Annotated in this window: 188 protein-coding genes, 7 tRNA genes, 1 other RNA gene and 3 pseudogenes (1 of these 199 cut by a window edge); 156 read left to right on the forward strand and 43 right to left on the reverse strand. The window is 52.0% G+C overall.

All coding sequences use genetic code 11. The features are described 5' to 3' along the window. Positions 1-304: 304 nt before the first annotated feature. The 29 genes from AC0YNV_RS28775 to AC0YNV_RS28915 all read left to right on the forward strand — a co-directional run bounded on the left by AC0YNV_RS28775 (position 305) and on the right by AC0YNV_RS28915 (position 24,219). Positions 305-381: transfer RNA gene (locus AC0YNV_RS28775), tRNA-Met, on the forward strand. Positions 382-391: 10 nt separating this feature from the next. Beyond that, positions 392-467: transfer RNA gene (locus AC0YNV_RS28780), tRNA-Val, on the forward strand. A gap of 14 nt (positions 468-481) precedes the next feature. Next, positions 482-558, forward strand: a tRNA-Asp gene (locus tag AC0YNV_RS28785). 57 nt (positions 559-615) lie between these two features. Continuing rightward, positions 616-691 (forward strand) — tRNA-Phe (locus AC0YNV_RS28790). Positions 692-725: 34 nt separating this feature from the next. Further along, a tRNA-Tyr gene (locus tag AC0YNV_RS28795) sits at positions 726-811 on the forward strand. Positions 812-826: 15 nt separating this feature from the next. Beyond that, positions 827-902, forward strand: a tRNA-Lys gene (locus tag AC0YNV_RS28800). 343 nt (positions 903-1,245) lie between these two features. Continuing rightward, complete coding sequence (locus AC0YNV_RS28805) at positions 1,246-2,388, forward strand: PucR family transcriptional regulator (protein WP_475771111.1); 1,143 nt, start codon at positions 1,246-1,248, stop codon at positions 2,386-2,388. Between the two features lie 94 nt (positions 2,389-2,482). Beyond that, positions 2,483-3,604 carry an ABC transporter ATP-binding protein gene (locus AC0YNV_RS28810; protein ID WP_210045100.1) on the forward strand — a complete coding sequence of 374 codons (1,122 nt, stop codon included), beginning with the start codon at positions 2,483-2,485 and terminating at the stop codon, positions 3,602-3,604. Positions 3,605-3,903: 299 nt separating this feature from the next. Beyond that, the gene (gene hprK, locus AC0YNV_RS28815) at positions 3,904-4,842 is read left to right on the forward strand and encodes an HPr(Ser) kinase/phosphatase (protein ID WP_475771112.1); all 939 of its coding nucleotides are present in this window, start codon (positions 3,904-3,906) and stop codon (positions 4,840-4,842) included. 18 nt (positions 4,843-4,860) lie between these two features. Continuing rightward, positions 4,861-5,919: a prolipoprotein diacylglyceryl transferase gene (gene lgt, locus AC0YNV_RS28820; protein ID WP_475771113.1), complete on the forward strand. Its 1,059-nt coding sequence runs from the start codon at positions 4,861-4,863 to the stop codon at positions 5,917-5,919. Between the two features lie 9 nt (positions 5,920-5,928). Beyond that, entirely contained in the window at positions 5,929-6,588 is a 660-nt protein-coding gene (gene ppaX, locus AC0YNV_RS28825; protein WP_475771114.1) for a pyrophosphatase PpaX, read from the forward strand. Between the two features lie 56 nt (positions 6,589-6,644). Next, positions 6,645-7,079 (forward strand): acyltransferase, encoded by a 435-nt coding sequence (locus AC0YNV_RS28830; protein WP_475771273.1) that lies wholly within the window; start codon positions 6,645-6,647, stop codon positions 7,077-7,079. A gap of 186 nt (positions 7,080-7,265) precedes the next feature. Beyond that, positions 7,266-8,495, forward strand: coding sequence for an ATP phosphoribosyltransferase regulatory subunit (locus AC0YNV_RS28835; protein WP_475771115.1), 1,230 nt, complete (start codon positions 7,266-7,268; stop codon positions 8,493-8,495). An 83-nt stretch (positions 8,496-8,578) separates the two neighbouring features. Next, on the forward strand, positions 8,579-9,193 hold the full coding sequence (gene hisG, locus AC0YNV_RS28840; protein ID WP_475771274.1) for an ATP phosphoribosyltransferase: 615 nt from the start codon (positions 8,579-8,581) through the stop codon (positions 9,191-9,193). A gap of 152 nt (positions 9,194-9,345) precedes the next feature. Next, positions 9,346-10,632, forward strand: a complete 1,287-nt coding sequence (gene hisD / locus AC0YNV_RS28845) for a histidinol dehydrogenase (protein ID WP_475771116.1) — start codon at positions 9,346-9,348, stop codon at positions 10,630-10,632. 80 nt (positions 10,633-10,712) lie between these two features. Further along, positions 10,713-11,312 carry an imidazoleglycerol-phosphate dehydratase HisB gene (gene hisB / locus AC0YNV_RS28850; RefSeq protein WP_475771117.1) on the forward strand — a complete coding sequence of 200 codons (600 nt, stop codon included), beginning with the start codon at positions 10,713-10,715 and terminating at the stop codon, positions 11,310-11,312. Beyond that, on the forward strand, positions 11,313-11,936 hold the full coding sequence (gene hisH, locus AC0YNV_RS28855) for an imidazole glycerol phosphate synthase subunit HisH (protein WP_475771118.1): 624 nt from the start codon (positions 11,313-11,315) through the stop codon (positions 11,934-11,936). Between the two features lie 188 nt (positions 11,937-12,124). Next, complete coding sequence (hisF, locus tag AC0YNV_RS28860) at positions 12,125-12,883, forward strand: imidazole glycerol phosphate synthase subunit HisF (protein ID WP_210045091.1); 759 nt, start codon at positions 12,125-12,127, stop codon at positions 12,881-12,883. Further along, a complete protein-coding gene (hisIE, locus tag AC0YNV_RS28865) occupies positions 12,880-13,566 on the forward strand; it encodes a bifunctional phosphoribosyl-AMP cyclohydrolase/phosphoribosyl-ATP diphosphatase HisIE (protein WP_475771119.1) in 687 nt (228 codons plus the stop codon). Before hisF ends, hisIE begins: the two co-directional genes overlap by 4 nt. Positions 13,567-13,623: 57 nt before the next feature. Then, positions 13,624-14,430 carry a histidinol-phosphatase HisJ gene (gene hisJ / locus AC0YNV_RS28870; protein WP_475771275.1) on the forward strand — a complete coding sequence of 269 codons (807 nt, stop codon included), beginning with the start codon at positions 13,624-13,626 and terminating at the stop codon, positions 14,428-14,430. A 189-nt stretch (positions 14,431-14,619) separates the two neighbouring features. Then, positions 14,620-15,570, forward strand: a complete 951-nt coding sequence (locus AC0YNV_RS28875) for a ribose-phosphate diphosphokinase (RefSeq protein ID WP_210045088.1) — start codon at positions 14,620-14,622, stop codon at positions 15,568-15,570. 269 nt (positions 15,571-15,839) lie between these two features. Further along, positions 15,840-17,585, forward strand: coding sequence for a tetratricopeptide repeat protein (locus tag AC0YNV_RS28880; RefSeq protein ID WP_475771120.1), 1,746 nt, complete (start codon positions 15,840-15,842; stop codon positions 17,583-17,585). A gap of 30 nt (positions 17,586-17,615) precedes the next feature. After that, the gene (gene trxB / locus AC0YNV_RS28885) at positions 17,616-18,572 is read left to right on the forward strand and encodes a thioredoxin-disulfide reductase (protein ID WP_210045086.1); all 957 of its coding nucleotides are present in this window, start codon (positions 17,616-17,618) and stop codon (positions 18,570-18,572) included. A gap of 239 nt (positions 18,573-18,811) precedes the next feature. After that, on the forward strand, positions 18,812-19,762 hold the full coding sequence (locus AC0YNV_RS28890) for an ROK family glucokinase (RefSeq protein ID WP_475771121.1): 951 nt from the start codon (positions 18,812-18,814) through the stop codon (positions 19,760-19,762). Positions 19,763-20,019: 257 nt separating this feature from the next. Then, positions 20,020-20,907, forward strand: a complete 888-nt coding sequence (rapZ, locus tag AC0YNV_RS28895; protein ID WP_210045084.1) for an RNase adapter RapZ — start codon at positions 20,020-20,022, stop codon at positions 20,905-20,907. Positions 20,908-20,915: 8 nt separating this feature from the next. Further along, complete coding sequence (locus AC0YNV_RS28900) at positions 20,916-21,902, forward strand: gluconeogenesis factor YvcK family protein (RefSeq protein ID WP_210045083.1); 987 nt, start codon at positions 20,916-20,918, stop codon at positions 21,900-21,902. A gap of 7 nt (positions 21,903-21,909) precedes the next feature. Then, a complete protein-coding gene (gene whiA, locus AC0YNV_RS28905; RefSeq protein WP_210045082.1) occupies positions 21,910-22,839 on the forward strand; it encodes a DNA-binding protein WhiA in 930 nt (309 codons plus the stop codon). Positions 22,840-22,942: 103 nt separating this feature from the next. Then, positions 22,943-23,212, forward strand: coding sequence for an HPr family phosphocarrier protein (locus AC0YNV_RS28910; RefSeq protein ID WP_188999798.1), 270 nt, complete (start codon positions 22,943-22,945; stop codon positions 23,210-23,212). A gap of 182 nt (positions 23,213-23,394) precedes the next feature. After that, the gene (locus AC0YNV_RS28915) at positions 23,395-24,219 is read left to right on the forward strand and encodes an SIMPL domain-containing protein (protein WP_475771122.1); all 825 of its coding nucleotides are present in this window, start codon (positions 23,395-23,397) and stop codon (positions 24,217-24,219) included. 161 nt (positions 24,220-24,380) lie between these two features. Here the strand turns inward: AC0YNV_RS28915 and sda are convergent, their stop codons facing one another. The 3 genes from sda to AC0YNV_RS28930 form a co-directional block, all read right to left on the reverse strand. After that, entirely contained in the window at positions 24,381-24,677 is a 297-nt protein-coding gene (gene sda / locus AC0YNV_RS28920) for a sporulation histidine kinase inhibitor Sda (protein WP_210045080.1), read from the reverse strand. Positions 24,678-24,941: 264 nt separating this feature from the next. Further along, the gene (gene clpP / locus AC0YNV_RS28925) at positions 24,942-25,523 is read right to left on the reverse strand and encodes an ATP-dependent Clp endopeptidase proteolytic subunit ClpP (RefSeq protein WP_210045110.1); all 582 of its coding nucleotides are present in this window, start codon (positions 25,521-25,523) and stop codon (positions 24,942-24,944) included. Positions 25,524-25,727: 204 nt separating this feature from the next. Next, positions 25,728-25,802 (reverse strand) — tRNA-Arg (locus tag AC0YNV_RS28930). A 232-nt stretch (positions 25,803-26,034) separates the two neighbouring features. Here AC0YNV_RS28930 and AC0YNV_RS28935 point away from each other — a divergent pair. From AC0YNV_RS28935 to AC0YNV_RS29005, 15 genes and pseudogenes are all read left to right on the forward strand, one after another. Continuing rightward, positions 26,035-27,072 (forward strand): sugar-binding transcriptional regulator, encoded by a 1,038-nt coding sequence (locus AC0YNV_RS28935; RefSeq protein ID WP_475771123.1) that lies wholly within the window; start codon positions 26,035-26,037, stop codon positions 27,070-27,072. A 104-nt stretch (positions 27,073-27,176) separates the two neighbouring features. Then, positions 27,177-28,181: a type I glyceraldehyde-3-phosphate dehydrogenase gene (gene gap, locus AC0YNV_RS28940; RefSeq protein ID WP_210045078.1), complete on the forward strand. Its 1,005-nt coding sequence runs from the start codon at positions 27,177-27,179 to the stop codon at positions 28,179-28,181. A gap of 465 nt (positions 28,182-28,646) precedes the next feature. Then, a complete protein-coding gene (locus AC0YNV_RS28945; RefSeq protein ID WP_475771124.1) occupies positions 28,647-29,828 on the forward strand; it encodes a phosphoglycerate kinase in 1,182 nt (393 codons plus the stop codon). A gap of 153 nt (positions 29,829-29,981) precedes the next feature. Beyond that, positions 29,982-30,734, forward strand: a complete 753-nt coding sequence (gene tpiA, locus AC0YNV_RS28950; RefSeq protein WP_210045076.1) for a triose-phosphate isomerase — start codon at positions 29,982-29,984, stop codon at positions 30,732-30,734. A 1-nt stretch (position 30,735) separates the two neighbouring features. Next, positions 30,736-32,274, forward strand: a complete 1,539-nt coding sequence (gene gpmI, locus AC0YNV_RS28955) for a 2,3-bisphosphoglycerate-independent phosphoglycerate mutase (RefSeq protein WP_210045075.1) — start codon at positions 30,736-30,738, stop codon at positions 32,272-32,274. A 198-nt stretch (positions 32,275-32,472) separates the two neighbouring features. After that, positions 32,473-33,768 (forward strand): phosphopyruvate hydratase, encoded by a 1,296-nt coding sequence (gene eno, locus AC0YNV_RS28960; protein ID WP_210045074.1) that lies wholly within the window; start codon positions 32,473-32,475, stop codon positions 33,766-33,768. A 257-nt stretch (positions 33,769-34,025) separates the two neighbouring features. Next, positions 34,026-34,790, forward strand: a complete 765-nt coding sequence (locus AC0YNV_RS28965) for a sugar phosphate isomerase/epimerase family protein (RefSeq protein WP_475771125.1) — start codon at positions 34,026-34,028, stop codon at positions 34,788-34,790. A gap of 136 nt (positions 34,791-34,926) precedes the next feature. After that, positions 34,927-35,160: a preprotein translocase subunit SecG gene (gene secG / locus AC0YNV_RS28970; RefSeq protein WP_210045072.1), complete on the forward strand. Its 234-nt coding sequence runs from the start codon at positions 34,927-34,929 to the stop codon at positions 35,158-35,160. Between the two features lie 170 nt (positions 35,161-35,330). Further along, a complete protein-coding gene (gene rnr, locus AC0YNV_RS28975) occupies positions 35,331-38,393 on the forward strand; it encodes a ribonuclease R (RefSeq protein WP_475771126.1) in 3,063 nt (1,020 codons plus the stop codon). Between the two features lie 143 nt (positions 38,394-38,536). Then, positions 38,537-39,016 carry an SsrA-binding protein SmpB gene (gene smpB, locus AC0YNV_RS28980; RefSeq protein ID WP_210045070.1) on the forward strand — a complete coding sequence of 160 codons (480 nt, stop codon included), beginning with the start codon at positions 38,537-38,539 and terminating at the stop codon, positions 39,014-39,016. Positions 39,017-39,221: 205 nt separating this feature from the next. Continuing rightward, positions 39,222-39,587: a transfer-messenger RNA gene (gene ssrA, locus AC0YNV_RS28985) on the forward strand. 140 nt (positions 39,588-39,727) lie between these two features. Continuing rightward, positions 39,728-40,021 carry an AbrB/MazE/SpoVT family DNA-binding domain-containing protein gene (locus AC0YNV_RS28990; protein ID WP_210045069.1) on the forward strand — a complete coding sequence of 98 codons (294 nt, stop codon included), beginning with the start codon at positions 39,728-39,730 and terminating at the stop codon, positions 40,019-40,021. Between the two features lies 1 nt (position 40,022). Continuing rightward, entirely contained in the window at positions 40,023-40,415 is a 393-nt protein-coding gene (locus AC0YNV_RS28995) for a type II toxin-antitoxin system death-on-curing family toxin (protein WP_475771127.1), read from the forward strand. A gap of 332 nt (positions 40,416-40,747) precedes the next feature. Beyond that, positions 40,748-41,395 (forward strand): 2OG-Fe(II) oxygenase, encoded by a 648-nt coding sequence (locus AC0YNV_RS29000; protein ID WP_475771128.1) that lies wholly within the window; start codon positions 40,748-40,750, stop codon positions 41,393-41,395. 62 nt (positions 41,396-41,457) lie between these two features. Continuing rightward, positions 41,458-42,084, forward strand: a pseudogene (locus tag AC0YNV_RS29005) (aldo/keto reductase); the annotation flags it as partial. Positions 42,085-42,200: 116 nt separating this feature from the next. Here AC0YNV_RS29005 and AC0YNV_RS29010 read toward each other — a convergent pair. Further along, a complete protein-coding gene (locus AC0YNV_RS29010; protein ID WP_475771129.1) occupies positions 42,201-42,992 on the reverse strand; it encodes a nucleotidyltransferase domain-containing protein in 792 nt (263 codons plus the stop codon). Between the two features lie 510 nt (positions 42,993-43,502). Between AC0YNV_RS29010 and AC0YNV_RS29015 the strand changes: the two genes are divergently transcribed. Then, positions 43,503-44,075: a DNA-3-methyladenine glycosylase I gene (locus AC0YNV_RS29015; protein ID WP_475771130.1), complete on the forward strand. Its 573-nt coding sequence runs from the start codon at positions 43,503-43,505 to the stop codon at positions 44,073-44,075. Between the two features lie 425 nt (positions 44,076-44,500). Here AC0YNV_RS29015 and AC0YNV_RS29020 read toward each other — a convergent pair whose 3' ends face one another. Beyond that, complete coding sequence (locus AC0YNV_RS29020) at positions 44,501-46,276, reverse strand: flotillin family protein (RefSeq protein ID WP_475771131.1); 1,776 nt, start codon at positions 46,274-46,276, stop codon at positions 44,501-44,503. Positions 46,277-46,946: 670 nt separating this feature from the next. Between AC0YNV_RS29020 and AC0YNV_RS29025 the strand changes: the two genes are divergently transcribed. Further along, positions 46,947-47,108, forward strand: a complete 162-nt coding sequence (locus tag AC0YNV_RS29025) for a hypothetical protein (RefSeq protein WP_475771132.1) — start codon at positions 46,947-46,949, stop codon at positions 47,106-47,108. 154 nt (positions 47,109-47,262) lie between these two features. On the opposite strand, the gene AC0YNV_RS29030 is transcribed toward AC0YNV_RS29025, so the two are convergent. Both AC0YNV_RS29030 and AC0YNV_RS29035 read right to left on the reverse strand, forming a co-directional pair. After that, complete coding sequence (locus AC0YNV_RS29030) at positions 47,263-51,951, reverse strand: endo-1,4-beta-xylanase (RefSeq protein ID WP_475771133.1); 4,689 nt, start codon at positions 51,949-51,951, stop codon at positions 47,263-47,265. A 413-nt stretch (positions 51,952-52,364) separates the two neighbouring features. After that, positions 52,365-53,282 carry an aldo/keto reductase gene (locus AC0YNV_RS29035; RefSeq protein ID WP_475771134.1) on the reverse strand — a complete coding sequence of 306 codons (918 nt, stop codon included), beginning with the start codon at positions 53,280-53,282 and terminating at the stop codon, positions 52,365-52,367. Positions 53,283-53,690: 408 nt separating this feature from the next. Between AC0YNV_RS29035 and AC0YNV_RS29040 the strand changes: the two genes are divergently transcribed. From AC0YNV_RS29040 to speE, 13 genes are all read left to right on the forward strand, one after another. Further along, complete coding sequence (locus tag AC0YNV_RS29040) at positions 53,691-54,563, forward strand: MurR/RpiR family transcriptional regulator (protein ID WP_475771135.1); 873 nt, start codon at positions 53,691-53,693, stop codon at positions 54,561-54,563. Beyond that, positions 54,547-55,542 (forward strand): serine hydrolase domain-containing protein, encoded by a 996-nt coding sequence (locus tag AC0YNV_RS29045; protein ID WP_475771136.1) that lies wholly within the window; start codon positions 54,547-54,549, stop codon positions 55,540-55,542. Before AC0YNV_RS29040 ends, AC0YNV_RS29045 begins: the two co-directional genes overlap by 17 nt. A 23-nt stretch (positions 55,543-55,565) precedes the next feature. Next, on the forward strand, positions 55,566-56,864 hold the full coding sequence (locus AC0YNV_RS29050) for an ABC transporter substrate-binding protein (protein ID WP_475771137.1): 1,299 nt from the start codon (positions 55,566-55,568) through the stop codon (positions 56,862-56,864). 138 nt (positions 56,865-57,002) lie between these two features. Continuing rightward, entirely contained in the window at positions 57,003-57,926 is a 924-nt protein-coding gene (locus AC0YNV_RS29055) for a carbohydrate ABC transporter permease (RefSeq protein WP_475771138.1), read from the forward strand. After that, the gene (locus AC0YNV_RS29060) at positions 57,923-58,747 is read left to right on the forward strand and encodes a carbohydrate ABC transporter permease (RefSeq protein ID WP_475771139.1); all 825 of its coding nucleotides are present in this window, start codon (positions 57,923-57,925) and stop codon (positions 58,745-58,747) included. The genes AC0YNV_RS29055 and AC0YNV_RS29060 overlap by 4 nt, the downstream gene beginning before the upstream one ends. A 37-nt stretch (positions 58,748-58,784) precedes the next feature. Further along, on the forward strand, positions 58,785-59,702 hold the full coding sequence (gene murQ / locus AC0YNV_RS29065) for an N-acetylmuramic acid 6-phosphate etherase (protein WP_475771140.1): 918 nt from the start codon (positions 58,785-58,787) through the stop codon (positions 59,700-59,702). Between the two features lie 12 nt (positions 59,703-59,714). Then, positions 59,715-60,638, forward strand: a complete 924-nt coding sequence (locus AC0YNV_RS29070) for a BadF/BadG/BcrA/BcrD ATPase family protein (protein ID WP_475771141.1) — start codon at positions 59,715-59,717, stop codon at positions 60,636-60,638. A gap of 397 nt (positions 60,639-61,035) precedes the next feature. After that, positions 61,036-62,427 (forward strand): MATE family efflux transporter, encoded by a 1,392-nt coding sequence (locus tag AC0YNV_RS29075; protein WP_475771142.1) that lies wholly within the window; start codon positions 61,036-61,038, stop codon positions 62,425-62,427. A 366-nt stretch (positions 62,428-62,793) separates the two neighbouring features. Continuing rightward, positions 62,794-63,987: an ornithine--oxo-acid transaminase gene (locus tag AC0YNV_RS29080; protein ID WP_475771143.1), complete on the forward strand. Its 1,194-nt coding sequence runs from the start codon at positions 62,794-62,796 to the stop codon at positions 63,985-63,987. Between the two features lie 106 nt (positions 63,988-64,093). Beyond that, the gene (locus tag AC0YNV_RS29085) at positions 64,094-65,794 is read left to right on the forward strand and encodes a sigma-54 interaction domain-containing protein (RefSeq protein WP_475771144.1); all 1,701 of its coding nucleotides are present in this window, start codon (positions 64,094-64,096) and stop codon (positions 65,792-65,794) included. Positions 65,795-66,109: 315 nt separating this feature from the next. Further along, the gene (pruA, locus tag AC0YNV_RS29090) at positions 66,110-67,681 is read left to right on the forward strand and encodes an L-glutamate gamma-semialdehyde dehydrogenase (RefSeq protein WP_475771145.1); all 1,572 of its coding nucleotides are present in this window, start codon (positions 66,110-66,112) and stop codon (positions 67,679-67,681) included. A 243-nt stretch (positions 67,682-67,924) separates the two neighbouring features. After that, positions 67,925-69,181, forward strand: a complete 1,257-nt coding sequence (locus tag AC0YNV_RS29095; protein ID WP_475771276.1) for a Rossmann-fold NAD(P)-binding domain-containing protein — start codon at positions 67,925-67,927, stop codon at positions 69,179-69,181. Between the two features lie 18 nt (positions 69,182-69,199). Further along, positions 69,200-70,081 carry a polyamine aminopropyltransferase gene (gene speE, locus AC0YNV_RS29100; RefSeq protein ID WP_475771146.1) on the forward strand — a complete coding sequence of 294 codons (882 nt, stop codon included), beginning with the start codon at positions 69,200-69,202 and terminating at the stop codon, positions 70,079-70,081. A gap of 85 nt (positions 70,082-70,166) precedes the next feature. On the opposite strand, the gene AC0YNV_RS29105 is transcribed toward speE, so the two are convergent. Both AC0YNV_RS29105 and AC0YNV_RS29110 read right to left on the reverse strand, forming a co-directional pair. After that, complete coding sequence (locus AC0YNV_RS29105) at positions 70,167-73,121, reverse strand: DEAD/DEAH box helicase (protein WP_475771147.1); 2,955 nt, start codon at positions 73,119-73,121, stop codon at positions 70,167-70,169. Continuing rightward, a complete protein-coding gene (locus AC0YNV_RS29110) occupies positions 73,118-74,758 on the reverse strand; it encodes an SWIM zinc finger family protein (protein WP_475771148.1) in 1,641 nt (546 codons plus the stop codon). The genes AC0YNV_RS29105 and AC0YNV_RS29110 overlap by 4 nt, the downstream gene beginning before the upstream one ends. Before the next feature lie 174 nt (positions 74,759-74,932). Here AC0YNV_RS29110 and AC0YNV_RS29115 point away from each other — a divergent pair, with 174 nt between their 5' ends. Then, positions 74,933-75,619 carry a peptide-methionine (S)-S-oxide reductase MsrA gene (locus AC0YNV_RS29115; RefSeq protein WP_475771149.1) on the forward strand — a complete coding sequence of 229 codons (687 nt, stop codon included), beginning with the start codon at positions 74,933-74,935 and terminating at the stop codon, positions 75,617-75,619. Between the two features lie 421 nt (positions 75,620-76,040). On the opposite strand, the gene AC0YNV_RS29120 is transcribed toward AC0YNV_RS29115, so the two are convergent. The 3 genes and pseudogenes from AC0YNV_RS29120 to AC0YNV_RS29130 form a co-directional block, all read right to left on the reverse strand. Further along, positions 76,041-76,493: a VOC family protein gene (locus AC0YNV_RS29120; RefSeq protein WP_475771150.1), complete on the reverse strand. Its 453-nt coding sequence runs from the start codon at positions 76,491-76,493 to the stop codon at positions 76,041-76,043. A gap of 96 nt (positions 76,494-76,589) precedes the next feature. Continuing rightward, a pseudogene (locus AC0YNV_RS29125) lies at positions 76,590-77,044 on the reverse strand (IS1595 family transposase); the annotation flags it as partial. Beyond that, positions 77,010-77,204, reverse strand: a complete 195-nt coding sequence (locus AC0YNV_RS29130) for a hypothetical protein (protein ID WP_475771280.1) — start codon at positions 77,202-77,204, stop codon at positions 77,010-77,012. The pseudogene AC0YNV_RS29125 and the gene AC0YNV_RS29130, both read right to left, overlap by 35 nt. Positions 77,205-77,421: 217 nt before the next feature. Here AC0YNV_RS29130 and AC0YNV_RS29135 point away from each other — a divergent pair, with 217 nt between their 5' ends. The 6 genes from AC0YNV_RS29135 to AC0YNV_RS29160 all read left to right on the forward strand — a co-directional run bounded on the left by AC0YNV_RS29135 (position 77,422) and on the right by AC0YNV_RS29160 (position 86,077). Beyond that, positions 77,422-78,669 (forward strand): hypothetical protein, encoded by a 1,248-nt coding sequence (locus AC0YNV_RS29135; RefSeq protein ID WP_475771151.1) that lies wholly within the window; start codon positions 77,422-77,424, stop codon positions 78,667-78,669. Beyond that, the gene (locus AC0YNV_RS29140; RefSeq protein ID WP_475771152.1) at positions 78,666-79,448 is read left to right on the forward strand and encodes a glucosamine-6-phosphate deaminase; all 783 of its coding nucleotides are present in this window, start codon (positions 78,666-78,668) and stop codon (positions 79,446-79,448) included. The genes AC0YNV_RS29135 and AC0YNV_RS29140 overlap by 4 nt, the downstream gene beginning before the upstream one ends. A 681-nt stretch (positions 79,449-80,129) precedes the next feature. Next, a complete protein-coding gene (locus tag AC0YNV_RS29145) occupies positions 80,130-81,290 on the forward strand; it encodes an MFS transporter (protein WP_475771153.1) in 1,161 nt (386 codons plus the stop codon). Positions 81,291-81,902: 612 nt separating this feature from the next. Beyond that, positions 81,903-83,642 carry an ABC transporter ATP-binding protein gene (locus AC0YNV_RS29150; protein ID WP_475771154.1) on the forward strand — a complete coding sequence of 580 codons (1,740 nt, stop codon included), beginning with the start codon at positions 81,903-81,905 and terminating at the stop codon, positions 83,640-83,642. Then, positions 83,623-85,455 (forward strand): ABC transporter ATP-binding protein, encoded by a 1,833-nt coding sequence (locus AC0YNV_RS29155; protein WP_475771155.1) that lies wholly within the window; start codon positions 83,623-83,625, stop codon positions 85,453-85,455. The genes AC0YNV_RS29150 and AC0YNV_RS29155 overlap by 20 nt, the downstream gene beginning before the upstream one ends. 226 nt (positions 85,456-85,681) lie before the next feature. Beyond that, positions 85,682-86,077: a GNAT family N-acetyltransferase gene (locus AC0YNV_RS29160; RefSeq protein WP_475771156.1), complete on the forward strand. Its 396-nt coding sequence runs from the start codon at positions 85,682-85,684 to the stop codon at positions 86,075-86,077. A 170-nt stretch (positions 86,078-86,247) separates the two neighbouring features. On the opposite strand, the gene AC0YNV_RS29165 is transcribed toward AC0YNV_RS29160, so the two are convergent. The 5 genes from AC0YNV_RS29165 to AC0YNV_RS29185 form a co-directional block, all read right to left on the reverse strand. Next, positions 86,248-89,325 (reverse strand): alpha-mannosidase, encoded by a 3,078-nt coding sequence (locus AC0YNV_RS29165; RefSeq protein WP_475771157.1) that lies wholly within the window; start codon positions 89,323-89,325, stop codon positions 86,248-86,250. A 147-nt stretch (positions 89,326-89,472) separates the two neighbouring features. After that, positions 89,473-90,297 carry a carbohydrate ABC transporter permease gene (locus tag AC0YNV_RS29170; protein WP_210045025.1) on the reverse strand — a complete coding sequence of 275 codons (825 nt, stop codon included), beginning with the start codon at positions 90,295-90,297 and terminating at the stop codon, positions 89,473-89,475. 7 nt (positions 90,298-90,304) lie between these two features. Then, the gene (locus AC0YNV_RS29175; RefSeq protein ID WP_475771158.1) at positions 90,305-91,189 is read right to left on the reverse strand and encodes a carbohydrate ABC transporter permease; all 885 of its coding nucleotides are present in this window, start codon (positions 91,187-91,189) and stop codon (positions 90,305-90,307) included. Positions 91,190-91,261: 72 nt separating this feature from the next. Further along, positions 91,262-92,590: an ABC transporter substrate-binding protein gene (locus tag AC0YNV_RS29180; RefSeq protein WP_475771159.1), complete on the reverse strand. Its 1,329-nt coding sequence runs from the start codon at positions 92,588-92,590 to the stop codon at positions 91,262-91,264. A 384-nt stretch (positions 92,591-92,974) separates the two neighbouring features. Further along, the gene (locus AC0YNV_RS29185; protein ID WP_475771160.1) at positions 92,975-94,099 is read right to left on the reverse strand and encodes a GntR family transcriptional regulator; all 1,125 of its coding nucleotides are present in this window, start codon (positions 94,097-94,099) and stop codon (positions 92,975-92,977) included. 177 nt (positions 94,100-94,276) lie between these two features. Here AC0YNV_RS29185 and AC0YNV_RS29190 point away from each other — a divergent pair, with 177 nt between their 5' ends. After that, positions 94,277-95,212 carry a C40 family peptidase gene (locus AC0YNV_RS29190; protein WP_475771161.1) on the forward strand — a complete coding sequence of 312 codons (936 nt, stop codon included), beginning with the start codon at positions 94,277-94,279 and terminating at the stop codon, positions 95,210-95,212. A 293-nt stretch (positions 95,213-95,505) separates the two neighbouring features. On the opposite strand, the gene AC0YNV_RS29195 is transcribed toward AC0YNV_RS29190, so the two are convergent. Genes AC0YNV_RS29195 through AC0YNV_RS29205 form a run of 3 tightly spaced genes read right to left on the reverse strand, consistent with a single transcriptional unit; the run spans position 95,506 to position 99,527 of the window. Further along, positions 95,506-97,014: a rhamnulokinase gene (locus AC0YNV_RS29195; protein ID WP_475771162.1), complete on the reverse strand. Its 1,509-nt coding sequence runs from the start codon at positions 97,012-97,014 to the stop codon at positions 95,506-95,508. 43 nt (positions 97,015-97,057) lie between these two features. After that, positions 97,058-97,717 (reverse strand): class II aldolase/adducin family protein, encoded by a 660-nt coding sequence (locus tag AC0YNV_RS29200; protein ID WP_210045018.1) that lies wholly within the window; start codon positions 97,715-97,717, stop codon positions 97,058-97,060. A gap of 22 nt (positions 97,718-97,739) precedes the next feature. Further along, positions 97,740-99,527 (reverse strand): L-fucose isomerase, encoded by a 1,788-nt coding sequence (locus AC0YNV_RS29205; RefSeq protein ID WP_475771163.1) that lies wholly within the window; start codon positions 99,525-99,527, stop codon positions 97,740-97,742. A gap of 315 nt (positions 99,528-99,842) precedes the next feature. On the opposite strand from AC0YNV_RS29205, the gene AC0YNV_RS29210 reads away from it, so the two are divergent. Beyond that, positions 99,843-100,865 (forward strand): LacI family DNA-binding transcriptional regulator, encoded by a 1,023-nt coding sequence (locus tag AC0YNV_RS29210; protein ID WP_475771164.1) that lies wholly within the window; start codon positions 99,843-99,845, stop codon positions 100,863-100,865. 337 nt (positions 100,866-101,202) lie between these two features. Here the strand turns inward: AC0YNV_RS29210 and AC0YNV_RS29215 are convergent, their stop codons facing one another. From AC0YNV_RS29215 to hflX, 3 genes are all read right to left on the reverse strand, one after another. Further along, the gene (locus tag AC0YNV_RS29215) at positions 101,203-102,123 is read right to left on the reverse strand and encodes an aldo/keto reductase (RefSeq protein WP_475771165.1); all 921 of its coding nucleotides are present in this window, start codon (positions 102,121-102,123) and stop codon (positions 101,203-101,205) included. 121 nt (positions 102,124-102,244) lie between these two features. Then, entirely contained in the window at positions 102,245-103,096 is an 852-nt protein-coding gene (erm, locus tag AC0YNV_RS29220; protein WP_475771166.1) for a 23S ribosomal RNA methyltransferase Erm, read from the reverse strand. 663 nt (positions 103,097-103,759) lie between these two features. Continuing rightward, positions 103,760-105,028 carry a GTPase HflX gene (gene hflX, locus AC0YNV_RS29225; RefSeq protein ID WP_475771167.1) on the reverse strand — a complete coding sequence of 423 codons (1,269 nt, stop codon included), beginning with the start codon at positions 105,026-105,028 and terminating at the stop codon, positions 103,760-103,762. A gap of 162 nt (positions 105,029-105,190) precedes the next feature. Here hflX and AC0YNV_RS29230 point away from each other — a divergent pair, with 162 nt between their 5' ends. Further along, positions 105,191-105,367, forward strand: coding sequence for a hypothetical protein (locus AC0YNV_RS29230; protein ID WP_475771168.1), 177 nt, complete (start codon positions 105,191-105,193; stop codon positions 105,365-105,367). Positions 105,368-105,767: 400 nt separating this feature from the next. After that, complete coding sequence (locus AC0YNV_RS29235; protein ID WP_475771169.1) at positions 105,768-106,553, forward strand: SDR family oxidoreductase; 786 nt, start codon at positions 105,768-105,770, stop codon at positions 106,551-106,553. Positions 106,554-106,765: 212 nt separating this feature from the next. Here the strand turns inward: AC0YNV_RS29235 and AC0YNV_RS29240 are convergent, their stop codons facing one another. From AC0YNV_RS29240 to nirB, 3 genes are all read right to left on the reverse strand, one after another. After that, the gene (locus AC0YNV_RS29240) at positions 106,766-107,629 is read right to left on the reverse strand and encodes a formate/nitrite transporter family protein (protein ID WP_475771170.1); all 864 of its coding nucleotides are present in this window, start codon (positions 107,627-107,629) and stop codon (positions 106,766-106,768) included. A gap of 13 nt (positions 107,630-107,642) precedes the next feature. Then, positions 107,643-107,954 carry a nitrite reductase small subunit NirD gene (nirD, locus tag AC0YNV_RS29245; RefSeq protein WP_475771171.1) on the reverse strand — a complete coding sequence of 104 codons (312 nt, stop codon included), beginning with the start codon at positions 107,952-107,954 and terminating at the stop codon, positions 107,643-107,645. A gap of 114 nt (positions 107,955-108,068) precedes the next feature. Then, complete coding sequence (gene nirB / locus AC0YNV_RS29250) at positions 108,069-110,507, reverse strand: nitrite reductase large subunit NirB (RefSeq protein ID WP_475771172.1); 2,439 nt, start codon at positions 110,505-110,507, stop codon at positions 108,069-108,071. A gap of 329 nt (positions 110,508-110,836) precedes the next feature. On the opposite strand from nirB, the gene AC0YNV_RS29255 reads away from it, so the two are divergent. From AC0YNV_RS29255 to AC0YNV_RS29310, 12 genes are all read left to right on the forward strand, one after another. Next, on the forward strand, positions 110,837-111,445 hold the full coding sequence (locus AC0YNV_RS29255) for an ANTAR domain-containing response regulator (RefSeq protein ID WP_475771173.1): 609 nt from the start codon (positions 110,837-110,839) through the stop codon (positions 111,443-111,445). 13 nt (positions 111,446-111,458) lie between these two features. Beyond that, positions 111,459-112,520, forward strand: a complete 1,062-nt coding sequence (locus AC0YNV_RS29260; protein ID WP_475771174.1) for an anthranilate phosphoribosyltransferase — start codon at positions 111,459-111,461, stop codon at positions 112,518-112,520. Positions 112,521-112,715: 195 nt separating this feature from the next. Beyond that, a complete protein-coding gene (locus tag AC0YNV_RS29265) occupies positions 112,716-112,928 on the forward strand; it encodes a hypothetical protein (protein ID WP_210045007.1) in 213 nt (70 codons plus the stop codon). Positions 112,929-113,118: 190 nt separating this feature from the next. Next, positions 113,119-113,490: a MerR family transcriptional regulator gene (locus tag AC0YNV_RS29270; RefSeq protein ID WP_475771175.1), complete on the forward strand. Its 372-nt coding sequence runs from the start codon at positions 113,119-113,121 to the stop codon at positions 113,488-113,490. Further along, the gene (locus AC0YNV_RS29275; protein WP_475771176.1) at positions 113,487-113,819 is read left to right on the forward strand and encodes a thioredoxin family protein; all 333 of its coding nucleotides are present in this window, start codon (positions 113,487-113,489) and stop codon (positions 113,817-113,819) included. The genes AC0YNV_RS29270 and AC0YNV_RS29275 overlap by 4 nt, the downstream gene beginning before the upstream one ends. 77 nt (positions 113,820-113,896) lie before the next feature. Then, complete coding sequence (locus AC0YNV_RS29280; protein ID WP_210045004.1) at positions 113,897-114,271, forward strand: DUF1304 domain-containing protein; 375 nt, start codon at positions 113,897-113,899, stop codon at positions 114,269-114,271. 298 nt (positions 114,272-114,569) lie between these two features. Then, positions 114,570-114,908: a thioredoxin family protein gene (locus AC0YNV_RS29285; protein WP_475771177.1), complete on the forward strand. Its 339-nt coding sequence runs from the start codon at positions 114,570-114,572 to the stop codon at positions 114,906-114,908. 166 nt (positions 114,909-115,074) lie between these two features. Beyond that, positions 115,075-115,347, forward strand: coding sequence for a GNAT family N-acetyltransferase (locus AC0YNV_RS29290; protein ID WP_475771178.1), 273 nt, complete (start codon positions 115,075-115,077; stop codon positions 115,345-115,347). A 146-nt stretch (positions 115,348-115,493) separates the two neighbouring features. Next, entirely contained in the window at positions 115,494-115,730 is a 237-nt protein-coding gene (locus AC0YNV_RS29295; RefSeq protein WP_475771179.1) for a DUF6953 family protein, read from the forward strand. 140 nt (positions 115,731-115,870) lie between these two features. Then, positions 115,871-116,518 carry a ribonuclease H gene (gene rnhA / locus AC0YNV_RS29300; protein ID WP_475771180.1) on the forward strand — a complete coding sequence of 216 codons (648 nt, stop codon included), beginning with the start codon at positions 115,871-115,873 and terminating at the stop codon, positions 116,516-116,518. A gap of 37 nt (positions 116,519-116,555) precedes the next feature. Beyond that, entirely contained in the window at positions 116,556-117,458 is a 903-nt protein-coding gene (locus tag AC0YNV_RS29305; protein ID WP_475771181.1) for an aldo/keto reductase, read from the forward strand. Between the two features lie 101 nt (positions 117,459-117,559). Continuing rightward, positions 117,560-117,787 (forward strand): DNA-binding protein, encoded by a 228-nt coding sequence (locus AC0YNV_RS29310; RefSeq protein ID WP_210044998.1) that lies wholly within the window; start codon positions 117,560-117,562, stop codon positions 117,785-117,787. Positions 117,788-117,992: 205 nt separating this feature from the next. On the opposite strand, the gene AC0YNV_RS29315 is transcribed toward AC0YNV_RS29310, so the two are convergent. After that, positions 117,993-118,727: a class I SAM-dependent methyltransferase gene (locus AC0YNV_RS29315; RefSeq protein WP_475771182.1), complete on the reverse strand. Its 735-nt coding sequence runs from the start codon at positions 118,725-118,727 to the stop codon at positions 117,993-117,995. A 218-nt stretch (positions 118,728-118,945) separates the two neighbouring features. Here AC0YNV_RS29315 and AC0YNV_RS29320 point away from each other — a divergent pair, with 218 nt between their 5' ends. After that, positions 118,946-119,212 (forward strand): Fur family transcriptional regulator, encoded by a 267-nt coding sequence (locus AC0YNV_RS29320; protein WP_475771183.1) that lies wholly within the window; start codon positions 118,946-118,948, stop codon positions 119,210-119,212. A gap of 165 nt (positions 119,213-119,377) precedes the next feature. On the opposite strand, the gene AC0YNV_RS29325 is transcribed toward AC0YNV_RS29320, so the two are convergent. Continuing rightward, positions 119,378-120,043: a sulfite oxidase-like oxidoreductase gene (locus AC0YNV_RS29325; protein ID WP_475771184.1), complete on the reverse strand. Its 666-nt coding sequence runs from the start codon at positions 120,041-120,043 to the stop codon at positions 119,378-119,380. A 170-nt stretch (positions 120,044-120,213) separates the two neighbouring features. Further along, the gene (locus tag AC0YNV_RS29330; RefSeq protein WP_210044994.1) at positions 120,214-120,633 is read right to left on the reverse strand and encodes a hypothetical protein; all 420 of its coding nucleotides are present in this window, start codon (positions 120,631-120,633) and stop codon (positions 120,214-120,216) included. Positions 120,634-120,969: 336 nt separating this feature from the next. Here AC0YNV_RS29330 and AC0YNV_RS29335 point away from each other — a divergent pair, with 336 nt between their 5' ends. Further along, positions 120,970-122,598: a copper amine oxidase N-terminal domain-containing protein gene (locus AC0YNV_RS29335; protein WP_475771277.1), complete on the forward strand. Its 1,629-nt coding sequence runs from the start codon at positions 120,970-120,972 to the stop codon at positions 122,596-122,598. An 82-nt stretch (positions 122,599-122,680) separates the two neighbouring features. Here the strand turns inward: AC0YNV_RS29335 and AC0YNV_RS29340 are convergent, their stop codons facing one another. Continuing rightward, entirely contained in the window at positions 122,681-123,208 is a 528-nt protein-coding gene (locus tag AC0YNV_RS29340; protein WP_210044992.1) for a MerR family transcriptional regulator, read from the reverse strand. Between the two features lie 132 nt (positions 123,209-123,340). Continuing rightward, positions 123,341-124,150, reverse strand: coding sequence for a hypothetical protein (locus tag AC0YNV_RS29345; protein WP_475771185.1), 810 nt, complete (start codon positions 124,148-124,150; stop codon positions 123,341-123,343). 672 nt (positions 124,151-124,822) lie between these two features. Here AC0YNV_RS29345 and AC0YNV_RS29350 point away from each other — a divergent pair. Continuing rightward, positions 124,823-125,242, forward strand: a complete 420-nt coding sequence (locus AC0YNV_RS29350; protein ID WP_475771186.1) for a hypothetical protein — start codon at positions 124,823-124,825, stop codon at positions 125,240-125,242. On the opposite strand, the gene AC0YNV_RS29355 is transcribed toward AC0YNV_RS29350, so the two are convergent. Then, a complete protein-coding gene (locus AC0YNV_RS29355; protein WP_475771187.1) occupies positions 125,226-125,459 on the reverse strand; it encodes a hypothetical protein in 234 nt (77 codons plus the stop codon). The genes AC0YNV_RS29350 and AC0YNV_RS29355 overlap by 17 nt on opposite strands. Positions 125,460-125,699: 240 nt before the next feature. Between AC0YNV_RS29355 and AC0YNV_RS29360 the strand changes: the two genes are divergently transcribed. The 6 genes from AC0YNV_RS29360 (at position 125,700) to AC0YNV_RS29385 (ending at position 134,332) form a co-directional block, all read left to right on the forward strand. After that, on the forward strand, positions 125,700-126,698 hold the full coding sequence (locus AC0YNV_RS29360) for an ABC transporter permease (RefSeq protein ID WP_475771188.1): 999 nt from the start codon (positions 125,700-125,702) through the stop codon (positions 126,696-126,698). Positions 126,699-126,797: 99 nt separating this feature from the next. Further along, positions 126,798-127,670 carry a carbohydrate ABC transporter permease gene (locus AC0YNV_RS29365; protein ID WP_475771189.1) on the forward strand — a complete coding sequence of 291 codons (873 nt, stop codon included), beginning with the start codon at positions 126,798-126,800 and terminating at the stop codon, positions 127,668-127,670. Between the two features lie 102 nt (positions 127,671-127,772). Continuing rightward, positions 127,773-129,506, forward strand: coding sequence for an extracellular solute-binding protein (locus tag AC0YNV_RS29370; protein WP_475771190.1), 1,734 nt, complete (start codon positions 127,773-127,775; stop codon positions 129,504-129,506). A 259-nt stretch (positions 129,507-129,765) separates the two neighbouring features. Beyond that, positions 129,766-131,550 carry a sensor histidine kinase gene (locus tag AC0YNV_RS29375; protein ID WP_475771191.1) on the forward strand — a complete coding sequence of 595 codons (1,785 nt, stop codon included), beginning with the start codon at positions 129,766-129,768 and terminating at the stop codon, positions 131,548-131,550. Continuing rightward, positions 131,519-133,078 (forward strand): response regulator transcription factor, encoded by a 1,560-nt coding sequence (locus AC0YNV_RS29380; protein WP_475771192.1) that lies wholly within the window; start codon positions 131,519-131,521, stop codon positions 133,076-133,078. Before AC0YNV_RS29375 ends, AC0YNV_RS29380 begins: the two co-directional genes overlap by 32 nt. A gap of 660 nt (positions 133,079-133,738) precedes the next feature. Beyond that, a complete protein-coding gene (locus AC0YNV_RS29385; protein ID WP_475771193.1) occupies positions 133,739-134,332 on the forward strand; it encodes a TetR/AcrR family transcriptional regulator in 594 nt (197 codons plus the stop codon). 141 nt (positions 134,333-134,473) lie between these two features. On the opposite strand, the gene AC0YNV_RS29390 is transcribed toward AC0YNV_RS29385, so the two are convergent. Next, the gene (locus tag AC0YNV_RS29390; protein WP_210044982.1) at positions 134,474-135,118 is read right to left on the reverse strand and encodes a GntR family transcriptional regulator; all 645 of its coding nucleotides are present in this window, start codon (positions 135,116-135,118) and stop codon (positions 134,474-134,476) included. Between the two features lie 483 nt (positions 135,119-135,601). Between AC0YNV_RS29390 and AC0YNV_RS29395 the strand changes: the two genes are divergently transcribed. The 12 genes and pseudogenes from AC0YNV_RS29395 to AC0YNV_RS29450 all read left to right on the forward strand — a co-directional run bounded on the left by AC0YNV_RS29395 (position 135,602) and on the right by AC0YNV_RS29450 (position 153,077). Then, entirely contained in the window at positions 135,602-136,465 is an 864-nt protein-coding gene (locus tag AC0YNV_RS29395; protein WP_475771194.1) for a transporter substrate-binding domain-containing protein, read from the forward strand. 23 nt (positions 136,466-136,488) lie between these two features. Next, on the forward strand, positions 136,489-137,142 hold the full coding sequence (locus AC0YNV_RS29400; RefSeq protein ID WP_475771195.1) for an amino acid ABC transporter permease: 654 nt from the start codon (positions 136,489-136,491) through the stop codon (positions 137,140-137,142). Continuing rightward, on the forward strand, positions 137,139-137,861 hold the full coding sequence (locus AC0YNV_RS29405) for an amino acid ABC transporter ATP-binding protein (protein ID WP_475771196.1): 723 nt from the start codon (positions 137,139-137,141) through the stop codon (positions 137,859-137,861). The genes AC0YNV_RS29400 and AC0YNV_RS29405 overlap by 4 nt, the downstream gene beginning before the upstream one ends. A gap of 119 nt (positions 137,862-137,980) precedes the next feature. Beyond that, positions 137,981-139,177, forward strand: coding sequence for an ornithine--oxo-acid transaminase (locus AC0YNV_RS29410; RefSeq protein WP_475771197.1), 1,197 nt, complete (start codon positions 137,981-137,983; stop codon positions 139,175-139,177). A gap of 52 nt (positions 139,178-139,229) precedes the next feature. Then, positions 139,230-140,186, forward strand: a complete 957-nt coding sequence (rocF, locus tag AC0YNV_RS29415; RefSeq protein ID WP_475771198.1) for an arginase — start codon at positions 139,230-139,232, stop codon at positions 140,184-140,186. A 21-nt stretch (positions 140,187-140,207) separates the two neighbouring features. Then, a pseudogene (locus tag AC0YNV_RS29420) lies at positions 140,208-141,121 on the forward strand (proline dehydrogenase family protein). An 11-nt stretch (positions 141,122-141,132) separates the two neighbouring features. Further along, positions 141,133-142,701 (forward strand): L-glutamate gamma-semialdehyde dehydrogenase, encoded by a 1,569-nt coding sequence (gene pruA, locus AC0YNV_RS29425; RefSeq protein ID WP_475771199.1) that lies wholly within the window; start codon positions 141,133-141,135, stop codon positions 142,699-142,701. Positions 142,702-143,150: 449 nt separating this feature from the next. Continuing rightward, positions 143,151-147,932: a M20/M25/M40 family metallo-hydrolase gene (locus tag AC0YNV_RS29430; RefSeq protein WP_475771200.1), complete on the forward strand. Its 4,782-nt coding sequence runs from the start codon at positions 143,151-143,153 to the stop codon at positions 147,930-147,932. A 203-nt stretch (positions 147,933-148,135) separates the two neighbouring features. Beyond that, positions 148,136-148,927, forward strand: a complete 792-nt coding sequence (gene pdaA, locus AC0YNV_RS29435; protein ID WP_475771201.1) for a delta-lactam-biosynthetic de-N-acetylase — start codon at positions 148,136-148,138, stop codon at positions 148,925-148,927. A gap of 525 nt (positions 148,928-149,452) precedes the next feature. After that, positions 149,453-150,442 carry an ABC transporter permease gene (locus AC0YNV_RS29440; protein WP_475771202.1) on the forward strand — a complete coding sequence of 330 codons (990 nt, stop codon included), beginning with the start codon at positions 149,453-149,455 and terminating at the stop codon, positions 150,440-150,442. A gap of 17 nt (positions 150,443-150,459) precedes the next feature. Continuing rightward, the gene (locus AC0YNV_RS29445; RefSeq protein ID WP_475771203.1) at positions 150,460-151,371 is read left to right on the forward strand and encodes a carbohydrate ABC transporter permease; all 912 of its coding nucleotides are present in this window, start codon (positions 150,460-150,462) and stop codon (positions 151,369-151,371) included. Between the two features lie 113 nt (positions 151,372-151,484). Continuing rightward, the gene (locus tag AC0YNV_RS29450) at positions 151,485-153,077 is read left to right on the forward strand and encodes a type 2 periplasmic-binding domain-containing protein (protein ID WP_475771204.1); all 1,593 of its coding nucleotides are present in this window, start codon (positions 151,485-151,487) and stop codon (positions 153,075-153,077) included. Between the two features lie 230 nt (positions 153,078-153,307). Here AC0YNV_RS29450 and AC0YNV_RS29455 read toward each other — a convergent pair whose 3' ends face one another. Further along, positions 153,308-155,626, reverse strand: coding sequence for a helix-turn-helix domain-containing protein (locus tag AC0YNV_RS29455; protein ID WP_475771205.1), 2,319 nt, complete (start codon positions 155,624-155,626; stop codon positions 153,308-153,310). A gap of 248 nt (positions 155,627-155,874) precedes the next feature. Between AC0YNV_RS29455 and AC0YNV_RS29460 the strand changes: the two genes are divergently transcribed. The 24 genes from AC0YNV_RS29460 (at position 155,875) to infC (ending at position 185,535) form a co-directional block, all read left to right on the forward strand. Then, on the forward strand, positions 155,875-156,720 hold the full coding sequence (locus AC0YNV_RS29460; protein WP_475771206.1) for an SDR family oxidoreductase: 846 nt from the start codon (positions 155,875-155,877) through the stop codon (positions 156,718-156,720). Positions 156,721-156,880: 160 nt separating this feature from the next. Beyond that, the gene (locus AC0YNV_RS29465; RefSeq protein ID WP_475771207.1) at positions 156,881-157,783 is read left to right on the forward strand and encodes a LysR family transcriptional regulator; all 903 of its coding nucleotides are present in this window, start codon (positions 156,881-156,883) and stop codon (positions 157,781-157,783) included. A 108-nt stretch (positions 157,784-157,891) separates the two neighbouring features. Beyond that, positions 157,892-160,177, forward strand: coding sequence for a 5-methyltetrahydropteroyltriglutamate--homocysteine S-methyltransferase (gene metE / locus AC0YNV_RS29470; RefSeq protein WP_475771208.1), 2,286 nt, complete (start codon positions 157,892-157,894; stop codon positions 160,175-160,177). 690 nt (positions 160,178-160,867) lie between these two features. Beyond that, on the forward strand, positions 160,868-162,679 hold the full coding sequence (locus AC0YNV_RS29475; protein WP_475771209.1) for a sensor histidine kinase: 1,812 nt from the start codon (positions 160,868-160,870) through the stop codon (positions 162,677-162,679). Further along, a complete protein-coding gene (locus AC0YNV_RS29480; RefSeq protein WP_475771210.1) occupies positions 162,672-164,297 on the forward strand; it encodes a response regulator in 1,626 nt (541 codons plus the stop codon). The genes AC0YNV_RS29475 and AC0YNV_RS29480 overlap by 8 nt, the downstream gene beginning before the upstream one ends. Before the next feature lie 167 nt (positions 164,298-164,464). Then, entirely contained in the window at positions 164,465-165,811 is a 1,347-nt protein-coding gene (locus AC0YNV_RS29485) for an ABC transporter substrate-binding protein (RefSeq protein ID WP_475771211.1), read from the forward strand. 35 nt (positions 165,812-165,846) lie between these two features. Further along, positions 165,847-166,728, forward strand: a complete 882-nt coding sequence (locus AC0YNV_RS29490) for a carbohydrate ABC transporter permease (protein WP_210044964.1) — start codon at positions 165,847-165,849, stop codon at positions 166,726-166,728. A gap of 29 nt (positions 166,729-166,757) precedes the next feature. Then, a complete protein-coding gene (locus AC0YNV_RS29495; protein ID WP_210044963.1) occupies positions 166,758-167,594 on the forward strand; it encodes a carbohydrate ABC transporter permease in 837 nt (278 codons plus the stop codon). Positions 167,595-167,669: 75 nt separating this feature from the next. Next, complete coding sequence (locus AC0YNV_RS29500; RefSeq protein WP_475771212.1) at positions 167,670-168,773, forward strand: Gfo/Idh/MocA family protein; 1,104 nt, start codon at positions 167,670-167,672, stop codon at positions 168,771-168,773. A gap of 112 nt (positions 168,774-168,885) precedes the next feature. Next, positions 168,886-169,728 carry a phytanoyl-CoA dioxygenase family protein gene (locus tag AC0YNV_RS29505; protein ID WP_475771213.1) on the forward strand — a complete coding sequence of 281 codons (843 nt, stop codon included), beginning with the start codon at positions 168,886-168,888 and terminating at the stop codon, positions 169,726-169,728. Positions 169,729-170,299: 571 nt separating this feature from the next. Beyond that, a complete protein-coding gene (locus tag AC0YNV_RS29510; RefSeq protein WP_475771214.1) occupies positions 170,300-171,658 on the forward strand; it encodes an MATE family efflux transporter in 1,359 nt (452 codons plus the stop codon). 372 nt (positions 171,659-172,030) lie between these two features. Continuing rightward, complete coding sequence (locus tag AC0YNV_RS29515) at positions 172,031-173,200, forward strand: ROK family protein (RefSeq protein ID WP_475771215.1); 1,170 nt, start codon at positions 172,031-172,033, stop codon at positions 173,198-173,200. Positions 173,201-173,216: 16 nt separating this feature from the next. Next, positions 173,217-174,215: an asparaginase gene (locus AC0YNV_RS29520; RefSeq protein ID WP_475771216.1), complete on the forward strand. Its 999-nt coding sequence runs from the start codon at positions 173,217-173,219 to the stop codon at positions 174,213-174,215. Between the two features lie 24 nt (positions 174,216-174,239). Further along, on the forward strand, positions 174,240-175,898 hold the full coding sequence (locus AC0YNV_RS29525) for a peptide ABC transporter substrate-binding protein (protein WP_475771217.1): 1,659 nt from the start codon (positions 174,240-174,242) through the stop codon (positions 175,896-175,898). Between the two features lie 76 nt (positions 175,899-175,974). After that, entirely contained in the window at positions 175,975-176,910 is a 936-nt protein-coding gene (locus AC0YNV_RS29530; protein ID WP_210044957.1) for an ABC transporter permease, read from the forward strand. A gap of 7 nt (positions 176,911-176,917) precedes the next feature. After that, on the forward strand, positions 176,918-177,835 hold the full coding sequence (locus tag AC0YNV_RS29535) for an ABC transporter permease (RefSeq protein WP_210044956.1): 918 nt from the start codon (positions 176,918-176,920) through the stop codon (positions 177,833-177,835). 20 nt (positions 177,836-177,855) lie between these two features. After that, entirely contained in the window at positions 177,856-178,866 is a 1,011-nt protein-coding gene (locus tag AC0YNV_RS29540; protein ID WP_475771218.1) for an ABC transporter ATP-binding protein, read from the forward strand. Continuing rightward, positions 178,866-179,891 (forward strand): ABC transporter ATP-binding protein, encoded by a 1,026-nt coding sequence (locus AC0YNV_RS29545; RefSeq protein ID WP_475771219.1) that lies wholly within the window; start codon positions 178,866-178,868, stop codon positions 179,889-179,891. The genes AC0YNV_RS29540 and AC0YNV_RS29545 overlap by 1 nt, the downstream gene beginning before the upstream one ends. Further along, entirely contained in the window at positions 179,881-181,362 is a 1,482-nt protein-coding gene (gene pepV / locus AC0YNV_RS29550; RefSeq protein WP_475771220.1) for a dipeptidase PepV, read from the forward strand. Before AC0YNV_RS29545 ends, pepV begins: the two co-directional genes overlap by 11 nt. A gap of 387 nt (positions 181,363-181,749) precedes the next feature. Further along, entirely contained in the window at positions 181,750-182,118 is a 369-nt protein-coding gene (locus AC0YNV_RS29555) for a GntR family transcriptional regulator (RefSeq protein ID WP_210043703.1), read from the forward strand. Beyond that, on the forward strand, positions 182,118-183,011 hold the full coding sequence (locus AC0YNV_RS29560) for an ABC transporter ATP-binding protein (protein WP_475771278.1): 894 nt from the start codon (positions 182,118-182,120) through the stop codon (positions 183,009-183,011). Before AC0YNV_RS29555 ends, AC0YNV_RS29560 begins: the two co-directional genes overlap by 1 nt. Next, a complete protein-coding gene (locus AC0YNV_RS29565) occupies positions 183,011-183,691 on the forward strand; it encodes a hypothetical protein (RefSeq protein WP_475771221.1) in 681 nt (226 codons plus the stop codon). The genes AC0YNV_RS29560 and AC0YNV_RS29565 overlap by 1 nt, the downstream gene beginning before the upstream one ends. Before the next feature lie 197 nt (positions 183,692-183,888). Further along, positions 183,889-184,953 (forward strand): metallophosphoesterase, encoded by a 1,065-nt coding sequence (locus tag AC0YNV_RS29570; RefSeq protein WP_475771222.1) that lies wholly within the window; start codon positions 183,889-183,891, stop codon positions 184,951-184,953. 96 nt (positions 184,954-185,049) lie between these two features. Continuing rightward, positions 185,050-185,535, forward strand: coding sequence for a translation initiation factor IF-3 (gene infC, locus AC0YNV_RS29575; RefSeq protein WP_475771223.1), 486 nt, complete (start codon positions 185,050-185,052; stop codon positions 185,533-185,535). 283 nt (positions 185,536-185,818) lie between these two features. Here the strand turns inward: infC and AC0YNV_RS29580 are convergent, their stop codons facing one another. Together AC0YNV_RS29580 and AC0YNV_RS29585 are read right to left on the reverse strand one after the other, a co-directional pair. After that, positions 185,819-186,034, reverse strand: a complete 216-nt coding sequence (locus tag AC0YNV_RS29580) for a hypothetical protein (RefSeq protein WP_475771224.1) — start codon at positions 186,032-186,034, stop codon at positions 185,819-185,821. A gap of 78 nt (positions 186,035-186,112) precedes the next feature. Further along, a complete protein-coding gene (locus tag AC0YNV_RS29585) occupies positions 186,113-186,826 on the reverse strand; it encodes a FadR/GntR family transcriptional regulator (protein ID WP_475771225.1) in 714 nt (237 codons plus the stop codon). A gap of 238 nt (positions 186,827-187,064) precedes the next feature. On the opposite strand from AC0YNV_RS29585, the gene AC0YNV_RS29590 reads away from it, so the two are divergent. Continuing rightward, positions 187,065-188,480, forward strand: coding sequence for an FAD-binding oxidoreductase (locus tag AC0YNV_RS29590; protein WP_475771226.1), 1,416 nt, complete (start codon positions 187,065-187,067; stop codon positions 188,478-188,480). After that, on the forward strand, positions 188,473-189,825 hold the full coding sequence (locus AC0YNV_RS29595) for a (Fe-S)-binding protein (protein WP_475771227.1): 1,353 nt from the start codon (positions 188,473-188,475) through the stop codon (positions 189,823-189,825). The genes AC0YNV_RS29590 and AC0YNV_RS29595 overlap by 8 nt, the downstream gene beginning before the upstream one ends. 606 nt (positions 189,826-190,431) lie before the next feature. On the opposite strand, the gene AC0YNV_RS29600 is transcribed toward AC0YNV_RS29595, so the two are convergent. Further along, positions 190,432-191,091 carry a GntR family transcriptional regulator gene (locus AC0YNV_RS29600; RefSeq protein WP_210043633.1) on the reverse strand — a complete coding sequence of 220 codons (660 nt, stop codon included), beginning with the start codon at positions 191,089-191,091 and terminating at the stop codon, positions 190,432-190,434. Between the two features lie 327 nt (positions 191,092-191,418). Between AC0YNV_RS29600 and AC0YNV_RS29605 the strand changes: the two genes are divergently transcribed. The 5 genes from AC0YNV_RS29605 to AC0YNV_RS29625 all read left to right on the forward strand — a co-directional run bounded on the left by AC0YNV_RS29605 (position 191,419) and on the right by AC0YNV_RS29625 (position 195,616). Beyond that, positions 191,419-192,537 carry a mandelate racemase/muconate lactonizing enzyme family protein gene (locus tag AC0YNV_RS29605; RefSeq protein WP_475771228.1) on the forward strand — a complete coding sequence of 373 codons (1,119 nt, stop codon included), beginning with the start codon at positions 191,419-191,421 and terminating at the stop codon, positions 192,535-192,537. Between the two features lie 17 nt (positions 192,538-192,554). Then, complete coding sequence (locus tag AC0YNV_RS29610; RefSeq protein ID WP_475771229.1) at positions 192,555-193,340, forward strand: SDR family NAD(P)-dependent oxidoreductase; 786 nt, start codon at positions 192,555-192,557, stop codon at positions 193,338-193,340. A 114-nt stretch (positions 193,341-193,454) separates the two neighbouring features. Further along, on the forward strand, positions 193,455-194,495 hold the full coding sequence (locus tag AC0YNV_RS29615; RefSeq protein ID WP_475771230.1) for a zinc-dependent alcohol dehydrogenase: 1,041 nt from the start codon (positions 193,455-193,457) through the stop codon (positions 194,493-194,495). A gap of 339 nt (positions 194,496-194,834) precedes the next feature. After that, positions 194,835-195,335 (forward strand): hypothetical protein, encoded by a 501-nt coding sequence (locus AC0YNV_RS29620; protein WP_475771231.1) that lies wholly within the window; start codon positions 194,835-194,837, stop codon positions 195,333-195,335. A 50-nt stretch (positions 195,336-195,385) separates the two neighbouring features. Beyond that, positions 195,386-195,616 carry a hypothetical protein gene (locus AC0YNV_RS29625; RefSeq protein WP_475771232.1) on the forward strand — a complete coding sequence of 77 codons (231 nt, stop codon included), beginning with the start codon at positions 195,386-195,388 and terminating at the stop codon, positions 195,614-195,616. On the opposite strand, the gene AC0YNV_RS29630 is transcribed toward AC0YNV_RS29625, so the two are convergent. The 3 genes from AC0YNV_RS29630 to AC0YNV_RS29640 all read right to left on the reverse strand — a co-directional run bounded on the left by AC0YNV_RS29630 (position 195,597) and on the right by AC0YNV_RS29640 (position 197,702). Continuing rightward, positions 195,597-196,409, reverse strand: coding sequence for an MBL fold metallo-hydrolase (locus AC0YNV_RS29630; RefSeq protein WP_210043608.1), 813 nt, complete (start codon positions 196,407-196,409; stop codon positions 195,597-195,599). The genes AC0YNV_RS29625 and AC0YNV_RS29630 overlap by 20 nt on opposite strands. A 303-nt stretch (positions 196,410-196,712) precedes the next feature. After that, entirely contained in the window at positions 196,713-197,405 is a 693-nt protein-coding gene (locus AC0YNV_RS29635; protein ID WP_475771233.1) for a PspA/IM30 family protein, read from the reverse strand. 63 nt (positions 197,406-197,468) lie between these two features. After that, positions 197,469-197,702, reverse strand: a complete 234-nt coding sequence (locus tag AC0YNV_RS29640) for a PspC domain-containing protein (RefSeq protein WP_210043595.1) — start codon at positions 197,700-197,702, stop codon at positions 197,469-197,471. Positions 197,703-197,948: 246 nt separating this feature from the next. Between AC0YNV_RS29640 and AC0YNV_RS29645 the strand changes: the two genes are divergently transcribed. The 6 genes from AC0YNV_RS29645 (at position 197,949) to AC0YNV_RS29670 (ending at position 205,915) form a co-directional block, all read left to right on the forward strand. Beyond that, complete coding sequence (locus AC0YNV_RS29645) at positions 197,949-198,551, forward strand: carbohydrate-binding family 9-like protein (RefSeq protein WP_210043586.1); 603 nt, start codon at positions 197,949-197,951, stop codon at positions 198,549-198,551. A gap of 296 nt (positions 198,552-198,847) precedes the next feature. Beyond that, positions 198,848-199,810, forward strand: a complete 963-nt coding sequence (locus tag AC0YNV_RS29650) for a sugar-binding transcriptional regulator (RefSeq protein ID WP_475771234.1) — start codon at positions 198,848-198,850, stop codon at positions 199,808-199,810. A 32-nt stretch (positions 199,811-199,842) separates the two neighbouring features. Further along, positions 199,843-201,129 carry a tryptophan synthase subunit beta gene (gene trpB / locus AC0YNV_RS29655; RefSeq protein ID WP_475771235.1) on the forward strand — a complete coding sequence of 429 codons (1,287 nt, stop codon included), beginning with the start codon at positions 199,843-199,845 and terminating at the stop codon, positions 201,127-201,129. Continuing rightward, positions 201,068-201,883, forward strand: a complete 816-nt coding sequence (gene trpA / locus AC0YNV_RS29660) for a tryptophan synthase subunit alpha (RefSeq protein WP_475771236.1) — start codon at positions 201,068-201,070, stop codon at positions 201,881-201,883. The genes trpB and trpA overlap by 62 nt, the downstream gene beginning before the upstream one ends. A gap of 367 nt (positions 201,884-202,250) precedes the next feature. After that, on the forward strand, positions 202,251-205,118 hold the full coding sequence (locus AC0YNV_RS29665) for an S-layer homology domain-containing protein (RefSeq protein WP_475771237.1): 2,868 nt from the start codon (positions 202,251-202,253) through the stop codon (positions 205,116-205,118). Positions 205,119-205,327: 209 nt separating this feature from the next. Beyond that, positions 205,328-205,915, forward strand: coding sequence for a guanylate kinase (locus AC0YNV_RS29670; protein WP_475771238.1), 588 nt, complete (start codon positions 205,328-205,330; stop codon positions 205,913-205,915). Positions 205,916-205,924: 9 nt separating this feature from the next. On the opposite strand, the gene AC0YNV_RS29675 is transcribed toward AC0YNV_RS29670, so the two are convergent. Further along, complete coding sequence (locus AC0YNV_RS29675; protein WP_475771239.1) at positions 205,925-206,782, reverse strand: helix-turn-helix domain-containing protein; 858 nt, start codon at positions 206,780-206,782, stop codon at positions 205,925-205,927. Positions 206,783-206,926: 144 nt separating this feature from the next. On the opposite strand from AC0YNV_RS29675, the gene AC0YNV_RS29680 reads away from it, so the two are divergent. The 4 genes from AC0YNV_RS29680 (at position 206,927) to AC0YNV_RS29695 (ending at position 211,349) form a co-directional block, all read left to right on the forward strand. Continuing rightward, a complete protein-coding gene (locus AC0YNV_RS29680; RefSeq protein WP_475771240.1) occupies positions 206,927-208,006 on the forward strand; it encodes a Gfo/Idh/MocA family protein in 1,080 nt (359 codons plus the stop codon). A gap of 27 nt (positions 208,007-208,033) precedes the next feature. After that, positions 208,034-208,909, forward strand: a complete 876-nt coding sequence (locus AC0YNV_RS29685) for a sugar phosphate isomerase/epimerase family protein (RefSeq protein ID WP_475771279.1) — start codon at positions 208,034-208,036, stop codon at positions 208,907-208,909. Positions 208,910-208,953: 44 nt separating this feature from the next. Further along, positions 208,954-209,793, forward strand: coding sequence for a sugar phosphate isomerase/epimerase family protein (locus tag AC0YNV_RS29690; protein ID WP_475771241.1), 840 nt, complete (start codon positions 208,954-208,956; stop codon positions 209,791-209,793). Between the two features lie 230 nt (positions 209,794-210,023). Continuing rightward, the gene (locus AC0YNV_RS29695; protein ID WP_475771242.1) at positions 210,024-211,349 is read left to right on the forward strand and encodes an outer membrane protein assembly factor BamB family protein; all 1,326 of its coding nucleotides are present in this window, start codon (positions 210,024-210,026) and stop codon (positions 211,347-211,349) included. Between the two features lie 257 nt (positions 211,350-211,606). On the opposite strand, the gene AC0YNV_RS29700 is transcribed toward AC0YNV_RS29695, so the two are convergent. Both AC0YNV_RS29700 and AC0YNV_RS29705 read right to left on the reverse strand, forming a co-directional pair. Then, entirely contained in the window at positions 211,607-212,548 is a 942-nt protein-coding gene (locus AC0YNV_RS29700; RefSeq protein ID WP_475771243.1) for an alpha/beta hydrolase, read from the reverse strand. 23 nt (positions 212,549-212,571) lie between these two features. Beyond that, positions 212,572-212,925, reverse strand: a complete 354-nt coding sequence (locus tag AC0YNV_RS29705; protein ID WP_475771244.1) for a nuclear transport factor 2 family protein — start codon at positions 212,923-212,925, stop codon at positions 212,572-212,574. 452 nt (positions 212,926-213,377) lie between these two features. On the opposite strand from AC0YNV_RS29705, the gene AC0YNV_RS29710 reads away from it, so the two are divergent. From AC0YNV_RS29710 to iolG, 12 genes are all read left to right on the forward strand, one after another. Continuing rightward, positions 213,378-215,171 (forward strand): sensor histidine kinase, encoded by a 1,794-nt coding sequence (locus AC0YNV_RS29710; protein WP_475771245.1) that lies wholly within the window; start codon positions 213,378-213,380, stop codon positions 215,169-215,171. Continuing rightward, positions 215,164-216,579, forward strand: a complete 1,416-nt coding sequence (locus AC0YNV_RS29715; RefSeq protein WP_475771246.1) for a helix-turn-helix domain-containing protein — start codon at positions 215,164-215,166, stop codon at positions 216,577-216,579. The genes AC0YNV_RS29710 and AC0YNV_RS29715 overlap by 8 nt, the downstream gene beginning before the upstream one ends. Before the next feature lie 190 nt (positions 216,580-216,769). Further along, positions 216,770-217,678, forward strand: coding sequence for an ABC transporter permease (locus AC0YNV_RS29720; protein WP_475771247.1), 909 nt, complete (start codon positions 216,770-216,772; stop codon positions 217,676-217,678). Then, entirely contained in the window at positions 217,678-218,616 is a 939-nt protein-coding gene (locus AC0YNV_RS29725; protein WP_475771248.1) for a carbohydrate ABC transporter permease, read from the forward strand. Before AC0YNV_RS29720 ends, AC0YNV_RS29725 begins: the two co-directional genes overlap by 1 nt. Before the next feature lie 54 nt (positions 218,617-218,670). Beyond that, positions 218,671-220,335, forward strand: a complete 1,665-nt coding sequence (locus tag AC0YNV_RS29730; RefSeq protein WP_475771249.1) for a type 2 periplasmic-binding domain-containing protein — start codon at positions 218,671-218,673, stop codon at positions 220,333-220,335. A gap of 273 nt (positions 220,336-220,608) precedes the next feature. Continuing rightward, positions 220,609-222,396, forward strand: coding sequence for a right-handed parallel beta-helix repeat-containing protein (locus tag AC0YNV_RS29735; protein ID WP_475771250.1), 1,788 nt, complete (start codon positions 220,609-220,611; stop codon positions 222,394-222,396). A gap of 249 nt (positions 222,397-222,645) precedes the next feature. Continuing rightward, complete coding sequence (locus AC0YNV_RS29740; protein ID WP_475771251.1) at positions 222,646-223,662, forward strand: iron-hydroxamate ABC transporter substrate-binding protein; 1,017 nt, start codon at positions 222,646-222,648, stop codon at positions 223,660-223,662. Between the two features lie 465 nt (positions 223,663-224,127). Next, complete coding sequence (gene iolD / locus AC0YNV_RS29745; protein ID WP_475771252.1) at positions 224,128-225,990, forward strand: 3D-(3,5/4)-trihydroxycyclohexane-1,2-dione acylhydrolase (decyclizing); 1,863 nt, start codon at positions 224,128-224,130, stop codon at positions 225,988-225,990. A gap of 50 nt (positions 225,991-226,040) precedes the next feature. Then, positions 226,041-226,970 (forward strand): myo-inosose-2 dehydratase, encoded by a 930-nt coding sequence (gene iolE / locus AC0YNV_RS29750; RefSeq protein WP_475771253.1) that lies wholly within the window; start codon positions 226,041-226,043, stop codon positions 226,968-226,970. Then, positions 226,967-227,977 (forward strand): 5-dehydro-2-deoxygluconokinase, encoded by a 1,011-nt coding sequence (gene iolC, locus AC0YNV_RS29755; RefSeq protein WP_475771254.1) that lies wholly within the window; start codon positions 226,967-226,969, stop codon positions 227,975-227,977. Before iolE ends, iolC begins: the two co-directional genes overlap by 4 nt. Before the next feature lie 223 nt (positions 227,978-228,200). Next, the gene (locus tag AC0YNV_RS29760; RefSeq protein WP_475771255.1) at positions 228,201-229,646 is read left to right on the forward strand and encodes a CoA-acylating methylmalonate-semialdehyde dehydrogenase; all 1,446 of its coding nucleotides are present in this window, start codon (positions 228,201-228,203) and stop codon (positions 229,644-229,646) included. A gap of 54 nt (positions 229,647-229,700) precedes the next feature. After that, positions 229,701-230,686, forward strand: partial view of an inositol 2-dehydrogenase gene (gene iolG / locus AC0YNV_RS29765; RefSeq protein WP_475771256.1) — the 5' portion only. The gene runs 37 nt beyond the window's last position; the window shows 986 of its 1,023 coding nt (coding positions 1-986); the start codon lies at positions 229,701-229,703; its stop codon lies off the right edge, out of view.

The raw sequence follows: 230,686 nt of genomic DNA on the forward strand, positions 1-230,686 counted from the left end.
GTTCGAGGTGGAAGCATCGCAAGATGTGCAGCTGACGAATACTAATCGGTCGAGGGCTTATCCTACACCGGAACAAGAGAAGTCTTGTTCCACCCGTCAGCCGAAGGGCTGGAGGAAATCGACCGCTAAACGTTTCGCAAACGTTCGTATCCAGTTTTCAGGGTGTAATGATGGATAATCAGCCGACAAGTGCGGCTCATTCCCATTTTTTACGCACACGACGATTATTCATTTGTCGAGTTCCTGACTTTGCAGGCTGGCCCCAGTCGTTGTAAAGGACAAGCAGTTTTGGGGCATTTTGTGTGGCGGTGTAGCTCAGCTGGCTAGAGCGTACGGTTCATACCCGTGAGGTCGTGGGTTCGACTCCCTCCGCCGCTACCACACCTATTATGGAGGCTTAGCTCAGCTGGGAGAGCATCTGCCTTACAAGCAGAGGGTCGGCGGTTCGATCCCGTCAGCCTCCACCATGAATGTTACATACGGAGCTGTGGTGTAGTGGCCCAACATGCCTGCCTGTCACGCAGGAGACCGCGGGTTCGAATCCCGTCAGCTCCGCCATTCATCCCAATAATGTAAAGAGCTTGTTTTTACTTTTAGGGAACCCAAAATAAACGTGGCTCGGTAGCTCAGTCGGTAGAGCAGAGGACTGAAAATCCTCGTGTCGGCGGTTCGATTCCGTCCCGAGCCACCATTTTTCAGTTCGGCTTGCTTTTGTTTTATGACCTGGAGGGCTAGCGAAGTGGCTAAACGCGGCAGACTGTAAATCTGCTCTCTTACGAGTTCGGTGGTTCGAACCCATCGCCCTCCACCATTCCTTATTCTGCAAGAGCCATTAGCTCAGTTGGTAGAGCACCTGACTTTTAATCAGGGTGTCGAAGGTTCGAGTCCTTCATGGCTCACCATTTCTACACTTTTGATGATGACCAGTATATATCAGAATCCATGGACTAGATGTCCATGGATTTTTTTGTTAGGCGCCACCAGCTATGCATGAAGCTGAAATCCTTTGGGATGTATGATACAATGACGCAGAAGCAAGCTGTCTTATGTTTTGTCGTCCGTAGTTGTTTGTAGCTTTGATGCAACTATATTCTGGATTTTCAAGAAGAAACGGCTGTCGCCGTCTTTTGGCTGCACAGCAGGTTTCTTCCTGCAAAAATATAAGCAACGTATAGGCTGAAATCTATACTTTCTTATATTCTAAAAAAAGGACGCAGTGAGCGTTCTACGGATAGGGGCCAGCCGATGAGTGAAGCAAAATGGATCGAGCAGTTGCAAACGATACTCGATTGCCCGGTGCGCCAACTCCAGCTGCCTGTGCAGCAATGGAAAGCGCATGTCGATGAAAGTGAAAGCGCTCTGAGTTTTTTTTGTTCGGCCGGTGCGGTTACTCCTGGAGATTATATGGTTGTTTCCAAAGGGTCTTTATGGTTTGCCCTTGGCAGTGATTCCGAGTATGTCGATTATATTGAAGTAGAACGCGCAAAGCTCTCGGATAAGGAAATGAAGCTGATTGGATGGACATTAACGCAGATTCGTTCCTCAAACGTGAAAAATTTCGAAGGCGTGACGGAGTCGGAGCGTTATGCGCGTGAGTTGGGTGCCTGGATTGTGGAGCAGCTGGAAACCAGCGAATCCCAGGTATCGATACCCGACAGACTAATGGCAAGAGGCCGGTTGTTCTCTAATATGATACCTTTCCTTCTCGTGTCGGAACAGGTAGATGTCGGCAGAACAAGCTATATTGATCTGGAGAAGCTGCTGCGTACGTTTTTGGCCGAGGATATGATGTTGATACCTTTAAAGGAACAGGAATGGCTGGTACTGGGACCTATCTCGCTGATTCGCGATGCGCAGTCAGAGGAGCGTGACGAGGAGGCGGAGGAATCGGTCGAAGAAAGCCTGGAACCGATTGCATCCGGGCTGCATGAGATGCTGGCCAGCGAATGGCTGGGGGAATGTCACCTGGCGGTTGCACCGCCAATATCTCCGGCTAATTCGATAGTGGCCACGACCGCACTGCTGCGTGAGACTGTTCATTTGGGACGAGCTTTCCATGTGGGCTCGAATATTCATCTGCCATGGCTTCTGCATTTGGAAAGACTGCTGAATACAATTCCTGAGGCTCAACGGGCCAAGTTTGTGGAACAGGCGCTGAAGCGGACCGATTTTTTTCTGGAGACGGAGATTTTGACAACGTTGGAAACGTTCTTCTCCCTGGACTGCAATGTCAGCGAAACGGCAAAAAAACTATATATCCATCGAAACACACTGCTTTACCGGTTGGACAAGCTGAAACAGGAAACAGAACTGGATGTGCGTTTGTTCCGGGATGCGGTATTGGTGAAAATCATATTACTATTGTACAAAGTGACGAAAAGAAAGTGAGTTTTTTGTAAAGTATGTGCATAGTCATATAGCCTGTGCTGATATAAGATGTATATAGTAGTGATGAACAATATCCGTTTAGGGGGAAATACAAATGGCAGGTGTACGCTTAGAACATATTTACAAAAAATACGCTGGTACTGATCTTGCTTCGGTTAAGGACTTTAACCTTGACATTAAAGACAAGGAGTTTCTTGTTCTTGTAGGTCCGTCCGGTTGCGGTAAATCGACCACGCTTCGTATGATCGCTGGCCTGGAAGAGATTTCCGAAGGTAAATTGTTTATTGGCGAACGTCTTGTAAACGATGTCGCTCCTAAAGACCGCGATATCGCGATGGTATTCCAATCTTACGCTTTGTACCCACATATGAACGTATATCAAAACATGGCCTTCGGCCTTAAACTTCGTAAATTTAAAAAAGCGGATATTGAGAAACGTGTTCGTGAAGCCGCTAAAATTCTTGATATCGAGCATCTGCTTGAGCGTAAACCAAAAGCATTGTCCGGTGGACAACGTCAACGTGTCGCGCTCGGCCGTGCAATCGTTCGTGAACCGCAGGTCTTCTTGATGGATGAGCCGCTTTCCAACTTGGATGCTAAACTTCGTGGGCAAATGCGCGCGGAAATCAGCAAACTGGTTAAACGTCTTGAAACCACTTGCATCTATGTAACACATGACCAAATCGAAGCCATGACGATGGGTGACCGTATCGTTGTTATGAAAGACGGTATCATTCAGCAAGCGGATTCGCCAGAAGGCTTGTACAACAACCCTGTAAACCTGTTTGTGGCCGGTTTCATGGGAGCTCCTTCGATGAACTTCATCACAGGCGCGCTGACAGAGCAAAACGGAGCCGTTCTCTTCAAAACAACGGGTGTTGATGTTATCATTCCGGAAGGCAAAGCCAAATTGCTGCGCGACAAAAACTTCATTGGCAAAGATATCATTCTTGGTATTCGTCCGGAAGATATCCATGAAGAGCCGGTATTCCTGGAAGCATCGCCAAATTCAATCGTAAACGCTCATATCGAGGTTTCCGAGAACTTGGGTCATGAAATGTACCTGTACCTGAACGGTATTGGTAAAGACACCATTATCGCTCGTGTTGATGGCCGCTCAGGCTTGAAAGAAGGCATGAACGTGAAGCTTGCGCTTGATATGAACAAAGTTCATGTATTTGATAAAGAAACTGAATTGAACCTGTTTGAAGTATAAGACAAGGCGTTTAGCCTTTCGAACAACCGTCCTGTGAGGGGCGGTTGTTTTTTGTTTGTCTTCGGCTGGGCAGCAGCGCATGATGGGAGCTGTGATTGAACCATGCCAGATGCGGAAATAGCCTGTTTGATCAAGGCCGATAATGACCGAAGCGCTGGTTTGAAATTGACGAAACAGACTAAAATGTCTTGAAGATCATGGGAGACGTTGATTTCAGCGCTTATTTCCTATACGATGATTACATTGGAAATGTACATAGCAATTGCAGATGCAAGGGAAGCGATTAGGGAGGCCGGACAATGGCTAAAAAAGTTAAGGTGTCGGAGCTTGTCCAACAATTTCAACTTGAAATTGTAAGTGGGGAAGATGGTCTGCGCCGCAGCATAACGGTCGATGATTTGTCGAGACCAGGCTTGGAGATGGCTGGTTATTTTCATTATTACCCTAAGGAACGGGTGCAAATTCTGGGTAAAACGGAGCTTGCGTTCATGGACACGCTTAGCAATGAAGAGCGGTTGGACCGGATAGAGCGGCTTTGTGATGATGAGACGCCTTGTTTTATCATAACTCGTGGTCTTGAAGCGCCGCTTGAACTCATTCAACAGTCAAATGCAAAACAAATTCCTGTACTGAGAAGTCATGTCGCGACCACCATTCTGATCGGCCGAATTACAAACTTCCTGGAACGCAAGCTTGCGCCATCAGCTACGATTCATGGTGTTCTGGTTGACGTATATGGAGTTGGCATACTGATCACCGGGGGCAGCGGCATTGGCAAAAGCGAAACAGCGCTGGAACTGGTCAAACGCAGCCATCGCCTTGTTGCGGATGATGCTGTGGAGATCAGACAGACATCAGATGGACAGCTCCACGGAAGTGCTCCAGAGCTGATCCGGTATTTGCTGGAGATTAGAGGACTGGGGATTATTAATGTAATGACCCTGTTCGGTGCCGGGGCGATTCGTACAATGAAGCGGATCAGTGTGGTCATTAAGCTGGAGAACTGGCAGCCGGACAAACAGTATGACCGTCTGGGCCTGGATGAAGAGACGACGCGCATTATCGATACCGATGTTCCGCTTGTGACCGTTCCGGTGAGGCCGGGGCGCAACTTGGCGGTTATTATCGAAGTGGCCGCGATGAACTTCAGGCTCAAGCGTATGGGCTATAACGCGGCGCTTCAGTTTACGAACAAGCTGACCGAAACCATTGCTGACGATTCGGATGATTTTGATTGATAAAAGGAGCCGTTGTGGATGTATGAATTGCTTTTAAATCCAATCGCTTTTTCATTGGGGCCGATTAGTGTTCATTGGTACGGTATTATTCTGGGCACGGCGGCGCTTGTTGGACTGCTGCTGGCTGTTCAGGAAGGAAAGAGATACGGGTTGTCGCCGGATTTCTTTATGGATCTGCTTTTACTCGGTGTTCCCTCTGCGATTATTGGGGCGCGGATTTATTTTGTCGCCTTCAAGTGGGATGAGTACAAGGACAATTTCCTGGACGTGTTTAAAATATGGAATGGCGGTATTGCCATCTATGGTGCCTTAATTGGCGCCATGATATGCGGTATCCTCTACTTCCGCTACAAGGGCTACAACCCTTGGCGGATTATGGATATTTGCGCCCCCTCTCTGATTGCCGGACAAATTATTGGCCGCTGGGGCAATTTTGTCAATCAGGAAGCCTACGGCGGACCTGTTGACGAGAGTACACTCCGCAACACCCTTCATCTTCCCGATTGGATCGTCAATCAAATGAATGTAGGCGGTGTTTTCCATCATCCGACCTTCCTGTACGAATCCTTATGGAACCTGATTGGGATTATTTTGCTGTTCGTGCTGCGCCGCCGCGCATTCATGCGGGCAGGGGAGATGCTCATGACGTATTTCATCTGGTATTCCATCGGTCGCTTCTTTATTGAAGGACTGAGAACGGATAGCTTGGCTTTTGACGGGCCGGCTTGGCTGGTCTCAATTATGAATGGTTTGTGGTCACCGATGACCGTTGCGTTTGAGCCTGGCAATCTTGACGCCGCCTATGGTGATGTCCGTATCTCCCAGCTGCTGGCTGTTTTGTTGATTATCGCTGCGATCGCGATCATTATCATCCGTCGTGTTACGGGAGCCGCATCCGAGCGGTATGCCGATCCTATTATCAACCGTCGTACGGGTCTGCCAGCGGGGGTAAAACCCGGCGTTGATCCCGATGCAGAATCAGCTGCTCCGGATATTGCTGAGCAAACGATAATCGAACCGCGTGAAGCCGACTGCAAAGATACACCGGAGCACAAGGATGAAGGCATAAAGGGGTAACCGCTGATCATGACTTTAAAAATACGAACCATTTTGTTTGACCTTGACGGAACCATTTTGGATACGAATGAATTGATTATTCATTCTTTTCTGCACGCGCTGCGTGATATCGTACCGCCGCAATTCGGAAGAGAGCATATCATTCCGAGTATGGGGCAGCCACTGCAGGACCAGATGCAGTTATTCTCAGGGCTGGAAGAGGTATCTCATCTTATTGCAGCTTACCGTGAGATCAATTTGAGGATGCATGACGAATATGTGAAATCATTTCCAGGGGTAAACGAGGTATTGGCCAGGCTGCATGGAGCAGGTGTTCAGATCGGAATCGTCACAACCAAAATGAGGCTGACGACAGAGCGGGGCCTTCGTTACACAGGCCTGTATGATTACATTCAGCCCTATGCGATTGTTACGATTGATGACGTGACGTATCCCAAGCCTCATCCAGAGCCTGTTCTCATGGCAATGGAAGCTTTGGGCGCGCAGCCGGAAACAACGATGATGGTCGGTGACAGTATTGTGGATATTCAATCTGCCGAAGCTGCCGGAGTCATCTCTGTTGGGGTTGCCTGGTCGCTCAAAGGCGAGGCCATGCTGACGGAAAGCGGGGCGCGTCACATCATTCATGATATGCGCGATCTCTACGCGCTCGTCGGATTGGAGCTGTAGTCGAATTGAGGAACGTGGAGCGCTATCCGGTTGAAGGGCCGAATGCCTTATGGCAAATGTATCATACAGTCAGCCGGTTCAAGGCTGTGCGTAATTTCATATGTATACAGATAACGCGATATTGTCCGTCTCTGCCCATGAAGAATTGGATCTACAGGCACATACTGGGTATGAAGGTCGGGCGCGATACGGCCTTTGCGCTTATGGTGATGGTTGATGTTTTTTTTCCGGAACGGATTAAAGTCGGAGATAATACGATTATCGGGTACAACACTACGATTTTGACACATGAGTATTTGATCCGGGAATATCGACTGGGTGATGTGGTTATCGGCTCAGATGTCCTGATTGGCGCAAACACCACGATACTGCCAGGGGTGACCATCGGAGATGGCGCTGTGGTGGCTGCAGGCTCGGTGGTGCATAAGAATGTAGCTGCCGGGGCTTTTGTAGGCGGCAATCCTTTAAGGGAAATTAAACCGTCGGAGTAAGGGTTATGGCATTCGAAAAGAACGGCCTTTCCAGTCTGAAGGTCGTTTTTTTGTTGGAGGAGGCGCCCATTCGAGTTCTTGACGAATGGAAATGAGCGTGATATCATTACGTCTAATCACTTTATTTTGGCAGTATGGTAACTTGGTAGCACGTTAATAAACTAAAGCGTATGTGGGTGAATATACATGTCCAAACCAAAAGGTTTTGAGAAGCCGATCGGGGTTAAAGATTACCTGCCGCATGCTGTATCCAGACTGCGGCAAATTGAAAACCAGGTGCTCGCCTGTATGAGCGCATGGGGCTATGAGCAGATCATGACGCCAACCATGGAATACTACGATACGGTGGGCGTGGCAAGCTCCACCTCGGATCAGAAGCTGTTCAAGCTGCTGAATAACCGGGGAACGACGCTTGTCCTGCGTTCGGATATGACGGCGCCGATTGCCAGGGTCGTTGCTTCCCTGCTTAAGGAATCCGAGTTTCCTCTTCGTTTATCCTATCACTCGAATGTGTTCCGGGCAATCGAGGAAGAAGCGGGGCGCGAAGCGGAATTTTTCCAAACTGGAGTGGAACTCGTAGGTGACGCATCGGCGGATGCCGATGCGGAAGTTGTGGCGCTTGCCATCGCTTCTCTAAAAGCGGCGGGAGTTGACCGGTTCAAGATCGCGATTGGTCATGTAGGCTTCCTGAATGGCTTGTTCGAGGAAACGCTCCAAGGACGGGAAGAAGCCCAGGAAGAGCTGAAGGCCTGCCTGCTGGGGCGCGATTATGTCGGTTACCGTGAACGGCTGCACGCACTGTCGATGGCTGAGCCGGTGCAGAAGGAGCTTGAAGGCATTCTGAGGCTGCGCGGCGGTCAGGAGATATGCGAACAGGCACTGCAGCTTGGCGCCAACGAGACAGCCCGGGCAGCGATTCATCATCTGCGTGAGATATGGGATGTGCTCGAGGCTTACGGTGTTTGCGAGCATGTGCTCATTGATTTAACGATGATCGGGGATTTTAAATATTATACCGGAATGACCTTCGAGGGCTATGCTGCTGATCTGGGTTCACCGGTAGCAAGCGGAGGTCGTTATGACAATCTGCTGCAGCAGTTCGGCAGACCTGCTCCGGCAACGGGATTTGCGCTAAAGACGACGCGCATTCTGGAGTTAATCGGTGACGGTACAGCGACAGGACCTGCAGAGCGGATATTAATCGGTTATGATGCGGCAGGAAGGAAGCAGGCACTTCTGGAAGCCCAGCGTCTGCGTGAGGAAGGCTCGGCAGTGATTGTCACAGAGAAGATGGATCAGGACGCTCAGAAGGCTGCTGCTGCGGCCGCTGATGCTGGGAGCAAACAGGAGATCGTGTATAAGGGTATAACGTTCTCAAGGCTGCTGACATTTTTCGGAAGAGGGGGTCGCGCGTGATGAGCTTGCAGGATGGATTGTGGAATGGAGCATCGAGCCTGACCGAAGGGACCTCCTCTGGTGGTGAGCTGTTGAAGGTAGCCATGCCAAAGGGACGTATATACAAGCAGGCGTCAAAGCTTTTCCGTGAGGCCGGTCTTCCCATTCCCAGCGATTTTGACGATACGAGGCGGCTGATTATCGAGATGCCGGAGGTGGGCATGTCGTTTATTATGGCCAAACCGGTTGATGTGCCGACTTATGTGGAATACGGTGTGGCGGACATCGGCATTGTCGGCAAGGATGTGCTGATGGAGGAAAACAAGGATGTTTATGAGCTGCTCGATCTGGGCATTGCCAAATGCCGCATGTCGGTTATCGGATTGCCGGATTGGAAGCCGGTTATTCATCCGCGTGTAGCCACGAAATATCCAAGTGTAGCCTCGCAGTATTTCCGCGAGCGTGGGCAGCAGGTCGAAGTGATCAAGCTGAACGGCTCCATCGAGCTGGCGCCGCTGATTGGTCTTGCCGACCGGATTGTCGATATGGTTGAGACCGGTCAGACACTGGTTGAGAACGGTCTTATCGAGATGGAAACGATCTTCGGCATTACAAGCCGGCTGATTGCCAATCGCGTCAGCTACCGCATGAAGAATGATGCGATTCAGAGCTTGTGCGACAAACTGCAGCAGACGATTGCGGCCAAAGCGGAAACTTGATTTAATCCTAACGATTGCCGGCTCCACAGAGCCGTTGGCTGGAGAATCGAGGTATCCCCAATGAGTTTGGAATTGGAGTCAGCCTGCGGCAATCGGGACTGAAGAGACGCTGCACAGTTTAGGTGACAGTATGATGAAGGGAGCGATGCGTCATGCGTATGCTGCGTGCGGAGCAATATGGTTTAACCCGCGAGGTGGAATACGGGACACCGGAGCAGAACGAGACTGTCCGGCAAATCGTGGAGGATGTCCGGACTGAGGGAGATGCGGCATTGCTGCGCTATACGGAGGAGCATGACCGTGTCAGGCTGGACGCGCAGTCGCTTCGTGTGACAGAAGCAGAAATTCATGCGGCGTACGACCTTGTGGACGAGGCATTCTTGACGGCCATTCGGCAAGCGGCCGTGAATATCCGTTCCTTCCATGAGAAGCAGGTGCGCCAATCGTGGATGGATGTGCAGCCCGATGGGACGATGCTGGGACAGCTCCTGCGTCCGCTGCGGCGGGTAGGGGTTTATGTCCCTGGCGGGAAGGCTGCATATCCTTCCTCCGTGCTTATGAATGTCATACCCGCTCAGGTGGCTGGCGTACCGGAGATTGTGATGGTAACGCCCCCGGCAACCGGCGGCAAATCGGGCATCGATCCTTATATTCTGGTTGCGGCTGCAGAGGCTGGCGTAAAGGAAATGTACCGCGTCGGAGGGGCGCAGGCCATAGCCGCGCTTGCTTACGGAACGGCAAGTATTCAGCCGGTAGACAAAATATGCGGGCCAGGCAACATCTATGTGGCACTGGCGAAGCGGGCCGTCTTCGGCGCTGTAGATATCGACAGCATCGCCGGACCCAGCGAGATCGTCGTATTGGCCGATGATACCGCCAATCCGGCTTATGTGGCAGCCGACCTGCTCTCGCAGGCCGAGCATGATGAGATGGCATCCGCCATTCTGGTCACGACCTCCCGGACGCTGGCAGAGGCTGTTTCCGCAGAGGTTGAACGCCAACTGGCAAGCCTGCCTCGGCAAAGCATTGCCCGCCAATCAATCGACAGCCACGGAGCGGTGCTGCTGGCGGACTCTATCGCAGAAGCGATTGCGGTAATCAACCGGATGGCGCCGGAGCATTTGGAGATTATGGTGGCGGAGCCGATGGCGCTGCTTGGCCGCATCGAGAATGCCGGGGCGATTTTCCTTGGCCCCTACAGCTCGGAGCCGGTCGGGGATTATTTTGCGGGACCGAATCATATTCTGCCCACCAACGGGACGGCAAGATTCTCATCGCCTGTGAACGTCGACGATTTTGTCAAGAAGTCGAGCCTGATTTATTACAGTAAGGACGCGCTGCTGGCCAATGCGGATAACATTATGACGCTTGCGCGGCATGAAGGTCTGGAAGCGCATGCCAGAGCCATTGAGATCCGTCTGGAGCAGGAACGGGAATAAGTAGCTGTGGTATTAGGTATACAGGCAAGTAAAGCATCTATGTAATTATTATCCTCGAGAGCGAAAGAAGGGCATCTCTTATGGCGGATCATGTCATTCGCGCAGCCGATGTGGCGCGGAAAACGAACGAAACGGATATTAAGCTGGCGTTTGCTGTTGATGGCAGCGGACAGGCAAAGATCGAAACGGATGTGCCGTTTCTGAATCATATGCTGGATTTGTTTACGAAGCATGGCCACTTTGATTTGAATGTCGAGGCGCGCGGCGATGTCGATATTGATGATCATCATACGGTGGAGGACATCGGCATATGTCTTGGCCAAACCATTCAGGAAGCATTGGGCGATAAACGCGGCATCAAGCGTTACGCCTCTGTTTTCGTTCCTATGGACGAAGCGTTGGCGCAGGTGGTCATTGATCTGAGCAACCGTCCGCATTTTGAATATCGGGCTCAGTATCCTTCCGCCCAGGTCGGGAGTTTTCAGGTGGAGCTGGTCCATGAGTTTCTGTGGAAGCTGGCCCTTGAAGCGAGGATGACCCTGCATGTTATTGTTCATTACGGCGTGAATACCCACCATATGATTGAAGCTGTTTTCAAGGCGCTCGGCCGTGCGCTTGATGAAGCAACAAGCATTGATCCACGGGTGCAAGGAGTCCCTTCAACGAAAGGAGTGCTGTAGATGATTGCTGTCATCGATTACGGCATGGGCAATTTGCACAGTGTCAGCAAAGCGGTGGAGCGTCTTGGCTATGAGGCGCTGGTCACGGCGGACGTGAAAGAGATAATGGAAGCGGATGGTGCGATTTTGCCGGGCGTCGGGGCTTTTGGCGATGCCATGCAGAATTTGCAGAATACGAAGCTTGAGGATGTCGTCAAGTTCTATGCCGCTTCAGGCAAGCCACTGCTAGGTATTTGCCTGGGCATGCAGCTCTTGTTCACCGAAAGCGAAGAGTACGGCCAGCACCAAGGGCTCGGCTTGCTGCCGGGGAAGGTCGTTCGTTTTCAGGGAGACTATAAGGTTCCGCATATGGGCTGGAACAAGCTGACGTTTCATCGGGAGAGTCCGCTGCTCGGCGGGTTGGAGGAGGGACATGTTTACTTCGTGCATTCCTTTCATGTCAGACCAGTGCAGGCGGAGGATCTGCTTGCCACGACTGATTATCATCAGCCGGTGACCGCCATTGTGGGACGCGACAATGTGTACGGAATGCAGTTCCACCCGGAGAAGAGCGGCGATCTGGGCATGCAGCTGCTGGGTAATTTTCTTGCGTTGACTGCGTCCCGTCAGGTGGTCCGCCAATAACGATTATAGCGGATGGATTCATGGAGCCGGCAGGCTTTATAGGAGCGGAAGTGCGGGTTCTGAACTTTCTTGCCGGAGTGAAAAAATACAAAAGCTTGCTGTCAAGAAGTGTAATTATAATGAATGCGAGCTTAATGATGGCTTAATCGGCGATAGTTCAAATCGGTACACATAAAGGGGGATGGCGTATGTTGGCTAAACGGATTATCCCCTGCTTGGACGTGAAGGATGGCAGGGTAGTTAAGGGGGTCAATTTCGTCAATTTGCGCGATGCTGGGGATCCTGTAGAGCTTGCGGCGACCTACGATAAAGAGGGGGCCGACGAGCTGATATTTCTCGATATTTCGGCCTCTTATGAAGGAAGGGCCACGATGGTGGAAGTGGTCAAGCGAACAGCCGGTGAAATTACCATTCCATTCACGGTTGGCGGCGGAATTGCCCATGTCGACGATATGAAACGTCTGCTTCGCGCAGGAGCTGATAAAATTGGCATTAATACTGCGGCTGTCAAAAACCCCGCCCTCGTCAAGGATGGTGCGCGTAAATTCGGTTCTCAATGCATTGTTGTAGCAATAGATGCCAAATTCAATCCGGAATGGGGAGAATGGGAAGTCTATACGCATGGCGGACGAAATGCAACCGGGATGAAGGCTTTGGCCTGGGCGAAGGAGGTTGAGCTGCTCGGCGCGGGAGAAATTCTTCTGACGAGTATGGATGCGGACGGCACGAAGGATGGATTTGACCTTAAGCTGACGCAGGCCGTGTCAGATACGCTGGGCATTCCGATCATCGCCTCCGGGGGCGCAGGCCGGGTGGAGCATTTCTATGATGTGTTTGAGCAGGGACACGCCGATGCTGGGCTAGCGGCAACGATTTTTCATTACAAAGAGATGACGATCCGCGATGTGAAGGATGATTTGCGGCAAAAAGGAGTCGAAGTTCGATGAGCAGCAGCAATAAGGGAATAGAGGCGGCAGCGGAACAAATCAAGTGGAATGATGACGGCCTGGTGCCGGCAATCATACAGGATGCCAACAGCAAGGAAGTGCTGATGATGGCCTACATGAACCGGGAATCGCTGGAAAAATCAGCGGAGTCGGGAGAAACCTGGTTCTGGAGCCGCTCACGCGGTGAGCTCTGGCACAAAGGGGCAACGAGCGGGCATACCCAGCGCATTGTCTCGATGCATTACGATTGTGACGGCGATACGCTTCTTGTCCGAGTGGAACAAAAAGGCGTGGCTTGCCATACCGGCCGTTACAGCTGCTTCTATAATGAAGTGGAGGGAATTTCTGGGGCTGCCGCAAGTGAAGTCGAACCGACCAGTGACCGTTTTGCCATGCTGAACCAGCTGGAGGCCGTTATTGCTCAGCGTTACGCGGAGCGTCCGGAAGGAGCCTATACGACTTATCTCTTCGAGAAGGGCGTGGACAAGATTCTGAAGAAGGTCGGCGAGGAAACGGCGGAAGTGATCATCGCGGCCAAAAATAAAGATAATGACGAGCTGCGCTGTGAGACCAGCGATCTTATATTTCACTTGATGGTGCTGCTGCGCGAACGCGGCATGCCGCTGGATGATGTTATGAGAGAGCTGGGGCACCGTCACCATAAATCGAAGCAATCCTCGTAATATTTTTTTAGGCGGGCGGCTGCAGCATTCAAGACTGAGAAGGCGGTGAACCTCTTTATACGGATTGACTACCATACCCACCATGAAAGATGCGGACATGCCGTCGGTACGCTGGAGGAATACGTGCGCAAGGGGATCGAGATCGGGCTGGACCAGCTTGGGCTTTCCGACCACATGCCGTTAATTCACGTCGACCCGGCGACCTATTTGCCGGAGATGGCGATGCCGATGGATGAGCTGCCGCGTTATGTGGAGGAATGCTTCGAGCTGAAATCCAAATATAAAGGTCAAATTGATCTTCGCATTGGCCTCGAAGGCGACTATATCGAAGGCTGGGAAGAACAGATTGAAGCCATAACGACTGCCTATCCATGGGATTATGTGATTGGCTCGGTCCACTTTCTGGGCACTTGGGATATTACCGATTTCCGCCAGACACAAGGCTGGGAAGGCCGTGACCGCCTTGCCGTATACGAGCAGTATTATGACGCAATCGGCAAAGCCGCGGCCTCCAAGTTGTATGACTATATCGGGCATATCGATGTTATCAAGCGCTTCGGCTATCAGCCGGATAGCAGTGTCACTCATCTTGAGGATGCTGCGTTGGAGGCCGTTAAGCGCTATGATGGCGCGCTTGAGCTGAATGCTTCTGGTCTTCGGACACCTGCTCAAGAGATGTTTCCGAGCCGCCGGATGCTTGAGCGGGCTCGCGATTTGGGGATCCCCATTACGCTTGGCTCCGATGCCCATCAACCGGAGCGGCTTGGCCAATATTTGGACGATGCGCGGGCGTTGTTGAAAGAGTGCGGGATTACGCAATTAGCGACCTTTGATGGCCGAACACGGCATATGATCCAAATATAAGAAATTAATATCTATAAGATCTGAGGGAAGAAACTAATCCGCCGCAACAAAACGGCGGGAAGTTTCTTCTTGTTTTTGAATTATTGCCGTTTCCATGTATAATGAAACTTGTCGAACTACAGAAACGTATGAATGAATGATGCATCAGGCAGATGCAAATTCAGTAGTTTAATCGCTCAGGAGGGTATCATGTTTAGCGACAAGCTGCGTATTTTCTCGGGTTCCTCGAACCCGAAGCTTACCGAACGGATCAGCGAGGAGCTCGGTCTGCACCTCGGTAAAGTCAAATTGTCCCGTTTCAAAAGCGGCGAGATCTATGTCCATTATGAAGAAACGATCCGCAATTGCGACGTCTTCATCGTGCAGTCTTTTTCTCATCCTATCAATGATCATTTTGTCGAATTGCTTGTCATGATCGATGCTGCCAAACGCGCTTCCGCGCGAACCGTCAATATCATCGTGCCTTATTACGGTTATGCGCGCCAGGAGCGGAAAGCCGCACCGCGTGAACCGATTTCGGCCAAAATGCTTGCGGATGTTTTGACGACCGTCGGGGCCAATCGCGTTATCACCATCGATCTGCATGCGCCGGCGATCCAGGGCTTCTTCAATATCCCGGTTGACCATCTGACTGCGCTTGACCTGATCAGTGACTATCTGAAGGGCAAGGATATCAAGAATCCGGTTGTCGTATCGCCTGATGCCGGACGGGCCTCCACCGCTGAGAAGCTGGCCAATTATCTGGATTCGCCTTTTGCGATTATGATCAAGAAACGTCCCACGCATAATGAATCCATCATTACCCATGTTATCGGGGATGTTGAAGGTCAGACGCCGATTATTATTGAGGATTTGATTGATACCGGAACGACGATCGTCAATGTTGTGGAAAGCCTCAAGGAACGCGGTGCAGAAGATGTGTACGTATGCGCTACGCATCCGTTGTTCTCGGGGCCAGCCCTCCAGAGATTGGATCATCCCAATATTAAAGAAGTCATCGTGACGGATTCCATCGCTCTGCCTGACAATCGCTCCGACCGGTTCACATTGCTGTCGGTTGCGCCAATGCTTGCAGAAGCAACCCGTATCATTACGCAGGGCGGCTCGATCAGCACCTTGTTCAAAAACGCGGGCGTGTAGCTTTTGGCAAACAGCGCTTTTTGCGGGATATATAGAAGAGCTCTTTCTTCTGGCTGATCGCGAATTGCTCTATATATGACTGCCTTATTCCGGCAGCACCTACCCCTGAATCGCGTGTGCTCCCCACTCCTATTAATCGCCTTTTTATTGGAAGCGGTTAGTCGTCAGTGCGGGCAGTCCGCGATTTTGCCACATTTCTTTCGTGTATGGATAGGCCGCGCTATGGTATAATCGTAGAAACTTTGAAGTACCGGGGAGGTGCCTTGCGGATGAAAGAAAAGAAACGTGCGGCCGTGAATAACAAAACGAAAGTTATACCGATTCAATGGGATGCTACGTTCTTCTTCGAGCGAGCTGTACGCTCGCTGGATCGATATCATTATGACAAGGCACTGAAGTATTTCCGGCGTGCGGTCGAATACGAACCGGATAATCCGGTTAACCATTGCAATATGGCTGGCATTTTGTCTGAAATGGGCAATTATGAAGGGTCTAACGATATCCTCCGTATGATCGTGGAGGAGATGGATCCCGAAATGACGGAATGCCATTTTTATATGGCGAATAATTTTGCCAATATGGAGATGTATGAAGCGGCAGAGGAAGCGCTGGTCCGTTATCTGGAAGAGGACGAGGAAGGACAGTTCCTCGAAGAATCCGAAGAGATGATGGAGCTGCTCCATTATGAGCTGGAGCGGCCCACCAAGCTTGCCTTTATCAAGGCGCGAGAGGGTGTCTATGAGCATGATCAGGCGCGCTCGCTGCTGGAGGAAGGCAAGTTTGTAGAAGCGGTAAGGCTGCTAGAGAGCATCGTGGAGAAGAACGCGAACTTTTTGGCCGCACGCAACAATCTGGCGTTGGCTTACTATTATATGGGGTTGTTCGACAAGGCGCTTGCGACGATCGGAGACGTTCTGGAAATTGAGCCGGGCAATCTGCATGCGCTGTGCAATCTGGCGATTTTTTATCAGCATTCCAACGATCAGGTTCAATTGAAGCCTCTCGTCGAGCTGCTGGGCAAGACGGTACCTTTTCATGAAGAGCATGTGTTTAAACTGGCGACAACGATGGGCATACTTGGCGAGCATGGGGAAGCCTATCGGCATTTCACGAGGCTGCTCAAGGACAGCTCGCTGCAATCGGATGCCTGCTTGTATCATTACACGGCTGTTGCCTCAAGCAATATAGGCAGATTCTCTGAGGCAGAGCGTTTGTGGCTGCAGGCTGGCAAGATGGATCCGACATCCAATGTTCCCGGCTATTATCTGGAGCAGCTTGCCAGTGTGCGTGCAGGGAAGCATCCTGCCCCCATCAGCTACCATTATCACCTGCCTTTCGAGGAGCAGTTCAAGCTCTGGGAGAAGTCAACCGACGCAATTCCTGATCATCTGAAGCGGGATCCGCTCGTACGGTCCTCATTCTTCTGGGCGCTGCGCCACGGTGATCGGCATACGAAGCTTCAAGTCATTCAGGCGCTTGGTTTAATTGCAGACAATGAGGTTAAAGATGCGCTGCGTGAATTTATAATAGAGCCGCAGGAAGAGGATTATCTGAAAAGAATCGCGATCTTTGTACTTCGGTCCATTGGCGTTCATGATTCCCTCCATGCGATACTGGAAGGGGAAGATACGGTTATTGAACACAGCCGCATGCCTTCCCGTCTTCCGGTCTGGGAGGATAAGTGGCAGGCTGTGCTTGAAGCTGCGCTTGTCCGTATGAAAAAGCACTATGATCTGGTGCAGCAGCATGATCTGCTGACACTCTGGATTGAATTTCTGTCACGCGTTTATCCGGACGTGCCCAAGCTCGGCAAGGTCGAGGGCTGGGCAGCCGCATTGGAATATTTAACTGCCAAAATGCACCGGCGGGCGATTTCGTACCATGAGGTTTCCCAGCGTTATGGAACGTCCATTGCGACCGTAAGCAAATGCGCCAAACGCATTGATGAAATATGCGGTATCAAGGAAAAAATGAAAATGATTTTTCCCGCTTTAACTGCAGATCACCAAGAATAAGAACATGCGAATGTGAAGGAGGAATTTTGTATGTATAAATCAATCATTATCGGAACAGGACCTGCCGGACTGACGGCAGCCATCTATCTGGCCCGCGCCAACATGAACCCTCTTGTCATTGAAGGGCCGGAGCCTGGCGGACAGCTGACAACCACCACAGATGTGGAGAACTTCCCCGGTTTCCCTGACGGAATCATGGGTCCGGACTTAATGGCCAATATGCGCAAGCAGGCAGAGCGATTCGGAGCGGAGTTCCGCACAGGCTGGGTAAACTCGGTTGATATGTCCAAACGTCCGTTCACGATCCAGGTTGAAGGTCAAGGCGAGCTGCAGGCTGAATCGCTTATTATCTCGACTGGAGCATCGGCCAAATATCTGGGTATTCCCAATGAACGGGAAAATGTCGGACGCGGTGTCAGCACCTGTGCCACCTGCGACGGATTTTTCTTCCGCGGCAAAAAAATAATCGTGGTCGGCGGCGGCGACTCCGCAATGGAGGAAGCGAGCTTCCTGACCAAATTCGCTTCCGAGGTCGTACTCGTTCACCGCCGTGAGGAAATGCGCGCATCCAAAATCATGCAGGACCGCGCTCGCGAGAACAGCAAAATCAAGTGGTCTCTGAACCGTACTCCTCTTGAGGTAGTGGCTGGCGAGCACAGCGTAACCGGCTTGAAAGTGCGCAACAACGAAACGGGCGCCGAAGAAATTATTGAAACGGATGGTATTTTTGTCGCTATCGGCCATACGCCGAACACCAAGTTTCTTGGGGGGCAATTGGAAACCGACGAAACCGGCTATCTGATTGTGAAGCCGGGAACCTCAGAGACCAATATACCGGGTATATTCGCTTGCGGTGATGTGCAGGATCATAAGTACCGCCAGGCGATTACAGCAGCAGGGAGCGGTTGTATGGCTGCTCTGGATTGCGAGAAATTCGTTGAGGGTCACGCTGTTCATGACTGGAGCGAAATCCTTAATCAGGATTAATCGACTCTGCAAAAAAAGTTCATCAGACAGATCCTGATGCAATATGATGATAAAAAGACGCTGTCCACCCAGCATGGACGGCGTCGCTTCATGTAAGGCTTCCGAGGTGCGTACCTCCGGCAAGCAGGGGGCTATCTTTAGGCTTTTCAACGTTTTCCAGATGCTTGACCAGTTGGTAACGTTCGCTTATAGTTGAACACAGAAGCCCCCCATCCCTATATTATTGAGGTGTCCTATTCATGTCTGAGAAGATTGTTATTGGCGTTGATATCGGCGGAACTACGATTAAATTAGGAATATGCAGTAGTGAAGGCGAGCTTCTCCATACGTATGAAGGGCCGACAGGTGTTGAGAACGGCTCGGATGTTGTATGTCAAAATATTGCGGATTACGCCCGTTTAATCGTAGAGCAATCCCCATTCAGCTGGGATCAGGTTGAAGGCGTTGGCGTTGGTATCGCCGGCTTCCTGGATATACCCAAAGGAATCGTGAAATTATCGGTAAATCTTTATTTTAATAATGTTCCACTGAAGGAAATCCTGGAAGAAAAGCTGCAAACCAAGGTTCTCGTTAATAATGATGCGAATGTTGCAGCGCTTGGCGAAGCTTGGGCCGGCGCAGGACGCGGGATATCCGATTGCGTATGTTACACGCTGGGAACCGGTGTTGGCGGCGGGGTCATCATTAACGGTAAAATCGTCGAAGGCTTCCGCGGAATGGCCGGGGAGCTTGGTCATATGTCCGTGGTGCCCGATCTGGAAGCCATTCAATGCAACTGCGGCAAAATGGGATGTCTGGAGACCGTATCCTCAGCAACTGGCATTATTCGAATGGCCAAGGATGCTGTAGAACGCGGAGATCGTACATCGTTATCCTTTGTACCGGACATTATGGCGAAGGATGTGCTGGATGCTGCGAAAGCAGGCGATGAAGTGGCGATCCGGATCGTTAATCGTGCCGCATTCTATTTAGGTAAATCCATGGCTGCCGTTGCAGTCATTCTGAATCCTCAGCGTTTCATTATAGGCGGCGGAGTGTCTAAAGCGGGCGAATTCCTGTTCGAACAGATTCGGGAAGTGTTCAGCAAATTGACACCGGAGATGGCCCAGGAGGGTGTCGAAATCCTGCCGGCTATCCTTGGCAACAATGCCGGAGTCGTAGGGGCTGCCGGTTTGATCATTCGTTCTTAAAAGCTTCCAAACTGACCGAATAAATATCGTGCCTGTTGTGTAATATGGGATTGAGTAGACGCACGTTAATATACCTGAACTTGGAGTTAAAGGTTGGCAGGGTTACTGACAACCGAATCGCAAAAAACTGCGATTAACGGTTGCAGTGGTACTGACAACCGAATCGCAAAAAACTGCGATTAGCGGTTGCAGTGATACTGACAACCGAATCGCAAAAAACTGCGATTAGCGGTTGCAGTGATTGGGAGGAATAAGCGATGGATGCGGGAACAGCGATGGCAAAGCTGGTCATCATCACGGGCATGTCCGGGGCCGGAAAGACGATTGCAGTGCAGAGCCTGGAGGATCTCGGCTATTTCTGTGTCGATAATTTGCCGCCGGTTCTGATTCCGAAGTTTGCTGAGTTAATTGAGCAATCTAATGGCAAAATAGGTAAAGTGGCGCTTGTTATCGACCTGCGGGGACGCGAGTTCTTTACGGCATTATCGGAATCACTCAGCTATGTGAAGGACCATTTTACAATCGGTTATGAAATTTTGTTCCTGGATGCTACCGATAGTGTGCTTGTACAGCGATATAAGGAAAGCCGGCGGCGCCATCCTCTCGCTCCGGAAGGCCTCCCGCTGGAAGGCATCAAGCTGGAGCGCAGAATGCTGGAGGATTTAAAGGGCTGGGCGACACAGGTCATTGATACGAGTAATCTGAAGCCGGCCCAGCTCAAGGAAAGAATCATGTCCCGGTTTGCTAATGCCGATCTGAGCATAATATCCATTAATATTACTTCATTCGGCTTCAAATACGGCATTCCGATTGATGCGGATTTGATCTTCGATGTCCGTTTCCTGCCGAATCCGCATTACGTGGAGCATCTGCGGCCCAACACGGGGCAGGATCCCGAGGTTTATGAATATGTCATGAAATGGCCGGAGACGCAGACCTTTCTTGCCAAGCTGCTGGATATGCTGCAGTTTCTGATTCCGCTTTACCGCAAAGAGGGCAAAAGTCAGGTTGTCATTGGGATCGGCTGTACAGGCGGCAAGCATCGTTCCGTGGCTCTTGCTGAATATTTGGGCCGTACGCTGGGCAGCAGCGATACAGAGCTCATTCGGGTCAGCCATCGGGATGCTGATCGTGATCGGCACTGAGGTGGGCCATGACTGAACAAGCCAACAAAAAACGACTGCCCCGTATCGTTGTTATCGGCGGCGGCACGGGACTATCTGTAATGCTGCGGGGACTCAAAGAGAAGCCGCTCGATATTACAGCTATCGTAACGGTTGCCGACGATGGCGGGAGTTCGGGCATTCTGCGCAGCGAGCTGCAAATGCCCCCGCCCGGCGATATCCGGAGTGTGCTTATTGCCTTGGCTGATGTGGAGCCGCTGCTGTCTGATTTGCTCAAATACCGCTTCAGCAATGGTACTGGCCTTGCCGGCCATAGTCTTGGCAATCTGATGCTGGCCGCGATGACCGACATCGCAGGTGACTTTGTATCCGCTGTTCGAGAACTGAGCCGGGTACTTGCGGTTCGCGGACGCGTTCTGCCGGCGGCCGGGCAGGCGATCGTGCTGCACGCGGAATTGGCGGACGGCACGATCGTGACCGGGGAGTCGAATATCCCTAAGGCGGGACAGCCAATCAAACGGGTGTTCATCGAGCCTGCTGATGTGGAGCCCCTGAAGGAAGCGGTTGAAGCGATTCAGGACGCCGATGCCATCCTGATCGGTCCGGGAAGCTTGTACACCAGCATTATCCCGAATCTGCTGGTTCCCAAGCTGGCACAGAGCATTATGGACTCGGACGCGATCAAAATGTTTGTATGCAATGTCATGACTCAGCCTGGAGAGACGGACGGTTACTCGGTCAGCGATCATTTGGCGGCCGTTCATGCCCATGTCGGGCATCATCTGTTTGACTATGTTATCGTGAATAATGGTGAAATCCCACCTCAGGTGCAGCTGAAATATGCGGAGCTTGGGGCCAAGGCCGTTCATTTGGATCTGGATGAAGTGAAACGCCGCGGGTATAAAGTCATCGCCGACCGGCTTGTGCTGTTTCGCACCTATTTGCGTCACGATGCAGTACAGTTAAGCCATCATATTTATCAGCTGGTGGAAAACTGGATGGAACGAAAGAGGTGAGAGAACGATGTCATTTGCGGCCCAAACGAAAAAAGAACTAACCCTTATAGAGTCGGAGCCCTGCTGTGAGCGAGCGGAATTGTCTGCCCTCATTCGGATGAACGGATCTGTGTCGGTATCCAGCCGCAAAGTCATTCTCGATATCTCTACCGAAAATGCAGCCATTGCCAGACGGATATATACCCTTATCAAAAAGCAGTTCGATGTCCATACAGAGCTGCTTGTCCGCAAGAAAATGAGGCTCAAGAAGAACAATGTGTATATTGTCCGCATACCGGCCAAGGTTCAGGAGATCCTGAGCGATTTGCGTATTGTTTCCGAAGGGTTTATGTTTAATCAGGGGATTGACAAGGAAATGCTCCGCAAGTCCTGCTGCAAGCGTTCCTACCTGCGAGGGGCTTTTCTGGCCGGAGGTTCTGTCAATAACCCGGAAGGTTCTTCATATCACCTGGAAATTGCCGTCATGTACGAGGAACACTGCAAGGCGCTGGTGGATCTGGCGAACAAGTTCGACTTGAACGCCCGCTGCATCGAGCGTAAAAAAGGGTTCATTTTCTACATGAAGGAAGGCGAGAAGATCATCGAGCTTCTGAACATCATTGGTGCCCATCAGGCGCTGTTCAAGTTCGAGGATGTCCGGATTATGCGCGATATGCGCAATTCGGTGAACCGTATTGTTAATTGCGAAACAGCGAATCTTAATAAAACGATCGGTGCTGCTGTCAGGCAAATTGACAATATTAAACTGCTCCAAAGGGAAATGGGCCTCGAGAATCTGCCCGAGAAGCTGCGGGAAGTGGCAGAGGTGCGCCTCATGCATCCGGATATCAATTTAAAGGAAGTCGGCGAGATCCTCAAAGGGAAGGTCAGCAAGTCAGGCGTGAACCATAGATTGAGAAAACTCGACGAACTTGCGGAAAAATTAAGGAACGGGTAGCATAAGGCTAGTTAAGTTGCAGCAAAAGTGGTATAATGGAGAATAAAATGACGTTTGCAATCTCAATCGCACGATTGAATTAAGTTTAGGGGGTAAGGTTTCCATGACAAGGCATCCGGTTGTCGTTCGACTGAAGACAGGTCTTCATGCAAGACCGGCCGCACTTTTTGTTCAGGAAGCGAACAAGTTTTCTTCCGAGGTGTTCGTCGAGAAAGACGAAAAAAAAGTGAACGCGAAATCGATTATGGGGATTATGAGTCTTGCGATCAGCTCGGGGACGGAAGTAACCATTAGCGCGGAAGGTTCGGATGCCGACCAAGCTGTAACCGCTTTAGTCAATTTGGTCAGCAAAGAAGAGCTGGAGAACCAATAAACAATAAGAAATGAACTGGTGCCTCCAGTTGAGGCAATAGAAGTTCTTTCGAAGCAGAGAAGTCCCAGGATGGGGCTTTTTTCTGTGTCAAAAAAGCTGTGGATACAGATAACTGCAACATCCCGGCCGACTATGACGTTATAGAAAATGTAACCAATTTTTATGCAAAGGGGATGATTGTAATGGTTGAGAAGAAGACCGAACAAACTCAGACCGGGACAGAAACGAATCAGATGGCAAAACCAAGAGGCCGCTCGAAGTGGGTATTAACGGCTGCGCTCGCTGTCGCTGTAGGAATTGGAGCTATCATCGGGGCAAACGGAGGCAAAGGCGACGTATATGCTGCCGGGGAGGCTGGAGAGGTGCAGAAGGGGATTATCACCGTTAGCGGGCAAGGCGAGCTGCAAGCGGCGCCAGATGTGGCTTACGTCAATGTAGGCGTGGAAACACGGGCAGCTACTGCCAAGGAAGCGCAGGCAAGCAATGCGACGAAGTTTGCCGCTCTTCAGAACGTTCTATTCGAAAAAAGCAAGTTGGCCGAGAAGGATGTAAAGACGACGAACTTTAATGTCCAGCCGCAGTATACGTATAACGAAAAAGACGGCACGAACAAAGTTACCGGTTATGTGGCTACCCACAGCATCCAAATCACTACAAGAGACTTGATTAATATCGGTCAACTGCTGGACAACCTTTCGGCTGCAGGCGCGAACCGGATGGATGGCGTGCAATTTGATACGGAGAAGCAGGATCAATACGAGCTTCAGGCATTGGAGAAGGCGATGGCCAACGCAAAGGCCAAAGCCGAGACATTAGCCAAAGCAGCAGGCAAACAATTGAAGGCGGCCGTTAATATATCACAATCCAGCTCAGGCAGCATTCCCGTGTACAACAAAGGCTTGATGTCCGCTGTTCCTCAGGCCGCGGCGGATAGTGCTTCCACATCGATACAGACCGGCGAAATTACGCTGTCTGCTAATGTACAGGTCTCTTACGAAATGGAATAACAATCGCACCATGGGCAGGGAGAAAAAGAAGCGGAGTGCTTGGATTTTCCAAGCGGCTCCGCTTTTTCTTTGTGGAACGGATAGAAAGCGTCGTGCCGCCATCCTAAAGGATAGCGGCACGACGCTGGGTTGAGAGCGTTATTCAGGCAGGACGAGCGAGCCTAATCAGACTCGGATAAACCACGCTGCTCGATGGCTTGCTCGATTAAAGAAATAAACTCTTCCGAGAGCCGCATCGCTTTGGCTTCTTGATAGACTTCGATCAAATGTACGTCGCTGAGCGGCCGTAAAAGAAGGGATTTATCCTGCATCGGCAAATAAGATTTGCGATTTTCATGTAGGGTAACAGATTGATCAAAGGAACGATCAAATGCTGGCGTGAAATGGTTGTAAATGTAACCAGGTTCACTGGGACGGATGAAATTTCGCACGCTTGCGAAAGGATTTGATAGTTTCATGCGTGTGCAACTCCGTTTGTTAGATTTCAATAACAGCCTAAGTGTCGGTGAATCTGGAATCATTTAGTACATATTAACATGAAAAATTAATGGAGTCGTTACCAATTCAACGCGCCGAATTTTTCTTGACATTGGTCAAATACTGTGATAATAACGCTATGCCTAAGGATAAAGAAAGAGTGCAGGTCCATTTTCTGGATCGGCACTCTTCTCTTTCGTTATATAAGGGAATAACCGGAATGGCGGTATCGGATTTAGGAAACCTTACAGCTTCTCAATAACTTTATCGACCAGACCGTAAGCCTGTGCATCTGCAGCAGACATGAAATAATCGCGATCGGTGTCGCGCTCGATTTTCTCAAGCGGCTGACCTGTACGCTCGGCCAGGATTTTGTTCAAGGTATCGCGCGTTTTCAAGATATGCTTGGCGCGGATCTCAATATCGCTCGCTTGTCCTTGCGCTCCGCCCAGCGGCTGGTGAATCATGACTTCACTGTTTGGCAGTGCATGTCTTTTGCCTTTTTCGCCGGCAGCAAGCAGGAAAGCGCCCATGGAAGCAGCCATACCAACACATATGGTGGATACGCTTGGTTTGATGAACTGCATGGTATCAAAGATAGCCAGACCTGCAGAGACCGAGCCGCCAGGACTATTGATGTAAAGCGAGATATCCTTCTCAGGATCATCCGCAGCCAGGAACAGCAGCTGTGCGATGATGGAATTAGCGACAATGTCATTCACAGGAGTGCCAAGGAAAATAATGCGGTCTTTCAGCAAGCGGGAGTATATATCGTAAGCGCGCTCGCCGCGGTTGCTCTGCTCAATAACCATAGGTACAAAGTTCATTTCCAAAGTAATTCCCTCCTAATAAGTGTTATGCGCTGCTCTTCTGCTGTATTAGCTTTTTCGCGGACACACGGCCCGTATCCAAAACATCGGCTTGTTAGATCAGCTTTATATCCACATCATAAACCATTGTTTTTTAAAAGTCAAAGATGGTCAAATTAGTGGTATTAAAAAACCGGCAGATGCCGGCAGATGTGTTTTTTATGGCGCGCCCGCGAGGAATCGAACCTCGATCTCAGGCTCCGGAGGCCTACGTCATATCCATTGGACCACGGGCGCAAATGTGATAGCGAAAATAAGTATATGTGATTGCTGGAAGAAAAGCAAGGGCTTATGCAAAGATAAATTTGTGTAAATCGTGACGGAAAGCGGTTTCTTCCGTTAAACCTGACTTGCCCCTCATAAATTTTTGGAGTACAATAACGGTGGGACTTAAAATGATCATGCGGGACGAAAAATGTCCACGAGAACCGGATAACGAATTCGGCGCAACTGGAGTTGATGTTGAAAGATGCAATCTCTCATCGAAATTCAGCAGCAGCTGCTGCCGGATCTGCTTGCCGTCATGAAAAAAAGATATCTGATTCTCAGGCAGGTGATGTTATCCGACATGATTGGGCGGCGGACGCTTGCCGCATCGCTGGATTTGTCGGAACGTGTGCTGAGGGCCGAGACGGACTTTCTGAAGGAGCAGGGACTGCTTCACGTCGAAACGGCAGGCATGCGCATCAGCGACTCCGGAAGACGGCTTCTGGAGGATATGGAGCCCTTCTATAAGGAGATGTTCGGCCTCACGGAGCTGGAGCAGCGGCTTCGCAAGTATTTTGGACTCAAGCATGTGTGGATTGTCCCGGGTGACTCGGATTCCTCTGTGCATACCAAGCGCGAGCTTGGGAAGGCCGGATGTGCCGCACTCCGCAAGATGATGAACAAGGACGATGTCGTCGCTGTAACCGGCGGTTCGACGCTCGCTTCGGTGGCCAATCAATTAACCACTCAGACACCTTTGAAGGGAAACTGGTTCGTACCAGCGCGCGGAGGATTGGGCGAGAGTCTGGATTATCAGGCGAACACGATTGCTTCCACAATGGCCAAGCGTACAGGAGCCCAGTACAGGCTGCTGCATGTACCCGATCATTTGGGCGAGGAAGCCTATCTGACACTCATGCAGGAACCGAATATTCGCGAGATTGTCGATGTGATCCGCAGCGCCCGCATTGTCATCCACGGCATCGGAGACGCTATGGTCATGGCACGGCGAAGACGGGTTAATGAGGAAGTTATTGCAGCCATGACTGCTGAAGGCGCGCTTGCCGAATCCTTTGGGTATTATTTTGACCGTGATGGCGCGGTTGTTCATAAGATGCCGACGGCGGGACTGCGCCTGGAGGATATTATGGAGACGGAAGTGGTAATAGCCATTGCAGGCGGAAGCAGCAAGGGCGAGGCTATCGCCGCTGTGATGCGATTCGGGCATGATGATATTCTCGTGACGGATGAAGCTGCAGCCCTGGTTATTGTAGCAATGCTTGATGAAGAACAGCAGTAAGCAAACACATATAAGCGAGATCTTGACGGTTGCAGGCGGCTGACCGGCTGCTGAAGCAGACGTCTTAAGATATAAATTAAAATCAAACCTAGGAGGAAACAACAATGGTAAATGTAGGTATTAACGGATTTGGTCGTATTGGTCGTAACGTTTTCCGCGCTGCTCTGAACAACCCGGAAATTCAAGTGGTGGCTGTGAACGATTTGACAGACACGAATACACTGGCTCATCTGCTTAAATATGACACGACTCATGGTACGCTTGACGCAAAAGTTGAAGCAAAAGAAGGCGCCCTGATCGTTAACGGACGCGAAATCAAAGTATTTGCAGAGCGCAACCCCGAGAACCTGCCGTGGGCTTCTGTAGGCGCTGAAATCGTTGTAGAATCCACAGGTATCTTCACAGCTAAGGAAAAAGCCGAGCTTCACCTTAAAGGCGGAGCGAAAAAGGTTATCATCTCGGCACCTGCTACGAACGAAGATATCACGATCGTTATGGGTGTTAACGAAGATAAATATGATCCTTCCGCACACACTGTTATCTCCAACGCTTCTTGTACAACGAACTGCCTGGCACCTTTTGCCAAGGTTATCAACGAAAAATTCGGAATCGTCAAAGGTATGATGACGACCGTTCACTCCTACACCAACGACCAATCCGTTCTGGATGTGCCGCATAAAGACCTGCGTCGCGCCCGCGCAGCCGCTGAGAACATCATTCCTTCATCCACCGGCGCTGCAAAAGCAATCTCCCTGGTTCTGCCTGAACTGAAAGGCAAACTGAACGGTATGTCTATGCGCGTTCCAACGCCAAACGTTTCCCTTACCGATCTGGTTGTTGAAGTAAAAAGCAATGTCACTGTTGAAGAAGTAAACAGTGCTCTTAAAGAAGCTTCCGAAGGACAACTGAAAGGCATCCTTAACTATTCCGAAGAGCCGCTTGTATCGAGCGACTACAACGGCGACCCTGCTTCTTCTACAATTGATGCATTGTCAACGATGGTTGTTGAAGGCAACATGGTCAAAATCATTTCCTGGTACGATAACGAGTGGGGCTACTCGAACCGTGTAGTTGACCTCGCTGCTTATATTGCGTCCAAAGGACTGTAATACAGGGCATCCCCCTAAATCCCCCTTGGAAAGGGGGACCCCAAGGGTTCCCCTCTGGACACCCCATATTCGCGAAGGAGTTGCCTGTGGCAGCTCCTTCGCGGCGGTTTACGGCTGGCCCGCTTTACGTCCATGGAACAACCCTGAACGGGTTGTTCCGGGACCCAGCTCTGCTGCGGCGCTCCTATGCGACTAGACTAAACCGAAAGATAGAGCTGCTTAACGCGAGTGCGCAGCAGCGTGAAAGATGTAAAATAAGTACGAAACATATTTGAGATAGATGTTCTTGCTCCCCCATTTTGGGGGAATAATAGAGATAGATAACCTGCGCTACTGTGTAAGTGAGGCATTTTTTGCGGGATGGATAGGGATTTGGAGAGCTTTGCATAGATTTAAGAACCTTTATCATGTTCTCTGAGCCTTGAAGACGGGGAAGATTTAAAGGTTACTTAGGAGGGTTACAGGATGAACAAAAAAAGTGTACGTGATGTTGAGGTAGCCGGCAAGCGCGTGTTTGTGCGCGTGGATTTCAATGTGCCCCTGGAAAACGGTGTAATCACGGACGACAAGCGCATTCGCGAAACGCTGCCGACAATCAACTATCTGATTGAAAATGGCGCAAAAATCATTCTGGCCAGTCATTTGGGCCGTCCGCAAGGACAAGTTGTGGAAGATCTGCGTTTGACGCCTGCGGCTGCTCGTCTCTCCGAGCTGCTTGGCAAGAAGGTACTTAAAGCCGATGAGGTTGTCGGCGATGCCGTGAAGGCTCAAATCAGCGGGCTGCAGGCCGGCGATGTGCTGCTGCTTGAGAATGTCCGCTTTGAAGCGGGCGAAGAGAAGAATGATCCGGCTCTTGCGAAAGCTCTTGCCGAATTGGCTGACCTGTTCGTCAACGACGCATTCGGCGCCGCTCACCGCGCCCATGCATCGACCGAAGGCATTGCTCATTTCCTGCCGGCCGTATCCGGTCTGCTGATGGAGAGAGAGCTTGATGTGCTCGGCAAGGCATTGCTGAACCCTGAGCGTCCGTTCACGGCAATTGTCGGCGGCTCGAAGGTTAAGGACAAAATCGACGTTATCAACAAAATGATCGAAATCGCAGATAATATCATTATCGGCGGCGGCTTGTCCTATACATTCTTCAAGGCGCAGGGCCATGAGATTGGTCAATCGCTGTGCGATGACTCCAAGCTTGAGCTTACGAAGGAATTTGTCGAGAAAGCGAAGAAGCTCGGCAAGCAGTTCCTGCTGCCGGTGGACATCGTGATCTCTGATGACTTCAGCGCAAGCGCAAATACCAATATCGTGGATATTGATGGCATTCCGGCAGATTGGGAAGGCATTGATATCGGACCGAAAACCCGCGAAATCTACGCGGATGTCATAAAAAACTCAAAGCTGGTCGTATGGAACGGACCGATGGGCGTATTTGAAATCGAGCCTTTCTCCCACGGTACCCAAGCCGTTGCCCTCGCTTGTGCGGAAACGTCTGCTTATACGGTCATTGGCGGCGGCGATTCCGCAGCTGCAGCAGAGAAATTCGGCCTCGCCGACAAAATGAACTTCATCTCCACCGGCGGCGGAGCATCGCTTGAATTCATGGAAGGCAAAGCGCTCCCGGGCGTTGTTGCATTGAACGATAAGTAGGTCTGGAAGGTTCTTTGGTTAAGATGCTTTGCGGATCAAGCATGGCTTGGCGCAGAGCCCGAATGTAACGCTTTGCGGAGCAAGCTTTGCTTCGCAAAGCCCAAGTAACGCTTTCGAAGCAGCTTTGCTTCGCAAAGCCTGAGGAGCTGACGTATGCGTAAACCGATTATTGCGGGCAACTGGAAAATGTTCAAAACGATTTCCGAAGCGGAATCCTTCTTCGCCGATGTGAAGGGCAAAGCCGAGATTGACGGCGTCGAAGCTGTTATCTGCGCGCCTTACCTGGCGCTTCCTGCACTTGTGGAAGCAGCGAAAGGGACAACGATTGCAATTGGCGCCCAAAATCTTCATTTTGAAGACAGCGGCGCGTTCACGGGTGAAATCAGCGGTGTGATGCTTAAGGATCTTGGCGTGCAATACGTCATTATCGGCCACTCCGAGCGCCGTGCTTATTTCCTGGAGACGGACGAGATCGTGAACAAGAAGGTACATGCCGCATTCAAGCACAGCCTCACTCCGATTGTATGTGTAGGCGAGAAGCTGGAAGAGCGCGAAGCGGGTCAAACCAAGGATGTTTGCAACCTGCAGACCGTTGCAGCTTTCCAGGGCCTTTCCGCAGAGCAGGCGGCTGAAGTCGTCATTGCCTACGAGCCGATCTGGGCTATCGGAACAGGCAAATCCTCCACTTCCGCAGACGCCGAAGACGTCATTGCCTTCATCCGCGGCGTGGTTGCCGGATTGTATGATGCTTCCGTCGCGGATGCTGTCCGCATCCAGTATGGCGGCAGTGTAAAACCAAACAATATCAGCGAGTATATGGCTGAACCGAACATAGACGGCGCGCTGGTAGGCGGTGCAAGCTTGGAGGCCGCTTCTTACATTCAACTCGTGGAAGGGGCGAAGTAAGATGGCTGCTCCAAAACCGGTCGCTCTTATTATTCTGGACGGCTTCGGCCTTCGCAATGATGTGACGGGCAACGCCGTCGCACAGGCGAATAAGCCGAATTACGACCGTTACTGGTCAAGCTTTCCGCATACAACGCTGACGGCCTGCGGTGAAGCAGTCGGTCTGCCCGAAGGTCAAATGGGCAATTCCGAGGTCGGCCACCTGAACATCGGCTCTGGCCGGATTGTGTATCAGGAGCTGACCCGTATTAGCAAATCGATCCGCGACGGCGACTTTTTCGACAATGAAACGCTGGTCGGAGCGGTTCGTTACGCCAAAGCGCATGGCAAGAAGCTTCATCTGTTCGGTCTTCTCTCCGACGGTGGCGTACACAGCCATATCCAGCACTTATTCGCGCTGCTTGATCTGGCTAAGAAGGAAGAATTCTTCGAGGTGTATATCCATGCGTTCCTGGACGGCCGGGATGTTGCGCCTGACAGCGCGTTTGGCTTCATGGAGCAGTTGATTGCCAAGATCGAACAGGTTGGCGTCGGCAAGATTGCAACGGTGCAAGGCCGCTACTATGCCATGGACCGCGACAAACGCTGGGAGCGTACAGAGAAGTCCTATCGTGCGATGGTATATGGCGAAGGGCCGCAGAGTACGGATCCCCTTCAGGCGATCAAGGGATCCTACGAGCAATCCGTAATGGACGAGTTCGTGCTTCCAACCGTAATTACAGAGGAGAATGGCGCTCCTGTCGGTCTTGTAGAAGATGAGGATGCAGTTGTGTTCTTCAACTTCCGTTCCGATCGTGCAATTCAATTATCGCAGGTTTTCACCAATAAAGAGTTCCATGGCTTCAAACGAGGCTCCAGGGAGCCACAAAAACTGCATTTCGTCTGTCTGACCAAGTTCAGCGACACGGTCGAAGGCTATATTGCCTTCACGACGAAGAATCTGGACAACACGCTTGGCGAGGTTTTGGTGCAGAACGGCAAGAAGCAGCTTCGTATTGCCGAGACAGAGAAGTACCCGCATGTGACTTTCTTCTTCAGCGGCGGACGCGATGTGGAGCTTCCCGGCGAAACGCGGATCCTGATCGGTTCGCCGAAGGTGGCGACCTACGATCTGAAGCCGGAAATGAGCGCATACGAGGTTGCGGAAGCGGCAGTTAAGGAAATTGAGGCAGGCAATCAGGATGCCATTATTCTTAATTTTGCAAATCCGGATATGGTCGGTCATTCCGGCATGCTGGAGCCGACGATCAAAGCCATTGAAGCGACCGACGAATGTCTGGGCAAGGTTGTAGAAGCGGTTCTGGCCCAGGGCGGCGTCTGCCTGATTACGGCGGATCACGGCAATGCTGATATGGTTATCGACGAGGATGGGCTTCCCTTTACCGCACACACGACCAATCCGGTTCCTTTTATCGTGACCAAACCGGGTGTTACGCTTCGCGGAGACGGTATTCTGGCGGATATCGCTCCAACCATTTTAAGCTTGATGGAGCTTTCCCAGCCTATCGAAATGACCGGGAAATCCATGATTCAGGAATAACGGATATGGTATAGTAAGAGAAGCTTTTTTTAAAATATAAGGAAAGTATAAAATTTCTCGATACTTTGCTTATATTTCTAAGGGAAGAAACTTGGCTAAGCCGCCAAAAGGACGGCGAAGCCGTTTCTTCTTGGCAGCAGCATGTGTTATAAATGAATGCGTTCGACCTATCCTAACTATTAAAGGAGTGTTTGGTACATGTCTATTATCACTGACGTATATGCTCGCGAAGTGCTTGATTCAAGGGGTAACCCGACTGTAGAAGTAGAAGTATCCCTGGAATCCGGCGGCAAAGGCAGCGCAATCGTTCCTTCCGGCGCTTCCACTGGCGCATACGAAGCGGTTGAGCTTCGTGACGGCGACAAAGGCCGTTACCTCGGTAAAGGCGTTCTGAAAGCCGTTGAGAACGTCAACACCATCATTGCACCGGAAATTATCGGACTGGACGCACTGGATCAAGTGCTGATCGACCGTAAAATGATCTCCCTGGACGGTACGCACAACAAGGGCAAACTCGGCGCTAACGCAATTCTCGCGGTTTCCATGGCCGTTGCCCGCGCAGCTGCTGACGCTCTGAACGTATCTCTGTACACGTACCTGGGCGGCTTCAACGCCAAGACGCTTCCGGTTCCGATGATGAACATCGTCAATGGCGGCGAGCATGCCGACAACAACATTGATGTTCAGGAATTTATGGTTCTGCCGGTTGGCGCAGAAAGCTTCAAAGAAGCGCTTCGCATTGGCGCTGAAATCTTCCACAACCTGAAATCGGTTCTGAAGGACAAAGGCCTGAACACCGCTGTCGGCGACGAAGGCGGCTTCGCTCCCAACCTCGGCTCCAATGAAGAAGCGATCACAACCATCATCTCGGCGATCGAGCGTGCCGGCTACAAGCCAGGCGTCGATGTATTCCTGGGTATGGACGTGGCTTCCACGGAATTCTTCAAAGACGGCAAATACCACCTCGAGGGCGAAGGAAGATCGTTTACGCCTGCTGAGTTTGTAGACCTGCTTGCTTCCTGGGCGGACAAGTATCCGATCCTTACGATCGAAGACGGCTGCTCCGAGGACGATTGGGAAGGCTGGCAGCTGCTTACCGAGAAATTGGGCGGCAAAGTACAGCTGGTCGGCGACGATCTGTTCGTAACGAACACCGAGCGTCTGTCCACGGGTATTGAGAAAGGCATCGGCAACTCGATCCTTGTGAAAGTGAACCAGATTGGTTCGCTTACCGAAACCTTCGACGCGATTGAAATGGCGAAACGCGCGGGTTACACGGCTGTTATCTCCCACCGTTCCGGCGAGTCCGAGGACAGCACGATCGCTGATATCGCGGTTGCCACAAATGCCGGTCAAATCAAAACAGGCGCTCCGTCCCGTACGGACCGCGTAGCGAAATACAACCAATTGCTTCGCATCGAGGACCAATTGGGTTCAACTGCGATCTATGCAGGCAAAAGCGCATTCTACAACTTGAAAAACTTCAAGAAGTAATCATCAATAAAGCCAAAATGGCAAAAGAATGTCCCAAAAGGCGCAGTAGTAACCTTCGGGAGGTTCGTTATAATAAGAGGAGAGATGGCGGGGCTTTGGACCGCCTGATCTCCTCTTTTTTGCTGGCAGGTGAAATTGGAGCAAAGCAAAAACGCATAACCTTCGATGGTATGTTGTTTGCGCTGCCAAAAGAAGCGTATGCTTTCCAGTGTTATATGTTATTTTGCTTCACAAAAAAATTGAACGAGGTGGATGATATGGCAAATCCGGTTGTTGGCTTACAGTTATATACGCTGCGTGATTTGACGGAAAAGGATTTTTTGGGAACGATCCGTAAGGTGGCCGATATGGGCTATAAGGCGGTTGAGTTTGCAGGTTATTTCAATACGCCGGCGAAAGAGCTGAAATCAGTCCTTGACGGCACAGGATTGGAAGCGCCTTCTGCACATGTGGGGCTGAACTTCTCCTCCCCGGACAAGATTCAGGAAGATCTGGCGAAGCAAATTGAATATGCTCAGGAAATCGGCCTCAAGTACATTGTAACGCCTTGGGCGCCGCTGCCGGAGAATCCGGCGGAGGAAGACGTGAACAGCCTCGCGGCGATTCTGGAGGCCGCAGGCAGACAGGTGAATGAGGCAGGTCTGAGATACGGTTATCACAACCATGCTTTTGAATTCAAGCTGGTGAATGGCCGGCCCCTGATTGACCTGCTGCTGGAGCGTGTGCCGGCTGAGTATTTGTTTGCCGAATTTGACCTGGGCTGGGTGCATATGGGCGGACAGAAGCCTATCGACTATGTGAACCGGTACGCCGGACGTGTTCCGCTCGCCCACTTCAAGGATTTCGGCGAGGGAACCCGCGATACGGAGGTCGGCAAAGGTGTGGTCGATCTGAAAAGCGTTCTTGGTGTAGCTGAGCAGGCCGGAATTGAATACTTTATTGTGGAGCAGGAAGAGTTCAATTCCTCGTCGCTTGAAAGCGCGAAGATCTGTCTGGAATTTTTCCGCGAGAACGGGTTTTAAATAAGGGCCATGCCCGTTGTCCGTCTTGTATTAAAATTTTTGCCGTGATATAATAAAAATGCTGTTTTACTGGTCTTGTCCTCGTGTAACGACAAGGCAGCGGCAAAATGATGCTCCTTGTCTGGGAGGTGGAACCATGGAAATTACATTTAGAATTTTGCTTGTTATTTTCGCAGTGGGCTTGATCTCTGTAGTTCTTCTGCAAAAAGGTAAAAGCGCAGGATTATCGGGTGCGATCTCTGGCGGTGCCGAGCATTTGTTCGGCAAGCAAAAGGCTCGCGGTCTGGATTTATTTTTGCAGCGCTTGACAATCGGCATTGCTGTCGGATTCTTTGTGCTTGCATTGGTTGTTGCTTACTTAGTCAAATAAGTTAAAGCTATGCAGCGAAAAGCGGGATGACCCCCGCTTTTTTTATTTGCCCTAAACGACTGCGGATGGTAGCGGCCACTTTCGTGTATACTATATAGTATATGGAAATCTATCAACCGACTGCTGCATACTCATATAGACGGCAAAGCGGTACACGAGGTGAGAGGAATATGGCGACGGAGCAGCAGCTTTTGGATTTTATGCACGAGCCCGCGTATAAGCCGATGACATATAAAGAACTCGAAGAGCATATGGGCGGCGGCGATGCCGAATCCTTCAAAGCTTTTTTGATTCTGCTCAATCGGCTGGAGGATGAAGGAAAAATCATCCGCACCCCCAAGGACCGCTATGGCGTTCCCGAGCGGATGAACCTGCTCCGCGGCCGAATCCAGGCGCATGCGAAGGGGTTTGCTTTTCTGATCCCGGAGGACAAGGAACACCCGGATGTCTACATCGGGGCCAATGATTTGAAAAGCGCCATGAATGGCGATACGGTGCTGGTCAAAATCACCTCCAGGAGCGAGAACGGCGGGCGTATGGAGGGTGAAGTCAACCGGGTTGTGGAGCGCGCTGTAACCCAGGTGGTGGGTACATTCGACAGTCACGAGGCTTACGGCTTCGTGGTGCCGGACGACAAGCGGATCAACCGCGATATTTTTATCGCCAAAGGGGAGTTCAAGGGGGCGGTCTCGGGCCAAAAGGTTGTCGTCCGCATCATCTCTTATCCGGAGGGCCGCTCGGCTGCAGAAGGCGAGATTGTCGAGGTGCTCGGTCATAAAGACGACCCCGGCGTGGATATTCTATCCATCATCCGCAAGCATCAGCTGCCCGAAGGCTTTCCCGAGGATGTGCTCGCTGAAGCGGAGGCCGCGCCTGAATCCATCAGCGATGAAGAAATCGCGCAGCAGGGACGCCGGGATTTAAGGAATAAAGTGATTGTCACGATCGACGGCGAGGATGCCAAAGATCTGGATGACGCGGTTAATATCGAGCGTCTGGAGAACGGCAATTATTTGCTGGGCGTGCATATCGCTGATGTCAGCTATTATGTGCGCGAGAAGTCGGCGCTGGATCAGGAAGCGTACCGCCGCGGATGCAGCGTCTATCTCGTGGACAGGGTGATTCCGATGCTTCCGCACCGGCTTTCCAACGGCATCTGCTCGCTGAATCCGCAGGTGGACCGTCTAACGATGTCCTGCGAGATGGAGTTCGATGCCACTACGCTGAAGCGGGTCAGGCATGATGTGTTCACCAGCGTCATCCGGACCAAAGAGCGTATGACGTACACCAATGTGCGCAAAATCGTGGCGGATAAGGATCCGGAAATGATGGAGCGCTACGCCGAGCTGGTGGATACGTTCACATTGATGGAGGAGCTTGCCATGCGCCTGCGTTCCACGCGGATGAAGCGGGGAGCGATCGACTTTGATTTTGTGGAAGCCAAGGTCATTGTGGATCCGGAAGGCAAGCCTGTCGACATTGTGAAGCGCGAACGCTCGGTCGCCGAGCAGATCATTGAAGAATTCATGCTCGCCGCCAATGAGACCGTTGCGGAGCATTTCTACTGGCTCAAGGTTCCTTTCCTTTACCGGATTCATGAAAATCCGGACTCCGAGAAGCTGCTGCATTTTGTGCAGTTCGCGGCGAATTTCGGTTACACGGTGAAAGGCAAAGGCGGAAGTGAAATTCATCCGCGCGCGCTGCAGACGCTGCTGGAGGATATCCGCGGCACGAAAGAGCAGACGGTTATTTCCACCGTTATGCTGCGCTCCATGAAGCAGGCCAAATATGATGCCCAGAGTCTAGGCCATTTTGGGCTTGCCGCCGAATTCTATTCCCATTTCACATCGCCTATCCGGCGTTATCCCGATCTGGTCATCCACCGTGTCATGCGCGAGGTGCTGGAGAATGGCGGTACGCTGCCGGAATCACGGATTGAGGCGCTTGCGGCCCGTATGCCGGATATTGCCCAGCAGTCCTCCGAGCGGGAGCGTGTCGCGGTCGATGCGGAGCGCGATACGGAGAAGCTGAAGAAATGTGAATATATGCTCGACAAAATCGGCGAGGAATTCGAGGGCATCATCAGCGGCGTGACAAGCTTCGGGATATTCGTGGAGCTCGACAATACCGTTGAAGGACTTATTCGTCTCAGCAACCTGAACGATGATTATTACCATTTTCATGAGCAGCATATGCTGCTTATCGGCGAGCGGACATCGAAGATGTACCGGATCGGCGACGAGCTTCGCGTCCGTGTTGATGCCGTAAGCATGATCGAGCACACGATCGATTTCGCTATTGTGGAGAGCAAAGCGGAAAGCGTGGAGCGCGGCGGCCGCGGACGCGAGTTCACAGACGCGCTGCCGGGCGGCGGCCGCGGCAAACGCAGTCAAGGCACGGCTGCCGGTGGTCTGCGCAGCGGGCGGGGCGGCAAGAGCGGCGGAGCGGATGCCCGCGGCGGCGAGCGTGGGCGCAAGCCGGGCGCGGCGGCACTAGGCGCCGGGCGCAAAGGCGGCGTGAAAGCGAAACGCGGGCGCAAGCCCGGTGAAGCGGGCGCTGACCGCGGACCGCGCGGCGCGGAAGCGGCAGGCCGTGATTCGGCCGCATCCGGGGGCGGGCGTGGACGCGGAGCAGCAGGCGGAACGGCCAGTGTAGGTCCGCGTGGGAGAGGTCAAGCGGAGCCAGCCGCTCAGCCGCGTAAGGCAAGACGTGCCGGCGGAGCTGGAGAAGGCAGTGAGATAAAGAGAAGCAAAGGCGACAAACGCGCCTGGAAACCGGAGGATGATTATAACTTGGACCGAATATTGGGGAATGAAGATAACAGCAAGGGAACAATAGCCGCAGCGGCGGAGCAGATTGATTCGAATGCCGCGCCTGCGCGCCCGGTGCGCAATGATATGTGGGGCCTACCGATTCGCGGGACGGGCGGCATTATTGATGATGGTGAAGATCCGGATGACCGTAGCGGCAAGAGAGGCCGCGGAGGCGCTTCAGGCCGGAATGGCCGTTCGGGCGGCGGGCGGGGCATGGGCCCTACCACGACTCGCGTTGGACGGAACCAGTCTTCAGCAGGCAGATCCGGAGGACCCCGGGCTAAGAAACCGGCTGGGAGTGCAGGCGGCGCGAGCGCAGCAAGCCCAAGCGGCAGCCCGCAAGGCAATGCCGGCAGACCGGCCAAGAAGAAGAACGAAGGCGGCGGCCCGGCAGCCGTTGCCAAGAATAACGAAAATTAAAGCCGAAACCGGTTAAAGCAGCTGCTAGCAGTTCTTGATTTCAGCCGGTAAAGTTGCTACAATGGACTCCTGACTAAAGGCTGTCGGGAGTTCATTTTGCAGCTGAAGGACATGATTGTATCTTGAGTAAAGAGGTGATTGGCATGGGCAAGAAGAGTGACGGGAAACAACTGGCCCAGAACAAGAAGGCTTCCCATGACTATTTCATCGAGGATACGTTTGAAGCGGGCATTGTGCTCATGGGAACCGAGATCAAGGCGCTGCGCCTGGGAAAAGCAAACATAAGCGATGCGTTTGCGACCATCCGCAACGGCGAAATTTTCATTCATAACATGCATATCAGCGCTTTCGAGCAGGGCAACCGGTATAATCCGACCGATCCGACGCGTGCGCGCAAGCTGCTGCTGCATAAAGCGCAGATTCACAAGCTGCTGGGCCTGTCGAAGCAGGATGGATATTCGATTGTGCCGCTCAAGATTTATGTGCGCAATGGTTATGCCAAGCTGCTGATTGGACTGGGTAAAGGTAAGAAGCAGTATGACAAACGCGAGACGTCAGCCAAACGGGATGCTCAGCGGGATATTCAACGGGCGTTGCGCGAGAAGCAGAAGGTGGCAAGGTAGCGGCTGCTGGTTAATATGGCGGCGGAAGCCAAGCTTTCCAGAAAGACATCTGATCTTTCCTGATCAAATGTGTTATACTATAGAAGTATTAACGAATGATTAACTTTTGCTCGAAGCGTTGAAGCTGATGTAATGATTGATCGGCGACATGTCATTGAGCGTCTCACCTGCTAGACGGTGGCAACGATGCCGTTTATGCAACATTGGGGGCGTTTATGGATTCGACGGGGATAGTTCGAGCACGGGTTGCGGGTAGTGGGGACGCGTCCGCTTTATCAACGCTAAAGCCTATTAAATGGCAAAACTCAAAACAACTACGCTTTAGCAGCCTAAGAAACTGTTGGCGTGCTTCTACCCAGCATCGTCCATGTGACTGGGATAGGGGCTAACATATAGTGGAATACGCTGTCTCATCTCCGCCTGCGGTGAGCTGAAGAAGACAATCAGGCTGACCTTGGCGATAGCCTGTTGCGGGGCGCTTGCTAAGGTGACATCAAAACCGTGACTATACCCGTAGATGCCTGTGTGGCGTTATTTTCGGACAGGGGTTCAAATCCCCTCGCCTCCACCATCATGAACACCATCCGCAAGAGGATGGTGTTTTTGCTTTATATTTGAGCAGAAATTTGTTAGTATGTACATACCGTTATAAAGGTTATTACAGTTATAACCGATTGAGTGCAGGGTATACTTATAGAGAGGGGAAAATCAATGAATGGTGTGGTCAAAGTGACAAATGATAAACCGAATGTGATGCGTTATTCCCGCAAAATAGGGCGAATGGGCAACAGCCTGGGAGTAAGCTTGCCGAAAAGGCTTGCTGAAAAGTTAAATGTCTCACAAGGCGATGAGATCGAATTTATTGAGAATGATCGTGGTGAAGTGGTATTGAAAAAGGCGAGGCAAGGTCAACTTCCCGATAATGTAAGACCAGAGGTTCTTGAAGCTTTCTTTGACGTATTTGAAGAGGACGAAGGTATCCTAGAGGATTTAAGAGACCGATGAAATGACAACATTCCTGACCAAAGAAGAGATTATTTCAGCCCACTACTTCATGATGAAAAAAATGAACGACGCAGACCAAGCGGGTGTGAAGGATCACGGCTTGCTGGAATCTGCGGTACATAGACCTCAGCAAAGTGTTTTTGGGGAAGATGCTTATCGAAATTTATATGACAAAGCTGCGGCCTTACTAGAGTCTCTGGTGAAGAATCATTGCTTCCACAATGGCAATAAACGGACAGCCTATCTGGTTACAAAATCATTCCTTATGTTAAATGGAAAACATCTAAGAATGGAACGTGAATATGCAGTGGAGTTTATTGTAGATATTGCAAAAGGAATGTGTTCGTTGGAGAATGCTGCATATATTTTGAAAGAACATTCTGTAGACAGATGATTCATAGGGCGCTTGCTAAGGTGACATCAAAACCGTGACTATACCCGTAGATGCCTGTGTGGCGTTATTTTCGGACAGGGGTTCAAATCCCCTCGCCTCCACCAAATGTAGAACCCGACCGCAAGAGGTCGGGTTTTTCTATTGCTTTAAATGGTGTCGCCCACTTAATACAAGATAATTTTTTAAAAAGATTGCTGGGTTCTCTTGTTTTCTCATCCTATTTTAGGTTATCAGGCAGCTTGATTATTTTGATTTTTCTGAATTTAGTTGAGCAAATAGTTCCATTTTATGGTATCGTTTAGGGTGGATGTCTTAATTAGGGGCTGTAAAAGATGACTGGGAATACGAAAGAGAACGAACGGACGATATTTGATCATACTGGAAATACGATCAAGACAGAAGATCGAGAGATTCGAATCCTTGCCAAGTATGAGGAACCTCTGGTTGTCGTACTAGGAAATGTGCTTAGCAATGAGGAATGCGATGAGCTGATTAAACATTCCAGAGGACAATTGCAACGTTCAAAAATAGGCGGGGATCATGTAGTCAATCAAATTAGAACGAGCAGCGGGGTGTTCTGTGAGGAGAATGAGACGATTACAAGAATCGAGAAGCGTTTCTCTCAAATTATGAATATTCCTATCGAGCATGGTGATGGCTTGCAAGTTCTGCTGTATACCCCAGGCGAAGAGTATCGTCCTCATTATGATTTTTTCGCAGAAACAAGTCGGGCAAGTGCCAATAATCGGATTAGTACGCTCGTGATATATTTGAATGATGTGGAGGAAGGCGGAGAAACGGCATTCCCTTTGCTTAATATTTCTGTTATTCCTAACAAAGGCATGGCGGTCTACTTCGAATATTTCTACAGTAGTCATGAATTAAACGATTTCACCTTGCATGCAGGTACACCAGTGATCAAAGGGGAAAAGTGGGTTGCAACGATGTGGATGAGAAGACAAGCCTTGCGCTTCTCCTAGATGAATAATCATGTATTGAGAGATTTGGAAGCAATGGAAAGTCAGGTCGTTATTAATTCCAGTTACTCTGCTCGAAGCTGCCTGGGCGTCGACAAGCTTATCAGGAAGCCATTGTAACGATTGAGGAGTCATTATATAGAGGAGGGCTGGATTATTACGATCTATATTTGATCCATTGGCCTAATCCCAAAATTGATTTATATGTGGAAGCTTGGCAGGCGATGATTGAAGCTAAGAAGCGGGGCTATATCCGTTCCATCGGGGTCTGCAATTTCCTGCCGGAGTACAACGAACGTTTGATTCGGGAGACCGGGGTTGCACCAAGTATAAATCAAGTTGAACTCCATCCCTATTTCAATCAAGAGCATCAGCGTGCGAAAGATGCTGAATTAGGTATCGTAACGGAATCGTGGAGCCCTCTGGGCCGCGGTCATAGCATGCTGAAGGATGAAAAGATTGGAGCAATTTCTGCGGCTCATGGGAAGACAAACGCACAAACGATTTTGCGTTGGCATATCCAACTTGGAGCGCTTCCGATCCCGAAGGCTAGTTCTTTAAAGCACCAGACTGAGAATTTGGATATTTTTGATTTCGAATTGTCGGAAGAGGAAATGAAAGCAATCTCAGCGTTCAGCAGTGAGGACGGACGCTTATGGGGGCAGGATCCAAAAACGCATGAAGAGTTATAATACGCAAGCGTGACTACACCCGTAGAAACCCATGTGGCGTTCCATCGGACAGGGATTCGACTCCCCTCCACCAATACCATGAGAAAGAGCAGCGTTCCAGGTGCTCTTTTTGCGTTCTAATTAATCAACGAAGCATACACTTTCTCAAGGTAAGCAATAGATGCATGTTCCGCCTCTTCTTTTAATACGAGTCCATCAGGATGCTGACGCAAGCGTTTATAGATGTGGATAGTACTCTTTAACGCATGGTAGCAACTCTCGGAACTGTGTAAAGGGATCGTCTTTTTTAGTTCTGCTATTTCACTGACGCCATACTGTTCCAGCTTTCTAACTCCTCTGGGAAGTTGGCCATTACGCATCAACACCAAAGGACCTAATACAGTACCGCGAATAAATGTAATATGATCGATTAATTCAAACCATTCTCCTCTTCCTAACTTTGTTGCGCCATAATGGATCCAGACCCAGAAACGGTCCTCTATCCATTGTGCACTTGGATATGGATGTGAGGGGGAGGTTTCTTCAAAAATTCTACTGATTTCCTGATCCCTCTCCCATAAAATAAGAGGGTTTTCAATCCGTATATTAAGCTCTTCCAATGTAACGAATTTAAGATCGACATGCAGAGGTTCTGGTCCATATAAGCAAATAACCACACGAGGTTCACCAACGTGTTCACCTGTGAAACCAGAAAGCAGCTTGCCCATTCCTTCTGCAATATCAAGCCGTTGATTCATGACTTGCTCCTGATAGGCAGAGTCGTATACGATGATAAGGTCTAAATCGCTATACTCATCCATGGTCTTCGTCATCATGGAACCGCCTGCAAGGAGGCCCCGAACTCGTTGATCTTGACTGAGCTTTTCCTTTGTTTGAGTTATGAATCGTTCGTGCACAGGTAAAAACATATAAAACACCCCTTATAATATGACCCATAAAAATGGGTATTACGCCAATGTATCATCTCAAATAAACTTTGTCAATAATAAATGGGGCGATACTCGGGTGACATCAAAATTGTGGCTACACCCGTAGAAGTACATGTTGCGTTATTTTCGGACAGGGGTTCAAATCCCCTCGCCTCCACCAAATGTAGAACCCGACTGCAAGAGGTCGGGTTTTTGCTTAATCATAACTTTGCCCATGGCGAACAACAACTTGCAACGAAGGTTCAAGAGTGAATGTCAGAGCTAAGGTATTAACTGGTCCTCATACATATATAAAATTGCAATATAACAGCAATGAATTTCAGAATTTCTTAGGAGATACAGAATGCCTTGTTATATGCCCATAAGGTTTCTCGACTTTAACAAGAATGCCCTAGAGTGTTTAATTCTAAAGCAAATTTTATTTTATATGATTTCACTCGCTCGTAGCCCGTATCTTATAGTTGGTTTTAGGAAAGGAAGGTGGAATGGATGCCTGTACGTTGCGCTTGGGTCAATGAAGATCCGTTGTATATGGATTATCATGATCATGAATGGGGAGTACCGGTCCATGATGATCAAAAACTCTTTGAGTTACTTCTGTTAGAAGGAGCGCAGGCTGGTTTAAGCTGGTATACAGTACTGAAGAAACGCGAGGGCTATCGGCGAGCCTTCGACGGATTTGATCCGGACAAAGTGGCAGAATATGATCAGGACAAGGTGGAGGAGTTGATGGAAGATGGGGGGATCATCCGCAATCGCTTGAAGATTCAGTCGGCAATCACAAATGCTCAAAACTTTTTGAAGGTGCGCGAGGAATTCGGCAGCTTTGATGCGTACATTTGGCAGTTCGTCGGTGGCATACCGATTCGTAATCATTGGCGCAACAAAAGCGAGGTTCCGGCGACTACAACGCAATCGGATGCGATGAGTAAGGATTTGAGAAGGCGAGGTTTCAAATTTGTCGGGTCGACGATTTGTTACGCTTTTATGCAAGCCTCTGGAATGGTAAATGATCATACACTGGACTGTGAATTTATGATTAGAGAAAATTTCCGTAAATAGAGATTCATCCATCGGGGTAACTGGCTTCACTGAAGCACTGATTCACAAACCCGATATCAGATGCTTCAGGAGATTTGGAGCGTCACAATGGTATCGAAGCAGTTCGCAGATATGTATCTTACACCGATGATATAAGCGCCGCTAGCATTGAGCCGCAGCAAAGGTGGGAGGTCAAGTTTCGCAATATTTTGCGGTTTGCCATTTGAACCCTGGACTAGAACATGTAGCATTAGCTCTGCAGCGCCCGGTTTCCTGATGCATACATGTTCTCGTTCTCCTGCATTAACAAGATATAGACGGGTTAGCAAAGAACTTATTACGCGTCACTATATAATATTTATTTTTATCAGCGTAGAAATGTCCGTCCGCGTACAAATCAAAAGCGGTGACGAAGTCAGCCTTTGTTTTTATAAATTCCTCTATGCCTACTCAACTTCAGGCCCTTCAGCTTTATTTGGATTGAAATTTTTCAGAACAGCTTCTAATGCCTTCGAATCTACCCCTTCGAGACTTTTCAAGAGATTAGGAAAACTGACCGGATCGAAGGCTTCCCCACTAAGACGGCCTTTTGTTAATCCTGAGAGTACATCGGACAATTTTATGCCAGTCATATCCTCAACAACTTCAGGTAGGAATTTCATGAGGTTTGTTACTTGACCTGTGATTTTCCCCATACCACCTCCACCTTCACTATTGGTGTCGATAATCGTGATTTTATCGATGTTGCCCATTGGTTCGGCAATCTTACCAGCGATTTCTGGGAGAACGGCAGTAATAAGTTCGACGAAGCGAAGTTGGCCAAGTTTCAAAGCTGCTTCAGCAAGACCCATTTCTTTCTCTACCTCGGCTTTAGCCTTAGCCTCGAAAACCCTCGCTTCTGCAATACCTTTAGCTTCGATAGCGAATGCTGTTGCTTGACCCTCAGCACTCAAGTTATCAATACGGGCTTTTTCAGCTGCGGCTTCCATCTCGCCCTGTGCTTTGAGGATTTCCGTTTTGGAGATCTCAGCATCAGCGGTAGCTTTACCTTTCGCGCGTTCTACATCAGCGGCTGCGGTTCCTTTAGCCCGTTCTGCTTCTGCTTCAGCAGTCGCCCGGGCTTTTTTGGCATTGGCGTCTGCTTCAGCCTGCAAACGCAGTGATTCGGCATCAGCAGCGGCTTTTGTTTCTTGCTCAATACGAGCGGCTTCGGCATCCTTAGTACGCCGGTAAAGGTCAGCATCGGCTTGTTTCATTACCGTTCCTTCCAGCTCTTTCTGCCTGCGGAGGGACTCCTTTTCCGCTAATTCGATATCTTTCTCTTTCTGGATTTGCTGCGCCTTCATCTTCGCTTCAATGACGGACTGTTCCGAAGTAGCTTGCTGAATACCATAAGCTGCATCTGCTACAGCTTTTGCCGTATCCTGCTCTTTTTTAAACGCTGCCTTTTTCAGTTCCATATCCTTTTCAGCTTCAGCAATGGCCGTTTCTTTTGTGATCTCTGCACGACGCGCATGTTCATCATTTTGCGCTCTTTTTACAGCAGCTTCTTTATTGGCCTCCGCTTCGGCGATCTGTGCATCACGTTTGACAGCTGCAATACGGGGTTTACCAAGGGCATCAAGATAGCCGTTTTTATCCCGTACATCCTTGATTGTGAAAGAGACAATGGTAAGACCCATTTTTTTCAAGTCGATGTGGGCTACCTCTTGCACCTCAGAAGCAAACTTCTTGCGGTCTTTGTAGATCTCCTCGACAGTCATTGATCCAAGAATCGAGCGAAGATGGCCCTCTAGAACTTCCTGCGCTTCAAGTCTGAGTGACTCAACGGGTTTACCAAGATACTGCTCGGCCGCCGAGAAGATATCTTCCATTGTCCCGCCGACTTTAATGATAGCGGTTGCATCCGCCATGATCGGTACCCCTTCCTCCGTGTAGACTTCAGGAGTCGAAACATCGATTTTATGCGAAAGCAGACTTATCGCCTGTGCCCGCTGGAAAATCGGTAAGACGAAGGTTCCGCCGCCACTTATGATCTTCACCCTACGAGGATTTATAGAATCGGGATCAGATGAAATAACATTTCTATTGCCGAGATAGCTGCCTGTTACGATCAGAGCCTGGTCTGGAGAGACTGTTTTGTATTTTGAAATAAAAGTCAAAAACCCCACAACAAGAATTAGAACCACTAACCCGCCACCAATAAGAATGGGCATCGACATTAAAAAACCTCCTCATAATCAATTTAATTTACTTACTTGATAAACACCTTCACTAGTGATAGTTACAACCACTACTCTCGTATTTACGGGTAAGTCTTCACCGTCGAAACTCGATGCTATCTGGTTGGATCGGGCAAGCTTCGCATTCATAAGAATCTCACCAAAACCTTTGGCAGGTACAAGCGAAACTACTGTAGCAATACTACCCACATGACTTGTACGAGAGATTGATGTGGAACTTTGTACCTTTCTCAATGGGACTATAACCAGAAAATGGATTATAATAGTGAAGCCTAACGATATTGTAGAAGTTAATATCCAATTTTCTATTATCAATCCCAGCCCTCCGAAGGTGACAAAGAGACAAGCGAGAGAGAATGTTTCCACCCCGATGTGATTGCCTAATTCAAATCCGAATAAGCCTAATGCCACCAGAAGCACACCTATGACGAGGCAAATAACATATAAGTCAATGATGACCACCCACCCCTCAACCAAATTTTTAATTAATCTATAATGTAAAATTAGAACATTCTTTTAACTTTCTTATAAAGTTGAGGTAAATGTAAGTTAGATTTTGAAAAGAGGGAGTTTTCCAGAATGCCCCTCAGTTCCTTTACAGAAAACCTTATCATTAAAGATCTATTCTGGCATTAGGGGAGGTATGTATTTGTCCGTGTGGGAATCCATGATTAATAAATCCAGGCAACGATCAAATTCCATCGCTGTTTCGCCTAACAAGATCATCGAGCAGTTGAAGGATGAACGTACTCATCAGTCGATTAATCGCAAAAGCGTAAGTAAGATCACGGTGAAGCTTATTTGGCATTAAAGCGAAAAACCAAAATGAGCCCAGCCATTTGTAAGACGGCTGGGCTCATTTGTTATTTACACTTGCGGGCTAAAACTTTATTTACACGCGTGTTTTCATGGGTGAGAGGAAGGGGCTGCGCCCCCTCCTGCTTGATCGGCTTTCTTGGCTGCGATTACAGATTCCAGATGCGGTACAGGATAACCGCCGCTTCAGCGCGGGTGAGCGATTCGTTTGGCGCAATCATGCCGTTCCTGCCGTTCACAACTCCGGATTTTACCAGACCTGCAGCGCTGTCTTTGGCGTAATCGGAAATGCTTGCCGCGTCAGGATAAGCGTCTGAAGCTCCGTTGGCATCGAGCTGTTTGCCGGCTGCCGCCAGCGCGCGTGTTATCAGCACCATCATATCTTGACGGGAGATATTGCGGTTTGGTTTAAACGAATTGTCTTCAAAGCCAGTGGCGATTTCCAGCTCCTTCGCAATGACCAGCTCTTTATAATAATAGGCGGTTTTCTGGACATCGCTGAACATCGCTTCGTTCTTGCCTGTACCTTGCAATTCAAGCGCTCTTACAAGGAGGGCGATGAAGTCCGCTCTCTTGATGGAAGCTGCAGGAGAGAAGCTGTCCGCGGATGTTCCTTTGATGACCTCGCGGGCTGCCATGGCGTCAATCGCTTGCTTCGCCCACGGGATATTCTTCAGGTCTCCGAAGGTTTTGATGACGGAGGTCACAGCATAGGTGCTGAAGTGGGTCGTTTGGAATACAACTGTTCCGGTTGCTGCCTCATATCGGCCGTTCGGGACCGATGTCACTTCGCCATTGTCAGCGATGTACCAAACGACAATCGAATCTGGATTGATGAGCTCTTCTGCTGTCGGCGTGTAAGGAACAGAGATCGTTACAGGCGCATTCGGGTTGTTCCAAGCGATGACTTTGTCACCGGCTACCACGCTCAGATCCAGTACCGGACGGTCACCGATCCGTTCTCGGACAGCTGCATCCAGATTGACTGTCGAAGCCTTGGCTACGCGGATGGATACTTGCTCCGGATTCTCTGTCACATTGGACAGCATGTCGCCTGGAATTTCAATCGTTGCATGTTCTGTCTTCATCAACAGCACGAAGTTTTCTTGACCCTTCAAGCTTTGAGATGGCAATTGCACTTCATATGAATTTGCGTCCGCTTGCTTCGGCACTTCGATTACGATATGTTTCCTGCCGTTTGCTGCTGGAGCAGCCTGTTCAAGCGCGCTTTTCAGATTTTCGGCGGAAACGACGCCTGTTACTCGGCCGCCCACGTTCTTCACTTCAGGGTGGATCGTAACATTGCCGTTTTTGACCTCAACGTTTCCTGTCGACGGGATAGATCCGTAGCCAATGGTGTCGCCCGGATCAACGGGATCAACGGGATCAACGGGATTAACCGGATCAACGGGATCAACGGGATCAACCGGGTCAGCCGGATCAACGGGATCAACCGGGTCAGCCGGATCAACGGGATCAACGGGATTACCGGTGAGGGTCAGTATGCCGTACACGGAAGTGTCCATGTAACCATTGCCTGTCGTATCGTTCCATGCGGCAACGCTTTGACGGGTGCCATCCTTAGCGTCATTGATCTGTAAGTCAAAACCCAGTTTCTTGTCGGTTCCTGGCGTTACCTTTTTGAACGGGATCTTCACTTCAACCGTGTAATTTGTGCCGGAAACCTTGGTTGCCGATACGAAACCGTCTGCGATGCCCGTCGGATTGAATGAAGTCTCGTTGTCGAAGTTAACTCTGTACTGTCCATCGTCATCTTGATAGAACGATGTCTTTGCATTGTTTTCGTCCAGGAAGATTTCGATGGAATCCTGTTCGTAGGCAGCTGCGTTAGTTTTGTCAAGCTGCGCGTCGCTGACCTGGATCAAAACATACAGGTTTTGATTATCCCAGAGAGCTTTTGCTGCTCCGCTCGCACCTTGCCACGCCATCTGATAGTTATTAACCGGTATTTCAGCCGCTTCGCTCCAAACAGCGTCAACAACACCGTCGATTGAAGGCGTAGCAAAATTAGCGGTGGATTGCTTGGCTTCTGCCAATACAGGCGGATGCTCCTCCATAAATTTAACCGGATCGATTACACCGTAATAAGCCGGTTTGGCCTGCAGGTCCTTATTAAACAGCAACGGATTGTTAGCGGCTCTCCAGCTTGAACTGTCATCCAATCCCCAGAAGGTTACCCGCTTGATACTTGCCGCGTGGGCCTTGAAGATGTCAAACAGCTGAGCGTACAAGTAGCCCTGGGCATTCGCAAGCTGCTCTGGGAGCTGGCTGCTGCCTGCCTGAATGTCAAGCTCGGTTATGCTTACTTCTACACCCAAGGAAATAAACTTCTCCAGGGACAATTTAACATTGTCCGGATTCGTGTTTACATTGTAGTGCCCCTGCATGCCGACGCCGTCGATGAGGAGTTTGCCAGGGTGAGACAGCGCATACTTATCATTGATTTCTTTGACCATGCTGTAAATGGCCTGAGATTTACTTTGATTATCTTCGTTATAATCATTGTAATAAAGCTTGATATCCCATTCCGGATGCGCGTCCAGCACCTCTCTTGCCGCCAGGAACGCCTGCTCCACATAATCCGGTCCGATGGCAGTATACCAAGGGGATTGACGCAGCGAGGCTTTCCAATCCGATGGGTTGGGAGGGTTATCGTTCATCGCTTCGTTGACGACGTCCCAAGAGATCATCTTATTGCCGAAATGCTCCATGACCGTTTTGATATGGGTCCTCAAATTGACGAGAGCTTCATCCCTTCCCAAGGGGGAACCGTTGGACGTATTCATCCAAGCAGGCGTCTGCTGATGCCATACCAGCACATGCCCATGCATCTGCAATCCCTCGGCCAGAGCTGTGCTCACAAGCGCATCCGCTGAGGTAAAGGTAAAATTGTCCTTCACAGACTGCAGCTGATCCGGTTTCATCGCATTTTCTGCTGTGGCGGCATTGTGATGCATCTTGAGAAGCTCAAGTCTGACGCCTTCCAGATCATCCGACGATATCGCGTTTCCGATCAGGAACTCGTTTTGATAAGCATTCTTGATCGGAGTTATATCTTTCTGTATGGCAATCGGGTCCGAGCCTGTACGTTCAAAGCTGATATCGTCGATATAGAAGGATGCTGTTCTATTATTGGAGCTTTCCACATAGATGGTCAAAAATTCGTTGCCTGCATCTGTATAACGGTATGTTCCTTCGAACTGAACCCAGCCGTCGCTGGTGCTGATTGTTTTTGGTGTAAGGTTAATATAACTGGGGCTGCTCTGACCAACCTGCGTGGATAGCTGGAGCTGCGAGCTGGCGGGGGAGATCAGCTTGACCCAGAATGAAATTTTATATTCGGAACCCTCATCAACATATTTCTCCACATGCAGTGTCGGCCCATGCCAGGCATCGGATCTGTTCTCTACTTTCAAAGCGTATGAACCGCCGTCGGTATGGTTGGCTTCATTGGTAACGGTAAGCGTTTCGGTGCCTGCACGGCCTTCAAAGCCGCTTGCTGTTTGATCCTCGAAATTTATTGTGGTGAAGTCTAAAGCCGGCGGTCTGGGAGGTTCTTCTTCACCACCGCCTGAAGATGCCTTCTCGGTGATTAATACATCTCCAATGTAGAATGGAACAGCGGCCCCGGCAGAGTTGGATTGAACGCGCAGGCTCGTATCTTTGCCAGTATCAACCGTAAACTCTTTAGTTAAGGTAAAAGCTTCTCCGGCTGCAAAATCTGCGCCCGCCAACCAGCCGTAGCTGCTTACCGTTTGAAGATAAGCTTGCGCGCCGTCAGGCACAACCGCATCAGCGTCAACATAGCCGGTAACGGTTACCGTGTAGGTTTTGCCGTTGTCCAGACCGATGTCGGTGAATTTGAAATCAGCCGCATCGTAGTCATTGAGTCTATTGCTTACAGATAAAGCAGCTCCGTCCGCATTGCCGGCAAATACTTTACCGGTGGCCTGCGTCAGGCTGGCGCTGCCTGATTGTGCAGCAGCTCCCGTACCGCTTGCAAAGGTTTCGTGATAAACCGTATCTGATTGTTCTGCCGGTGCAGGTCCGCCAACCATTGCAGCGAATTGGCCCAGGGTCGTACTTCTCATCATATAGTGGCGGCCCATAGCGTAGTTCCCTTGATTCGGATAACCTACTTTAAAGGCGTATTTGATGCTGTTCTCCTGTGCTGCTGCCTCTGCGTTCGCATTGAAGGCACCGTAGGGGTAAGCCAAGAGAACAGGGTCCTTGCCCGTGATATTTTTCAGATATGCATTCGCTGCGGCAATCTCGTCTGCAGCCTGCTCCTTGGTGAGATTGCCCGTCCATATCTCTCCGGCTGCGCTATCCTCGCTGCCGTTATGCGTCTGGGAATGGTTCTGGAGGCTCACGCCGGGCTCTGCCGCAAGCTCATGCAATTGCGCCGTCGTCATGCTGTAATTGCCGTTGATCCAATCACTGACAATGAACTGAACGGATTTCATTCCATATTCCCTCAACACCGGGAGTGCATGGGTAATGAAGTCAGGAGTCGCGTCGTCGAATGTCAGCAGGATCGGCTTATCCGGGGTCGTTTCGGTTCCTTCGAGGATATTGACATACTGTTCTGCAGACAAAGTGTCATAACCATTGTCGCTCAGGTATTTCATCTGTTTCGTAAAATGTTCCACACTTGTATGAGTCCAGTCGTCCGTCGCATTATCGACAATCCGATGATACAATATTACGGGTATTTCCGGCGCTGCGGCTTCCGCGACCGGCGCGAGCCAGCCTGAAGGGACGAGCAAGGTTGCAGCGAGTAAGATCGAGAAGAACTGTTTGAGCTTTCTACTCATTGGATTACATTCCCCCTACAATAATTATTTAAGTATGTTAAGCGCTTACATTTCTTGGTCTGGTTCTCCTTTCCAGAGCTTTATTATATCGTGTATGCTTAAAACGTTTTACCAGAAGAACTATAGAATATACTGTACTTTTTAAATATTGAGTTGAAATGCGTTATAAAATAAGGTGAATTTGCTGATCCACGGCTCGTTGCCGCAGAGTATCTTCTGTGATGGCTGCTTTTTCTTTTTGGGGAGACCTTGAGCAGCTTACACCGATACCTTCCTGTCAGACGATTATCAAGAGCTCAGTTATCAATCCAAATTAAATCGAGGAACCCCTCTGCAAACTGAAAGATAGAAAAAAGCAGCCTCTGTCCAAAAGGACATGAGGCTGCTGGGCTACAAGGCTTACGCCTGTATGTTTAAGGAAGCACATTGCCTGCCGCACGATAGATTTCGTACCATTCTTCGCGCGTCAGATAAATCTCGCTTGCTCTGCAGCAATCAATCAGCCGCTCTATGTTCATCGTACCGGTGACCGGCTGCATGTGTGCCGGATGGCGCAGAAGCCATGCGATGGCGATGGTTGTATTGCTGACATCATATTTCCCTGCGATTTCATCGATCTTCTTATTCAATTCCGGGAACTTCTCGCTTCCGAGGAAAACGCCCTCAAAGAATCCGTATTGGAAAGGCGACCAAGGCTGGATGGTGATATCGTTCAGCCGGCAGAAATCAAGTATGCTGCCATCGCGGTTTATAGCTGAATCATTTTCCATGTTCACATTCACGCCATTTGAGATCATGTTGGCGTTGGTGATGCTAAGCTGCAGCTGGTTGGCCACAAGCGGCTGCTTCACAAACTTCTTCAGCAGCTGGATCTGTGTCGGGTTTTGATTGGAAACGCCGAAATGACGGACTTTACCCGAGCTTTCCAGAATATCGAAGGCCTTTGCCACCTCTTCCGGTTCTACCAGCGCATCGGGACGGTGAAGAAGCAGAATGTCCAGGTAGTCGGTTTTGAGCCGCTTCAAGGCACCGTCCACCGATTCCAAAATATGCTCAAGGGAGAAGTCGAACGACCCCTTGCGAATGCCGCACTTGGACTGCAGGATGATTTTCTCGCGAATATCATCGTTCATATGGATGGCATCCGCGAATATTTCCTCGCATGCTCCACCGCCGTAAATATCCGCATGGTCGAAGAAATTCGCACCCTCTTCCAATGCTTTTTGGACAAAGCGTTCCGCCTCGGGCTTGTCCAGTGAATTAATACGCATGCAGCCGACTGCTACGACCGGCACCTCCAGAGTGCTGGTTCCCAGTTTCATTGTTTTCATGAATGAATTTCCTCCTCATTTTGCATGGTGACTCGCGTCCGGGATCTATGTAAGCTTCACGCGGATATTCTGCGTATCCTATATTGATTGTGACACATTAGAACGCTAGTTATCAAGGGTGTGGGTATATTTTTAATGTAATCCGCTATACACCTGAACCAGACCTGCTCTTCTGATTGCCACATATTAGTTGGAGGCCTTTGCAGCCCAAGTAACATTAAGGTTACTATTGTGTCAGATTAAATGTCAAAAAGGATAAACCTCACATGAAACGTGAAATAATATTTTATAAATCGATTGATATTTATGAAATAATCATTTATCATGTGATCAAGAGTTGTTACCGGTAAACAACGATTGTCATTTTTATCAATATTTAACACGCAGTTACTGAAAGTGGGGGTTTATATGCATGGTGGACTTGTAAGCATTAAGGAGGCTCTTCATTTGTTAAAGCCTCAGGAGCAGATAGTGGCCGATTTCATACTGGAGCATCCGGAACAAATCGTGAATCTCTCTGTTCAGAAGCTTGCAGAGCTTACGGGTGTCAGCGAGGCTACCATTGTCAGATTGTCACGTTCATTGCAATTCAAGGGGTTTCAGGATTTGAAAATGCGGATTGTGGCGGACCTGGCTCAAACCGCGCAGGCTTCAAAGGAAACAGATACTTATCAGGAAATTCAACCTAATAGCTCTGTATCCGCTTTAATTGACTCTATTTCACACAACAATGCCCAGTCCATTCAGGACACGCTGTCGGTACTGTCAGTCCAGGAAGTGGAGAAAGCTATAGAGTCCATCGGCAAGACGAGAAAAATTTGCATCTTCGGCGTTGGCGCGTCAGCTGTAATTGCGCAGGATTTTATGCAAAAACTGACTCGTATCGACCGATGGTGCGAGGCTGCGTATGATTTTAACTCGCAGGCGACTTTGGCGGCGAATTTGAAGGCGGGGGACGTGGCGTTCGGTATCTCGTATTCGGGGCAGACGGAAGATATTATCGGCTCGCTCTCGATTGCACGGCAGAACGAAGCTACGATTATTACGCTAACCAAGTTCGGCAGCAATCCCGTATCTGATCTGGCGGATGTCCGGCTGTTTACCAGTTCATTAGAGAAGAGCATACGAAGCGGAGCGATGGCGTCTCGAATTACGCAATTAAATGTCATCGATATCCTGTTTGTGGGGATCGCTCAGCTGCAGTATGACGAAACGGTAGAATTGCTGGAGAGAACGAGAAAAGCGGTGAGCCGCTCTAAGCGCAATGGAAACAATAAATAAATTAATCAACCGGTGGGTTCAGGACAACCGGATTCCAGGCGCTGTACTGGATATCCGGTTCAAGGGCAGGCAGCGGGTTCAGGCTTCTTATGGAAGCGCTGAATTAACGACACTGTATGATGTGGCTTCGCTAACGAAAGTAGTCGTTACCCTGCCGGCTGTTATGAACCTGCTCCAAGCATCAAAGCTGTCGCTGAGTGATCCGGTACAGCAGTATATTCCGGAGTTCCGGCATGACAAGGTTACAATCGGCCACTGTCTGCAGCATACTTCAGGGCTGCCTTCATCGCTGCCGGGTTACCGGGAGCGGTATGCCGCAAGAGATGTCAGGCAGGAAATTTTGTCTCAAGCACTTGATTTTGAACCAGGCGAACGTGTGCAATACAGCGATCTCGGTATGATACTCGCCGGATGGATGATCTCTCGCATATCCGGAAAAAGCCTGGATGTATTTGCAAAAGACGAAATATTCAAAAAATTAGGCATGGTTGATAGCTGCTTTAATCCGCCAGCGGCCTGGAAGGATCGGATTGCTCCAACGGAATGGGACGGCAGCAAGTACATCGCAGGTGAAGTGCATGATGAAACTTGTTATCGTCTCGGGGGAGTATCCGGAAGCGCAGGGTTATTCTCGTCAGCCGGGGATTTATCGCTTTATGCCCAGTGCTGGCTTTACCCTGAACGCTATTCGTTATTGACCAAGGGTTGGGTAGAATCTTGTACGAAATCTCCATTTGAGGGGCGGGGCATTGGCTGGCAGGTCCAGGACGGCCGGGATTCGACGCTCGCTTGCGGACCGGGCTGGCCGATCGGGAGCTTCGGGCACACGGGTTTTACCGGAACCAGCCTTTGGATTGATCCTGTTCGGGAGATTACCGTCATATTTCTTACAAATGCGGTTCATTACGGCAGGGATAATCCAATTAAGCAGCTGAGACCCATCCTTCATGAAGCAGTAATGGCCTCATTAATAGACTAGGTATCGGGAGAGGAAGCATGAAGATGAAACGTTTATTTAGCCTGGTAACCCTATTATTCATTACCACGTCTGTTATTCTATCCGGTTGCGGCAGCAGCAATAACGCAAATAGCCCATCGTCCGAGAACGCTGCGGCATCTTCGGGATCATCCAATGGCGAAAAAGTGAAGCTGACCATGGGAAGCTGGCGAACAGAAGACAAGGCTGTTTATGAGAAAGTATTTGCGGAATTCAACAAACAGAATCCGAATATTGAAATTGAATTCGCTCCAACGAAAAGCACGGAATACAATACGGTGCTGAGTACTGCCTTGCAAACCGGCGAAGGTCCGGACATCATTCATCTGCGTCCATATGCGGCCGGGACATCGCTCGGCGATTCCGGATTCATTGAGCCGATAAACGGCCTTCCTGGCCTGGATGCGTTCCCGGCTGACGTACTGGCGGCATCTACGGGGAAAGACGGCAATATCTATGGTGTGCCTATGGCGCTAAACACAGTCGCAATTATGTACAACAAAAAGATCTTTACAGACAATAGCATTGAAGTGCCGACAACTTGGGATGATCTGATTAAGGTTTCCCAAACCCTGAAGGACAAGAAAGTGATTCCATTCGGCTTCGGCGGGAAGGATGGCTGGATTCTCTCGATTACACAAGGTGTAATGGGTCCTGCAGGATATGGCGGTAACGACTTTACAAGCAAGCTGCTCAAAGGCGAGAAGAAATTTACGGATCCGGAATATGTGCAATCCCTGCAGCTAATGAAGGACTTGACCCCGTTTTTCCCTGATAAATTCATGGGTATAAGCTACGAGGATATGAGAACCCTGTTCGTAACGGAGCAGGCGGCGATGTATATTATGGGTGATTTTGACGTAGCGGTAATCCAATCGATGAATCCTGATCTGGAATTAGGAGTGTTTCCGGTTCCTCCCAAAGGGGCAGGCGGTAAACCAACCGTATCGACTTATGTAGATGGCTCCTATGCGGTCAATGCGAAATCAGAGCATAAAGAGGAAGCGAAAAAATTCCTCGAATTTGCAACAAGCAGCGAATTTGGCAATTTGTTCGCTAATGAAATGAAACGCGTCAGTCCGATTCCCGGGGTAACTGCCGATGATCCGATCATCGCCCAGTTCGCTGAATATGCCGGTACGATTTCGACTCCGTATATGATGGTTACAAATTTCAACAGCGGCAACCCGACAACCAAGGTTACGCTTGAGAATTCTATGCAGGCCTTATATCTGGATAAGTTGAATGCAGAGCAAGTAGCGGAAGAGCTTCAGAAGAACGCGGATACCTGGTTTAAACCGTAAACCGGGCCATCTGATTCGACATTGACGGCAAGCCCCGGAAGTTAAAGTCCCGACATGTGGGGATATAAGTCCGCTGGCGGTGCTTGCTTTCGGGGCTGCCGCTTGTTCTATTCATGTTAGCGAGGTGTAAGCTTTTCTATGGCCGACAAACCGAAACGACTTCAACGAAACAGATGGTCCATTCATCTGTTCCCGATTCCAGCCCTCGCCATTTATTTACTGTTCATTATCTATCCTATATGCGCAGCGTTCTCGTACAGCTTGTATGACTGGAAAGGCATTCAGCGGCTTGGTTTTATTGGACTTCAGAACTTTAAAAACTTATTTACGCTTGAGCCTTTCAATACGATGTTTTGGAATGCGATTGAACATAATGTCATCTATTTTGCCGTACAGATGGTTGTCCAGAACGGTATTGCCTTCCTTCTTGCCTATCTTGTGTTTCAGAAGATTAAAGGCTCGGGCTTTCTCAAAGTGGCTTATTTCCTGCCAAGGCTGTTATCCGTCATTGTGGTGGGGTTTTTATGGAAATTGATTTTAAATCCGACATATGGAACGGTTAACGTTCTTCTTGATAAATTGGGTTTGGATTCATGGACGATGGCCTGGCTGGGCGATCCGGGCACCGCTCTGCTCTCGATTATTTTCGTAAACTCCTGGTTCGGAGTCGGGTTGTCTCTGCTTATTTTTCTGGCTGGCCTGCAATCGATTCCTGTCGAGGTGATGGAAGCGTCCCGTCTGGACGGCGTCAGAGGACTCAAAATGATTCGCACCATTGTTCTTCCTTTGATGACTCAACCCATTATTATGATTACGGTACTTACCTTTATTCAATCCTTCGAGGCCTTTGAGCTTATATATGCGATGCAGGGCTCGATGGGAGAACCGTACTATTCAACCGATACAATGGCTGTATTCTTCTACCGTACGGCATTCGGGGGCTCATCCAGCGACTCGGTCGCTATCGGACTTGGTTCAGCGCTTGCTGTTGTTATGTTCGCGATTATTTCTATTATTTCAGCCGCTTTCCTGGCTCTGACAAGGAAGGTGAACCAGGTATGAGACCAAGCGTATCGCTTCGAATTGTACAGTACGGAATCGGCTATCTGTTTGCTTTCCTGAGCCTGTATCCGGTGTTTCTTATGGTTTCCTCCTCATTAAAGACTACCATTGAGATATTCAAGAAACCTCTGGCATTTCCCGGGAAGCTGTCCTTTGCCGCTTATGCGAATCTGCTTGACCAGCTTCCATTCGGCAGGTTTTTATGGAACAGTATTTTCGTTTCGGGAATCAGTGTCCTTATTATTCTGATTGCATGCTCGTTGGCCTCCTATTATATTGCGCGAACGTCGTTTAAATGGAACGGGGCGCTAATGTTTATTTTTCTGCTGGGCATGATGATTCCCATCAAATTAGGGATTGTACCTTTATTTTTATTGATGCGGGATATCGGCTTCATCGATTCATCCTGGTCGCTCATCTCGATTTACAGCGCTATGGGAATTCCGCTTGGCGTTATGATTCTAACGGGATTCTTTCGAACGCTGCCCAGGGAGCTGGAGGAAGCGGCCAAGATCGATGGTTGTACCGATATGCAAATTCTGGGGCGTATTATCCTGCCGTTAATGCGTCCGGCACTGGGCACCGTCATGATTATTAATTTTGTAACCGCCTGGAATGATTTCTTCTTCCCGCTCATCTTTATCCAAAGTGAGATCAAGAAGACGATTCCTGTGGGAATGATGTCCCTGTTCGGTGAATATGCTTCCGATTGGAGCACTTTATTCGCAGGGCTTACGCTTGCTTCGCTGCCGATGATTGTCATATTCATCATTGCATCTAAGCAATTCATGGACGGGATGACGGCTGGTGCGGTCAAGTAAACACAACGACAGGGAAAGACTACAGGAGGAATGTTTTATGGACACATTGCAGCATCTTGTGACCGAGCAGCGCAATGAACGAACGCTTGACTTAAGCGAACTAAGTATCAAAGAGATTATTCATATCATGAATGATGAAGACGGCAAGGTTGCTGAAGCGGTTCGGCAAGCACTGCCTGAGATAGAGGCTGTTATAGCCAAGATTGTGCAGGCTTTGGAGCAGGGCGGCAGACTGGTCTATATTGGAGCCGGAACAAGCGGGAGATTGGGCGTACTTGACGCTTCCGAGATTCCGCCTACCTTTGGCGTCGATCCTCAAACCGTTGAGGCGTTGATTGCCGGCGGAGAAGGGGCATTCGTGACTGCCGTCGAAGGGGCCGAGGACGATGAGCATCAAGGCGCGCTAGATTTAGAGAGCAGACAATTGAATGCAAAAGATATTCTGGTCGGATTGGCCGCGAGCGGGAGAACGCCCTATGTCAAAGGCGCCTTGCAATATGCCAGGCAAATTGGTGCGTTTACCACAGCGGTGGCCTGCAACCGGAACTCAATCCTGGGCAAGTATGCGGATATAGCCATTGAAGTGGAGGTCGGGCCTGAGGTTCTGACCGGCTCTACGCGTCTCAAGGCGGCAACCGCTCAGAAAATGATTCTTAATATGTTGACGACGACAGCGATGATCAAAAGAGGCAAGGTTTATCAGAATTTAATGATTGATCTTCATGTGAGCAACCAGAAGCTGCAGGAGAGGGCGCGCAATATCTTGATGCAGGCAACAGGCGCAACGGCCGAAGAGGCGGAGCGCAAGCTGCTTGATGCCGGCAATCATGTGAAGACCGCAATCGTAATGATAGAAACGGGTCTAAGCAAGTCGGAGGCGTCTCGGTATCTTGAGGAGGCGAATGGCTTTGTCACCAAAGCAATTGCAGGAGCCCGGTCGGCGCAGAGCAGGTAGGTGGATGGACAAATGAAATACGTCATTGGAATTGATGGCGGAGGGACCAAGAGCATTTTGCATATGATGGATTTGGACGGCAATCAGCTGTTTGAGCTGCAGGGCGGGCCGACTAATATATATGCGACCAGCGTGGAAGAGGTTGAGCGGGAGCTGAGCGAGCTGCTTGACCATACGGCGGAGATCTCGGGACGGAGTATAGCTGATTGTGCCGCGCTTTGTCTTGGCAGTGCAGGTGTCGACCGCCCCTATGAGAAGCAGGTATTAAGCGGCGTGTTTGAAAAATGCGGGGTGACGGGCAGTCTTACCATTACTCATGACGCAGAGGCTGTGCTTGTTGCCGGAAGCGGGAAGCAAGAGGGAATCACGCTCGTATCAGGAACGGGATCGTTTGGATTCGCCCGGGATTTGAGCGGCAACCGCGCGCGAGCCGGCGGCTGGGGGCATCTGATCGGAGATGAAGGCGGCGGCTATGACATTGGCATTACTGCCATTAAAGCAGCCATCCGCAGCTATGATGGCCGTGAGGCTCCGACCCTGCTGCTCCCGATGATCATGAAGGAGATTGACATCGAGCGGCCAGAGCTATTCCTTCAATATGTGTATAAGACCGCGGGCAAGCCGCAGATTGCCTCGTTGGCCAAAGTTGTGTACGAGGCTCATCTGGCGGGGGACGGTAGGGCGAAGCGGATTTTGGATGATGCGGTGAACGAGCTTTATTTGCTGTCGGCAACACTCATTCATACGCTCCATTTTAAGGATCGGGACATAACGCTTGTGGCAAACGGGAGTGTTTTCACTCATATTCATTATGTGTATGAGAGGCTTGCGGAGCTCGTCCAGGCGGAGTTTCCCCGGATCACGGTCCTTAAGCCTGCCCGCAATGCGGCCTATGGGGCGGCGCTGATTGCCCTGCAATCGCTGCAGAAGTGCTAGGATAGACATGGTATCGAATATAAACGGTGAAAAAACGGAGTCCTGTGATAGTGCAGCTCCGTTTTTTGCTATGTATATATGAGCTGGCAGGCTGGGGTCAGGATGCTGTCCTGCAGCTATTCAAGAAACGGGCCGTATTTCATTTCCAAAAGAGGAGCATATTTTACGTTGACAGACTTCTCACCCAGTGATAGCATCTATCAGAGGAAAAAGCGTGCGCGGGTCACGCATCGGTATTAATATCATTCCTGCATATTGCCTAAAAGCGCAGCTCTTCTACGTGAAGGGTTTTTTTAAATATAAGCACGTATCACGAGGGAAGAAAATGCAAAGCTGCCCAGAACGGGCACGGGCGCCAGCAAGCTTCTTCTTAATCCAACAAAAAGAATGTGATGAGTTGAATCAAGCCCAATTGAAAATCCGGACGCAGGGATTCCTGGAGAAGCATTTGTCCGGAGAATCAATCGATTATCGTCAAATTATTGCCCTTTTCATTCCGATTCTGATTGATCAGGCCTTCATCGTATCTCTGAGTCTGGTGAATACCGCTATGATCAGCTCGTCAGGCGTGGCGGCGATCAGCGCGGTCAATATGATTGATTCGCTCAATATGTTTCTGATCGGGGTCTTCGTCGCCGTATCGACCGGAGGAACGGTTGTGGTTGCGCAGTATAAAGGAAACGGCAATGATTTGATGGTTTCCAAAGCTGCAGCCAGCTCCGTATCCTCGGTTTCGTTGTTGGCCTTGACCATCAGTCTGTTTATCATCGTGTTTCACCATCCGGTTCTGAATCTGCTGTTCGGAGCGGCTTCAGAGGATGTATTCGCCAATGCCAAGGTTTATCTGGTCGGAAGCAGTATGTCCTATGTTGGAATTGCCATCGTGGAGGCGGTCTGCGGCGCGCTCAGGGGGATCGGGAAGAGCAGGGCTTCGCTGGGCCTTTCCTTGTTCATGAACTTAACTTACGTGCTGCTCAACATTGTTTTTATCAACTTCCTGCATATGGGTGTGCATGGAATGGTCATTGCGGTGAACATTGCCCGTTATCTGGCCGCAGTCTGCGCGATCCTCTTCTTGTTGAAGATGAGCACCACCCTGCACATTCAAATTCGGGATATGCTTCATGTGAATGCGGTCATGCTCAAGAGGATCCTGTTCGTCGGTCTTCCCTTTGCGGCGGAGCAGATGTTTTTCAATGGCGGAAAAATTTTAACCCAGGTATTCATTGTCGGTCTCGGCACTTTCGCCATCGCGACCAATGCCATCAGCGCTTCATTCGCCGGCTTGTCCCAAATTCCCTCCAATGCCTTGACCATTACGCTGATCACAGTGGTCGGTCAATGCATGGGGAGACGCAATATCGAGGACGCCCGCAAATTTACAAAATCGTTCCTCTGGCTGTCGTCTTTTGCCTTTATCCTGATGGGTTTAATCATTCTCCCCTTGTTTGGGCCGCTTGTCAGTTTGTTTCATCCGCCTGCCGAGATCGTGGACGATATCTTTACGATCGTGCTGATCAATATCATTGCCCAAATCCCGCTCTGGTCGATCAGCTTCATCATGCCGTCAGCGCTTCGGGCAGCAGGCGACTCAAGATTCACATCTATCGTCGCCATGCTGTCCATGTGGCTGTTCCGGATTGTGCTCGGTTATATTCTGGGCATTGTGCTGGACTTTGGAATTATCGGCATCTGGCTTGCTATGAACTGTGAATGGGGAGTGCGCGGCTCCATCTTCCTGTGGCGGTTTGCCGGGAAGAAGTGGTATCAGCACCGGTTGATAGACTGAGCCTCTCTCTTCATTATAAGAAGATAAAGTCCAGCTGAGCGCTGGCGTCCTTAACAAGCAGATGCCTGCTGTCCTGGCATAGTGCTTGGGGAATGTATCACATATACGCTGCCACCGATTGGTCGAAAGGGATGCCGAACAGGCGTCCCTTTTTTTGCAGCTTATAGAGTTTATAAGCTTCACTCCTATACTTGTTCTATAAAGTCTAAGGGAAGAAACCAACGGGGCCTTCAGAGGACGGCGGAGCCGGTTCTTCTTGCTTATTATTCTGTCTCAAGTCTTTATTTTACACATATAGTAAGACGGAAGAGGTAAGCAATCAGGGCGTGCACATAAATTCAATAGGGTAAGGAAGAGGGGACGACAATGAAACAGGCCAGGGACATAATCTCCATTACGGAGCGTCTTGGAGCTCATAATTATCATCCGCTGCCAATCGTCATTGCCGAAGCGGAGGGCGTATGGGTCGAGGATCAGCAAGGGCGGCGGTATATGGATATGCTGAGCGGCTACTCCGCGCTGAATCAGGGACACAGGCATCCGCGGATTATCGAAGCTTTGAAGCGTCAGGCCGATCTCGTTACGTTAACGTCGCGTGCCTTCTATAATGAGCCGCTGGCAGAGCTGATGGAGCTGGTGACAGAGCTGACCGGCAAAAATACGATGCTGCCGATGAACACGGGAGTGGAGGCGGTTGAGACTGCCGTCAAGGCAGCCCGCCGCTGGGGATACCGGGTGAAGGGGATTCCTGATAACCAGGCGGAAATTATCGTGTGCGAGGGCAACTTCCACGGACGGACGCTCGCCGCCACTTCGTTCTCCTCGGAGCCTGCATATCGCGAGTACTTCGGTCCGTTCCTTCCCGGCTTCAAGATCATTCCTTATGGGGATCTGGAGGCGCTTGAGAAGGCGATCACGCCGAATACGGCTGCGTTTCTGGTCGAGCCCATCCAAGGGGAAGCGGGGATCGTTATTCCGCCGGACGGCTATTTGCGTGGTGCGGCGGCGCTGTGCCGGGAGCGGGGCGTACTGTTGATGGCGGACGAGATCCAGACAGGCTTCGGCCGCACCGGCAAGCGGTTCGCATGCGATTGGGAAGAGGTCGTTCCCGACGTTTACATCTTGGGCAAAGCTCTCGGAGGAGGCGTCTTCCCGGTATCGGCCGTTGCTGCGGACAGCAGCATCCTCGGCGTATTCGAGCCGGGCTCGCACGGTTCGACCTTCGGCGGCAATCCGCTTGCCAGCGCGGTTGCGGTTGCGGCGCTGCGGGTAACGGAGGAAGAGCAGCTGGCGGATAGATCCTTGTCGCTCGGTGCAGATCTGCTTGCAAAGCTGAGACAGCTTCACCACCCCGACATCATCGATATCCGAGGCAGGGGCTTGTTCGTCGCGATTGAGACAGCCGGCCCTGCGCGTCCCTATTGCGAGAGGCTGAAGCAGGCCGGGCTGCTGTGCAAGGAGACGCATGAGAAGGTTATCCGTCTCGCGCCCCCGCTTGTGATTTCGGAGGCTGATTTGCAATGGGCGGTGGAACGCATACGGCATGTTTTCGCTTCTTAAGGATTAGAGTTGCGGGATGGTTTCTTCAAGCATATCGGGTTGGAATTGATTTCCCTTCTGTGATAAGTTAATAAAGAGAGTCGCGAAGGAAAGGATACTATCGAACATGTTCAATTTTGAACAGTTGTATATTGATTCGTCTTTTGTCCTGATCGAGAAGGATGTCTCCTTGGCGGAAGTACGGGTGCTGCTGGAACAAAACCGTTTTGTCGTCTTTATAGATAAGCTCGCGTATGTTGTAGCCGACAATGAATCCGTACTGCTGGAACTATCGGATCCAAAGATGCAGCTGCGGGAATGGATCAAATTCACGAAATCTCCCGGATCGCCCATTTGTCCGTTGAATCGCCTTATGGAGCTGGAACTGACTTCGGACAGGCCTGTCCTGATAGGAGAAAATCCGTCGAAGATTCGGGGCGTGACAACTGCCCGCAGGATCGCAGAATGCCTGATTGATGAGAAGCGGCGGTTAACCTCTTATTTTATCGCATTGGTCGAGACGGTTAATGAAGCTGTAACGGCAGTTGACCAAAAAGGAAAAGTGATCTATTGGAATCAGGCGGCAGAACAGGTTTACGGGATTCGCAAGGAAACGATCATCGGCAGGAAGATCGGCGAGCATTTTGACCAGGAGTCGATTATGCTCCAACTGGTATTGGATGAGGGGCGCCCCGTCCGGCAGGTCTATCATCAGCCGACCCCCGATACCCATGTGCTGATCAGCGCTTCCCCTATCATGGAAAACGGCAGGATCATTGGCGGTGTCGCCACGGAACAGGACATTACCCGGATTGTCCGTTTGAACGAAGAGCTTTATTCCGCTGTTCCCGCAATGGTTGAGCAGGACCGGTCTTTTGCCGCCATTATCGGCTCGGGGATTATGTTTAAACGCGTTTTGGAGCTTGCGAAGAAATTCACCCGCGTTCATACGCCCGTTCTTTTGACAGGCGAAGCGGGATCTGGCAAAGAAATGCTGGCGCAGGCGATCCATGACGGAGCAGGGGGGAAGGACGCTTCCTTCCTTACCATTCATTGCGGAGCGCTTCCGGGAGGACTTCTGGAAACCGAATTGTTCGGTTATCAGGGAGGAGCGTTTACCAGTCAAGGCGACCAAGGGAAAGCGGGCAAGCTCGAACTGGCGGCGGGAGGCACCCTCCTGCTGAAGGATATCGACAAGATGCCGCCTCACATGCAGCTGAAGCTGCTGCAATTTATAAAAAGCGGCTCCTTCCTCCGGATCGGCGGGGAGGAAGCCGTCCGAGCGGATACTCGAATCATTGCGACGGCATCCGCCTCCTTGCAATCCCGGATGGAGGAGGGTTACTTTCTGGAGGAGCTGTATTATAAATTAAATGTCATGGGGATTGAAATGCCGCCCCTCCGTGAACGGATGGAGGATATTCCCGAGCTTGTACAGGCGTTCTTGCGGGAATTTTCATTGCAGTACAATAAGCTTATTCCCAAACCCGACAAGGATGTCATGACTGCGCTGATGAATTACGATTGGCCCGGTAACATAAGGGAACTGCGCAATGTCGTAGAACGAATTGTTGTACTCGGGGATGGCGGCGCCATATCGATAGAACATCTACCTCAAGGTTTGGTCTCGGAGCTCCAGCACGATAACGGCAGGATTGAAGAGGGAGATATCTTCCTGAAAGCGAGACTGACCGATCAGGAAGAGAATGCGATCATTTACGAAGCGCTGCACAAGGCTTACGGGAATAAAAGCGCAGCCGCCAAGCTGCTTGGTATTTCCAGAGGAACGCTTTATAACAAAATGAAGGAATACGGTATCAAGTTTTGAATGTAAGCTTGTGCTTGTTCCGGCAAAAAAGCCTGCCCCGAAAAGGCCGAAAAGGGGGCAGGCTTTTTTGCGCTTGGCAGGGCATAGACTAAAGGATGGAAGTCTCCTCACATCGCGGGAAGACAACCTAGCGGCCGCGGTTTTATAGAAAACGGTCAAACAAATTCATATACAAATATTGTACGTCAATGTACAATAAAGATACAAAAGTGTTCAATATAGGACATATACTGAACAGTCTATAGTCGGACGGCATAATCTGATTTATCCTAATCATTTTGTTTATACAATCCTCAAAAATAGGAGCGTGGGAAGATGAAAAACAGCATGAGTACTTCTTTTGTCAACGAACCGTTTACCGATTTCTCATTAGAGGAGAATCAGCGTGCGATGAAAGCCGCCCTGGACAAAGTCAGGGGACAGCTGGGCGGCGAATATCCGCTTTTCATCGGTGCCGAAAAGGTGATGACAGCAGAAAAAAACGTGTCGATAAATCCGGGCAATCTGGATGAGGTCATCGGGCATGTCAGCAAAGCTTCGGTGGACTTGGTCGAGCGTGCTATGAACGCTGCGGTTGCGGCGTTCGAAAGCTGGAAAAAGACGCCTGCCGTCGAGCGTGCGCAATACCTATTTGACGCAGCGGATTTAATGCGCCTGAGAAAACATGAATTTTCGGCTTTAATGGTATTGGAGGCGGGGAAGAACTGGCCGGAAGCCGATGCCGATACGGCGGAAGCCATCGATTTTCTGGATTTTTACGCAAGAGAAATGATTCGCTTGAGCGAAATCAATACGCTTCGGCCCTTGACGAAGCTCAGTGGGGAAACAAACAAGTTAACGTATATTCCGCTGGGGGTCGGCGCCATTATCCCTCCATGGAACTTTCCTTTGGCCATCCTGGCAGGGATGACATCCGCGGCGGTCGTATGCGGCAACACCGTCCTGCTGAAACCGGCAAGTCCTACCGCGGTTATTGCGCACAAGTTCGTGGCTTTAATGGAAGAGGTCGGATTGCCTGCGGGCGTCATCAATTTCGTTCCGGGCAGCGGGGCGGAAGTGGGCGATTATATCACCTCTCATCCGCAAACGCGATTCATTAATTTTACGGGCTCCAAGGAAGTTGGCTTGCGAATCAATCATATTGCTTCCGGGACGGCAGAAGGTCAAATTTGGATAAAACGCGTCGTGGCCGAGCTGGGCGGAAAGGATGGTATCGTTGTGGATGAGACGGCGGACTTGGATCAAGCCGCCTCCGCTATCGTCGCTTCGGCATTCGGCTTCCAGGGACAGAAATGTTCGGCAGGCTCGCGCGCCATCGTCGTCAAATCCGTTTATGATCAAGTTTTGGAGAAAGTAGCCGATCTGACGAGAAAATTGCAAATCGGGCTTCCGGAAGACAATTACCCCGCAGGTCCGGTGATCGACCGCAAATCCTATGACAAGATTTTGGAATATATTGAAATCGGCAAGGAGGAAGGGCGGTTGGTCGTCGGCGGAGAAAAGGCGGAAGGGAACGGATTCTATATTCAACCGACCGTGTTTGCGGACGTCAAATCCAAAGCGCGTATCATGCAGGAGGAGATTTTCGGCCCCGTTCTGGCGATTGCGGCAGCGGAGGATTGGAAAGAAGCGATCGCCATGTATAACGATACGGAATACGGTTTGACAGGCTCTTTCTTTTCACGCGAAGAGCAGAGGATTTCCTGTGCGCTTGAAGAAATGCATTGCGGAAATTTGTATATCAACCGCAAATGCACGGGCGCTTTGGTAGGTGTTCACCCGTTCGGCGGCTTTAACATGTCGGGAACCGATTCCAAGGCGGGCGGCTACGATTATTTGCTTCAATTTACTCAGTCCAAACTGACATCCATAAAAAACGAAGCTTAAATTCATCGGCTCGCCGGAGCGCCGAAACGGGTATGTGCGAAATGGCCATTATATTATTTTTATCTTCCCGGAACCATTAGCAAAGAAAGGCTGTCCTTCCGTGTTCGCAAGAACGCCGTGAGGGCAGCCTTCTTCATGGGGATATGGTTGTATCCCGGCGGGCCGCAAAAATAAATTCATTAAATGGGTATTGGATTAGATCGACTTCTATTAAACGGGAATATCTTGGTTTAAAAGGAGTTGATAGATTTGGAGAAATTAACTCTCAGCTTGCTTGGCAGCGCCGGAGGTGTGGCCAAATCCATTCTTGCTATATTGGACAAATCGTTTCAGGACGCCGATGATCCCATCCACTCGTTTATCGGCAGCGTTCATATTCATTTGATCGATCTGAAGCAAAAGGAAATGGAGTACTACGAGCAATTCATTCCTCATCTGAAACACGCGGTTACCCTGCATCAGTTCGATTTGAAGGATTTGAATCTGTTCCGTCAGCATTTGATCCAGACGAAGACGACGCTCGTCGTTGATATTTCCTGGGCAGACACAGTCGAAATGCTGGATTGCTGCAATGAAATGGGCATTCGATATATCAACACCGCGCTTGAAAATACAATGGTGGACGATAGCGAAGAGTTTGAAGGATTTACACTATTGGAGCGGTATCGTATTTTTCAGGACAATAGAGAGCGTTTCACCAATACGAAGGCGATCATCGGCTCCGGAATGAATCCCGGCGTAGTGCAGTGGATGGCCCTCGAGATGATGAAACAGAATCCTGGCGAAGTGCCTCTCGGCTGCTATATCGTTGAGCATGACAACTCGTTCTACAGCGATTTGACGCAGGTGAAGAAGAAGACGGTTTATACCACATGGTCCCCCGAATGTTTTTTGGACGAGGCGATATTAAACTACCCGATGTTTATGAAGCAGCATGTGCCCCTTATTCTCTATAACGCTGTTTACGAGCTGGAATTTAAAGTGGCGCTTGGAAGCAAGCAGTTTTACGGCTGTTTGATGCCGCATGAAGAGGTGATCACGCTTGGGAAAGCCTATGACATGGAGGTTGGCTTCATTTACCGGGTGAATGACCATACGACGGACCTGATCCGTGCCAATCTCGACAATGCGAACGATTTATGGAATTGGAACCATAAGGTGCTGGACCCTTTGGATGCCGAGCTGGAGGGTGAAGATCTGGTAGGCGTGCTGCTTGTTTATAAGGATAAGGAACAATACATGTACAATGTCATGAGCAATGCCGGCATTTTTTCCGAATACAAGACTAATGCCACTTATTTTCAGGTAGCATGCGGGATTTATGGGGCCATATCCGCGATGCTGCTTGATGATATTCCCGATGGTGTTTATTTTGTGGACGAACTGCTGCATCAAACAGATACCGGATATGGCACATACCTTTCGTATTATATGAAGGACTTTGTTACGGGTGAAAACAACGGATCGGACGGGCTTTTGCTGGATCGTATGAAAAAATGAGAGGGGTGAGATGAAAGAATGACGAATCATAAGTATTCGCTGACCGGCTATCACAAAGAAGAGAATGAGGACCTGTGGTTATGGGACGATCTTCCCGAGCTCGATATGGAAATCGGATATAAAGTCGGATCGCTGCTCCACTATGAGCATTCCCCGTTTCAAGAAATCAGTATCGTCGAGACGAAAGCCTTCGGACGTATGCTCGTTCTGGACGGGACCCCGCAGGTTACCGCAAAGGACGGTTTTATCTATAATGAAATGATTACGCATATCGCGATGGCCACGCATCCTAAACCCCAAAAAGTGGCCATGATTGGAGGCGGAGATTGCGGGCCGGCCCGTGAAGCGCTGAAGTATGAAAGTGTGCAGCAGATCGATGTGGTCGAAATTGACCCGAGAGTGATTGAAGTCTGCCGGACATGGATGACAAAAGAGACTGACCAGGAGCGGGAAGGGCTTATTCGAACGGTATTAAAGGACGGATATAAGTGGATTCAGGAGCAAAAAAATATGTATGACGTGCTTCTGGTGGACAGATCGGACCCCTATGGCCCGGCAGTCAGTCTATACAAGCCGCAATTTTATCAATATGTTTATGACAGCTTGACTGATGACGGGATTGCCGTATTTCAGTCCGGTTCTCCCTACTATTCGGGTATTCTAAAGAAGACAAGCAGCAGCCTGAGAAAGCTGTTCCCCATCGTGCACACGTATATCTGCTCGATCCCCTCGTTTCCCGGCGGAATATGGAGCTTCACGATCGCTTCGAAAAAATGGGATCCCCTGGAGGCGGATTTGAACCGGCTGCAGTGGCAGGATGCGAAATATATAAACCCTGAGATTTTCCAGGCGTCCTTTGCATTGCCCCAATATATAAAAAGTGCACTGGAAGAGAAATGAAAAGCTGGCTTCTCCATGAAGGAATAAACAAAGCCAGCCTGATTCCAGGCATGGCTTTGCTTTCTCTTAACCGGCTTCTTCCGCCTTATCCGCCCATCCAGTCCCGCCGCAGCGTGAACAAATCCTTCAGCGCATCGGTCGAAAGCTCAGTGATCCAGCCTTCGGAGGTAGTGATCACATTATCGCTAAGCTGCTGCTTGTTCTCCAGCATTTCGTCGATGCGCTCCTCCAGCGTTCCCAAAGAGATGAACTTGTGCACCTGGACATCCCTGGTCTGGCCCATCCGGTAGGCGCGGTCCGTAGCCTGATTCTCAACGGCGGGGTTCCACCAGCGGTCAAAATGAAAGACATGATTCGCCGCCGTCAGATTAAGGCCGACCCCGCCCGCCTTGATCGATAGAATAAACACATTGGGCTGTTCTTCAACCGGCAGTGTCCGGGACTGCAACTGGTCAATCATGCGGTCGCGGGCGGTTTTGGACGTGATTCCGTTCAAATAGAGCACCGGCTCCTGAAGCTCCTGCATCAGCACCATCTGCATCAGCTGCCCCATGCCGACATATTGGGAGAAAATCAGGCAGCGCTCGCCCTCCTCCCGAACCTCCCTCACCATGGCGAGCAGACGCTCCAGCTTGGAAGAACGGCTGATCAAGGTCTCCGTGTCCAATTGTCCGGCTTTGGCGGCAGACAGCTCCGGTAGCGTCTCCTTCGTCAGCAGCATCGGATGATCGCAGAGCTGCTTGAGCTGCGTCAGTGCGGCGAGAATGGCGCCTTTGCGTTCAATTCCCTCCAGCTCCTGCATGCGTTCCATCAGCTGGTTCACGGTTTGGTCATACAGCGCCCCCTGTTCGGTGGTCAGGTGGATGTAAGTCTTCATCTCGTTCTTATCCGGCAGATCCAGCTGGATGGCCGGGTCCTTCTTCTTCCGGCGGAGCATGAAGGGCTTGACCAGCTTCTGCAGCTCCACGGTGCGCTGCTCATCCCGCTCCTTCTCGATGGGATTGCCGAACCGGTCGTTAAAGCTCCGCGGACTGCCCAGATAGCCCGGGTTGATAAAGTCATAAATAGACCAGAGCTCCGACAGCCGGTTCTCGATCGGCGTCCCGGTGAGCGCAATGCGGTGACGGGCCGGGAAGCTCCGGACGGCCGAGGACTGCTTGGTCTGGGCGTTCTTGATATTCTGGGCCTCATCCAGACAGATCGTCGACCAGGTGAAGGATTGCAGCAGCTCCTGATCCAGCGTTGACGTGGCGTAGGAGGTCAATACGATATCCGCCGCTCTGACTTCTTCATGAAACTCATCGCCGCCAAGCCGCCTGCCCCCATAATGGAGCACGACCTGCAGAGACGGAGCAAAGCGGCTTAATTCTTTCTGCCAGTTGCCGATTACCGAGGTGGGGCAAATGAGCAGAGACGGCCTGTGGTCGGCAGGATCGGCCGTCGTTTCCTTGAGATGCAGCAGATAAGCGATGAACTGCACGGTTTTACCCAGGCCCATGTCGTCCGCCAGACAGGCGCCAAGCCCGAAGCGCCGCAGAAAAGCAAGCCAGGCGTAGCCCTCATGCTGGTAAGGCCGCAGCTCCGCACGTAAGCCCGCAGGCACGGCGAGCGTCGGCCACTGCGACTGCCGGCTGATCTGACTGATCAGCTTAATGAGATGCTCATTAAGCTCAACCTCAAGCTGAACCCGCTCCGCATGCCCCGGCTGATCCTCCGCTTCGCCGTCCTGCTCCCCGCCGCCGCTTCCCAATAAATGCAGCTGCATGACATCCTGGAAGGATAAGCCCTGCTTGCCGTCCACACCCGCCATGAGCTTGCGGATTTGGGCCAGCAGAGCCGGATCCAGCGGGACCCATTGTCCGCGGAAGCGGACCAGCCGTTCATTGCGGGCGACGAGCTCGGCGAACTCCGCCTCGGTGAGGTCGGCGTCGCCGATCGCGATGCGCCAGTCAAAATCGACAAGCGAGTCAAGACCGAACAAGGAGCCGCCTGCACTGCCTGCGCCGGAGCGGACCTTGGCGCGGAGCCGGGGCTTATTCCGCCTGGCCGCTTCCCACCAGGCGGGAAGCAGCACCTGCCATCCGGCGTCGAGCAGCTGCTGGCTCTCCGCCGTCAGGAACTGCCAGGCCGCTTCATCGGCAAGCGGGCTGTTCAACAGGTCATCGCTGCTGCCGGATAGCCGATCCGCAGGCAGGATAACGCTTAGACGCGCCAGCCAGCCGGCCGAGCGGTCAGAGACATGAGCCGACCAGGCAGCCGGCCAGGATCCGAGCGCTTCGCCATCCCGGGTCAGCCGCACTTGCGCGAGTATCGACGGATCCTCCTTGTCCTGCAGGACAAGCTTGAGACTCCATGAGGCGTCGTCCATGTCATCCTCCGGCTCAAGCAGCTGCAATAAAGGCCGGAATGGCGCGGTATCCGCCTTCCATCCGATGGCAATCAGCCACGCCCGTTCGTCCAGACCGGAGCCGGCCGCGCGGTCTTTGGCGAACAGAAGCGGGAATTCCCTGCGCAAATCGGCCGCAGTCGTTTCGGTTCCATAATAACGGTTAAATACCGCGGATGAGAACGATGCGCGCAGTCCGTCCCTGAAGCCGTTATCGGCGCTGATCTGCCCAAGTGCCGACTGCGTCTCCTCATCCAATGCTTCCCGATCCCAGGTCCAATTGAGCTTGCCAGCCTGGAAGGCGGATAAGCCCGGTATATATTTCTTCTCCTCGATGCAGGCGGCAAGCATCGGGGCAAGCTCAATCAGCTGCGCCGCATCGCCCTCCCATACCCACTCGATATGCGCGAGCAGCTCGCGTTCGGCAAAGAAGGGAATGACAAACTCGGAGGGAAGGAGCACAAGCTCGATCCCCTGAACGGTCTGGACGGACAGCTCCGTTCCATAGAAGGAAGCCTCATGCCAGGCGAACAAGCGCTGTTTCAGGGATAAACCGGATATAAAATCATGATTGCCGCTTGATCCGTAAATAACCGCATCTCCATACGCGCTCAAGCTGATCTGGATGGTGATGGTGTCCATATAGATGCTCATGGAATCAGTTTTCCTTTCCGAAGCTCCTCCTGCAGCGCCCGAAGACGGCTGTGGCGGTCGGTGAGTGCGGTGAGAAACAGTTCCCAGCGCGATTCCTGCTTCGTTTTTTTGTACAGCTTGAACAGTCTCTTGAGCAGCTTCACCGCTGCCTTGTAGCTGTCTCTGTTCTTCTGGATAATATATCGCTCCACAGCCTGATGGTAGAAGGGCAGGAGCATCTCCGGGGCATGCTTCTCAATGGGCTGAAACACGCTGACGCGAAAATCCAGCGGCTCCCTGCCGGCGCTGAGGTGATAATCCATCCACTCCCGCCATTTGGCATGCGCAAGCAGAGCTTCTTCATAGATATCCCGCGAATACGGAAGCATGCCGGCAAGCGTCTGCCACATCAGCGACTCCGAATCGGGCAGCTGCTCAAGAGCCGTCTCCCAGTAGACCGCATACTGCGTCAGGCCATCCCTGCGATAGCCGGTCAGCAGCGGGCTGATTTCGGCAAGCCAATCCACCAGGCGCTGCCACTGCTCCGCTTCGGCCAGATCGCTCAGGAAAGGATACAAATCATCGGGACGGACATCGAAGCCGGTGGCTGCCTCACGCAGCAGATCCCAAGCCTCCTGATCCTGGGTCATCAGGAAATGCATCCGGCATCGAGCCAGCATCCAGGGAAGCTTGGAGAGGGCAGCACCCAGCTCGGGAGCGGCAGCCTGGAGGGCATCTAATTCCTCTGCATACATTTTCGTATCGCCCCCGGCCGGGTGGAGCCAGTTCCTCCACAGCAGATCGTAGAGTCTGGAATAGTAATGGAGCTTCGGGGATTCCGTCAGCATCTGCCTGCGCAGATAGGCCAGCGTCCCTGCCATTCCACTCTGCGGCTCCTGCCCGGCCGTGCCGGCAAGCTCGCCTGACAGGATGCGCACAATCACTTCCTGCACATCATCAGCGGCAACATGAGTGTGAAATCCCATATAGTAGGCGGACCACTGGCTCTGCGACTGCTTGATCAGCTTGCCAAGCACGAACAAGTGGGCATGCAATCCGAACAGCTGCTCTACAAACGGGGGAAGCGGGGGCTTTATTTTACGGATAGAAGCCAATGCGTCCTTCACATATTGACTGGTATAGGTATTGTCTGACAGCTCCGCGGTACACAGCTCAAACAGCTCATGCCACTCCGGAACGGACATGCTGTCAATACGGCTTGCCTGCTCCATTAACTTGGCTTTGGCCTGGGCTTTTCTGTCATCGGGCGGATTCGGTTTGCGGCCGGCTGTAGCGGCAGAAGCTTTCCCTGTTTGCGCCGACGCTGTCAACGATCTCGCATTCGCGAGTGCAGGGATCGGTCTATCCTGCAGGTCGGCATATTGAAGAAGCACGGCTACCATATGCTTGCAGCTGCCGTTGACCGGACAATCGCAGCGGCTTTCCGACAAGCTGTCCAGGTTGATTTTGACGTAATAATCCTCGGTTCCCTCAACTACGGCTTGAATATGGACGGCGTCGGGCATTTTAAAATCAAGGACGCGCTGCTGTTTGAAATATTGGAAACCGCGTTTGATCGTGATATCATCAAAATATTTGGCGGTGTTCTGAATGAGCTGCTCCCATTGCAGGTCATCTATGGTACCAGTTGGTTTCATGTTCGATTAATCTCCTGATAAAGAGTATAGTCTGGTAGGCAACTATTTTCTCTATTATATCAGGTACCCTTGGAAAATAAGAGCGATGCCGCATATTGGACAGCTGCGAAGCCAATACTTTGGAAACGCGACAAGGTGGGCAGTTAAAATCCGTAGGGTAAGGGAGGCAGCGGAATGGATCAAATGGGTCATCGGGATGTGCAGGGGAGGAAATTGGCTGCAGCTGCTTCGAATGAGGATATCCGGACTGCAACGCTTGCAATGGGATGCTTCTGGGGTCCGGAAGCCTTATTCGGCCATCTGCCCGGCGTCGTCAGGACGCGCGTTGGCTATGCCGGGGGCACTTCGGAGTATCCTACGTACCGCCAGATGGGAGATCATACCGAAACGCTGCAAATTGATTATGATCCTGCGATTCTCCCGTTCGAAGAAATCCTGGATACGTTCTGGAACAACCATAATCCGTTGAATATTAACGATTATAAAGGCCGCCAGTACATGTCGCTCTTATTCTTTAATGATGATCATGAGAGACAAACGATCCGGCAGGTCCTCGAGAAGCGCGAGGGGCAGGGAAAAGGCGAACCGGATACCAGGATTGCCCCATATTCCGGATTTCACCTTGCTGAGGACAGACATCAGAAATATTATTTGAAAAGGTACCCGGATGCCATGGAAAAGCTGGGCACGCTCTATCCTTCAGGGACGGATCTGGCCAACTCGACGCTTGCGTCCCGCTTGAACGGATTGGCCAAAGGATATACGAATCTGGAACGGATCATCAGTGAGATCCGGCAGTGGCCTGCGTATCCTGACGATAGGGAAATCATGATTAAGCTGATTAAACATATACGATGGTAAATAAGGAAGAGCGCCATGAACGACGGTGCTTTTTTTTAAAATGGCTATGTTAAATCCTGATGTTGATCTTTACGATAAGAAAACCGCCTCGTTGAAGAGGCGGCTTATTGAGCTATCGTACCCGTTAGTTGAGTCCCTTTAATTTGGTTTTGCATTGATTTCCGTTAAAGCTCAGGCATCACGAAGTCCCACCGAGTTAAGCAGCTTGCTGCAGGCCGCGATGCGGTTAGTCGGTGCGGATGTATCCCGGCAATTACTTCCTCGTTCCTTGTTTCCGGGACCGAGGGTCGCCCAGACCCGGAGCGTGAATGCGGTGTTTATATGATGCACCCGACTTCTTCGAGATACTTTCACACTGCTTTTCTGTTTCTATTTTACTCTAGTAATGTATATTTCAGTTAAGTCTTCTTTTAAACGTCACTTATTTATTACCTAGTTGTTCCGCCAAACCGATTAGAAGTCCTTCATTTCCACGAATGTAGCAGAGCCGATACGAGTCCTCGTACTGAACCACTTCGCCAACGAGCTGAGCACCATACTTAGTGAGTCTGGATACCATTTCGTCAATGTTTTCAACGGTGAACATGACGCGTAGATAACCGAGGGCATTTACAGGAGCAGTTCGGTGATCTGATATAGTAGGTGGGGTGAGAAATCGCGATAGTTCAAGTCGGCTGTGGCCATCTGGGGTAACCATCATAGCAATCTCTACACACTGTGAACCCAGCCCGGTTACGCGACCAGCCCATTCACCTTCGACAGTAGCTCGCCCTTCGAGCTTCAAGCCAATCTCCTCGAAGAAAGAGATTGAGTCATCAAGGGATTCTACAACGATGCCAACATTGTCCATTCTTAGTAATTTGTTTTTTTCCATAGTTTTATCTCCTTATGTGTACCAATTTATTATCTGATCATCTTCATATTTATTCTATCAAGAATTACTAATTCCTTCCAAACGATTAACATCTTGTCACAGTTCATGAACAGAAAACAGGCATGATTTCAACAACATATTTTTCTTATTCGATGCTGTATTCTCATATTCCTTGCTGTCTAAGTAACGAAATCAAGCCAAATAATGTTGCAAATATTTAGTTGCAACAGCGATCCATCCACTTTTTTAAGCGGCTGTGGTGACTGTTTACGTTTTGGACATGGTACACGCCCTTTACACGTTGCTTTCCGTCGGACTTAAATCGGTAATGAGCCAAGCCCTTTGAATTCGCATAGGAACTGAATGCTCTTCACGAATCAGTGCAAAGCACGTTTGAGTCAGATATATGACCACCAATCGCTTCATCCAATTTTCTGACGGTCACGGGCAACGAGTACGCATACTTGGTCAGTACTAATACCACGATATTTGGCTTTTCCGCCGCGTTTACGTGGCTTACGATCGGCAATATTCCGTTTGCCCTTTTCGGAGGCAAACGAGTCCCTCTTTATGCTTCTGCTCTTGAATTTCATCAATCGCTCGAACTGGAACCGCCAAACCCTTGGTTCGGGACTGCAAAAAGTAGATAAGCTCTCGCTTACCATTATCGTCCAATGTATCAGCAAGTCTTTTCAGTTCCTTTAAATCCATGGGTAATTCATCTCCGAACAGTGATATTACCCTAATTATAGAACATTAGTTCGTATATATCAAATATCAACAACAAAGTTTAACATAGCCTTAAATAAATGAGGGATGGTCAAATTTGTCCATGATATGTTCGTTTCGTTCTATCGACAGTGCGGGGCCGACTTTGGCATCATTAGATTCATCAATGATATCCGTATCACGGAAGGGGAACTGGGATGTGATCAAGTTTGCCGGAATTGCCAATCCATATCATGTGGGCGCTTACAGTGTGGAACGAAATGCAGCTGTGCTTCAGCGATACCGCTATCTGCATGAAGGGCTGCTGCGGGCCGCCGCGGGACAGCTGCCGGGCCGCGAGGACTGGAACTTGCGCATGGGCATGTGCAAGCATTTATACGAGGATGCCGAGGCGGCGGATCTGCTCCGCCGGCGCATTCCCGAGCTGCGGACATCCTCCGCCGTGCTGAGCAAGGAGCCTGATCCGCGGCTGACGCTGCTGATAGAGGAGCTCGTCCAGGCCAGGACCGATCTGGAGTGGGCAAGCACGGTTTATGAGGTGATCAAGCCGGCGATGCTTGAGGCATTCCGCTTCCATCTGGACAATACGCAGCAGATCGTAGATCAGCCTACGATCCGGCTTTTGCGTCAGGCGGCTGCCGATCTGGAAGCCCAGCTGGAATGGGCCGCTGCTCTTCTGGCAGATCTGCGCGCCCAAGCGGAGCAGGAAGGGGAGGAGCGCGAATTTTGCGGCGTCCTGCGCACCATGCTCCTGGCAGCAGGCGGAGTAGCAGGCGATCTGCCCCGCTCTGCAGATGTGCCCAGACGCTGGCGCTCGGGTACCCCGTATGCGATCCCGGGCAAGTCCAGACGGGACCCGCGCCGGATGGGACCGACTACCCTGGTCCGCACTGGCGTCGAGAATCCTCCTGCCGATCCCGTTCTGAACGAGCTGGTCATCAAAATGCGCGTCAGGCAGGAGGAGATGACGGCTTGCGATCTGATTGCCGGCGTGCTCTACACCCAAAGCAGTATGCCGTGGAGCTTCTATTATGATCTTGCCCGTCATATTTGGGACGAGGCCCGACATGCGATGTTCGGCCAGGCTGCGCTGGAGGAGGACGGCTACGAATGGATGACCCGCCCGCAGTATACCTCCGACTATGACATCAATGCCGAGAAAATCCCTGCCGCCAAGTACGCCTGGCTCAGCATCGGGATTGAGGAGGGGGCCATGATCAGCCTTGGGAAGAAAAAGGAATATGAATGGTGCCGCGATGAGGCCAAGCATCCGCTGATGACGCAGTTTCAGGATTACGACTGGGCAGACGAAGTCGTGCATGCCAATCTGGGCCGCAAATGGGCGCCTGATCTGATGGGCGAGCCCCTTGGCTTTGTGCGCGAAATCGCCCAGAAGGAGCTGGACCACTTCTGGGCGGAGGTCAGAAAGGCGGAGAAGCAGGCATGAACATCTATAGGATGCAAACATCCAGGATCGGATCTTTTGTAGCGGATCGGTTTCAGGAGCTTCTCGCAGCCAAGCCGGCTGCCGTCATTGGCTTAACCACGGGAAACACCCCGCTTACAACGGGGATATATCAGGAGCTGGTCCGCAGAGAAAATGCGGGCAGCCTGGATTTTCGGCCATGCGTATTTGTGAATCCTGACGAGCAGATCGGCATTGCCCGGAATCATCCCGAGAGCTACAGCACATATATGAACCGGCATTTTTTTGACTCGATCACGCATGCTGCCAAGAAGCGCTTCATTCCGGACGGAACGGCAGAGGACCCCGATGAGGAGTGTGAGAGGATGGAACGGTTTATCCAATCCTCCGGCGGCATTGACTACCAATTGATCGGACTTGGCATCAATGGTCATATCTGCTTTATTGAGCCGGCTCCTTCCCTTCCTTCGCATAGCTTCGTGACACCGATCGCTCCAGTGAACCGGGAGCTGTACGCGCCGCTGTTTGGTTCACTCGAAGCCGTACCAACGCATGCCGTAACATTCGGCTGGGGCACGGTCATGCGCTCGCGCAAGCTTTGTCTTGTCGCTGTCGGCGAGGGCAAAGCGGATATTGTCGCGAGGTCGCTCCTTGGGCCCATCACAACGGAGCTTCCGGCCACATTGGTGCAGCTGCATCCGGATGTTGATATTGTGCTGGACCATGCGGCTGCGAAGGTTTTTGAGGAGCAATATCAATCGCGCGATATTTCAAATATACAAATTCGGCATCTGGGCTGAAACGGTTAAAATTTATGATGCAAAGAGTTGAAACTTTTACGATGCCAAGAGTCATCCGTTAGTTTCATGTTAAGGTCAGTCCTGTCGCGGACTGGCCTTCTTTTATAGCTGCGCGCTCTACCTGTTATTTCAAGCAGAGGGGCTTTGAAACAATGCCCGAAATCCGGTGCAGCCGGTTATTCAAATTCAGATCGGATAAGGTTTCGTCTAATCCATAATTTATTGGTTCAGAGGGTATTAATTTGCGCTGAATTTAGTTAAAATGATTCAGACCAAAGTGATAACTGTACGAGCTTGAATAAAATGAAACCAGGTTGATTTTGCTTGAATATAAGACAGGATCGAGATTAAGCCGCACTTTGTTTAATGAATAAAGTAACTCGCCACTGCTCCAGTAAGGTTATTCCTTGCTGGAGCGTCTGAAAATTGGCGGTGACGCGGTCCAAGCGGGTAAAACCCGCTTGGAACTTACTTACGAGCGGGTGGGTGTGTACGGCCACAGAGGTAGTCAGGTCTATCCGTGCTGGAGCGTCCGCAAAGTGGCGAAGACTCGCTGCAAGCGGGTGAATGTATACAGCCGGCGCTGTAGTCAAGGAAAGGCTGCTTTATGTTTTCAGGGAAGCAAATCGTCATGAAGGATGGCTTACACATCACGCTATTTTTAAGGCAGGGAGAATGATCGTGGACAAACAGCTCGGGACACTTCGGGGACTGCAATTTTGGCTGTATGCGGCAAGCGGCGTGGCAACGCCGTTCCTGCCACTTTATTTTGCGGAGAAGGGCTACTCCTCTTCCCAGATCGGGGCGATGCTGATGGCGGGGCCGCTGATCGCTATTTTCTTTCAACCGATTTGGGGTTATGTCAGCGACCGGATGCAGACCGTTAAGAAGGTAGTCTTCCTGCTCTGGATTCTGACAATTCTCTTCAGCATCGGCCTGTTCGTCTCCGAGGCCTATGCCATGACGTTCCTGTTCATTATACTGATGTATGTGTTCTTCCAGCCCTCCTTCCCGCTGCTGGACAGCATCACGATACAGGCGGTCGAACGGCGGGGAGCGACATACGGCTCGATTCGTCTGTTCGGTTCGCTGGGCTTCACGGCGATCGCGGTGGCAGGGGGCTATATATTGGAGGCTATGGGTGGAATTCAGCAGCTGGGCTACCTTTTCTGGGGAGTCTGGATTATCCCCATTCTGCTGCTGTTTCGTCTGAAGGACGAGCCCGCCGAGGGAGAACGTATGACGCTGCGTTCGATCCAGGGAATCTTCGGAAACAAGTCGTTTCTCTTATTCCTGCTTCTGGTCTTTGTCATTACAATTCCCCATCGCATGAACGATGCCATGTTTGGGTTGTACATGAAAGAAAATGGCGCATCGGATACGCAGGTTGGCTGGGGATTCGCGCTCTCCGCCATCGTGGAGCTCCCTGCCTTCCTGCTGCTCAGCCGGTATCTGAAGCGTATTCATGAATTTGTGCTTATTGGAATTGTCGGCATTCTCTATTCCATCCGCTGGCTGTTCTACGCCTGGGCTTCAGAGCCGTGGCAGATCCTGCTGCTGCAGGCGGGTGCTTCCGTAACCTTTGCGATTTTCTGGATATCCGCAGTACATTATACGGTCCGCGTGCTGCCCAGACAGCTGGGCGCCACCGGCCAATCGCTGCTCGCGATGGTCTTTCTCGGTCTGGCCGGAATGACGGGCGCTACCGTAGGTGGTTGGCTGAACGACAACTACGGCGGCTCCAGCATGTATTATTTTGCCGCTGTGGTGTCATTAATCGGGGGACTCGGCTTCCTCGCGGCCGAATATGCGGCAAGAATGAAGAAGCCCGCCCGAGCATAAAAGCTGTGCAGCTGCGATGTGAGAGCTGCCGTTTTAGAAGAGCGTTCGTTGAACGGGCTTTCTGAATGGAATCGCAGCAGGTAAAGACGCCTCCAAAACCACTAATGTCAGTGGGTGCGGGGGTGTCTTTTTTTGCATATAAATTCAGCTCGGAGTGGCAATTCAAAATTGCAATTGTTCCTCAAACCTCATACAGCGCATGATGTTTCGCTCCAATAAATCTATATTGGGTTCGAAGGAAGAAATTCAACTGGTCGCCAGGGGAAAGCAGGAGCCGTTTTATCTTTTGCATGGTTCTGATTCAGTGGAATCGGTATCCGGTCTCTTATTTTTTATAGACCATCAAGGAGAACCGTCTCTGGCGAAAAAGCCTGTCATTATGCGGGATTTCCTTGGATGTGGGCTAGCGCGGCGGGAGAGGAATCAGTCTGCTGACCGCAGGTTTATCGATTTGCCAATCGCCTTAAGGCATATAACTTGTATATAATGATCTAAAGAAACGAATGCAGGGGCTGACCGCCCAGAGAAAGCTGACAACGAGGCAATGGTGGAATAACGCGGGAAATACAACTGGACAAGTGAAGAGTTCATAATTTGGCGGAGGAACACGGCATGACCAACATTTTGCGTTTTTTGGGGAAATACAGGCTTGCAGCCGGCATGGCTGTCGTTATGGTGCTGGTTGAGCTGGCGGTGGAGCTGATTCAGCCTTATCTGATTTCGGTCATTATTGATGTAGGTATTTCGCAAAAGGATACGTCGGTGGTGCTGCTGTGGGGCGGAATATTGGTTGGAGGCTCGGTTGCCGCATTCATCGCAGGTATTCTGAGCTCTTTTTTTGCCTCGCATGCCAGTCAGGGGTTTGCGTTCGATGTCCGGGAGGCTCTCTACACCAAGGTGCAGGGATTCGCTTACCCGGTTTTTAACCGCTTTGCCACCTCTTCCCTCATTACCCGGCTAACGAATGATGTCACGCAGCTTCAGGATACGGTATTCATGGGATTAAGGTTCATGCTGCGCATGCCGCTTGTGGTCATCGGGAGCATCATTATGGCGCTTGTCGTGCATGTACAGCTGGGATTCCTGCTCACCTTGACCGTTCCCGCGCTGCTCGTATTCGTCATCTGGATCATGAAGAGAGCTTCCGTTTTATTCAAAAGAGTCCAGATGAGACTGGATACGCTGAACCGCGTGATGCAGGAGAATTTGACCGGCATGCGGCTGATCCGCGTGTTTGTCCGGCGCAAGGAAGAAGCAGGCCGTTTTGCGCGGCTGAGCCAGGAATTAATGGGGAGCACGGTCTCCGCTTTGCGTCTGACGGAGATTACCATGCCTTTTATTCTGCTGATCATGAATGCAGGGATTATTGCCGTGCTGTGGTTCGGGCATAAGCAAATAAGCATGGGGACTGCGACTGCGGGCGAGGTGGTGGCGGTTGTGAATTATTCGCTCCGAACGGCAGGTGCCCTGTCAGCCTTCTCCATGATTGTGGCGGCCTTCTCCAGAGCGCGTGCGTCTGCCCAGCGGGTTGATGAAGCGCTCAACACGGACAGCGAAGCGCTGGCCAGGTCGGGCCGAAAGCCCGAAGGGCTGTGTGAAGGGGGCGTGGAATTCGAAAATGTCTCCTTCCAATACCCGCAATCGGAGGCTCGCGTGCTGGTGGACATTTCCTTCAAGGTCCGTCCGGGCGATACCGTAGCGATCCTGGGGGCTACAGGCTCGGGCAAATCCTCGCTGATGCAGCTTGTTCTGCGCCTTTATGAGGAAACCTCCGGAGTCGTCCGCATCGACGGACGGGATGCCCGCGAGCTGGACATGGAATATTTGCACGGCTCCATCGGCTATGTGTCCCAGGAGGTGCTGCTGTTCTCGGGCACGATACGCGATAATATCGCTTGGGGCCTGGAGGACGCCAGTATGGAGCAGGTGGTGGAGGCAGCCAGGCTGGCGCAAATTCACGAGACGATCGAGAAGCTGCCGGATCAGTACGATACCCTGCTTGGACAGAGGGGCATCAATCTCTCCGGAGGGCAAAAGCAAAGGCTGTCCATCGCCCGCGCCCTGATCCGCAAGCCGGCTATTCTGCTGCTGGATGACAGCACCAGCGCTCTTGATGTACGAACGGAAGCGGGCTTGCTGCAGGCGCTCAAAGGGATGTCCTGCACGACGCTCCTGATTACGCAGAAGATCAGCTCCACGATCGGGGCGGATCTGATTCTGCTGCTGGATGAGGGCAGTCTCATTGCACAGGGAACCCACGGGCAGCTGATGGCCAGCGACTACTTGTACCGGCGTATTTATGAATCCCAATTCGGGAAGGAGGGGGCAGCGCATGTGGGAAGCTTTAAGTGAACCCTTCCGGTATCCCAAGCCGCGCGTGAAAGATGCCGTTCCTGACGCTTCTCCAGCGGGCAAGCGGGCCAAAGCCCAGGCAAAGGATTGGCAGGGAACGCTCAGACGGATATGGCATTATCTGTCCCACCGCAGGGGACGGCTGTCACTGGTCATGCTGCTGGTTATTGTAAGCTGCGGGCTCACGCTGCTTGGTCCGTATCTGATCGGAATGGCGATTGACGATTATCTGGAGGGACCGGGAGGCAGGCCATGGCTGCTGTTTCTGCTTGGATTGACCTGTGTCTACGTGCTTCAGTCCATTGTGGGCTGGCTGCAAAATATCTGGATGATCCAGATCGCCCAGGAAACCGTGCTGCGGATGCGCACCGATCTCTTCGCGCAGCTGCACCGATTGCCGATCCCGTTCTTCGGGAGAAACCGGCAGGGCGATCTCATGAGCCGCATGACCAACGATATCGACAGCGTGAGCTCCACGCTCAACAGCTCGGCGATCCAGCTGTTATCCAGCGTGCTGATGCTGGCGGGCACGGTCATTGTCATGCTGCTGCTCAGTCCGCTGCTTACGCTGCTCACCTTTTTGGTGGTTCCGCTGATGGCGCTCGGCATGCGGTGGATTACGCGGCGGACAGGCGCGCTTTTCAGGGAGCGGCAGCGGAATCTGGGAGAATTGAACGGGTTTGTGGAAGAAACGCTGTCCGGCCAGCGGATTATTAAAGCGTTCTCCCAGGAAGAGCGGGTTATTCAAGAGTTCCATGAACGCAATGTGCACATCAAGCATTCGGGTTTCTGGGCGCAGACCATATCGGGCTTCATTCCCAAGCTGATGAACGGACTCAACAATCTAAGCTTTGCAATTATTGCCTGTGTCGGCGGAATATTGGCTATTCGCGGGGCCATAACCGTTGGGGTTATTATCGTTTTTGTCGAGTATGCCAGGCAGTTTACCAGGCCTCTTAACGATCTGGCGAACCAGTGGAATACTCTTTTGTCCGCCATTGCTGGAGCAGAGCGGGTATTCGAAATCGTGGACGAACAGGAAGAAGATATAGACGAGAGTACGGCGGTTGCTCTTGATGCAGTGGCAGGCGCGGTTGTCTTCCATAAGGTGTCCTTCGCTTATGAGGAGGGGAGAAATACGCTTAAGGAGATCAGTTTTGAAGCGAAGCCTGGCGAAACGATAGCGATCATCGGTCCTACGGGAGCCGGCAAGACATCGCTCATTCAGCTGCTTTCCCGTTTCTATGATACGAATGCGGGGATGATCACGCTTGACGGGCGGGATATCCGGACGGTCCGGAGGGAAAGCCTCCGCTCCCATATGGCCTTTGTGCTGCAGGATTCCTTTCTGTTCGAAGGCACGATCCGCGACAATATACGGTATGGCAAGCTGGATGCCACCGACAGCCAGGTGGAGGAAGCCGCCAGACTCGCCAATGCCCATTCATTCATTATGCGGCTGTCCGGCGGATATGACCGGGTGCTGATTGCCGATGGCAGCGGCATTAGTCAGGGACAGCGCCAATTGCTTGCCATCGCGCGAGCCATTCTGGCGGATCCGGCTATTCTCATACTGGATGAGGCGACCAGCAGCATAGATACCGTTTCCGAGATCAAAATCCAGGAAGGCTTGAAGCGGTTGATGGAGGGGCGAACGAGCTTCGTCATTGCCCACAGGCTGAACACGATCCGCGAGGCCGACCGCATTCTGGTGCTCAAGGATGGACGTCTGGTGGAGCAGGGACCTCATGAAGAGCTGCTGGGCCAGGAGGGGCTGTACAGCGAGCTGTTTCATGGACAGCTGGAGCAGTGATTTGCCGGCATTCCTGCAATGACGTATTACCTTCCAAGCGCATGAAGGCCGACCTTGCGAGGTCGGCTTTTTGACCTTATAGCATTTTTAACGATGACGCTCCTATTCGAAAGGTGCATCAAAGCCTGCCGCTTGGGGTAATGAAGAAAGTGCAGGCTTTCACTCGCTGCAGGATGAGTCCAATAAGATGCATGTTCTTACGAAATAAATAGGAGGTGCACGAGTCATGGAAGAGAGAAATCAGACAGGAAATGACGAGGCGGCGTTTCGTGGACAAGAGCATACAGAAGAGGAATTAGTGATCGAAAAGCAGGGAAACGGTTATATTGTCCGCGGGATCGGCGGTCAGGTGGGAGAAATCAGCTACAAGCTGACTGATGTGGACACATGGGTTATTGATCATGTTCACGTTGACGTCCAGGGCGCTGAAAAAGAGGGGCTGGAACGCCAACTGCTTGATCTGGTTGTGGAAGATGCCCGGGACAAGGGAAGGAAGATCATACCCTCCGCGCCATATGCACTGGAACAGTTCAAGGCGAATGCCGAATACGGGGATGTCTGGGAGAAAACTGAAAAGGAATTTTCGGATCCATACAGCGCGAACAGCATCCGTTCATCTTGACTCTGATATCAATATACCTGACATACGTGCAAGCTAGAAAGACTGCTGCGGCTAATGCAATAGCTTTTCATAATAGAAAAAGCGGCAACCAGGAGATCTATACGCTCCGGGCTGCCGTTTTTTTAATTTATTGCCGCAGATGCTGCAGGTATTCCAGAAATGAAATTCATTTATGCCTGCAAACTGCACCGCACAGTCTTAACCTCAAATGGAGTGAAAGACAAAGCAATCCCACGGTTATCTATCGAATCTTGCAGATCCGCGATTACACGTTCCTCCAGCATATCGGTCTCGCTTGCGCTTATGATGTCGAAGCCCAGACGGAGCCGGCTGCGGATGGACGCCCCCTTGGCCTCATACATACGGAGGACGAGATCGCCCGAGCCGTCCTCAGCCAGCTTGACCGTGTCGATGATGATATTGTCCCGGTCGCATGAGGCTAGTCCGGCAGACGGTTTTGCTATTCCGGGAGCCGACAGTACCGGAGCATTCAACTCGTATGCTTCGCGAATGACGGGACTGCTCATGAACCCTTCGTTCCAGATATGCAGCGCGTATGAAAATTCATGCAAGCCCTCGTCCGCACGCTCATCCGGCCAGGTCGGCGCGCGAAGCAGCGTCAGATTCATCCGGCTGCCCTCCGCATTCAGCCCGTATTTGCCGTCGTTGAGCAGGGCAAAGCTGCGGTTGCCTTCGACCAGCGCTGACCATTTGTGCTGGCTGACCTCATAACGGTCCGCATCATGCGGGCGGGACAGGTGATTGGGCCGCCGTGCGTAGCCGAACTGGATTTCGTTCAAAACTTCATGGGAATGAAGATTGACATCGAAGCCCACCTTCAGCAGCTTATGCTTCTCCCGCCAGTCTACCCGCGTCCGGAATTCGACCCGTCTGCTCCCCGTCTCCAGCCGGATTTCCTGAATGACAGTGGACTGATTCAATATTCTCTCGACCCGAACGGCTGCATACAAGGGGCCTTCGGCGAGGACGGTGATACTCGCACTCTCAGGGAGTGCCAACTCCGCAGCGGCATAACGGCGGTCAATCTCCCAGGCATCGAAGTTCGACGGCTGATCGCGGAACATCAGGAACTGATTGCACAGCCCTTTGGCCCATTCTGACTCCGTGTCTTTATCCCAGATGCTTGTGAGCTCACCGCGCTCGTTGAGCATTATTCTCAGGTGCTCATTTTCCAGAGACCCGGCAGTCGCCTTCACTCCAATACTCGCATCATCCGCCTCAACTGCCGTCTCCGGTTCACTGCCTGCCGGTTCCAACGCTATGTATCCCATCGCCGGAAGGGTTATGCGGGCATAACGTTTCTCCTGCTGTGGCTGCACATAGAGCGGACCGTTCTGCGCGGACTGTTCAGCCGCGGCATAACGTGCGTGCTCCCAATTATCAGGCAGCTCAACAACCGCTGCGCGCTCCCATGGCAGGGAGTTGAAGAAGGTAATGCCTTCGCCGGTTCCGGAGCTGTCCGTCAACGCGGAAGCCGCCTGCCGTACGAGCCCGCTTGCCGAATGCAGCAGCTCGTTGAACTCCCGCTCGGCTTCCTCATGCACCCGCGTAATCGACGTGCCCGGCAAAATATCGTGAAACTGCAGCAGCAGCAGCTTAAGCCAAGCGGCATCGAGCTCTGTCTTGGGATAGGAAGCTCTGCCGCCAAGCGCAGCCAGCGCACTCCATATTTCCGCTTCCCGCAGGGTGAATTCGCCCGTCCTGTTGCCCTGCTTCATCTTGGCCTGCGAGGTCAGGGTGCCGCGGTGAGCCGGATAATACAGCTCGCCGACGTAATGCGAGTCTGGCATTCCGCGCTGCTCCAGATCCTCGAAGTATTCGCGCGGCGCGCTGATGGCTGTCCGCGGAACGCCCTCCAGGTCGCCCATCCGGCGCAGGAATTCCAGATCGTCGCGGTTCGCGCCGCCGCCGCCGTCCCCGTAGCCGAACTGCACAAGACGGGTCGATATGCCAGTCTTCTGAATCCGCTCGTTCCATTGGAAGAGCGCATACGAGACATCGGCCGGATTGGGGAATGGGCCGTAGTCTAGCAGATGAACGGGCACGCTTGAGCCGTCGATGCCTTCCCAGGTGAACGTATTATACGGAAAAGGATCGACGATATTGTCATATGTCTGGTACATCTTCACGGAAGCAAAATAGCGGATGCCGCATTTGCGCATAATCTGCGGCAGGTTGCCTGAATAGCCGAATACATCCGGCAGCCACAGCATCTCGCTCTCCGCGCCGAATTCCTCGCGGAAAAACCGTTTGCCGTACAGAAACTGCCGGACCAGGCTTTCGCCGCTTGGTATATTCGTATCCGGCTCCACCCAGGCGCCGCCTTCGGGGATGATTCTTCCCTCCGCGACATACTGCTTAATCCTTCCATACAGCTTGGGATGCAGCTCCTTCGCCAGCTGGAACAGATACGGCTGGCTCTGCATGTAGCGGTATTCGGGGTATTCGTCCAAGAGAGCCAGCTGATTAGAGAATGTGCGGGCGATTTTGCGTTTGGTCTCCTCGATCGGCCACAGCCAGGCGATATCCAGATGGGACTGTCCCATCATGAACAGCTTGGGCGCCGTCGAGCCGTTCACACAGTCCAGCAGGGGCTTCAGGATGGAGCGGCCTGCGAGGGCGAATTCCTCCGGAGCAGACGCCGCCTCGTTCCAGTCCAGAGCCGAGATCAGCTTCAGAAATCCGGCGTCGATCTCCGACACGCGAAGCGAGCCTGGCGCAAGGCCATTGCGCAGCTGGAGCAGGACCTTCAGGTCAATGAAGAATTGATACAGCTCTTCATTGACGGCAACCAGCTGCGCATGCCGGTAGACCGGCAGCTCACGGTCATGCCCTGCGTAGGCCTCGGCAACAATGTCGAAGGAATCTCCCGCGGCAGCGCTGCGGGTCAAGGTCAGCGAAGGGTGGCGGTCATCCTTCGCGCCGGCCAGCCGGCCGTTGACGTAAACCGTGCTTTCCGCGCCTAGATCCAGCTGCAGTTCTATCCGCCTGCCCGAAACATCGGCAGGGAGCTCGAAGCTGCCCCGGAACCAGCCGTAAAGCCATTTGTCACCCCACTGTTCGCCCGGCGCAATCGTCGTGAACGGGCCCTGAGCCGCTTCCTCGTAAGGCAGCAGGGAATCGGCTATATAATAGTCGAATGCCATCTCGCCAATTGGACGATACAGACAGGCGTCTTTCTCCTTCAGCCATTTCTCAATATGGTACAGCCATTCCTTTGATTGCATGTCAGGCTCCTCCGTGTTGGTTGATAAGCTTCTTTTTGTATTGCGCGCAGCTCCCGGCTCCCAGCGTGGTGTTGCATGACCTCGGTCGACCATCGCTCCGGGTCCAGGCATCCCGGATAGCAGCAGAACAGAACAAGGGGCCACTTCTTACCCCTTGGTCGCTCCTGCCGTAAGCCCTTTGACAAGGGCCTTCTGGAATAAAATAAAGATAAGCAGAACGGGCAGCGTTGTGACGATTCCTGCGGCGTTCAGCGGTCCCCACTGAATACCGGATTTGGTGATGAACGTGTTGATTCCCGCCGGCAGCGTTCTCATGGAATCCGTGCTGACGAACGTCATTGCAATCAGGATTTCCTGCCATACCGTGATGCAGACTGTCAACCCGACAGCTACCAGTCCCGAACGGGCCAGGGGCAGCACCATGCGCAGCAGAATGCCGAACGAGGAGCAGCCGTCGATCGTGGCGGCTTCGTCAATATCCTTCGGTATGCCTTTGAAGTAGCCGGTCAGCAGCCAAATCGCCATCGGCAGCAAAATGGCGCAGTACGTGAGAATAATGCTCGTATAGGTGTTCAGCAGATGGAGCTTGCCCCACATAATATAGAGAGGAACAATCAGAGTCGTCAAGGGCATAATCTGCGCGAACAGAATAATGGTGAAATACGCCAGCTTGCCCTTGAACCGGTAGCGCGTCATGCTGTAGGCGGCGAGGCTGGCGATAGCCAATACGACGAAGACGGTTACCGTTGTAATCAGAATGGAATTGAAAAAATACGTCGGAATTTCCGAACCGCGGAACACGCTGGTATAATGCTCCCAGCTGATTTGCCTGGGGAACAGGGTAGGCGGATCGGCGAAAATTTCCGCGGACGGCTTGACCGAGGTCACAAGCAGCCAGTACAAGGGAAACAGAATAACAATAGCAATGACGATCAGGATCAGAACATGGCTCCCAAGACGTATGCCTCTCACTTGATGCTCACTCCCTAATAGACTTCAGCATGGCCCGCATATACGGCGAGCAGATGATTCCGATGATAACAAGACTGATAAGCGCCATAGCGGACGATTTGCCAAAGTCAAAGAAATCAAAGGCCAGGCGGTAGGTATAGATAGGCAGCGTGGAGGTTGCGTCCATCGGACCGCCTTTGGTTGTGACCCAGATCAAATCGAAATAATTAAGCGTCCAAATGGTGGTGATAACTCCAGTTGCCCCAATAATGGATTTCAGGTGGGGGATTTTCACATATCTCACAATGCCGAACCAGCGGGCGCCGTCGATTCGGGCCGCCTCCACCTGATCGTTCGGAATATCCTGCAGCCCCGCAAGCATCATGAGAAACCAGAACGGGAACGCTTTCCACGTATTGACGAAAATCAGTGTTTCAAGCGCCATATGCTCGGAGCTCAGCCACGAGACGTCATGGTCGATAATATGAAGGGACTTTAACATTTCATTCACAATCCCAAGATCAGACTGCAGCATCCAGCTCCACATCAGCGCGGTGACAACGCCCGGCAGTACCCAGGGAAGGAGCAGCAATGATCTGAGCAGCCCCTGGCTTCGGCGCCGTTCATCCACATAAAGTGCGGAGAGCAGACCAACCGCCATTTGGAGGGCGACGCCGGCTGCCGTCCAGATGACGGTGGTAAGCAGTACGGTTTTGAACAGATCGTCGGTCAGAACCGCCCTGAAATTGTCCAGTCCGATGAAGGGCTTGTCGGGCCGGCTTAACTGCCAGCGGTGAACGCTCACATATAAATTGTAGACAAGCGGATAGGCAAGCAGGCTTGCGATGACCGCTATGGAAGGCAGCAAATACAGGTAGGGAACCGCATTTCGAAAAAATCGTTTACGAGTCATCCTCATATCTCCCAGGCTGTTCATTATGCGAAGCGGGGCAGATGGCATAAGAACCTTCCGCCCCCGCTTGGCTTATTTCTGTGTCGTAATTTTGTTGATTGCACTTTCCAGCTCGGTCACGGCGTCATCGACCGCTTGATCCTTCAGCAGCACCTTCGATACCGTATCATAAACGGAGGAATCGATATCCTTGTAGAACAGCGTCTTCGGCTGCGATTGACGGGCGGATTTAATTTGATCCATGAAAATTTTGTAGGCCGGGTCTGTCGCAAATTTGGATACAGCCAGCGAAGCATTGTTGGCAGGCACGTCGCTCATTGTACGGGAGTTGAACTCGACCGACGTCAGCATTTGCGCCAGCTTAAGCGCTTCCTGCGGATGCTTGCTGCTTGCGGATACCGCGATTCCGAAGCCGCCTCCGAAGGAGCCGTCCGGCGCGCTCTCATTATATTTCGGCACAAGTGCCTGGCCGTAGAATGGTTGGATATCCGGATTCTGATCGGTAACCCATGTTCCGGCGATTACCATCGCAACCTTCTGCTGTGCGAACAGCGTACCCAGCTTCAAATGATCCAATGTGGCATAATCGGGCTCCAGCGATGGTTTCAGATCCTTCATCAGCTGAAGATAATCCTTGAATACCGGCGCATTGACGGTTGGAGTAATTTTACCGCTGTCATCAACTTGAATGATCGAGCTGTCTGAAGCCGTGTATAAGCTTTGGGCCGGGAATTCCTTCAGACCCAGATCCAGGCCGAAGCCCGCTACCTTGCCGTCCGTCGCTTTCGTGATCGTTTCGGCGTCAGCCTTCAATTCGCTCCATGTCACAGGCGGTTTCTCCGGGTCCAGTCCGGCCTGCTTGAAGATGTCCTTATTGTACCAGAGCACCCGTGCATCAGTGGTATACGGCAGCGCCATGTTTTTGCCGTTCCACTTGTACATGGACAGGATGCCCGGGAAGAAGTCCTTGAAGTAATCCTCGCCAAGCGTCGCGCCCATATCGAGCAAATAGCCGGAATTGGCAAAGGTCGGGAAGTCGGGATTGTTTACGATGAAAACGTCCGGCGCGTTGCCGCTGGCAAACATGACTTTATATTTCGTCTCCCATGTGCCGTACGGATCGCTTTGGAATTCGACCTCGAAGCCGGGATTCTCGGTTTCAAATTTTGTCTTCAGCTCTGCGAAGACGGGCGCATAAGCCGGATCGGTAACCCATTCCGAGAATCCGTAATACGTCAGATTCTCCTTCTTGCCTGATGGAGCCGCACCGCCGTCCGCCGAAGCCTGACCGGAATTTCCATTGTTTGTGCCTGCTGAATTATTTCCGCATCCGGCGGCTACAACCGTCGTTAATACGGCAGTCAATAATACAAGCGACAGCTTGCCAAACCATTTTCTCACGTATGTTATCCCCCTTATAAAATATATATTGCAGAGCCGCGCCGCATAAATCGCGGACGTTAGCGCTTACAATCATGCCGGTTAAGAAATCGCTTGATGCAGATTTAACCATAATCCATCTGACTGTATCAACTATTTGATACATAATCAATAATCTGTATTACTTTTACAACATAATAATAGCTCCATTTATAATCTGTGTCAATACATCAATTGATATTTCATATTTAATTAATACAGATAACACAAATAAAGAACCGGGGGATAGAGTCCGGTTCTTTATTTAAGAAACTTGGCTGTTCGCAGCCATTATTTTTGAGGGAAGAAACTTACTGCGCCGCATTAAGGACGGCGAAAGCCATTTCTTCTTATCATCAAGCAGGCTTAGCCTGCGTTTGTTGCGCTTGCAGCAGGGTGGCCGACAGAAGTGCCGTAATTGATCTCCGCGCTGCATATTTGTCCCAATACAGAGAGATGATCCTTGCCATTCAGCAGATTCATCAACTGATTGGCGGCGGTTCTCCCCATATCATAGAAGGGCTGATTGACACCCGTGACGTCAAGCTTCAGCTTGCGGTTCAGGTTCAGGGCATCGTATGTCACCAGGGACATATCCTCGGGAAAACGGATGCTGAGCCGGTCAAGCGCATCAATAGCCGCTTCTGCGATCTGGTCGTTCGCCGTGAAAATGGCCGTGCAGGGTATTTCCTTGATTTTCTCGGCTATTCTGGAGCTGTAGGACTCGAATTCCTCCTGGAAGTTCTCGAATTCCGTCACAAGCAGCACATCCAGGTCCGGGTCAAATTCAATTCCGGAGTCGAGAAAAGCCTGTCTGACCCCGAGCAGCCTTTCGTTGAATGTGCTGACATCGGAATTGCGGATGAACAAAATCCGCCGGTGCCCCTTATCGATCAGCATTTTCGTCAGCTTGTAGGCGCTGGCCGTGTTGTCGCTGGTCACGAAAGGAATGTCGCTGTTATACAGATGGCGGTCCAGAAAAACGACCTTGATGCCGCTGCTGGTCAGCAGATGGTAGAGGCTCTGATTGCGTTCCTCATGATGTTTGCCATAGATCGGACTGAGTATCACGCCATCCACCCGCTTGGCTACCGCTCCCTTGACCAGGGCTTCCAGCTTGTCGAGACTCCGGTCGTCGCTGTAGCTGAGCAGATGGAAGCCGTGCAGGTGCAGGACGTCCTCAATCCCTCTGAGCGCCGTCGCCCACAGCGGATTCTCGATGCCAATGACGGATGCAGCCACAAGACCGGACCGGTTATGACCGAGCTGGGAGACGACTCCGTTCTCGATGAAGGTGCCTCTCCGGTTGTCCCGCTTGAGCAGTCCCTCCGCGGATAATTCCTTGATTGCTTTCTCTACCGTGTTGACGCTTGATTTGTATGCCTGGGCAAAATCGCGGCTGGAGGGCAAGCGTGAATCTCCGAGCCATTCCCCCTCCATAATTCTTCGCTTGATATCATCCTTGATTCGGGAGTACGGATAATTCGACATATAATTCCTTTCTTCCTCGCAAGATCATATACTGACTATATTGTATTTGTATCAACTGTGTCAAACATTGTTCATTAGCAATTGTTTTAATTTATTGCCGATAATCCCCATTCGTATAATTTCCACCCATGCAGAAGAACCTAATCCATAAATAATGGAAAAGGTGGTATCTCTCGCATGCTTCGCAAACAAACGTCATTCCGGGCCGCCCTGGCTGTCAGCATGACAATCCTGATCGCGTGGGGGACAGGCTGCGCCAAAGAGCATCTGGGGATGGATACCGCCAGTGCGCCGGGGCTGACCGTCCGGGCAGCCAATCTGCGGGTGGCGAATCATTCCACCTTCACGCATGTTCCTGTATACAGAGAAACCGGCGGGCTGGTCTGGATCCCCTTGAAGGAAAGCGCAGCGTCCATGAGTCTTGACGTGCATAAACTGGGCGGCCGTCTGGCACTGGGGAATACGGATGCTGCCTATTGGCTGAAGGTGAATGACAAACAAGCTTTCTCCGGAGACAACATCATCACGCTGCCGCAGGCTCCCAAATTATTCAATGGCAAGCCGTATGTCACGACAGAGGCGTTATCATCATTGCTGGAAACTCCGGTGAATTGGAATGAAAAGGGATCGCAGATCATCATCACACCTATCGACGACCGCACCCGAATTCCACTCAAGCAGGTTGCTCCGCGGCGGGAGCAGATCAAGAGCTTCTCCGTATCGGTCAATAAAAGCGATTTAATTGAATATGCCAAAAAATATATGGGCACGCCTTACGATTTTGGCTCCAGCAGCTACAGCGAAACCCATAAATTCGATTGCTCTTCCTTCGTCCAGTATATATACGGCCATTTTGGCATTGATTTGCCAAGAACGGCAAAGGAGCAGTCGGAGATTGGGCAGACCGTGCCGGCCAGTCAGCTGCAGCAGGGGGATTTGATGTTCTTCTATACGCCCGGGCGGTTCGACACGAACCGTATCGTAGGACATGTGGGCATTTATATGGGCGGCAACCGGATTATCCAGAGCTATGGCGATCCTGGGGTGACGATATCGGAGTTCGATAACTCGTGGAAGGAACGTTTTTTATTTGCCAAACGTGTCAGCGGCTAGCGCGGCGAACGGGAAATGAAGTCAGCGTTGAAATGAGAAGAGGGCTTAAGAGTAATTGCCGGGCTTCTAATGTGGATTTGCTTACAAAAAAGACGCCTTCATCTCCACCTGTACAGTGGTTATGGAGGCGTCTTTGCATGTTGTGGATATTCCCAGCCGGTTGGCTCCTTATTGTTTGCGGACAGCCTTATTCATGGAAGGTCTGTCGGTGTTCTGATCTTGACGCAATCGAGCCGCAGGCTTTCCGGTTGACCGTACACACGCAGAGAAAAAACGCCGTTCGGACGTTATTGTTACGCAATTTCATTCGGTTTGTTCACCAGTCCGTTGTATCTTGCGATCGCTTCCTGCCATTTATCGGCCTCGGCCGGCTCGTAAGATTGCAGCGGAAAGGATCGTTTGACCAGTTCCTTGCCTTCTTCAATGCTCCCGATTTCACCGCCAGCCTGGAACTGAACGAGCAGATTGCCGATGGCGCTGGCTTCGACCGGACCTGCCCATACCGGGCGGCCGATGGCATTGGCAGTCAGCTGGCAGAGCAGCTCATTCTGAATGCCGCCGCCAACCATGTACAGCCCGGAGAAATGCCTGCCGGTCAGCCGCTCGCATTGCTCCAGCACGATGTGATACCGCAAAGCAAGGCTCTCGAGAATACAGCGCGCCGTCTCGCCCTTGTCCCGGGGGACAGGCTGATCCGTTTCCTGACAGAAACGGTGGATTTCCAGCTCCATGTCCTTCGGATTCATGAAGCGAAGATCATCGGGATTGATCAGGCTGCGAAAAGCCTCGGCATTCCCGGCTTCCTTCGTCAGCTCCGCGAATGAGATATCCGAGCCTGTTTTGATCCATTTGCGCCTGCATTCCTGCAGAATCCACAGGCCCATAATGTTTTTGAGCAGCTGAAACGTATGGCCGACTCCGCCTTCGTTGGAAAATTCCAGCTCCCTGACCTCAGGCGTGAGCAGGGCGTCCGGAAGCTCCGTGCCAAGAAGGGACCACGTCCCGCAGATCAGATATGCAAATGACGCCGAATCGGACGGAACAGCCGCCGCGGCGGATTCCGTATCATGCGAGCCGACCGCAATCGCCCGCATGGATGGAACGCCAAGCTCCTCGCAGATCGCATCCGTCAAACGGCCAATCTCCGTACCCGGGTGAACAGGGTCCAGAAACAGGTCCGACGGGATGCCTAGACGCTCCATCAGCGGCGTATTCCACGCACGTTCAGCCGGCCGGAACAGCTGGGTTGTCGTGGCCATGGTGAACTCGCAGGCCTTCTGTCCGGTCAGAAAATAGTTCAGCAGATCCGGCGTCAGCAGCAGCGTCTCTGCATGCTCCAGAGCGACAGACCCTGCCTTCTTCATCGCGTACAGCTGGTAAATCGTATTGAAAGGCATCAGCTGCAGCCCGCTCTCGCGGAACAGCTTATCTTCCCCGATCAATTCGCATACTTCTTCAATCAGTCCGGTCGTGTGCGGATCGCGGTAATGGTAGGGGTTGGCCAGCAGCTCTCCATTGCGGTCCAGCAGGCCAAAGTCCACACCCCATGTGTCGATTCCGAAGCTTGCCGGCTCAAAGCCCTGCTGGCGGGCTTTGAGTATGCCGGTTTTGAGCTCCTTCAGGAGCATTAAAATATCCCAGTGCAGATGGGGGCCAACCTCCACCGGTTCATTGACGAACCGATGGATCTCCGTAATCCGCAGCTGCTGGAGGCCGTTCTCCCCGGTGACCAGCTCGCCGACAAGCGCTCTGCCGCTGCTCGCACCCAGATCAAAGGCCAACGCCGCAGGGGGCTTCTTCATACAAGGTCACCGCCTTCTTCAAGAGTAACTGACCGATTCATGCTTATTTCATCTGCTGAAGCAGCTTGATGCGGTAGTCCTCGCTCTCAAGCGAGGCAATTTCCTTGAATTCTTCATCCGTCAATACTTTCAGAGGACCGACGGCTCTTGCGCTCATGTAAATTTTGGCGCTTTCGTCGACGACCTGCGTCCGGTAGTAAGCCTCCCGCAGATTGCGTCCGGTTGTGACCAGTCCATGATTGCCGAGCAGAATGGAGCTGGCCTCGTTCACCTTATCGGCAACGGCAACAGCGAGCAGATCCGTTGTCGGCAGGACATAAGGAACATATGCGGTTTTGCCGACAAGCGCCGCCTGGTCGGGGAACATGATCGGCAGCTCGGTCTCTACCAGGGTGAAGGCGATGCAGGAAGAAGGATGTGTGTGCACAATAGCGCCGATGGCCGGATTCTTGCGGTAGCAGAACAGATGCATCAGCACCTCGGAGGATGGACGCAGTCCATTGTCTGTAATCTCCCCGGTCGGAATATCCACTTCGACCCACTGCTCCGGCGTGATTTCCTCAATGGCGAAGCCGCTCGGGGACAAATACATCTTGTCCCCGGCGCGCGCGCTGATATTTCCGCCCGGTCCTACAACCAGTCCGTTTACAACCGTTTTGACGGCATATTTGCAAAGCTCATTGCGTGTTTCCATGTTCTGCATGTCGTAATTCCCCTATCCGTGCTTATTTATAAAGCGGTCCAAAAGTTGCACACGCTCTGAAATCGGCGCTTTCCACACTTTCGGTGCCGAACATGCCCCATGTACGAGGACGGAAAATCTGATCCCCCGATACATTGTGCATGCTGACCGGGATACGCAGCATCGAAGCAAGCGTCAGCAGGTCGGCGCCGATGTGGCCGTACGAGATCGATCCATGGTTCGCTCCCCAATGATCCATTACGGAATAAACGCTGGTGAACGCGCCCTCGCCGGTCAGGTTCGGCGCAAACCAGGTGGTCGGCCAGGTCGGGTCTGTACGGTCATCCAACGTTTTGTGAACATCTTCAGGCAGATCGACGGAATAGCCTTCCGCGATTTGCAGTACAGGTCCGAGGCCTTTGACCAGATTAAGCCGCGACATCGTCATCGGCATGCCGCCGCGCGTCAGGAAGTCGCTGGAATACCCGCCTCCGCGGAAATATTCAACCGACGCCGGCCGCCAGGATGTAGCGTCCAGACACTTCTGCGCTTCTTCCTCGCTGATTTCCCAGTGCGGCTTCATGACAGGCTGGCCGTCCCGCTGCTGCTCCCCGGTTCCATCAAGCGTAGCAGAACCCGAGTTGATCAGGTGAAGCAGACCGCCAGCGGCTTTGCCATCCAGAGCATGGCCGGTTACGCGTTTGACGGCGTCCGGACTCCAATAGGTGCGGACATCCGCAAAAATTTGCGCCGTATTGGTGAGCAGATAGCCAAACAGCATATTGACGCCGTTCAGGCTGTCGTTCTCCGTAGCGACCATAAATGGCGAGCGGATGCCGTTCCAGTCGAAGGAGCTGTTCAGGATCGCTTCCAGGAAGTCGCCGTTAGGGAAATGGTCGGTCCATTGACGCTGGCCCTGGAATCCGGAGACAAGGGCATTATGTCCATTGGCTTCCTCGCCAAAGCCAAGCTCTGCAAGCTTCGGATTGCCGATCATCAGGTCTCTTGCGATAATCGTCATTTTGACGACTGTTTCCCAGTCCTGATCCTTCTGCTCGCGCGAGGTGCGGATGGCCTCAGGGTTGTTGTCCGGGCCTTCAATACAGTTCTCTTTGGTCCAGGCAAGCGCTTTCGCAAATTCCTCTTTATCATAGATCTCTTCATTGATGCGGCGCACGAATTCCGTCATGTCAATATATTCGTTTCTCATGCCAAGGTATTCCTGGAAGAAGCGGTCATCGACAATGGAGCCGGCGATGCCCATCGATACCGAGCCCATGGACAGATAGGATTTTCCGCGGATATTCGCGACGGTAAGTCCCGCTTTGGCAAAACGAATCAATTTTTCCTTCACGTCTTCCGGAATGACCGAATCGCCTTCGTCCTGAACGTCTTTCCCGTAAATGCCGAAAGCGGGGAGGCCCTTCTGCGCATGGGCGGACAATACAGCTGCCAGATAGACGGCTCCCGGACGTCCCGTTCCGTTGAAGCCCCATACCGCTTTGGGCAGCGAAGGGTCCGTATCCATCGTTTCGGTGCCATAACACCAGCATGGTGTAACGGTTATCGATAACCCTACACCGGCCTTTTTGAATTTATCCGCAGCTGCAGCCGCTTCTGCTACGCCACCGATGCAGGTATCGGCAATGACACATTCAACCGGCTCGCCGCTTGGATAACGGAGCTCGGACGAGAGCAATTCTGCAACCGTTTTCGCTAAATTCATGGTTTGATCCTCAAGGGATTCTCGAACCCCTCTGCGTCTTCCGTCGATCGTCGGGCGAATGCCTATTTTAGGGAATCCATCTTTCCATCTGTGATCCAAAGTCATGATTAAACCATTCCTCTCCTGAATAAAATCGTTAAGGTTACCGATAACCTTAAATTAGCAACAAGCTTACTTGCTGTCAACCCTTTTCTTCGTTATGATAAAAATAGTTAACGTAAAAATATGAGTTCGAAAAGTCCGCTTTTCAGGATCGAGAAGGATGGAAGAAGCTAGAGAATGAGGAGCGCAGCGTAGGCAAAACCTGCGTGGGCACCGGAATTCTCGGCTGAATTCAAAATTCGATGTGAGTTGCTTCCTGAAATAGCTTCATCATTAAAAGTGGATTTTTTGAACAACCTCTTAAAGGAGTAAAGAAGCTTGACGACCATATATGATATAGCTAAGAAAGCCAATGTCTCGGCCATGACCGTTTCCAAGGTCATTAACAATACGGGAAGCATCAGCCAGAAGACGAAAGCCCGGATCAAGCGGGTGATGGAAGAGCTCAATTATGTGCCGAATCAGATGGCGAGGGGTCTTGTGCTCCAGCAGACGCGGCAGCTGTTCCTGCTGATTACGGACATCAACAATCCGTTCTATACGACGCTTTCCAGAGGAGCGGAGGATGCCGCCAAGGAGAAGGGGTACCGCCTTTCTTTTGGAAACAGCGATGAGAATATTGAGAAAGAGGGCGAGTACCTGGAGATTATTCTCGGTAATCGGGTCGCCGGGGTCTTGTTCTCGCCTGCGGGGGACCAGTCTGCCTCCCATCTGGAGACGCTTCAGCGCCACAAGGTGCCCTTTGTCCTGCTGGACCGGGAAGTACCCGGAATCGAGAGCGATGCGGTGATCGGGGACAGCCGGGAAGGGGCCAGGCGCATTGTTGAGCATTTTATCGAGAACGGGCACCGGCACATCGCGCTTATTAACGGCTCTCCCAGCATATCCAGCGCGCGCCTGCGGCATCAAGGCTACATCGAGGCTCATAAGCTGAATGATCTTCCCTTGCACGAAAACTACCATCTGGCCTTCGGCTACGGCTCCCGGACGGATCTGTCGGGGATAATGGATTGGCTCGACAGCTTGACTCCGCGTCCCACAGCCATTATGGCAGGCAATAACGTGCTTGCCGTCGAAGCGATTCGGGCGATTCAGGAAAGCGGCCTGCGGGTGCCGGAGGATATTTCGGTCGCCTGCTTTGACGATCTCGGGCCTTTCTGGCAGATCTCCCCGTTCCTGACCGTCGTGGCCCAGCAAGCCTATGAATTCGGGTATCTCGGGACCCAGCTGCTGATCGAGCGCATCGAGAAGAAGGAAGAGGACCGTCCTTTCCGCAGAATCAATCTGCCGGTCGAGCTGATTTCCAGGAAGTCCGTCGCGAAGCTGGTTGCAGGAACTTAGAGAGGTTTTGCAGTTAGTATCCGGGCGGCTGTAATAACCAACTTCATGAGGAGAATTCAAAGCTATAAAGGAGCAGCCCTAGGCAGCTCCTTATCTATTTCATATATCGTTTCAACTGCTCATAATAGTATTCTCGGGTACCGGCCAGGATAATTCTATGATCGCATCCAGCATTGCATTTTTAATGGTTAATCCATCAGTTTTCTGAAGTACCTGGCAGTTGGAGAAGATATCCGACAACTTGAATGCTGCAACTACAAAAAGAGACCGTCCCTTGACCATTTTTATGGCTTAAGGGACGGTCCTTTGTTCAAAATTTAGGAAAGGTTAAATTGATCTACGCTTTCCAGGCCTGCGGGTGATCATCCGATACATAGTCAACGGCAGCCGCATTGGCGATGACCTGATCAGCATCCTTGCAGCCGGGAATAACCGTTGTCACCGCAGGATGCTCCAGGCACCAGGCCAGAGCCCAGGATGCCATATTCACATGGGCGGGAACCTCATTCTTGCGGATTTCCTCCACTTCGCGGAGCAGACGCTCGCGATTCTCGACATCATGCCGATTGCGCACGTCATTGTCTGCAAACGAGGCCCCCGGCTTGTATTTGCCGCTCAGGTAGCCGCTTGCGAGAGGGACGCGGGCCAATACGCCGAGATCCTGCTGGATGCAGGAAGGGAATACTTCTTCCTCCGGCGTGCGGTCCAGACGGTTGTAAACAACCTGAATGGCGCTTGATCCGACCCCGGTCGCCCGGGAGGTCTGATGAATGTTTTTATTGCTGCCTATAGAAATGCCAAGATGGCGGATTTTGCCTGCCTGCACCTGCTTGTCCAAGGTCGTCCAAAGCTCGTCGTTATCGAATTTGTCATCCGGTCCGGAATGGAATTGATACAGGTCGATATAGTCGGTTTGCAGCGACCGCAGCGACTCCTCCAGCTGCTTCAGCACATCGCCGACGGACCATTTGTCATCGCGGTCGAAATTCCGGTTGAAATGATGCCCGAATTTTGTCGCGACAATCCAGTCCTCCCGCCGGTGATCGGCCAGATATTGACCAATAAACCGTTCCGACGTATGGTCGCCGTAGCATTCAGCGGTATCGATCAGATTGATTCCGACCTCGCCTGCTTTGTCGAGAATGGAGTTAGCTTCATTCTGGTCATAGTTACGGCCCCATTCGCCTCCGAACTGCCATGTGCCCACGCCAACTACCGATACGCGCAAATCTGTCTTGCCCAGTCTTCTGTATTTCATCGTGTGCATCTCCTCCTACATAATCATGAAAGAACGGCTCTGTAATCGAACAAAACATACAGCTGGACTGCCTACAGTTATTCTAGACTTTGGAAAGAGAATAGGCAAGACACTAAGCAGGTCACAATGTTTTACCCTTTCTACCGGGCCAGCGAAACCGCTGCACATGCTTCACCATCGTATCATATACGATCGCCCACTGCCGCTCGTTCAACCGGCATACGGGCATGCCGCGGTCAACGCCGAGTCTCGCGGCCAGATGCTTCAGTTGCGGCGGCGTGAAGATGCCGGTCAGCGCATCGTAAATGGACCGCTCCGGATGCTTAAGCCCATATTCCGCAAGCGCCGCAAAGCGGCCGCAATGCTGGTGGTGGAGACACGGCTCCGGTTTCCGCCGAATGCTGAAGATGACCGAGTCTACGCTTGGCGGCGGCGAGAAATAACTTCTGGGCACGATCCTCACAAGCTCCATCTCATACCACATTCTCCAGGTCAGAACCCGCGGATGGCGGATCGTCTGCGCCGTTAATGCCTTGGCTGCCCCTTTATCCATAATAAGCACGGCTCTTTGCAGGGAACTGCTCTGCGGATCAAGCAGCAGCTTCAATATGGGGGTCGTGAGAAAAAAGGGGATATTCGCCACAACCTGATAGGGCTCCCGCGGAAGCCGCATTTGCAGGAAGTCCTTCTCAATGACCGTTATATGAATGTGATTCTGTAATCTTCTGCGGAGGATCTGTGCAAGCCGGGGGTCATTCTCAACAGCCAGAATTCTGCGGGCTTGCTCCGCCAGCTGTATCGTGATGGCTCCGGCTCCGGCTCCGATATCTACCACTGTATCGCCGGCCCCTATCTGAGCCACTGCGATCATTTCCCCAATTACCCGTTTGTCCTGCAGAAAATGCTGCCCGTGAGCCTTGGGGACTGCCTTCTCCAGCAGTACTCCGGGATGCCTTTCGGTTCGTCTGTTCATTGTCATCCTCCGTTACCGTAAAAAATAAAAAACACAGGCTGACTGCTGCCTGTGTTCTCGGTAAACGAAAGGTCATATGACGGCAGAATAAGCGCAAGGCTATCAGCGCCTGGCCTGCCGTATTCTGGTCTTATACGAGGAGAACGGATAAGATAATGCCGGGAAGAAGGCTGGTCATGCCAGCTTTTCCGGGCCTTATCGAATGTATTGCATTCAATTCTTATAAATTTCCCTAAAATTCGAGTAAAGAGCTTGCTGCAGCCGCCAGAGGACAGCATCAGGGCAGCTTCTTCCCTCAGAAATACAGAGATTTATAAAAATGAAATTCATAAATCCGATAAGTTTATCGTTTCCGTGTCAATGCTCGTATCGTTAATAAGGCGCAATGTACCGCCTTATTAGGGCGTACAGGTTCCTTCCCTTTAATCGTACCGGGAAGGAAACATCAACCGCCGCCCATGGCGGCTGGACATGCTTCTTCCCCAGAACCTGAAAATAGGGCAGACCACTTTCGAGTCCTCTGCACACAGGCAGAGCCTTTGGCATATTCAATTAGCCGCGCAAGGTTCGAACTCGAAAGTATTGGTCTACCACACGTAACCCTCCGTTCTTCTGGTTTCATCGATCAGGGTGCAGGCATGCCGATGCTTCTAAAGCAGCCTGCTATCGGGATAAGAAAGGACTGCCATATTTCTCAAAGTCGGCTGTAGTGCATTCCAGCTTAAGCCGCGTCCCCTCTTCCTCATAGCTCGTCGATTGAACCCAGGCATGCTCATTAAAGTAGGAAACAACCTGGCCTTGATCGAAAGGGATCAGCACCTCGCATTGAATATAATCCGTCAGCACATGACCGCGGATGAGCGCAATGAGCTCGTCAATCCCGCTTTTTTGTTTCACGGAGAGGTACACGGCATCCTTTTGATCGGGGTAGGGAGTGCCTCCGATAGTCAAATCGGTCTTGTTGTAGGCGTAAATAACAGGGATATGATCGGCACCAAGTGCCTTCAATGTATCCTCTGTAACGGCAATCTGTTCGGGAAAGGAAGGATTCGCATAATCCACCACATGAATGAGCAGATCCGCTTCGGCCACTTCCTCGAGTGTAGAACGGAACGCTTTGACCAGGTGATGGGGAAGACGGCTGACGAAGCCTACTGTATCCGTCAGCAGGAAAGCCCGGTGATCCGGCAGCTCGATGCGCCTTACGGACGTTTCCAGTGTAGCAAACAGCATATTTTGGGAGAGCACCAGTTTATCCGACTGCGGATTGTAGCGTTCCAGCAGGGCATTCATCAAGCTTGATTTGCCCGTATTGGTGTAACCGACCAGACAGACGACAGGAAGCTCATTCTTCTGCCGCTTCTTGCGCTGCGTCTTGCGGCGGGCGACCAGCTTCGCAAGCTCCAGCTGCAGGGCGGTAATTCTGTCCTCAATGCTCCGGCGGTCCAGCTCCAGCTTGGTTTCACCGGAGCCTCTGTTTTTGAGTCCCGAGCCGCCGCCCTGCCTGCCCAGCGATTCCCGCATTCCGCTGAGGCGCGGAAGCATGTACTGCAGATGGGCGATTTCCACCTGAAGCTGGGCTTCCCGCGTTTTTGCGCGTTTCGCGAAAATATCCAGGATGAGCATGGTGCGGTCGAGTACTCTCCGCGACAGAGCGGCTTCCAGATTGCGAATCTGGGAGGGCGACAGCTCATCATTGCAGATGACGATGGCATTCTCATGCCCGGCAAGCAGAGCGGACAGCTCCTCCAGCTTACCCTTTCCCATATAGTGGGAGGGGCTCGGTCGGGCGGCCTTCTGGCTCAGTTCGCCGACCACCTCAATCCCGCATGCGGCAGCGAGGCTGCCCAGTTCTTCCATAGCCGCTGCAAAATCCGGCTGGTTCTGCAAATGGATGCCGATTATGACGGCTTCTTGTTCGTATCGTTTCATTTTTCATCATCCTCCAAATTGAAAACAAAATAAAAACACAGGCATAAAGCTGCCTGTGTTTTCAGTAACTGGAAGAGAACTCCGGTAAGCCCGCAGGGAGACGAAGCTCCCCGCCTGATGGATTACTGGTCTTCGGGTAGGGTGAAAGGGGGACCTCTCATCGTGGAAACAAAAATGTCTTATATCCACGAATGGCAGTTATGCCGCCATCCATTACCTATGAAGTTTTTTTCAAGGCAACACAAGGAAGGGATTCCCGCCGCCGATAAGACGGCATCAGCCGGCCTTTGCTTCTCCGATGTTCAAAAAAAGCCAACGCTCGCAAGCAGCCTTTTCTGAATGTATCGGGCAAAGGGCTGCCATCATCCCAGCGTATGGTATATCGCTGTAAGAAGGCGGCCAGCCGTATGCCGCAGCAGGCGGTACAGGGCGGATCCTTTCTTGTGCCGTATATAGGGGTTACCTTGAAAAAAGACAGACCTATCCGGAGTTCTCTGCACACAGGCAGAGCCTTTGGCACTATTCAATTCCAGCTGCGCCTAAAGACCAAATCCGGATAAAATCTATCACACGTAACCCTCCGTTCCATTTTAAGTAAGTTGATTCTAACATAAGAAAGCAGTATTGACAAATGGTGGACCAGCCCGAAATACGGGTATTAATGATTTGTGGAGGCGGATAGGGCTATAATGTAGGGAGTCATACTGGCATAAGGAGTATTCAAAGGAGGCGTATCAGGATGGATCTGGGATTAAACGGCAAAGTCGCTCTCGTCGCGGCATCCAGCAAAGGGCTGGGAAAAGCTTGTGCGGTGGAGCTTGCGCGTGAAGGGGCGCATGTCATGATCACCGGGCGCAAGGAGGCGGAGTTGCAGAAGGCCAAGCAGGAAATGGCAGGACTTGCGGGAGAGGTGGAATATCTCGTATGCGACATTACCAAAAGCGAGGATATTACACGTACCGTTGAAGCTGCCGTTCGAAGATTCGGCAGGATCGATATCCTGATTAACAATGCAGGAGGACCGCCTCCGGGCAGTGTGGAGTCGCTGACCGATGAGCAGTGGTACAAGTCGTTTGAATTGAATTTGCTCAGCTACATCCGTTTTATCCGTGAGGTTCTTCCTTATATGAAGGAACAGAAAAGCGGCAGAATCATCAATCTGGCCTCATCCTCGGTCAAACAGCCGATTCCGGGACTGCTATTATCCAATACATTCAGAACAGGCATTGTCGGCCTCGCCAAAACCTTGTCTCTGGAGCTTGCTCCCTACAATATACTGGTCAACACCGTGTCGCCCGGCAGGATCGCAACCGATCGGATCAAAGAGCTGGATGAAGACAAGGCGAAGAAGACGGGGAAGACGGTCGATCAGGTTGCGGAGGAAGCGCATAAAGGCATCCCTCTGGGAAGGGATGGCCAGGTGGAGGAGTTCGGCCGGACGGTCGCTTTTCTTGCTTCCGCCGCTTCCTCGTATACGACGGGTGTTTCCCTGTTGATCGATGGCGGTTCGGTCAAGGGCATTTAAGGCTTATTGAGCCGACTCCAAATAAACAGAAGAAAAGCACCTTTCGTGCCACTATTCATGCGTGGAGACGAAGGTGCTTTTTCATAATGCAATGATGCGTATAATGAGGGCTGAAATTCCGGGATGATGCCTGGAATTCAGTACTTTGTTGTTTTATAGCGTAACACTTCTTATAGATAGGGTCTGGAAAACACGGCTTTGCCCAACGCCGGCTATACGCCGCTTCTCTCGGCGGATATTTGAGCCGCCGCTTCGGGCTTGGCGGCTGATACGGGCGAATACGAAGAACGCTTGAAGGGCTTTTGCGACAGATAGAACAGCACGCCGGTGAACAGCACGCCGCCCACAAGATTGCCGACCAGCACCGGGATCTGGTTCCATAGCCACCAATCCGTCATGCTTACATGGGCGCCCAGCATCATCCCTGCGGGGATGACGAACATATTGACCACCGCATGCTCAAAGCCCTGCGCGAAGAAGGTCAATACAGGCAGCCACATGGCCGCTATTTTGCCGATGGTGGACTTTGAGGTCATGGCCATCACTACGCCGAGCGTCACCATCCAGTTGCAGAGGACCGCCTTTACCGCCACCAGAATCATGCCTTGAGCACCCATGCTTTTATAGCCGAGCGTCTTGGTTTCACTCGTTTTAATGATTAGCTGGACAAGTGGATTGCCCATATCCGTCCCCATCTTGGTGGCCGACATGCCATACAAAGCGGCATACACGGCGCACCCGATCAGATGGCCGGCGATGACCCAGCCGTAGTTGGCCAGCATACGGGGGAAGGTTGTCCTGCGCTCGATAACGGATAGCGGAATGAGTGCGAAGCTGCCTGTCACAAGCTCCAGTCCAAGCAGCACGATAATCACGAAACCAACCGGGAAGACCAGAGCGCCTACAAGGCCCAGTGACGTTTGAGTTGTAGCTGTATAAGCCAATGTCGTGGCAAATGCCAGTATGGCGCCTCCGAGAAAGCCGCGGATGAGCATTTGCATCACAGTCAAATCTGCTTTGGCTGTACCGGAATCAATCATTGCCTCGAGAACTTCAGCGGGTTTAATGTAAGCCATTCCTGTTGTCCTCCTAAACCGTGATATAAACGGCTCCGCTCGCTTGATCGATTTCAGTCGGGTACGTGGTGACGCAGCCATCATCGGGCTCGCTCACCAATCCGCTGTTCAGATCGATTTTCCAATCATGAAGAGGGCAATGTACGACCGCGCCGCAAACCATTCCCTCCGACAGCAATCCGCCCTTGTGTGGGCAGCGGTTCTCTACAGCCAGCACGCTGCCGTCCGTCAGCTTGAATACGGCAATTTCCGTATTCTCCACCTTGATCGTGCGCGAGCCTCTCTCATCAATATCCGATACCTGGCCAATCAGCACCTTAGTCATGGATGAACCTCCCTAATGTTTATGTGAGTTATGCAAACATGCAGCTGGCCGTACAAAGAGAGCGTCAGCGGCAGCAAGCCTGACGCTCTCGGGCTTGCATCAGCGGCCGGGCCTTTATTGCACCGGCTGTACACTGGAAATCGGCTCGAAATTTTTACGCAGATGATCGTTCCGGGCAATTTCCTTCCAGGGATCGGTAGTCAGGCTGAGCGTCTTCTCGATGCGCTCCACAAGCGCAAGCCGGTCTTCTTTGCTCTCCAGCGCTTTCTTGATGGACGCCAAGCCAACACGCTCCAGCCAGGCAGCCGTCCGCTCATTCCACTGGGCATTCTCGCGGTAATACTGCAGGTAAGCGCCAGTCCATTCCATGACCTCGTCCTCAGTCTTCACGGTGCCGAGCAGATCGCAGGCTCTTACCTTCACGCCTCCGTTGCCGCCGACATACAGCTCCCAGCCGCCGTCGATGGCCACAACCCCGAGATCCTTGATCGTCGCTTCCGCGCAGTTGCGGGGGCAGCCGGATACGGCGAGCTTCACCTTGGCCGGCGTATTCAACCGTTCAAAAGCTTTCTCCAGGCGGATGCCCATGCCGATGGCGTCCTGCGTGCCGAAGCGGCAGAAGGTGGAGCCGACGCAGGTTTTGACCGTCCGCAGCGTCTTGCCGTAGGCATGGCCGGATGCCATGTCCAGCTCCTCCCAGATCTTCGGGAGATCTTCTTTCTTCACGCCCAGCAGATCCAGGCGCTGACCGCCAGTGAACTTCACCATAGGCACGTCATATTTCTCGGCAACGGTGGCGATTTTCTTCAAGTCCGCCGGAGAAGTAACGCCTCCATAGATACGGGGGACAACGGAATACGTGCCGTCCTTCTGGATGTTGGCGTGGTAACGCTCATTGGTAAAGCGGGATTCCTTCTCATCCACATATTCCTCAGGCCAGAGCATGCCCAGATAATAGTTCAGCGACGGCCGGCACTTGGAGCAGCCGTCCTTGTTATCCCAGTCCAGCACATGCATCACTTCCTTAACGCTCATGAGCCGCATCGTTTTGATTCCCTCAACGATCTCGTCGCGGCTCAGCGTGGTGCAGCCGCAGATGCCTTCCTTGACAGGCTCGCCGATAGCGTCGCCTGCGTACAGATGCAGCAGTCCTTCGACCTCAGGCTTGCAGCCGCCGCAGGAAGCGGAAGCTTTGGTGCAGGCTTTGATTTGGCCCACGGTGCTGCAGCCCTTTGTTTGAATCGCCGCGGCGATGGTTCCCTTGGATACACCATTGCAGCCGCAGACGATTTCGTCGTCGGCCATGTCCGCAAGCCTGCTTCCGCCGCCGGACGACTGCCCTAGCATATCCGAAGAAATACCGAGCAGCAGCTCCTTCTCCCGGCCTGCAACAGACTCGCCCTTCTTTATGGAAGCGAATAATGAAGCGCCGTCCGCAATGTCGCCGAACAATACCGCGCCAACGAGCTTGCCGTCCTCAATGACAATCTTCTTGTAGGTGCCGGCCAAATCATCTTGTATCCGCAGCGCCCGCGTTCCCGGCGTCTCCGCAAAACGGCCTGCCGAGAATACGTCGACACCGGAAACCTTCAGCTTGGTGGATGTGACCGAGCCTGCATATCCCGAGGTTTCTACTCCCGCCAGGTGCTTGGCAAGCACGGCTCCCTGCTCATACAGAGGCGCAACCAGACCATAGGCAATGCCTCTATGCTCCGCGCATTCCCCGAGAGCATAGACATCGGGGATATTGGTCCGCATGTAATCATCCACGACAATGCCGCGGTTGATTTCAATGGCCGAGGCTTTGGCCAGGGCAATGTTGGGCCGGATGCCAACCGCCATGACAACCAGATCAGCGTCGACACTGCTGCCGTCCGTGAACTGCAGCTCCTTCACCCGCCGTCTGCCTGTGATGGATGCCGAATGCTTGTGCAGCAGAAACTTCATTCCCTGCGCTTCCAGCTCGCGCTGCAGCATTCTCGAGGCCGGCTCATCCAGCTGCCGCTCCATCAGGTATTTGTGAATATGGATAACCGATACGTCCATTCCCAGATGCAGCAGGCCTCTGGCGGCTTCCAGTCCCAGCAGGCCTCCGCCGATGACGGCGGCTTTCCTGTACTTCCTGGAAGCATCAAGCATCATTTCACAGTCGCGGATATCCCGGAACGCGATCACGCCTTCTTTGTCTGCTCCTGGAATCGGCAGCATGAAGGGATTTGAGCCGGTGGCGACCACAACGGCGTCATAATCCGTCTCCAAGCCCTTATCCGTTATTATTTTTTTGCGCTGCGTGTCGATCCTGGTTACCGTGTGGCCGGTATGCAGCTGAATATGATTGTCCTTGTACCAGTCCCAGTCGTTGATAATGATTTCCTTCATATCCGCGCCGCCTGCCAGTACGGAGGACAGCATAATCCTGTTATAATTAGGATGGGGCTCTGCACCGAAAATCGTTATTTCATAGGCTTCCGGAGCAAGCTTCAGCAGATGCTCGATAGCGCGGACTCCCGCCATTCCATTTCCGATAAGCACTAATTTTTTTGGAGTGGTCATCTGTGCCGCTCTCCTCTCAGTCTTGGTCTAAGGGTTAAAAAATCAGAAAAAGCCTGCTCCGCTTCAAAGGACATACGTACGCTCCTTTGAAAAACGAAGACAGGCTTCATTGCCGCTTCAACCGAATACATCGTTGTACCCGGGAATAATTTTAGGTTGTCGATAATCTAAATATACAATGGTCTTGATCTTCATGTCAATATACCTGACATATATTATTGGCGCATATTCATTATCGACATTCTTATCGAGGTTATGTTATAAATATTCACAATAACCTTGAAGAAGCTGATAATCGTCAAGTGTCGCATAGAAAGGAGCATTCATGCATGCGTTCTTTGCTGCTGATTAATAACCAGGCGATGCCGGTTGTGCCGGATCAATTGGATACGGCCATCGGCGAGCCTCTTCCCGATACGGTGTTGGAAGCGAACGGCTATTATATTCTGCATGCGCGCATTGAAGAACAAGCCATGCGGCAGATGGGGGATGCCGATGCCATTGTTCTGCATATCCCGTTGGGAGATATCAAAGCTTGTTTCCCAAAGCTGTCCGCTTCCAGGAAATTGCCAATATTCTGGTGGTGCGGCGCTTCTACTTCTTTTTTGTCCGCGGCTTTCTGCGAGGACGATGTGCCGGTTGACGGCATTCTGACACCCTCCATGAGCGAGCGCGAGCTGCACTGGGCGCTGCATTTCGGCTCCAAGCAGTGCATCGAGCGGCAGCAGTGGCAAAGCGAACGCAAGCAGCTGGAGGCCAGGCTTGAGGAACGCAAATGGATCGACATGGCGAAGGGAATCCTGTGCGACATCAAAAAAGTATCCGAGGCGGAAGCCTATGAACTGCTGCGCAAACAGGCCATGAATGAACGCAAACGATTGGTCGACGTTGCGACATCGATCGTCAAGGTCTATCAACTTTTGCAGGAGCAAAAATAAGGGGGCTTTACTTATGATCACAAAATTGCTGAAGGAAGTCGGACGGGGAAAACGTGGAGCCCGCGATTTAACCTATGATGAGGCTTATCAGGCAGCGGAGTGGATTATGAACCGTGAGGCTACTCCTGCGCAGATTGGCGCATTTTTCATGGCAGAGCGCATCAAGATGGAGAGCGTGGAGGAAATGGAAGCCTTCGTGGCCGTGTGCCGCAATCATGCTTACCGCTCGCCGGTCCAGCAGGGAATTGATTGTGCCGGTCCCTATGATGGACGGAAGAAGACCTTCTTCGCCACCTTTCCTGCCGCATTCGTACTTGCTGCGGCCGGTCTGCCAGTCACACTGCACGGCACGTCTTCTCTCCCTCCCAAATGGGGCGCAACCCTTCAGGATCTTCTCCTCGAAGCGGGGATTGATGCCGCGGGGTTGTCGCGTGAGCATATTACGCAGGCAGCCTCTCTTACCGGGATCTTGTTCGTGCCGGCTGAACAGTGGTGCCCGCCGCTCAAGGCGCTGCGTCCGCTGCGCGAAGAACTTGGCATGCGCACGGTGCTCAATACGGCCGAGAAGCTTGTTGATTACGCCTGCTCCCCCTTTTTGGTCTATGGAGTTTACCACAATACGGTCTTCGAGCGGATGTCGAAGCTGCTGCTTCATCTCGACTACAGCAAGGCCCTCATTGTACAGGGCTGCGAGGGCTCCGAGGATCTCTTTATCGAGCGGCCTACCCGCACTTACCTCGTCGAAAACGGGGAAGCTCACCTTCATGTCATCGATCCCGAAACCTATGGTCTTGATACCCCTGTTCCGGACGTGGAATGGACGGCTGCCGGGCAGCTCCAGGCCGCTGAAGCGGTCCTCCAGGGCGGCGCTCATCTCGCCTTTTTCAATCAAGTATTGCTCAATTCCGCCGTCAGACTTCAGCTTGCAGGCCGCTGCGAATCGGTAGAAGAAGGGTTGTATATATGCAAATCCATATTGGATAATAGGGCGGCATGGGATCTGTACAAATCGTGGAAAATCGCGATGAAATCTAATGAAAACAGCGAGTCTGCTGAGGCTGTAACATTCAAGTGAATGTCCAATAAATTAGTTGTGAATATGCAAATGTTTTAATTGCATCGGGTTATATGCCGACTTTTATTTTTATCTGGAATCACATAAGGTGACCAAAAGAGTTTTATCCAATTATGGGTATAATATCGAGGCTGGAAGGGGAAATTGATTGAAACGCCGAATAAGCTTTAAGGAAAGCTCAAGGAGGTGACAATTTTGGGAGAGAAAATGACGCACCGTATTATTGTCCATTTTAACGGCGGAGACAAAGTTGTGATCGGAACGAATGATGTGGATGACACGCTCGCTCAAATCCAGAAGCAAACCAGCGGCTGGCTGGAGCTGGATGGCAAAATCATTTATTTGAATAATGTGACCTATGTTGAAACGGATGAGCAGCGCGACCGCTCTGTATTGGGTTTTACTTAAATGAAACGTTAGACCAGGATTCGGATTGATCGGCATGAATATACGAAACCATAATAAAAGGCACCCTGCGGGTGTCTTTTTAAATATAAATAAATTTGGTCTGCGCCTGGTTCTCAAAAAATATCGTTTGACCCTGACATTAATGGCAGGGTTTATAATGATGCCAGCAGGTTATACAGGAGGTGTTTCCTTGAAGATAGGCGAGCTGTCGAAAGAGACCGGGGCGAGTATAAGGTCCATCCGGTATTATGAGCAGCAGGGTCTGATGGCGCCGGCGAGACTGCAGAACGGGTACCGGGAATACAGCCGCTTGGCTGTCGAACAAGTGCAAACGATTCAGTTATACCTGTCGCTTGGTATAAGTACGGAGCAGGTTGCGGGCTTTCTGCATTGTGTGATGAAGAATAAAGAAGAATTTTGCCGCGAAGTGCTGCCGGTCTATAAGGAGAAGCTCGCAGAAATTGATGAGCAGATCAAGCAGCTCACAGCAATCCGCTCAAATCTGGCGGAGCGGATTGCGTCCATTCACAAAGAAAATAACGGAGGTGTCGATCGATCATGAGTCTGCAGACGATCAATAAAGTGGAATATGAGGAAATGATGGCGAAGAAAGGGGTAGTGGCCATCGAATTTGGAACGGCCTGGTGCCCTCCGTGCAAAACCTTGCTGCCCATATTGGATCAGCTGGCAGCCGGTTACGGGTCATCCGCTTCGATTGTGAAGGTCGATTGCGAGGAATCCCCGGAGCTTGCTGCTTCCTTCGGCATCATGGGCATGCCGACAGTCATTGTCTTCCGCGACGGAGAACCGGTTGACAAGCTGGTGGGGCTGCGTCCGGGAGAAGCCTACAAAAGCATCATTGACCGTCTGCTGCAGGATCAGGCGGTATAAAGAAGAAATGTAATGCGCCCGGTTATGTTTCCTGTTATTCTATAAGCAAATGCGTAAGATGAGGCGGATGAATCACGATGAATACCCAGGAAGTAATCAGTGCCGTTCTGGTAGGTCTTGTTGCGCTTATTCATATCTACATCCTGTATCTGGAGATGTTCTTATGGAATACGCCCAAGGGACTCAAGACCTTCGGGATGACCCAGCAGGTTGCGGATCATACGAAGCAGCTTGCGACCAATCAAGGCTTGTACAACGGCTTTTTGGCGGCAGGCTTGATATGGGGCTTATGCTATCCGGATGAAGCGGCGGGACGGCATATTCAAATGTTCTTCCTGATTTGCGTGCTTGCTGCGGGACTATTCGGGGGCATTACGGTGAAGCGCTCCATACTCGTTTTCCAGGCGCTGCCTGCGTTAGTGGCGCTGATTGTTCTTATTGCCGTGGCGTAAAACTCCTCTTTGCGGAGCTGCGTGCCGTTTGCTCGATGGAGAACGCAGCCTTTGCCCGCAATGGATCCCGGGGGGCGATGTCCTCCTTGTTCATGAAATTAAGGACCGTCGGGGAGCTGCTTCGTCAGGAAGCGTGCTGCCCCGGTGTCAGAAGCCCATCCAATTACTATTGCTGGCTGGGCTTCTTTTTATTCCTTTGTATGCATGAGGGGCATCCTGCGGGGATGTCTCTTTTTGTTTGCGGAGGTATAATAGCCTATATAGAAAATGGATGACGTAGACCGGAAGGAGCCATGACATGTCCATCGGGGAATTGCGGGAGGATGAGCTGCTGCAGCGCCTGAGCGGGAAGAGCGGCTATGAAGCGGTGCTGTTTCATACGGTGTTTTGCGGAACCTGCAAGCTTGCGGAACGGATGCTGGAAATCGTCCAGGCGGTCGGGACAACCGTCCCTGTTCATAAGGTCAATATTAATTATGCGCCCGGCCTGCGCGACAGCTGGAAAATATCAAGCGTCCCATGTCTGGTTCTGCTGCGCGGGGGAGAGCCGGTCCGTTTTGAATATACGATGAGGTCCGTTGATCATCTGTATGCTCTGCTGAAAGAGCTCGAAAGCAGCGCCGCGGAAAAAGAATAGGTTATCCAGACCGGAACCGGGCCAAGGTCGACGAGAAAACCATAGCCAAGGCCCTGTACGGTTAGAATGAGGAAGTGTTAACGGCTGCCTTGGGTAAAGTAGTATCCTTTGCGGTAATAATACGCATGAACCTGGAAGGATTCAAATAGGACGGAGGCGATTGCAAGTGAGGGAAACAGTGATGGAAGGCAATAGTTTTGTCGTGAGGGATGATGGCGCATCCGTAGCGGAAATCACATTCGTGCCAAGCGGAGATTCGTATATTATCGATCATACTTATGTATCCGAAGCTCTGCGCGGTCAGAAGATTGCGGAGGATCTGGTCAAACGGGTCGTGGAGCATGCCCGGGAAAATCATAAAATGATTGTTCCCGCCTGCTCTTATGCACTGGCCCAGTTCAAGCGGCGTAAGGAATATCAGGATATCTGGAAGCGGTAGCGAAAACCCGGATAAACAGGGAAACTTTGAGTGACAAGAGCACCTCTTCTGCGGGTGCTTTTTGCGTGGACGATGATTTCAAGGAAAAACAAGGGTTTCCGCCTGCAGGGTGGAAATTATTATATCGTAGGGAGAGGGTATCAGGCATGGAAGATTCAGCACAGGAAGCGGCGCAGTGGATGATCGAGGAAATTAAATTCAAAGGCAGTCTCCGGCAGGAGGATGCGATAACCCATGTCCGGACCCATTTTGGCGAGGAGCATGTTTTTGTGAATGAGCAGGGCAACACCTCGCTCTCCAAGGATGTGAAGAAAGCCTTCCGGAAGCTGCACGGCGGCAAGGTGGCGTGGGATAGGGACGGTTTTTTCTGGGCTTGGACTTAAAAAGGTCATGACGCTAGCGAGCCTGTCCGAAGATGAGGGTGGCACGAAGCGGGTTCGTCCGAGAAGTTTGTGGTAAAATAATGATTCTGCTGTAACCAGATAAAAACGTCTCCCGCCAAGGAGACATAAGGAGTACATAGATGGCAAAACAAAAATTTTACGTCGTCTGGGTTGGGAGAAAACCGGGCGTGTATACAAGCTGGACCGATTGTCAGAATCAGATCAATCAGTTTGAGGATGCAAAATACAAATCCTTCGAGACGAAGGCTTCGGCCGACGAGGCCTTCAAAGCCGGCTGGAAGAAGCATTGGGGCCAAGGGAAGTCGGCGGGGAGCGGCAAGGGCTCCTCATCTGCTCCGCGTACGGCGTATGCCGGGGGCGAGATTGACTATAACAGCATCTCGGTAGATGTCGGTACAAGCGGCAATCCCGGCCCGGTGGAGTATAAAGGGGTGGACACGCAGACAGGCGAGGTTATTTTCTCCTACGGTCCCATCAAGCGGGGAACGAACAACCTTGGCGAGTTTCTGGCTATTGTCCATGGCCTGGCTTATCTGCAGAAGCTTGGCAGCAGCAAGGTCGTGTACAGCGACTCGGTGAATGCGATCAAATGGGTGAAGCAGAAGGAAGTGTCTTCCACACTTGTGAGAGATGAATCCACAGCGGAAATATGGACGTTGGTGGACCGGGCGGTCAGCTGGCTCAAAACCAATAAATACGACAATAAAGTGCTCAAATGGCAGACGAAGGAGTGGGGCGAGATTAAAGCCGATTATGGCAGGAAGTAGAGACATTTGATAATCGACAGGAATTGGGGGATGCGTGATGTTGTCAAAGGCTAACGGGGATGACCGGGATTTGTCGAAAAAATTCGATGCCGGGGAAGGCGTGCGGCTGAAGGACGGGACCGTGCTTCCGAAGCTCGGTCAGGGAACCTGGCATATGGGGGATCAGCCGTCCCGGAGGAAAGAGGAGATCCGCAGCTTAAGACTGGGCGTGGAGCTTGGGATGAAGATGATCGATACGGCTGAGATGTACGGGGACGGACGCTCTGAATCCCTGATCGGTGAAGCGATTCAGGGAATCCGGGAGCAGGTATTTCTGGTATCCAAAGTGTATCCGCATCATGCCGGTCTGAAGCATATCGCCAGGAGCTGCGACAGCAGCCTCAAGAGGCTCGGAACAGATTCATTGGATCTGTATCTCCTTCACTGGAGGGGAAATGTTTCGCTTGGCGAGACGATTGAAGGGATGGAGCGGTTAAAGGAAGCCGGAAAAATCCGGCGATGGGGCGTTTCCAATCTCGACACCCGTGATATGAAGGAGCTGCTGTCACTGGACAACGGTACTGAGTGCGCCTTGAATCAGGTGCTCTATCATCTGGGCTCGCGGGGGATCGAGTTTGATCTGCTGCCGCATGCGCAGAATAACGGAATACCGGTTATGGCCTATTGCCCTCTGGCTCAAGCAGGCACCCTGAGGGATGGCTTGCTCCGCAGTGAGGTGGTTCGGGACATCGCGGACCAACATGGCATCAAGCCCTTTCAGCTGCTGCTTGCGTGGTGCATCCGGCATGATCACGTAATCGCTATTCCCAAAGCCTCAACCGAGGATCATGTACGGGAGAATGCGGCTGCGGCTCTGGTAAAGCTCACGGATGAGGATCTCGCAAGGCTGGACCGGGAATTCCCGCCGCCTTCACGCAAAATGCCTCTCGATATTGTGTAGCGGCTTGCATAGATGAGCTTTTCCTCATATACGGCATCGATTTGTGGTATAATAAGAATAACTATGCAAATTGATCATGAATGTAGAGAGGTTGCCGGCACATGAATGGATTTGAAGATCATAATATGAAAGTGAAGCGGACATTCAATGCAACAAGCAATGAGGTCGTGCTCACGCTTACGGAAGCTGGAAATACGTTAGGTCTTTCCAAGGACCAAATGAAGGTGTATGTCGACAAAAATAAGCTGACCAAGGTTCCGATCATGCGAAGCGTTCATAGGTATCTTCTGCTGAAAAGTGAAATAGATGAAATTATTGGCAATGGTTAGTTTCTATATGCGGGTTATGTATCGGCATGCAGAATAAGATAGGAATACAAAGGCGCCTCTTTCCGAGGCGCCTTCTTTTTTTGAACTTATGGAATTATAAGGTTTCAAGGGAGAAGCTGACTTAACCGCATGAGGACGGGGGAGTTAGTTTTTTCTTATTTGCGGCAGCTCTGCTGCTTTTGAAGAGAGCGAAGAAGAAATATAGCTAGTTCCTGACAGTCGCGATCAAGAGGAAGATAGGGCGGCGGGTCTCATCCTGCATGGCAGGGTTATGGGCCAGCATTTCTTGAGTCGGTTGCGGCTCGGACAGTCTCATAATACTGAAGCCTGCGTCGATCAGCGCATTGATATGAGTGGCGATGGTCCGATGGTATTTGACGACATCGTTGTCCAGGAATCTGGCATGCCGCAGTCCCTCATTCTGATAGTTGTCGACAGGCCAATGCATTCTCTCGCCCTGCGGGCCGTAGTGCCAATCTTGCGCCGCAAGCGCAGTGAAGACCGGATGTTCAACCGAGAGCACGAATGCTCCTCCCGGCACAAGGCAGTGATGAATCCTCCGGCAGACGTTGTCGAAACGCTCGACGTAATGGAGTGCTAGCGAGCTTATCACGACGTCGAATTCCCCCGCGGCAAAATCGATGTCTTCAATCGCGATGCGCCGATACTCGATCCCCGGATCGCTGGTGCTGGCTCTTGCCTTCGCCAGCATATTCTCCGAAAGATCTACACCCACTACCGAGCGGGCATGCTGCTCGCGCGCATATCTGCTGTGCCAGCCAAACCCGCAGCCCAGATCGAGCACTCTCTTGTCCTGAAGCTCGGGCAGCATGGCGCGAAAAGCCGGCCATTCCCCTGCGGCCTCCAGTCCGCCAATGGAACGGGACATTTGACTGTATTTTGCATAGAATGATGAATCATCATACTTGTTCTGCTTCATGATAGCTGATGCCTCCTCCGCTTTCCACCAGTGTAACACTTCATTTTTCCATCAAACAATAGTTTTCGCTAAGAAGATATCATGATGTCGGACGGAGATGAAGGAGCTGTAGTTGACAATCATTATCAACAATTCTATAATAAATATTATATTAATTATAAATTAATAATAATTCTTATTTATTCGATGCTCCTCATACTAATGGAGGTGTAAGTCTCATGACCAATAACAATTTGAATTCAGCGCTCAAGAAGCTCGAACAGCAAAACATTCATTTGTCCCCGCAGCGTCTGGCCGTTCTGGAATATTTATACTCCGCCGAAGGCTATCCCGGGGTGGAGGATATTTCAAGATCACTTGCTGGCAAATATCGCAATTTGAATGCTTCAACGGTATATAATCATCTTCGGGTATTCAACAGGCTGGGGCTCGTCAAGGAAGTGACGATGGGAGATTCTTCGCGTCGTTACAGTTCAGCCAGCTAATATGACTATAGGAAGAAACGAACTAAGCCGCCCATTGGCGGCTTAGTTCGTTTTTTCCCTTAAAAAATATCAGAAAAGGTGAGACCAAGTGTTACCTTTTCTGATATTAAAAAAAGGCGTCTATCCGCAAGATGCGGATAGACGCCTTTTTCAATTAAACGCTGCTCAATCGAAATCCTTGTGATGCCATTCATCATCGGGGATATTCAGATCCTCGCCGGAGAAACGCTGCTCTGCAAAGGGCTCCGCCTCATTGTGAAAGCCAAGCCGCTCCCAGTAGCCATGGCGGTCATCGGTTATATATTCAATGCCGCGGATCCATTTGGCGCTTTTCCAGAAATAGAGAGAAGGGATAACAAGCCGCAGCGGCCAGCCGTGCTTGGGCGTAAGCGGTGCCCCTTGAAAGCTGTATGCCAGCAGGGCGTTATCGGCCATTAGGGTTTGGGCAGGAAGATTGGTTTCATAGTCATGGTCGGCGTGTATCATGGCAAATTCCGCCTGGGGCTTCACGTCAAGCGCCTTTAATAAGTCGCGGACAGAGATGCCCTCCCATTCCGTATCAAATTTCGACCAGCGTGTGACGCAATGAATATCTGCCTTGATCTGCGTTTTGGGGAGCTTCATCAGCTCGGCGTACGATATTTCCTTGACCTCATTCACTTCTCCGAAGATGCGCAGCGTCCAGGTGTCCATGTCATAGCTTGGAACATCCCCTTCATGCAAAATGGGAAACCGGTCGGTCAGCACCTGACCTGGCGGCAGACGGTGGGCCAGCTCGGGCGGGACAGGCGGAAGCTGCATTTTCTTGATGCGATTTACTTTGTCGTGCATGTTGATCCTCCTTGGGGCAGGGTGCTGCAATCAGCTTACAGTAAGCCCTCCCTTGATAGTACAATAACCTGCTGTGAATGGGAAGAGGCCCGTCCAGTGAGAGCGGGGCAGCAGGGAACAGCACAAAAACAGCCATCCTTTCGGATTGGAAAGGATGGCTGTTCCGCTTGTTATATGTGTCCGTGCACGCTGTTTGCGATGATTTCCGGAAGCTCCTGCTTCTGTGCGTGATAGGCTGCAGGCGTGAGACTTCCGCGCTCCAGGCGGGCATCTAATTGCTCCGTCAGCTCGGCGATTTGCAGATCGATGATGCGCTGAACATCTGCATCGTGGGCTGCTGCTATGTCGGCCAGTGAATTTCCATTGTATAAGGCTTCGTAGATTTCCTCATCGGAGGTCGCTCCTAGAAGCTTGCGAAAGTGATCGTCTGCTGCTGACGCCTGCTTGGGCGCAGCCAGCGGGGGGTACTTCATTTTGGTGCCGATCGCTCCGAGGGGGTCTGCACTGCTGGTATCGCTGCTCCAGAGACTGCTTCCGACGGAGATGGCGAATGCCATGGTGCCCACTAAGATAAAACGTTTCGGACTCATTTGATTATCCTCGTTTCCAGCTCTTCTTGATGAATGAGCTATAAAGGTGACAAGATCATTGTAGTCCCCATACCTTAAGACAAGCTGAACAATTATTTAAAGATACCTAAAAGATTCATTAACATCATACTTTATATTCATGCTATACGCATACAGTTGAAGTATGATTACAGTAGATGAAATGCAGCCTGGAGCCTGCGATTATGCTGCTTTTTTATTTTGGGGATCCCGGCTAATCCTGTGATTCAAGACAGGCAGGCGGGCGTTATAACTTATCAATATGAATCAAGAACGAGTCAAAAACCAATGATAAAGTGGGAGTGAACGATTTTGAAAATGAAGAAACTGCTCGTTTCCGTGCTGGGCTTTTCCCTGCTGCTACCTGCAATTACAAGTGCCGCAGCCGCTCCGGTTTCCCCGGTCAAGGCATCGGTCAACACGCCGGCAGCCGAGCTCCGGGCAACCCTGGATTACCTGCTCTCCGAACATTTCACTCTGGCGGTCAATGCATTGACCAAAGGCTATAGCAAATCCAAGGACGCAGCAGAGGCTTATCAAGCGCTGGACCAGAACGTGACGGATATGAAGCCTGTGATTGCTTCGATCTATGGGGCTGCCCGGGCGGCTGAGTTCGTACGCATCTTCCGTGACCATAATACATACACCAATGACCTGATTAAATCCTCCCGAAATAATGACAAAGCGCTTCGCGGCAAGGTGGAAGGAGAAACAGCAAAGTTTGTTAAGGAATTTGCCGCTTTCCTGAACGCGGTCACCGCCGCCAAGCTCCCGAGAAAGACCGCGGAAGAGATGCTCCAGGTTCATGAGAATAAGGTTCAGAAAGCCTTTGATGAGTATACGACAGGAGATTACCAGGATGCTTACAAAGCATACCGTGAAGGCATTTATGAGGTGTTCAAGCTCAGCAAAGTCCTGTCCTCTGCGGTCGCAGCTCAAATGCCGGATAAATATCAGCAGACTCGTGCAGACACAGAAGCAGCAGATCTGAGATCCCTGCTCAGCCGCTTGTTATCCGAGCATTTTGCGCTGTCTACTTTGCAAATGCAGGAGCAGTTCGATACAAGAGGCGCATCCGATGCTTTACTTATTGCGGAAGCCGCCAATACCGAGGACTTGAACGTGGCTATGGCATCCGTATATGGTGCCGCTGACGGCATTGCATTTAAGAAAATTTGGGTCATTAATCATCTTAATGCCCAAAGCGATTATGTGAACGCTGTGAAAAACAACAATACTCCGAATTTAGAGAATATAAAGTCGCGAATCGATGACAGTACGACCGAATTGGCTGCCTTCCTGGATACCGCCACCAATAAGAATCTGCCATTGGCTGCGGGACAGGCGGCGCTGCGCAAGCATGAAGGCCAGGTACAGCAGGTGTTCGATCAATATGCGGCTGGCAATTATAAAGGTGCCGCCAAAACAAGCCGCGAAGGGTTCAAATTCATGTTTGGCATAGGCAAGTCGCTCAGCAGTGCGATTGTTCTCCAATTTAATGAAAAGTATGCTGAAAATATGCCTGTCACTCCTCCGGATCCAAACCCTGTGCCGTCGTCACCTGCCGCGACTACGATCTGGATGAAGGTAAATAGTAAACAACTGAAGCTGAATGGTATCGTCTCGCAGATGGATACGACTCCCTTCGTATGGAACGGCCTTACATTCATCCCGCTCCGTTTTCTAAGTGACGGGATCGGCGCCGAAGCGGTATTCGATGCCAAAACAGGCATGATTACGGTGAAAGCCGATAAGGATGTGCTGAAGTTCTGGGTCGGCAAGGATTATATGACCGTTAACGGCGTTAATAAATCAGTTGGCACGAAAGTCATCGTGAAGGATGGCCGTACAGCCATTCCGCTCCGCTTCATTGGCGAACTGCTCGGCTGGGATGTCCATTATCAAAAATCGGACCAATCGATCACGTTGACCAAACCGATGAGCTGAACAACCCCAATAACGCATGCTAGAGAAGACCGCCGGTTCATGGCGGTCTTCTCTCCTTGCGTCCGCTTGTCCGACACCAGCTTTACCAAAGCTGAAACAAGGAGCGCAGAAGGCTGCGTTTTTTGCGGTGGGATTGAAGATCCGGCAGATGGATCTCCTTGTCTAACGGGCGAGATCTGGTCCATTTATTCTCCAATTGTTGAACAGATTCCATGAGCTGATTTACAATCCGGTTCAGATCCTCAAGCTCCTTGCGGTGCTGCAGTACCTGCATGGACACGACATCATCGGCTTTCTGCGAAAGCAGGTGCTCCACCTGCTGAATGCGGAGCAGCACCTCATCGCTATACCCGGCCGCGCTGTCCATAACGGATTCGGGTTCAACAGCTTCCTTACAGGCCGCACTTTCCAGTTCAAGCTGATCGAGACTTTCCCCCTGATCGATCCTCTCCTTCATATAACGCAACCGTGAGATATCCTGATCGGTAAAAATATAATGTCCAAACCGGTCTTTTATGAAATGGGCAGGGAACATGGAGACCCATCGTTTCACGGTCGTCTGGCTGACTCCGAGCGCTGCTGCTGCATCCTTCGTCTTTAAAACATCCATTACGATCACCCCGTTTTCGCTTAGTTATAGGGTATTCGTGTTGTATGCAGGTTCTCCCTGCATGGACGACAAAGGTAGTGCCCGTTCGATAAACAAAGTGCTATTGCGAGCCAATCTGTGAAAGGGAGCGGATTATGGCTTTGGAATTTGCCCTTTGGCTTTGGCGATCACTTCGGATACTTTCTTCTCCAGATCGAGAATTTTTTTGTTCTGCTCCCCGAGCTGGCGCGCTGTCGTGACCATGGAATTAAGCGAAGCCAGCACGCCGCCTGCCGATTTTTGTTTGATCGCCAGGTTCAGGTTTTTGCCAAATTCGGTGATCAGCTTCTTGGGGGTGGACATAGCGCTTTTCTCCGCTGAGATGCGCGCTCTCAGGGGATCCGCCTCATCGAGGGTGGTGCGGATTTTTTTGGCTGTCTGCGAGGTGCTGTCCTTGACGGCTTTCAACGCGGATTCCTTGATTTTGATATCGGCGCGGGCGAGCTGTACGGCGGATTGAACGATATCAGCCTGGGAGCGGAGGATGGAGCTGTATGTTTTGCTGTTCAAGGCGCGTGCCGCTGAGATTTGTTTGTTGAGGGCCGTATACATGGTGAAGAGTGGCTCATATTTATCCCGGGTCTGCTTCACCTGCGCTTCCAGCTGGCTTCGTTTAACGGCGTTGATAGCCGTGATCTGCTTGCGGACCAGCGCTTCCGCGTCGCTGTTGGCCTTGTGCAAAAGGGTAACCGCGCTCTCGGTCTTGCTTGTTTCCGCCTGCACCTTCAACAGCTCATTGTATTGGCTGGTTATTTTACCGCCTGATGTTTTGTCCGAGGCGGCAAGCTTATCCATAGCGGTCTTGGCGGTGGCGGACAATTTGAAGGCTGCTGCCATGACTGCATTGGGCACGGCTAATAGTAGCCCTGCGGTTAATAACAGAATCAGCATTTTCTTTAACATGATTAATACAATACCCCCTAAAATTTTATGGCCAAGGAGCCAGAATAGTCCCTCGGCAGGCATGCTTGCTTGCGCTTATAGCAGTGACAGCGCCCATAAGGACAACAAAAAAAAGCACCAGCAAGAAAGGCTGAACGCCTTTTCTTACCGGTGCTTCCGCTGTAAGAGTTACACTTCATAAAAGTTGTAGTTCGACTATACGTTAAGTCCGCGGCGCGTGTCAAGCTCCTAATTGGAGCGAATTCCTCATGCCGCTGCCCCGCGTGAATACCAGTCGATGACTAGAATGAAGGAGGCATAGGAGCCATAAGCGGCTTGATTCTGCTCCGATCCGGTCATGGCGAGCCTATTTTTCTTGAGTGCCAAGATGCAACAAAATTTGGAAAGAACACGTTTTTAACATGAATAATAAACTCCGATTAGCCATTATAAAGGGGGCGCCAGTATATGCGAATAGGAATGCTTATACTGCTTTCACTTGTCTTATTGATGTCCGGATGCGGGAATAACAGGATTGACGTTGATACAGCTCTTGACCCTGCTCCGCCTTCGAACGCCGACAGTGTGAAGGCAGATCAGAAACAGTCAGGCGGCCAGGCATCTGAAGCGGAGCCTGAGGCACAATCCGGTCAAGCTCCCAAAGAGGAGGACTTCGAGGTGACGGTGAAAATAATGGACGAAACGTTGAAAATCAACAAGAATATTGAGGTTGTTGCGGAATTAACAAATAAGTCAGGACATAATATAAAGCTCCTGCACGCTTCGCCGCTGATTCAGGTCCAAATCTATGATGAACAGAACAAACCGCTTATTAATGCCTTGCTTACGAATGATATCGGCATAATGGGCACATTAAAGCCAGGAGCCGTTTACAACCCCGACAGCAGCGCGTTTAATGGCGGGAAGAGGTTGATCAAGATCGACACTTCCGGAAATTATAAACTGGTAGGAACAGCGTCTTTTTCGGTTGAGTTAGGCGGCGGAGAGCGAGAAGACTTCACGCTGTCGTCAGAGCCCTTTGAATTCAATGTTCCCCGGGAAGCTGCTGAAAGAGGATTAAAAAGCGAAGCAGGAGCTAGCGGATCAAACTGACCACCAGCGACATAATTATCATGCACATAAGTATTCCAAAAAAACAGTAGCCGATTATTCGTATGGGAACCGGCAGGTTCTGCATCTTAACCTGTTTGGGCGGCCCGCCTCCTTCAATTCTTTGGATGGGCAGCAGTTTCTCGTCCACATATCCTTCTTGGTACAGGACCTCAGGGGCTGCCTGCGTTTCGTGGAACTGTTGATGTGACTTTTCCATGGGCTTGCTCCTCTCGGATTTTCGGAAAATTCAGCTTTGTTTTATTATACCTGATTGTTACTGTTTCCAAATACACCAATAAAATCTCTGATAGCACCTCTCTGGGAGGTGCTATTTTTTTATGAAAAGTTCCACCGTATACATTTTCAATCACACAATGAACATTTCGCCAAAACAGACATGTTAGAATAAAAACAGAAAGCGCTATCATGAACTGCAAATGCAAGGGAGGCACATCGAATGTCCAAGATAGAGCCCGAGACGGGGAGAGCAGCGATCGCGGCACCGGCAGCGCAACCGGCAGGCGCCAAGCTTGCAGTGGGCCGGCTTAAAACCTCATTGTGGAAACGCATACAGCAGCATCGGACACTATACCTGCTGTTCATCCCCGTATTCGCCTATTTCGTCGTATTCAAATACTGGCCGATACTACTCGCCTGGGTGGTAGCGTTCAAGGATCTGCAGCTGGGCTCGGGCGTCTTCGCCAGTCCCTGGATCGGCCTGCAGAATTTCAAGGATATCTTCCTGTCGCAGGAAATTCCCGGCGTCATCCGCAACACGGTTGAAATTAGTGTATTGCGGCTCGTCATTGGCTTTCTCCCTCCGATTATACTGGCCATTATGTTCCACGACATGATGAGCAAGCGGCTGAAAAAATGGCTGCAGACTCTGATTTATATTCCGCATTTCTTCTCGTGGGTCATCGTGTTTGGCGTCGTATTCGGTTTCTTCTCGGTAGGATACGGCTTCATTAACAATATGCTGCAGGCCTTCGGCTTCGAGCGTCATGAGTTTCTGCTGGATTCCTCCTGGTTCCGGCCCATTCTGATCAGCTCCGCGCTGTGGAAGGAAATCGGCTGGAGCACCATCATCTATCTGGCTGCGCTGTCGACTGTCGATGCCCAGCTGTATGAAGCGGCTGTCATCGATGGAGCGGGTCCGCTCAAGCGCATGCGGCATATCACCCTGCCAAGCATTATGCCGGTCATGACCTTCGTGCTGTGCATCAATCTCGGGTTTCTGCTTAATGCCGGAGGGGAGCAAATCCTGCTGTTCTACAATGATGCCGTATTTGATACGGCGGATGTCATCGATACCTGGGTGTATCGTGAAGGCTTGGCGAGACTCCAGTTCAGTCTGGCTACGGCTGTCGGATTATTCCAATCGGTGATTGGACTTGCGCTGGTGGTGATTTGCAATTATTTTGCCAAAAAGCTGTCCGGACGCGGCATATGGTAGTCCTTAAACAAATCGGGTTGCTGCTGATTCCGCCCGTCTGCCGCCGCAGATACACAAACTGCCCTGCAAGCTCTGCACCAATCCTGAGGAGGACGAAGCATGTATAAATCCAAGGAGGAGAGAACCTATCAGATCATCATCCATGTCATCGTCATTCTCATCGTGGCATCGGCGGTATTTCCGCTCCTTTATGTGCTTGGCATGTCGCTCACCGGTCAGGTGGAAATGATGCGGCGCAACTACTTTGTAATCATTCCGCATGATCCGACATTCGCCGCTTATGAGCGTATTCTTTCGTCGCCGCTGATCTGGAAGTCCTTCGGGGTATCCATCTTCCGCAGCGTGGCAGGCACCGGTCTGATGCTTCTTCTGACGGTCGTCGGCGCTTATGTATTGTCGGTCCGCACGCTGCCCGGCCGCACCATTATGCTGTTCCTCGTCGTTTCGACGATTCTCTTCAATGCCGGGCTGATCCCGACCTATCTGGTCGTCAAGCAGCTGGGGCTGATCGATTCCTTGTGGTCGCTTGTTCTGCTTTATCTGGTTGACAGCTTCGGCCTGCTGGTGATCAAGATCTTCATCGAGAACCTGCCGGATGGGCTGATCGAGGCCGGCAAGATTGACGGGGCTGGCGACCTGCAGATGCTTGTGCGCATCGTCATTCCGCTTGCTGCTCCGGCGCTGGCCGCCATCGGCCTGTTCAATATCGTCTTCCACTGGAACAGCTGGTTTGACGCGATGGTCTATTTGAATGACGCAAGCCTGTTCCCGATGCAGCTTATTCTCAAAAATATGCTGACAGCCGCTTCAGGCGATGCGATGCAGTCGCTGATCATCAACGGAAGCGCCGTAACGCCGGAATCGATGAAAATGGCTACGGTTATCGTGGGAACGCTGCCCATCCTGATGGTGTATCCATTTCTGCAGAAGTATTTTGTGAAAGGTGTTTACATGGGGGCCGTTAAAGGCTGATTCGCGAAGGCGCCCATTCATATAATTAGTTGCTGGTGAAGCACCGCGGGCTTCTTGGCATAGATGACAACCACTATTTTACGAATGAAAAGGGGATATGGCATGTTCAGAAAAACAACCGCCATCACGATCTCGCTGCTGCTTGTTCTGACGCTGCTGCTGGCAGCATGCAGCAGCAATTCGAATAACGGTTCGACATCTACTGGCACGACCAATGGATCCACTGGAAACGGCGATAAACCGGCAAATGCAACAGGCAATGAGGGCGCGGCAGGCAGCGCTTCTGAAGAAGGTATAGTCAAGCCGGAGGATCTCAAGTATCCCGAAGCATTCCCGGATGTCCCCGCTCCGGTCGATTACGACAAGAGCTATGCGTATGACGATATGAGCAAATCCTATGCGATCGATATTATGCTTCAGGGCTTTATTAATCAGCCGGCTACCAAGGATATGATCAAGGAGTTCTATGAGAAAACCTTCAATGTGAAGATTAATTTCACGAATCTGGCGCAGGAGGATCTGGTCAACAAGACCAATGTCCGCTTCGCGTCGGGCGATGCGCCGGACGTGGTGCTGCTGGGCGACAGGCCGATCGCCCAGGCGCTGTTCAAACAGGATCAGCTGCTTGACGCCACGCAGATGCTTCCCTACATGCCGCAAATGATGAACTATGTGACGGAGGAATACAGGAAATGGGCAACCGACGACGGCAAAATGATTGGGATCCCGCGTCTGCCGACATTCCCGGATGTGTGGGGCAACTTTATCCGCCAGGATTGGCTCGCCAAGCTGGGCATGCAAATGCCGAAGACGGCGGATGAGCTGTTCGCTTACGCCAAGGCGGTCACCGAGCAGGATCCCGACGGCAACGGCAAGGCGGACACCTGGTTCATGGGCGCTGCCGGCGCGGGACAGGGCTGGGGCATGATGGCCGGTCTCATCGACATGTTCGGTCACCGCAGCTGGAATGTGAAGGATGGCAAAATCAATCATCCGATGCTTGACGGAACAACGAAGGCATTCCTGGAATATGCCAAGAAGCTCAATGACAATAAGCTGCTGGCGCCGGATTGGTATACGATTCAATGGGAGCAGTTCAAGTCGTATACCCTCCAGAACAAAATCGGCATGGTCAATTATCCAGGCTGGAACCTGCTGCAGGAGCAGTACTCCGCTTCGCAGAACAATGCGGATACGATGAAGAACTGGGCGCCGATTCCGCCGCTCACCTCAGACATGAATGCTGAAGGCAAGCTCGGACCGGGCGGTACGCCAGGGGGCATTATCATCGTCTCGAAGAAGGTTGGCGACGACCCAGGCAAAATGAAACGGATCGCGCATTTCCTGGATGCGGTGCAGTATCCGAACAAATATTATTGGGTCGGCAACCAGGGAGGCGGACCGGAAATTTGGCCGGATTACACCAAGGTGACCAAGAATGACGACGGCACTTATTTCTATGACTCCGATATGGTGAAGCTGCAGAACGAGATGAAGCCTGAGCTCAAGGGCATGATGGATTGGCAGTCGGTCGGTTATACGCTCATCTGGGAGCGTCACAAGTATTCCGCCGAATTCCCGTATAACGAACCGGGCGACCAATACCAGGATGAAGTCCGGGCATATCCGCGTGTGACCAATTACGATATGCTGCTCAATTTGGATGGGCCAACCACGAACCGGCTGCAGGATTTTGTGCAGAAAAATGAGATTTCCTTCGTGCTGGGCAAACGGAGCTTTGATGATTGGGATCAATATGTGGAGGAATGGAAGAAGGCAGGCGGCCAGATGCTGATTGATCAGGCTGCCGGGCAGCTGGGGGTAGAGAAGCCGTAGTCTGAAGTCTTATCGGACCAGGCACAACCAGTGCATACTTTAAAGGTCCGGTAAAAAAATCCGGCTGCGCATGCATTTCCTCCTGATCCGCCAGTTATGACTGGGCTTTCAGAGGACTGGTGTTTAACCGGTTCCTCCTGCACAGCTGACTTTATCATCGGACTTCTATGGATGCCTGCCAACGCCTTGACCACTGGGCGGCGGCAGGTATACTTTGATTGTACGGCGGTGTCAGTCTGAAGGAAAGAAGGTGCAGGCCATGCGACGAAGCGGACGAATCGGGGCGCGGACCAAGCTTCTCATCTGGCTGATTATGCCGAGTCTCATTCTGGAGGCGGCAGTCATCCTGCTCGCGCAGTCCAACACAACGTCCTTTCTGCGTCAGACGCAGGACAGCGCTCTGAACGGTATGGTCGTGCAGTCGGTAAGGTTAATGGAGAGCCAGATGAATGATCTGGTGCTCAATGTGCTTGGCATTGAGAATGATATCCTGTATGGGGAGAAGGGGCCGGCGGACTGGATCCGATCCATGGAGGCTGCTGCACAGACAAGGCCGGAGCTGGTCCGGGGCGTTGTCTATCTTCGCCATGACGGATTGATTGCCGGTTATCCGGAGTATTTCTGGGACAGCTTCGGGCAGAAGGAAATAGGCGTTATCCGGGGACAAAGCACGGATTCCAGGAATGGCGTCGTCTGGTCGGAGCCGTTCACATCAACCATGGGTTCAACGGGGCCGAACAGCCTTGTCAGCATCGTAACCAAGCAGGTTATTGATGAGGACGGCAAGCAGGAAGGGGTATTGGCTTTTGTCACCGACGTGACCAGCATCGTGCAGCGGAGCGCCGCTTTTGCCGGCAGCTATGACACGCGCACGCTGCTCTATGACCGCAATGACAGGCTGATTTATTCCATCACGATAGTAGCGCGCAACAGCTACGAAACGCTGGAATACGCAGAACGAAACACGCAAACGCTTTCAGCGGCCAAGGCGAACTTTGAGCAAAACGGGGAATATTACGTCATCTCCGACATGAATCAGGCTCCGTTCTGGAAGGTTGTCATCGTCGGCGACGTGAAGACGCTCGAAAATAAATACAGGCCGATCGTTCAATTCGCGATCATGATTCTGCTGCTTGGCTCGGCAGGACTTATTTTTCTATATATCGGCGTCTCCTGGTGGTTTACGAAGCCCATTACTTCGCTCACCAAGGGCATCCGGCATATTGCCACAGGCCATCTGGATCATCAATTCGAGGTTGCGCGGCAGGATGAATTCGGGGAAATGGCGCGGGAATTCAACCGGATGATGCGCACCATTCAAGAACTGATCGTGACGCTGAAGCAGACGGAGGAGCAGAAGAGGCAGGCAGATTTTCAAATGCTGCTCTCGCAGATCAACCCTCATTTTCTGTACAACACGCTCAATACGATCGATATTATGGTTGATTTCAAAAACAGGGACGATATCCACCGCGTCATGGCGGTCCTGATCCGCCTGCTCAAATACGGACTGGACCGCACCCATGTTCTGCGGCGGCTGGATGAGGAGCTGACCTATGTGAAGGATTACCTGTACATCCAGTCCGTCCGTTATGAGGACCGCTTCGAATTCTCGGTGGAAGATCCGTCCCGGGAGCTAGCCGCTGTACCGGTATTGAAGCTGGTACTGCAGCCGATTGTGGAAAATGCGGTTTTTCACGGTTTGCGCCCTCTCATGGACAGGAAGGGAAAGCTGTCGGTCACGGTCAGACAATCCGGCAAGGATCTGGAAATCATCGTCGCGGATAATGGTGTAGGGATGAGCATGGAGAAGATCGACGGTCTGCTGAGAAAAGGAGTCGGGGCAGACGGCGCTTCGCAAAGCAGCAGCAATCATATCGGGTTCCGCAATGTGCACGAACGGGTGCAGCTGTACTATGGCCACAGCTACGGATTATCGATCGAAAGCGATTCAGCAACAGGCACGATCGTGACCGTCAGACTGAGGATGATTGAAACGGAGGATGGACCAGGTGGACCAAACCGTCAAATTACTGCTGGTTGATGATGAACCGCTTGCGCTCCGCCGGATTCGCGGGTTTGAACTGGCCTCGCGCGGCTTCGAAATTGTGGGTGAAGCGGAGAACGGGCTTCAGGCGCTCCAATGTGTGAAACGGCTGAAGCCGGATATTGTCGTTACGGATATCGGCATGCCTGTTATGGACGGACTGGAGCTGCTCCGGCAGCTTCAGCAGCAGCCGTCCCCGCCAAAGGTAGTGCTGCTGACCTGTTACGAGGATTTTGACAAGGTACAGCTGGCGCTGAGGTTTGGGGCGGGGGATTATTTGACGAAGGTGATGCTCAGCGAGGAAGAGTTTGTGGGTACCCTTCAGCGGACAGCTGCTTCGCTTCGCAAAGAGCATGTGGAGACCGAGCTTGTTGTGCGCATCCAGCTGCAGGAGCTGTTGTTGTTCCCTTCGGAGCAAATGCTGCTGAGTTTGAAGCAGGCGGACTTTGTCCATCCCGTTTATGCGGTTGCCGTTATCCGGACGGCGCTGCCGCTTCAGGAGGCATGGTCGGAGGAGCTGTTCGGACATGAGGAGGGGGATCAAGAGAGGAGGTACCTTCCGGTCCGGATGACGCCAGACATTTGGTGTTTGTATTTTTATTCCACTCAGCGTGAAAATGATGCTTCCTTCTACGGATGGTACAGCAGGCAGTGCAGCCGGATCGAAGAAAAGCTTCACAGCCGTTCGGGTTTTGGCGATTATGTGGTCGCTGCCGGTCCGGTTTATCACAGGCCATGTGAATTGCCCCGCGCGTATCAGCAGGGACTGGAGCTGTGCGACAAGGGCTTCTATGCTCCTTCAAGAGAGATTGTCCGGGAAGAGGAGGCTGTTGGTTTCACATGCTTTCCGCAGGAGCGCTTCCGTATGCTATTGGCGGAAATGGGCAATGCAGCGCGACAGGCTGACGGCCCTCAGGCCGGAATTTTGCTAAGAGAGTGGGCGGACCAGATCGGTACCACGTTCCGGCCTGCGCCAGGCCAGGTCAGACAGATGGCACAAGCCATTCATGCGCAGCTGGAAGCCTTCGGGTGGGAGCAGCTTGGGGAGACGGGCAGCGATGCGCTGCAGGAGAGATTCAAGCAGGCAGCCGAGACGGCGCTTCATGCTTCCGCTTTGATGGGTGCAGCAAGACAGATCGCCGACAGGCTGCTTCAGTGCCGCTCTTCTTCTTCATCTTCCGGGCATATGCGCACGGAGATCCGTAAGGCCATTTCCCTGATAGCAAGCGATTATGCCCAAATCGAACTGGCGGAGACTGCGAGGCGCGTAAGTCTGAGCCCCAGCTGGTTCGCCGCGCTCTTCCGCACGGAAACCGGGCAAAGCTTCCATGACTATGTCCAGGAGGTCCGTCTGAATCAGGCGAGAGGGCTGTTGAGAACGACAGATTTGAAGGTGTATGAGGTTGCTGAACGCGTTGGTATTCCGAATTCGCGATACTTCTCCCGGCTGTTCTCGGAGCATGTAGGCTTAACGCCGCTCGATTACCGCAAGAATGACCGTGCAGTCCGCCTGGAGGGAAGGTGAGTTTAGGAATTTAACCCACCAGAATATGGTATAGTTATTGGCGGATATACCTTTTAAAAAGGTGGGGTAAAGTGAATTTGTTTCCCGCAGCTTATACGCTTTTGTCAAAAGAAGCGCTGCTGTCGCATATCAAAGATCATTATAAAGTTCAGAAGCCTGTTTCTTTGCAGTATTTTCTAAGAGGAATGAACGATACTTATATAGTGACAGCGAAACATGCCAAATATATTCAGGGTTTACCGTGCCGACAGAAGAAATAGGCAATAAAGCATATTAAAGGAGGGCTGGACTGGGGAATATGTCATGGGGACTTGCATGGCAATCCAATACGGCTTTTACGGACGATGGGAAATTGACGCATAAACGGCTACAGAGACATCAGGCCAATCAGCGGGAATGACGTGAAAGCCGTACCGATATTTGTTGCGCTTCGACAGCTCCGGCTCTTTGGCTTATGCTTCAGTGAATCGGAATTTATAAGAGCGGCCGACTTTGACAATGGATTCATTAATAGCAAATTGGAATATTTCAGGAAGCTGGGTCTCTCTTAAGGGTGGCGTCACAGCTGCTGATCCACGCTGACATCCTTGACATAAGTACGGATATCCAATAAAATTTACTCATTGGTACAAAAATAAAATCAGTGAGGGGGAGCTTGCAATGGCCAAGGGACGTCCCCGCGCGTTTAATATGCAGGAAGCGTTGGAACAAGCTATGCATTTGTTCTGGGAGAAGGGCTACGAGGGCACGACGTTATCCGATCTGACGTCAGCTATGGGGATCAACCGCCCCAGTTTGTACGCCGCTTTTGGCAACAAAGAGGAACTGTTTTATAAAGTTGTTGATCTTTATGTGGATGAAACATCGGGTGATTTTCTGCTGGCGCTTCGTGAAGCGAAAGGACGCGATGCCATAGAGAAAGCATTGTACGGTGCGATTGTAACGTTTACGGAGGACGGCCACCCGCCAGGTTGTTTGACTGTTCACGGTGCGCTTTCCTGCGGAGAGGAAGCGGAGCCGATCCGCAAGGAACTGATTCAGCGCCGTGCGGCAACTGAGGCTGTGATCCGGCTGCGCATTGAGCGTGCTGAGGATGAAGGCGAATTGACGGACGGCACCGATACTGCAGATCTGGGCCATTATTTTTCAACGGTACTCTTTGGTTTGGCTGTAGAAGCAGCCAGCGGGGCTTCCCGCGAAAAGTTGAACCGGGTTGTAGGACATGCGATGAAAGCCTGGCCGGCATCAGATTAGGAGCCTTACCTGGTGGTAATGATATCCAGAGGAGCCGCTATCGGAGAAAAGAAAACGCAGTCCTCTCTGCGCAAGAGAAGCTGCGTTTTCATTTTTTATTATCCGGGGAAAGTTTCCGGGATGAGATCAAGTCCCAATCTATCACAACATATCAGTATCGATAATGCGCCAGTGGTATTTCAGGGTGCATTCGAGCTGCTCCTTATCCTTGAGGCGGAGCAGTTCAACGATTCTGCGGTGCTCGGAGTTTACTTCATTCATAACCGCAGCAAGCTTCTTCTTGTCTTCGCTGGAGTATGATTGCCGGACGAAGCCGTTCTTCAGGGATACCAGCATATCGATCAATATTGGATTGTCGGATTTATGGGTGTAGATTTCATGAAATTGGTATTGGTCCGCATGGTAATCGGTGAAATCAAGCCGGTTGATGTCATGATCCATTTTATTCACGAGCTTCTCCATCTCAATAAGATCGGATTCCTGCAGATGATCTACGGCAAGTGTGGCGGCAAGTGCATCCAGGGTGCCGATAATGCGCGAGAAATCCAGCTTTTTTTTGGAATCAAAGGCTTTTACCGTAAAGCCCCTGCGGGGCAGATACTCCAGCAGATTATCGGAAGTCAGCTGAAATAAAGCTTCCCGTGTCGGAGTACGGCTGATATCCAGCTTCTTGCAGATCTCCGCTTCATTGATTTTTTGGTTGGGGAGCAGCGTGCCGTCCTGTATTTTTTGGGCAATGTAATTGTACACATGATCTTTGAGTGATTGATATTTTGGCGCTTGCATGCCAGTCTCCTTTTCGACCGAGATAAGTCTCTCCACAAGATTTCATCCAACAGTCTAGGTTATTATGGATATCATTTAGCAGAGATTTTCTATGGAAAACGCACATGGATCTGCAAGAACCAATTATGCTGTCAAAAAGCAATATACCCAATTCCCGTCAAAGGAGCATTTAATCGAATTATAGGTAATTGGGTCGAAAGATGGAAGGGATGAAACAATATTTACCTATATCTTATCATTGCTTTCCTAGTTGTTCAAGCAACCTTGCCCTCGCAATATGTAAGGTATCATAACATTGTAAGCGTTGTAAATCCTGCTAATGGGAGGGGTGAAAAATTATCTTGTGGACATAAAAGACTGGTGTTATAATAGTTTACGTAAACAACGTATATTGTGCAATGTATATTGTATACAAATTTAATTGTTGAGCCTGACGGGGGACATATCGAGCAGAGCCAAACAAAGATTGGGAGAGATGAGAGAATGAAGAAGATGCTGTTATTGCTGGTTACGGTCATGGTAGTTCTAACCGCTTGCGGACAGAACGGAAATGGAACCGGGAACGGAAATACTTCCGGAAATGCTTCCGGAAATGCTTCCGGAGAGACCAATGCTAGCGATGGTAATGCCGCTCCTGCCCCAACAGAAGAGAAAACGAAGATTGTACTCGGAACAAGCGCCGACTATGCTCCATATGAATTTCATAAAACGATTGACGGCAAAGATACCATTGTCGGATTCGATATCGCTATTGCCAACGAAATTGCCAAGGATATGAATGCGGAGCTGGAAATCTCGGATATGGATTTTGACGGTTTGCTGCTGGCTCTGGACACAGGCAAGGTGGACATGGTTATCTCAGGTATGACGCCAACGGAAGAGCGTAAGAAGAATGTGGACTTCTCTGATCTTTACTATTTGGCAGAGCAAGGCATTCTGGTGAAAAAGGATCAGGCCGAGCAATATAAAACGCTCGATAACTTGAAAAACAAAAAAATCGGCGTTCAAAAAGGCTCTATTCAAGAAGGGATCGCTCAAGAGATTGAGGGAGCAAAGCTTACATCATTGGCCAAAATTCCGGAAATTATTCTTGAATTGACGAGCGGACGCGTAGACGCGGTTATCCTTGAGAAGCCTGTTGCGGACCAATATGTTCTGACACAATCCGACATAATCGTCTCTGACGTGAAGATCGAACAGTCTGCGGAAGAAGCCGGAGCGGCAATCGCGGTTAAGAAAGGCAACCAGGAGCTTGTTGACAGCATTAACGCCACGATTAAACGTTTGAAGGATGGCGGCGATATTGATCGTTTCGTCGTTGAAGCGAATGAGCTTGTCGGGGAATAACGAACGGACGGAGTCGAAGTTAAATGGATTTTGACTTTTCATTTCTGGCGGACCACTGGCGGACCTATCTGCATGGCGCCTGGTATACCCTGCAGCTGTCATTCTTCGGCGTTCTCCTCGGAACCTTGCTTGGCGTGGGTTTTGCTCTGATGCGCATTTCGCGCATTTGGTCGCTGAAGTTCGTGGCATCGGCTTACATTGAAATCATCCGGGGAACGCCGATGCTGGTGCAGGTATTTATCATCTATTATGGTCTGACGGAATTCGGTATAAACCTGTCTCCCTTTATTGCCGGTATTGTTACTTTGACCATCAACAGTGCCGCCTATATGGCGGAGGTTTTCCGGGCGGGTATTGAGGCGATTGACAAAGGACAGACAGAGGCGGCACGGTCGCTTGGAATGACGCGGAGCATGACGATGCGTCTGATCGTGCTACCCCAGGCTTTTCGCAATATGCTGCCGGCGATCGGCAATGAATTTATTGTCATCATTAAGGATTCCTCGTTGATTTCTTCAGTCGGTATTGCAGAGCTGATGTACAGCGCAAGGACGGTTCAAGGTGTTATATTCCAGCCGATGGAGCCGCTTCTTGTAGCTGCTGCAATCTACTTTGTCATGACATTCACGTTGTCCAAGCTGCTGGGCGTGTTGGAAAGAAGGCTGAGAAACCAATGATCAAGGTACAGGGATTACACAAGTCGTTTGGAAAGAATGAGATCCTGAAGGGCATCGATACCGAGATTCGCAAGGGCGAGGTTGTCGTCATCATCGGTCCGAGCGGCTCCGGTAAAAGCACGTTTCTGCGCTGCCTGAACCGGCTGGAAGAACCGACTTCCGGCGAAATTCTGTTCGAGGACAGAATGGTTACCGGCAAGCAGACGGATCTGAATGCAATCCGCCAGAAGATGGGGATGGTATTCCAGCATTTCAATCTGTTTCCGCATATGAGCGTAATGGACAATTTGACGCTTGCGCCCCGGAAGCTCAAGAAGATGTCCCTAAAGGAAGCCGAAGGCATTGCGGTTGAGCTGCTGCGCCGGGTGGGGCTGGAGGACAAGCGCAGCGCGTATCCGGATAGTCTGTCAGGTGGACAGAAGCAGCGGATTGCCATCGCCCGTGCGCTTGCGATGCAGCCGGATGTTATGCTGTTCGATGAGCCGACCTCGGCCCTCGACCCGGAGATGGTCGGAGAAGTGCTGGATGTCATGAAGCAGATGGCGCAGGGCGGCATGACGATGACGATCGTTACCCACGAAATGGGCTTTGCCCGGGAAGTGGGGGACCGGCTGTTGTTTATGGATGGCGGGAAAATCGTGGAAGAGGGCGTTCCGAAGGAAGTGCTTCTACATCCGCAGCACCCGCGGACCAAGGAATTTTTGTCCAAGGTGCTTTGATTTTAACATAGCTGAAGATTTGCCATAATCCTGGAGAGTGATGCCGCAATCCGGGATTTTTTAAAAGAATCTATGAATATAGTATTTTGTATACATAATACAAGGGGGCTAATAATCAGATGGAGACCAAGGGATCACAGGCCGTAATGGAGCTGTCGGATCGCTACGGGGCACATAATTATCATCCGCTGCCCATTGTTATTTCACATGCGCGCGGGGTATGGGTGGAGGACCCTGAAGGAAACCGCTATATGGATATGCTGAGCGCTTATTCGGCGCTGAATCAAGGTCATCGCCACCCCAAAATCATAGCGGCCTTGAAGGAGCAGGCAGATAAAGTAACACTGACCTCCCGGGCTTTTCACAGCAGCACGCCGGGCTTGTTCTACGAGAAGCTTGCCCATTATACCGGGAAACCGAAAGTTCTAGCGATGAATACGGGGGCGGAAGCCGTGGAAACGGCGGTCAAAGCTGTAAGGCGCTGGGCTTACCGGCATAAGGGCGTGCCGCAGGATCAGGCGGAAATCATCGTGTGCGCGGGTAATTTTCACGGCCGCACCATTACAGTCACTTCTTTCTCGTCCTCGGAGGAGTACAAGAAGGACTTTGGACCGTTCACGCCAGGCTTCAAGCTTGTTCCTTATGGGGATATCGATGCGCTTAAACAGGCGATAACGCCGAATACGGCTGCATTTCTGGTTGAGCCTATTCAGGGAGAGGCGGGAATTGTAATTCCTCCTGCCGGATATTTGTCGCAAGCCAGCCAACTCTGCCGAGAGAATCGCGTTCTGCTTGTCGCCGATGAGATCCAGACGGGCTTCGGACGAACAGGCCGGCGCTTCGCCTGCGATTGGGAGTCGGTCGTACCGGACATGTACATCATGGGCAAGGCGCTGGGGGGAGGCGTAATGCCGATTTCCGCCGTTGCCGCAAGCAATGAGATATTGGACGTATTCGAACCGGGTTCGCATGGCTCGACTTTCGGCGGCAATCCGCTTGCTTGCGCAGTGGCCATTGCGGCTCTTGAGGTTCTGGAAGAGGAACAGCTCGTTGAACGCTCGGCTTCCCTGGGCAGCTATTTTGCCGAAAGGCTTGCTGCGATCAATAGCCCGCATATCCGTGAAATCCGTGGACGGGGATTATTTATCGGAGTCGAGCTGGACACGGCAGCCCGGCCATTCTGTGAGGAACTGATGCGGCATGGACTGCTCTGTAAGGAAACCCATGAGACGACCATCCGTTTCGCCCCTCCCCTGACCATTGAGAAAGAGGAGATTGACTGGGCCCTGGAACGTATTGAACGTGTATTGACATAAATCATAAACTTGAAGCACAACATGCTCAAGCCATAAGGAGAGTGAGATTACGATGGAATTGAACCTGAACCGGCCTTCAATGAATTCGCAGAAGCAAGGCTCTGGAAGTGAACATAAGAAAGTGAGGCTTATCAGCGTTCCATTCTGGCTGGGAAGCGGCCGTGCCGGAACGGAGCTGGGTCCCGAAAGCATTATTAAAGCCGGGCTTGTGCGTAAAATCCGCAGTATGGATATTCACCTGGAAAGTGAACATGAGGTCGATTGTCCGATTAAACCGTTTTCGCAAGGAACGCCGTCCAAAATAAAATATCTTCCGGAAGTGATGGAAATGAGCGGCCTTGTTGGTGAACAGGTGTACCGCGCTGCCATTAATGATTCCTTCCCGCTTATTCTGGGCGGAGATCACAGCGTCGCCATTGGTTCGCTTGCAGGCTTGACGGGCCATTACAACAATCTCGGCGTCATTTGGTTCGACGCGCATGGCGACCTGAACACAGAGGAAACGACACCCTCGGGAAATCTGCACGGGATGGCGCTCGCAGTGGCTATCGGAAAATCCAATTTTAAGCTTACGGACATTCCGGGCGCGGGCTCGCTGATCAAGAAGGAGAATATTGTCATCGTCGGGGCAAGGGATCTTGATCCAGGCGAGAAGGAGCTTATACGCTCGGAAGGAATTACTGTTTTCTCGATGCATGAGATTGACCGGATGGGTATTGAGACGGTCGTCAAGAAAGCCATTGAAATTGCCGGGAATGGAACGGACGGCATTCATCTCAGCTTTGATATGGATTGTCTTGATCCGCAGGAGGCGGCAGGAGTCGGCACGCCTGTGCCTGGCGGGCTGAACTACCGGGAAGCGCATTTTGCGCTTGAGCTGCTCTCGGAATCGCAGCGGGTTACATCGATGGACATTGTAGAAGTGAACCCGCTCCTTGATTATGACAGGCGCACGGCACGTCTTGCGGTGGAGCTGGCTTCCTCTCTGCTTGGCAAGCGAATCCTGTAAGCACGGAAGGATGGGCAGCGGATGGAAGCGTTAATGCGCAATTTTTTCTTGTCGCTTGGCCGCAGCCGAAGGGCCGGGCAATTGGCCGCAAGGTATGGACTACGGATGGGTGCACGCAGGTTTGTGGCTGGCGTGACCATCCGGGAGGCAGTCGAAACCGTGAAGCGGTTGAACGAGCAGGGGAAGCTGGCGACGCTGGACCATCTCGGCGAATTCGTAGGAGATGAGAAAGAAGCGGCTATTGCGGCCGATATGTGCCTACAAACGCTTGATGCGATTGCCGAAGCGGGCGTACAGTCGAATCTCTCCTTGAAGCTGACCAGTCTGGGGCTGGATGTGAGTCCGGAGCTATGCCGCCATCATATGAGGCTCATCCTGAATCGTGCAGCCTCCCTGGGGAATTTCGTGCGGATCGACATGGAGGATTATGCCCATTGTCAGCCCGCGCTTGGTTTGTATAAGGAGCTCCGGAAGGAATACGAGAATGTGGGATTGTCATTCAGGCATATCTGCGGCGGTCAGGACAGGATATCCGTGAGCTTGGGGAGGCATCGGCATCTAATTTGCGGTTGGTGAAGGGCGCCTACAAGGAATCGGAGCAGGTCGCCTACCCGCAGAAATCGGAGGTGGATAAGCAGTTCGTGATGCTGATCCGCGAACAGCTGAAGTATGGATACGCGGCAATCGCCACCCATGACAAGGAAGTTATTGAAGCGTCTGCTGCCTGGATAAAAGCAAATGATATTCATCAGGATCGTTTTGAATTTCAGATGCTGTACGGAATCAGCGAAGACCTGCAGAATCAGTTGACCAAGGAGGGCTTCAGAGTCAGGATCTATGTGCCCTATGGGGGAGACTGGTTCGGCTATTTCATGCGCAGGTTGGCGGAGAGGCCTGCGAATGTCTGGTTTGTATTAAAAAATATGTGGAAATAGGGGATTTCAGTATGCCGAAAAATGAGTTGTTTGCACCGTTCGTCAATGAACCGTTGACGGATTTCAGCAAGGAGGAGAACCGCAGGGCCATCACGGAGGCGATTGCAGGCGTGAAGTTGGAGCTTGGAAAGGAGTATCCCCTTCATATTGGCGGGAAAGCGATATTGACGGCCGAGAGGACTGTGTCGATTAATCCTGCGGATACCAGCCAAATTATCGGATCGGTGAGCAAGGCGAGCCGGGAACAGGCCGAACAGGCGATGCAGGCTTCGCTGGGGGCATTCGAATCGTGGAAACAGACGCCTGCAGAGGAACGGGCGGTACTGCTGGTTCAGGCAGCGGGCCGGATGCGCGCGCGCAAGCATGAGTTTTCGGCCTGGCTGGTTATGGAATCAGGCAAGAACTGGGCAGAGGCTGATGCGGACACGGCAGAAGCGATTGATTTTATGGAGTATTACGCGCGTGAAATGGTCAAATTGGCGCAAACCAACGACAGGCAGCCGCTGGTAGGGATAACTGGGGAGGATAACCGGCTGCATTATATCCCGCTTGGGGTAGGCATTGTCATTCCGCCATGGAATTTTCCGCTTGCGATTTGTGCGGGAATGGCTTCAGCGGCAGTTGTCTCGGGGAACACGATCATTATGAAGCCTGCTTCCACGACGCCGGTCATTGCCTACAAGTTCTACGAGCTGATGGTGGATGCGGGATTCCCGGCCGATGTCATTCAATATTTACCGGGAAGCGGCTCGGAAATTGGCGATTATTTGACAAGCCATCCCAAAACCCGATTTATCAGCTTTACAGGCTCGAAAGAAGTAGGGCTCCGTATAAACAAGCTGGCTGCCGAACAATCCGAAGGACAAATTTGGATCAAAAGGGTTGTAGCGGAGATGGGAGGCAAGGACGGGATCGTTGTGGATGAGACCGCGGATCTTGATGCTGCGGCTGACGCCATTGTAGCTTCTGCCTTCGGTTTTCAGGGACAGAAGTGCTCCGCGGGCTCGCGTGCCATTATCGTGGAATCCGTCTATGACGAACTGACAGGCAAAATCGCGGAAAGGGCAGGCCGTCTGGCCATCGGCAGTCCTGAAGATAACGCGCCAATAGGTCCTGTCATCGACCGGAGCTCCTTCGAGCGTATTCTGGACTATATCGAGACGGGCAGAGCGGAAGGAAAGCTCCTGGTTGGCGGAGGACGCGGACCGGAAGGCGGTTATTTCATTCAGCCGACGGTGTTCTCGGACGTGGAGCCTGATGCGGCAATTATGCAGGAGGAGATATTCGGACCGGTACTGGCTATCGCCAAGGCCAAGGATTGGCAGGATGCGATCCGCATCTATAACGATACGGAATTTGGCCTGACGGGAGCATTCTTCTCAACTGACGAAGGACGTATTGAAACGGCGCTGGAGCAGATCCATTGCGGGAATTTGTACATCAACCGCAAATGTACGGGGGCGCTTGTAGGGGTCCATCCATTTGGCGGCTTCAATATGTCAGGCACCGACTCCAAAGCCGGTGGACACGACTATTTGCTTCTGTTTACACAAGCGAAACTGACTTCACGTAGGGTATAGAAGGGCAGGCCTTTTGAGACCTTTGTGTAATATTTAATGACATTAAATCTCGAATTTTTGGTTGAATGCACACATCATGTCAGATAAAAGGGAATGAGATGCATTTTTCTCTATAAATCTACGGAATTTTACCAAAAATATGTTGTGAGGTTTCAAGGTCAATGTTATAATACTTAACGAATATAATATATTGTGTTATGTATATTGTATACATAATTAAAAGAAACCTATCTGGCTTAAGAGTAGAAGAACAGCCAGGCCGGCAGCGAATGGAGTGATGTTTAGCGGACATGAGGGCAGCGATGTTTTCTGGGGGAAGTTTTCGATCAAAGGCGGCACAGAAACGAACAGGTTCGTTGCAATGGTTCGTCGATTGAAGGCTTGCATTTTTTGTGCACGTTCGAGTCTATGAATCTTTCATCCGTTTTGTAGAAAAAAGGAGGAATACCATGTTTCGAAAGATGCTAGCAAAAAGAACGATTTCTCTGCTGTTGGTATTCATGCTGGCGATCTCGGCGCTTGTGCCGGCAGCCGCATTTGCAGAAGAAACAGGCAGCGGGGAACCTGGAGTAGTCGTTGATTCTGGCGAAACTCCAGCCGGAGAAGATACTCCTGCAGCTGATCCTGACGCTGTCACCGATCCGGAATCGGGTGATCCGGATAGTTCGGCGGATCCAGTTGACACGGTTACAGATCCATCGGTGGATCCGGACGGTGTACCTGCGGAGCAGACTGAGGGCCAGCCAACGGATCAACCGCAGGATGTGCCACAGGATCAGCCGGTTGATGTACCGACGGATGAACAAGCCGAACAGCCTGCTGACCAGCCAACGGATGAAATTGCAGACGAACAGGCGGACGAAGCGCAGTTGAAGGCTTTGGCGGCGCCAGTGCTTAACATACCGGAAGGACAGCCAGGATATGCGGCTTCACAATATCTGACTTACCTGGCGACAACCATCGGTACTCGTACTGCAGGCAGCCCGAAGGACCAAGAAGCTCGTGATTATATTAAAGGCGAGTTCGAGAAAATCGGTTTGCAGACAACCCTTCAACCTTTCACTTACACTCGCGGAGGAAATACCGTTAATACCAGCAATATCATTGCCGTCAAACAGGGGATATCCCCTAGAACGGTAATCGTCGGTGCGCATTACGATTCGGTTAGCTCAGGCGGAAGCATGGGCGCGGATGATAACGCATCGGGAATTGCGGTTTTATTGGAGGCTGCCAAGACGGTAGCGCTGAAGGATACGCCTTACACGATTAAATTCATCGCATTTGGCGCAGAGGAAGCGGGCCTGAGGGGCTCCAATTATTATGTATCCCAAATGACGGACGATGAGAAGAAGAACACAGTCGTCATGATCAACATGGATAGCCTTGCTGTCGGCGATTATATGTATATGTACGGCAGTGCAGGATTTTCGGGTTTTGCCCGTGACCAGGGTCTGGCTATTGCTAAGCGCCTGGGCCTGGAAATGCAAACCAATCCTGGTCTGAACCCGGAGTATCCGGCGACGACAACCGGCGACTGGAGTGACCATGCTGCATTCGAAGACGCAGGTATTCCTTACGGCTACCTGGAAGCGACGAACTGGACCCTTGGCGATTTGGATGGCTATACCCAAACCGCGCTTGAGGGAGAAGTTTGGCATACCGGTAAAGACAAGCTTGATCATATTATTGAAACCTACCCTGGCAGGATTGAACAGCATTTAAGTACTTTTACCCAAGTGCTCTCAACGTTGTTGATGGAAATCCAGGAGCCTCAAGAGCTTAAATTAAGCTCAAATGTCGCGTCAATGACCTATAAGACGACGATTGACGTACAGTTCGATCTGCCTATCAATACTACAGTTAATGACCTGCAGTGGACTTACGGAGGAAAACCGCTCTCCGAGTGGAAGAAATGGAGCACAGTTGCTCCTGCCGGATACAATGGAGATCCTTTTATTTATCTGGAAGGAACACCTGTTGTTGAAGGAAATACCGTCAAAGCCAAAATCGCATTCGATGTGCTTTATGGAACGACCAATCTTTCCGGCACGTTCCGCTCAAGATACCCTGAGATGATTGCCACAAATGACCTGGCTGTTCAAGGTCCAATGGGCAATGTCATCGCAGGCGGACCAATTAAATTAAATCCGTATGAATCTTATCATACGTATGATGAGATTAAACCGGAGATTGAAGCCATTACCGCAGCCGCTCAATCAGACCGTTACATTGAAACCCGTGTACTGGGCAAGTCTGTTGAAGGCCGCGATATTTACTTCACGATATTGGCTAAAGATAAAGCTTCTGTCGACCAATATGTGAATGAGACGCTTCACGACATGATGGAAAAACCCGCTGAGCTTCAAAATAAAATCAAGAGCGGCAAGCTGACCAACTACAAGGTGCCGATTTGGCTGAATAATATTCATCCGGATGAAGCGCCAGGTATTGATGCTATCCTCAATATGTTTAGAACGATGTCAAAAGAAGACACGGTTGAGTATGAAACAACCGATGTCGCGGGTAAACCACAAACAGTAACGATTAATGTGGACCAGGCGCTGGACAATGTCATTTTCCTCATGAACTATACGGAAAATCCGGATGGCCGCTACCACAATGTCCGTCAAAACGCCAACGGCTTTGACCTGAACCGGGACAATTCCTACCAAACACAACCGGAAACGCAAATCGTGGCCAGTGAAATCGCAAAATGGTCTCCGCTTTCCTTCCTGGATTTCCATGGTTTTGTCAAAGACTTTCTGATTGAGCCTTGTACGCCTCCGCATGATCCGAACTTCGAGTTCGATCTGCTGATCAACAGCATGGTCGACCAAGCTAACGCCATGGGCCGGGCGGGTGTTGCCAGTACGGACAATAGAATTCCAAAGTACCATATTCCGTATGAAGAAGCCCGGAAAAAGGCCGAGGATCCAAACTACAAGCCAATTGCCAATGCAACGGGCTGGGATGATGCTTCTCCTGCCTATACCGCCGTATTCGCGATGCATCAAGGAGCTCTTGGTCATACACTTGAAATTCCTGAACTTAATGAAGACTCGGTAACTGCACTCTACTCTGCTGCTTTGGCGTCAACCAAATATGTAATGGACAACAAGAAACAGCTGTTCCTCAATCAACTGGAAGTGTACAAACGCGGCATTGAAGGAACGGACAGCTATTCGGTTGACAAATATTTGGTGAATGCAAAATACGAAGAAATCGGCAGACCACGTAACGGTGAAGAGAACTTCTTCCCTGAATATTATGTACTGCCAGTAGACAAAGAACTGCAAAAGAATTCGCTTGAAACCTACAAAATGGTGCAATACCTGCTTCATAACAGCGTCAAGGTAGAAAAATCTACAGCCCCGGTTACAGTAGGGGATAAGGTATATCCTGCCGGAAGCTTTGTCGTCAACATGCATCAGGCCAAACGGGGTTATGCCAATCTGGTTCTGTATGACGGCATCGACGTATCCGATTTTAGCGAGATGTATGCGGATATCGTGCAGAGTTTCTCTTATATGAGGGGCTTCGACCGCTATATTGTCCGTGATGCAGGTGTATTCACTGGAAAAACAGATGAAGTAGAATCGGTGGAAATTCCGTCGACGACAGTTCCTGGCTATACATCTCATTATGTCATTCGCAACACCAATAACGAGGCTGTACAAGCCGTTAACGAATTGATCGGCCAAGGAAAATCAGTTACCCTGCTGAATTACGGCGGAGAAGGCTATGAAATGGGCGATTTCCTTGTCTCCTATTCCAACCTTAAAACCGTGAAGGAGAAATACCTGCTGGATGTCGTGCCGTTCGACGATAAAGGCAATAAAGACGGCAAGGTGCTTAAACCGGTGACTGTAGCCGCAACAGGCGTTCCTGCTTTCGCGCTCAAAGGTCTTGGGTTTAATGTTTCCACTGACCCTGCAGCAAGTGACGTCCTCGTAAATTCAACTGGAAGCAACAGTCTGATCAGCGCAGGGAAACCATATATCGGCTATGGAAGAACGGCCATGAATGGATTGAAAAGCTCCGGTTTGCTGCCTGGTTTCAATTTTGCAACGACCGGCAATGCGCATGAAGGTCTGTTCAAATCCATCTTGGCGCAAAACAGCCCGATTACGGCTCCTTATGATGAGATAGATTATTTGTACACCGTATCGGGATCTTATATCACAGCTCTTCCTGAAGGAGCAAATGTACTCGCAACTGCAAGCTCGGATGAAGATTTCTTCATCGCCGGCTGGTGGCCGAAACATGAAGTGATTAAGGGCCAAACAATGGGCTTCACCTATAAAAAAGATCTGGTCAATGTGACGGTGTTCGCCAATGAATTGACGAACCGTGCACATCCGCAGGCCCAATTCCGCCTGCTGTCGAATTCGATCTTTACGGCAGCTCCTTCAGCTGACCCTGGATCAGTCGATGATGGAAATGGTGAGACACCTGAACAACCGGAACCACCTGTAGAACCGCCGGTAGAACCACCGGTGAACCCGCCAGTGGATCCTCCGGTAGAGCCTGGTGACGATGGAGATAACGGAGACATTCCATACTATCCGTACTATCCTGTAACTCCAACGCCTGATCAACCGAAACCGGCTGATCCGACACCAACAGAGCCAACTGAACCGACAACACCTATCGAACCAACGCAGCCTGTTGACGTTCCGGATTTCAAGGATCTCGGACCTGTAGCATCCTGGGCGCAAAGCGCGATCGAAAACCTGGCTGCCAAAGGCATCATCAATGGAGTGGATAAAGAGAATTTTGCTCCTCTCAAGCAAGTGACAAGAGCGGAATTCCTGACCATGCTTGTCCGTGCTTTCGATTTGACGGATGAGAAGGCGACGGTCTCCTTCACCGATGTGAAACCGGATGCCTGGTATTACAGCTTCGTAGCATCCGCAGTCAATGCAGGCGTGGTTAATGGGGTCGGAAACGGTAAATTTGATCCTAACCGTCCAATTACCCGCGAAGAAATGGCAATTATGGCAGCTAACGTGCTGAATAATGTCAAAAACATTGCTGTAGGCGATGCGGCGGCTGTATTGTCCAAATTCAAAGACAATGGCAAAATTGCTTCGTATGCCAAGGATTCAATTGCACTATTGGCAGAGGCGGGTGTCATCAACGGCACAACAGCCGACACCTTTACACCTAAGGGTATTGCTAATCGTGCCCAAGCGGCAGTTATTATCAACAGAATGCTGGAACTGCTGTAAGATATGTTTGTTTTAAAAGAATGGGAGCTGCCTTCGAGGCAGCTCCTTTTCTGTTTGCAGCTAAGATTCCGGATCCAGAAGCAGGTACAGATGGCTATTCTATGTTGGAGGAGGGCATATTTTCCGGCTGCCGTGGCATAATACCGCTGTACATACCATACGGACAGCCTCTTACACGAGCCTGTTCATTAAGGCGGGATTTCATGACAAAACGATATGCAGCAGGTGCAGGCGCTTTTCTCATCGCAGCCATTGTTCTCTTTGCAAGCATAGGAGCCGTATCCGCCGCACCGGGCGGAACATTCCATTTTGGCTTCAAGAAAAGTGTAAAAGGCGCGCTGCCTTCCATCAGGGAAGAAGGGTTTCAGAGCCTTCTTCAAAAGCAGGATGCCATCTTCCTGGGGGATACGGCGAAGAAAGAGCTGTATCTTACATTCGATAACGGCTATGAGAATGGCTATACAGCAGGAATTCTGGACGTGCTGAAAGAGAAGCAGACGCCGGCGATCTTCTTCGTCACCGGCCACTATATTAAGGATCAGCCTGAGCTGGTTAAAAGGATGGCCGCTGAAGGGCATCTGATCGGCAACCATTCATGGAGCCACCCGGATATGAGCACGATCACAAGCGAGCAGATTGCAAATGAACTCGCGCGTGTGAAAAGGGGCGTGACGGAGCTGACAGGGCAGGAGGAGATGAACTATCTTCGCCCTCCTCGCGGCATCTTCAGCGAACGCGTGCTCACAGCGAGCAGGGAGCAGGGCTATATCAGTGTCTTCTGGTCTGTGGCCTACAAGGACTGGGATACGAAAGCGCAAAGGGGCTGGAAGCATGCCTATGACAGTGTCATGTCGCAGCTTCACCCGGGCGCAGTTATCCTGCTGCATACCGTATCGGAGGATAACGCCAAGGCGCTGGGCAAAATCATAGACGATGCCCGTGTACAGGGGTACAACTTCAAGCGTCTGGATCAATTGGCCGCAAAAAGCTATTAACGGATATCGAAACTTAACACATTACAAAACGGGCATCCTGCGGGATGTCCTTTTTCTGTGTGGCAGTCCGCGGCGCGCATATTTTTACGCTTCATGGACCGGGGGAATTTGCTTTATTTCTAAGATGAAGAAGCTTGACTTATCCGCCAAAGGACGGTACCAGCTGTTTTATCCTGGGATGAAGGGGAGCGTTTGGACCTTGAGAAAATTCAAAAATAGCGGCAAAATACGCTGGAATGACGCTGGAATCGTTTACTTATCCTGTGCCGCAGTGCAATATGTCAAATATGAATACATCGTTTATACCATAAATTCTACATATTCCATCTCAATAAAGCGCTCTCAATAATCCTTATGCCATATGGCTTCGCGTGTGTTTGGACATGACAATTCATATTCTACATATTTACCGGCCCTGGCCGGTCTGTCTACAATTTGATTGCCGGCATCGGTGCGGTGCAGGTATATATTCCGGCAGAAGTACATGACACACAGGATCAATTTAGAAACGAGGGGATGGATGCCATGAAACGAAATGACCAGGATGCTCTCGCGTTCGAAACCGCCGCTCCCAAGAAGGGAGTTCTCCCGCTCGATGCGGGGCAGCTGAACAGGCGAAACCGGAACCGGATTTTGCGGAACTGGGAACTGTATTTATTTATGACTCCCGCACTGCTTTATTTCATTATTTTTCATTACATACCCATGTACGGCATTCAGATCGCTTTCAAAAATTTCATTCCCACAAAGGGGATTGCCGGAAGTCCATGGGTCGGCTTCGATCACTTTGAACGCTTCTTCCATTCGTATTACTTCCGGGACCTGCTGTGGAACACCTTCAGCATCAGCCTCTACGAGCTGGCAATCGGATTTCCGCTTCCCATTATTCTGGCGCTGGCCTTCAACGAAGTGCGCAGCGGTTTTTTCAAACGATCTGTGCAAACGATTACTTATGCGCCGCATTTCATTTCGGTCGTCGTGATGGCCGGAATGATTATTACCTTCCTGTCGCCGACCTCGGGCATCATTGTGCGTATTGTCGAGGGACTTGGTTTCCAGGCGGCTGACTTTCTAACGGACCCGGCATGGTTCAAGACGGTTTATGTCCTCTCCGGAGTCTGGCAGAGCGCAGGCTGGGGTACGATAATCTATCTTGCCGCCTTGTCCAGCGTTGACCCGCAGCTTCATGAGGCCGGCATCATGGACGGCGCAAGCCGCTTTAAACGAATGCTGCATATTAACATTCCAACCATTGTGCCCACCATCACGATCATGCTGATTTTGAATATGGGGAATATTCTGGGCGTTGGCTTCGAGAAAATTCTGCTGCTGCAAAATCCGCTTAATATGAGCGCTTCGGATGTCATATCCACCTTTGTCTACCGCTCGGGTCTGGTCAGCGCCCAATACAGCTTCTCAACGGCCGTAGGGCTGTTCAATTCGGTGGTCAACGCCATCCTGCTTATTTCCGTCAACCGGATCGCACGCCGTACCAGCGAAACAAGTCTTTGGTAAAGGAGGAGGTTTGAAGCATGCTTTCAGGTGTGAAAGAAACAAGAGCCGACAAGCTGTTCGTCCTCATGAACTACATTTATCTGCTCATTGCGCTGATCGTGGTGCTGTACCCCGTTCTGTTCATTATCAGCGCGTCGATCAGCGATCCGAAATATGTCAGCTCGGGCGAAATGTGGCTGCTCCCCAAGGGTCTGAATCTGGACGGGTACAGCCGGGTATTCGGAAACTCCAAAATCTGGAGCGGTTACCTGAATACCGTGATCTACACCGTGCTCGGAACAGCGCTGAATCTGTTTGTTACGCTGCCTGCGGCATACGCCTTGAGCCGTTCCGATTTCGCAGGCCGCGGATTGTTCATGGGCCTGATCCTGGTCACGATGTTCTTCGGCGGCGGACTGGTGCCCACCTATCTGCTGGTGAAAAGTCTCGGCCTGATGAATACGATGGGCGCCTTGATTCTGCCCGCTGCCGCAAGCGTTTGGAATATTGTCGTGGCGAGAACCTTTTTCCAGACCACGGTCCCAAGAGAGCTTCAGGAAGCCGCCCATATCGACGGCTGTACGAACACGGGGCTGTTCCTGCGCATCATCCTGCCGTTGTCGGGACCGATTATTGCCGTGATGGCGTTGTTTTATGGCGTCATGCATTGGAACAGCTATTTTAATGCCCTGATCTACCTCAACACGGAGTCCAAATATCCGCTGCAGCTTATTTTGCGCCAGATTCTCGTGCTTCAGGAAATGTCCGCCGAGACAACCGGCGCTGCGGTCAGCGGAGATATGGCGGCAGCGATGAACAATAAAGCCGAGGTAGCCTCGCTGGTGAAATACGCGGCGATTGTTGTGTCCACGCTGCCGATTATAGCGGTCTATCCTTTCCTGCAGCGCTATTTTGTTCAAGGCGTGATGATCGGCTCGGTAAAAGGCTAGCCCGGACCATCCTCTCCGGCACCGGCCGGGAGATGAATGACGGCTGCCAGGGAGTTATTTTATGCATTAGCAGTTTGGCCAGATCACATATGTTTAAGGAGAGGGGTTTAAGTATGCGGGCATTTAAAAAAAGCACAATTCTGATCGTTACGGCTGCGCTTATCATCACATTGGCCGGCTGCAGCTCATCGGATTCCGAGACCGGTGGGGCTTCGCAAGAGTCGGAGCTGGTTCACAAGGAAGGCTTCCCTATTGTGGATGATCCATTAACCTTAACGATGATGGCCCCCGACGTAGGGATTCAGAACTGGAAGGATATGCCTGTTATTCAGGAAATGGAGAAGCTGACGAACATCCGCCTGGAATTTCAGAATGCGCCCAAAGACAGCTTCGAGACCAAAAAAAATCTGGTGTTCGCCAGCGGTGAATACCCTGATATTTTCTTTGCCGCCGGTCTGACTCCCGCGGAAGAGCTGAATTATGGAAGCCAAGGCATCCTCATTCCGCTTGAGGATTTGATCCCTCAGTATGCGCCGAACGTGAACAAAATTCTCGAGGACAATCCTGATATCCGCAAATCCATTACCGCACCCGATGGACATATCTACTCGCTGCCGAAGGTTGATCTGGCTCAGCCGTGGTACCGCAATCCGCTCTGGTACAACGGCGATTTTCTGAAGGCGCTTAAGATCGATAAGCTGCCCGAGACGACCGAGGAGCTGTACACTTATTTGAAGCGCGTCAAGGAAGAAGACCCGAACGGAAACGGCAAACAGGACGAGATTCCGCTGTCTCTGGTCAAGCTTAAGGAAATCCGCGCATGGCTGCTCGGGGCCTTCGGCATCTATGAGGACAAAATTTATGTCGACGATCAGAGCAAAGTGCATTATACCCCGATGGAGGAAGGCTACAAGGCCTATCTGACCTATCTGAACCGCTTGTGGAGCGAGGAGCTGCTGGACCACGAGACCTTCTCCCAAACCGCGGATCAAAAAAAGGCAAAAGCCGGTAACAACCAGATCGCGCTCTTCTCGGACTGGCATGCTTACTTCACCCTTGGCGGAGAGCCAAGCACCGACGATCCGATGTTCAGCCCGGTCAGGAGCGACAGCGTCGATAAGCCTGCCATCGCCAGGAATAAGGGCGTTACAGGCGGCGCTTACGCCATTACCAACACCAATCCATCGCCCGAAGCCAGTCTGCGCTGGGTTGACTACATGTACGCTTACGATGGCGCCGTATTGTTTGACAAGGGTCCTGAAGGAACGCTTTGGAAATATACCGATAAAGCTGCACACACCAAAGAATGGCTGCCTGTTCCCGGCGGAATCGAACGGGAAGACTTCCGTGCCACTCTTACGCCAAACTACGGGATTCCGACTCCCGGCATGATGACCGGAGAGATCGGTAAAGGCCTTGCGACGGATTTTGACAGATGGGTGGAGAAAGAGTCCAAGGAAAAGCTGCTTGACCGCGGAGCGCGCATTCCTTTCCCTGTCTTGTTCCTGACGCCGGAAGAGCAGGCCGAGGTTACCAGTCTGCAGTCTGATCTTGACACTTATGTCGAGCAGATGGAGGCCAGGTTCGTTACCGGACAGGAGCCGCTGAGCAGTTGGGATTCCTATATCGGGACGATCCGGAAGATGGGCGGCGAGCGTATGGCCGAAGTATATCAAACGGCGTACGACCGCTGGAAAACGAACTAGTCGAAATGTAAGGAAAAAGCCAGCTCCCTAGACTCTGCTCAGAGGCTAAGGAGCTGGCTTTCTTAAAATATAAGAAAGGTTAAAATTCCTCCATACTTTGCTTCTATTTCTAAGGGAAGAAACCTGCTGCGCCGCCAAAAGGACAGCGGCAGCCGTTTCTTCTTGAGCCTTATAAAATGTAAAGATTTCATCCCCCTCAAGGATACCCGCTTACCGGTAAGCGGCAGGCTTCAGCCGTCTTCACCTGTTCTCAGCTTCCTGTATTGGCCGGGTGTATATCCGGTTTCCTTCTTGAACTTGCGGATAAAATTGGGCGTATCCAGATACCCGACCTGCTCAATGACATCCTTCAGGGGAGCATCGCTGCTGACCAATAGACGCATCACCTCCTCCATGCGGAGCCGCCAGATGTACTGGGAGAATGTGGAGCCCGTCTTGTCCTTGAAGCTGCGGCTTAAGTACGAAGCCGAGATGGAGAATTTCAACGCCAAATGCTCCAGACTGAGCGTATAGTCGGCATACTGCCGGTCGACATAGGAGACGATGTCGTCCAGCAGCGAATGCTGCTGGATTTCGGCTTGACGCTCAACCTGTCCGCAAATTTGCGCAGCCAACGCTTCCAGCTTGCGTTCCAGCTCCTCCAGCGTTTCAAAAGCGGTCAGGTTCGGAATATCGTGGATAATGCCGTTCATTCCGAGCTCAGAGGCGTTCTTGAGCAGCGCGTTCAGCACATCAAAGCATATGCAGCGCATCAGGGCAGCCGATAGCGTCTGTGTCCGCAGATCCGCGATGATCGATTGAATCATCTGAAACGCCACCGTTTCATTGCCCTGTTTGAGGCTTTGCTCCAACTTCAGCAAAGATTTTTTGGATATCCAGAAGGTCTCGGACTCCGGGGCGCTAAGCTTCTCAAAATAAGTAACGCTTCCAAGCTCCCCCAGCATGCGGAACTCCAGTGCCGTTGCTGCCTCGATGAAGGATTGGTTGAGCTCCCCGAGATTGCCGTACGGCGACCCCACTCCAATGGATGGCTGAAGAGATGACCGCTGAAGGATACTGCCGCGGATGTGGTCCACAATTTCTTCTATGCGATCCTGTGAGCTGCGGGCGGCATCGGGTGCAAGACTGATCATGACCGCAAATTGATCGGCCGGTGAAAAATCGATGCCGTAAGCACGTGCTTTCAGCTGCGGCATATCCAGGTCGTGCAGCAGCTGGTGGATGTCTCTGCGGTCCGGGCCCGCGGTGGAAGTGCCGGAGAACGCATCCCATTTCAGCAGCATGACCAAATACTCGCCCTGCGTTCCGGAAAGCTCCAGGCCAACACTCTTGATCAGCTGCTCCAGGTCGCGGTCATTCGGACTCCCGTGCTTGAGCAGCATCATCAGAAACTGGGTGCGCGCATAAGGCTCCTGAAATTGGATGCGGGCGCTGTAATCATGGATGGTTTGCCTGATCCAGTCCCATTCGCTGGTCGATTTGGCGGAATCGGACGTCCTGGAGCCTGTCTTAAGCCGTGTAAACTCCATCAGGTCCTTGACCGGATGATACTGGCGCTTTGCCAGCATGACAGCCGCCGTAATTCCAGTAAGCGCCACGATGAAGAACACCAGCAGAATGAGCGTCTGGATATGAAAGATGCGGCTGAAAAACTGGCTGCTTGGCATCGTCGTCACATAGGTCCAGCCGTTCTCTTCCGACTGCACGGCGACGACCGACTGCTGCTTGCCGTCCAGCATGAGGCTGTGGATACCTGCATCAAGAGAGGAAAGAACGCTTAACTCATTGCCCGGAATGGCTTCACCGCGCCGGTTCTTCGTTAACACCCGGCCCTGATCATCGAAAATGTAGCTGTTGCCGGAAAATTTATTGAGGATGGAGTCCATCACGCCGGTCAGCTTCTCTTCTTCCATCAAATAAACGACGGTGCCGTACGGATAGGGGTCATTCGGTTTGATCGGCACCAGAAGCGCCAGCATGGACTCCTGTCTGGAATTGACAATTACCTGCCCGGCGGGACGCATGAGCGGATGCTCCGCATTATTGAGATCCTGCAGCACCTGAGCGGCAGGCCAATCCGCAAACTTGTATTTTTGCCTGAAGATGGTGCCGACATCCGTCATCCCCTCCGAGGAGTAAATCACCGAATCGTCGTGGTAGTAGAGGAACAGATTGTCGAGAATTTGGCTGTTGGCTTTGTAATTGGCCAGCGTGTCGATCGCTTCCTTGCTGTAGTAGGGATGGCGCACCATGTAAGGTGTGAGATGCACGTCAAAGGATATCCGGCTTGCGGTCTCCTGAAGCTCGGCCATCCGCGCGTCAATGTTCATCCGCACCTGATTCAGCTGGTTCACATTGGATTGCTCGATTTCCGAACGCAGATTGTCGACAGCATTCTTGTATACAAAGATCGTTACTCCGGTGAGCGGAATCAAGAAAATAAGGATGTAGGACAAGGCATAATTCAGCAGAAGCTTGGACTTGAAGTAATTCCAGTTCATCCGGCCTGGGGCAAATCCGGACAGCTTGCGGATCGGTAACCTTATCAAATGTACTCCCCCGGTCTTATAAAATGTAGTAGGATTACATCCTTTGTAAGCTATGAAAGCGTTATATTTTTCTTTTTTTTATCATTATGCAACAAAAAGTGCGTCAGGAAAAGGAAAAGCCCTATAAAGACTGCAATTGGGTGCAAAATCGCGGGTATCCGACATTTGACTTTTCTGATACTCGGACCACGGGATTAATGGTATAGTAGCTGCAAGAGATTGATACGGGAACGAAGGAGATCAATCATATGCAGACAAAGCAGAAGGTTATGATTGTTACAGGGGCCAATTCCGGTATGGGGCTGGCGACCGTTGTCGCCTTGGCCCGCGATGGCATCCGCGTCATTATGGCGTGCCGCAGCCGGAAGCGGGGAGAGGCTGCGCTCCAGGATGCGGTTCGCCAGAGCGGCTCGCAGGATATTGAGCTTATGCTCTGCGATCTGGGCTCGGCTGCCGGCATCCGCGAATTTACGCGGGCTTTTCTGGCCAGATATGAGCAGCTGGACGGACTGATCCATAATGCAGGGGTGTTTCCGATCAGGCGGGAGACCACTGCGGACGGGTTTGAGCTGGGAATCGGCGTCAACCATTTGGGGCATTTTCTGCTGGCGCATCTGCTGCTGGATGCGCTTGCCCGCGCCCCGCAAGGGAGAGTCGTGGTGGTCTCCTCCAATGCGTACAAAGCCGGCCGGATCCATTGGAGCGATCCGCATTTGACGAAGGGCTATGTTTTCTGGAGAAGCTATGCGCAGTCCAAGCTGGCCAACATTTTGTTCACGAAGGAGCTGGCGCGGCGGCTGAAGGAGACGAGGGTAACGGCGAACTGTCTGCATCCCGGCGCAGTTGCGACCCAGATTGGCGTGAACCGCAATACCGGCTTTGGCAGGCGCATACTGGCCATGATGAAGCCATTCTTCCTCACACCGGAGAAGGGGGCGGAGACGGCGGTATATTTGGCGACAAGCGATGAGGTTATGTCGACAAGCGGGGAGTATTATTACCGCAAAAAGCCGGTCCGGCTGACAGCCAAAGCGGCCGATCCGGAAGCGGCCAAGCGTCTGTGGGCATGGAGCGAGCGGGAGCTGGGGCTCTAAGAAGCAAAGGCATTCGCGGCCAAATGGAGCCATTCCCTCCGGAATAGGCTTCTTTTTCTTTTCTGCGCCGGCTTCTTCCCTTGAAGATGGGAAAAGTGTAAGACAACAGAAACCGCGGTAAAATAGAGGTACCCAGTAATGAATGAGAGGATGATGACCGATGACGCTGCAGCAGCTGAGGTATGTGATTGAGGTTGCCAACCGCGGTTCCATGAATGAGGCCGCCAAGCGGCTGTTTATATCCCAGCCCAGTCTCTCCAACGCCATCAAGGAGCTGGAGGAGGAAATTCATCTTACGATTTTCGAGCGCACCAACAAGGGCATCTCGCTGTCCAAGGAGGGGGCGGAGTTTCTCGGCTATGCCCGCCAGGTTATCGAACAGGCCGAGCTGCTGGAGAACCGGTATCTCAATGCCAAGCCCTCGCCGCTGCATTTTTCGGTGTCTACCCAGCATTATGCCTTTGCAGTGAACGCTTTTGTGAAGCTGGTTCGCGAGTATGGACAGGATGAATATGAATTGGCGCTAAGAGAGACCAAGACGCATGAAATCATCCAGGATGTCAAAAGCCAGCGCAGCGAGATCGGCATTTTGTATATTAATGAATTCAATGCCAAGGTCATCAGCAGGCTGCTCAAGGACGCAAATCTGAAGTTCACCAGCCTGTTTACGGCCAAAGCGCATATTTTCATCAGCGTTAACAACCCCCTGGCGAAGCACTCCATGGTTACGCTCGACCAGCTTCAGGACTATCCGTACCTGTATTTTGAACAGGGGGAGTATAATTCGTTTCATTTTTCCGAGGAAATTCTAAGTACGCTGTCGCATCGGAAAAGCATTCGTGTAAATGACCGCGCGACTCTCTTCAATCTGTTGATCGGCTTGAACGGCTACACGATTTCCACAGGGGTACTGAGCGCGGATCTGAATGGCAACGAGATTATTCCTGTTCCGCTGGCAAGCGACGAGACGCTCCATGTCGGATGGATCAGCCACCAGAATGCCGCGCTCTCGAAGCTCGCCTCCGCTTATATCGAAGCGCTGCATCAGACCATATCCGAGTAAAATTGTTTGATATAGCTTCAGGCTATAGCCAGCTATAGTTAATGGGAGTTACGCTATAGCTGGAAAGGTATGTTATCTTTCTCGTATCGAGAGGAGAGAACAAATCTTATGAAAAGCGGCAATCTGGGTTATCCCCGCATCGGGCGGGGTCGGGAATGGAAGAAAGCGCTGGAGGCCTATTGGTCCGGCAAGCTGGAGGAAGAGGCTTTCCATGCGGAGCTGAAAGCGATCCGTCTAAGCAATCTGAAGGCCCAGCAGAACCGGGGAATCGAAGTCATTCCTGTCGGGGAATTCACGTATTACGATCATGTGCTGGATACGGCGGCTATGTTCGGCCTCGTTCCCGGGCGGTTCGGTTATGAGGGGGGAGAGCTGAGCCTGTCCACCTATTACGCCATGGCACGCGGCAATCGCGAGGCTACGGCCTGTGAGATGACAAAGTGGTTCAATACGAACTATCACTATATTGTGCCGGAGCTCACGGATATCAAACCTGTTCTGACCCGCAACCGTCTCCTGGATGCATACCGTGAAGCGAAGTCGGAGCTTGGCATCGAAGGAAGACCGGTCCTCGTCGGCCTGTTCACCTTTCTGAAGCTGTCCAAGGGCTACGCCCGGAATGAGCTTGACGGCTGGATCGACCGTCTGCTGCCGCTGTACGCGCAGGTGCTGCGCGAGCTGGAAGCGGAAGGCGTGCAGTGGGTTCAGGTCGATGAGCCGATTTTGTCCACAACGCTTGAGCCGGGGGATCTGGCCCATATCGCCCGTATATATGAGAGGCTCACACAAGAAGTGCCAGGCATCAAGCTGCTGCTGCAGACGTACTTCGAGTCCGTCGACGACTACAAGACCGTCGTTTCGCTACCTGTTCACGGCGTCGGTCTGGATTTTGTGCATGATGGCGGGCGTAATCTGCAAGCTATCCGCGAGCATGGCTTCCCTGCGGACAAGGTGCTGGGCGCGGGCCTGATCGACGGCAGAGGAATCTGGAGAGCCGATCTGCAGGCCAAGCTGGCGACGTTGAAGGCGCTTGGCGAAGCCGTGTCAACCGACCGTATTCTTGTGCAGCCTTCGAGCAGTCTGCTGCATGTTCCTGTTAGTGCTGCGCAGGAGAGCGGGCTTGAGCAGACGCTGCGCGAAGCGCTTGCCTTTGCCGATGAGAAGCTGGAAGAGATTGTGCTGCTGACCAAGGCGGGCAATGAGGGCGTTGAAGCGATTGCTGCCGAGCTGGCGGAAGCGGACCGCAGCCGCAAGGCGCTGCAGCAGTCGCCGGCCCGCGCCCGCAAGCAGGTGCATGAACGCATCGCCGCACTGGCATCGCAGCCGTCGGCAAGGCCAAGCAGCTTTGAAGTCCGGAGCGAGGTGCAGAAGAAGAGATGGAATCTGCCGCTGCTGCCGACGACCACGATCGGAAGCTTCCCGCAGACGCCCGAGGTTCGCAGCGCCAGGCAAAAATGGCGCAAAGGGGAATGGAGCGGCGCACAGTACGAGGCGTTCGTCAAGGAACAGATCAAGACGTGGATCGACATTCAGGCGGAGCTGGGACTGGATGTGTTCGTCCACGGAGAATTCGAGCGGACCGATATGGTGGAGTTCTTCGGCGAGAAGCTGGCCGGCTTCGTTTTCACTGGATTCGGCTGGGTGCAGTCCTACGGCTCCCGCTGCGTAAAGCCTCCCATCATCTATGGAGATGTGGAACTGGTAACGCCGATGACGGTCGAAGAAACGGTCTACGCCCAGTCGCTGACGGAGGTTCCGGTCAAAGGCATGCTGACAGGTCCGATCACGATTCTGAACTGGTCCTTTGTCCGTGACGACAAATCGCGCGAAGAGGTGGCTTATCAAATTGCGCTGGCGCTCCGAGGCGAGGTGGAGGCGCTCGAAGCAGCGGGCATCGGCATGATCCAGGTGGATGAACCTGCGCTGCGCGAAGGGCTTCCGCTCAAGCGCAAGCAGTGGGCCGATTATCTGGATTGGGCCGTGCGGGCATTCCGTCTGTCCACCTCAACAGTGAAGGACGAGACGCAAATTCACACGCATATGTGCTACAGTGAGTTTCATGATATTATCGACTCGATCAGCGCGCTCGACGCCGACGTCATCTCGATTGAGACGTCACGCAGTCATGGTGAATTGATTGGGAGCTTTGAGGCGTATACGTATGACAAAGGCATCGGCCTTGGCGTCTACGATATTCACAGTCCGCGCATGCCGTCGGTCGAGGAGATCGGCTCGATGATCGACCGCGCCCTGCGGGTGCTGGACCCTGCCCAATTCTGGATCAACCCGGACTGCGGCCTCAAGACGCGCAAATACGAAGAGACGGTCGCTGCTTTGCGCAATATGGTTGAGGCGACCGAACTGGCCCGCAAGAAGTACGCTGTCAAAGCGTAAGGAGCAGCTATCCGGCTCAAGTCTCACCAAGCCTCATTGTGCCAGCTGGAAATGGGAGGATTCACGGGTGAGAATGAACCTGCCTGCTTCATAGAAATTTAATTTTATCCAGCAGGGCCTCCTGCTCTTACTATAAACAAAGGCGCGTCTCTTCGGAGACGCGCCTTTTTTCAAAGCGCAAGATTGTATAAAATCCCTCCATCTTTGTTTATATTTTTGAAACCTGCTGAGCCGCCACAAGGACGGCGACAGCCGTTTCTTCTTATCATAAAATATGGTTTCTGCTTTTCTGGATATGCGTATGGGGAGAAATTAATTTGCCCGCCAGTAGGTTGGCTCGCTCTGCCGCTTCCCCTTGAATATTCAGAAAGTACAACCTTGGCATCTGCTGTTTTCCTGGATATTTTTGGAAGAGACTAACCTACGCGCCAAATGATGGCCAAGCCGTTTCTTCTAATGCCCTTAACTAACATATCAAGCCAATGCTGCTTGTATGATTGGCTGAAAGGGCTTCCGGTGTACGACCCTTTACTCGAATTTAACGTGGTTAAAGAAGGAAATCACGCGAAGGGACCCGAAGTACTAGCGGATCTTCCATGGAAATAATGGGCGATTGCATTCCCGAACTGCAAGCGCTATCATTTTTGTGTGTGATCCATCATCCCCGAAATTTTGCTAGGAGGCAGAACAATGATGAGGTTATGGTCGCTGCTGGCGATGCCGTTTCGCGGGTTGCTGATCCGCAACAAAATTATCGCGGTCTATATACCGCTGATCATTGTTCCGCTGTTTGCGCTGGGGTACTTCACCAGCCATTTGTTTACCGGTTCCCTGATCGACAAGACGAAGCAGAATGTACGGGATGAATCCGCACTGATTCTGATCCGCATCGATTCGATGATCCACAATTCGGAGAGCAGCGCGAACATTATGATGGAGGATTTCAATCATATCTATGAGAACTACTCCGCCGCCTCAACTCCATTCGAGGAAAATCAGCTGCGCATTCAAATCCAGTCGCAGTTCGGCGTTGATCTGCTCAATTTTCCGGATATCGATTCGGCTGCCTTCATCGATACGCATGGCCGGCTTTACACCTCATATTTCCCGTCCAGGGAGAAGGACAAGGAGGTATTCACGAGCGGCCTGCTCGACAAGATTGACGATCTGCCGGGTTATGGCACCAACAACTGGTTTCCCATGCAGCTCCGGGACTATCTGGTTACCGACCCGAACGTCCCGGTGCTCTCGATCGGCAAGCAGATTATCGATCTGAAATACGGCCGTTCGATCGGCATTCTGATCGTGAACATCAAGGAAAGCGCCATTTCCAGCGTATATGCCGATATGGGCGAGAGCGCGAACGAGCGCTATATGATTATTGACACTCAAGGTACGGTCATCTCCTCTTCCGACAAGTCGGAGCTGTTGAAGCCGATGCAGGATGAACGTCTGCGCAAGCTTGTTCTGTCCAGGGATTCGTTCTCGGAGACACTCCGCACACAGACAGGGAAGAATCTCGTGACGACCACGGATTACGGAAAAATGGGCTGGAAGCTTATCAATATTGTGCCCCAGAAGGCGATTACGGCGGACATCCGCAAAAATAGCCGGATGACGGTTCTTATCGGCGCGGTATGTCTGGTCTTCGCCCTGCTGGGAGCGGGCATTCTCTCGCGGGTGATTGTCCAGCCGCTGCAGAAGCTGGCGAAGGCGATGCGCCGGGTAAGGGAAGCTGAGCTGAACGTCTCGGCACGGATCGATACGGCGGATGAGATCGGCCTGCTGGCGTCGGTCTTCAACTCCATGATCGCCCGTATGAAGGAACTGCTCCAGCGGGTGGAGGAGGAGCAGCGGAGAAAGAAGGAATATGAGCTGGCGCTTATCCACGCCCAGATCAAGCCTCATTTTCTGTACAATACGCTGGATCTGATCTATCTGCTGAATGACCTGGGACGCAGCCGCGAGGCGCGCGACACGACCAAATCGCTGGCGGACTTCTACCGCGTCGCGCTCAGCAAAGGCAGCGAGATGATCACGGTCGGCGAGGAGATCAGGAACGCCAGAGATTATCTGTCCATTCAGCATGCCCGTTATCCCGATGTGTTCGACTTTGATATCGACCTGCCTCCGGATATGCTGGGGACGATGATTCCGAAGCTGTCGATTCAGCCTTTGGTGGAGAACGCGATCTATCACGGTCTCAAGCTGAAGGGAAGTCCGGGGCATCTGCAGATCGGAGGATTCCGCGACGGGCAATCGGCGGTAATCGTCGTCAGCGATAACGGCGTCGGCATGCCGGAGAGCAGGCTGGGCGAAATCTGGAACCGCTCCACCGGAGACGACAAGCCGGTCTCGTTCGGCATATTCAGCGTGCATGAGCGGATCCGTCTTTATTTTGGCGAGGAATATGGGGTATCCATCGAGAGCCGGGAGCATCTGGGCACCGAGGTCAGAATCCGGATACCCTTGGAGAGAAACCGGAGGGATTGGATTGTATAAGGTCATAATTGTCGATGATGAGCCGCTGTTTCGGGAATATTTGCAGAAGAAATTCAATTGGACGGCACTTGGCATGACCGTCGTCTGCGAGGCCAGACACGGCATTGAGGCGCTGGAGCTGACGGAAGAGCACCGGCCGGATATTGCGCTGGTCGATATTAATATGCCCTTTATGGATGGGCTGGCTCTGTCCGAACAGCTCAAGCTGCGTTATCCGGATATATCCATTGTGCTGGTGACCGGACACAATGAATTCGAATATGCCCGCCAAGCGATCCGGATGGGAGTCAGGGACTATCTGCTCAAGCCCTTCGACGAGGAGGAGTTCGTGGTAACGCTGGGCAAGGTGAAGAGCTTCATGGAGGCGGCGCGCGAGGAGAAGGTCAGCTCGCAGGATCAGTCCGCCCTGCTGCGCGAGAGCTTCCTGCTCAAGCTGATCAGCCGGGACAGCGACATGAAGCGGGAGGAAATCGAGACCGCAATGGCGCGGTTGAGGGTATCTCTGCCTCCGGGGCGCTGCCTTGTAGCCGTGACCGAGATTGACCGGTGGCGCGCGCCTCAGGCCGGCATGACGGTGGCGGGTCCACACGGGCCGGACAATCCGGAGGACCAGTCCTTGTGGAGGCATACGGTGGACAATATGCTCCGAGAGCTGGTTGCGCCTTGCGGCGAGCATTATCTGTTCCACGATGCCGAGGGCCGCAGCGTCTCGATCATCGTCTTTGACGACGACGCGGAAGGCAGAGCCTTCGACGGACAGCCCTTCGAGAGGCTAGGGCAGATGGTCGAGCGGCATTTCAAATTTACGGTTACGGTTGGTCTGGGCCGGTTAACCGACGATTACATGGAGCTGCGTCAGTCTTACCGCGATGCTCTTCTTGCTATTCGCAGCAAGCTGACAGCAGGCCAGGGCGGGGTCATCTGGCATGAGCGGCTGGGCGGTGATCCCGGACGGTTCGAATTCTTCTCCGTGGAGCTGCAAGAGAAGCTGATCTATCATCTGCGGATGAAGGACCGGGCGGGGGTTGAGGAGGGTCTTGACCAGGCGTTCGCCGATTTGGGCAGAGCCCGGGTGACGGTGGATAACGCGCTTACCGGCCTGATGGGGCTGGTGTCGCTGATCCTCTCGTTCGCCATCGAATCCGGTCAGGAAATCGATGAGCTGCTTGGGCCAGGCTTCGCGCCTTATCGGGAGCTGCGGCGGATGGCAACGATCGGGCAGTGCCGGGAGTGGATGACGGAGCTGTACCGCTGTGTCATGGAGTCGAGCTTCGGCCATCGGTCTTCAAAGTCGCATACGCTTTACGAGGCGGCGAAACGGCTCATTCATGAGCGGTTTGCCGACTCCGAGCTGTCCATTGACGCAATCGCCGGAGCGCTGTATATCGATTCCAGCTATTTGCGGAAAGTATTCAAACGGGAAGGGGGCATGTCGGTGTCCGACTACCTGACCTATGTCCGCATGCAGAAGGCAAAGGAGCTGATCGGCGTTGGAGAGCTGAAGCTCACCGTCATTGCCGAGCAGGTCGGATACAGCGAAGCCGGCTATTTCAGCAAATGGTTCAAGAAGCATTTCGGTGTGACGCCTTCCGAGTACGAGAACAGGAAACGGCGGTGACTACTGGCTTGCAGCGGGAGATTTGGCCCGTTTTGTACAGATTCGGCCCGATTATTCCGTGTTCTCCCTGAAGTCCGGATTCTATAATGGGAAAAAGCCGTTGAAACCGCTTGCATGATTGGAGTACTCCAGGCTTTTACAATTTAAACGGAAGAAGGGGAAACGATATGAGAAACAAACGTTTCAAAGCATTAGCAATAGCAGCCATGCTGCTGCTCGCTTTCTCTCTATCCGCCTGCGGCAGCGGCGGCGAGAAGGCGGCGGAGAACACGAATACGCCCCCACCGGACAATGCGGCGGCACCGGCCGACCCGGCTGCTCCTGCGGCGGATGAACCGGTCAAGTTGAGAATTTATGCTGCGTACTTCGATGACGACACCAAGAAGCCGTACGATTACGCGGTAGCGGAACTGAAGAAAGAGATGCCGAATGTCGAGCTGGTACTCGACCCGGCCATGCAGGATGATGGACAAAAGCTGCGGACCTACGCGGCCTCGGGCAATATGCCGGATATTTTCCAAGCCGACTTCAAGACAATGAAAGCGTTCGCAGAGTCAAAAAATATCGAGATGCTCGACAACGCTGCACCGACGGCGCAGTTCAAGAGCGACCTGAATCCGGGCAATGAGCCGATCATGATCGCCCCGGACGGACATGTCTACTCCTATCCGTTCGCCGGCATTGAGTTCCAGCTTCTGTACTACAACAAGAAGCTCTTCGCCGAAGCGGGCGTGGAAGCGCCAATCAAGACGTACGATCAGTGGAAGGACGCCATTCAAAAATTCAAAGCGAAGGGCATCGTGCCAATGGCCATTTTTTCCAAAGAGAAATGGATCGGCAATTCGTTCTACAAGGGTCTTCTGACAAGGGAAGAGCCGCAGGGCTACGCCGCACTCACCGGGACAGAGCTGCCGGATTCCTTCAAGCTTGCGGCCCAGCAGTTCAACGAGCTGAAGGAAGCCGGACTGTTCGACGCGAACGCTACGAACACGAACTACGACCAGGCATCCTCGATGTTCTACACCGGCAAGGCGGCAATGTTCGTTAATGGTCAATGGGAAATCTACAGCTCTGACAAAAACCTCGGCGCGGACGTGGACTGGATGTACTGGCCGGCCAAGGATGAGGCAACCTACGACGCCGCCAAATTCAATATGGACGGTTCGGGCGAGCCAGGCGGATTCTCCATCGCGCCGACGAGCAAGAATAAGGATACCGCGATTGAGGTTGCCGCGTTCCTGGCCCGCAAATACGCGGAATACAAGTATACGCAGCTTGGCAATCCGATCGTCTCGGTGAAGATCGACAAACCGATCGTCGCCAAGCCCCCTGCCATGATGCAGCGTCTGATCGACGAAACGCTGCCGAATATCAAGAACTTCGCGAAGCTGAACGAGAATATCAAGATCAATACGGCTATCGACGATAATACACAGAATTTGATCGTCAAAGGTTTCAGCGATCAGGACTTCACGAAAAACTTGAACCGGGTACTGGCTGACGCCAATAAATAACGGGGGAACTAACCAATAGATTGGAATGAGCAACGATGAGAAACTATTTTGGCAACAAATGGGCGATTGCCGCATTTGCCCTGCCGGCGCTGCTGCTCTATTCGCTGGTCGTCTCCTATCCGGTGGCGCAAACCCTGTACCGGAGCTTCTACGACTGGGACGGGATCGGAGAGGGAACCTTCAACGGATTGAGCAACTACGTCGAGCTGTTCAACGATCCTTTGCTTGTCACCTCGCTCCGGAATGGCGGATTGTTCGCCTTGGTGCTGGTTGTCTTTCAGATCGGGCTGGGCACTATCCTGGCCCTGGTCTGCTCCGATATCAAAGTCAAGGGACGGAAGGTACTGAAGGTCGGCTACTTCATTCCGGTTGTGCTGTCCGTCACAGTGGTCTGTCAGCTGTGGATCGCTATTTATGATCCCACCAATGGATTGGTCAACCGATTGTTCGATATCCTGGGGATTTCGTACCGTCAAAACTGGCTCACCTCGCCATCCGTCTCGATAATCGCGATTGCCTTCGTCAATGCATGGCAGTTCATGGGCTATCAATTCAGCCTGCTCTATGCGGGAATCAAGTCGATTCCGGAGCAGTATATGGAGGCTGCGATTATCGACGGCTGTACGAAATGGCAGGCGCACCGCAAAATCACGATTCCGCTGATGGCGGAAACGTTCAAATTTTGTCTGATCGTTGCCATTACGGGAGGGATCGGAGCGTTCGTCCAGATGCTTATCATGACAAGCGGAGGGCCGGGAACAACCAACTACACGCTGACGTACATGATTTACCGCTACGCCTTCAGCGAATTCGATTATGGCTATGCCTGTGCGGTATCTGTATTTCTGGTTGCGATCAGCCTGCTTGCCACCGTCATCATCAACCGGTTATTCCAACAAGAACGAATAACCCACTAATTCGGGAGAAGGGGGCTGACGGCAATCTCATGCTTACCAGAATCAGGACCGGACAAACGCTGCTGCAGAGTCTGCTGTGGATTTATTTTCTGATTTCCGTCTATCCGCTCTTTTGGATGGTTTCGTATTCGCTTAAGAATAACGATGAAATCTTTGTTACAAACCCGTTCGGCATACCGCTTCATCTTCATCTGGAGAACTATGTTAATGCGTGGACGCAGTTTAATGTGCCCCGCTACTTTCTGAACAGTCTGGTCGTCTCGACGGTGAGCACCGCCGGCATTCTGATCCTGTCGGTGATGTTCTCCTATGCGGTGGCCAGGATGGAGTGGAGGCTGCGGGAGAGCGCGCGCATCTATATGCTGATCGGGATGTTCATCCCGCTGCAGGTCATTATGATTCCGCTGGCCATTCTGGTGAAGAATTTTCATCTGGCGAACACGTACGGCGCTCTGATCGTGCCGTATATCGCTTTCGGTCTGCCGTTCTCGTCGCTTATCTTCTACGGCTTCATGCGGAGTATTCCGGTGGAGCTGGAGGAATCGGCGTGTATGGACGGAGCGAGCATTTACAGAACGTTTTTCCGAATTATCGTACCGATCGTAAAGCCGGCAGTCGCGACCATCGCCATCTTTCAATTTCTGGGGGCGTGGAATGAATTCTTGCTGGCGTATATTTTGATTTCCGACGAAGCGATGAAGACGCTGCCGCTAGGGCTGCTTTTCTTCCAGGGACAGTACAGCACCGACTGGGGCGGAATGGGCGCCGTCATGACGATTGCGAGTCTGCCGATGGTTATTGTATTCCTGTTCTTCAGCGATCAGGTAGAACGGGCGCTGACAGTCGGTTCCGCTGTCAAAGGATAGGATCTGTACCCGGATGAGCCTTGTTTGTGACAGTAGAGAAGAATCGAGAAGAATCGAAAAGGATGTGACGAAAGGATGAGTAGACCACTCGGTATCGGCGTTGTCGGTGCGGGAGCCATTGCGACAAGAATAATGGCACACCTCGGCCTGCCGGATGCGGCGGAGAAAGTCAGGCTTGCCGCCGTATGCGATCCTGTTCCGGGAAGAGCGGCTGCGGCTGCGGCCAAGTTCGGGGTAGCTGCAGGATATGAGAGCTATGAGGAATTGCTGCGGGACCCGAATGTGGATCTGGTAACGATCTGCAGCCCGATCGGCCTTCATTACGAGCAGGGCGTTCAGGCGATCGAGGCAGGCAAGCATGTTCATTTCAATAAAACGATGACGACGACGGTAGCGGAGGCGGACGATCTGATCCGCCGGGCGGCCTCCGGGAATGTGCGGATCGTGGCCTCGCCGGGGATGATGATCAATCCTGCGGCCAGACGCAAGCGCAAGCTCTATCTGGAGGGGGCGCTTGGACAGCTGTCCTGGGCGATTACGGGCACCGCAATGGGAGACGGCTCCTATCATCTGAGCGAAGAGGTCCGCACAGGTGACGACGTGCTCAGCAATGTGAATCCCGGCTGGTATTTCCGCAAGCCGGGCGGCGGACCGATGTATGACGCCACGGTCTATCCCTTGCATGATCTGACGGGGATTGTCGGACCGGCCAAGCGCGTCACCGCCCTGTCGGGTATCGGCATACCGGAGCATTTGTTCGGCGGGGAGCGGATCCTGACGGAGATGGATGACTCTACGATCCTGCTGATTGATTTCGGCAATGCGTTCCACGCCGTTGTGTACGCGACGATTGCCGGCTCCGTTACGGAGTGGACCCCCAATATTTATGGAACCAAGGGGGCAATCATCGGCTCCAAATTCGGCGATACGGATCTGAAGCGCGAGGACGACCGCCTGCCGCATGTATCCGACGCGCACAACGGTCTTCGCGAAGCGCATGTCTATGAGGATATTATGCAGCTTGTCGACTGGATACAGGAGGATATGCCTTCCGTGGCATCCGCCGAGCATGCGCGTCATGTAATCGATATTATCGAATCGGGCTACAGGGCGGCGCAGACCGGGCAGACCCAGGTGCTGACCACGACCTTCGAGCCGCTGCCTCTGTCCGACTTGTAGGATTTGCAGGGTACACCGGACCAATTTTTCAGTTAGCGGCCAGGAGAGCTTATCACGCGGGGCGGAATCCTCCTTACAAACCTCATTTCATTCAAAGGGTGGTAATGAAACGATGAAAATCAGCCAAGCCGAGATTGACAGCGGCCGTCTTTTGCCGGAAACGGTGGAGCTTGCCGTCAATCTGATTGAAGTCAACGGATATGTCATTTTCGAACGGGTACTGCACGCTGAGAAGGTGGAGAAGCTGTATACCCGCTACATGGAGATTCTGGAGCCCTATCTGGAGGAGCATGGCGAGGAAGTTTACAATCCTAACAACGGCTTCAATGACGGAACGAACCATATCCGCCTGTATTTGCCCTTCGAGCAGCCCTTCATCGACGAATCCATCATCGCGCATCCGTTCGTTACGGCAGTGCTGGACCGCCTGCTGGGAGAGGACTGCATCCTGCATTATCTGGCGACGAACACGTCGCTGCCGGGCGGACGCAACAGCCAGCCGGTGCATGCCGACACAAGCGCCCATTTCGGCGACCGCTGCGGGGTGAACCTGCCGATCTCCAATCTGGTCGTCAATTTCCCGCTTGTCGATACGGACGAAACGAACGGGCCCATGGAAATTTGGCCAGGCGGCACGCATCTTCATCCGGATTTCCGCTACAGCCGCAGCGCCTACAGCAAAGAGAAGCTCGCCGAGCATATGCATTTCATCAAGGCGCTTATGCCTGCCGGCTCGATCATGATACGCGACGACCGGATGTGGCATCGCGGTACGCCGAACCGCTCGGACCGGCCGCGGCCGAATATCGCGATGATCTATGCGCCGGCGCCGAACGGGAAGCACAGCGGAACGATCCAGATTCCGTCGGACACCTACGAGAATCTCCCGGAACGCGCCCGCAAGCTGCTGCGGTTTGAGAAGATCGGATTCCCGGTCATTGAGCCGTTCCATTAGGCGCCGGCGGGATTACATTTGCAAAACTATAGTAAGAGGCTGCCTTAAGCGGGAAAATTCCTGCTTAAGGCAGCCTCTTTTTCCTATGATCCTGCATGACTGGAAAAGATACGCGAACATGATCGATTAATCCAGCTTGCCGAAGATCCTGGTGATCTTGGCGACCGCATAATCCAGATCCATCAGATCCTCCTCGTCAAGTCCGCTGATCCGCTCGCTCCACTCGCGATGGACATTCAGCCAACGCTCTTCCGCAATAGCAGCTGCTTTGGAATCGTTAATGTGGATAATGAAGTTTATCTGGAATACGCGGAATATCTGAAGGAAGCGAACAATCTCCGGCTCGATGAATGTTTAGGCAGGTTAAGCAAGAAAGCGTGCCTGTCCATCATTTCCTCCGGATGCAATGCGGCAAGATCGGGCTCCATCATTGCTGCGCATTCCCTCCCTTTTTGTGCTGATGACTTTGCCCATTAATATACACAAATTCTCATCACTATTTCAGCCGGAATTGTGATACGATAGCGATTGCTGAAATGAATGACTCCTTAGGAAAGAACCAGGTGATGATATGGAATCCGGTATGAAGCTGTTCAAGCTGACATGGCCGATATTTTTGGAATTATTTTTGTTTATGCTGATGGGTACGGCCGATACGTTAATGCTGAGCGGCGTCTCCGACGATGCGGTGTCGGCGGTCGGGGTTGTGAACCAATATATGTTTATCTGCATTCTGATCATGGAAGTGATCGGCAACGGAGCTTCCATTGTTGTGGCTCAATATATCGGTGCGCGCAGAATGGCGGAGGCTTCCAAAATCGCGGGACTGTCCATTACGCTGAATCTGTTAGTGGGGCTTGCAGTCAGTTCTTGCCTGTTTTTGTTTGGTCCGATGATATTGGGTGAAATGAATTTGCACGGGCAGGTGCTTGTCCATGCCAAGACCTATATGAGCATTGTCGGCGGATTTCTTTTTGTGCAGGCGCTCATTAACGCGTTCTCCAGTGTGATCCGGACGTATGGATTCACCAAGGAATCCATGGTGGTCTCACTCGGCATGAATGTCCTGCATATCGTATTCAATTATGCGCTCATATTCGGACACTTTGGTTTTCCGGAGATGGGTGTCGCTGGCGCAGCGGTATCCACGGTGGCCAGCAGGGCCTGCGCGCTCGTTGTGTTTATCTGGATGCTGTACCGGGTGATGGAGGTCAGAATCGCTTTTCGCTACTATCTGACGTTCTCCAGGGAATACATCCGCAAAATGCTCAAGGTGGGCATTCCGGCGGCGGTGGAGCAGATTACCTACCACTGCTGCCAGATGGTGTTTCTCTATTATGTTACCTTCCTGGGCTCTGACGCTTTGGCCTCCAGGCAGTATGCGATGTCGATTTCACAGTATGTGTTCCTGTTCAGTATCGCGATCGGGATGGGCACCTCCATCGTAGTCGGCCGTCTTATCGGAGCCGGACGCCAGGAGGATGCGTACCGCAGAGTTCTTAGCAGCCTGAAATGGAGTGTGGCGATTACGCTGCTGGTGGATGTGGTCGTCATTATTTTCCGCGTTCCCATCGTGGGACTGTTTACCGATAACCATCAAATTATCCTGCTGGCTTCGCAGGTCATCATCTTCAGCATGGTGCTGGAAAGCGGTCGGTCCTTCAACCTGGTTCTCGTCAACTCGCTAAGGGCTGCGGGCGATGCCAAATTCACCGTATATATGGGTTTCCTGTCCATGGTCTGCATGAGCCTGCCGCTTGGCTATCTGCTGGTGTTCAAACTGGATATGGGCCTGCCAGGCGTATGGCTGGCCATTGCGGCTGATGAATGGATCCGCGGCATCATTATGTGGTTCAGATGGAGAAGCAGAGCCTGGGAGAAACAGGCGCTGGTGGAACCGGCGGAACAGCCGGCGGCGCTTCAGTCGTAGTCCGGCCCGTGGTCTGGAACACGCGGCAATCGTAATCGGCGGAGGAACCGGCAGCCTGTGAGGCGGCCGGTTTTTGCTTTTTCATACGATTATCGTTCGATGCGGTTAGACGTTCCTGAGAGAAAGTGTCATATAAACTAACGCTAAATTAAAAAATATATAACATAAATATTACATATGGAAGAAAAGGAATTGACGAATGGAAATAGGGCTGTTACTATTGCATTATTAACATGATGTTATTAATTATTAACGAACATGCTCTGTGATTGTACAACAGGGGGGAAAAAATTCGGTTTATTGTGGAAATTTATTTTTTTTCGGCCTAATTAATAACACCGTGTTATTAAATGGATGGAGGTTGTTTTGGGAGTGGATATAAAGCAAATGGTGAAGCAGGACCAAGAGGTAATCAAGCTGCATAACAAGCAATTGGTACTCGAGGTCATCCGCAAACACCGGCCTATCTCCCGCGCAGAGATATCCAAGGCAACAAAAATGAGCGCCACTTCAATCGGTCGTATCGTGAACGAGCTAAGCGGGGAAGGTCTGGTTAAAGAGACGTCACTCACCTCTACCGGCGTAGGGCGCAAAGCGATCAAGCTGGACATTGAGCCTGGCGGAAGATATTCCATTGGTGTGGATATCCAGAAGAAGCGCATCTTGATCGGCGTTATGGACTTCAGCGAGAAGCTCGTATTGACGGAGCAGGTCGTCCATACCGCCGAGGAGGCTGCGCCGGAAGCAACGGTTGCGCTTATCGCACAGACCGTCCGGCAGTGTCTGGAGGATCGGGGAATAGAGCGCTCCAAGGTTGCCGGCATCGGGGTCGGGACGCCCGGGGTGATCGATCATGCCGGGGGCATTGTCCTGCTGTCCGCGACATTGGGATGGAGGAACATTCCCTTGTCGGCGATGCTTTTTGAAGCAACCGGCTTCAATACCGTGATCGACAACGATTTGAAGGTGAAGATTCTGGGGGAGTACTTGTTCGGCTCAACCAAAGGCCTGGATAAGACCGTGCTGATTAATGTCGGTACCGGGATCGGGGCTTCCCTGATTATTAACGGAGAGATCTTCCGCGGGGGTTCCAACAGCGCCGGGGAGCTGGGCCATACAACCTTGGATCCGAACGGCAACTTGTGCTCATGCGGCAAAAGGGGCTGTCTGCAAACCTACATCGAGGAATCCGCACTGCTCGCCGAAGCCCGCAGGATCAAGCCGATCGAGGATATTATGCAGCTGTTTGAAGCCGCGCGGGCCCAGGAGACATGGGCAATGGAAATTATGCACCGCACATCGCTTTACATCGGGATCACGATCAATAATATTGTCTGCCTGTACAACCCCGACACGGTCATTATCAGCGGAGAACTGGTGGAGAATTACGGAGAAATTCTGGAGTTGATTCAGGAACAGTGCAGGACCGTGATTTGGGAGCAGTTCAGGGACTCGCTGAAGGTGATCGCTTCCGAGCTTGCGGGGCAGGCGATCGTGATGGGAGCCGGCGCACTCGCTTTACAGTTAGACAAACAACCTTAAAGAAAGTGTGAGAAAAATGAAATTGAGCGCTTTGGTCGAGCAGTACCGCGGCAGCGTACTGGAAAATGTTCATATGGGTGTTCTTTGCGGCGTGAATGAATTTGGTGAAGTCCTGTACGAGGTCGGCAATGCGGACCATCCGGCATTTCTGCGCTCTTCCGCCAAACCGTTCCAGGCCATTCCCGTTATGCAGGGCAAGGTTGTCGAGACATTCGGATTGGCCGGGGAAGAGGCGGCGCTCTTCGCAGCCTCGCAAAGAGGCGAGAAATACCAGATAAGCGCGCTGGAGTCCATTCTCCGGAAAACGGGCATATCGGAATCGCAATTGATTACACACCCCACGATTCCCCTGAACGACGAGCCGAAGCTCGATTACCTGATGAAGGGGCTGCCTCCAAGGCGCATCTGCCACAATTGTTCCGGCAAACATTTGGGCATACTTGCCTTATGCAAGGTGATGGGATATCCGACCGAAAATTACGGAGACATCCAGCATCCCGTGCAGCAGCGCATTTTGAAGGTTTTGTCCGAATTATCGGGATGCCCGGTTGAAGATATTCATATCGCTGTGGACGGATGCGGCTTTCCCGTATTCGCCTTGCCGCTGAAATTCAGCGCAAGCGCCTATCTGAAGCTTGCCTGTCCGGATCTGATTGCCGATGAATCGGTCCGCGAGGCGGCTATTCAAATTACGGGTTATATGAACGCCCACCCGGATATGGTCGCAAGTCACGGTTTCATCTGTTCCGAATTGCTGCGGGATCCCAATATTGTAGCGAAAGGCGGAGCGAAGGGCTTCTATGCCTTCGGTCTCAAAAAAGAGCGGATCGCTTTCGCGCTCAAGGTCATTGACGGCTCGGAGTATCCATGGCCGATCATCGTCGCTTCAATTCTGGAGCAAATCGGATACTCGAACAAAGAAACGATCCGCCGGATGTATAAACTTACCCCTATAGAAATCCGCAATGATAACGGCATTATAGTAGGCGAGAACAAAGCGGCCTTCCGGCTGTAAAAAAAACATCATGAGGTGAACGGGATGAAGAAGAACAAATGGTTAGCTTCGCTCAGCTTTATACTGATTCTTACGGTCGTTCTGACAGGCTGCAATTTCTCGGGAGGCAATACGAATTCGCCGTCCACAGGAACGGATACGAATGATACGAACACTGCGCCGCCTGCCGCGGCTCAAACCTTGAATGTGTATGTCGAGAACGAAATGAAGGATTTGAACCAGCTGTCCGCTTCCGATGATATTTCCTGGACGATTCTGAACAATGTCGGAGAAGGCCTGTACCGTCTGGATAAAGATAATAATCCGGTAGAAGCGCTGGCTCAAGGAGTCAGCATCTCGGATGACAAGCTGACTTACACGTTCACGCTCCGGGACGGTCTCAAATGGAGCAACGGCACGCCGATTACGGCGGCTGACTTCAAATATGCATGGCTCGCTGAAATGAACGCCGAAACCTCCAAGAACGGTTATGCTTTTATCATGACTGATTACATCACCGGCGGCGAAGAATACGCAAGCGGCAAGGGCAGCGCCGATCAAGTGGGCATTCAGGCCAAAGACGACAAAACCCTGGTCGTTCAGCTGAAAAAACCGACTCCTTATTTCCTTCGCTTGACGACGATGTCGGTCTTCTTCCCGCTGAATGAAGAATTCGTGAAGTCCAAAGGAGCAGGCTACGGATTGGATCCGCAAAGCGTGCTGTATCAAGGACCGTTCGTTCTGACGAAATTCGATCCGGCTTCCGGAGCGACCCTTGAGAAAAACAAAGATTATTGGGATGCGGCAAATGTCCATCTGGATAGTGTGAATGTCCGCGTGATTAAAGAACAAAGCACGGCGCTGAACGCATACAAAGCCGGAGATCTGGACCGTGTCCTGCTCAGCGCTACCGATGTGGACAGCAATAAGGATAATGCGGAGTTCTCCCAATTGATTAATTTCCGGACGACCTATCTGCAGTTCAACCTGAAGGCGGACGGCGTGTCCAATGTGAATATCCGTAAAGCGCTGGAGCTTGCTTACGATACGAGCTCGCTGGCTGATAATGTCCTGAAGAACGGCGCTAAAGGCGCAGTCGGCATGGTTCCCGAGATGATGAGCGGCGATGGCGAGAAAACCTTCCGCGAGCTTCAAGGCGATCTGTTCAAGGTGGATGCCGCGCAAGCGAAAACCTACTGGGAGCAAGGCGTGAAGGAATTGGGTAAAACGCCGAAGCTTACGCTGCTCGTAGCGGATGATTCGGAGACCAGAGACGTCGCTACGTTCCTGCAAAGCGAATTCAAAACGAACCTCGGCATCGATGTTGCCATCGATACCAAAACCGTAAAAGCGCGCAATGAGCTGATGGACAACAGCAATTATCAATTCGGGATCACCGCCTGGGGCGCCGATTACGATGATGCTATGACTTACCTGGATCTGTGGAGCAATCATTCACCGTACCGCGGCAACTACGAGAGCAAGCAGTATGACGAGTTGATTGCCTCCGCCAAAAGTGAAACGGATGATAAAAAACGTACCGATCTTCTGCTTCAAGCCGAGAAGCTGCTGGTTCAAACCGATGTGGTTACGGCTCCGATCTATCACAGAGGGGTAGCGCAGTTGATTAAACCCGATGTGGAAGGTTTGATTTACCACCCATATGCCAACCCGGTTGAATTCAAATATGTAACGAAAAAATAAGGATTGCGCAAAGGATTATGAGGGAAGGGGAGGAGATTCTCTCCTTCCCCATTATTCGGTGCAAAGGGGTGAACAAATGAAGCGGTATCTCGTTGTCAGGATTATTTATTTGATTCTGACTTTATTTATCATTCTGACGGCTACCTTCTTCCTCATGAAGCAGCTGCCGGGAACGCCGTTCGATGAGGAGAAGCTGGCCAAGCTTCCTGTCGAGCAGCGTGAGATCATTTATGAACGGTATGGCCTGAATGATCCGGTCATGGTGCAGTATGTGAAATATGTGGGCAATGTCGCCAAAGGCGATCTGGGCACCTCTTTCTTCTATACGGGGCAGCCGGTCAAAGACATTATTTTCAACCGCATCGGCCCGTCCGCGTTAATTGGACTGCAGGCGATTGTACTGGGGCTTGCGCTGGGTCTGATACTTGGGATGATTGCAGCCTATCGCCATAATACGATATGGGATTACTTCACGACCGTTGTCGCTGTGCTTGGGGTATCGGTTCCCAACTTCGTGCTCGCTGCGCTGCTTCAATATTATGCGGGTCTCAAATGGGGGCTGTTTCCCGTCGCCTTCTGGGAAAGCTATTCAAGCTCCGTGCTTCCTTCGCTCGCCCTGTCCGTCGGGGTCATTGCGGTCATTGCCCGGTTCGTCCGGACAGAGATGATTGAGGTGCTGCAGCAGGATTATATTACGACAGCCCGGGCCAAAGGGCTTGGCCGGATGACGGTGTTGTTCCGCCACGCGATGCGCAATTCGCTCATTCCCGTCATTACCGTTCTGGGACCGATCGTCGTCGGTTTATTGACCGGCTCTCTCGTCATTGAGAACATCTTCGGAATTCCCGGCATCGGCAGCTTGTTTGTCGATTCCATCAAGATGAACGACTATTCGACGATTATGGGAATTACCATTTTTTATAGCGCCTTTTATGTACTTGTTATGCTGATTGTAGACGTGCTCTACAGTCTGATCGATCCGCGCATCCGTCTTGCGGGAGGAAAGGAGTGAGTGAAGCTTGCAGCACAATATAGACAGCTTGTTTGTTCCCGCCAAGGCGAAGGCGGAGGATCAGGAGAAGATTTCCCGCCCGCCTTTATCGGCCTTCCAGGACAGCTGGATACGCCTGAAGCAGAACAAAGCAGCCATGATCAGCCTGTTCATTCTTGCCATACTGGTCATTCTGGCGATTATTGGACCATGGTTGACCTCTTACAGCTATTTTGCGACGGACTACTCCGTTGCCTTCCAGAAGCCCAATGCCGAGCACTGGTTCGGAACGGATAAATTCGGCCGCGATCAGTGGGCGAGAGTCTGGTACGGAACCCGGATATCGCTGCTTATCGCCGTACTCGCAGCCGCACTGGATTTGATCGTAGGTGTGGCCTACGGCGCCATCTCCGCTATTGCCGGCGGCAAAGTAGACAACGTCATGCAGCGTATCGTTGAAATTCTTATTGGCGTCCCAAGCCTGATCATCATCATTTTGCTGCTTATGATCATGAAAGCGGATATATTTACCATTATGATTGCGATGTCCATTACAGGCTGGGTGAACATGGCCCGTCTGGTGCGCGCGCAGGTGCTGAAGCTGAAGTCGCAGGAATTCGTGCTGGCTGCAAGAACGCTTGGCACATCCGGGACGCGGATCGTGTTCAAGCACATGATTCCCAACACGATCGGGATCGTCGTCATCAATACGATGTTCACCATCCCGACCGCGATTTTCACGGAGGCGTTCCTGAGCTTCATTGGACTTGGGCTACAGGCGCCGAAAGCATCGCTTGGCGTCCTCATTCAAGACGGCTTCCAAATGATTAACTCGCACTATTATTTGCTGATGATGCCGGTCGTTGTTATTGTGGCGTTGATGGTAACATTTAATATTCTCGGAGACGGCCTGCGCGATGCGCTTGATCCACGAATGAGAAAATAAAGGCGGAGAGGAGGAATACCATGGGTGCATTGCTGCAGGTTAAAGATTTGGAAGTCAGCTTCTATACCTATATCGGTGAAGTTCATGCGGTCAGGGGAGTCGACTTCTCTCTGGAGAAGGGTGAAACGCTGGCAATTGTCGGTGAGTCCGGTTCGGGCAAATCGGTGACCTCGAAAAGCATCATGGGGCTGCTGGCCCGCTCCGCCCGCATCAAGCAGGGGGAAATCCGGTTCGAAGACAAGGATTTGGCTTCCCTGCCGGAGAGACAAATGCAGGAGATCCGCGGTTCGGAGATCTCGATGATCTTCCAGGACCCGATGACTTCGCTCAATCCGACGCTAACCATCGGCAAACAGATCCTGGAAGTGATTCAGAAGCACCGGAAGCTCGGCAAGAGCGATGCGGTCCAAAGAGTCATGGAGCTGCTTGCCCTGGTCGGAATTCCGAATCCGGATAAGCGGATGAAGCAGTACCCGCATCAACTGTCCGGCGGGATGAGACAGCGCGTCGTGATCGCCATGGCGCTTGCCTGCGATCCGAAGGTGCTGATCGCAGATGAGCCGACCACGGCGCTTGACGTTACGATTCAGGCCCAGATTCTGGATTTGATGCGCAGGCTGCAGAGGGAAACGGGAACTTCGATCATTCTGATCACGCATGATCTGGGTGTCGTCGCGAATATGGCAGATCGGGTCGCGATCATGTATGGGGGAAAGATTGTCGAGACCGGAACGGTAGACGAAGTGTTCTACGAGTCCCGTCATCCTTATACATGGGGGCTTCTGGCATCGATGCCCAAGCTCCATGAGAAATCGGACGAGCTGATATCAATCCCGGGTACGCCTCCGGATATGATGCATCCACCTGCGGGTTGCCCGTTCGCCGCGCGCTGCGCACATGCGATGGAGGTTTGCTTTGCCCATATGCCGGAGCAGACGGAGCATTCCCCCACGCACCGGGCGGCATGCTGGCTGCAGGACCCGCGCGCGCCGAAGGTTGCCCGTCCGGCAAGTGCAGGAGGTGAGCAATAATGCCGAAGGATAAAGAAGTTCTGGTTGAAGTGGATCATTTGAAAAAATATTTTCACGTGGGCGGCGGACAGACGCTGAAGGCGGTTGAAGACGTCACATTTGACATATACAAGGGGGAGACCCTAGGACTGGTCGGAGAATCAGGCTGCGGGAAGTCCACGCTTGGACGGACGCTGATCCGCCTGTATGAAGCGACGGGAGGCTCCGTCAAGTTCGCGGGGGAGCCGGTCCACGGCAAGAAATCGAAGGCTGAATTGAAGAAGCTGAGCCGCAGCGTCCAGATGATTTTCCAGGATCCCTATGCATCCCTGAATCCGAGGATGTCGGTAGAGGATCTGATAGCCGAAGGCATGGATGCGCACGGATTGGCGAAGAACCGCACGGAGCGTCATAATAGGGTCATCGAGCTGCTGGAGCTGGTCGGACTGAACAAGGATCATGCCAAACGCTTCCCGCACGAGTTCTCGGGCGGACAGCGGCAGCGGATCGGCATTGCCCGCGCGCTTGCGGTAGATCCGGAGTTTATTATAGCGGATGAGCCCATCTCGGCGCTGGATGTGTCCATCCAGGCGCAGGTCGTGAACCTGCTGCGCAAGCTGCAGCGCGAGCTGGGTCTGACTTATTTGTTCATCGCGCATGACCTGTCGATGGTCAAGCATATCAGCGATCGCATCGGCGTTATGTATCTGGGCAATATGGTGGAGCTGGCGGACAGCGATGAAATATTCGAAGAGCCGCTGCATCCTTATACACGGGCGCTATTGTCCGCGATTCCCGTGCCCGACCCTCATCTGGAACGAAGCCGTGAAGAGCGGGTTCTGCTGCAGGGTGATTTGCCAAGCCCCATCGATCCGCCGAGCGGGTGCCGGTTCCGCACGAGATGTCCGTTCGCTACGGAAGAGTGCGCGAAGACGGTGCCGCAGTGGCGGGAGGCGCGTCCAAACCATTGGGTAGCCTGCCATTTGTATGGAGATGGAGAGATGGCACAGAACCGCCTGAAGCAGGAGGCAAGCGATGGACAATAATTCCGGCATCGATTGGATGGATGAAGTGATGCGGAGCAAAGATCGGCTGCTGGCCGATCTTGCTGCTTTATTGCGCTACGAAAGCGTGAAGGATCCGGGTTCGAGCGCTGTGGGACAGCCCATGGGGAAAGGGATCTCCGAGGCGCTGCAGTTTATGCTGGATTTATCCGCGAGGGAAGGATTCCGCGCCCGCAATCTGGAAGGCTACGCCGGTTATGCGGAGTACGGGCCTTCCGCTGCCGGAGCTAAGGCTTATATTGCCGTGCTGAGCCATCTTGATGTTGTTCCGGCGACGGGTGCATGGACGACTCCTCCCTTCGAGCCGTCCATCCGGGACGGCCGGATTTTCGCCAGAGGCGCAATTGATGATAAGGGGCCGGCGATGGCCGCTTTCTACGCGCTTGTCATTGTAAAGCGCCTGGGCTTGCCGCTGAAGCATAATGTCCGTCTGATTTTCGGAACGGACGAGGAGCATGCCAGCTCCTGCATGCAGCGTTATCGGGAGCTGGAACCGCCGCCGCTGTGCGGATTTACGCCGGACGCCGAATTCCCGATCGTCAATGCGGAGAAGGGGCAGATCAACACCAGGCTGATTTTGCAGAGATCGGGACAAACGCCGGGTGAAGGTGAGCATTCAGAGCCGGAGGCAGGGATGTTCGAGCTGGTACGTTTCGATGCGGGCGGCATCGCCAATATGGTGCCAGAAGCTGCCCAAGCCACCGTGCGGGGGCAGAGACAAGAATTGGCAGCGATGGCGGCAGCTTATGAGGTTTACTGCTCCAATGAGGGGCTGACGGGCAGAACTGAAAGCAGCGGCGGGGAGATGGTTTTCTCGATGGCCGGGAAATCCGCTCACGGCATGGAGCCTCAGAAGGGCGTCAATGCGGGCCTTGAGCTGCTGCATTTTCTGCGGGGATACCGTTATCAGCCGGATGCGGAGTCGTTCGTCGCCTGTGTGGACGATTCGATGTACCACGACAGCTTCGGGCGTAAATTCGGAGTGGAGATGCAGGACGCAATCACGGGTTCTCTCACCATTAATACAGGCATTATGACATTTGATCCGGAGGGTGAATCCTTCTTCCATTTGAACCTGCGGTATCCCGCATGCGGGGAAGATGCCTGGATTCTTCGGCAAATCGCGGAAAAGGCAGGCCGCTACAGGTTTATTGTCGATCAGCCAATTCTGAAGAAACCGCATGCGGTACCGGCTGATCATCCCATGATCCCGATTTTGCAGCGGGTATATCAGGAAGCTTCCGGTCTGGAGCCGGAGCTGCTATCCACCGGGGGCGGAACCTATGGCTCCCAGATTCCGAACGGCGTCGCCTTCGGCCCGCTGTTTCCCGGAAGAGCCTACATGGCGCATCAGCCGGACGAGTATATGGAGATTGGGGATTTGCTGCGGGCGACAGCTATTTATGCCCGGGCGATTTATGAATTGGCCAATATGGACGAAATCGGCGGCTGAACGGGAATAAACGAACGCATCGGAGAAGCGCCGCGGCGCAGTCCAATCAAGATCGGCAAGCGGAGATGCCTCGGCGCGTGAGGAAAAGACCGGAAGATATCTGAACATGATATCTACCGGTCTTTTTTTTGTGGTCAAATGTCCAATCATAAGTGAGGAGAAAATCCTGATATTCTTTACTTGCAGAGGACGGCGGGCTAATCGCTGTCCTCTCTTTTTATTGACCTGTATCCGCTGTGAAGCCATGCCTGGAAGGGGAGATTATTTTATTGCACCCGCGTGAAAGACCGGAAGCAGCCTATTTTTTTGAAAATCTGTTGACAGCATCATCTTTCAGTTATATAGTTAGTTACATGAGTAGTTAACCAGTTTGGTGGTGATAAGGAAATGGCATTTTTGATTGATGACAGCCGGCCGATATTTGTTCAGATCGCAGAACGGATTGAAGATGACATTATTGAGGGCGTACTTCCCGAGGAATCGCAGGTTCTTTCGACGAACCAGTTTGCCGCCTTTTACCAGATAAATCCGGCAACAGCGGCGAAAGGTGTGAATATGCTTGTTGACGATGGGATTTTGTATAAGAAGCGGGGGATTGGCATGTTTGTGGCAGAGGGCGCTCGTGCGAAAGTGATTGAGAAGCGGAAGGAACAATTTTTCGAAGAGTTTGTGGTCACGATGGTCCGGGAAGCGAAGAAGCTTGGCATCACGGCCGAACAGTTAACGGACATGATCCGGAAAGGGGACAATGCATGATGGGTAAAGTAGTCGAGTTGAACCGGTTGGTGAAGGCTTATGGAGATATGAAGGCAGTCAATAATGTCAGCTTCTCCATGGACGAAGAGAAAATCTACGGACTCCTGGGCAGGAACGGGGCCGGGAAGACGACGATCATGCATATGATCACCGCCCAGCTGTTCGCCACAAGCGGGGAGCTTAAAGTATTCGGGGAAGATCCTTACGAGAATAACCGCGTCCTCAGCCAGATTTGTTTTATCAAGGAAAGCCAGAAATATCCCGATGTTTACCGTATTATCGATGTGCTGAATATATCTGCGTCCTTCTTTCCCAACTGGGATCACAACTATGCGCTTTCACTTGCTGAGGAGTTTCGGCTTCCGCTGAAACGGAGAATGAAGAAGCTTTCCAGAGGGATGCTCTCCTCCGTCGGCATTATTGTCGGTCTTGCAAGCCGTGCGCCGCTCACGATATTCGATGAGCCTTACCTGGGCCTGGATGCGGTGGCCCGCAGCCTGTTTTACGACCGGCTGCTTGAAGATTATTCGCTGCATCCCCGGACGGTCATTCTGTCCACGCATCTCATCGATGAAGTAAGCCGCATTCTGGAGCATGTGATGGTGATCGATAACGGGAACTTGATTATTGATGAGGATGCCGAGGCGCTGCGCGGCCGGGCGTTCACCTTGGCCGGGCCAAAAGCTGCTGTTGAATCCTTCACGGCCGGCAAGGAAGTCATCCATCGGGAGCCTTTCGGCAATCTGGTCACAGCAACCGTAATGGGCCATTGGGATTCCGGGGAACGCAGGCAGGCACAAGCATTGGGACTTGAGCTCGCTCCCGTATCTCTCCAGCAGCTGATTATCTATCTGACGAATGGCAAAACGCAAAGAAAGGCGGTCGAAGTCTGATGAACCGAGTCGCAAGCGTTGTGAAAATGCACAGCAGGGATAAATGGTCGTGGTTTATCGTCCCTTGGCTGGTCATGCTTTCCAGCTTCGTAGTCAATCTGGGTATCAGTATTTTTATTGAAGAACCTCTCAAGACCGGTGGGCTTGCCTCCATTTACATTTATATGTTTGTAGCCGGTATTATTACGCTGGCACAGACATTTCCGTTCGCGCTTGGCATGAGTGTAAGCCGAACGGATTACTTTCTGGGAACCTCGGCCATGATCATTCTGTCTAGCATCGGATCCGCTATTATGCTGTTTCTTCTTGGTCTTGCGGAAGGATGGACGGACGACTGGGGGAGCGATCTGAATTTCTTCCATCTGCCGTATATCACCGATGGTCCGCTCATTAATCAATTAACGGTGCCGCTTGTCATCTTGTTGTTCATGCACTATCTGGGGATCGTGATCGCTGCGGTACACAAGCGTACCGGGAAAAACGGCATGTTTATCGTTTCAGGCATTCTGCTGGTGGTGGGTACCGTGCTGGGATTTCTGGCCAATTATCTGAACTGGTATCCTGCCATCTTTGAGTGGATGGGGAACCAGACCGCTGTCGACTATATCCTGTGGATGCTTCCTTTCATTGTTATATTCGCGGCTGCGTCTTACCTGCTCCTGCGCAAAGCGACGATATAATCTCCTGGTTTCGTGGAGCCGTAGTCTATGATAAAATGACCGCCATATGCGATTGCCGTCCGGTAGCTGCCGGACGGTATTTTTATGTCCGCAGAACATTATGCTCCGGAAGAATAGGACAGCTGGACAGTAATAGTTTCCGGGAGGATGGATAAAGCTAAAGCATACACCCCTTTATTAAGGAGGGTTTATCGTTTATGCGGTTAATAACAGCACAGAGACGGTTTTCGGCATTATTGATCTGCTGTATGCTGGCCGGGCTTTTGACGCACGCCGTCTATGCGGAGGCAGGCGGAGAACTGGCGGGCCATAGTGAGGGCTGGCCATCCCATTTTCACTTTTATGCCCGAAATTCTTCTTCAATGTCACGGGAAGCCGTGGAACAGAAGCCTTACGATTTCTCTTTTGTATGGATGTCCGACACCCAGTATTATTCCGAGAGCTATCCATACATCTACAAAGGTATCGTCAACTGGATCGTGAGTAACCGGCAGGACATGAAGATCAAATATGTGATTCATACCGGCGACATCGTCGACGATGCCGGCAAAAAAAAACAATGGGCTGAAGCCGACAAGAACATGAGAGTCCTGGAGAAATCAGGCATTCCGTACGGCATACTGGCCGGTAACCATGATGTGTCGCAGCGCAAAGGCGATTACCGGCAGTACCGGAGATATTTTGGCGAACGCCGGTTCAAGAAGCAGCCTGCCTTCAGCGGCTCCTACCAGAATAACCGCGGCCATTATGATCTGATTTCAGCAGGCGGCGTCGACTTTATTCTGGTTTACATGGAGTGGGGGATCGGGGAGCCGGAGATCGTCTGGATGGATGACGTAATCAAGCGGTATCCGGGACGCAAGGCCATACTCAATCTTCATGAATATTTGCAGATCTCCGGCAGCCGATCACCGCTTGCGGATGAAGTATATGAGCGGGTTGTAAAGCCGAACAAGAATGTATTTGCCGTATTATCCGGTCACTATCACGCTGCGAAACAGCTGATTAATGCCATTGACGATAACGGGGATGGCGTGCCTGAGCGGAAGGTATATCAGATATTGGCGGATTACCAGAATGCCCTGAAAGGGGGACTCGGCTATATCCGGCTGCTCCAGTTCAGCGTGAAAACCAATAAAATCTACGTCAAAACATACTCGCCTTATCTGGATGATTATAATTTCTACGATCCGGTGGACCACCCGGGCAAGGATGAATTCGCGCTGGATGCGGATTTAACCCCAATGGGGAAGGGGAGCTGAGTGTATTCAAGACCGCCGTAATCATTTGCGGGCCGCTTCCGATCCATTCTATAATAGTCATAAGGATGCTGAATTGGAGAAGGAGCGACCGGGTACATGATTGTGAATGAGAAAATCCAAGCGGCTGAAGTTCAGCTCACCGGCTTAAAGGGCGAGGATCTGGGAGTTGTGCCGACGAGCGAAGCACTGGCCATGGCCAGGAAGCTGAAGGTGGATCTGGTATGCACCTCACTGATGAGCAGTCCGCCGCCCTGCAAGCTGATGAGCCGGGGATTGGCCAAGCAGGCAGCCGCTGCGGACAAGCGTGAGTCCACCAGAAAAGATCAGCCGGCGAAGCTGAAGGAGATCCGTCTGACGGCGGCCATCGAGGACCATGATTACGATACCAAGCTGCGCCAGAGCGAAAAGCTGCTCTCGTCGGGGAACGCTGTGCAGCTGGTTATCCGCCTGAAAGGGAAGGAAGGCCCCAAGGCCAAGGAGCTGCTTGAGCGGATGCTGAAGGATCTGGCTGCCTCCGGCAAGAAGGATACCGGCATTCAGGTCAGCGGCAAGCAGGCGGCAGTCCGCGTCAATCCGCTTTAAAACGCGGGTGAGCGGTGAAATCAAGAGATTGGGCAATATTGGTCTGAAAATAAAACAAACAGCTTCAACCGTCGAGGTTGGAGCTGTTTGTGTTCGAGAAGCTTTTACTCTTTACGACCCGTTGCTGCATGCGGTTCCTTCGGAGGATGGGCGCTGCTCCTTCTTAAAATACAAGACAGGCCAGGTTTCCACTATACGCTGCTTATATTTTTGGAGGGAAGAAACTTGGCGGCGCCCCCAAAGGTTACCGCTTCTTCTTGTGGAATGCGGAGTCTGCCTCTGTTTATTCCTGCCGTTCCCGCTTGTCTTTCTCCACCCGGGGCTTTCCCTCAAAGCTATGCTGAATGTTATCGACGATTTCCCCGACGGCTTCGCTTATCATATCGGTAACCGCGATGTCCTCGCGATCCCTCGGCGTGTTGATGCCTGCCTCTGTATTGGAGGTTGCATTATAATAGTCAGGATTGGTAATTTCATGCTCCGGTTTCTTCTTGTTCATGGGGTTCGCCACCTTGTCTGTATGTGATGGTAATAACTTACCCCAAAAAAAGCGGCAGCAATCTTGGCCTTGTTATACTCAGGACCGATTGGTCTTCTCATACAGCACCCGTTCCACCTTGGCGATATGAGATTCCATCAGCTGCGCGGCGAGGCGCTCATCCTGGTTGGCAATCGCTTCATAGATGCCGGTATGCTCGGTAAGCAGCCGTTCCGCAGAGCGAAGCTCGGCATAAAACCATAAAGCGCGCGTATCCTTCATGCTGTCATGCAGCTTCTCCGATAAGGAGCGGACAAGGTCGGTCAGGACCGGATTTTGCGCAGCCTCGGCAATTTGGAGATGAAACCGGACATCGGCCTGCTCGCCGGCCTGTTCATCGGACAAGTGCTCTCTCATCTCCTCAAGCGTTTCCCGCAAAAGCTGAAGATGGTTCTCCGAGCGGTGCTTGGCGGCGAGAGCGGCGCAGCCGGATTCCAGCACCTTGCGCACCTCAAGGATATGGCGCAGAGATTCCGCGCGGGACATCCATTTTGCAGCGTTATCCGGAGGCGGTGCCGGCTCAGGAGCCTCGGCCCTGATATAGGTGCCGCCGCCTTGGCGGATATCCAGCATGCCCACAGCCTTCAGCGCGCTGAGCGCCTCCCGGATGGTAGAGCGGCCGACGCCAAACAACGCGGCAAGCTCCACGACGGAAGGCAGCTTGTCGCCTTGCTTCCACTCTCCGGCGGCGATTTGCGCTTTCAGATCATTCATGACCCATTCGCTGCTTTTAAGCGGTCTTGTATTTGTCACCTGTATGTAGTCCTTCCCGTTGCTTCTTAAATAATAAGCAGGCGTGATCCGCGCTTTGACCCTTCAAGTGTCGTTCAATTCTCCTGAAGAGGGACACACGAGCCCTCCGAAACCTGCGCTTACAAATTATTGTACCCGTTTTTGATCCGGTATGGTATACTTTCGAGTAATAAAGTCATCAGATGACCTGATCAATTATTTTAATGCTGTTAAATGTTTTTTGGGAGGTTGTGGTTAAATGCTAGCTGAAGCAGTCAAGAAGGAGCTGCAGGCCATCATGGGCGACCAGTGGGTAAGGGACGACAAGGAAGCGCTCGTCACCCATTCGTACGATGGCACCCCAATGCTGCAATCGCTTCCGGATGGCGTGATTTATCCGGCCAGCACCGAGCATGTTTCGGAGACGCTCAAGGTGCTGAGCCGCCACCGTATTCCGGTGATCAGCCGCGGCTCGGGCACCAATCTGTGCGGCGGCACCGTGCCGGTGAATGGCGGCGTTGTAATGGTCATGCACCGGATGAACAAGATTCTGGAGGTTGACCTGCAGAATCTCACGGCGACTGTGCAGCCGGGACTGAATACGAAGCAGTTCAGCACGCATATCGAGGGGCTGGGGCTGTTTTATCCGCCGGATCCAAGCAGTATGGCAATCTCTACTATCGGCGGCAATATAGCCGAGAATTCCGGGGGGCTCCGCGGTCTGAAATACGGCACCACCAAGGATTATGTGCTGGGGCTGGAAGCGGTTTTGCCGAGCGGCGAAATCATCCGCACAGGCGGCAAGCTGATGAAGGATGTGGCGGGCTATGATCTGACGAAGCTGCTCGTCGGCTCGGAAGGAACGCTCGCCGTTATTACGGAGGCGACGCTCAAGCTGATTCCGCCTCCCAAGTACAAGAAAACGATGCTGGCGATGTTCAAGGATATCTACGGCGCGGCGCGGACCGTGTCCAGCATCATCGAGAACCGGATCATACCGGCGACCCTGGAGATTCTTGACCGTCCGACGATCCGCGTGGTGGACGATTTCGCCAAGCTGGGACTGCCGCTGGATATGGAGGCGATTCTGCTGATCGAGCAGGATGGCGACGAAGAGACCGTCGAGCGGGATATTCAGCGGATATCCGAGATTTGCCGCGCCGAGAATGCGGACCGGACGGAAATCGCGGCGAATGAAGAGCAGGCGCTGAAGCTGCTGACAGCCAGAAGGAGCGCCTTCACCGCCCTTGCCCGTCTTCGCCCGACGACCATTCTGGAGGACGCTACTGTGCCGCGTTCCAGGATCGCCGATATGGTGCTGGAAATTAACAGGATTGCCGAGAAGCATAAGGTTCAGATTTGCACATTTGGCCACGCAGGCGACGGCAATTTGCACCCTACGGCGACGACGGACGCTCGCGATCAGGATGAGATCCACCGCGTGGAAGCGGCCTTCGAGGATATCTTCGAAGCGGCGATCCGCCTCGGCGGCACCATAACCGGGGAGCATGGAGTAGGACTGGTCAAGGCGCCGTTCCTGGAGTGGAAGGTCGGTTCTGCGGGAATGACCGTCATGAGCGGCATCAAGCAGGTCTTCGATCCGGACGGACTGTTGAATCCAGGCAAAATGTTCGCCAAAGCGGCGCGTAAACGGGTGGTGATTGAGCATGGCTAAGCAGCTGCCGGAACCGGGAATGACGGTTTCCCTTGTAGAAACCTTGCAGAAGAAGTTGGATTACGATGAATTGATGAATTGCATGCGCTGCGGCTTCTGTCTTCCTGCCTGTCCCACTTTCAGGGAGACGGGGCTTGAAGCGGAATCGCCGCGCGGCCGGATTGCTCTGATGAAGGCCGTAGTGGACGGCGTCATGGAGCCGGATCATGCTTTTGAAACCCAAATGGATCATTGTCTGGGCTGCCGCGCCTGCGAGCCGGCTTGTCCGGCCGGCGTAAAATACGGGCAGCTGATCGAGCAGACACGCGATGCCGTGGAGGACCATACGGTCCGTCACCGCTGGTGGATGAAGTCGGCGCGCAAGCTGGCATTCGAAGGCTTGTTCCCGCATCCCCGCCGGATGCGGCTGCTTGGCGGCGCACTGAAGGTCTATCAGAAGTCAGGCCTGCAGAAGCTGACGCGCAGCACCGGAGTGATGAATATGTTCCCCGGCCATATGAAGAATATGGAGAACATATTGCCTGAAGCCTCAAGCGCCGGAGTCGTCAAGGAAATTGGCGTCCGCCACCCGGCCAAGGGCGAGCGGATCGCAACCGTCGGACTCTTCCGGGGCTGCATCATGGACGTTATGTTCACAAAGACGAATGTGAACACAGTACGGCTTCTGACGGAGGCGGGATTCGAGGTTGTCATTCCTGACGAGCAGACCTGCTGCGGGGCGCTCCATGCCCACAGCGGCGAGGCTGACGGCGCGCAGAAGCTGGCAATGACCAATATCCGCGTATTCCGCGAGGCGGGCGTGGAGTGGATTGTGTCCAACGCAGGAGGCTGCGGGGCGCTGCTCTGCGAGTACGACCATCTGCTGCATCATGACCCGCAGTGGAAGGAGGATGCGGCCTGGTTCGCATCGCACTCGGTGGATGTAGCGCGCCTCATTGTCGAGCACGGCCGATTGCCGAAGTTCGAGCTGAAAGAGGATGAGTCTGCCCGCATCACTTATCAGGACTCCTGCCACATGCGCAATGTCATGAAATCCTCCGACGCCCCGCGCAAGCTGATGCGCAGCGTGGATGGCGCGCAGTTTGTGGAAATGGTGGAGTCGGACCGCTGCTGCGGCTCGGCGGGCATATACAATTTGACGCAGCCGGATATGGCCAATCAAATTCTGGACCATAAAATGGAGCATGCGAAGAATACAAGCGCCGGCTACATGATCACGAGCAATCCCGGCTGCCTCCTGCAGATGAAGCTGGGTATCAGCAAAAGTGGATTGGACAAGGAAATGCAGGCCGTCCATTTGGTTGATTTTCTGTATGAGAACATGACGCCGGGCGGGAACGGGTAACCGGTTCTTGCATGGCTGCTGTTTCGATGCAGGCTATAAGCCAGTGAAAGCGGCGTTCCGACCCGGGAATCTGCGAATGCTCCCCATTTTTCGCTTCAAGAGCAGCACCAAGAGCCTCCAGCTTCATCGTATAGATGGGTTGGAGGTTCTTTTTTGATTTTTCGCATCATAGATGGTCTATATTCAAGGTTGATTTTGATTTACATAAATACATGAGTTAACTCTCCTGAGAGAAATCCAGCATTCATTACTCCAATGAGGAAAAATCGGCTTACAACGGTTCGACGAGGGAAATTGGCGACTCTAAGCCGGAAAAACCTGCTTGGAGTCAGCAGGAGGGAATAGTGGGCTTGCCGGCATATGCTGTAAAGAGGAAAAACCGGCTTACAGCGGTTCAACGAGGGAGATTGGTGTCGCTAAGCCGGAAAAACCTGCTTGGGAGGCAGCATAAGAGGTAGTGAGAACAGACTTCCTCAAATGCGCAGCAACGCCAACTCTGAGCAGTGCTGGTGTGCCAGCAAGGTATGCCGCATGCAGCAGCAGACTGCCGCAAGTTCCTTACTTCACTGCACAGAAGACCACATAGTCAGCCGATTTTGGACCATTTCACTTCGTAAAACAAAGCAAATTTTCGTCGCCCTCCAGATGCTTGAGGACCGCCTGCTGGATTTGCTCGGGATCTTTGGTTCTGAAAGCATCCAGAAGGGCTTGATGATCGCTTTCGATATGACTCAATTCATAAAAAGGAAGATTCTTGGAAAAATGCAGGCGGATCTGATTGACGATGCTCTGCCAAGTCAGCATTACGGTACGTTCTGTCGCCATGTCCAGAATGGTCTGGTGAAAAAGCAGATCCAAATCCACGAGCCGGGAATTCTTGCCTTGTTCCACAGCGTCGCGCATCTCGCCAATGATCTCCTCCAGTTTCGCAAAGAAGGCATCATCCATTTTATCCAGATAGCGCCGAACGACGAACGATTCAATATGGAAGCGGATGGGAATCAAAATATTTTGAACCTCTTCGGCATCCAGATCGGCGACGACGGTTTCTTTATAAGGAAAAGAAATCAGCAGCCCTTCCCGCTCAAGCTGCCGGATCGCTTCACGGATAGGACCGCGGCTGACGCCCATCTGCTCGGCAATATCCATCTCCTTGATTCGCGCGCCGGGCTGAAGATGCCCGTTCAGGATCGCTTCCCGCAGGTCGTTGGTCACTTTTTCCCGCAATGAGGTATTGGCTTGCTGTTTGAACGTGAATTCAGCCATGTCAGTAAATTCCCTTCTAATTTTCAACAAAATGATCGGATAACATGTAGTATACTTCGAAACCGGGAAAAAATCACGAGGTTGAAAATTGTCAACAACGCCGCAAATGTAGTTAACCAAATATTGTTGACAATATTTAAATAGAGGACTTAATATAATAACAATGGATAAAAATGTTCTATGCAAGCAGATTAACGTCTGGTCAGGGTCATAAGATTAATCCGCCAAACAGGTAAGGGCATTAATAGTTAACCCGTAACCAATCATTTATCTCTTGATATTTACAGCCAGTCATCCATCCCAAATAAGGAAGCGCGGTGAGCATCCATGAAAATTACAGAGGTTGAATCCATTTATTTGAGAATTCCCGATCTGGACGCAAGCAAATGCGACGGCACACAGGATACATTAATGATCCGTATCCACACGGATGAGGGTATAACGGGACTGGGCGAGGTTGACTCTGTTCCACTCGTGGCGAAAGCGGCAATTGACGCACCGCCTTCTCATTCGATTGCAACGGGCTTGAAATCACTGCTTATCGGGGAGAACCCGCTGGAAATCGACCGGCTCTGGGATAAAATGTACCGGGGAACGATTTATTTTGGCCGCAGCGGACCGGCTATTCATGCGATGAGCGGCATTGATATGGCGCTATGGGATATTATGGGCAAGCACGCGGGCCGACCGGTCTCCGAGATGCTTGGCGGCATGTACCGCTCACAGCTCAAAGCCTATGCCAGCTCGCTGATGCCGGACACGATCGGGGAAGCTGTCAGGCTCGCCGGCCAGTTTGTCTCTCAAGGCTACCGGGCGATGAAGTTCGGCTGGGGGCCGATCGGCCGCGATGCCAAATTCGATGAGCAGCAGATCCGCTCCATCCGCGAAGCTGTAGGCGATGATATTGATATCATGATCGACGCGGGGCTTGCCTGGGATTTGAAGGGTGCGCTGAAGATGGCCGAAATCTATGAGAAATACGGCGTGTATTGGCTGGAGGAGCCGCTTCACCCCGAGGATATCGCGGGTTACCGGGCGCTGTCGGACCGCACTCATTTGCATATTGCCGGCGGCGAGCAGGAGAGCGGCGTTGCCGCCTTCCGCCGGCTGATAGAAGACGGTCATCTGGATATCGTTCAGCCGGACCTTGGACGCTGCGGCGGCCTGACGGAAGGCAAACGCATTGCATATATGGCGCATGAGCGTCACAAGAAGGTCGTTCCGCATGCATTCAAGACAGGAATTCTGGTCGCGGCAAGCACGCATTTTGCAGCTTCGATACCCAATGGCTTCATGATTGAGCATACGGTGTCCACCTCTCCGCTTTCGAGGGAGCTGGTTGCGGAGCCGATTGTCTTCAAAGACGGTTATGTGCAGGTGCCGAAGCTTCCGGGGCTTGGCGTTACGGTGGATGAAGCGGTTGTCGAGAAATACCGTGTGAAGTAAGGGAGGCGACAAGGGCGATGGCTAATATGCGCAGATTTGAAGGCCAGGTTGCGCTCGTAACGGGTGGAGCGACTGGAGTCGGATACGCCACGGCCAGCCGGTTTGCTTCCGAAGGGGCAAAGGTTGTTATTACGGGCAGGCGCGCCGATCTGGGCGAAGCGGCCGCCCGGACTTTGACGGAGCAGGGGTTCGCAGTGGAATATACCGCCGGAGACGTCTCGGATGAGCTGTCGGTGAGCGGCATCTTTGCCGATGTGGAGCGAACCTACGGCAGGCTGGATATCCTGGTGAACAATGCAGCGGCGTTTCAGCCAATCCGTTTTCTTGGCGCGGACCGGACCGCCTGGCGCAAGGTGTTCGACATTATCGTAGACGGCACCTATTTCTGCACGCAGGCAGCGGCCCAGCTGATGATAGCCAACCGTATTCAGGGCCGCATCATCAATGTCTCTTCCATCAACGGCGCCCGTGCGCTTGAGGAATCGTCGCACTACAATACCGCCAAGGGCGCGATGGACCAATTAACCCGCAACACGGCGCTTGAACTGATGGACGAGGGCATCCGCGTGAATGGTGTCGCGCTTGGTTTCATTGACACGCCGATGTCGGTCGTGGACGGGGTTAAGGAGCATGAGACGGAATGGTTCCAATCCATTTATGCCGCACGCGGCAAAATCATCCAAAGACGCTCCGGGCAGCCGGAGGAAGCCGCCGGAGTCATAGCTTTTCTCGCGTCGGAGGACGCCTCGTACATATGCGGTGCGGTCCTGCCGGTAGACGGCGGGTTGTCCGTCACGTTTTGACCGGACCATACGAAAATGAGCTTGTAACCCTGTTGTTTATCGGGCATATCCGCCCGTATTTTAAATATTAAACGCGATGTTGATACGAATTGCTCGAAGGAAGGAGATAATCGAATGCAAGCACTTATCTATGAAGGTCCCCGATTGATGAATATGAGAGAAACGGAAGAGCCCGTGGCCGGTGAGGATGAGGTCGTGATCCGGGTTGCCTTTTCGGGTATTTGCGGTTCGGAGCTAAGCGGGTATCTGGGCAAAAACTCGCTCCGCAAGCCTCCCGTCATATTCGGCCATGAATTTTCCGGTACCATCGCCTCGCTGGGCAGCCGGGTCGAGGCATCCGGTCATTGGGCTGTGGGCCAGCGTGTAACGGCGAACCCGCTAGTCACCTGCGGACAGTGCGGGAAATGCCTGAGCGGCAGGCAGCAGCTGTGTGTGTCGCGCAAGCTGTTGTCCGCCGCGCTTCCGGGGAGCAATGCGGAATATGTGAAAATTCCGGCTGCTTTCCTCCATGCGCTGCCTGGCGGAATGAGCCTTCAGCAGGCGGCTATGGTCGAGCCCGCCGCATGCGCGGTCAGGGCCGCAGAGCTGGCCGATGCGAAGCCGGCATCGGCGGTGCTGATTCTGGGCATGGGGCCGATCGGGCTGCTTACCCTGCAAGCCGTGCTCCAATACGGCGCCAGAGAGATTATCGCCGTTGATATGAACGAGGAACGTTTGGCGATTGCGCGCAAGCTTGGGGCAGCGCACCTGATCTGCCCGTCGCAGACCGATACGCTGGAAGAGGTCAAGCGTCTTACAGGCGGAGCAGGCGTCGATACAGCCATTGATGCGGTAGGAGCGGGATTGACGCGCAGGCAGTGCCTGCTCGCATGCGCATCGGGCGGACGGGTTGTGTTTACAGGCCTGCATGAGGAGGAATCGATGCTGCCGGTGAATGTGGCGATCCGCAGCGAAATTTCGCTGACAGGGTCTTTTGCTTATTCGCAGCTTAATTTTCGCACAGCCCTGAGCTGGGTGCACGAGGGACGGATGGGTCTTGCGGACGGCGTTGTCGAAGCGCCTCTTGGCGAAGGGGCCAAGTGGTACGAAACCCTCTTGAACCAGCCCGGCCATGTGTCCAAAGTGCTGCTGGTTCCAGGAAGCGTCCGCAGGTGATCGCACATGACTGCCAGCGTCAAGGACACGTGGAGCTGAGTGTCCATTGGACGTCGTCAGCCGGGATAAACGGTAAGCTGCGCCATTATTGCCACCGTGTATGAAAGGCCTGCATCCATGGGTCATTCCGGTGAAGTGGTTGGACAGCCGTCATGCAATGCCACACCGCATGCGGGGAGCTGCTTGGTGCGGAAAAAATGCGGAGGCTGCCCGGGGCCGGATGAGGGAATAAGAACTGCAACTCAAGCAGCAGGAGCGCCATGCAAGCTTTCGTAGGAATGCGGCTCTGTGTTATACTTACAAGCAAAATTGAACCGTGATCCTGGAGGCTGTAATGGAATGCTTAGTTTTGAAGAAAAGCTTGCGATAATTGAATCCTTTCCCCAGCTGGAGCGAAAAAACGTCTCGCTGGGACGTGTAAATTTCCACTTTGAAGAAAGCGTCCATGACAAGAAGATCGTTGTTTATCATCTGCATCCGGGCGGCAACGGGTTTGTTTATGCGGGACTGCTAAGGGGTTATGAGACCGATGAACGGGGCTTCGCGAATATCCGCGAGAGCTCGGCGGAGGAGCTGCGCTCCCTGATAGATGAGTCGATTCATTCGCTGTCCATGAAAGTGCCGCAGGCGCCGCAGCCCAAAAGCCGAAGGAAGCAGGCTGCGGCAAGCCAAGAAAGCGGGCAGGCGGGCAGCTGGAAGGGGCCGGATGATCAAACTCTGGATCTGAGGCTGGAGGACGATCTGTGGTATGTCTATGCCGGACTGAATCTTGAAATGGTTTTTGAAACCTACGATGAAGCGGAGCAGTATTTGCAAGAGGAAGGCTTCGAGCCGTCATAAAGAGACCAAAAGCCCGGTGCATGAAGCTCAAATAGGGGTGCCATGATACTTTGCTACAACTTCCTGGGGAAGAAACGGCTGCTCCGTCAAAAGACGGGAACAGCCGTTTCTTTTTAGAATCTAAGAAAGTAGAAGATTCCTTTTACTTTGCTTATATTTCTAAGAAAAGAAACTTGCTGCTACGTCAAAAGGACGGCGAGCAAGTTTCTTTTTGTTTTGTCTCGTTTAAACAAGCGGCTGAACGGGGCAGCCTGCCGCCGGTCACTCGCGCAGCAGCTTGATGTTGTTCTCATGCCGGCGGGTCAGACTTAAGGAATAGCGGTAGCCCTGCCGTTCCACAAACCGTTCAAAAGGCTGCCGGCTGCCGGAAACCGCCTCTGCTTCAGCCAGATCCAGATAGGCGAGGGAAGCTTTCACGCGCCGCTCCATCTCGGCCTGCTTCTCCGTCACGGAGCCGTGACCCGGAATCATGACGCGGACCGATCCGCCCGCAACCAGACGCTGCATGGTGTTCAAGGTCTCGCGGTACTCGGGGAAGCTGTAATAGACAAAAGGGAACTCGATGTCAGAGGCATAGTCTCCGGCGATAAGCAGTCCCAGCGGTTCAACAACGGTCAGGATGCCGTCCGGATTATGACCGTGTGCGATGTAGAAGGTTAATTGGGTATTGCCGATATGCAGAGTTTGACCTTCTTCGCGGATGACATAATCAACAGGAGGGTAAAGCAGTTCATAAGGCCGGTCCAAATAAGCTTCATCGTCATAAAGCTGGACATCCCGGATCGCCTGTTCCTGATCGGTTTGCTCGGCAAAGGCTTGTCCGGCGATCGTAATGGCATCCGTGAAGGCTCCATATCCGGCGATGTGGTCAAAGTCGGAGTGGGTGAAAAGCAGGTAAAGCGGCCGGGAATCCCTGATTTCATCAATATGATGGCGCAGCGCCTGAATTTCGGAGGGCAGATAGCCAGGATCAACGAGCAGCACCAGATCATGTGTTTCAATGATGGTGGTATTCATTCGGTACATCATGCTGCTGTAAACCGAGATGAAGCTTCGTTTATAGATGATATTCATGTCATACTCGACCTCCCCGATCATAAGACAACAGTTCCCCCGTTCGCGTGTTTTGGTACCCGCAAGATGATGGATTGATTAACCGCTTACGCTGGTTCTTCTATTTTACATGCTGTGAGGGGATGTTGCTACACTTTATGCATGCTTAACATGCACGAAGCCTCCCTTCGGACAGGCACGATGACTGCTGTGCTTCTCCGGGGGAGGCTATTTCCTTACCGCTTCTATATGATCGCTATAACTGCAATTATAGCGGAGTATGCACGCCTCGGGGTCTTAGGCGTTTTTCAAGAGGACGATTCGTCAAGCCTGCGTTCTCTTGCGAAGCTGCTCCAGCTGCTCATTGATGAGTGAATCCTTCGTCGACTGCTCCTCGGAATCCGAAGGATATGAACCTGCGGCGCCTGCTGCTGCGGCATAGCCGTAAGGCGTTTTTTTCACCTGGGAATAGGCTTCCCATTGATTGATTTTGTCTTCCATCCGCTGAAAGCCGCGCGCGGCGGTGCCTTCCTCGAAGCCATAGCTGAAGCTTGGCGTGGATGTATGGGATTTGGCCTGCGTTTGCTGCATGCGGGCAACCAGATCGTCGCGTTTCTTCTGCATGACTTTCAGCTCAGCCTTGGCATCCTCCAGCCGCGGCTTCAGCTCGGCAATCCGGACCTTCGCATTTTCCTGCCACGCTGCGGCCTCATGTGACTTCTCCGTATAATGCAGCTTTGCCGAAAGCGCTTCGCGGGCTGCCGTCTCATAACCGTTCGTCATCGCTTCAAGCGCCTTCGCATCATACATGTCCGCAATCCGGCCTGCCTCTTCCGCCTGCTGTCCATGCACGCGGACCGCAGCCTCCTGCTTGTGAAGCTCTGCCTGCAGGCCGTCGATTTCACTTTGCATATTGCGTACGTAATGATTCAGCATCATGCCCGGCTCTTCCAGCTTATCCATCAGCTCATTCGCTGCTGCTTTTGTCATATCAAATAGTCTGTTTAAAACTCCCATTGTTCATACACTCCCTTATCATGTTTGGTTTTGAAATCCGGTGTTCTTGCCGATTGGCTCTGCTTAGTTGTATGGATTGTAATGAAAGTGGTTCATGTTCATGATCGGATTCTCGGGCTCTTTTGGAATGATAAAGCTCGCGAGCAGATAGATCAGGAAGATGGTGCCTACGCTGAAGCATGCCGCTGCAACGAGGATGACTCTGAGAATCGTGGGGTCAATGCGCAAATATTGGCCAAGGCCCCCGCATAATCCGGCAAGCTTCCGATCTGTTCTGGAGAGATAAAGTTTGTTCATGTGTGACAAACTCCTTTCTTATTTTAAAGGCGATTTAAAATTCTCTTCTTTCGATAGCTTTATTGTAGCTCCCCGCCGGAATGTCTAAAACAGTCCTGCGGCGGTTTTTCATGCTGGGCTTAAGTCGGGGACCCTATCCGACTCAAGGGGCACACGAGGAGAAATTTATCATTTACAGCCAGGCGCGCGATCTGGCATGATGGGATCAACTGAATTGGAAATCAACCAAGGAGAGGGGCATGAATAATGGAAACGCAAAATTCGTACAGCTGTCAGGAGCTCGGAGAATCCGGGGTGGTTTGGGAGAAGATAGAGCGGATTGCGCTGTCGGATGTCGTATCAGGCGGGGTTCCCCAGGCACTTACTTATGTGCAGATGCACTGGAACGCTGAGGGGCTGTACATACGCTTCACAAGTCAGGATGATTATGTGGTTTCCGACTTCACGCAGCATGATGAGCCGTTATATGAGCAGGACGTGGTGGAAGTGTTTATCGACGAGGAGGGGGACGGCAAGGAATATCTGGAGCTGGAAGTCAGCCCGCATAATATTGTCTTCGATGCCTATATCACCAATGATCTGAAGGGTAAGATTGAGGCCCGCACGGAATGGCATTTCGATGGCTTGGTGAATAGTGTGAGGACCCAGGAGGGCGGATGGACGCTCTATGATATCCATATTCCGATGCGGAATTTCAAGCGGCCGATAGCTGCCGGAATGAAATGGCGGGTGAACTTTTACCGGATTGACGACAAGCCGGATGGCGTACGTGAGTTCAGCGCATGGCAGCCGACGGGCAAAGTGAATTTTCATATGCCGGGCAAATTCGGATGGTTGGTGTTTGTTTAATCATTCTTCTGCCATAACGTCCCCAAGAATAGCCTCAGGAACCCCTTTTTCTTCTGATAAAGGGTCCTCGAGGCTGTTTTTTTGTCCTTAACACATGCAAACGTTACTGCCCCTATAATGCCTGTCAGGTTTGAGGGACGAGAAAACTCAACACGGTCACTGAGAGGACGGCAAGTTTTTCTTCTTGCTTAATGTCCGGGTTTACAACCGGCGGATGCAGCGGTATACTTGCATGTACATAAGTGTATTTAATGTACAAATGTACACGGAGCTCAATCAGGAGGCATCGAAGGTAAATGTCGGAGATCAATCATGAACGTTTTCGGCTGCTGGTGAAGATCTGTCAGCTTTATTATGAGGATGGCTTGAACCAGCAGGAAATCGCCAAACGGCTCGGTATTTCGCGTCCGCATGTCAGCAGGATGCTGACGGCTGCCAGGAATGAAGGTATTGTGCGCATCTCCATCAACAACCCCTTCTCAACGGAGCAGGAGCTTGAGCGGGCTTTTATCGAAACCTTCGGTATCCCCGATGCGCTCATTGTCGATTCGGCGGAAGCGGAAGGGGATAAGCTGTATGCGCAGCTTGGCCGAACAAGCGCTGCCTTGATGGAGTCGGTGCTGAAGGACGGCGATATCGTCGGCGTGATGGCTGGCAGAACGGTTGCAAGCGCTGCAGAGGAGATGGATTATTTTGCGCGGGAGGAACTGCAGTTTGTGCCTCTCGTCGGCGGTTGGGGTCCGGCAGGCGCTTCATGGCATGCCAGCTCCAACACGATGGCTTTTGCGGGGAAGCTGAAGTCCAAATACTGGATGATGCATGCTCCCGCTGTTGTGGCCAATGAAGCGACAGGCCGGCTCCTGCGGCAGGAACCGGAAATCGACAAGGTGCTCCAGCTTGCGCGGCGCTCCAGTGTCGCGGTTGTCAGCATCGGCGAAGTGGGTAGGCAGGCAACCATGGTCACCTCGGGCAGCTTCAGCGCGGAAGACATGGCAGAGCTGCGGAATAGCGGTGCGGCGGCAAACCTGTGCGGTTCTTTTCTGGATGGAGATGGACAGGAGATGTTGTTTCCCGGGAGCGGCCGGTTCATCGGATTGTCTGCCGGCGAACTGAGAGGCATTCCCAATGTTATTGCGATTGCCGGGGGCATGAGCAAGGTCGAAGCGATTACAGCTGTGCTGCGCGGCAAATGGATCGATATTCTGGTGACGGATGCGGCGACGGCAAGAGCCGTTATGGAGTTTCATCACAAGCATTGAGCACAGGAAGCAGGAAGGGGAAATGAATTCAAATGATGAAGCATGCAGCGGGTTCTATACCCGAAGCGGCCAATTCTCTGTTCACGGAGAACGGCTATTACGGTTCCTATGGCGGATCGTTCATCCCGGAAATACTGGTTCCGGCCTTCGCGGAGATCAACCGGCATTTTGAACAGATCCGGCATGACGAGGCTTTCTGGCAGGAGTACTGCGCGCTTCTGGCCGATTACTCCGGACGGCCAACGCCGCTGACCTATGCGGACAGGCTGAGCGCGCATTTTGGCCGGGCGAAGATCTATATCAAGCGGGAGGATCTGAATCATACCGGGGCGCATAAGCTCAACAATGCGCTCGGTCAGGCCATGCTGGCCAAGCGCATGGGCAAGACGCGCATCATTGCGGAGACGGGAGCGGGACAGCACGGGGTGGCGACGGCAACGGTTGCGGCGAAGCTGGGCTTGTCCGCAACCATCTATATGGGTCGCGAGGATATGGAGCGTCAATATGCCAACGTCTTCTGGATGAAGCGGCTGGGAGCCGAGGTGGTGGGCGTCGATTATGGCTCCCGGACCTTGAAGGATGCCATTAATGAGACGCTGCGGGATTGGGTATCGAGCTTTGAGACGACCCATTATGTACTGGGCACTGCATCGGGGGCCCATCCGTTTCCCGCTATTGTGGCCTTCTTTCAATCGATCATCGGCATTGAGGCGAAGGAGCAAATCCTGCGCTCAGCGGGGCGGCTGCCGGACCGTGTGTATGCATGTGTTGGCGGCGGCTCCAATGCGCTGGGGGTATTTCAGGCTTTTTTCCCTCATGATGAAGTGAAGCTTGTCGGTGTGGAGGCCGGGGGCCAAGGCAAGGAATCGGGCCAACACGCTGCCCGGATTGCTTACGGCGAAGGAAAGTCCGGAATTGCGCAGGGCTATAAGACAATGTTTCTGCAAAATGGAGACGGCCAAATGAACGATACGTACAGCATTGCCGCTGGTCTTGATTATGTCGGGGTCTCGCCGATTCTGGCTGATTTATCCGAGAAGGGGCGCGTGCGCTTCACGGCTGCGACCGATGCGGAAGTGGTGGAGGCGCTGCAGCTGGTTATGAAGACGGAGGGGCTGATTCCGGCACTGGAGTCGACCCATGCTTTTGCCGGGGCATTCCGGGATATTGCCGAAACTTCGAAATCGGACATCTTCATCATCAATATGTCCGGACGAGGCGACAAGGACATCTTTAACATAGCGGAGGGATTGCAGGATGAAGAATGGAAAGCTTTTATCAAGCGGAAAAGCAGCGGGCTTGAAGACCAGTCTTGCTGAACGGATCATCCAGGGGCGCGCTGACAAGGGAATCCAGCTGATGACCCATCAAATTCTGGGCTATCCCGATTTTGACGCCAATTACGAAATGATCCGTTTGTTCCATGAGAGCGGCGTGAATCTGGTCGAGCTTCAGCTGCCCTTCTCGGAGCCGATCGCCGACGGTCCCGTATTCCTCAAAGCCAATCAGGCCTCACTGGCAAGCGGCACGACGACCCGGCAGTGCATGGACTTTGCCCGGCGTGTGGCGGCGGATTTCCCGGATATCTCCTTCCTGATCATGACCTACTATAATATCGTGATTCAATACGGCACGCAGGCATTTGTGCAGGAATGTGCGGATATGGGCATTCGCGGTCTGATCGTGCCCGATGCCTGCCCGGAGGAGAGCGGATCCTTCCTGGAGGCCTGCCGCGAACATGCCGTGGAGCCCGTTCTGATCGCAACGCCTTACACATCGGCTGACCGCCTGCGCTATCTGTCGGAGCAGACGGGAGGCTTCCTGTACTGCGCGGCGCGCAAGGGTGTTACCGGCTCGAAAACATCCTTTGGCGGGGAAACCGATCACTTCCTGTCGCGGGTCAGCGGCTATGCGAAGACGCCAATCGCTGTCGGCTTCGGCATTCAGAGCGCCGCTGATGTGGCTTTCCTGCAGGGGAAATGCGACATTGCCATCATTGGGACGCAGCTTCTTCATGTGCTGGAGCAGGATGGGCTTCCGGGCGTGGAGCGGTTTCTGAAATCGCTGCAATAATCTGGTTTGTTACTATAATATGCATAAAGAAGCTCGGGCTGCCAACGGGCTTCTTTGGTATTTCACAAGCTATGCGGCAGCTGCAGCGGTCCACGCTGTACAAGTTCTCATTCGTCTTTCTTTGCCGGAGGAATAGACTGTAAGACACTATAAAATTGGGTATATCGACATAGTATTCTAAATTTCATCTAAAAAATGCAAGAATCGTGTTGAAAATACCATCATACATGGTAATATAAGCCTATTGAAAACGCTCTACTTCTAACTAATTTGCTATAAGGGGTGGTTTTTGAAGTCTAATCATAGTTAGTTAGTGGAGCTTTTATAATCCAAAACAACCAGATAGAAATAAAGGGAGAGAATGAAATTGGGACTAAGATTATTACATAAGAAAATTTCCGCTGTGCTTGTTTGCGCTATGATCCTGTCTATCATTTCCACTCATTATGCATTTGCTGCCACTGAATCCGGCGGCGGGACACTATCAGATATCAATCAGTCTTATGCAAAAGCTGAGATCACCGAATTGGTTAGCAGGGGGATCATCTCCGGCTTTAATGATGGAACCTTCAAGCCCGCCGATTCTGTCACAAGGGCGCAGCTGGCAAAAATTTTGTCGCTGTCGCTGAACCTGGAGGAGGATGCAGCGGCAGCTGCAGGATTCAAGGATGTCGCAGCATCCAAATGGTATGCCGGTTATGTGGGAGCGCTGGTGAACTCGGGGATTTCCCAGGGGACCTCCGCCACTGCCTTTTCTCCAGACAAAACAGTAACCAGAGAGGAACTGGCGGTCTTCTTTATCCGTGCTTTCGGCTGGGAGACAGCTGCCAAATCATTGAAGCTGGATGAGAGCCTGTCAGATCTGGCCAAGGTGTCGGACTGGGCTCAAGCCTCGGTGTCCTTTGCTTATCAGATCGGATTCATTAAGGGGATTGCGGGCAAGGATGGCTCGTTCCGCTTTAACCCTTCGGGTATTGCCGACCGTCAGGCATTGGCGCGGCTGGCTTACGAGTTTGTCGTGAACAAAGCGGCTTACGCGGACAAAGCTCTGCTTTTGAACCCGGATAAGCCTGAGGACACAACTACGGACGAAACTGCGCCACCTAAAGTCAAAGACGACTCTGGTTTTGTTTATTGGGGCCCCGGCAGCGGCAATGACGGAAAACCTGACGGCAGCAACAACGGAGGGGACAATGGCGGGGACAAAGACGATGACAGCGATAACGGCGGCGACCAGGGCGGTGATAACGGCGGCGATCAGGGTGGCGACAACAACGGCGGCGATGACGGGGATCCGGCAGCGATGGACATTACAGCACCAGGTGAATATTCACTGGGCAATGTTACCGGCGATGTCACAATCAGCTCGCAGGATGTGGTCTTGAAGAACACAACCGTTGACGGGGATCTTTGGCTTCTTGGCGGCATCGGCAGCGGCAATGTTACGCTTGACCATGTCACGGTTACCGGTGATACCTTCGTAGAAGGCGGCGGGCCTAATAGTATTCATGTAGCTAACTCGATTCTGGCTACTGTCTTCGTGAATAAGAGCGACGGAAGTATCCGCCTTGTGCTTGAGGATGGAACGAACGTTCAGCAAATCCAGCTTGTTTCCGGCGCTATTCTTGAAACAACAGCAGCTGTAGGCGATATCGGCCCAGTGGACATTAGCAGATTCATTCCTCATAATGCCGCAGTTACGTTGAATGGGGCGTTTGATTCGGTCATGGTTCATGCGGAGCAAATTGCCATTACTCTTGCTGCCGGATCCACTGTCGGCGACTTGAATGTATTCGAGCAGGCTTTGAATACTTCTTTCCATCTGGCAGAAGGCTCGACAGTTTCGCACTTGATCGCGGATGCGATTGTTTCCTTTACCGGACAAGGTTCGGTCCAGTCGGCACAATTGAATGTGGACGGCATAAGCTTCGACGGACTATCCGGCAAGCCTCTCATTGAAGCAGACCCGACAGTCATCAGCACCACATACACGCCAGCGGAGTTTTCCCTTTCTGCTGTGGGAGCAACCCGTCAAATCGTACTAACCGGCGTTAAAAATGACGGAAATAAAGACATCACCTCCTTCGCAGGGTGGAGCAGCGACGATCCTTCTGTGGCGCAGGTGGTTTATGGGGATGTTAAAGCTGTTAGTGACGGAATCACCTATATTAAAGCCGATTACGGCGGCTTTCATATCCAGGTGCCGGTCACGGTCTCTGTTTATAAACCCGGAGAGGCTTATCCAACCCTTTCATCCATTCATGTAACGAACGGAACCATCAATGTTGATTTTAACGGTGATGTGGCTGATGAGACTGCGGCTGATTTTGCCGTAACGGCTGTATTGAATGGTGCGGATTATGAGCTGAACAATTTGCAGTACACTGAAGGACAATTCACGTTTGATCCGGTGGACAGCTATGGCTCGACCTTGTATGTCACAGTGGAGTCCAATGCGGATAAAACAAGATTTGCGGGAAGTCAGAGCGGTTCGGTCAAATTGACCGGCTTTGGCGGACATATCAAGAATGTTGCTGGAGAATCGGTTGCAGGACTTGATATTATTTTCCGCAAGGGCCTGGACAAGACGGATGGCGACATTGCCGGCACTGCAACAACGGATGCTTACGGTAATTATTTCATATACCTGCAGCCAGGCATCTATACAGGTGAGCTGGGGGGAGAAGGAACCGGTTATATTAAAACGTATTTGATCGGGGTAGCAGCTGTTAATGTGAAAAACACAGATGAGGATCAAACCGCAATCGGAGTACCTAATGCTTCGGAGACGAGAATTGTATTGACATGGGGAAAAGATCCCCATGATCTTGATTCCCATCTTCTTGGACCAACATTAGTTGGCGGACGATTCCATACCTGGTACGCGGAGAAGGAGTATGAGCATGAAGGTGAAACCATTATTGACCTGGATTTGGATGATGTCAGCTCCTATGGACCGGAAACGACAACAATTCGCCGGGATATCAATGGAACCTACAAGTTCTATGTTCATCATTTCTCGGGTACCAGCACATTGAGAGCATCCGGCGCCAGGATTGAAGTGTTCAGAGGCGCTGTGACTGAACCGACACAGGTCTATACAGTACCGGAGGGCACCGGCAGTGAAATCTACTGGATTGTGTTTGAAATGACAATCGGAGAGAACGGCCAAATCGCATTCGAAGAGGTCAATGAATTAACGAATGCCGATCCGCTTACCAATCCGGGAACTTGAGAAAAGAATCACTAGAATATTCGAGCGTGTTGTCCAGAGCTTCTGGATAACACGCTTTTTTACGATTCGCGGCGAGTGGCTCCATGAATGTGTGAAGTATGAATGTATTCCTTGCGATGGCGGGACCGTTATCCTCTTCTCCGTAAAATGAAGGATTTTCCAGCTCCTCGCTGAATATAGGTAATATAGAGTCAAAGGAGGTAATGAGGATGGCAGATTCCCAAGATCGCGCTTTTATATTTGTATTTACCGGACCGGATGGATCGGGGCGTAAAACAATTGCAGATAGCGTAGGTTCTACCCTTGGTCTGACAAAGGTGCTGTCGTATACGACTCGCAAGTCCAGACCAGGGGAAGTCAACGGTCAGGATTACCATTTCATTACTCCGGAGCTGTACGAAGAGCTGGATGCAAGCGGTGATTTTATTGAAAGTGTGACGATAAATTCGAATCTCTATGGACTTCGGGGCAGTGATATCCAGCGCAGCTTCAAAAATAATGGAAGCGTCTACCTGGTGCTTAATCCCGAAGGTGCGGAAATGCTCAAACAGACCTATGACAATCAGTTGATCCGTTTGTTCATTTACGCCGATCGTCAGACGGTTGAACAGCGCCAGCAGCAGAAGGGAATCGGCGGGGAGGTCATCGAGCAGCGCCTGGGCCGTTATGAGACAGATATGATCGCGCAAGCAAGATGCGAGCATGCTTTTGAGAACTATGATCTGGCGCACACGGTGTTCGAAATCACCAACACGCTGGAGCAATATTTGCAGAGGAATCTGGAAGAGCGGGATTAAGGAAAAGGCTCACCCCATGCGGGCGCGGTATGTCCTCGGCGACACCTCGGCGACTTTCTTGAACAGCCGCGAGAAATAGAAGACGTCCGCGTATCCCAGCATGGCGGCAATTTCCTTGAGCGTCTTGTCCGTCCGCAGCAGCAGCATCTTCGCTTCGGCGACCTTCAGCCGATGCACGAACTCGCCCAAAGGATAACCTGTGTATTCATGCACCATACGCCGCAGCGTCGGGATCGAGATATGATGGCGGGCAGCGACCGCCGCACTGTCCAGCGGCTGGTAGACCGAATCGGTCAGATCGCCGATCAGCTTGTGGACGAACAGGCTGCGGCTGGTGGCAGCCGGTTGGCGCGCACGGTCCGCCATCTCGTAGAGCAGCGCTTCAAGCGCCAGCGACGCACGGTCCTGATTGGCCGGTATGCCGCTCTCCATGAGCATGAATACCATCTCCATTTTGCTGAAAAAAGCCTCCTCAATGCCGATCGTCTTGACGGTCTCCGGCTGCTGGCACCAATTCGCCAGCCATTCCTGCACCCGCTCCCCCTCCAGGGTAAAATAATACTCGTCCCAAAATCCGTCCTGATCCGGCCCATAATAAAACGTCGTGCCCGGATACAGGCAGAACATGGCCCCGGCTTCTACCGTTTGGCGCGGACCGTCTCCGGCCTGGTAATAACCGCGTCCGGCTCCGATATAGACGAAGGCCCAATGGTCGAAGGTGGTTCCGTTGCGCTGCAGCGTCCGGCCCGGCAGATGGCCGGCATGCAGAATCACCAGCGATTTGACGCTGAGCTTGCTGTGGTCAACCATGCACTGGAATATCCGGATCGGCAGCGGGCTGATCATATAATCCATGTATGTTGGCATAACGTGCATTCTCCCTCCGCCGAAGCCGTGTTATCGTAAGGATTAAGGTGAACGTTATTACAAACGTCCCATGCAGATGAATTAATCATGACGTTCATGAACTTATTATATCCGGTTTCAAACCAGGGTGAAAGGATGGAATGAATGACAATTCAGGCTCGGAAAACGAAGTTGAATATTGGTGTTGTCGGTGCAGGTTCCATTTCCAGCGCGCATTTGGGGGCTTACGCGGCCAATCCGGATGCGCGTTTGGTTGCGATTTGCGATCTGAATGAAGGACGGGCGAAGGAGGCTGCTTCCAAATACGGGGCCGAGAAGGTATACACGGATTACCGGGAGCTGCTGGCCGATCCGGAGATTGACGCCATCAGCGTATGTACATGGAACAATACGCATGCCGAGATCAGCATCGCTGCGCTGGAAGCCGGCAAGCATGTCCTGTGCGAGAAGCCGCTGTGCAAGACGGTCGCCGACGCGCTCCGAGTGGAGGAAGCGGTAAAGCGGTCCGGCCGTCTGCTGCAGGTCGGTTTTGTCCGCCGCTATGCCTCCAATACGGAAGTATTGCGCCGCTTCATTGATGCCGGCGATCTTGGCGAAATTTACTATGCCAAAGCTTCATGTCTGCGCAGGCTGGGCAATCCGGGAGGCTGGTTCTCTGATAAGGAACGCTCCGGCGGCGGGCCGATTATCGATCTTGGCGTCCATATTATCGATGTATGCTGGTATCTGATGGGCAAGCCGAAGGTCAAATCCGTCAGCGGCAACACTTACCGCAAGCTGGGCAACCGGTCGAATGTGCAGAATCTTTCTTTCTATAAAGCTGCCGATTACGACGCGGAGCGCAATGATGTCGAGGATATGGCCAATGCGCTGATCCGTTTCGAGAATGGCGCGTCGCTGTTCGTGGACGTCAGCTTTACGCTGCATGCCAGGAAGGATGAGCTGACGGTCAAGCTTTATGGCGATAAAGGCGGCGCAGAACTGGAGCCGGAGCTTGCGATTATGACGGAAAGCCACAATACCATCGTAAATATCGCGCCACAGGTCGATCATTTGGGTTTTGATTTCCAGCAGGCCTTTGGCCAGGAAATCGCCACGTTCATCAACAGCTGCCTGGGCACGGCGGAGACGCTCAGTCCGGTGCAGGACGGCGTGGAAATTACAAAGCTGCTGTCAGCAATCTATGAGTCGGCGGGCCAGGGCAAAGAAATTCATTTTGACTGATGCTCTACCATGAAAGGAGAGACCATGATGAAATTAACGAATAAAATCGGCGTCATTGTGGACAGCTTCAATCTTGGCGTTCGCGATGGCTTGTTGAAAGCAAAAGAAGTCGGGGCGGAAGGCGTGCAAATTTATGCCGTTTCCGGCGAAATGGACCCTGCCAACCTGTCCGCTGGGGACAGGCGCGAGCTGCGCAGCATGATCGGCGGATTGGGGCTGGATATTTCCGCGCTCTGCGGCGATCTGGGCGGCCATGGCTTCCAGGACCGCGCAGCCAATGCGGTCAAGATTGAGAAATCCAAGCGCATTCTCGATCTGGCGGTCGAGCTTGGCACGGATATCGTCACCACCCATATCGGCATTGTGCCGCATGAAGGCAGAGGCGCAATCTATGAGGCGATGCAGGAAGCCTGCGACGAGCTCGGCCGTTATGCGAAAAGCATGAATGCCTATTTTGCGATTGAGACCGGACCGGAGCCAGCGGCCCATCTCAAGAGCTTTCTCGACACGCTCAGCACGAACGGCGTTTCCGTCAACTTCGATCCTGCCAATATGGTCATGGTGACAGGAGATGATCCGGTTCAGGGCGTCCATACGCTGAAGGATTACATCGTGCATACGCATGTGAAGGATGGCAAACGGCTGCGTATCGTGGACCCGCGCAAGGTCTACGGATTTCTTGGCTACGACGCCATGAGCCATGAACATATTGCCGAGATGGCTGCTTCAGGCGCGGATTTTGAAGAAGTGCCGCTTGGCGAAGGCATGGTTGACTTCAAGGCTTACTTTGCCGCGCTTCAGGAAATCGGCTACAGCGGCTATCTGACGATTGAACGCGAGGTTGGCGACAAGCCGGAGCTGGATATCCGCCGCGCCGTCGAGTTTATCAACGCCTACCGTTAGCGCCGGTTCTCCCCAAGAAACGAAAGAGGAGCTGCACGAAACCTATGAAAACATCGCTTAGTGTCTGGAGCTGCCACAAATATTTATTTGACAAATCATGGACCAATGCCGACTTTATCGATTTTGCAGCCTCTACGGGTGCGCAGGGGGTTGAACTGCTCAGCGTATTTTGGAATGAGGAGACGGATATTCCTGCTGTCCGCGATGCGCTTGCCCGTACAGGCATCCAGCTTGCCTGTTTCGGGGCCTGCAACAATCTTGTCCAGACCGATGCCGCCGCGAGAGAGGCGCAGGTGCAGGATATCCTGCGCTCCGTCGATATGGCGGTGGAATTTGGCGCCAGGGTCGTACGTGTATTCGCGGGCGACAAGAGGGATGGCATCAGCTACGAGCAGGCAAAAGGCTGGATTGTGGACGGTCTGAAGCAGGGTGCGGATTATGCTGAATCCAAAGGGGTCACGCTCTGTCTGGAGAATCACGGCATCTTTGCAGGCAGGGGAGACCAGGTCGTAGAGCTGATTGAAGCAGTCGGCTCCTCCGCACTGCGGAGCACCTTTGATATGGGCAATTTTCTGCTTGTTGACGAACAGCCCGTGGAAGCCTTCAATCAGGTATCAGCGTACATTCATCATGTACATGCCAAGGACTTCCGCAAGGTTGGACCGGAAGAGACGGAAGGTGTGTACCGCTCCATCGCCGGCGATCCTTATGTGGGAACCGTTCCTACCGAAGGCGATGTTCCGGCTGCAGTTCTTGTGGGCAAGCTGGCGGAGACGGGTTACGACGGCTGGTTGTCCGTGGAGTACGAAGGACTGGAAGAGCAGCGTTCGGGATCGGAGCGGGCGGTGCGAATCATCAATCAGCTGGTTCATTCGCAGGGTTAATGTTTAACCTGTTATTCCGGGTAGATGAGCTTCATCATAATATACGGCAGGGGTATCGTTGTCTTACAGACGGCGGAGCCCTTGCCGTTTTTTGTTCTACTATGAGAAAGGTTAAAATTCCTTCATGCTCCGCTTATATGCAGATTCATTCAGGAGGTACTTAATTATGTTAAAATGAATGAAATCGTATTTCCGCCAGATGACTAGGATAAGGCAGGTGAGCGAATAGAATGCTTTCTATCAGAAAATCGCTGCTGAGGAGAACCATTTTAACACTGGCAGCGGCTGCAGTTTCCATCTCTATGCTTGCAGGCTCCGCTGCTTATGCGGGCGTCGATCCGCATACCTCTTATGTGGGCAATAATGTCGATACCCCTGTACAGACCAAAACTGTGAAGGATTACTGGGCAATCGCCATGGATAAGCCTGTGGATGATATGTCCATGGGCGGCGGCGTGGTGGCCTCCGGGGAGAACAAGCTGTTTTTGATCCAGGGAGGCCAATTGCTGGCGGTGCAAACCACAACCGGGAAGAAGCTGTGGTCCTTCGGCAGCAGCCTCAAAACAACCGTTGTGTATGAGAGCGGACATGTATATGTCGTGTCGAACAGCGGAGTGCTGTACGCGGTTGACGCCGCTTCGGGCAAGAAGCTGTGGACATCCGCCGTGCCGAGCAAAGGCACTTCGCAGCTGTATGTGAATGGGAAACAGCTGTACGCTCTGAATGGAGACATCCAGGCCTACCAGGTCTCAGACGGCTCCTTCCTGTGGCGCGATGACTATAAGGAGCCGCTGCCGGGGCCGCTGTTATTTGCCGGGGAGCGCATATTCGCGTCCAACATCGAGTCGGGTGCGTATTCCTACGAAGTGCTCCATGCATTCAATCAAGATACAGGCAAAGAGGCCTGGCAGAAGATGAACAAGAGCTTTCCGATTGCGGTTGAGAACGATACGATTATTGTGCAGCGGCAGCAGACGATTATCGATAAAGGCATGCTGGTCACGCTCGATACCCTGGGCATTGAGGACGGGAAGGCGATAAAGTCCGTCGATTATAATCCGGAAAATATCGATCTGGATAAAGAGGAATTCTATTCTCCCGGAACAGCCTGGATCAGCGGCAATCAAGTCTATATCGCGGTGGGGATGAAGGTATACGCATATCCCCGGAATGAGGTTCCCGCCGAAGCCGTGAAGCAGACCTATCTGTCTCCGGCAGCCGGCGATGTCCGTTATGCGCTTGGCCCCTTTGAAGGGCGGCTGATCTTCTCGGACAGTCAAAGTATTCTTGGCGTCAAGCTGGCCAACAAGGGGCCAGTCTTCTATAATGGAGGCCTCTCCAATCCTATTGCCCGCATCGATTTGATTGGAGGCGGCATGTATGTCGCCCAGACCGACGGGCGTCTGATTGCCATCGACCTGCTCAAAGCCGAACCGGTCGAGCAGCTGCTGACCTACGGCCGCGTATTCGGGCCGACCTTTGCTGCAGACGGGATGATCGTTGTGCAGACCAAAGGCAAGCTGCTGGCTTTTCCGCAGCCGAAAAGCCTCCAGTAGGATATACACTATATATCCAATTTTAGATATGAATGACATGAGGTGTCTGCTGACGAAGTTTCGCCGACGCCAAAGCGTTCCACGGACATCGCTGTTGCCGGCTATGGGGACGGAAACAAAAAAAAGATCGCCAACCGCCTGTCCAAGCAGGCAGGTTAAGGCGGTCTTTTTAATTCAGGCAAAAAAACTGTTATACAGTATTCAAACACAAAACAAGACAAGGCCCCGAAATCAGGGTCTTGTCGACAACCTATATATTAATTTTTATGAAGAGCTCTCTTTAATGCGTCGACATATTGTGCTTTGGCACGTTTGCTGATTTCCGCTTGAGGAACGACTATTTCAAAACCGTGAAAAGATCCAGGATATAGATGGAATTCAGTTGGGACGCCGGCACGGCTAAGCCGTGCGATATAATCGATCGTTTCATCACGAAAGGGTTCTAATTCTCCAACGCAGGTATAGGTTGGAGGTAATCCTGATAAATCAGTAGCGCGAGATACGGCCGCGTAGGGTGATACTTCACCCCGATGATCTTCTCCCAGGTACATGGCCCACCCCTTTAGGTTTAATTCCCGATTCCATATTCGTTCATCTACGATTGCATGACTGGATGGAGTTGTATTTCGATCGTCAATCATGGGATAGAGAGGCATTTGGAATATTAACGAAGGACCTTGACGATCTCTTGCCAATAATGAAACTGCTGCTGTTAATCCGCCGCCTGCACTGTTCCCTGCGACAGCAAGACGAGAGGCGTCCACTCCCAGATCAGCTGCATGTTCAGCAAACCATTCTAATGCTGTATAACAGTCTTCCAATGGAGCCGGAAAAGGATTTTCGGGAGCCAATCGATAATCTACGGAAACAACGACACATTGAGCTTCTGTAACAAAAAGTGAACATAGATCATCATTCATTTCTGGATTGCCAACAACATATCCCCCGCCGTGTATCCATAGGGTCCCGGGAAGGATCTCGTTTCTTACGGCTGGTCTATAAATTCTTATGCGAATATCTGCCCCCCCTTCAGGACCTGGAATGAATCGGTCTTCTATAGAAACAGATTCATCTATAACCGGTGTCGATGCCAATAGCATTTCCTTGATCATGCTTCTGGTTTCTTCGGAATGATCAAGCTTCAAAGCCTTCATAGTGTCTAACACTACACTTAATTCCGGATCGTATTTCGTTTCCATTAGATTCTCTCCTCGGTCTGCAGCTATTTATTAGGTGTAAATACAATGGTTAATTGTGAAATAAACTCATCTCTGAGAATAAAATGAAAATCAAGCAAGAGGGGCTCCGGCAGACCTGATTTATCAAAATCGCCATCCACCGCAGCTGTGACCACAGTTTCATTATTGATCTCTTTCGCATCCATAATTTCTATAGTAAGTTTGGTAGAAAAATGCTGATGATCGCACCATTCTTTGATGGAGGCTTTCCCGCTGTATTCCTTCCCTTCATCAACAACAATAGCGTCCTCTGCAAAGATGGCAAGAAAAGCATTCGGGTCAGGGAAATTTGTTGCATGGAAATATGTTTCAATAGGTTTTGGCCATTTATTCATCATGTATTGTCTTCCTTTCATCGTTGATTTCACTTCAAAGTATAACCTGTATAATATGACTACGTTATGTCATATTACATAGAGCGTTCACCTGACAAAATCTGGATTTATATTATTTTACACCTGGAGGCAGGCGCTGCTGAACTTGCACATTTGGAATCAAAACAACGAATGTAGAACCAGGTGTCTTTTAACCCGGATTTAGGGGGCATTCGAGAAAACTGGCTGAACCAATGCCGGAAATGCCCCCATTTATGAAGCTTTTTATCAAGCATTTGATGCTGCGCAAAAGGAAGATCAGGGTAAAGCGGTAGAAGCAATAATCGCGATGATCAACAGTGAGAATCCGTTTCTTCATATCCTTGTTTTTCCGATGGATTGACGTTGTCCGCCGCTTAACGTAATAATAGGCGATATAAAAGCAATAGTTACTCTATAAGGACGGGGATGAGGGCTTGGCCTTCCTGAGAAGATTGTCGATCCGCTCGCAATTGTTTATATTGGCGGGTTCGTTCATCATTGTGATCCTGATTATTATTTTTCACAGCTACTCCACCATGTCCGGGATGATTACCCGGAATCATGAGGAATATGTCAAGCAGACGATATCGGAGATCCAGAAGAATGTAACCTCCAACAAGGATGTCATTTACAGGCTGATGCAAAATATATCCTACAATGAGGAAGTCCAGAACTACCTGGTGGAGAAGAATGCTTTGCTCAAATACGACATGTTCAAAAAATTAAACAAGCTGTTCATCAGCCAACGAGAGCTGAAGGAGGGCATTCTGGATATCGTCCTCTCCGGAAATAACGGGCAGTGGGTGGATCTGTACGGCGGGAACAAGTATGTATCCGCACTCAGAGATGCCGTTCCGCCCAAGGTAAATGCCTATTACTCGGGTGTGCAGCGGTTCGGAACGCTATTCGGAGGGGAAGAGGGACTGGTCTTCGCCACCAGCATTTACTACATGAAGCAGGGCGAGCTGTTCAACACGCGGGTCGGCACGATGTTCTTCATCGTGGATCCGAAGGCGCTGGTCGGCGAGCAGGATTATTCCTCCAAGCAGACCAACACGCAAATTTATTTGCTGGACCGGGACCAGAAGGTGATTACGAGCAATCTGCAAAATGTAAGCGTAGGCACCCAGTTGACGGGTTTGCCCAGCGGCACTTCAGACGGAAGCGATAAAGCGCTTCAATGGAACAACAAGCTCTATGTGATGCAAAGGCAAAGTCTCCCGGACATCGACGGAAGCATTCTGAGCATGGCTCCCAAGGATGAGCTGCTGCGCGATCTGCTCGACATCCGCAGGCAGGAGCTGCTGATTCTGGCCATCTGCCTGCTGATTCTGGCGATCCCCTTCATGTTTATTATTAATAATATTCTCCGGCCGCTGAAAAAAATAATGTTCTTCATGACCACCGTCAAGCGCGGGGACCTGCTGAAGTTCAAAAAAAGAATTTCCCTCCAGGGCTATATGGAAATCAGCATCATGGCCTCGGAGCTGAACAGCATGCTGGACGAAATCGACCAGTTGACGCAGCGTCTGATCGAGACCAACACGAGGTTGTATGGCATCGAGCTGGAGAAGAAGAAATCCGAGCTGGCTTTCCTGAGAAGCCAGATCAATCCCCACTTCCTGTACAATACGCTGGAAGCGATTACGGGGATCGCCGTCGTCAACAAGCAGAACCAGATCAAAACGATGACGCGCGCCTTGTCGAGTATTTTCCGATACAGCATCAAGGGAACGGGAATGGTTCCGCTCAGCGAGGAATTGGGCATCATCAAATCGTTCGTCAGCATTCAGCAGATTCGCTTCAAGGACCGTTTCTCCGTCGATTATGAATGTACGGAAGAGGCTCTAGCGTACCGGGTTCCGAAGATGATTTTGCAGCCGCTCGTGGAAAATGCGGTCTATCACGGATTTGAGCCCCGTTTGAAGCACGGGCTTCTGGAGATACGGGGATTCGTCGACGGGCAGGGAAGTCTTGTCGTCAGAATCGTGGATGACGGCATGGGCATAGATCCTGTCCGTCTTACGGAGCTGCGCGCCCTTCTGGCTGCCCCGCCGTCCGCTCTTGCGGAAGAAGACGAGGAGCAGAGGAGCATCGGGCTGGTCAATGTCAATAACCGGATCAAGCTTATGTTTGGAGAGGCATGCGGCATGCGTGTGGAGAGTACGCTTGGCAGCGGAACAGCCATCGAGCTGACCATTGCGGGGAGGAGAGAGCTGAATGCTTAAAGTGCTGATTGTCGATGACGAGAATTGGGTCGTGGAAAGCTTGAAGGATATGGTCGATTGGCAGCGCCACGGCTTCGAGGTGGTCGGCCAGGCCTACAATGGGGTGGATGCGCTTGGGGCGATGAACAGGCTTAAGCCCGATGTCGTCTTTACGGATATCCGGATGCCGGAAATGAACGGCCTGGAGCTGATCCAGCGGGCCAGAAGCCTGGCCTTTCCCATCCATTTTGTCGTCGTAAGCGGTTACGCCGAGTTTGCCTATGCGCAGAAAGCGCTGACGCACGGGGCTCTGGCTTATTGCCTGAAGCCCTTTGATGAAATCGAGATCAACGGCGTGCTGGCGAAAATAAGCCGGATGCATGCGGTCGCAAGTCCTGCGCGCGATTCTTCTCTTATCCATCTGCTGGAGGATCCCAGCGCCGGGAATCAGTTGAAGCTGCAGCAGGAGCTGGAGAAGGAGGGGATCTCCGATTGGAGCAGCGCAGGCATTGCAGCTGTTGTCTCCGTCGGTTCTTCCGAGCTTGAAGGCATCCAGGGGCCCGTCATCAAGCTGAAAATCGGCACCGCCAAAACCGCCTTCCTGCTTCAAGAGCGTCAGGCGGCAGCCCTCAGGGACAAATGGAGGACGGGCGTCCCGCAAGGAATCAGAGGAATCGGCTTCAGCGGCAAAATAACGGATTTGGGCGAGATCAGGGACGCAATCTCAGGCGCCGATATGCTTGCGCATCAATTTTTTGTTACTGGGAAGCCCGCAGTCTATGATCAGCAGCCGTTCCGGGATCAGGAACTGAACCGGTATATGGTGGATATGAGCAGCGCAGTCCGCGACAAGGACAATCCGGCCATTCATCTCGTTTTTGAACGGATTGGGGAGCTGTTCAGAGCGCAGGCTCTGTCTATCCGGCATGCCTTTCAGGTGTATAATATGACGGTTTCGTTCCTGTTCAAGCTGGGACAGACGGAAAGCAGTCTGTACAGCTACGAGCAGCTGGTCCAGTCATATGAGCATGTATTTGCGATGCTGGATGAACTGGAATCGCTCGCCACCGGTTATTCCGGCACCGCCGACCCGCTGTCCGTTGAAACCAAGAACCGGACCTTCAACGCCATTCTCCGCTTTGTTACGGACCATTTCACCCAGGAGCTGTCGCTGCAAAGCCTGGCCGATCAGTTTTTTATGAATCCGAGCTATATCAGCCAGCTCTTCAAGAAAGAGGTCGGAGAAACCTTCACCGCCTATATCTCCAGACTGCGCATCGCTTACGCACGCGAGCTTCTGGATCATGAACAATATTCCATCCAGGAGATTGCCGAGAAAATCGGTTATCAGGACTATTTTTATTTTGCCCGCATTTTCAAAAAAATGACGGGGACGACACCCAGCCAATACCGCAATGACCGGGAGTGACGCTCCCGGCTATGCATTATTTTTAGAATCCATATGGATTATCTTTAGAAAACTTTCCGGGAAAGTTTTCTTTTTTTGTGAGCGCTTTATTTTCGGCTCCAAAACCATAAATTGCGTGCATAGACGCATTGGGCCGGCAGGGGCGATAATAAATGACGAGGTCATGGTAACGCTTACGAGGAGGTCCAAGATGGAAAAATTATTAGGGAAGGGCATTTACAAGCACAGGTTCCTGTACATTCTGCTCCTTCCTACCGTACTTTATTATTTGCTCTTTCAATACTTTCCGATGTATGGAATTTTGCTCGCTTTCAAGGAATTTCATATCAAAGCGGGCATCTTGCAAAGCCCGTGGGTGGGACTGGCCAACTTTGGGGAGCTGGTCAAACAGAGCGATTTCTGGCAGGCGTTCAACAATACCATCATCATCAGCCTGGGAAGGATCGTCATCGAGTTTCCGGCGGCCATCATTCTGGCATTGCTCATCAATGAAGTGATGAAGGAGAAGCTGAAGAAATTTTACCAGACGGTATATACGTTTCCGCATTTCATCTCTTGGGTTATTATAAGCGGGATTATGCTTAACTTTCTCGGCGAATCGGGCGTGCTGAACCAGATCATCTCCGCGCTTGGCTTTGAGAAGCATACGTTTCTGACCGATCCCGGATTGTTCCGGCCGATCGTCTTCCTGTCCAATATGTGGAAGGAAGTAGGCTGGAGCGGGATTATTTATTTGGCTGCCATTGCCGGCATCAACCCGGAGCTGTATGAAGCCGCTTACGTGGACGGCGCAAGCCGGTTTCAGCAGTTGAAGGCTATCACATGGCCGTCTATCCGCGGTACGGCGGCGATCCTGCTCATTCTTGCTGTGGGCAATGCGATGAATGGCGGTTTTGAGCAAATTTTCAACATCTACAATCCCGGCGTCTATAAAACAGGCGATATCATCGATACGTATGTGTACCGCTCCGCGTTTGGCGACGGCTTAAGCTTCGGGGTCACGACGGCAGTCGGGCTGTTCAAGGCTGTCCTTAATTTCGCGCTCTTGTATTTCGCCAACTTTATTGTCAAACGACTGGGCGGGGAGGGGTTGGTGTAATGGAACCGGCATTGAATCAAAAAAACAAGGCGCCTGATGTGAAAAATGCACAATGGGCGCAGAGACGGGGCAAACTGAATGCGGCGGATATCATTATCCATGCGATTTTGATGCTGCTGACCCTCTGCACGATATTTCCGTTCTACAACGTCATTCTGATGTCATTCAGCAACACGGTGGAGATCTCCAAGCAGGTCGTATATTTGATCCCGACGACCTTTGACTTCTCGGCCTACAGCTACATTTTTCACGAGCCGCGGTTTCTGAAAGCTTTCTACGTCACGCTGTTCGTGACTGCAGCAGGCACGGCCTTAAACATGCTGGTCACCGTGTCGGGCGCCTATGTGCTTTCCAAAAACGGATTTCCCGGACGGAAGTTTATTATGTCGGCCATCCTGTTCACGATGTTTTTCAATGGCGGCCTGATTCCGTTCTACCTGATGATGAAAAATTTCGGCCTTATCAACAATCTGCTGGTCATGATTTTACCGGTGGCCGTCAATACCTTCTATCTGATCATCTGTATCGCTTTTTTCCGGACGCTGCCGGCAGCACTAGAGGAATCGGCCAAGATCGACGGAGCCAACGAGATTCAGATTCTCTATAAAATCATTCTGCAGATATCGAAGCCCATGATCGCCACCATCGCGCTTTTCTATGCGGTTGACCGCTGGAATGAATGGTGGTACGGCGTCCTGTTCATGACCGATGTGCAGCTGCTTCCTCTTCAGGCGCTGCTGCGGGAGCTGCTGACCAATTACCAGCAGCTGCTGTCAGGAATCAATGTAAGCTCGGTTGTCGCGCAAAATTCACAGCTTCGTCCGGAAATGCTGAAAATGGCGGTTCTGGTCGTCAGTGTGCTCCCGATTGTCTGCCTGTACCCTTTCCTGCAGAAATATTTTTCCAAGGGCGTCATGATCGGCTCGATCAAGGGATGATAGAAGCGTAAGGCTTTTATTATAAAAAAATAAGATTAAGGGGATACGTAGAACATGAAGAAAGCAAAACTGCAGGTCCTGTTGTGTTTAATCGCCGCCTTGATGGTTACGCTGATTGCCGGCTGCGGCAGCAATGACACGGGGAATAATCAGCCGGCGGCAGATGCGTCGAATTCGTCAAATGCCGCAAACCAGACGGATACGGGGGCTGCGGCAGATAATCCGTTTGCGGAGCATATGGATATTTCCCTGTCCTGGTGGGGGATCGGCGTAGGCTTCGGGAAGAATGACGAGGTGCTGCAAAAGATTGAAAAGGATTTCAACGTTACTCTGAAGCCAATGGATATCGGATGGGATAACTATAAGGAGAAATCCCAGGTGTGGGCGGCAGCCGGACAGCTTCCGGATATCATTACACACAGCATCACCAACGATAATCCGGCTACGTACAATGACTGGGTGAATCAGGAGCTGATTCATGCGCTGCCGGACGACCTTGGCGCGTACCCGAATGTGGAGAAGGTTGCCAAGGCGGAAGACGTGAAAGGAATCTATAAGGACGGGAAGCTGTATGCGATTCCGCGCATGACTTATCCGAACACCGATTTGTGGGCGGTTGACCGCGCGCTTTTCGTCCGCAAAGACTGGATGGATAAGCTGGGCATTAAGGATCCAACAAATTTCGACGAATTTGCAGCCATGATGAAAGCGTTTGCGGATCAGGATCCGGACGGCAACGGCAAGAACGATACAACCGGTGTCGTTATGAATACGCTCGGCTATTTTAAATATGTATTTATCCCTACATTCCCGCAGTTCGACAATTCAAGCTGGGTGAAGGAAGACGGCAAATGGATTCCGTTCTATGCCTCCAAGCAGATTGAGCAGGTTATGGTGCAGGCCCGCAAATTGTATACGGACGGCGGTCTCGATCAGGATTTTGCGGTTGAGAAGGCGGGAGAAGCAAACCAGAAGTTCTACCAGAACAAGGCGGGCGCTTTGTCGTTTAACGTGGATTCCATCAAAGGCGCAACCGGCGTTAAGGCAGAGTGGGAAAAGAACAATCCGGGTGAAAAATTCGATGACCACGTCAAGCTGCTTCATCTGTGGCCTGCGGCGGACGGCAATATCTACCGTCATACGACAAACACATGGTGGTCTGAAACGATGATTAACGCCGATGTCGATGACAAGAAGCTTGACCGCATCCTGCGCATCTATGACTGGCTGCTTTCGCCTGAAGCCCAGGATCTGTACAACTATGGCATCGAAGGCAAGGATTATACGAAGGATGGAGACAAATATACGATTACCCGTCCAAAAGACGATAAAGGCCAATATGTTGATCTGAAGGAGGAGTATCCGTCCCTGGATATTATCTCGCAGCTGGCTGCCTGGAGGAATGCAAGCACGCTGGAGGACAGCGAGGCGAACAGAGCGGCATTCGGCGATGAATCGGTGCAATTTGTCCAGGACGAATTGAACTGGCAGATGACGAACGCCAAGGCGATTCCAACCGCTTTTGAAATTTATACGATGTCCACGCCGGCGAAGGATAAGCTCTCTGGCATCAACTTCGACGATGATTTCACAAGAGTGATTCTCGGCAAGGACGATCCGGTCAAAATGTGGCAGGAAACCCTGAAGGGTTACGACAGCAAAGGGCTTCAGCAGGCGATTACAGAAGTAAACGCCGAAATGGCGAAAATCAATAAATAATTTTCGTTAAGGGAGGATTCCGCCTATCATATGCGGAATCCTTCTTATTGTCCTGGAGCTCAATCTCAAATCAATGGCGGATTTCCAGCTTCGCAAATGGTGACCAGGGTGGTATTTTGATTATCCTTGTCATCGATGTGACGGACCGGAAACAGCCAGCTCCTTGTTGAAAAACGGCCCTATTAATTTTTCAAGCTTGGTTTATTTCGTCAAGCGCCGGCTCCCCGGCCTGTTCACAGAACATATACAATCAAACAAAGGATGGTTCATAGAATGCCAACTAAGGAAAAGGGAACATTTCCAGCTGCCGCAGTCATCCAGCTTACCGACTATGGCGTGCTGCCGGATTCCGGGGTGGATGCCATGGTTCCGATGCAGCGTGCGATTGAGGCTGCTTCCCTAATTGAAGGGCCAGTCATGCTGGAATGCCAGACAGGGCGGTATGATTTTCACCCGGAGCACGCGACCAGAACGCCTTATTACATTTCCAACACGGCCAGTGAGGAAGAGAATCCGGATGTGACCAAGACGGTCGGGATCCTGTTCAAAGGCGTGAAGGATGTAGTATTGGAAGGGAACGGCTCCCTGTTCGTCTTCCATGGCAAACAGACGATGATTGTGATCGATTCCTGCGAGAATGTCACAATCAGCGGTGTCCATACAGAGTACGAAAGGCCGACCGTCGCGGAGATGACCATCGAGGAAAGCGGGAGCGATTATTTCGATGTCAGGATCCATCCCGATTTCCGTTATGAGCTTGAAGCGGGCAGGCTGTATTTTCTTGGCGACGGCTGGCGTTTCCGGGAAGGTCCCATGCAGGAATATGATCCGGTTATCGACAAGACCTGGAGGATCGATAATCTGATGGAGAAGGCCGTCCGTGTTGAAGAGCTTGAGCCTTACCGGCTGCGGCTGCATATGGAGGCTGCCCCGAATCAGGTTGTGGGTCGGGTTCTGCAGGTTCGCGACGGCTTGCGCGATCAGGTCGGAGCCTTTATTCTGAAGAGCCGCGACATAATCTGGGAAAATGTTGGCATGCACTTTATGCATGGGCTGGGCATCGTATGCCAGTACAGCGAGAATCTGAGCTTTGACCGGCTGAATCTGGCTCCCCGTCCGGAGACCGGCCGAACGGTCGCGGCCTTCGCCGATTTCATTCACTTGTCAGGCTGCCGGGGCAGCGTGAGCATCAGCAGCAGCCGGTTCATCGGAGGGCATGACGATCCGATTAATGTGCATGGCACGCATTTGCAGATTATCGGTACGCCTGCGCCTGACCAATTGCATCTGCGGTTCATGCATCCGCAAAGCTACGGCTTTGACGCTTTCTTTCCCGGCGATGAAATTGAATTTGTCAGAAGCAGCTCGCTTGCCGCCTATGCCGGGAATGTAGTAAAGGCTGTTAAGGCCGTCAATCCTCGGGAGATCCTGCTTACCTTAAGCGAGCCTGCTCCGGAGGGGATAGTGCCTGGCGATGTTGTGGAAAATATAACCTGGACGCCTGAGGTTGAAATTACGAATAATTATTTTGCACGGGTTCCCACCCGGGGCGTACTTGTGACGACGCGCCGGAGGGTTGTAATCGAAAATAATCACTTTGAACGCATGACCATGAGCGGCGTGCTGGTTGCCGATGATGCAGAGAGCTGGTATGAATCCGGCAGGGTGAAGGATATTGCGATTCGCGGCAACCGTTTTATCGAGTGCGGGAGCAGCAGCAATCCCGTTATTTATATCGCGCCCGAGAACACGGAAGTTCATGCGGATAAGCCTGTCCATGCCAATATCCGTATAGAAGGCAATTATTTTCTGACGGCTGACGCAGCGGTTCTGGGTGCCAAGAGCACACGGCAATTAAGCTTCACGCACAATGAAGTTTCCGTAACTGGAGAATCATCGGCTATTCCGGATATAATTCACTTGAGGGCCTGCAGTGACGTGACAATTGCTGATAATTCGTTCGCTGGCGGCGGAGCGGACCATAAACATATCCGAATTCAGGATATGAATCGGGATACGCTGGCGGTGCCGCCGGAGCAGAGCTTGCCGGTTATCGGCTAGCGCCAAAAAGCAAAATCTCCATCAATTAAAACCATGAGCCGATCAAAGACGCTCCAGGCGGCAATGATCTTCCGATTGATCTTGTACCCTCAATTTCTGAATTTGGATCGTACAAAGCTGAAATTCGGGGTACAAAGGCGTTCGTTGCCGTTTCTCCAGATTCAAATGCAGAAAAAGGTTGACATTAGGTGCCTGAATATTTGATAATGAGAATCGTTATCATATATTTGATTCGGAGGGGTTTATAACTTGAAAATATTTAAACGCAAATTTCCGGCACTGCTCCTTGCAGCAGTAATGATCATCGGTCTGCTCGGCGGGTGCGGTGCTTCGGAAAATCAAGCCGCCGCTCCAGCCGGAGATTCGGGCAAGGGAACCACCGACGATACAACGCCTGCAACAAGGACGGTCAAGCATCTAAAAGGGGAAGCGACGATTCCGGCCGAACCCAAACGGATTGCCGCATTGGACTATCGGGTGGCCGACTCGCTGCTTGCCCTGGGAATCAAGCCCGTTGCGACGGGAAGCTATGCCGGTACGACGGAAATTTCTTATATGGACGGCAATCCATTGAAAGAGGCCATAAATCTGGGAGATACGCCGAACCTGGAAGCGGTTCTGGCTGCCCAGCCGGATCTGATCATAGGGACGGATGTGCAGAAGCTCGATTATGACAGCCTGACCCAAATCGCTCCGACCATCATTGTATCGGTGACGCCGAAAGATTGGCAGACCGCGCTGCGGGAACTGGGACAAATGCTGAACCGGGAGAGTCAGGCCGACGAATGGATCGCGCAATATTCGGCGAAGGTGGAAGAGGCGAAGAAGCAGATGAGCGAGCGGATCGGACCGGACGAGACTGTCATGTTCATTCGCGTGCTCAAAAAGGAATACAGGCTGTACGGAGAGCGGCAGCTGACCGGAACGCTTCTGTATCATGATCTCGGATTGAAGGCTCCTCCGCAGGTGTCGGCCATCGAAGGGGTTAACCAAACGATTTCCTTGGAGACGCTGCCTGAGATCAATCCGGACTATATCTTACTGGATGTAGGCGCCATTGTGCAGGGCGGCGACAAGCAGGGCGAAGCGTTGTACAATGATTTGCAGCAGAGCTCATTATGGAAAAATATGAAAGCTGTGCAAAACAATCATGTGTACCGCGTTCCCGACTGGTTTTTCCGCACGGACTTTCCGCTTGCCCGAAGCAAAGCGCTGGGAGTTGTAGTCGACGCGCTCGTTAACGGCGAACAGGCGCTGCCAAAGTAAACCCGCCGTTAACCGGCCACGATGTACTTGCTTCCCCATAACTGCAAAAAAGGATCAGGGCTGTTCCAAAAAGGTCGTAAAACGGACCTGAGAGAGCAGCCCCTTTTTCTGTGTCAAGAGAGGCAAACAAAGGCGACCTTAACGTCACTTTGCATAAATCCAAGCGGGACACATCCGGTGCTGAGGCCGATCTTCTGGCTTTTTAATCGTTGGAACTTTTCGCTGTCCAGTATCATAGATAGTTCGAAAATATTATTGTAAAACGCACCGCGTGCAGCTCCCAGCGCGCGGTGCGGCGTTGCATGACGGCTGTCCGGCCACATGCGGATCAAAGAAATAGGTTGATTCGCTGCTCGTTCAGACCTATAATAAGTTAAGCGCTTCACCTAATTATTATTGTATGGTATTAGTTATTAATATCATTAAATAGAAAAAGCGCTTAATCCAATTGCTGAGGAGGATAAAATGAGTACAATCAGGTTAACGATGGCACAGGCTCTTTTACGGTTTCTGGATAATCAGTATATCTCGATCGATGGCGAGGAAACGAAATTTATTGCCGGGGTTATGGGGATTTTCGGTCACGGCAATGTGACGGGAATCGGCGAGGCGCTGGAGCGCAGCCCGGGCAGTTTGCAATATGTGCAGGGCAAGAACGAGCAGGGCATGGCCAATGCGGCGACCGCCTATGCGAAGCAGATGAACCGCAGGCAGATTTTCGCCTGTACCTCTTCCATAGGCCCGGGAGCCTTGAATATGGTGACGACGGCCGGTACGGCTTCCGTCAACCGCATCCCGCTGCTGCTGCTGCCGGGCGACAACTTTGCATCGCGGCAGCCCGATCCGGTTTTGCAGCAGCTTGAAGTCAGCAGTGATTACACGGTAGCGGCGACCGACTGCTTCAAGCCGGTCAGCAAATATTGGGACCGTATCGTTCGCCCCGAGCAGCTGATGAACGCTGCGATTAACGCAATGCGGGTATTGACAGACCCGGCGGATACCGGCACGGTTACGCTCGCGCTGCCGCAGGATGTCCAGGCCGAAGCCTACGATTATCCCGAAGCATTCTTTAGTAAGCGCGTTCATTATGTTGAAAGACGCCTGCCGGCCCGCGATGCCGTTCAAAGAGCGGTCGAATTAATCAAGTCCAAGAAGCGTCCGATCATCATCGCCGGAGGTGGCGTCCGTTATTCCGCCGCATCGGATGAACTGAAGGCATTCGCGGAGGCACTGGGTATTCCGGTAGCGGAAACACAGGCGGGGAAAGGCTCCATATCCTGGAAGCATCCTCTGAATGTCGGAGGCATTGGGGTAACTGGAGCGCTTGCTGCGAACAAGCTGGCCAAGGAGGCAGATTTGATTATTGGCGTAGGTACCCGGTATTCGGATTTTACGACAGCTTCCAAATCGGCCTTTCTCCATCCGGAAGCGCAGTTTCTCAATATCAACATCAACGGAATGGATTCCGCGAAGCTGGGCGGACTGTCCTTGACCGGGGATGCGAAAGAAGCGCTGGCTATGTTGAAGGACAGCCTGGCGGATATCAGCTTTTCCGGCAGCTATGGGGATGAGGTCGCCAGGCTGAGAACGGAATGGGAGAACGAAGTCGACAGGCTGTACGCACTGGAATGGGAAGGCGGCCTTGCGCAAACCCGCGCACTTGGCGTCATTAACGAAACGATTGGCGAAGATGCTGTTGTGGTTTGCGCTGCGGGAAGCCTGCCGGGCGATCTGCAGCGTCTGTGGAGAGTCGGTAAGCCGGGCGGCTATCACATGGAATACGGCTTTTCCTGTATGGGCTACGAGGTAAGCGGCGCATTCGGCGCGGCTTTGGCCGAGAAGGACCGGGATGTGTACGCTCTTGTCGGAGACGGAAGCTATCTGATGCTTCATTCGGAGCTCGTCACAAGCCTCCAGGAAGGAAGAAAGCTTACGATTCTGCTGTTCGACAATCACGGATATCAATGCATTCATAATCTGCAAAGAGGCAACGGCAGCGACGGGTTCGGGAATGAATTCCGCTACCGCGAGTCGGAGACAGGCCGTTATACCGGCGATTTCATGCCGATTGATTTTGCTGCCCATGCCCGCAGTCTTGGGGCGGCATCTTATAAGGCCAATACGGCGGAAGAGCTGCGCGAGGCGATTGTTCAGGCGAAGCAGGAGACGAGGACGACGCTGATTGAGATCCCGGTTGTGCCGGGGACCAATACGGACGGCTACGAGTCCTGGTGGAATGTCGGCGTGCCAGCCGTGTCGGAGAGCGGCAAGGTGCTTGAAGCGCATGCGGAGATGCAAAAACGGCTGCAGACGGCGAAAGCTTACTAAAGGTTGTTCAAACAGCTGAATGTTTGAACACGAATTATTAGGAGGGCATAATGGTACAATTTCCTTTTCAATTAGGCGCTCATCCCATCAACTGGGTTGGCGAGGACGTCAAGGAGCACGGGGACGACACGACCTACGAGCAAATTCTGGACGATATGCAGTCGCTGGGTCTGACGGGCACTGAGATGGGGCGCAAATATCCTGCGGATACCGCGCTGCTCAAGGAAGAGCTGTCCAAGCGGAATATTCAGCTGGTTTCCCAGTGGAAATCCGTTCTGTTCTCAGATCCCGGCTATCGCCAAGCCGAGCTGGATGCCTTCCGGGAGCATGCCCGGTTCCTGCAGCAGCTGGGCAGCACGGTGATCAGCACCTGCGAAGTCGGCGGTTCCCTTCATTTTGACCCCAGGCGCTCGCCCAATGAGCGCGAGGTGCTGCGGCTGGATGAAGCTGGCTGGAGCAGCCTGGCGGAAGGATTGAACGCGGCAGGCGAAATCGCCAGGGAATACGGATTGAAGCTTACTTACCATCATCATGGCGGCACCGTTGTGGAACGTCCGGAGGAAATCGACAAACTGATGGAGCTGACGGATCCGGAAGCCGTGTTTCTGCTTTTCGATACGGGACATGCGATGTATGGCGGGGCAGATCCCCTGAACGTGCTGCGCAAGCATTACGACCGGATCGCCTATATTCATCTGAAGGATGTGCGCCTGAATAAGCTTGAGCAGGCCAGAGCGGAGCAGTCGGATTTCATTACCTGCATCCGCAATGGGGTATTCACGGTGCCGGGAGACGGCGTTATTGATTTCCGCCCTATTCTGGAGGAGCTGGTCAGCCGAAATTACAGGGGCTGGGCAATGCTTGAAGGCGAGCAGGACCCGGCTGCGCATCCTGCGCGAGAGTATGCCGAGAAAGCGATCGCATATTTGCAATCCCATATGCAGTCCATTTTGACAAGCGGGGCAGGTGACAGAGCATGACCTATGTGACATTTCCCTCGGGAAGAAGCTTTGACTTCACGGCGATCGGACGGCTGTGCATCGATTTGAACGCCAACGAGATCAACCGCCCGATGGAGCAGACGATGACCTTTACCAAATATGTCGGCGGCTCTCCGGCCAACATCACCATCGGCATGAGCAGACTCGGCCACAAAACGGCGTTCATCGGCAAGATAGCGGACGATGCGATGGGACGGTTCATCACCGGTTATCTGGAGAAGAACAGCATCGACACCCGAAACGTGGTCACGGACAACACGGGGGCGGTAACGGGGCTAGCTTTTACGGAAATCAAAAGTCCCACCGATTGCAGCATTCTGATGTACCGGGATAACGCTGCCGATCTGAAGCTGACTCCCGTTGAGGTTAGCGAGGAGCTGATTGCGGCGAGCCAGGTGCTGCTCATCTCCGGTACCGCGCTTGCGGCAAGCCCTTCACGCGAGGCTGTATTCCTGGCACTGGATTATGCGCGAAAGCATGGAACCACGGTCGTATTCGATATCGATTACCGTCCGTACACCTGGATTTCCGCAGAGGAAACCGCCACTTACTACAATCTGGCTGCTGAAAAATGCGACATCATTGTCGGTACGCGGGAAGAGTTCGATATGATGGAACGATTCGAGCAAAATCCGGAGCGGAGCGATCAGTTTACGGCCTCCAAATGGTTCAATTATTCGGCTGGCATCGTCATTATCAAGCATGGCAAAGAAGGCTCCATTGCGTATACCCGCGATGGCGCGGAGCATAAGGCCAAATCTTATCCGGCGAAGGTCGTCAAGACCTTCGGCGCGGGCGACTCCTACGCGGCCGGCTTCCTGCACGGCATCCTGTCCGGCTGGACGATCGAGCGGAGCATGGAATTCGGCAGCGCTGCGGCCTGTATCGTGATTTCAAGCCACAGCTGCTCGGATGCGATGCCTACCGTGGAACAAGTGGAAGACTACATCGAACGCTGCAACCGCGGCGAAATTACAGCGGGGTGAGGCAGTGCCCGTCATTCCTGTCGGGCTGGCTTGAACCACCTTTTGCATAATAAAACATAAAAGACTGGAGATTTAGCTGGTGAAGCGGGAGGAAGCCGAATGGGCCGCTTTTTGAAAAATCCGGGGATAACTATCACCGAAAGTTAAGCTCCCCGCGAACAGCGGAAGACTTTCTCGCAAGCGCAGCCAGCTATCGCCAGTCTTTTAGAATGAGGAGACCTATATGACACAGACGCTGAAAAACTGGATCGGCGGCGAATGGATCGCCGCAATTGCTACGGAAACCGAGGATGTTTATAATCCCGCAACGGAGGAAGTGCTCGTCAAGGTCCCGCTGTCCTCGCAGGCGGATGTCGATCTGGCGGTCCAAGCGGCAAAGCAGGCTTTCCCGGCATGGAGCAAAACTCCCGTACCGCGCCGCGCGCGGATATTGTTCAAATACCAGCAGCTGCTGGTGGAGAACTGGGAAGAGCTCGCCAAGCTGGTTACGCTGGAGAACGGCAAGAGCTATGGCGAAGCCTACGGCGAAGTGCTAAGGGGCATTGAATGCGTCGAATTTGCCGCCGGCGCGCCTTCTCTTATGATGGGCAAGCAGCTGCCGGACATCGCGACCAATCTGGAGTCGGGAATGTACCGTTACCCGGTTGGCGTTGTAGGGGGCATTACCCCGTTCAACTTCCCGATGATGGTGCCCTGCTGGATGTTCCCGCTGGCCATTGCCTGCGGCAACACCTTTGTATTGAAGCCATCCGAGCGGACGCCGCAGCTGGCGAACCGGCTCGCAGAGCTGTTTCAAGAAGCTGGACTGCCGGGCGGCGTTCTGAATATCGTGCACGGGGCCCGCGATGTCGTGAACGGCATCCTGGAGCATCCGCATATTAAGGCGGTTTCCTTCGTCGGCTCCCAGCCGGTTGCCGAGTATGTGTACACCACCGCTTCCAGGCATGGCAAACGGGTGCAGGCATTGGCAGGAGCGAAGAATCACTCCATCGTTCTGCCTGACGCCGATCTTGACCTTGCCGTGAAAGAAATCGTGAACGCCGCTTTCGGGTCGGCGGGAGAGCGCTGCATGGCCTGCGCCGTCGTTATCGCTGTTGGCGAGATCGGGGACGAGCTTGTCCGCAGGCTGACCGATGCGGCAGACAGCCTGACCATAGGCAACGGCCTGAACGAAGGAACGTTCCTGGGGCCGGTGATCCGTGGACCGCACAAGGAACGGACGCTCCAATACATCGAGTCCGGCGAAAGCGAAGGCGGCGTGCTGGTCCGGGACGGACGCAAGGATGCGGCTGCAGCGGGCCAAGGCTATTTTGTCGGGCCAACCGTGTTCGATCAGGTCAATACAAGCATGAAGATCTGGAAGGACGAAATCTTTGCGCCGGTGCTCTCTGTCATGAGGGCCGATACGCTGGATGAAGCCATCGGGCTTGCCAATCGCTCGGAGCTTGGCAACGGAGCCTGCCTGTTTACACAGAACGGCAGCAGCGTGCGCCAATTCCGCGAGACGATTGAAGCCGGCATGCTGGGCATTAATCTGGGCGTTCCCGCCCCTATGGCGTTCTTTCCGTTCTCAGGCTGGAAGAATTCGTTCTACGGCGATCTGCATGCCAACGGAACGGATGGCGTTGAATTCTATACCCGCAAAAAAATGGTGACCGCCCGCTGGTAACAGGGGCAGTCACACCTATATATAGCAGCCCGGATGGAGCGGAGGACGATGAGCATGAAGAAGATTAAAATAGGTGTGATCGGCGCAGGAAGGATCGGGAAGATCCATGCCGATAATTTGAGGAGAATTCCGGAGGCCGAGATTGTCGCGGTCAGCGATCTTTTTGCCGGTGAAGAGCTGCAGGAATGGGCCTGGAACAGAGGGATCGGGATCGTCACGAAGGACAGCGAGGAGATCCTGTCCAATCCGGACATTGACGCGGTGTTTATCTGTTCGTCCACGGACACGCATGTGGAGCTGATCAAGAGAGCGGCGCAGCAGGGGAAGCATATCTTCTGCGAAAAGCCTGTCAGCATGGACATCAGCCTGACGGAAGAGGCGCTTGAGGAGGTCCGCAAAGCGGGCGTACAGCTTCAAGTCGGGTTCAACCGCAGATTTGACCATAATTTCAAGCGGGTTCGCGAGCATGTACAGGCCGGAGAGATCGGCAGCCCCCATCTGATCAAGATCACCTCGCGTGATCCCGAGCCGCCGCCGGAGGCATACATCAAGGTGTCAGGCGGAATCTTTATGGATATGATGATTCATGACTTTGATATGGCGCGTTTTCTCTCCGGCAGCGAGGTCGAGGAGGTCTTTGCCCAGGGCAGTGTCCTGATCGATCCCGTTTTCTCCAAATACGGGGATGTGGATACGGCCATTGTGACCCTGCGGTTTGAGAACGGCGCATTGGGGCTCATTGACAGCAGCCGCAGGGCGGTATACGGCTACGATCAGCGTGCCGAGGTATTCGGCTCGAAAGGGGCCGTATCCGTCACCAACGATCATCCCAACACAGCTGTCCTTACGACAGAGAACGGCCTCAGAAGCGATAAGCCGCTGCATTTCTTTCTGGAGCGTTATCAAGGCGCTTATATGGATGAGACGGAGCAGTTCATTGACTGCCTGCTGAATGGAAAACCCGTACCGGTGAATGGAAACGACGGCAGACAGGCGGAGCGCATCGCTCTGGCCGCCAAGCTGTCCCACCAGCAGCAGCG

The organism is Paenibacillus sp. JT31N11 (assembly GCF_056269285.1).

Bases quoted from the DNA above. Each gene is read 5' to 3' on its own strand.
- AC0YNV_RS29580 (WP_475771224.1), bottom strand. From the start codon at position 186,034: ATGAACAAGAAGAAACCGGAGCATGAAATTACCAATCCTGACTATTAT.
- AC0YNV_RS28910 (WP_188999798.1), top strand. From the start codon at position 22,943: ATGACAAGGCATCCGGTTGTCGTTCGACTGAAGACAGGTCTTCATGCA.
- AC0YNV_RS29395 (WP_475771194.1), top strand. From the start codon at position 135,602: ATGAAGAAGATGCTGTTATTGCTGGTTACGGTCATGGTAGTTCTAACC.
- AC0YNV_RS29285 (WP_475771177.1), top strand. From the start codon at position 114,570: ATGTCCATCGGGGAATTGCGGGAGGATGAGCTGCTGCAGCGCCTGAGC.
- AC0YNV_RS29085 (WP_475771144.1), top strand. From the start codon at position 64,094: ATGTTCAATTTTGAACAGTTGTATATTGATTCGTCTTTTGTCCTGATC.
- AC0YNV_RS29330 (WP_210044994.1), bottom strand. From the start codon at position 120,633: ATGAGTCCGAAACGTTTTATCTTAGTGGGCACCATGGCATTCGCCATC.
- rnr (WP_475771126.1), top strand. From the start codon at position 35,331: ATGGCGACGGAGCAGCAGCTTTTGGATTTTATGCACGAGCCCGCGTAT.
- AC0YNV_RS29020 (WP_475771131.1), bottom strand. From the start codon at position 46,276: ATGTCGATGCCCATTCTTATTGGTGGCGGGTTAGTGGTTCTAATTCTT.
- murQ (WP_475771140.1), top strand. From the start codon at position 58,785: ATGGACACATTGCAGCATCTTGTGACCGAGCAGCGCAATGAACGAACG.
- AC0YNV_RS29490 (WP_210044964.1), top strand. From the start codon at position 165,847: ATGAGAAACTATTTTGGCAACAAATGGGCGATTGCCGCATTTGCCCTG.
- AC0YNV_RS29570 (WP_475771222.1), top strand. From the start codon at position 183,889: ATGCGGTTAATAACAGCACAGAGACGGTTTTCGGCATTATTGATCTGC.
- AC0YNV_RS29735 (WP_475771250.1), top strand. From the start codon at position 220,609: ATGCCAACTAAGGAAAAGGGAACATTTCCAGCTGCCGCAGTCATCCAG.
- AC0YNV_RS28805 (WP_475771111.1), top strand. From the start codon at position 1,246: ATGAGTGAAGCAAAATGGATCGAGCAGTTGCAAACGATACTCGATTGC.
- ppaX (WP_475771114.1), top strand. From the start codon at position 5,929: ATGACTTTAAAAATACGAACCATTTTGTTTGACCTTGACGGAACCATT.
- AC0YNV_RS29155 (WP_475771155.1), top strand. From the start codon at position 83,623: ATGTGGGAAGCTTTAAGTGAACCCTTCCGGTATCCCAAGCCGCGCGTG.
- AC0YNV_RS29315 (WP_475771182.1), bottom strand. From the start codon at position 118,727: ATGAAGCAGAACAAGTATGATGATTCATCATTCTATGCAAAATACAGT.
- AC0YNV_RS29715 (WP_475771246.1), top strand. From the start codon at position 215,164: ATGCTTAAAGTGCTGATTGTCGATGACGAGAATTGGGTCGTGGAAAGC.
- trpA (WP_475771236.1), top strand. From the start codon at position 201,068: ATGAAGAATGGAAAGCTTTTATCAAGCGGAAAAGCAGCGGGCTTGAAG.
- AC0YNV_RS28965 (WP_475771125.1), top strand. From the start codon at position 34,026: ATGGCAAATCCGGTTGTTGGCTTACAGTTATATACGCTGCGTGATTTG.
- AC0YNV_RS29355 (WP_475771187.1), bottom strand. From the start codon at position 125,459: ATGGAAAAGTCACATCAACAGTTCCACGAAACGCAGGCAGCCCCTGAG.
- secG (WP_210045072.1), top strand. From the start codon at position 34,927: ATGGAAATTACATTTAGAATTTTGCTTGTTATTTTCGCAGTGGGCTTG.
- AC0YNV_RS29560 (WP_475771278.1), top strand. From the start codon at position 182,118: ATGGGTAAAGTAGTCGAGTTGAACCGGTTGGTGAAGGCTTATGGAGAT.
- sda (WP_210045080.1), bottom strand. From the start codon at position 24,677: ATGAAACTATCAAATCCTTTCGCAAGCGTGCGAAATTTCATCCGTCCC.
- AC0YNV_RS29475 (WP_475771209.1), top strand. From the start codon at position 160,868: ATGATGAGGTTATGGTCGCTGCTGGCGATGCCGTTTCGCGGGTTGCTG.
- AC0YNV_RS29605 (WP_475771228.1), top strand. From the start codon at position 191,419: ATGAAAATTACAGAGGTTGAATCCATTTATTTGAGAATTCCCGATCTG.
- AC0YNV_RS29690 (WP_475771241.1), top strand. From the start codon at position 208,954: ATGAAAACATCGCTTAGTGTCTGGAGCTGCCACAAATATTTATTTGAC.
- AC0YNV_RS29545 (WP_475771219.1), top strand. From the start codon at position 178,866: ATGCCGAAGGATAAAGAAGTTCTGGTTGAAGTGGATCATTTGAAAAAA.
- AC0YNV_RS29485 (WP_475771211.1), top strand. From the start codon at position 164,465: ATGAGAAACAAACGTTTCAAAGCATTAGCAATAGCAGCCATGCTGCTG.
- AC0YNV_RS28880 (WP_475771120.1), top strand. From the start codon at position 15,840: ATGAAAGAAAAGAAACGTGCGGCCGTGAATAACAAAACGAAAGTTATA.
- AC0YNV_RS28875 (WP_210045088.1), top strand. From the start codon at position 14,620: ATGTTTAGCGACAAGCTGCGTATTTTCTCGGGTTCCTCGAACCCGAAG.
- AC0YNV_RS29555 (WP_210043703.1), top strand. From the start codon at position 181,750: ATGGCATTTTTGATTGATGACAGCCGGCCGATATTTGTTCAGATCGCA.
- AC0YNV_RS29370 (WP_475771190.1), top strand. From the start codon at position 127,773: ATGTTCAGAAAAACAACCGCCATCACGATCTCGCTGCTGCTTGTTCTG.
- AC0YNV_RS29350 (WP_475771186.1), top strand. From the start codon at position 124,823: ATGGACGAAACGTTGAAAATCAACAAGAATATTGAGGTTGTTGCGGAA.
- AC0YNV_RS29410 (WP_475771197.1), top strand. From the start codon at position 137,981: ATGGAGACCAAGGGATCACAGGCCGTAATGGAGCTGTCGGATCGCTAC.
- nirB (WP_475771172.1), bottom strand. From the start codon at position 110,507: ATGACCACTCCAAAAAAATTAGTGCTTATCGGAAATGGAATGGCGGGA.
- AC0YNV_RS28835 (WP_475771115.1), top strand. From the start codon at position 7,266: ATGTCCAAACCAAAAGGTTTTGAGAAGCCGATCGGGGTTAAAGATTAC.
- AC0YNV_RS29760 (WP_475771255.1), top strand. From the start codon at position 228,201: ATGACACAGACGCTGAAAAACTGGATCGGCGGCGAATGGATCGCCGCA.
- AC0YNV_RS29340 (WP_210044992.1), bottom strand. From the start codon at position 123,208: ATGGATGTTTTAAAGACGAAGGATGCAGCAGCAGCGCTCGGAGTCAGC.
- AC0YNV_RS29385 (WP_475771193.1), top strand. From the start codon at position 133,739: ATGGCCAAGGGACGTCCCCGCGCGTTTAATATGCAGGAAGCGTTGGAA.
- clpP (WP_210045110.1), bottom strand. From the start codon at position 25,523: ATGAACTTTGTACCTATGGTTATTGAGCAGAGCAACCGCGGCGAGCGC.
- AC0YNV_RS29070 (WP_475771141.1), top strand. From the start codon at position 59,715: ATGAAATACGTCATTGGAATTGATGGCGGAGGGACCAAGAGCATTTTG.
- AC0YNV_RS29165 (WP_475771157.1), bottom strand. From the start codon at position 89,325: ATGCAATCAAAGGAATGGCTGTACCATATTGAGAAATGGCTGAAGGAG.
- AC0YNV_RS29110 (WP_475771148.1), bottom strand. From the start codon at position 74,758: ATGAAACCAACTGGTACCATAGATGACCTGCAATGGGAGCAGCTCATT.
- hprK (WP_475771112.1), top strand. From the start codon at position 3,904: ATGGCTAAAAAAGTTAAGGTGTCGGAGCTTGTCCAACAATTTCAACTT.
- AC0YNV_RS29055 (WP_475771138.1), top strand. From the start codon at position 57,003: ATGGCCGACAAACCGAAACGACTTCAACGAAACAGATGGTCCATTCAT.
- AC0YNV_RS29205 (WP_475771163.1), bottom strand. From the start codon at position 99,527: ATGACTTTGGATCACAGATGGAAAGATGGATTCCCTAAAATAGGCATT.
- tpiA (WP_210045076.1), top strand. From the start codon at position 29,982: ATGCGTAAACCGATTATTGCGGGCAACTGGAAAATGTTCAAAACGATT.
- infC (WP_475771223.1), top strand. From the start codon at position 185,050: ATGATTGTGAATGAGAAAATCCAAGCGGCTGAAGTTCAGCTCACCGGC.
- AC0YNV_RS29185 (WP_475771160.1), bottom strand. From the start codon at position 94,099: ATGTCGAATTATCCGTACTCCCGAATCAAGGATGATATCAAGCGAAGA.
- AC0YNV_RS28915 (WP_475771122.1), top strand. From the start codon at position 23,395: ATGGTTGAGAAGAAGACCGAACAAACTCAGACCGGGACAGAAACGAAT.
- AC0YNV_RS29235 (WP_475771169.1), top strand. From the start codon at position 105,768: ATGGATCTGGGATTAAACGGCAAAGTCGCTCTCGTCGCGGCATCCAGC.
- AC0YNV_RS29610 (WP_475771229.1), top strand. From the start codon at position 192,555: ATGGCTAATATGCGCAGATTTGAAGGCCAGGTTGCGCTCGTAACGGGT.
- AC0YNV_RS29040 (WP_475771135.1), top strand. From the start codon at position 53,691: ATGCATGGTGGACTTGTAAGCATTAAGGAGGCTCTTCATTTGTTAAAG.
- AC0YNV_RS29500 (WP_475771212.1), top strand. From the start codon at position 167,670: ATGAGTAGACCACTCGGTATCGGCGTTGTCGGTGCGGGAGCCATTGCG.
- AC0YNV_RS29520 (WP_475771216.1), top strand. From the start codon at position 173,217: ATGAAATTGAGCGCTTTGGTCGAGCAGTACCGCGGCAGCGTACTGGAA.
- AC0YNV_RS29635 (WP_475771233.1), bottom strand. From the start codon at position 197,405: ATGGGAGTTTTAAACAGACTATTTGATATGACAAAAGCAGCAGCGAAT.
- AC0YNV_RS29600 (WP_210043633.1), bottom strand. From the start codon at position 191,091: ATGGCTGAATTCACGTTCAAACAGCAAGCCAATACCTCATTGCGGGAA.
- AC0YNV_RS29060 (WP_475771139.1), top strand. From the start codon at position 57,923: ATGAGACCAAGCGTATCGCTTCGAATTGTACAGTACGGAATCGGCTAT.
- AC0YNV_RS29685 (WP_475771279.1), top strand. From the start codon at position 208,034: ATGAAATTAACGAATAAAATCGGCGTCATTGTGGACAGCTTCAATCTT.
- AC0YNV_RS29495 (WP_210044963.1), top strand. From the start codon at position 166,758: ATGCTTACCAGAATCAGGACCGGACAAACGCTGCTGCAGAGTCTGCTG.
- AC0YNV_RS29700 (WP_475771243.1), bottom strand. From the start codon at position 212,548: ATGGAAACGAAATACGATCCGGAATTAAGTGTAGTGTTAGACACTATG.
- nirD (WP_475771171.1), bottom strand. From the start codon at position 107,954: ATGACTAAGGTGCTGATTGGCCAGGTATCGGATATTGATGAGAGAGGC.
- AC0YNV_RS28995 (WP_475771127.1), top strand. From the start codon at position 40,023: ATGACAACATTCCTGACCAAAGAAGAGATTATTTCAGCCCACTACTTC.
- AC0YNV_RS29035 (WP_475771134.1), bottom strand. From the start codon at position 53,282: ATGAAAACAATGAAACTGGGAACCAGCACTCTGGAGGTGCCGGTCGTA.
- AC0YNV_RS29310 (WP_210044998.1), top strand. From the start codon at position 117,560: ATGAATGGATTTGAAGATCATAATATGAAAGTGAAGCGGACATTCAAT.
- speE (WP_475771146.1), top strand. From the start codon at position 69,200: ATGACGAATCATAAGTATTCGCTGACCGGCTATCACAAAGAAGAGAAT.
- hisD (WP_475771116.1), top strand. From the start codon at position 9,346: ATGCGTATGCTGCGTGCGGAGCAATATGGTTTAACCCGCGAGGTGGAA.
- smpB (WP_210045070.1), top strand. From the start codon at position 38,537: ATGGGCAAGAAGAGTGACGGGAAACAACTGGCCCAGAACAAGAAGGCT.
- AC0YNV_RS29050 (WP_475771137.1), top strand. From the start codon at position 55,566: ATGAAACGTTTATTTAGCCTGGTAACCCTATTATTCATTACCACGTCT.
- AC0YNV_RS28935 (WP_475771123.1), top strand. From the start codon at position 26,035: ATGCAATCTCTCATCGAAATTCAGCAGCAGCTGCTGCCGGATCTGCTT.
- AC0YNV_RS29280 (WP_210045004.1), top strand. From the start codon at position 113,897: ATGAATACCCAGGAAGTAATCAGTGCCGTTCTGGTAGGTCTTGTTGCG.
- AC0YNV_RS29260 (WP_475771174.1), top strand. From the start codon at position 111,459: ATGATCACAAAATTGCTGAAGGAAGTCGGACGGGGAAAACGTGGAGCC.
- AC0YNV_RS29325 (WP_475771184.1), bottom strand. From the start codon at position 120,043: ATGCACGACAAAGTAAATCGCATCAAGAAAATGCAGCTTCCGCCTGTC.
- AC0YNV_RS29120 (WP_475771150.1), bottom strand. From the start codon at position 76,493: ATGGAAAAAAACAAATTACTAAGAATGGACAATGTTGGCATCGTTGTA.
- lgt (WP_475771113.1), top strand. From the start codon at position 4,861: ATGTATGAATTGCTTTTAAATCCAATCGCTTTTTCATTGGGGCCGATT.
- AC0YNV_RS29730 (WP_475771249.1), top strand. From the start codon at position 218,671: ATGAAGAAAGCAAAACTGCAGGTCCTGTTGTGTTTAATCGCCGCCTTG.
- AC0YNV_RS29440 (WP_475771202.1), top strand. From the start codon at position 149,453: ATGAAACGAAATGACCAGGATGCTCTCGCGTTCGAAACCGCCGCTCCC.
- AC0YNV_RS29335 (WP_475771277.1), top strand. From the start codon at position 120,970: ATGAAGAAACTGCTCGTTTCCGTGCTGGGCTTTTCCCTGCTGCTACCT.
- eno (WP_210045074.1), top strand. From the start codon at position 32,473: ATGTCTATTATCACTGACGTATATGCTCGCGAAGTGCTTGATTCAAGG.
- AC0YNV_RS29680 (WP_475771240.1), top strand. From the start codon at position 206,927: ATGACAATTCAGGCTCGGAAAACGAAGTTGAATATTGGTGTTGTCGGT.
- AC0YNV_RS29405 (WP_475771196.1), top strand. From the start codon at position 137,139: ATGATCAAGGTACAGGGATTACACAAGTCGTTTGGAAAGAATGAGATC.
- AC0YNV_RS29465 (WP_475771207.1), top strand. From the start codon at position 156,881: ATGACGCTGCAGCAGCTGAGGTATGTGATTGAGGTTGCCAACCGCGGT.
- AC0YNV_RS29460 (WP_475771206.1), top strand. From the start codon at position 155,875: ATGCAGACAAAGCAGAAGGTTATGATTGTTACAGGGGCCAATTCCGGT.
- hisIE (WP_475771119.1), top strand. From the start codon at position 12,880: ATGAGCAGCAGCAATAAGGGAATAGAGGCGGCAGCGGAACAAATCAAG.
- AC0YNV_RS29430 (WP_475771200.1), top strand. From the start codon at position 143,151: ATGTTTCGAAAGATGCTAGCAAAAAGAACGATTTCTCTGCTGTTGGTA.
- AC0YNV_RS28830 (WP_475771273.1), top strand. From the start codon at position 6,645: ATGTATCATACAGTCAGCCGGTTCAAGGCTGTGCGTAATTTCATATGT.
- AC0YNV_RS29000 (WP_475771128.1), top strand. From the start codon at position 40,748: ATGACTGGGAATACGAAAGAGAACGAACGGACGATATTTGATCATACT.
- AC0YNV_RS29620 (WP_475771231.1), top strand. From the start codon at position 194,835: ATGCTTAGTTTTGAAGAAAAGCTTGCGATAATTGAATCCTTTCCCCAG.
- AC0YNV_RS29365 (WP_475771189.1), top strand. From the start codon at position 126,798: ATGTATAAATCCAAGGAGGAGAGAACCTATCAGATCATCATCCATGTC.
- AC0YNV_RS29675 (WP_475771239.1), bottom strand. From the start codon at position 206,782: ATGCCAACATACATGGATTATATGATCAGCCCGCTGCCGATCCGGATA.
- erm (WP_475771166.1), bottom strand. From the start codon at position 103,096: ATGAACAGACGAACCGAAAGGCATCCCGGAGTACTGCTGGAGAAGGCA.
- iolD (WP_475771252.1), top strand. From the start codon at position 224,128: ATGAGTACAATCAGGTTAACGATGGCACAGGCTCTTTTACGGTTTCTG.
- gap (WP_210045078.1), top strand. From the start codon at position 27,177: ATGGTAAATGTAGGTATTAACGGATTTGGTCGTATTGGTCGTAACGTT.
- AC0YNV_RS29115 (WP_475771149.1), top strand. From the start codon at position 74,933: ATGGATCAAATGGGTCATCGGGATGTGCAGGGGAGGAAATTGGCTGCA.
- AC0YNV_RS29695 (WP_475771242.1), top strand. From the start codon at position 210,024: ATGCTTTCTATCAGAAAATCGCTGCTGAGGAGAACCATTTTAACACTG.
- AC0YNV_RS29390 (WP_210044982.1), bottom strand. From the start codon at position 135,118: ATGCAAGCGCCAAAATATCAATCACTCAAAGATCATGTGTACAATTAC.
- AC0YNV_RS29375 (WP_475771191.1), top strand. From the start codon at position 129,766: ATGCGACGAAGCGGACGAATCGGGGCGCGGACCAAGCTTCTCATCTGG.
- AC0YNV_RS28990 (WP_210045069.1), top strand. From the start codon at position 39,728: ATGAATGGTGTGGTCAAAGTGACAAATGATAAACCGAATGTGATGCGT.
- AC0YNV_RS29595 (WP_475771227.1), top strand. From the start codon at position 188,473: ATGGCTAAGCAGCTGCCGGAACCGGGAATGACGGTTTCCCTTGTAGAA.
- AC0YNV_RS29510 (WP_475771214.1), top strand. From the start codon at position 170,300: ATGGAATCCGGTATGAAGCTGTTCAAGCTGACATGGCCGATATTTTTG.
- pruA (WP_475771145.1), top strand. From the start codon at position 66,110: ATGAAAAACAGCATGAGTACTTCTTTTGTCAACGAACCGTTTACCGAT.
- AC0YNV_RS28890 (WP_475771121.1), top strand. From the start codon at position 18,812: ATGTCTGAGAAGATTGTTATTGGCGTTGATATCGGCGGAACTACGATT.
- pruA (WP_475771199.1), top strand. From the start codon at position 141,133: ATGCCGAAAAATGAGTTGTTTGCACCGTTCGTCAATGAACCGTTGACG.
- rnhA (WP_475771180.1), top strand. From the start codon at position 115,871: ATGGCAAAACAAAAATTTTACGTCGTCTGGGTTGGGAGAAAACCGGGC.
- AC0YNV_RS29240 (WP_475771170.1), bottom strand. From the start codon at position 107,629: ATGGCTTACATTAAACCCGCTGAAGTTCTCGAGGCAATGATTGATTCC.
- AC0YNV_RS29650 (WP_475771234.1), top strand. From the start codon at position 198,848: ATGTCGGAGATCAATCATGAACGTTTTCGGCTGCTGGTGAAGATCTGT.
- hisF (WP_210045091.1), top strand. From the start codon at position 12,125: ATGTTGGCTAAACGGATTATCCCCTGCTTGGACGTGAAGGATGGCAGG.
- AC0YNV_RS29080 (WP_475771143.1), top strand. From the start codon at position 62,794: ATGAAACAGGCCAGGGACATAATCTCCATTACGGAGCGTCTTGGAGCT.
- rocF (WP_475771198.1), top strand. From the start codon at position 139,230: ATGGAATTGAACCTGAACCGGCCTTCAATGAATTCGCAGAAGCAAGGC.
- pepV (WP_475771220.1), top strand. From the start codon at position 179,881: ATGGACAATAATTCCGGCATCGATTGGATGGATGAAGTGATGCGGAGC.
- AC0YNV_RS29630 (WP_210043608.1), bottom strand. From the start codon at position 196,409: ATGAATATCATCTATAAACGAAGCTTCATCTCGGTTTACAGCAGCATG.
- AC0YNV_RS29140 (WP_475771152.1), top strand. From the start codon at position 78,666: ATGAACATCTATAGGATGCAAACATCCAGGATCGGATCTTTTGTAGCG.
- AC0YNV_RS29615 (WP_475771230.1), top strand. From the start codon at position 193,455: ATGCAAGCACTTATCTATGAAGGTCCCCGATTGATGAATATGAGAGAA.
- AC0YNV_RS29320 (WP_475771183.1), top strand. From the start codon at position 118,946: ATGACCAATAACAATTTGAATTCAGCGCTCAAGAAGCTCGAACAGCAA.
- AC0YNV_RS29105 (WP_475771147.1), bottom strand. From the start codon at position 73,121: ATGAGCATCTATATGGACACCATCACCATCCAGATCAGCTTGAGCGCG.
- AC0YNV_RS29160 (WP_475771156.1), top strand. From the start codon at position 85,682: ATGGAAGAGAGAAATCAGACAGGAAATGACGAGGCGGCGTTTCGTGGA.
- hisB (WP_475771117.1), top strand. From the start codon at position 10,713: ATGGCGGATCATGTCATTCGCGCAGCCGATGTGGCGCGGAAAACGAAC.
- gpmI (WP_210045075.1), top strand. From the start codon at position 30,736: ATGGCTGCTCCAAAACCGGTCGCTCTTATTATTCTGGACGGCTTCGGC.
- AC0YNV_RS29045 (WP_475771136.1), top strand. From the start codon at position 54,547: ATGGAAACAATAAATAAATTAATCAACCGGTGGGTTCAGGACAACCGG.
- AC0YNV_RS29015 (WP_475771130.1), top strand. From the start codon at position 43,503: ATGCCTGTACGTTGCGCTTGGGTCAATGAAGATCCGTTGTATATGGAT.
- AC0YNV_RS29540 (WP_475771218.1), top strand. From the start codon at position 177,856: ATGGGTGCATTGCTGCAGGTTAAAGATTTGGAAGTCAGCTTCTATACC.
- AC0YNV_RS29590 (WP_475771226.1), top strand. From the start codon at position 187,065: ATGCTAGCTGAAGCAGTCAAGAAGGAGCTGCAGGCCATCATGGGCGAC.
- AC0YNV_RS29255 (WP_475771173.1), top strand. From the start codon at position 110,837: ATGCGTTCTTTGCTGCTGATTAATAACCAGGCGATGCCGGTTGTGCCG.
- AC0YNV_RS28810 (WP_210045100.1), top strand. From the start codon at position 2,483: ATGGCAGGTGTACGCTTAGAACATATTTACAAAAAATACGCTGGTACT.
- metE (WP_475771208.1), top strand. From the start codon at position 157,892: ATGAAAAGCGGCAATCTGGGTTATCCCCGCATCGGGCGGGGTCGGGAA.
- AC0YNV_RS29150 (WP_475771154.1), top strand. From the start codon at position 81,903: ATGACCAACATTTTGCGTTTTTTGGGGAAATACAGGCTTGCAGCCGGC.
- AC0YNV_RS29275 (WP_475771176.1), top strand. From the start codon at position 113,487: ATGAGTCTGCAGACGATCAATAAAGTGGAATATGAGGAAATGATGGCG.
- hisG (WP_475771274.1), top strand. From the start codon at position 8,579: ATGCCAAAGGGACGTATATACAAGCAGGCGTCAAAGCTTTTCCGTGAG.
- AC0YNV_RS29130 (WP_475771280.1), bottom strand. From the start codon at position 77,204: ATGGATTTAAAGGAACTGAAAAGACTTGCTGATACATTGGACGATAAT.
- iolE (WP_475771253.1), top strand. From the start codon at position 226,041: ATGGTACAATTTCCTTTTCAATTAGGCGCTCATCCCATCAACTGGGTT.
- AC0YNV_RS29530 (WP_210044957.1), top strand. From the start codon at position 175,975: ATGAAGCGGTATCTCGTTGTCAGGATTATTTATTTGATTCTGACTTTA.
- AC0YNV_RS29345 (WP_475771185.1), bottom strand. From the start codon at position 124,150: ATGTTAAAGAAAATGCTGATTCTGTTATTAACCGCAGGGCTACTATTA.
- AC0YNV_RS29010 (WP_475771129.1), bottom strand. From the start codon at position 42,992: ATGTTTTTACCTGTGCACGAACGATTCATAACTCAAACAAAGGAAAAG.
- trxB (WP_210045086.1), top strand. From the start codon at position 17,616: ATGTATAAATCAATCATTATCGGAACAGGACCTGCCGGACTGACGGCA.
- AC0YNV_RS28945 (WP_475771124.1), top strand. From the start codon at position 28,647: ATGAACAAAAAAAGTGTACGTGATGTTGAGGTAGCCGGCAAGCGCGTG.
- AC0YNV_RS29565 (WP_475771221.1), top strand. From the start codon at position 183,011: ATGAACCGAGTCGCAAGCGTTGTGAAAATGCACAGCAGGGATAAATGG.
- AC0YNV_RS29450 (WP_475771204.1), top strand. From the start codon at position 151,485: ATGCGGGCATTTAAAAAAAGCACAATTCTGATCGTTACGGCTGCGCTT.
- hflX (WP_475771167.1), bottom strand. From the start codon at position 105,028: ATGAAACGATACGAACAAGAAGCCGTCATAATCGGCATCCATTTGCAG.
- AC0YNV_RS29175 (WP_475771158.1), bottom strand. From the start codon at position 91,189: ATGACTCGTAAACGATTTTTTCGAAATGCGGTTCCCTACCTGTATTTG.
- AC0YNV_RS29720 (WP_475771247.1), top strand. From the start codon at position 216,770: ATGGAAAAATTATTAGGGAAGGGCATTTACAAGCACAGGTTCCTGTAC.
- pdaA (WP_475771201.1), top strand. From the start codon at position 148,136: ATGACAAAACGATATGCAGCAGGTGCAGGCGCTTTTCTCATCGCAGCC.
- AC0YNV_RS29295 (WP_475771179.1), top strand. From the start codon at position 115,494: ATGGAAGATTCAGCACAGGAAGCGGCGCAGTGGATGATCGAGGAAATT.
- whiA (WP_210045082.1), top strand. From the start codon at position 21,910: ATGTCATTTGCGGCCCAAACGAAAAAAGAACTAACCCTTATAGAGTCG.
- AC0YNV_RS29195 (WP_475771162.1), bottom strand. From the start codon at position 97,014: ATGAAGAAGCCCCCTGCGGCGTTGGCCTTTGATCTGGGTGCGAGCAGC.
- trpB (WP_475771235.1), top strand. From the start codon at position 199,843: ATGATGAAGCATGCAGCGGGTTCTATACCCGAAGCGGCCAATTCTCTG.
- hisH (WP_475771118.1), top strand. From the start codon at position 11,313: ATGATTGCTGTCATCGATTACGGCATGGGCAATTTGCACAGTGTCAGC.
- AC0YNV_RS29305 (WP_475771181.1), top strand. From the start codon at position 116,556: ATGTTGTCAAAGGCTAACGGGGATGACCGGGATTTGTCGAAAAAATTC.
- AC0YNV_RS29190 (WP_475771161.1), top strand. From the start codon at position 94,277: ATGCTTCGCAAACAAACGTCATTCCGGGCCGCCCTGGCTGTCAGCATG.
- AC0YNV_RS29525 (WP_475771217.1), top strand. From the start codon at position 174,240: ATGAAGAAGAACAAATGGTTAGCTTCGCTCAGCTTTATACTGATTCTT.
- AC0YNV_RS29030 (WP_475771133.1), bottom strand. From the start codon at position 51,951: ATGAGTAGAAAGCTCAAACAGTTCTTCTCGATCTTACTCGCTGCAACC.
- AC0YNV_RS29360 (WP_475771188.1), top strand. From the start codon at position 125,700: ATGTCCAAGATAGAGCCCGAGACGGGGAGAGCAGCGATCGCGGCACCG.
- AC0YNV_RS29445 (WP_475771203.1), top strand. From the start codon at position 150,460: ATGCTTTCAGGTGTGAAAGAAACAAGAGCCGACAAGCTGTTCGTCCTC.
- AC0YNV_RS29705 (WP_475771244.1), bottom strand. From the start codon at position 212,925: ATGATGAATAAATGGCCAAAACCTATTGAAACATATTTCCATGCAACA.
- AC0YNV_RS29215 (WP_475771165.1), bottom strand. From the start codon at position 102,123: ATGAAATACAGAAGACTGGGCAAGACAGATTTGCGCGTATCGGTAGTT.
- AC0YNV_RS29640 (WP_210043595.1), bottom strand. From the start codon at position 197,702: ATGAACAAACTTTATCTCTCCAGAACAGATCGGAAGCTTGCCGGATTA.
- AC0YNV_RS29505 (WP_475771213.1), top strand. From the start codon at position 168,886: ATGAAAATCAGCCAAGCCGAGATTGACAGCGGCCGTCTTTTGCCGGAA.
- AC0YNV_RS29725 (WP_475771248.1), top strand. From the start codon at position 217,678: ATGGAACCGGCATTGAATCAAAAAAACAAGGCGCCTGATGTGAAAAAT.
- AC0YNV_RS29200 (WP_210045018.1), bottom strand. From the start codon at position 97,717: ATGCAGAACATGGAAACACGCAATGAGCTTTGCAAATATGCCGTCAAA.
- iolC (WP_475771254.1), top strand. From the start codon at position 226,967: ATGACCTATGTGACATTTCCCTCGGGAAGAAGCTTTGACTTCACGGCG.
- AC0YNV_RS28900 (WP_210045083.1), top strand. From the start codon at position 20,916: ATGACTGAACAAGCCAACAAAAAACGACTGCCCCGTATCGTTGTTATC.
- AC0YNV_RS29400 (WP_475771195.1), top strand. From the start codon at position 136,489: ATGGATTTTGACTTTTCATTTCTGGCGGACCACTGGCGGACCTATCTG.
- AC0YNV_RS29670 (WP_475771238.1), top strand. From the start codon at position 205,328: ATGGCAGATTCCCAAGATCGCGCTTTTATATTTGTATTTACCGGACCG.
- AC0YNV_RS29645 (WP_210043586.1), top strand. From the start codon at position 197,949: ATGGAAACGCAAAATTCGTACAGCTGTCAGGAGCTCGGAGAATCCGGG.
- rapZ (WP_210045084.1), top strand. From the start codon at position 20,020: ATGGATGCGGGAACAGCGATGGCAAAGCTGGTCATCATCACGGGCATG.